Raw genomic sequence first — 230,686 nt, forward strand, 5'->3', positions numbered from 1 at the left:
CTTCATCTTCTAGTGTTTTCTTCGCAACCGTTTTTATCCGCTCCCGTAACTCCGGAATGGATAATTCCAAACGATCAAGCCGAATTGTTTGTACACTGACTGAGAATTTCTCCGCCAATTCCTCATCTGTTATAAAAGGTGTTTCCTTGATTGTTTGTACTAATAATGATTGCCGTTCTTTTTTGCTTCTTCTCATCTGCAACACCGTCCGCGCTATTAAGACTAGGTACTAATAGTAGTATATAATAAATAAAAGGGAGAATGCAAGCCGTAAGTTCGCATTCTCCCTTCTCACTTATTGATTAATCCAGCTTTTCACCAGACATTACACCGGTATCGTCAAGCAATCCCCGTAAATGGCGATACTCGTCAGACTCCCAAAATGCCTTTGATTCCACAAGGACTACCGCGTCCGTTCGAGCCGTTTCCAGGATGCGATAATCATGAACCATATCGGCCATCTTAAATTCTGGCACACCACTTTGCTTTCTTCCAAAAAAGTCACCAGGACCTCTCAGCTCTAAATCCTTCTCACTCAAAACAAACCCGTCGTTCGTTTCTGTCATGATTTTCATCCGTTCTTTCCCGACCTCTGTTTTTGGATCTGCTATAAGCACACAATATGATTGGGCGTCGCCTCTGCCCACTCGTCCCCTTAGCTGGTGGAGCTGTGATAAACCGAACCTTTCTGCATCATAAATAAGCATAAACGTAGAATTCGGAACATTTACCCCAACCTCGACTACTGTCGTGCTGACAAGGATTTGCGTCGAGTTCTCACTGAACTCCTTCATAATAGCATCCTTTTCATCTGCTGGCAGTTTACCGTGCATGAGTCCAACTTTATACCGACCTTGAAAGAATGTCGCCAATGTTGCATGTACATCCATCGCGTTTTGGACATCCAATTTTTCAGATTCCTCAATCAGCGGACAAATTACATATGCTTGTCTTCCTTGCGATAGTTCTTTTTCCATAAACTGAAGAATACGTGTTAACATATCATGCTTAACCCAATATGTTTCAATTGTTTTTCGCCCTGCCGGCATTTCATCAATAATACTAACATCCATTTCCCCGAAGGCAGTAATGGCAAGGGTTCTTGGAATCGGTGTTGCTGTCATGAAAAGAACATCAGGACTTTCCCCCTTCTCTCTAAGCACTCTGCGTTGTTCAACACCGAAGCGATGCTGCTCGTCTGTTATAACTAGCCCTAGTGATTGGAACTCTACCTCATCCTGTATGAGGGCATGTGTACCGATTAAGATATGGATATTCCCTTCCTTCAGCTCACTTAACAATTCTCTTCTTCGTTTGCCTTTAACTGAGCTTGTCAACAGAGCACAACGGATACCTACTTTAGAAAACATGGCAGTAAGTGATTCTGCATGCTGCTCTGCGAGTATTTCTGTTGGCACCATCAATGCACCCTGATGTCCTGCCAGAATTGTTGCATATAGAACTATTGCCGCAACGACTGTTTTTCCTGAGCCAACATCCCCTTGTAGGAGTCTGTTCATACGGAAGGGACTTTTCATATCTTTCAGTATCTCATTGACAACCCTTTTTTGTGCGTTTGTCAGAGGAAATGGCAAGCCGTTTATGAAATCCATCAGCTTCTCAAGATGATATCCCTGCACCATTCCTTTTGAATTTTCCCTTTCATGCTTCCGAAGCGCCTGCATTTTTAATTGAAAAAGGAGGAATTCTTCGTAAACAAACCGTCTTCTCGCTAGCTTCAGCTCCTCACGGTTAGGCGGAAAATGAATGATTCCTAATGCCTCATTCCTTTTCATCAGCTTATATTTTGCCAGTAATGAATCCGGAAACACTTCCTCAAGATCCTGGCCAAATTGGGTTAGAGCTGCGGAAATGTATTTCCTTAATGCTTTAACCGTTATGCTTCCTCGTACCGTGTATACAGGCTCGAAGTCCTGGCCATTTTGATTGCTGCCAACTTGTAGATGCGTTGCCGTTATTGTTTGCCTGTGCTGATCCCATTTACCTGTTACTGTTACTAACTCACCAAGTGCAAGCTTATTTTTTAAGTAATGCTGATTGAAAAACACGGCACTGATTAGAATATTGCCAATTAGTACTTTCACCGTTAGCCTTGATTTTTTGCGCCCGTAAAAGACAAGGGAAGGTTCACTATGAACCTTCCCTTCTACTGTTACCTTCTCATCATGCTTCATATCTTCTGGGTTGCGGACACGAAAGTCCTCATAACGGTATGGGAAATATTCAAGCAAATCATATATAGTTTTAATTCGCATTTCTTCTAGCTGTTTTTTCGTCTCCGGTCCAATACCTTTCAAATGATCCAATGGAAGATTTAAATTTTTATTCACTTTCCTGCTGCAGCATTCCCAAAGATTTCTGCTTCCAGTCTCCGGCCAGTTGGTGTTGCTGCCAACCCTCCTTGCCCTGTTTCTCTTAATGCAGTCGGCATGCTTAATCCGATTCTGTACATTGCATCAATAACCTCGTCGCACGGAATACGACTAGTAATACCTGCAAGCGCCATATCTGCAGCTACCATCGCGTTTGCTGCACCCATCGCATTTCTTTTTACACACGGAACCTCAACAAGCCCCGCAACAGGGTCACATACTAGTCCAAGCATGTTTTTTAACGTGATAGCCATTGCATGGGCACTTTGCTCAGGTGTGCCGCCAGCCATTTCCACAATCGCTGCCGCTGCCATTCCTGCTGCTGAGCCTACTTCTGCTTGGCAGCCTCCTGCAGCTCCAGAGATGGAGGCATTGTTTGCAACAACAAAACCAAATGCGCCTGACGTAAACAAGAAGTTAAGCATCTGTTCTCTTGTTGGATTTAGTTTATTTTTCACCGCAAATAATGTTCCCGGCACAACTCCAGCAGAGCCTGCCGTCGGTGTGGCGCAAATCATCCCCATTGCCGCATTAACTTCATTTGTGGCAACTGCTTTGCTGACTGCGTCCAAAATCACTTCTCCTGTCAGGAAATTCCCCTTCTTAATATACGCCTGAAGAAGCACAGCGTCGCCGCCAGTCAATCCTGAATGAGACACAACTCCATTTAGCCCTCGTTCAACTGCTTGCTCCATGACAGTTAAATTAGTCTCCATCTGTGCGATGATTTGTTCCCGAGTTTTCCCTGTCACTTCTACTTCTTGTTCAATCATTATTTCGGAAATAGGCTTATTTTGACTGTTTGCCATTTCCACAAGTTCCGCTACATTTCGAAACATTGTTCTTCCCCCTAACTTTATTCAACAATTCTCGTAACCTTCTCCATTCCGTCAAGGGCTTCGATTTCTTTTAATATTTTTTCTTCTATATTCTGATCAACCTCAATTGTCATAAGCGCGAGTTTTCCTTTTTCTTTTCTGCTTACTTCCATATGACCAATATTTATTTCATATTTGGCAAGTACATTGGACACTTTCGCAATAGCACCAAAACGGTCATTATGGACAACAAGAATTGCTGGATGATGTCCTGAAAGCTTGAGCTGAAATCCGTTAAGTTCGGTGATTTCGATTTTTCCGCCGCCGATTGAGATGCCGACAAGCTCTAATTCTCCATCCTCATCACCAACGCGAACTTTAGCTGTGTTCGGGTGTTCAGGAATCGCTTCCTCCACATGGAACACTACCTTTATGCCTCTTTGCTCAGCCAATTCAAGGGATGTTTTGATTCTCTCATCAAATGTGTCAAAATCAAGGATTCCTCCGATAATAGCTACATCTGTTCCATGCCCTTTATATGTTTCAGCGAAAGATCCGTACAGATGGACATCGACCCATTTGGGCTCCCTTTCAAACAGGCTTCGTGCAACCCTTCCGATACGTGCAGCACCTGCTGTATGTGAACTCGATGGACCAATCATAACTGGCCCGATTATATCAAAAACGCTTTTATATTTCATATAAATAACTCTCCCTTAAAAACGACTCTTTCCTACAAATCCAACTAACGTAATCTATATTATAAAAAGCGTAAAAAAGCTAAATTCTTTTAATATAATAACATAGCTTATGCTTATACGCTGATATTTTCAACTTTTTTACGCGTTACCATTAAATAGAAGAAAACCACTGCCTGTGACAGTGGTTTTTTTTATTTATTCAACAGAGAAAATAAAGGAATAAAGCGGCTGTTTGCCGTCATGCACTTCTACTTCCACGTCTTCATAATTTTCTTCCACAAAGGAAACAATTGCCTCTAGCTCTTCTTCCAGTGCTTCTTCCCCTTTGATAATGGTCAATATTTCGGTATCTTCATCAATCATTTTACCGAGCAATTCTTGAGCAGATTGTACTTTTTCCTTGCTTTTAGCAACAATCTTACCATCAGCTATGCCCATGAAGTCGCCTGTTTCGATCTGGAGACCATCAATGCTTGTGTCTCTCACTGCGTATGTTATTTGTCCTGTTTTAACATGCTCCAATGCAGCAATCATGCCTTTTTTGTTTGTCTCCAAGTCACCTGATGGATTGAAGGCAAGCAATGCAGACATGCCTTGCGGAACTGTTTTAGACGGAATAACGGCAACTTCTGCATCTAATACTTGAGCAGCCTGCTCTGCAGCCATGATAATGTTTTTGTTGTTAGGCAAGATAAACACTTTTTTTGCATTTACCTTGTTAACAGCATTCACAATATCCTCTGTGCTCGGATTCATCGTTTGTCCGCCTTCGATGACACTATGCGCACCGATGCTGCGGAACATGTCAGCGATCCCACTTCCCATGGATACGGTAACGATACCGTACTCCTTTTGCTCTTCAACAGCTGGCATCGGCGCATCAAACGATTCTTTTGAGCCTTCAATCAAACTGCTGTGTTGTTCACGCATATTCTCAATTTTCATCTTGATAAGGTTTCCATAATTTTGCCCAAATGTCAGCACTTCTCCAGGTTTATTGGAGTGTATATGTATTTTTACAACCTCATCATCTGCGATTACAAGCAAGGAATCGCCATATTGACTTAAGTCTTGTCTAAACTGTTCCTCAGAAAATGGCTTGCCTCCAAGCTTATCTTCCTCAAGACGAACCATAAACTCTGTACAGTAGCCAAACTCAATATCTTCTGTATTCATAAACCCGTGAACATTTTTATGGTGCTCTGCATTTACAAGATCATTCATTGTTACTGTTTGCTGTGTTGTCTCTGGCAGCGCTTCTCCAGTCAGCACAGATAAGAAACCTTCATATACAAATACAAGCCCTTGACCGCCGCTGTCAACAACTCCCACTTCCTTCAAAACAGGAAGCAAATCCGGCGTTCTGTTTAAGGATGCTTTCGCTTCTTTTACGACATCTGCCATTACTGCAGTAATATCAGTATTATTCTCTGCTGATTGGACTGCTTTTTTTGCCGCATCTTTTGCCACAGTCAAAATCGTGCCTTCTACTGGCTTCATCACTGCTTTATATGCAGTTTCCACACCAAACTGAAGGGCATTGGCGAACTCTTGTGCAGATATGCTGTCTTTTTGCTCAATCGATTTAGAAAAACCGCGGAACAGCTGGGACAAGATTACACCAGAATTCCCTCTTGCTCCCATTAACAAACCCTTTGATAGGGAAAGCCCTACTTTTCCGATATGTGACTGAATATTATTTTGAACTTCCTTCGCACCAGATGTCATGGACAAATTCATATTTGTTCCAGTATCTCCATCCGGGACCGGGAATACATTTAACGCATCTACATAATTAGCATTAGAGGATAAATGGTTTGCTCCTTGTATTACCATTTCGGCAAATCGCTTTCCTTCTAAAACTGTAATTGACACTGAATTTCCTCCTCACTACGGGTTCGTGACACGAACTCCCTGAACGTAAATATTAACCGAGTCAACGGCAAGTCCAACTGTCTTATTGAGTGTATACTTCACTTTGGATTGAACATTGTGCGCAACCTCGGAAATTTTCGTTCCGTAACTTACAATTATATACATATCAATATGCACTTCGTCATCTACTTTTCGAACCATTACTCCGCGAGTGAAATTTTCTTTACGCAAGATATCTGTTAATCCATCTTTTATTTGATTTTTAGACGCCATCCCAACGATGCCATAACAATCAATTGCAGCTCCACCTGCGATTGTTGCAATCACTTCTGTTGAAATATCAATTTGTCCGAAATTTGTTTTTAGTTCAATGGACATGAGTGTTCCCCCTTTGGAATTGCTCCTTGACTAATCACATTTTACTATAACCTTCTACTTTTTGAAAGCTATTGTTGAAAACCTTTTATTTATTAGCCTTAATTGCTCCCCAGCTTCTGTTTTATGCAATACTGATTACTTTTTATTCTTAAATTTACACTGCTCCGTCTTCGTATTTTTTTATATTGTTTCACTAGATTCACATAATATACACGGCGGTTCACAACTGATTTTTCAAGAAAAAATTGGAAATAAAATAGGATGTCAAGGAAATTTTCTTGAAAGCTTCCATTACAGCTATTGCAATCATGAGCGTAGTGTGATAAATTATTAAAGTATCTTTGTGAGGACTATTTAGGATATTTCTCAAGATTAATACTATCTATGAATTTAAAGCTCGTTATTGATGAGTTTTGGTTATAAGGAGGGAAATATACATGCCACGTAAATGTGTTGTAACTGGAAAGAAAACAACTACAGGTAATGCTCGTTCCCATGCGATGAATGCTAACAAGCGTACTTGGGGAGCAAACCTTCAAAAGGTTCGTATTTTAGTAGACGGTAAACCTAAACGTGTTTGGGTATCTGCTAGAGCTCTTAGATCTGGTAAAGTTGAACGCGTATAATGCGAATTTTGGAAGTTTAACTTCCAAAAAATAAAAAAGGACAAATTGCTGTCCTTTTTTATTTTTGTCTAAATTTAATAAATTCGGCCAAGTTTTGTACAGACAAGCCTTGGAAGGTTGTCTGTACAAAAAAGGAACAAACCTGAAATGTCTATTCTTTTTTGAATGTTCCTAACATTGCACGGACAAGCCCGCCTAAAAACTTAGGCAATTTAATGGTATAAAATCTCATGAATACCGTCCCTCCTTCAACATTAGCAAAAAACCTCAATCTCTTTAAACTCATTACATATGCTATTCAAAAAAACCAAATGAGTACTTATTTTTTCCATCATTAATCATGACTCCTTATCACCATTAATATGCCGCTCACGAATGAAAAAGTACCATATTCCTCAATAATTTCATTGCTTATGCACAATGCACTACTGACAGGGAGATCCCTATCAATTAAAGGATATTTAAAGCCTTCTAATGTTAGACCAATAATTTTTGCTCCGTATGGAAAAAAGGAAACATACGGCATAGCTTCTTCCTTCTTCAATTTATAACTGCCGGCCTTGGCAATTGTCACCGTGTTTTTTTCATCTATAATTTCCACATCCACTTGAGGACTTTCTGTCACATATTTAAGCAACAGCTGCAGGTTTGCAAAGGTATGATCCATTCTTCCGCCTGTTGCTCCAAAAACTCTTATCTTTTTCACACCTTTACTAATCGCCCAATTGATGGCGAGCTCCATATCTGTTTCATCCTTTTCTGGTTTAAAAAGCTTTACTTCGTCTGAATAGCTGTTAATCTGTTCTCTTTCCGTATCATTCACAGAATCAAAGTCACCAAAGGAAGCCAAAATTGGAATGTTACGCTTCATTAAGTACAGTGCTCCTCTGTCGACACCTATCCATTTACTGTCTTCTTGCAGAAACTTATCTAATGGTGGAATATATGCTGTTGGCCCTGCCGCCATTATATTGAAAATCATGCTTTTGTCCTCTCCTTTTTTCTTATCAAAAAAAGAGCATTGGAATTGCTTCCAAGCTCTTTATTAACCTGATTAATATTTAGGCTTCCTGTCTTTTATCTCCTGAAGGAAATCCTTATAATGCTCATAACGGTATTCTTGTATTTCTTGCGCCTCCACCTTTGCCTTAACAGCACATTTCGGCTCAGATAGATGCAAACAGCCTCTGAATTTGCATTCCTGGCTCGCCTTCTCAATCTCAGGGAAGCAATAATTCAAATCCTCGAGTTCCATTTCGTCCTCAAACTCTAAGGAGCTAAACCCCGGCGTATCTGCCACAAGAGCGTCTCCAACTGATATAAGCTCCACATGGCGGGTTGTATGCTTACCTCTGCCCAAATGGGATGAAATTTCATCTGTTTTCAAGCTTAAATCAGGACGGATGGCATTTAAAAGTGATGACTTACCAACACCGGACTGACCAGCAAATACCGATATCTTTCCATTTAGTTCTGGGAGCAGCGTTTCAATGCCTTGCTCTGTTTCTGATGAAGTAAGGACAACCTTATAGCCAATTTGCTCATAATAATCCGCAAATTCTCTCATTCTGCTTGCCTTTTCATCATTTGTTAAATCCATCTTTGTGATACAGATAATTGGATCAATACGATTGAATTCAACTAATGTCAGAAACCTGTCTAATAATGCTGTGCTGAAATCCGGCTCTACACTGGAAAACACAAGTATTGCCTGTTCTACATTGGCAATTGGCGGTCTGATAAGCTCATTTTTGCGCTCCTTAACCTCCAAAATATAACCATCTGTTTCGTTCTCTGCCTGAAATACCACTTCGTCACCGACAAGGGGGGTGATTTTATTCTTACGGAAAACGCCCCTGCCCCGGCACTGTGTGATTTCTCCATCGCTTATCACATAATAAAAACCGCTTAATGCTTTAATGATTTTGCCTTCTGGCATAGATTATAACGCTCCTTAACCTGGATATGGCACTTCTTCATCAATGATGACACTTTGATCGCGCAGCACTCGATAATATCCTTTTTCCCCTTCTGGGATTTTCAGTGTAATTGTCTTCTTTGTTGTTTCTGTTATAGAAAGTGTCTCAATTGGCTCTGTCATATTATTTTCCAAATCACCAATATATATTTTCACTTCTTGAGCTTTCGGCTGCCCGTCTTCTGTCATTTCAGTTGGTTCAAATGGAATAGTGAGTTCTAGTGTCACTTCTTTAGGTGGCACTTCTTCCTTACCCTTTGAAAGCACAACAGAAACCTGTGCGCCAACTCGTACATTTGTACTCGCACTTGGCGACTGGGAGATAACTTTTCCTTCATCAACAGTATCACTGTATTCTTCCGTAAAGGTTACAGATAAGTCTTGTTCATCAATATAATCATTGACTTCTTTTTTTGTATAGCCAGCAAGATCCGTTAGCTTAATAAGCTGAGCACCTTTACTGATTGTAAATTCTAATTCAGCATCTTCAGGAACAACTTCATCTCCTTGGTCAAAATTCTGTTTAAGGATTGTTCCTGATGCCTGCGTTTCATCAAATTCCTCTACTTTGCTGATGTTTTTAAATCCTTGCTTTTCAAGCAGGTTCACGACATCTTCATATGCCTTGCCAACATAATCATCAAGCTCGTATTTTTCTTTCCCTAAGCTTTCATATAAAGTAATGGATGCACCTTTTTTTGCATTGTTTCCGGCTTTTGGCGCTGTACGAATGATCGTGCCTGCATCAACCTCTTCATCATTCATTGTCTTTGTTTCCCCAATTTTAAAACCTGCTGCCTCAAGCTCAGAAATTGCTTCCTCTGTTGTTGAACCAGTCACATCCGGAACAGCTACTTCATCCGGAATGTACATCGCCGGAAAAACAGTCACGGAAAGAATTGCGAGAATAACTAGGATTAAAAAGGTAGATACTAATGCAATTGTTAGCTTTTTGCCTTTCTTTTTCGGCTTTTTTTGTTTTTTGTCTTTGCCGACTTTCTCTTTAGGCTCCTCTTTAACTTGCTTTTCTTCCTTTGCTTTTGCATGCACTATTGTTTCATCAAGATTAGGGTAGGTACGGTCATCGGTTATTATTGGGATTGCCTTTGTTGCTTCATCGTCTATTGGAACATGAAATTTCGGTTCATTTAACCGTTCTGGATCCAATGATGTTCGTAAATCCTCTTCCATTTCCTCCATGCTGCTATAACGGTGAAAAGGATCCTTGGCAGTTGCTTTTAAAACAATGTTTTCAACACTTTGTGGAACATCGTCATTCCACCTTTTGACACTCGGCGTTTCAGATTGGAGATGCTTCAGGGCAATCGATACTGCCGACTCTCCTGAAAATGGCAGCCTTCCTGTCAGAAGCTCAAACATAACTATTCCAAGTGAATATATGTCCGATTTTTTATTTGCCATTCCGCCTCGCGCCTGTTCTGGCGATAAATAATGCACCGAGCCAAGAACAGAATTGGTTTGGGTGATACTTGTGGCACTTAAGGCCATCGCAATGCCAAAATCTGTGATTTTAACATGACCATGGTTATCAATTAATATATTATGGGGCTTAATGTCCCTGTGGACAATATTGTTTTGATGGGCATGAGAAATACCGGATGTCAACTGTCTCATGATATCGATGGCAGTTTCAATCTTTACAGGAGAATGTTTTTGTATGTATTGTTTTAAGGTGTCTCCTGCCACATATTCCATGACAATATAATAGATGTCTCCCTCTTCACCAACATCATAAATATTGACGATATTAGGGTGAGCCAGACTTGTCGCAGAATGTGCCTCCCTGTGGAAACGACGGATAAATTCTTCATCATTGACAAAATCAAGGCGCAGCATCTTAACCGCAACATCCCGGTCGAGAATCATATCATGGGCAAGATAAACATTGGCCATTCCCCCGCCGCCGATCATATCCATAATCTTATAGCGACCACTTATCCTTTTGCCTATCATCATTTTGCTTCACCTGCTTTATCACCGTCAAAAAATTCTAAAATTATAACTGTTATATTATCTTCGCCGCCATTCTTGTTCGCTGTTTCAATCAAATAGCTTGCTTTTCTTTCCAATGTTTCAGGTGCCTGAAGAACCTCTTCCAGTTCTCCATCTCCCACTTTATTGGATAAGCCGTCAGAACAAATAAGAATGACATCTCCTTGCTCAAATACAATTGTAATCAAGTCGATATTAAGCTGTTCCTCTGTACCAAGTGCACGCAATACAACATTTTTCCGCGGATGATGCTCTGCATCCTCTTTTGTGATTTGCCCCATTCTCACTAGTTCATTTACAAGTGAGTGGTCCTCTGTCAGTTGTTTAAAGCCGTCCTCATTATAAAGATAACAGCGACTGTCACCGACATGAGCAATCGTTGAAAAACTGTCTGTACTTATAACAGCAATAATGGTTGTTCCCATTCCTTCACATTCAGGATTTTCTTGGGCATGACGCAAAACAATCCTGTTGACCTCAAGAATATTGGATTTTAACCAGCTTTCCGCTGCATCTGCTGTCGTTATATTTTCAGCACTCTCCCAAAATTCGGCAAGTTTCTCAACAGTAAGACGGCTGGCAACATCACCGGCACGGTGGCCGCCCATACCATCTGCTACGATGGCAAGGCGCTGTCCGGCTTTATTAAAACAAATTGCTCCACTATCTTCATTATGCTGTCTGACTTTCCCTTTATCTGTCATGAAAATTTGACTCAAAAGTTATCACCTCGTCTCTTCTTGTCTCTCCTTCGCGCGAAGCTGGCCGCATGCAGCATCAATGTCAGAACCTTGTTCTCTGCGGATCGTTACATTGACACCGCGGTCTTTTAATGTTTTTTCAAATAAGAAGATTTGATCTCTAGGTGTACGTACATAATCGCGTTCTGGAACATAGTTAACAGGTATTAGGTTTACGTGGCATTTAACCCCTTTTACAAGTTTAGCCAATTCTTCCGCATGTTCTACCTGATCATTGACATTTCCGAATAAACCATATTCAAAACTTACTCTTCGTCCTGTTTTGTTGATGTAATAGCGAATAGCATCCATCAGTTCAGGAAGTTTATATGCACGGTTAATTGGCATTAGTCTGCTTCTTATCTCTGTGTTTGGTGCATGTAGAGATACGGCAAAGTTAATTTGCATGTTTTGGTCTGCAAATTCGTAAATTTTAGGAATAATACCGCTCGTTGAAACCGTAATATGTCTAGCTCCAATGTTAAGCGCCTTATCATGATTAATAATTTTCAAGAAGCTAAGCATGCTGTTGAAATTATCAAATGGCTCACCAATTCCCATAATTACAACAGAGCTTACACGCTCATCCAATTTATCAAGTGCTTGTTGTACTTTTACGACCTGTGCCACAATTTCTCCTGCTTCTAAGTTTCTTTTTAGTCCACCTAGGGTAGAAGCACAGAAAGTACAGCCGATACGGCAGCCAACTTGTGTCGTTACACATACAGAATTGCCATAATCATGTCTCATTAAAACAGTTTCAATCGAATATCCATCATGAAGTTCAAAAAGGAACTTAATTGTTCCATCATTTGATGTTTGTTCGATGATCGTTTTTAATGTTGTAATTGTGAAATTTTCTTCCAAAAGCGTGCGGAGATTTTTAGACAAATTGGACATATCCTCAAAGGATGTTACCCTTTTTTTGTAAAGCCACTCAAAAATCTGTTCTCCTCTAAACGCTTTTTCATTGTTATCTTTTAACCAATCTTTTAACTCATCCAATTGCAAAGAGTAGATTGATGGGATTGTTGGTTCTGCTTCTTGTTTTCTTCTAGTTGATTTAACTTGTTCCATTTATTGCACCTTCTTTCTTAATGCCGCAATATAAAAGCCGTCAGAGCCAAAATATTGTGGTAACACCTGAAGCTCATGCCCGTTTGCATACTTTTGAACAGACGCAGGCAATCGCTCCACTAAAGTTGTATCTTTTTCAAACTGATCATTAGAATTCAAAAATTGTTCTATTACTGCTTCATTTTCCTTTACATCAACCGTACATGTGCTGTAAACGAACGTTCCGCCTTTTTTCAGCAACGGAGATAATGATTCAAGAAGCTGCAGCTGTATTGTATGAAGACGACTGACATCCTCTTCCTTCTTCGCATACTTAATATCAGGCTTCCTTCTCATAACCCCGAACCCAGAGCAAGGAGCATCAAGCAGGATTCGATCGAAGGATTCACGCTCTAACACTTCCGGAAGACGGCGACTATCCATCGCTTTTGTATTGATATTATCAAGCTGTAGCCTTTTCGCATTTTGCTGGATAAGCTTCACTTTATGCTCATGCAAATCAACGGATAACACATTACCACCGTTATTTAATTTTTCAGCGATATGCGTTGATTTCCCCCCTGGTGCAGCACATGCATCCAAGACAGTTTCATTACCGTCCACATGCAGGGCATATGCAACAATCATCGAGCTCTCATCTTGTATTGTCAATAAGCCTTCTTTGAAAGAATCAGAATTAGCAAGATTTCCTTTTAAGCCCTGAATGCCTTCTGGAATAATATCACTTGCTGCAACCTGGTAACCTTCCTGCTCTAATCTTTGTAAACAATCTGCAACAGTAGTTCTTGTTGTATTGACCCTCGCTGTTTGTACTGGAGCGGTTAAATTGATTTCACACATTTTTTTTGTTTCATCAAAACCAAGCTGGTCAATCCAGCGCTTCACAAGCCATAGTGGATGGCTCATTTCAACGGACAGTCTTTCTGCTGGATCTTTAATACTTTCAAATGAAGGCAGTTTATTCCGCTGAATGTTGCGTAATACACCATTAACAAGGCTGGCTATCCCTTTATGGCCGCGCCTTTTAGCAATTTCAACAGCCTCATTGATAGCAGCATGGTCTGGAATCCGATCTAAAAAAACGAGTTGATAAAGTGTCATTTGCAACAGTGAAATGACCCAGCTTTCGATTTTTTTCCTATTAGTCAGGAAACCATCTAAATAAAAGTCCAATGTCATTTTTCGCTGCAGTGTGCCATAAACGATTTCTGTCAGAAGGCCGATATCCTTCTTGGGAATTTCATTTTTCTTAATGCTGCTGTTTAACAGCAGATTACTGTATGCCTGGTTGCTGTTAATGCTCTCTAAAATTTCAAGCGCTGCTTCCCGGACGTTTTGCTTCTTAGTTTTCATTCGCAACTCCTAATATATCATTAACAGCCATTTTTGAGCCTGCTCCCCTAAGGAAAACATCAGCTGTCATTTTTTTCTTACCTGCAGGCTGAAGCTCGGTAATTTTAATGAATGAACCACTGCCCGTTGCAACAACTGGGCCGTCCTCCTCCACGCTAATTATTGTACCTGGAGCTGCTTCAGCTTGTCTGTTCACCTTTAAAGCTTTCCATACTTTCATCGGCTTGCTTTCGTATTCTGTAAAGGCTACTGGCCATGGATTCATCCCGCGAATTTGGTTATAAATTTGCTCACCTGATGCCGACCAGTCAATTTTTTCGTCTGATCTTTTTATATTCGGTGCAAAAGTAGCCTCCTCATCAACCTGAGAGATTGGTGTTAACTCACCTGCAATCAGCTTTGGCAATGTTTGCGATAGAAGCTCACTACCTACTTCGCTCAATTTATCATGCAATGTACCAACAGTATCCTCTTCCTCTATTACTACCTCAGCAACTGTCAGAATGTCTCCTGCATCAAGCTTTTCCGCCATATACATGATTGTGATGCCTGTTTTTTCTTTTCCTTGAATGATGCTGTAATGAATTGGTGCACCGCCTCTTAGTTCAGGCAACAGAGAGGCATGAACATTTATACAGCCAAGCCTTGGTGCATCTAGAAGCTCCTTTGGCAGGATTTGACCGAATGCAGCTGTTACGATTAAATCTGGCTGCAAAGCAATAATTTGCCCCAATTCCTCTGATTGGCGTATTTTCTCTGGCTGATACACTGGAATACCGTGCTTTAATGCTTCTACTTTAACAGGTGGAGGTGTGAGCACCTTTTTTCTGCCGACAGGGCGGTCTGGCTGTGTCACAACGGCAATAACCTCATAGCCATCCTCTAATATTCGCTGCAAGACTGGAACAGAAAAATCAGGCGTACCCATAAATACTATTTTCGTCATTAGCTCTCCACCTCTTCAAGTTCGTCTTCTTCTAAATAACGAGTTACTTTTGATGTAAACAAAACCCCGTCCAAATGATCCATCTCGTGAAGGATTGCTCTTGCCATAAAATCCTCTGCTTCGATTGTAAACATTTTTCCTCTGCGGTTTTGTGCTTGGACTTTAACTTTATATGGTCTGCTTACTTCCCCGAAAAGTCCTGGAAAACTCAAGCAGCCTTCTGGGCCTGTCTGCTCTCCCGCATTCGATAATAAAACAGGATTAATAAGCTCAATTGTTCCAGATCCATCATCAATATCAACAACCGCAATACGTTTGCTAATACCGATTTGTGGTGCTGCAAGCCCAACCCCGTCAAATTCTATCATTGTCTCATACATATCATCTAATAATTTTGCTAATTTCTTGTCAAAAACTGTCACTTCTTCGCATGGTTGTTCTAAAACCGGATCTGGCGACAGTACTATTTTTCTTACAGACACTGCATTTCCTCCAAACATTGTTAACAATAACTAGTAAATATTATTTATATAAACTTCCTCTTTAAAGAAGGTTTTTAAGGTGTAACGCAAGCTACATTAGTATATAAGGATTAACATCTATCGAAATTTGTAAACCATTTGAACTAATTTCACCTTGATAATGGTCTAAAATTGACTTTAATACTTCTTTTAAGTTTGGTTCCTGTTTGTATTTTATCAGACACTGGTACCGATATCTATTTTTTATTCTGGAAATAGGGGAAGCAACTGGTCCTAAAACCACCGTTTTTGGAGAAAGCTTATGCCTTACAACCTTTGTGATTTGCTCTGTGACAGCAACTGTCTTCATCAGCTCCTCGTGGCTGACGGTTATGAGAGTTATATAATAGTAAGGAGGATAGGAGTGGTTTCTTCTTATCATCATCTCACTTTGATAAAAACGGTCGTAATCCTGCTGACTTGCTAATTCAATGCTGTAATGCTCTGGCGTGTAGGTCTGAAAAATTACCTCTCCAGCCAATTCATGCCTGCCAGCCCGTCCGCTAACTTGTGTTAACAGCTGGAATGTTTTTTCAGATGACCGAAAATCCGGCAAATGAAGCATTGTATCTGCTGAAAGCACACCAACTAGCGTGATTCTAGGGAAGTCCAACCCTTTTGCAATCATTTGTGTGCCTAGCAATATGTCGGCGTTTCCGTCTTGAAACTCTTTAAGCAGCTTTTCGTGTGAGCCCTTGCGGCTAGTCGTATCGACATCCATGCGAATAACTTTTGCTTCAGGAATGACTTTAGTAAGCTCTTCCTCCACCTTTTGCGTTCCTGTACCGAAATAGCGGATATGCTCACTATTGCATTCTGGACACTGAAGCGGTGTCTGGTCTTCATATCCGCAATAATGGCATTTCATTTGATTCGAATAACGATGGTATGTCAGGCTAATGTCACAATGAGGACATTTTACCACATAACCACAATCACGACACATGACAAAAGAAGAATGTCCGCGTTTATTCAAGAATAACACCGTTTGCTCTTGCTTCTCCATACGATCCTTCAGTTTCTCTAGGAGGACTCTTGAGAACATGGAGCGATTTCCTTCTTTTAGCTCTTCCCTCATATCCACAATTTCCACTTCAGGCAATGGTCTGTTATTCATTCTGCTTGGAAGGGACAATAATGTATAAACTCCCTTTTGTGCCCTTGCAAAGCTTTCAAGGGCAGGTGTTGCACTTCCAAGGACAACCGGACAATTGTGGATCTTTCCTCTTTCAATTGCCGCATCTCTTGCATGATATCTTGGATTTTCTTCTTGTTTATATGTCATCTCATGCTCTTCATCAATAATGATGATTCCAAGGTTTTCAAATGGAGCAAATATAGCAGATCTGGCACCAACTACTACCTTCACTTCTTTACGTTGAATTTTTCTCCATTCGTCATACTTTTCCCCAACAGATAAACCACTGTGCAGGACAGCTACTTGATCTCCAAAGCGGCCTTTAAACCTGTTTACCATTTGAGGAGTTAACGCGATTTCCGGAACTAAGACAATTGCTTCTTCCCCTTTTTCCAGCACGTTTTGGATGGACTGCAGATACACCTCTGTTTTACCACTGCCTGTTACGCCATATAGTAGAAAAACTTCGTGCTTATCATTACTAATGGATGCATGAATGGGAGCAATTGCGGTAGACTGTTCCCCTGTCAATGGCAGCGGTTCTGTTTTGGCAAACTGTCTCTGTTCATATGGATCACGGTATATCTCAAGATTTTTTTCCGCAAGAACCTGCCGTTCTACAAGCCCCTTAACGGCAGAGCTTGAAATATTCAATCTTTCAAGCAATTGCCTTTGTTCAATCGGTTCCCTGTTATGGATAAAAAACTCAATCACTTGTTTTTGCTTACTCGCTTGTTTTGCCAATGACTCCGCATAGATCAGCATTTCCTCTGCACTCATAAGTGGGATAATATGCTTGGTTGTTTTCTTTTTTCCTTTTGATTGAACTTCATAATGAACCTCTGCAATACCCTCTTTCACCAGCTTTTGAATGGCATGGATGGAAGCAAACTTAACCGCCTCTTCCCAAAGTACAGATGGCTCACTAGCAAAGAGCTGCTCCAGTCCATCTGGCAGCATGAAATTAGCATTCTCGCTAACAAGTTTAAGCTTTCTTTCATATTTCGCCTTTAATGCAGGCGGCAGCATTGCTTGATAGGCGGAGATTTTATAGCATAATGTCGTTTTGGAAAGCCAATCTCCAAGTAATAGCAGCTCTTCATTTAATACTGGTACAACATCCATCGGTTCAATGACTTTTTTTAATGATTTAAAAGAAGACGTTTCCTCGACAGATTCTACAAAGCCCTGCACCTTCCGCGGTCCAAATGGGACAATAACGCGCATACCCGGTTGAATGACTTCCTCTAAATGCTCTGGTATCAAGTAGTCGAATGGCCTGTCAGTTTGCTTTGCAGGTACGTCCACAATTACCTTTGCAATACTCATACCTGATCTTCCTTCAATAAATAAGCCTGCTCAAGAATTTTTTCTGCAACTTCATCCTTCGTCAGAAGAGGCAGCTCTACTTTTTCGCCATCACGTTTAAAGATTGTCACAATATTTGTATCTGTGCCAAATCCAGCTCCAGCAGCACTGATATTGTTAGCGACAATCATATCGGCATTTTTACGTTTTAGCTTGTCTTGCGCATACTTATCAATATCTTTAGTTTCAGCGGCAAAACCAACCAGGATTTGCTTTGTCTTTTGCTTGCCTAATTCCATCAGAATATCTTTTGTTCGAGTAAATGTAATTGTTTCGGCTCCATCCCTTTTTTTCACTTTATGCTCATGTGTCAAGACTGGCTTGTAGTCGCTGACAGCTGCTGTTTTTACAATAATATCGGCAGCACTGCTGTATTCCATTACCTTTTCATACATTTGCTCAGCACTTTCCACACGGAATACTTCCGCCTCTTTCGGTGGCGTCAAATGGGTAGGTCCTGTAACAAGAATAACTCTCGCTCCCATTTTGGCTGCTTGCTTTGCAACACTATATCCCATTTTCCCTGTAGAATGATTGGATACAAAGCGGACAGGATCTATCTTCTCCCTTGTCGGTCCTGCTGTCACTAATACTGTTTTCCCTTCGAGCAGCTTCTTTTCTCCTTTGAAATGAGCTTCCATATGCTCGATGATTTTTTCAGGCTCCTCTAATCTGCCTTTCCCAATATAGCCGCATGCTAAATAGCCTTCTCCCGGATTAATGAAGCGGTACCCGTAATCATACAGCACCGATATGTTTTTTTGAACAGCTGGGTGGTCATACATATGCACATTCATGGCTGGAGCAATCCAGACATCAGAGGTTGCCGCAAGCAAAGTAGTTGAAATCATATTATCAGCGATACCGTTCGCCAATTTCCCAATAATATTGGCTGTTGCCGGTCCAACCAAAATTAAATCAGCCCAGTCTGCAAGGTCAATATGTGCGATTACTTTTGGATCCTTTTCATCGAAAGTATCTGTATATACCTCGTTCTTCGACAGCGCCTTAAATGTGAGCGGAGACACAAATTGCATAGCCGATTCAGACATAATAACTTTAACATCAGCGCCTTTTTGGGTCAGCTTGCTAGTTAATGCACACATCTTATAAACAGCAATTCCACCTGTCACACATAAAAGAATCTTTTTCCCTTCTAACAATTTGCATCCACTTCTTTCTCTCTTTAGTACTCTTATTATGCAAGAAAATAAAAGATTTTTCACCTTGAGAAACTTAAGTTTATTAAAGCCTATTCACTCCATGAAAAAAGACCGATCTGATGAGATCCAGTCTTTTCTCTTGTAAATATTCACTCTTGTATGTGAACCAATTAAGCCTTCAAGTAAATATTACTCTTTATCCGCTGGATCGTTTACACGGTATGTCAGCTGATCTTGATTGATTTCCTCTAGTGCTTTTCCTACGTTTTTATGGGAAATATATTTATCCAATTGAAGCTTTTCATTTAACTGAAGCTTTCTTGCTCTTTTTGCCGCAACAGACACTAAAGAATATTTGGAATCAATTTTAGTCAACAATGAATCAATAGATGGATTTAACATGTTTATTTAGCCTCCAGCATTTTTTTATATTTTGGCTCTACTCTTTCTCTTCTGCAATGCTCTGCAACAATGATTGCTTTGATTTTTTCGCATGCATTTTCAACCGTATCGTTTTCGACAACATAGTCATATAAATGCATCATTTCAATTTCTTCTCTTGCCACATTCATACGATTATTGATGATTTCTTCCGTTTCTGTGCCTCTTGTCACAATGCGATTTTTCAATTCAGACAAGCTTGGCGGGCTTAAGAATATAAACAGGCCATCAGGGAATTTTTCCCTTACTTGCCTAGCGCCTTCCACTTCTATTTCTAAGAAAACATCTTTTCCATTATTTGTAGTTTCTCTCACATAATCGACTGGCGTACCATAATAGTTGCCAACAAATTCTGCGTATTCCAGCAGTTTCCCCTGCTCAATTAATCCTTCAAATTCTTCTCTTGTCTTGAAGAAATAATCAGTACCATCTACTTCACCAGTACGGGGAAGTCTTGTTGTCATGGAAATAGAATATTCAAAAGAAGTATTCTCTTGAGAAAATATCTCCTTACGGACCGTTCCTTTACCTACACCAGAAGGTCCTGACAAAACAATTAAAAGTCCTTTATCTACCAAAACTTTCTCCTACCCTTCATCCAAAATTTCATCACGGTCATTTAATCGATGTGCAACCGTTTCAGGCTGAACAGCTGAAAGGATAACATGATCGCTATCCATTACAATTACAGCCCTTGTTCTCCGACCATAAGTTGCATCAATAAGTGAGCCTCGATCTCTAGCATCTTGAATAATGCGTTTAATTGGAGCTGATTCAGGACTGACAATCGAAATGATCCGGTTTGCAGAAACAATATTACCGAAACCAATATTAATTAGCTTGATGGACATTACTCTACCCCAATCATATTGTATTATTTTTGACGAGTTAGACTTAATCTAAACATTCCTTATTCAATGTTTTGAACTTGCTCCTTCATTTTTTCCAAGGAGCTTTTCAGGTCGACTACGGCCGAAGCTATATCTGCTGCATTGCCTTTTGAACCAATGGTATTTACTTCCCTGTTCATCTCCTGCAAAAGAAAATCAAGTCTTCTGCCAACAGGTTCAGATTCTTCTATTATAGAAGCAAATTGGTGGATATGGCTATACAAGCGCACCAATTCTTCATTAATATCGGCTTTTTCGGCGAATATCGCCACCTCTGTCAACAACCTGCTTTCATCAACGAGTCCTGAAGTGTAGCTATCGAGCTTCGCTTTCAATCTTTCTCGATAAGACTCAGCCACCTTTGGAGCAAGACGTTTTAACTTGTCTGTAACTTGATGAACGCTCTGCAGGAGTGCAAGGATATTTGTCTTTAATTCCCGTCCCTCTGCTTCTCTCATAGCTGCAAGCTGGATTGCTGCTTCCTTAACAGCTCCTAGAAGCATCGGCTCCAATTCTTCCACATTCACAGGATCATCCAGTAGTTGAAAGCAATCTTTGTTTTGCAATAGCTCACTTACCGATACCGGTTCCTTAATGATGAACCTCGCTCTCATTTCCTCAAGCACCCGATAATACTCATCAAGCAATTGCCAGTCAACCACCATCTTTTGATTTTTGGCTTTTTCGCCATCAACCGTAATGAACACCTCTGCCCTGCCTCTATGTATATATTGCGAGATTAACTTTTTCACTGCATCTTCCAGTGTCAAATATTGCTTAGGCATTCGAACAATTTGTTCACAAAACCGATGATTGACTGTCTTCATTTCAGCGCTAATGGAAATACCATTACCCTTTCGTGAACCTGCCCCATAGCCTGTCATGCTTTTCACCATATATTAACACATCCAATTTAATTGGCAATTAGTTTCATAATTAGTACAGCTGCCATGTAATCCGTTGCTCTTTTTAGAGATATCCGCATAAAAAAACAAAAGGCATAGAGTTATCTCTAGTACCTTTTGGATTATAACATATTTTATTTTGATTTACTTAACAAAAATGATCCTGCTAGTAAAAAAGTTGGAACAGAAGCTAATCCTAATATCATCAGCCAATCCTTCGGTTGAATGGCAACAGTATGGAAAATGCCTTGCAGTGCCGGTACATAAATAACAACAAGCACTAACAATAGGGAGGACAATACAGCCCAAACTAAATACATGTTTCCAAATGGATTGCGGGACAATATTGATTTTTCACTGCGGCAGTCAAATACATGGATGAGCTGCGCTAGTACTAGTGTTGCAAAGGCTACAGTTTGTGCATATGCAAGATTATCTGGATTATCATTATATGCCAGCATAAAGGCAGCAATGGTCGAAAGTCCAATCAATATTCCTCTTGAAATGACCTTCCAGCCCAGACCTCTTGCAAATACACCTTCATTCGGACTGCGCGGATCACGCTTCATCACATTATCTTCCGGTCTATCAAGACCTAGAGCCATCGCTGGTAGTCCATCTGTCACTAAGTTGACCCAAAGTATTTGGATAGGAACTAATGGCAATGGCAGCGCCAAAATCATTGCAAATAGCATAACGAGAATTTCCCCGACATTAGATGCGAGCAGATACCGGATGAACTTACGAATGTTTTCATAAATATTTCTTCCTTCTATAATGGCTGATTTAATGGAAGCGAAGTTGTCATCCATTAATACAAGCGAAGAAGCTTCTTTGGCAACATCTGTACCAGTAATCCCCATTGCAATTCCTATATCTGCTGTTTTAATTGCTGGTGCGTCATTGACACCATCACCTGTCATTGCAACAATATGTCCTCTGTTTTGGAAGGCTTGAACAATTTTAAGCTTATGCTCTGGCGATACCCTTGCAAAAACAGAAACATGATCAACGACATCTTCTAATTCTTGCACACTCATATTTGCAAGCTCTTTACCTTCAAGAACTTTTGACTGACTGTTAGCAATGCCAAGCTGCTTGGCAATTGCATTTGCAGTAATAACATGGTCGCCTGTAATCATAACTGTCTTAATTCCAGCTTCCTTACACTCTCTAACAGCTTGTTTCACTTCTGGGCGAGGAGGATCAATGATACCTTGCAGTCCGATGAACACAAGCTCGCTTTCTGCTTCCTTTTCATGCAAGATGATTGTATTTGCAGAAATTTCTTTATAAGCAATCGCAATCGTTCTTAATGCTTGGGATGCAAGTCCATCGATGGCAGCTTGTACCGTATTCTTTTCTCTGCTGCCGATATTCTCTGCTCTATTCCCCATTAAGATTGTTTTACTTTGCCCAATCAAAACATCTGGCGCACCCTTTGTGACAACAAACTGCCTGCCTGTAGTATCCTTAACGATGACACTCATCATTTTTCTAGTCGAATCAAACGGAAATTCGTTTACTATTTCAAATTGGCTCAACAATTTGCTTCTTGTATACCCGGCCTTCATCCCGGCAACAATCATCGCACCCTCTGTTGGATCACCATTTAAAACATATTCACCTGATTTCTGTTCAATTTCTGCATGATTACACAGCATGCCAAATGTAAGGAGCTGTTGCAACACTTTTTCGTTTTTAGGATCAATAGCTTGATCATTTTCATAATATTTCCCTTGCGGCTCATAGCCTGTACCGTCTACAGACCATGTTCGTCCACTGCTCCACACCTTTGTGACGGTCATCTTGTTTTGTGTTAATGTCCCTGTTTTATCAGAGCAGATTACAGATGCACAGCCAAGTGTTTCTACTGCTGGAAGCTTACGGACAACGGCGTTTTTGCGAATCATTTTCTGTACGCCAAGGCTCAATGCAATCGTTACAATTGCTGGCAGCCCTTCTGGAATGGCTGCGACAGCCAATGACACCCCTGCAAGGACCATTGTGTACAGATCATTACCTTGAAGCACCCCGATACCTACAACAAGAACGGTCAAGGCCAATGCTGTCACAATCAGGATTTTTCCGAGTTGCTCCAGCCTGCGCTGTAGCGGAGTAATTTGTGATTCTGCATTTTGCAGAAGGTCGGCAATTTGACCCATGGCAGTTTTCATTCCTGTAGCAATGACAACACCAATCCCGCTACCTCTGGAAACCATCGTACCCATAAAGCCCATGTTCTCCATATCGCCCAATGTCAAATTTGGATTATTAATGGTCTCTGTCATTTTTTGAACAGGAACAGATTCACCTGTTAATGCTGACTCTTCTACCTCTAAGCTCCGTGATTCAATAATCCGGACATCTGCACCGATTCTATCACCGCTAGAAAACTTGATAACATCACCTGGTACAAGCTCTTTTGACAAGACCTTCTCCCATGTGCCGTTACGAAGGACTTGAACCTGCGGCTGTGAAAGCTCCTTCAATGCGGAAAGTGATTTTTCCGCTCTTCTCTCCTGGTAAAACCCAAGAAAACTATTAAGAATGATGATTGCAATAATCGCAATCGCATCGATATATTCGCCTAATAACCCTGAAATCAACGTTGCCGCCAAAAGCACCAAAACCATAAAATCCTTAAATTGGTTAAAGAACAGGAGCAAAGCACTTTGCTTTTCTCCTTCCTCCAATTCGTTTGATCCGAATTGCTTTACGCGCTTGCCGACATCTTCATCAGACAATCCAGCCGAAAAATCAGTATTCAATGCTTCTTCCACTTGCCTCTCATTCATTTCATGATAGTTCATCCGGCCCTCACTTCCCCCTTTTTTAAAAATCAGGCTCGCCACTTAAAAAGGCGAAAATATTATAGTCGCAGAACATCTCTCACACCTGCATAGTTGTCCCACACCACTATACAGAAATCATATTCACTTAAATGAGAAATAATGCTATTAATATCAGAAAAGCATACAAGGGTTTGTTAAGCGCATTTACTCCTTAAATCGCTCCATATATAGTTGACGCTTTATATTAGTAGAAAATTAATGTACATTAATAGAAGAACTTATGTTTTTATTCGTAAAGAAAAGGAATGTTTATTATGTCATTTGATGGTTTATTTACTAGAGCAATGGCTTCGGAAATCTCTGCAAATCTAAAGGGTGGAAGGATAAATAAGGTACAGCAGCCTTTTTCTAATGAAATTGTCCTGATTGTTCGGGCGAACGGGAAAAATCAGAAGCTGCTCCTTTCTGTCCATCCGAGTTATGCAAGAATCCAGCTTACTCAAGAAACATATGAAAATCCAAAGGAACCGCCAATGTTCTGTATGCTGCTTCGCAAGCATTTAGAAGGTTACTTTATTGAAAATATATACCAGGTTGAAACAGAACGGATGATTGTCCTTGAAGTAAAAGGACGTAATGAAATCGGCGATATTTCTTATAAGAAACTGATCATTGAGATTATGGGAAGACATAGTAATGTCATCTTAGTGGATCAAGAGAAGAACACGATTATGGACAGCATTAAGCATGTTTCCTATGCCGTTAACAGCCATCGGGCAATATTGCCGGGCTATGAATATATCGCACCACCTGCACAAGAAAAAAGGAATCCACTTGAGGCAACAGAAGAGGATGTTTTAAAAACGATTGATTTTAATGGCGGAAAGCTGGATAAACAGCTAGTTCAACATTTTTCTGGATTGTCACCACTGTTTTCTAAAGAAATAATCTATAAATCAGGGCTGGCAAACAGAACGACACTGCCTGCTGCTTTTGCTTCAGCAATGAAAACTGTGAAAAACGAACAATATGCTCCTGCTATCATGATCACAGAGAACAAAGAATACTTTTATTTCGTTCCAATCGAACATGTTGGCGGAGAGGTGAAAAATTTCCCTTCATTAAGCGAGATGCTCGACCGCTTTTATTTCGGAAAAGCAGAACGAGATCGTGTTAAACAGCAAAGCAATGATTTAGAGCGCTTCATTCAAAATGAACGGGATAAAAACAGCAAAAAAATAAGCAAGCTTGAAAAAACCTTATCAGAAGCTGAAACAGCAGATAAATATCAGCTTCTTGGCGAACTGCTGACTGCTAATTTATATGCAGCAAAAAAGGGAATGGAAAAGCTTGAAGTCATTAACTACTATGATCCAGAAGGAAGCAGTATGGAAATCGAGTTAAATCCAAGACTGACACCGTCTGAGAATGCCCAAAAGTATTTCACACGTTATCAAAAGGCGAAAAACTCCATTGATATTATTAAGGAGCAAATTAGCATTGCAGAAACAGAGCTTGAGTATTTTGAAGCCTTATATCACCAAATTTTAACAGCTTCTCCTAAGGATATTCAAGAGATTCGTGAGGAGCTAATTGAGGAAGGCTATTTAAGAGAAAGACAGAAAAAACAAGCCAAAAAAGCACAAAATGCGAAGCCTGTTCTTGACCAGTATACGTATGGTGACACGGAAATATTAGTTGGAAAAAACAACAAGCAAAATGATTACTTGACTAATAAAGTAGCGGCAAGAGATGAAATTTGGCTGCATACGAAGGATATTCCCGGGAGTCATGTTGTTATTCGCAGCAAAAATCCGTCAGAGGAAACCATTCTCCAAGCAGCAAAGCTTGCAGCTTACTTCAGTAAGGCTAGGCAGTCAAGTTCTGTTCCAGTAGACTTTACACTTGTCCGCCATGTAAAAAAACCAAGTGGCGCTAAACCAGGCTTTGTTATATACGATAACCAGCAGACTGTATATGTTACACCGGACGAAGAAACAGTCATTTCCTTGAAAAAGTAAAAGCATAATCCCGATATTCGGGATTATGCTTCTTTTGTTTACTTGCCCCACTCTGCAGGGTTTTCCTTCCATGCCTGCAGGCTTGCAATATCACTTTCCTTAATATAGCCTTTTTGCTGTGCTACCTCAAGAAGTGCTGTATAATCAGTCAATGAATGGCTTTCAATTTTTGCATCTGCAAGCAATTCTTTTCCTTTCGGCAGCTCGTATGTAAAGATCGATACTACTCCAAGCACGTCACACCCAGCTTCACGAAGGCTGTTAACTGCTGTGATGACACTGCCGCCTGTTGAAATTAAATCCTCGACAACAACAACCTTTTGGCCTTTTTCTGCTTTCCCTTCAATTTGGTTTCCTTTACCATGTTCTTTTGCTTTTGAACGAACATATGCCATTGGTAAATCAAGCACATCACTTACCCATGCCGCATGGGGGATACCTGCAGTAGCTGTTCCTGCTACTATATCTGTTTCCGGGAAATGTTCTTTGATTAAATCTGCCAATCCATTTGCAATCTCTTTTCGTACCTTTGGATAAGACAATGTTAAACGGTTATCGCAATAAATTGGTGATTTTAATCCTGAGGACCATGTGAATGGATCGTTTGGCTGTAGAAATACCGCTTTGATTTCTAATAGTTGTTCTGCAATGCTTTTCTTCATTGTGTTACACCTTCCCATTCTGTTTTAAACAATTGATAGCTTTCATACGGGTTTTGCGCGCGGGTAATCGATCTGCCCACTACAATGGCCGATACCCCTGATTCTCTTGCTGAGCCTGGTGTTGCTACACGGACTTGGTCCTGTACGTCATCTGATGACAGCCTTATACCTGGTGTTACTGTCAAAAAATCCGCGCCAAGATGATCTCGAATCAGCGCTGCCTCTAACGGAGAACATACCACCCCATCCATGCCTGCCTGCTTCGTAATTGCTGCATAATGCGCAACTGAATCTAGTAATGGTAGCTTAATTTGCTGCCATTCTTGCATTTCCTGCTGTGACGTGCTTGTCAGCTGTGTAACAGCTATTGCAAATGGTCGTTTCTGCCCTGCTGGCGTTCCTGCATCAAGACCTTCAAGTGCACTTTCCATCATGCGGATACCTCCTGCAGCATGCACATTGACAAGATCTGCTCCAAGGCCTGCAATATTGCGCATCGCACTTTTTACTGTGTTTGGAATATCGTGCAGCTTCAAGTCAAGGAATACTTGATGACCCTCTTCTTTTAATTCGCGAACAATATTCGGGCCTTCTTGATAGAAAAGCTCCATGCCTACTTTTACAAATAGCTTTTCGCCATTAAAGCGGTCTAAGAAATGGAAAACCTCTGTTTTATTTGGAAAATCAAGTGCGATTATAAGCGAGTTGCGCATTCTTTCCCCAGCTCCTTCCAGTACATTCTGAGATGTGATTAATTCCGTATTTGTCCATTAGCGCTGGCAGTTCGTCAATGATGGTTGGACAGATGAATGGATCTACAAAATTTGCTGTTCCGACTGCTACAGCACTTGCACCTGCATAGAAAAATTCTAACACATCCTCCGCACATGATACACCACCCATGCCGATTATCGGGAGATTTACATGCTGGCTAACCTCATAAATCATGCGGATTGCTACAGGCTTAATGGCTGGTCCTGACAGGCCTCCAGATTTATTTGCAAGCACAGGATTGCCTGTTCTTAAATCAAGGCGCATCCCCAGTAGTGTATTAATCATTGTCAGACCGTCTGCACCGCCCATTTCAACTGCTTTTGCCATCTCCACGATATTCGTGACATTTGGTGAAAGTTTCACGTAAACCGGCTTTTGCGAAACCTCCTTCACCTTTTTCGTTAAGTTTTTGGCCACCTCTGGAATCGTTCCAAAGGCAATACCGCCAGTTTTTACATTTGGACAAGATATGTTAAGCTCTAAAGCTGCTACATTTGGCGCCTTTGAAATTTCCTTGGCAACCTCAATATAATCTTCCTCTAAAGATCCTGCGACGTTAGCAATAATCGGCACATCAAAGGAGTTTAACCATGGTAATTCTTCACCCATAACCTTCTCTAAACCTGGATTTTGCAAGCCGATTGCATTTAACATGCCCGAATTAGTTTCAGCAACCCGAGGTGTTGGATTTCCAAATCTCGGCTCGACTGTTGTAGCTTTAATCATAATGGCGCCTAATTTACTTAAATCATATAGATTGCTATATTCACGCCCAAACCCGAAGCAGCCTGATGCAGGCATAATTGGATTTTTTAAATTTAAGCCTGGCATCTCGACATTTAATCTGTTCATATGACTACCTCCCCTGCTCTGAATACTGGGCCATCTGTACAAATCTTTTTGTAGGAGATACCTGTTGGATCATCCTGTGTATGACATACACACGCAAAGCATGCACCAATGCCGCAGCCCATCCGCTCCTCTAAGGAGATATAGGCTCTTTCTCCAGCAAAATTCTTTTCAAGATTTCGTAGCATTGGTGTTGGGCCACATGTGTAAAGAACATCATACTTGAGATTCTCTTGTTCAATTACATCTGTGACAAACCCTTTTTCTCCCATTGTCCCATCTACTGTTGCGACAAAGGTTGTACCAAATTGCGCAAACTTCTTTTCATAAAATGCAGCTGATGCTGTTTGAAACCCAAGCACAATGACAACATTAACGCCTTTTGCAGTCAATTGATGGGCAAGCTCATATAGTGGTGGGACACCGATGCCGCCGCCGACTAGCAATGCCGTTTCACCCTGTCTAGCTTCATTTACAGGAAAACCGTTTCCAAGTGGTCCAAGCACATCCACAAGCTCATGTGGTTGTTTCTGCGCCAATACTTTCGTTCCTTTTCCTTCCGCTCTGTAAATCATCGTAAAGGTACTATTGTCATGGTTTATTTTCGAAATGCTTATAGGCCTTCTTAGCAATGGGTCAAAACCGTCTGCAACCTTAACATGCACAAATTGACCTGGTTCTTTCATTTCATGAACAAGCTCACCTTTAAGGGTGAGCTCCATAATATTTTCTGCTATTTCTTTATGTGAAACCACGGTGCATTTTTCATTTTTGATCATGCAAGGACCGCCTCCATTTGTTTGCCTGCTGGTGTCATTGCTTCCGCAGAGAATGTCATTGATTCTACTACTCGAAGAATTGCTTCTGCTGTATCAAGGGATGTTAAGCATGGAATTCCATTTTCAACTGATTCCCTTCTGATTCTGAAGCCGTCGCGTGCAGGCTGGCTGCCTTTTGAGAATGTATTGATAACAAATTGTGCTTGGCCATTGCGGATAACATCAATCAAAGTTGTGCCTTCGCCGCCGATTTTATCTACCACTTTTACAGGGATATGATTGTCTTGCAAAAATTCTGCTGTTCCGCTCGTTGCCATTAGGCTGTAGCCGATATTGACAAACCGCTTCGCAAGCAGCAATGCTTCTTCTTTGTCCTTGTCACCGATTGTTAAAAGAACTGTTCCAAATGTCTGGATCTTCATTCCTGAAGCAATCAATCCTTTATACAAAGCTTTTTCCAGCGTAACGTCCTTACCCATTACCTCTCCTGTTGACTTCATTTCAGGGCCGAGTGTTATATCCACACGGCGCAGCTTTGCAAAGGAGAATACAGGAACCTTTACAAACACACCTTGCTGTTCTTCTACAAGTCCTGATGTGTAGCCTTGTTCTTTCAAGCTATTCCCCAAAATCACCTTTGTAGCAATTTTCGCCATCGGGACATTCGTAATTTTACTTAAGAAAGGAACCGTTCTGCTTGAGCGCGGATTCACTTCTAGTACAAATACTTCACCTTTTGACACAACATACTGGATGTTTAGTAGTCCAACAATATTTAAGCCTTTTGCCAATCTTGTTGTATAGTCAATTAGTGTTTGCTTAATTTCCGCTGACAAGCTTTGCGGCGGATAGACGGCAATCGAATCACCTGAGTGAACGCCTGCTCTTTCAATATGCTCCATGATGCCTGGAATCACTACGTCTACACCATCACATATTGCATCGACTTCGATTTCCTTGCCTGTTAAATATCTGTCAATCAGGATTGGTTGACCAGGACTTGCGATAACTGCTTTTTCCATATACGGAATCAGTTCTTCTTCTTTATAAACGATTTGCATCGCTCTTCCGCCTAGTACATATGATGGACGTACAAGAACCGGATAGCCGATCGTAGCTGCAACCTTTACCGCCTCTTCTACTGTTAGGGCTGTTTTCCCTTCAGGCTGAGGAATGCCCAGTGCATGCAGGCTTGACTCAAATTTATCTCTGTCTTCTGCTCTGTCTAAGTCTTCTAAAGAGGTACCGAGAATTTTAACCCCTCTGTTTGCAAGCTCTGCTGCCAAGTTGATTGCCGTTTGTCCGCCGAATTGCACGACAACCCCTTCTGGTTTCTCTAAGTCGATGATATGCATCACATCTTCTATTGTCAGCGGCTCAAAGTATAATTTATCTGATACACTGAAATCTGTTGAAACCGTTTCTGGGTTGTTATTAATAATAATTGCTTCAAACCCGGCTTCCTTGATGGCCCAGACCGAGTGAACTGTCGCATAGTCAAACTCGATTCCTTGGCCGATGCGAATTGGACCAGAACCAAGAACAACAATGCTTTTCTTGTCTGTCACAACAGATTCATTTTCATCCTCATACGTTCCATAGTAATATGGTGTTTCCGATTCAAATTCAGCGGCACAAGTATCAACCATTTTGTAAACTGGGACAAGCTTATTGTCTTTTCTCCAGTTATATATTTCAAGCTCCGTACTGTTCCATAATTTAGCGAGCTGGATGTCGGCAAAGCCCTTCTCCTTAGCTGTTTTTGCATATTCTAAATCAAACGGATGGTCTGCCAGCTCTTTTTCCAACTTGATGATGCCTTCAAGCTTGTGCAGGAAGAACAGGTCAATTTTGCTCCAGTCATGGATTGTCTCAATGGAAACCCCTCTGTTCATTGCTTCTGCTACATAAAATAATCTTTCGTCTCCTGCGACACGAATTCTCTTTTCTAATAATTCATCACTGACATTTTCACCATCGTTTAATGCAAAGTGGTAAACCTTTGCTTCTAATGAACGGATTGCTTTAAGAAGTGATTCCTCGAATGTTCTTCCAATTGCCATTACCTCTCCTGTCGCTTTCATTTGCGTGCCTAGATTTCTTTTGGCAGATTCAAACTTATCAAATGGGAAGCGTGGGATTTTGCTGACAACATAATCAAGTGCAGGCTCAAAGCTTGCATATGTTTTGCCTGTTACTGGGTTCATCATTTCATCCAGTGTTAACCCAACAGCAATTTTCGCTGCAAGCTTTGCAATTGGATAGCCTGTTGCTTTGCTGGCAAGTGCAGAGGAACGGCTCACCCTTGGGTTTACTTCAATGATATAGTATTGGAAGCTGTCTGGATCAAGTGCAAGCTGAACATTGCAGCCACCTTCGATTTTAAGGGCACGGATGATCTTCAATGATGTATTGCGCAGCATTTGGTATTCTCTATCGCTCAGCGTTTGGCTTGGCGCAACAACGATGCTGTCACCTGTATGAATGCCGACAGGATCGATGTTTTCCATATTACAAACGACTATCGCATTATCATTGCTGTCACGCATCACTTCATATTCAATTTCTTTAAAGCCGGCAATGCTTTTTTCAAGAAGACATTGTGTTACAGGGCTGTTCTTTAAACCGCTAGTGACGATTTCATTTAGCTCGGCATCATTATGGCAGATGCCTCCCCCTGTTCCTCCTAATGTAAAGGCGGGACGGACGATAACTGGATAACCGATTTGTTCCACAAACGCTTTTGCTTCATCCATGTTATGGATAATTTCGCTGTCTGGTACTGGTTCTCCTAGCTCATTCATCAAGGTGCGGAACAAATCTCTGTCTTCTGCTTGTTGGATAGCGGAAAGCTTTGTTCCAAGCACTTCCACACCGCATTCTTCAAGGACGCCTGCCTCTGATAACTCGACAGCAAGGTTCAAGCCTGTTTGACCACCAAGTGTCGGCAATATTGCATCTGGTCTTTCCTTGCGAATGATTCTGCTTACGAATTCCAATGTCAGTGGTTCAATATATACACTGTCAGCCATTTCTGTATCTGTCATAATCGTTGCTGGGTTGGAGTTAACTAGGATAACACGATAGCCTTCTTCTTTAAGTGCCATACATGCTTGAGTTCCTGCATAGTCAAATTCTGCTGCCTGACCGATAATGATTGGACCTGATCCTATTACTAGTATGCTGTTAATATCTTTACGCTTTGACATATGCGGCACCATCCTCTTTATGAGTTAAAATCATGGACATGAATCGATCAAATAAATAGTTAGCATCTTCTGGACCTGGTGATGCCTCTGGATGATATTGTACGGTGAAGGCTGGGTACTGTTTATGCTGCAAGCCTTCAATTGTTCCGTCGTTTAATGCTAGATGAGTAACTTCCAAGTCTGTCTGTTCAATAGATTTTTCTTCCACTGTGTAGCCGTGGTTTTGTGATGTTAAGGAAACCTTGCCTGTCAGCAAATCTTTAACAGGGTGGTTTGAGCCTCTGTGCCCAAACTTCATTTTTTCTGTGTTAGCACCACTTGCAAGTGCAAACAGCTGGTGGCCTAAGCATATTCCAAACAGTGGAACCTTGCCGATAATCCCTTTAATCGTTTCAATTGCCTCTGGCACATCCTTTGGATCTCCAGGGCCGTTAGAAAGCATTACCCCGTCTGGACTTAAAGACAATATTTCCTGTGCAGTTGCATTATATGGAACAACAATGACATCACAGTCACGCTGATTTAACTCTCTTAGAATTCCGTGCTTCATGCCATAATCTACAAGCACAACACGCTTGCCTCGGCCTGGGCTCGGATAAGCTTTTTTAGTAGAAACCTGCTGCACCTGATCTGTTGGCAAGACGGATGCTTGCAGTTGCTTGATAACATCGGCTACATTTTCCTCGATGCTGCAAATTGCGCCTTTTAATGTTCCGTACTTGCGGATAATTCTTGTTAATTTTCTCGTATCAATTCCTGCAAGTCCTGGAATGTTCTTTTGTTTAAAAAACTCATCCAGTGACAGTTCATTTCTCCAGTTTGAAGGGAAATCACACACTTCCTTCACAATGAAACCGTTGATTGCTGGTGCAATGGATTCAAAGTCATCGCGGTTAATTCCGTAGTTGCCGACTAGTGGGTATGTCAATGTGACAATTTGACCGCAGTATGACGGATCTGACAAAATTTCCTGGTAGCCTGTCATCCCTGTGTTAAAGACTACCTCTCCAATCGAATTGGATTCTGCTCCAAATCCTTGCCCAATAAATACTGTACCATCTTCGAGAATCAGTTGTTTTTTCATGCGTGTACACTTTCCTTTCTCCAAGCGATTTTTCCAGCTACGATTGTTGTTACAGGCCATCCTTGACAAACATATCCTGCAAATGGGGTGTTTCTTCCTTTAGATAAGAAGTTTTCTGGATTGATAGTTTCATTATCTTCTAAATCAACAATTACGATATCTGCTACTTTACCGACAGCAAGTGTGCCTGTATCCAGCTTAAATGTTTCTGCTGGTTTATTTGTAAGGAAGCTGATAAGCTGCTGCAAGCTAATAATTCCTTTTTTCACAAAGTTAGTATATAAAAGCGGGAAGGCTGTTTCTGATCCGACAATGCCAAACGGTGCAAGTTCAATTGGCTGTGCCTTTTCTTCTGCTGTATGCGGGGCATGGTCTGTTGCGATGAAATCAATCGTCCCATCCAGCAAGCCTTCTATTAACGCCGCTCTGTCTTCTTTGCCTCTAAGCGGTGGATTCATTTTATAATTTGTATCGATTCCAGGGATGTCCTCGTCACATAGTAACAAATGGTGTGGTGAAACCTCTGCCGTCACATTGATTCCCGCTCTTTTCGCATCTCTCACTACACGGACTGATTCTTTTGTGCTGATATGGCAAACATGGTAATGACAGCCTGCTGCCTCTGCAAGTAAAACATCCCTTGCTATATGTACAGATTCACAGACAGATGGAATTCCATTTAGGTTATTTGCCTTAGAAAATTCTCCCTCATGGACAGATCCTTTATTGATAAGTGAGTTGTCCTCACAGTGAGCTACAATTGCCATATCAAGGCTTGCTGCAAGCTTCATTGCTTCAAGCATTTTTCCTGCTTCTTGGATACCGACACCATCATCTGTGAATGCAAATGCTCCTAGTTCCTTTAATGCTTTAATATCTGTTATGTCTGCACCTAATTGTCTGATTGTAATCGCTGCATATGGGCGAACATGAACATTCGCTGTCTCTTTAATGCGGTTCATCAAGCTTTGGAAGTTTTCAACTGTGTCTGGAACTGGACGAGTGTTTGGCATATTAGCGATTGTTGTAAATCCGCCTCTAGCAGCAGCCATTGTTCCTGTTGCTATTGTTTCCTTCTTCTCTCCGCCAGGCTCGCGCAAATGTACATGCACATCAATGAAACCTGGTGCAACCAACTTACCGTTCGCATCAATGATTTCGTCTGCTGCCGTCTCCAATTGTGGTGCTATTTCAACAATAACTCCGTCTTCAATTAGAATATCCTGTGTAATAAATTCCCCTTTTTCATTAAGCAACTGGCCATTTTTGATAATCATTGACATGTACATTTCCTCCCTCAACTGATTGTAAAGATCTTTTTAATACTGCCATGCGGATAAATACTCCGTTTTCCATCTGTTTAAAAATTCTGGACCGTTCGCATTCCACTAATTCGTCGGCAATTTCTACATCCCTGTTTACAGGAGCAGGGTGCATAATGATGCTGCCTGGTTTCATGCGTCGTTCTCTTTCTTTCGTCAATCCATACATTTGGTGGTATTCTTCACTGGTCCATGAAGTACTGCCATCATGCCTTTCATGCTGAATTCGCAGGAGCATGACAACATCAGATGTTTCAATCGCTGTATCAACATCCTCGTAGTTTGCTTCCTGCAGCATGCTGTCATCAAACCACTCTTTAGGACCCGAAAAGACTACATTTGCACCAAGCCTTGTGAGCGCATCTGCATTTGATCTGGCAACACGGCTGTGCCGGATATCTCCTATAATGCTTACTTTTAAGCCTTGGAAGGATTGAAATTCCTGTTTAATTGTCAAAAGGTCAAGCAATGATTGTGTCGGGTGATTTCCGCATCCGTCTCCTGCATTAATGACAGGAATTTTGATTTTGCCGATTAGTTCTTGAAAGTAATTATCTTCCTTATGGCGAATCACGACACCATTTACGCCAATGCTTTCCAATGTTCGGATGGTATCATATAATGTTTCTCCTTTAACAACACTTGAGGTAGTCGTTTCAAATGGAATGACTTCAAGTCCCAGCTTCCTTTCAGCTACTTCAAAGCTGCATTTCGTTCTTGTGCTTGGTTCAAAGAACAAATTTGCTAAAAACAGCTGCTTTTCTGGCTTCCATTCCTTTCCCTCTGCAAATGCTTGTGCGCATTTCAGTATTTCTTGTATTTCTGGCACGGTAAGCTCCGAGGTTGTTAATAAGTTTTCCATTATTTATTGCCTCCTTTATGGATTCCGGGCAAAAAAATAGCACCCATTTATTGAAAATGGGTGCTAAAAGTTGAATGTTTGCGTAGATCCTGTTTTAAGCCTGCTTAAACAAGCGGATCCTTTTCGCCTTAACCTTCAACACCCTTATAAGTCTCTCTGTACTTGTTTAAAAGGTGTACATTATTTAGTTTCGTCTACTGCTTCTTCTTCAAATAAGTCGTCAGTCGCCTTGTCTCTTCCTGGAAGTACAAAGTTCAGGATGATCCCAAGGATTGCTGCAAGTGCCATTCCCTCTAGTTTAAAGTCTGAACCGATATGAATGGATGCACCGCCAATGCCTGTAACTAAGATAACGGATGCAATCACAAGGTTGCGATTTTTTGAGAAATCCATTTTTGCTTCGACTAAAATTCTTAAGCCAGAAGATGCGATGATACCGAACAACAGGATGGATACTCCGCCCATAACTGGTGTTGGAATCGATTGTATCAGGGCAGTGATCTTACCGATGAATCCAAACAGGATTGCAAACACTGCTGCTCCTGCAAGAACATACACACTGTATACTCTCGTAATTGCCAAAACCCCAATGTTTTCACCGTAAGTTGTTTTTGGCGGTCCACCGATTAAGGAGGAAATTAGTGTTGCACTTCCGTCACCTAAAATACTGCGATGAAGTCCTGGGTCTTTAATATAATCTTTTCCTACTACTTTGCTTAATACAAGCTGGTGACCGATATGCTCAGCAAGTGTTACAATGGCAACCGGCACGAACAATGCCAGTATGGCGCTGTCTAATGTTAAATCATAATCCCTGAAAGGAAGGATGAAATCCGGCATTGCGATCCATTTCGCATCAATAACACCTTGGAAATCAACAACTCCTACTAGTAATGCGTACAGGTAGCCGACAATAATCCCTGCTAGAATCGGAATGAAGCTGAACACTCCCTTACCGAAAATAGTGAATAAGATTGTTGCAAGCAATGTGACTAATGCTACTGATAAGTACAAAAGGCTGTAGTGTTGATCTGCTGTTCCGTTATTTTCATACATCGCCTGACCAACCGCAGTTCCAGCTAGTGCTAGCCCGATAACCATGATTACTGGTCCGACAACAATCGGCGGAAGCAGGTTCATAATCCAGCGGTAGCCGGCTTTTTTAATAATCAATGCGACAATTCCGTATACAAGACCTGCAATGAATGTTCCGATCATCGCTGCTGCCGGTCCGCCAAGCTTTTGGGCCGCAATCATCGGTGCAATAAAGGCAAAGGATGAGCCTAAATAAGCAGGAACCTTAAATTTTGTTATAAGAAGGAATGCTAGTGTTCCTAATCCGCTTGAGATTAAAGCGATAGCTGGACTTAATCCAATTAAGTATGGAACTAGTACTGTTGATCCAAACATGGCGAATAAGTGCTGTAAGCTTAATGTTATCCATTGAGATGCGTTTGGTTTGTCTTTTAGACCGAGTATTGGCTTTGTTTGATTCATTTTGTTCCCTCTTTCCATCTATGGTGCAATTACTGGTTTGTTTTATTTAGTATACGCAATTTCATAAAAAAACCCCTTTTATGCATAGCAAAAAGGGGTTTTTGAGCAGGCGAAACAACGCCTGTATCGACTCCCCCTTCGCAGCCTCTCCGGACTGCCATTAAAAAGGGCTATATTTAATTTTCGTATATATTTACTTCGTCTTGTCCATCCACTTCATTGAGCTCTACAACAATTTTCTCTGAACTGGATGTCGGAATGTTTTTGCCGACATAATCAGCGCGAATCGGAAGCTCCCTATGTCCTCTGTCTACAAGGACAGCAAGCTGTATGGAAGAAGGTCTGCCTACATCCATTAGGGCATCCATTGCTGCACGAACTGTTCTTCCTGTATACAGAACATCATCGACAAGGATTACCTTTAGATCCTCAATGCTTGTTGGGATATCTGAACCTTTTACGAGCGGCTCTTGATTTTCCGTTTTTTTGCTTAAATCATCGCGGTATAAAGTAATATCCAATTCTCCTACCGTAATGCTTTTGCCTTCAATTTGCGAGATTTTTTCTGCAAGGCGGTTTGCAATATAAATGCCTCGAGTGCGGATACCGACCAAAACACAGTTTTCAATCCCTTTGTTCTTTTCAATGATTTCGTGTGCAACTCTCGTTAATGCTCTTCTAATTGCTTGGTCATCAAGGACTAATGCCTTTTGCGACATTTTGCATCACCTTTTTTCTTAAAATAAAAATCCTCCCACCATGTTTTGGCGAGAGGACAGACCGATAGCATACAAGTTGCTATCTACTAAAAAATCCGAAACCTTCTCAACCTCACAGGATTGACTTAAAGGACTTATTTAATTAAGTTAATCTTATTATAAGGCTCGAATTTTGTCAACGATTATTTCTAATATTATCTATCAGCTCTTCAAAATCACTAGGAAGTGGTGCTTCAAATTCAATATATTCGCCAGTTCGCGGATGGTTAAAACCAAGTATGCCAGCATGAAGCGCCTGACCGCCAATGTCGAGCGTTTTTTTCGGACCATACTTAGGATCACCTGCAAGCGGGAAGCCAATGTATTTCATATGAACACGAATTTGATGCGTTCTGCCTGTCTCAAGCTGACATTCGATGAAAGAAAAGTCCTCCATGCGCTCAAGTACGTGAAAATGTGTAACAGCATGCTTTCCTCTATCGACTACGGCCATTTTTTGACGGTCCTTCGTGTCCCTTCCAATCGGTGCATCAACTGTTCCATAATCATGTGGAATGCTGCCATGAACTAATGCTTTATATTTTCTAGTTACTGTCTTTTCGACAAGCTGGTTTACAAGACTTTCATGGGCAGCATCGTTTTTAGCAACCATTAATAAACCTGATGTATCCTTGTCGATACGGTGGACGATTCCTGGACGCATCACGCCATTAATTCCGGACAAATCCTTACAATGTGCCATCAAGCCATTTACAAGCGTCCCTGTCACGTGGCCAGGAGCTGGGTGAACGACCATTCCTTTCGGCTTATTGACAACAATTACATCACTGTCCTCATAATAAACGTCTAAATTCATTTCCTCAGGTAAAACGTCAAGCTCTGTCAGTTCAGGAATTTCAATTGTAACAACATCATTTAATATTCCTTTGTATTTCGTCTTAACACTTTTGCCGTTAACCAACACATGACCATCCTTGATCCATTGCTGCACTTGTGTGCGTGACCAATCATTGTTGATAGTTGAAATGATTTTATCTATTCTTTCACTTACTTGTTCACTCTGAATGATATGTTCCTTTTTTTCCATTTTCTTTCTCCTTCTTTGCTGCTTTTTCCTCCTTTAGCATCACAATGATAAGCAATATAACACCAATTACTAAAGATGAATCTGCAATATTAAATATAGGAAAATCATAATTGAAGATATACGTATTAACGAAGTCCACTACATACTGATGTCTGATGCGGTCGATAAAATTACCAATCGCTCCTCCGAGGATTAATCCTAAGGAAACTCCATACAACAGCTTGCCTTTTGCACCTTTCTGGATGAAATAAATAATGCCGACAATGACAGCAGTTGTAATAATATAGAAGAACGCCATTTGTCCTTCCAAAATACCCCAAGCAGCACCACTATTACGATGAGATGTAATATAGAAGAAATCCTCGATTACCGTAATGCTGTCTCCGAGTTCCATCTTTGTTGCAACAAGCCATTTTGTCCATTGATCCAATGCAATGATTATAAGTGCAATTATGTAATAAAACACTAAAGTTTCCTCCAATTCTCGAGTCTCCTTTAGCATTTTAGCATAAACTACTTAAAAACGATAGCTTGTGCCTATTTGCAGCTGTTTTTTCTAGCTTTCAACTTCTTTTTCTTTTGCTTTTAATGCAAGGACTTTCTGTAGTAGGATTGCATATATTCCAAGTCTTTTTTTGATTTGATGGTAGGAACCAGCTCCAATATTTCAGCAGGAATCAATTCACCGGATATTTCACATGTTCCAAATTGGCCATTTTCCAATCTTCGCATGGATGCTTCTACATCCAGCAGCTCTGCCTCAATATAGTGGTTTATTTTCGAAGATCTTTTTACTCTTAATGTGGCTTCTAATTCTATTTGTGTCATACGGAGTTCGGTATAAAGCTTTTCAACGTCTAGGTTCATGGCTAAATTCCTCCGTTTCTATGTTGTTACAAATAGCTTTTCCAAATAGACCAGCAAAAACCGGCTTAACTTTTTACAACCATAACAACAATTTACGGAGGTGGAAGTTTTTTTTAGTAAAAGGAAAAACTCCCTTGAATAAAAAAAGCATTCCGGCAAATAAGCCGAAATGCTTTTTTGATTAATAATTTTCTGCTACTACACTGGCACAACGAGCACATAATGTCGGGTGTTCTTCGTTAGCACCAACATCTGTTGTTACTGTCCAGCATCTTTCACATGTTTCTCCATCTGCTTTTGCCACAAGAATTGCTGCATTCTCCAATTTCACAGCATTCTCTGGAGCTTCGTCATAGCTGCCAGCAACTTCAAAGCCTGAAACGATAAACAATTGCTTTAAGCTTTCTTGGATTGAATCAAGTAATGTTTTTCCGTCTTCATGGACATAAAGAGATACTTTAGCCGCAAGTGATTTACCAATTACCTTTTGGTTACGAGCCTCTTCTAATGCCTTCAGAACATCATCACGCAAGACCATAAACTTGCTCCATTTTTCTGTAAGTGCTGCACTGTTTTCATATTCCACATATTCAGGGAAATCTGTCAGCTGAACACTTTCTTCCGTAACAGAAGTAATATGCTCCCAAACCTCGTCAGCAGTATGCGGAAGGATTGGTGCCATCAATTTCACTAATGAAATTAAGCTTTCATACAACACTGTTTGTATAGATCTTCTTTCTTGATTATCAGCTGCTTCGATATAAAGGACATCTTTTGAGAAATCTAGATAGAAGGAGCTCAAATCAATTGTGCAGAAATTATTGATATCAGAATAAATAGTAGAAAACTCATATTTATCATAGGATTCTGTCACAGTTTTAATCAGGTTATTCAATTTTACAAGCATATATTGGTCAACTTCACGCAAGCTTTCATAGGAAACAGCATTCTCTGCTGGGTTGAAATCAGCAAGGTTTCCAAGAAGGAAACGGAAAGTGTTTCTGATCTTACGGTATCCTTCTGTTACTTGCTTCAGGATCGCATCAGATACACGCACGTCTGCTTGGAAATCAACAGAAGCTACCCATAAACGCAGGATGTCTGCACCAAGTGTATTCATTACTTTCGCTGGTACCATAACGTTACCAAGGGATTTACTCATTTTTCTGCCTTCACCATCAAGAACAAACCCGTGGCTAAGCACGCCTTTATATGGTGCTTTTCCTGTTACAGCAACTCCTGTGGACAAGGAAGAGTTAAACCAGCCGCGATATTGGTCAGATCCTTCTAGATAAAGGTCTGCTGGTCTTTGTAAATCATCTCTTTCTTCTAAAACAGACTGATGGGAAGAACCAGAATCAAACCATACATCCATGATATCTGTTTCTTTTGTAAAGTTTCCGTTCGGGCTTCCAGGATGTTCAAAACCTTCTGGTAAAAGTTCATTTGCACTTCTTTCAAACCAGATGTTTGAACCATGCTCCCTGAACAAATTAGAGATATGCTCGATTGTTGCATCTGTAATAATACTGTCGCCGTTTTCCGCATAGAACACAGGAATTGGAACACCCCATGCACGCTGTCTGGAAATACACCAGTCTCCGCGGTCACGAACCATATTGTACAATCTTGTTTCACCCCATGCAGGAACCCATTTTGTTTCCTTAACAGCATCAAGTAAATCTTGTCTGAAATCTTTAATTGACGCAAACCATTGCGCTGTTGCACGGAAGATAACAGGTTTTTTCGTTCTCCAGTCATGTGGGTATGAGTGTGTAATAAATTTCAGCTTCAATAAAGCTCCCGCTTCTTGTAATGCTTCTGTGATCGGCTTGTTTGCTTTATCATAGAATAAACCTTCAAATCCTGGAGCCTCGTCTGTCATAACACCTTTGTCATCAACTGGACAAAGAACATCAAGGTTATACTTTTGACCAACAATAAAGTCATCTTCACCATGACCAGGTGCAGTATGAACACAGCCTGTACCAGCATCTGTTGTTACATGCTCCCCAAGCATTACTAAAGATTCCCTGTCATATAACGGGTGAAGTGCTTTAATGTATTCTAACTCGGAACCTTGCACCTCTTGAATAACAGTTGCTTCTTCCCACTCTACTTCTGTTTTAACAGCGTCAAGCAAGTCTTTTGCTACTAAATATTTATTGCCTTTTTCTTCAACTACAACATACGTTAAATCAGGATGTACGGAGATACCTAAGTTAGCAGGAATTGTCCAAGGCGTTGTTGTCCAAATAACAATTTGAACATCTTCTGCAAGCACATCTTTGCCATCCTTTACTTTGAAGCCAACATAAATGGATGGAGATTGCTTGTCTTGATATTCAATTTCCGCTTCTGCCAAAGCAGATTCACTTGTCGGAGACCAGTATACCGGCTTTTTCCCTTTGTAAATATAGCCTTTTTTCGCCATTTCGCCGAAAACTTTAATTTGCTGTGCTTCATAAGCTGGATTTAGTGTGATATACGGGTTTTCCCAATCAGCACGAACACCTAGACGTCTGAATTGTTCTCGTTGGCTGTCAATTTGACCAAGTGCATATTCTTCACAAAGCTTACGGAACTCAGCGATTGTCATTTCTTTACGTTTAACGCCTTTGTTTGTTAATGCTTGTTCAATCGGCAAACCATGCGTATCCCAGCCAGGAACATATGGAGCTTGGAACCCTGTCATAGACTTAAAGCGCACGATAAAGTCTTTAAGGATTTTGTTCAATGCATGCCCAATATGGATATCACCGTTCGCATATGGTGGTCCATCATGCAAAACAAACAGCGGACGGCCGCTTGTGCGTTCTTGAACTTTTTCATAAATATTCATTTCATTCCATTTTGATTGAATGTCAGGCTCACGATTTGGCAAGTTTCCTCTCATTGGAAAAGCCGTTTTTGGCATGAGCAGGGTTTCTTTATATTCCATTGATAAATCCTCCAATAAATAATCTAAATTCATGCTGGTGTTTTAGGGAAGGTTAAAAAAACATAAAAAACCCCCTCATCCCAAAAAGGGACGAGAAGGTATTAGACTCCCGCGGTACCACCCTTATAGATAGAAAAACTATCCACTTAAGCATTTTATAACGGCAATGAACCGCCTTTTCTTACTGAATTTCAGAAAAGGACTCAAGGGTGATATTCCAATTTCCGCTTATGCCAGGCTTCCACCATCCCCGGCTCGCTATTTATAAGCAAACAGCAATTGTACTGGTCCCTATCAACGTACACATGAATATTGTTTTGTGTAAAAATTATAGGCTATTATCAGATGCTTAGTCAAGCCATCTGGAATTATTTCGTTGAGTTCAGCTCAGATGCATCCAACTCATATTCCAGCAGATGGTCCCAATCATCATTGTTCAGCAAATCAAGCTGTGCTTCAATCAGCATTTTAAAACGTGTACGGAACACTTTTGACTGCTTTTTAAGTTCTTCAATTTCAAGGGCAATCTTTCTTGCCTTAGAAAGTGATTCATTAATGATACGGTCTGCGTTTTTTTCTGCTTCTTTAATGATCAGCTTCGCTTCTTTTTGTGCGTTTCGCTTTACTTCCTCAGCCGCTTCCTGTGCTACAACGATTGACTTGTTTAACGTTTCTTCTATATTATTGTAGTGGCCAATGCGGTCATCAAGTTCAATTAGTCTTGCATCTAGTTCTTTTTTCTCACGAATTATATTTTCATAGTCCTTGATTATTTGATCTAAAAACTCATTTACTTCATCTTCATCGTAGCCGCGGAACCCTTTGCTGAATTCCTTATTGTGAATATCCAACGGTGTTAATGGCATAATGCCACCTCCCAAACTTCAATTTCTTTATGTATTTTTTCGACAGCTTTTTCCTGTTTTCCTGCATTATTTTAAGGAAAACGCCAAAAAAACAGGAAGTAAGACAAATTATACTGTTTGGAAATATTGTAACATAGATAAAGTAAAAATAACTATCGAATTTTAGTATGATAACAAAATTTATCGAGTTTGTTATATAGGACAAATTATTTTAATTTGCCGACCACAACACGCCATTTGTCTTTTTTTGTTTTTCCTTCAAGCGATTTAATAACAGACCTGCCATGTCCTCTGACAGAGATAACATCGCCTTCCTCACAGCTAAAGGAAGCATTTTCGACAGCTGCCCAGTTTACTTTCACAAGACTTGAAGCAATGTAGACGTGGGCCTTTTGTCTCGAAATATTATAAATAGCAGCAATTGTCGCATCTAGCCTTAAGGAGGCCAGTGTCGTGCTCATCTCCACCCATTCCTCTTCTAGAGCAATCACTTTATCCTTTTCGATTAGTTTCAATTCTACCTTTGCCTTTCCAATCGACTCAAGCTGAAGACGGATGTAATCCTCCACTTCCTTGCAGACTATCAGCTGAACATCCCCAGCTTTAATGAGGATATCGCCAAACTTACTTCGTGACAGACCTAATGACATAATGCTTCCGAGTACTTGTGGATGCTCAAGAGTTACGAATTTTTTTGCATATGCAATTTCGTATATCGAAAGCTGAAAATCGTCTTCTGTTGGTTCATAATAAGTGGGATACAATAAGGCTCTTTTCCGCTCAGATGCATTCGTACCACCTGCAAAAGCAACCTTCACATCACTATTTTGTCCAATTATTGTGTTCACAATCTTTTGTTCACGAGGATCTAAAAAATCTGTCAATTTTGGTGCATAGGAATCCTCGACATATTGGCGCCAGTTTATGACTTGATCGATAAATTCCTTTTCCTCTGGCCGAAAATGCTGGTATATCGACATACATACGGCTCCTTTTATTTAATGTATATAAATGACTGCATGAAAAAAGGGCTTATAAAAGCCCTGATTTTTAAACCCAGCTGAAAATTTGAAAAACACCCATTCTGGCTAAATTTAATACAAAGATAGCCACAATTGGTGAGATATCAATCATTCCAATTGGCGGGATTATCTTTCTAAACTGCTCTAAATACGGCTCACAAATTCGTGCAAGGAACGTGCCAATCCATGTTTCTCTTGCATTCGGTATCCATGACATAAAAATGTAAATAATCAGCGCATAAGAGTAAAAAGTAATTAACCTAGAAACAATTACCAGGATTAAATCCATCTAATTTTACCACCTCGCATTTTCAAATTCAGTTTCTTGAAGAAGCTGAGAGATATTACCTGAAACTTCCACGTTATCTGGCGTGCATAAGAAGATGTCCGTGCCAACCTTCTGGATATCTCCCCCTATAGCATAAACTGTCCCGCTTAAAAAATCGACTATACGCTTCCCTTGCTCCTTGTCGATTCTTTGCAGATTAACAACAACTGCACGTCTGTTTTTTAACTGGTCTGCAATATCCTGTGCTTCTGCATATACTCTTGGTTCAACCAAAAATACTTTCGAAGACTTTTGCACACTTTGCAGACTGACAACATTTTGCTTTTGTTGCTGCTGTTGAGCAGGTTGATGCTGTTGTTGTTGCTGCTGGAAATAGGACTGCGTTGGTTGCTGCTGTCTCTGGTTTCTCACTGGTTCTTGCTCCTGTTCGTACTCTTCTTCTTCATAATCTTCATCTTCTAAGAAAAAAAATGTTTTAATTTTTGATTTTATACTCAATTTTCTAACCTCCTATTTCTCACTGCCAACGAGCGCTGTGCCGATACGAATCATCGTTGCACCTTCTTCTATAGCAATCGAGTAGTCATTAGACATTCCCATGGAAAGCTCCTGGCAAGGTGCATTGCTTAATGCCAGCTTCTGCACTTCTGTCTGAAGTTTTTTTAAGTTTCGGAAGCAATTTCGCAGTAATTCTTCCTCATCAGTAAATGGCGCCATTGTCATTAAGCCAACTATTTCAATATTAGGTAGTACTTCAAGGCTTTTAATAAAATCAATTGTGTCTTCAACTGCTATGCCATGCTTTGATTCTTCTTGCGATACATTAACTTGAACAAAACACTTGATTTTCTTTACAGCTCGCTTGTTTATTTCCTTTGCTAAAGAAAAACGGTCGAGTGAATGTATGTAATCCACATGATCTATAATGCTTTTTACCTTGCGAGTTTGCAAGGAACCGATAAAGTGCCAAACTGGCTCGTCCATCAGCACCTCACGTTTTGCAAGCAGGCCTTCCTCCCGGTTTTCCCCAAGATTGGTAACACCTGCTTCCAAAGCTTCTTTTGCTCTTTCTATTGTAACATATTTTGTCACTGCGATTATGGTGATATCTTCAACGGATCGATCAGCTTTTTCACAAGCCAATTTCACCTTTTCCCTAATTTCCTCTAAATTATGCTTTACTTGCATCTTTCTTTAAACATCCTCTCTCCAGCCAATAAAACTCATCATTCTTCCTGTCTTCCCTTTATCTCGCCTATGGGAAAAGAAATAGGACTCCTCTTCGCTCGTGCAAAGACTTGTCACCTGGATCTTACTATCCTGAATGCCTGCCTTAATCAACAGCTGTTTATTGAGCTGTTGCAGACTCAATGAATATTGATTTGGTGAAACAAGCTTGTATGGCTTATCATCACTTTCCTCTAAAGCTTCGTTAACTTTATCAATAACACGGCTGTCTACTATGTATTGTTTATCTGTAATGGACGGACCGATGGCAACTTCCATTTCACTTGGATCAATTCCATGTGATTGAAACACCTTCACCATTTCTACCGAGATTCCTTGTACAGTACCTTGCCAACCTGCGTGGGCAATACCAATTGCCTTTGTTTTGCTATGAATGAAATATAGTGGCACACAGTCAGCATAGCAAAGCGTAAGCAAAATGCCCTCATCCCGTGTAAACAAGCCATCTGTATCTGGCAACGCACTTTCATAGTCGCAAGCTCCTTTGCCAGCATCAATTGTCGATACTTCCCAAATGGAGTTTTTGTGGGTTTGTTCAGATCCTACCCAATTCGTTAAAGGAAAATCAAGCTTATTTGCAACAATTTGCCTGTTTGCTGTTACCTTCTCCTTTGAATCATTAACATGATAGGCCATATTTAAACCTTTATGATGACCTATGCTTGTGCCGCCATTTTTTGTTGTGAACCCTGCGGCTAAATGAGGGTGGTCTTTACACCATGATTGAATTGTAAAATATTCAGTGTCTTTTAATAGAAAAGGTTCCATTTTATCTAACCTCAGCTTTTTTTTATAGTTTACCATAGAGTTGTGCATTGGTCATAAAAAAACCAATAAAATTATCCCTATTCTTCTACATCAATTAGCTCTAATGATTTTGTGTATTTTACTAATATGACATCTTCACCGATTTTTAAGATATTACTCCAAGGAATAACAATATCAGCCTCCCTGTTAAAGAATCTTAATACTTTTCCTGGTCCGCCAATAATGATTGAATCAATCTTGCCTGTCTGTAAATTTATATCGATATCTCCTATGTTACCAAGCTTTTTTCCATCCGCTACATTGACGACGTCTTTCACTTGAAAGTCAGATATTTTCAGCATTGTTTCACTCCTATGACTTTATACGATTTTGTTTCCTTACAGCGTTACGCTGGTATGCAAGGAAAGCCTTACTAAAATATATGTTGTCCTGATGATAATTAGCATGGAAAAATCGCTATAAAAAAAGAAAAACTGCCGAGAATTCGGCAGTTTTCTTATTGGTAATATTAGCTTTGAATGTTTTTATTCATTTGTTTAATAGCAGCTTTTTCTAATCTTGATACTTGAGCTTGCGAGATACCTATTTCATCAGCAACTTCCATTTGTGTTTTCCCTTGAAAAAATCGCTTTCTCAATATAAGTTTTTCTCGATCATTCAATCTTCGCATACCTTCCTTGAGAGCGAGCTCCTCGACCCACTGGATATCCTTGTTTTTTTCGTCACTTAACTGGTCCATGACGTAAATTGGATCTCCACCATCATTATATATCGGTTCAAAGAGTGAAACTGGATCTTGAATAGCATCCAATGCGAATACAATATCCTCATGTGGAATATCAAGCTCTTTTGCGATTTCCTCCGCTGTTGGCTCTTTTGATGTTTTACTCATCAATCGCTCCCTGACTTGCAATGCTTTATAAGCTATATCCCTTAAGGACCTGGAAACTCTTATCGGGTTATTATCGCGCAAGTATCGGCGAATTTCACCAATAATCATCGGGACAGCATAGGTGGAAAACTTTACGTTTTGACTTAAATCAAAATTATCAATAGATTTCATTAGACCGATACAACCAACTTGAAATAAGTCATCGACAAACTCACCTCTGTTATTAAACCGTTGGATGACACTCAAAACGAGGCGAAGATTACCATTTACGAGACTTTCTCTTGCGGAAATATCTCCCTTATGCATTTGCTTGAAGAGCTCTCTCATTTCTTCGTTTTTTAATACTGGAAGCTTAGATGTATCCACACCGCAAATTTCTACTTTATTTCGAGTCAATCTATTTCCCTCCTCACAGGAGCTGCTGTACAAAAAACAGTATCTCCTTGAGCAGGAAAAATATGCATAAGCTATTTCCATCCTAAACCAAATTACAGGAAGCAAACACCGCCAAAAAACAATCACAACAATACTTTTCTACAATAATAATTTTTAAAAAATATTTTTGTGCAGCGTTGTATAAGCAAAAAAATATGCCAGCTAATTTCATTTTAAAAGAAGATAAATTCTCCCGTTAAAATTTAAATTCGGCTGACATATTTCTAATAAGGCATTAAACCATTTTATTAAATTCCTTCTGCAGTCTCTTAATAATTCTTTTTTCAAGTCTTGAGATGTAAGACTGAGATATGCCGAGCATATCAGCAACATCCTTTTGTGTCTTTTCCTCACCTGTTCCAAGACCAAAACGAAGCTCCATGATTTGTTTCTCTCTTTTAGATAGCTGATGCAATGCTCTAATAAGCAGCTTCTTATCAACACTCGCATCAAGATCCTTTGTTATTATATCTTCCTCTGTTCCCATCACATCTGATAAAAGGAGCTCATTTCCGTCCCAGTCGATATTTAGCGGTTCGTCAAAGGATACCTCTGATCGTATCTTATTATTCCTTCTTAAATACATCAAGATCTCATTTTCAATACATCTTGATGCATATGTAGCAAGCTTAATTTTCTTCTCAGGATTAAATGTATTAACAGCTTTAATTAATCCGATTGTGCCAATGCTTATTAAGTCCTCGATATTAATTCCTGTGTTCTCGAATTTTCTCGCAATATAAACAACTAGCCGCAAATTACGTTCAATTAAAATAGATCTTGCTGCCTGATCGCCTTCTGGCAGCTTTTGCAGCAATTCTTCCTCTTCTTCCTTGCTTAATGGGGGAGGCAATGCTTCGCTTCCGCCAATATAAAAAACTTCATCTGTTTTCAAACCTAATTTCATTAAGAGCTTATACCAGTAGTAGGTTAAGCGAAGCTTTAATTTTTTCATAATTGTCCTCCTTCTAAATGATGTGTCAATAGAGTATAGTATATTAACTGACCATTCCACGTTTGACTTCATTGATTTTGTTGCCTGTCAGCATCTTCGGATGAACAATGCATGAAAATGCGTCATCAGATGAAAGCTGCTGTCTCGTAAAGGAAATCAGCCCTTTTTCCACTATGAAGCTTCCTTCTTTATTTTCAATGATAAGCTCTTCAGGTTTGATGGCAATCATGAGCTGGTGCTCCTTCCCCATAACTTTATATGGGATAATCCGCATTCTATATTGCCAATCATCATTAAGCTGTACCTTTCCATGAATAATGGAATCAGAATCATCAACAATTTCATTAAGCTCTTTCGGGATATCTGTTGCTTTCATCGCATTAATGGAGACAAACATGACAGGTACACGCGAAATCGGATCGTATACTTGGTTACCACTGTCAACAAGCCCTTTCAATGAGAACTCCATGCCGGCAATTTGAAACTTCACTTGAACAATTTCGTCATATTTAATTTTCGTAATTTCCATGCTTTCCACATTCTTTTTAGAAAAATGCCAGGCTGCAGGAAAACCAAGCAACACAAACAGCCAACTGATAGGATCGCCAAAGCCTTTAACACTAGCAAGCAGAACAGAAGTAGATAATTGAAAATCAAATTGAATAAAATAATGTGAGCCAATTAAAACTCCGCCAATAAGAAATGTCACAAAATAAAATGTCATTAATCCGCTGAGATAATAGCGGAGTCTTTTATAACCAAAAACAGTCAAAACCATTACGCAAGAGAACAGTAGCTTAGAGATTGGATGACTTGTATAGATATGATATGGAGTGACAGCCAAGAGGATGATAATTGATCCAATCAGACCACCGCACAGCACTCTCCACAGCTTTATATTTCTCTTTAGGATGATGGCTGTCAAATAGAGCAGCAAGCTGTCAAACAGGAAATTCAGCAGCCATATTACATCTAAATAAATGGCCAAGCATGTAAGCCTCCTTCCTAAAGTTTTATGGCAAAATTTTAGCTTGCTCATCTAACTCTATTAATCTGTTACGAAAAAGTATAACCTACCACACAAGGAAAGTGTGTCACTTCCTGTAATCAAAAAAACAGAAATTTTCCCTATTATCAACAGATTTTGTCACTATTTCTTGCCTTATGCGATGAGTCGTTCTAGCAATGAATTGTCAGTTTTTTGGGGGGGAGAATTAGAAAGGTTTAAGAGGTCTTTTTATTTCCCAGGCTATTAAATACAAAAAAAATGAGCGGGAAATAACTCCCGCTCATTTTTATCTTCTGCGATTTCGGTTACGCAAAAATGTTGGTATATCAAGTGTATCTTCACCTGTTTGAATATTATTATTGCGAACAGGCTCTTTTACATTATTGTTAGGAGACTCTTCACGCTTCACTTCACGTGAGCCTACAGGGCTGCTTGACGGCTTCATATTGTTTAAAGAAGGTCTTGCAGAAGAAACTGGCATTGTATCTTGATTGAAACCTGTCGCAATTACTGTAACGACAATTTCATCTTTTAAGTTTTCGTTAATTACAGAACCGAAGATCATGTTAACATCTTGGTCAGATGCAGAAGCGACAATATCTGCTGCTTCCTGTACCTCGTAAAGACTTAGGTTAGATCCGCCAGTAATGTTCATCAGCACACCTTGTGCTCCATCAATAGATGTCTCAAGCAATGGAGAAGATATTGCCTTTTTCGCTGCTTCAGCAGCACGGTTTTCACCTGATGCTACGCCGATACCCATCAATGCAGAACCTTTGTTAACCATGATTGTTTTCACATCGGCAAAGTCAAGGTTGATTAATCCTGGTGTAGCGATAAGGTCAGAAATACCTTGGACACCTTGTCTTAATACGTTATCTGCTTCTCTGAATGCTTCAAGCATCGGAGTGCTCTTATCAACAATCTCAAGCAGACGGTCATTTGGAATAACGATTAATGTGTCTACAGCTTCTTTAAGAGCAGAGATTCCACTTGCTGCATGTGTAGAACGTTTGCGCCCTTCAAATGTGAACGGTCTTGTTACAACACCAACAGTCAATGCGCCAATATCTTTTGCAATTTGCGCAATAACAGGAGCTGCACCAGTTCCAGTTCCACCGCCCATGCCTGCAGTAACAAATACCATATCAGCTCCTTTAAGAGCTTCTTCAATTTGTTCCTTACTTTCTTCTGCTGCTTTTTTACCCACATCTGGGTTAGCACCGGCACCTAAACCTCTAGTTAATTTGCCGCCGATTTGCATTTTTATTTCTGCTTTTGACAAGTTAAGTGCCTGAGCGTCTGTATTTACCGCAATAAACTCGACTCCTTGAACACCATGCTCAATCATGCGATTGACAGCGTTGTTTCCGCCGCCACCGACTCCAATTACCTTTATTACAGCTAATGAATCTATATTTGTATCAAATTCTAACATGACAAATCCTCCTAATTCGTCGATATTCAGCAGTATCGAACTGTCCGCGTCTCAATCTTGGTGATATGGAGTAAACATACCATTTTAATTGTTATAATGTTTTTAACTTAATCGAAAAAGTATCCCATAAATTTTTTAAGCTTTGATGGGCCTTTTTCGACAGGCTGCTTTTCATATGATGCTTTTGGCGGAGCCTGTTTTGGCGCTCTTTTTTCCTTTGGTTCACCAACAGCAACCGGTTCTGCATGATGGATATTTCCACCTTGCAGCTTATTGTTCTTGTAGGAGAACTTAATTAAACCAACAGCAGTTGTGTATTGAGCTTCCCTAACACCAATATAATCAGGTATCGCAATACGGACCCGATTTTGGAAAACCTCTTGTGCAAGCTCTAAAATACCTTTTGTGCCAGCGACACCTCCGGAAAGAACAAAACCGCCCGGAAGATCATATACTCCTAATCTTTCAAGCTCGTCCATCACTAGGTCAAACATTTCTTCCAATCTTGCTTCAATGATGTCGGCAAGCTCCAATTGGTTGAACTGCTGGTGCTGGTCGCTCCCGATGATCGGGACACTGAAGACCTCTTCCTCTGATGCATGGTTGTAATAAGCATAGCCGTATTTAACCTTTATTTTCTCTGCATCTTCGGTTGTTGTGCGCAAACCAATGGAAAGATCCTTTGTAATATGATCTCCGCCAATTGGCAATACGCTTGTTTTTTTCAAGAAGCCATTTTCAAAAACGGCAATCGTCGTAGAACCGCCTCCAATATCAAGCAATGCCACTCCGAGGTTTTTTTCATCTTTAGACAGCGCGAAGGAACCAGCGGCAAGAGGCTGTAATGTAATATCAACAATCTCCAAACCTGCTTTTTCCACACAGCGAAGCGTATTATGTAGTATCGTCTTGCTGCCTGTAATAATGATTCCTTCCATTTCTAGGCGAACGCCTATCATCCCGCGAGGATCTGTAATTTCATCTAGACCATCCACAATAAATTGCTTAGGAATAATGTCGATTATTTCCTTCTCTGGCGGAATGGAAACAACTTGCGCTGCATCCTTTACTCTCAATACATCTTCTATTGTGATTTCACGATTTTCACTTGAAACTGCCACTACTCCATGTGAAGGCTGCAAGCTTACATGATTTCCCGAAACGCCAACAATCACTTGTTTAATTTCTACACCAATCATTCTTTCCGCTTGTTCAATAGCTCTTCGTATGGAATGAACGGTTTCATCTATATCAACAATAGAACCCTTCCTCAACCCTTCAGAAGGTACGATGCCTACTCCAATAATGTTTAAGGACTCATTAATCATTTCGCCAATGATTACTTTCACGCTGGATGTACCGATGTCTAGACTTACATAAAATTCATTGCTGTTCATTCTCGGGCACCTCCTTTTGCTTTTTAAAAATAAGTGAACAACAGCTATTCTCTTTTAAGCGAATGTTAAGCTTTAATGAATAAAATATCCCTATTAATATATTATTATTAAATAATTCGCCAAAACTAATATATTCCCTTTTTTATGAATGATTTTTTTCAGTTTTTTCTCTTTTATTTTCCCACTTTGTCAAGATGATTCTCCTAATGACTGCGATATTTTGAAACAGCCTTACACCGAAGGCAAATATGGCAGCTAAATATAAGTCTACACCAAGATGAACACCGAGAAAAGCTAAACTTGCTGCAAGGAGAATATTAAAGAAAAAACCTGATACGAATACCTTTTCATCGTATATATTTTGCAGGTGGGCCCTGATGCCACCAAACAAGGTATCAAGTGCTGCAAGCACAGCTATTGATAAATAATTGGCATATTCATCAGGTACCGTTATATCTGTCAGCAGGCCAAGTGAAATGCCGACAATAAGCCCAAATATAGGCAGCCACATCAAGAACCGCCTCCTTCTTCATTTCCAGCAGGCTTTATATACCGAATCCTTAAATTGTTCTCATATGCAGGAATCGATATTTTTTGCTGTGGTTTTTTTACATCAAGCAATAAGTCTTCAATGAAGAAATCGTCTGCAGACCTAGATACCTTCATGCGATTATAAAGCTGCTCGGCACTGTTTTTGTCTGCTGCTATCACTTTGATTGTCAATGGCAGGCCGTCAACTGGATAGCCATCCATCTTAATCTCCCCATTGATGTCCCTGATGACAGATGTATTTATATACCGATGCTCGGCAATGGAAATTTCCTTTGCCCCATATTGGTTTAGCTCGTTAATCAGCCTTTTAAGCAAATCTGCCGAAATGGAGCCCTGCTCTTCTCCCATGAGCAAATCCGGGCTGACGGACTGAACATTTATGATAATTCCGTACCCGTTTTTTTCTGTCAAGCCTATTTCGTCCTTAAGCTCGTCGATTGTTTCTTGTAGAAGCTCTTCTTTAGTCTGTGAGCTGTCGTTTTTATACTCGTCCACCTTTTGGTTTGCTGTACGGATTTCACTCAACAGCTTAAGCTCCGTTTCCTTTTCTTTAAGAAGCGCTTGTTTCAGTTCCCACGTATCCCTTGTGTCCCGAACCTTCGGCTTCTTAACTGTCTGAAATTGAACGGCAAGCATAAAACCAATAACTAGTGTAATTATTGTCATAGTGAAAAGTTTTTTATTCACGCCTTCACCATACTTCCATACAAAATAATCGGCATTTAAACCTTACTTTTCACTTAATTTGTTCTGAGCGCATCCATTTTAATAGTATCCTTTTTTTCAAGTGTAAACTTGATGTTTTCATTTACAAGTGTATCCTTCACGCCACCTTTAATATTCAATGCTCCATCCATTACCTCGCTGTCGCCAATTGCTGTTACAACAAACGGAGCAGGATATTGATTTCCATCGATCTCAATGACAGGACCATTGCAAAGAATATAAGAATCATGAGACAGTCGCTGGCCATTTATGCTGATGGCTGTAGCACCTGAAACATATAGTTCATTCACCACCTGAAAGATGTGGTGCTCATGGACCAGATAATTGTTCACATTGTCATCATTTGGATTATAGTTTCCGTCCTCCAACGTCACTTGAACGCCTTTTCCTTGAACCGGCATCTTCCCTAAGTACATGCGGTAATTGTTTGCATCTTCTGCCAAGTTGTAATAAGAATCAGCCTTAGTGGATAGTTCTTTCTCATAGTCCGATAGTTCTTTTTGCGCTTGCTCTAAATCTATAAAAAGCTGATTATTTTTTTCTTCCTGATCAATTAGCTCGTTTCGCAATGAGAGATCTCGGTCGAACTGGCTGTCACTCAACTTATTTTTGTCCTTGTCTGCTTGTGCCACCTGAAAGGCAAAGGCGACAATAAACCCTAGTACAAGAAAAACAAACGAAAAGATTACATGACTTCCCTTTCGTTTATTCTTCACTTTGTTCTTCCCCTTCTGATCCGTATTCCTTGAAATAGGAACCTACCTCCAAATCGATAATCCCTCTTTTCTTAGGATCTAATTGACTGACTATCGACGGGTAATGCTCCATTTTTTCTGCAAACGTACTTAAGGAGGCTGCAACCTCAAACCCATCATTCATGAAGATATTAATGTGGTAAGAATCCGTTTTTTTCGGAGTATAATGAATCTCAGAGATGGCATTATACACACCAGTCGGAAGTTTTTTCAGTTCCTTGACCGTTTTCTCCAATGCTTTATCATTGTCAAAATCCATAATGAGCGGTGCATCATATGGTGTTGATTCTGAGCTTCTTTCCTCTAGCTTTGCTCCGCTTTCAATGATTGGAATGTATTTACTGCCGCTTACCATGTAAGCGATCCGTTTGTACTCTTCCACTTTAATATGGACGATGTTGGGAAGTTTTATCGAAACAGAGGACGTTTTAATTTCAGGCAAGGCATTTAGCTTCTTTTCAATCTTGTCCTTTTTTATTGTCCAAATGTTTGTTGAAGAATTTATACCGCTGATTTTCTCTATTTCATCTTCCGTATACAATATGTTTCCTGTCACGACCGTTTGTTTCACATTGCTTAATGGTGACTGAAAGTAAATAATGCATCCAATGAGGAGGAAAAAGAGCATGAGCAGAAATATGAGGCGTTTGTTTGCTTTCTTCCTTCGCTGCTGTTTTAATTTAGGAATTCTATCTTCAATGGAAACAATCTTCCCTTTTTCCAAGTAACCACCTCTAATTTGAGAAAGTACGCACAAATCTTGCTACCATCTCATAATTACTTATTATATATCGGTTTTAACCAGTTTTTTTTCAAGAAAAAATAGTAAGTTTTGATCACTTTATTAAATAATACATAAAGTCATGCTTTTCTGGCTAAATAAACCTGATAGCTCGTTTTGATTATAGCATCCGCTAAAAATTTGTTGAAGAAAAACTGGGGAGAAAAAACACTCCCGCCCAGCTTTATTTTTTCACTACATCCTGCATCACTTTAAACAGTCTCATGGCTGCATCTGGAATACCAAGCTCAAGAGAGGCGTTTTTCATGCTTTGCAGTTTTTCTGGCTTCAGCATTATTTCGTCTATCTCTGACACAAGATTTTCGCCATTTAATTCACGTTCTAACAGCAGTTTTGCTGCACCATTGTTGGTAAGTGAATGGGCGTTTTTCTCCTGATGATTATTGGTCACATAAGGACTCGGAATCAAGATACTTGGAATTCCCAGAGATGTTAGCTCAGCCAAAGTTGTTGCTCCTGCTCTTGCTACAGTTAAATCTATTCCTGCAAGAACTTCAGGCATATTGTGAACAAATGGCTTTATGATAACATTTTCAGGATTTCCAACCTTCTCCACTTCCTTTTTCACTGCTTCATAATGCACCTCACCAGTGACGTAAAGAACCTGATATGATTTCTTTCCGAATTCAGGGAGTGCAGAAATAACTGCATCATTAATAGGTCTAGCTCCCCTGCTGCCTCCAAAGATCAATACTGCCGGATCTTTTAGCTTTAGCCCTGCAGACAGTTTGCCTTTAATCGCATCCTGATTTAGTACTTCAGACGCACGCGGATTCCCTGTTAGGACTACTTTCTCCTTCGGGAAAAACTGCTCTGCCTCGGCAAAGCATGTTGCTACTTTATCCACATATTTGCTTAAAAATTTATTAGTTAAACCAGGTACACTGTTTTGTTCATGGATGATTGTTGCTATGCCCATTTTTGCTGCAGCATACACAACAGGTCCACAAACATAACCGCCAGTGCCGATTACAACATCTGCTTTAAATTCCTTCAGGATTTTTTTACATTTATTCACACCAGAAATGAATCTCCAAACCGTTTTCAGGTTTTCAGGCGAGAGCTTTCGTTTAAATCCAGTAATATGTATCGCTTTAAATGGGATATCTTCACGACGCACCAATTTACTTTCTAAGCCTGCTTCAGTTCCTATGTACAAGAATTCAACATCCTTGACTTCCTTTTGTATCTCACGGATTAAGGCAAGTGCTGGATAGATATGTCCTCCTGTACCACCACCGCTAACCACTATTTTCATTTTCCCACCTCATAACGCGTACTTGTTCTTGTTGAAAAGCGCTTCATACGATTTCAAATCTACTTTATTATAGCTTTATTTATGAAAAACAGAAACTATCTTCTTTTAAAATTTCGGAGGATTTTACTTAAAGCCCAAACTAGATGTTCCCTATTGTACTATATTTTAAACCTGTTCGTACAATTACATAAAATTGAAAACAAACTGTAATACATTTTTGCAGGATACTGCCTGACTCTTTTTCGAATATTTTTCCGTAAATGTTCTTACTTATCAAGCATTTGGAGATGCATTTGTCTTCTCCCTCCCCTCCCCTCTTCTAAAGTCTTACTGAAATAATTGTTATCGAATGATTATAATAATGAATTGTATGAAGATTTTAAATTGATTTTCTCCCTATAAAAATAAAAAAAGGAGGGCTTTAAGCCATCCTCTCCTACGTGTTGCTTTTTCTCTTTTTTTAATATCTTGAATAGCGGCTCACATTCAATAGTACCCCGATTGCTACAAGCATCAATGTTAAGGAAGATCCACCATAGCTTAAAAACGGCAATGTAATCCCGGTAACTGGCATTAAGCCTGTCACAACTCCGATATTAATCATAACCTGAATGGCTACCATGGCAATAATTCCTACAGCAAGCAAACTCCCAAATAAATCTTGTGCTCCAAGGGCAATCCTGATGCCTCTCCAAAGCAGTAAGGAAAACAGCAAGAGAATAAGGGAACCTCCGATAAATCCAAGCTCCTCGGAAAGAATCGCAAAAATGAAATCCGTTTGTGGTTCAGGCAAGTAAAAGAACTTTTGCCTGCTCTCCCCCAATCCTAATCCAAATAATCCTCCTGGACCAATTGCATATAACGACTGAATGATTTGAAATCCGCTGCCAAGAGGATCTGACCACGGATCAAGAAATGAAGTGATCCGTTTTATCCTGTAAGGCGCCGAAGCAACAAGGCCTACAAAGCCTGCCAGACCAATCAGGCCAAGAAAAACGAAATGGCGAATTCTTGCCCCTGCGATAAAGATCATCACAACACTTGTCCCAACCATAACCGTGCCAGTTCCTAAATCTGGCTGAAGCATGATCATACCAAATGCCAAAAATACGATACCTAAAGCAGGCAGTAATCCCTTTTTAAAGGAAGTGATTTTTTTCTGGTTCTCTGAAAGAAATTTTGCCAAGAAGGCAATCATCGCCATCTTCATGAATTCTGAGGGCTGAATGGAAAACGCACCAACCCCGATCCAGCTTCGCGATCCATTGCGGACATTTCCGATTCCCGGAATCAAGACGAAAACCAACAAGACAAAACACACAATAACGATAAGCTTAGCCCATGTTCTCCAAGTCCAATAATCAATATTCATGATAAAAAACATGGCGATAATCCCGACTCCAGCAAAAAGCATCTGTCTTTTCGCAAAAAAGAAGGAATCATCAAATTTGTAATCCGCCCATACAGCACTTGCACTGTAAACCATGATAAGTCCTATCGCTAGTAGTGTAAACGTGATGATGATTAGGAATATATCGGGAGTTGTTTTTTTTGTCGGCACCTTTACCACACCTCGAGTTGCAAGTATTTGGGCTTGCTTCTAACCGAGAATAACGGTTGACAGATTTATCCCCACAAGGAGATTATAAATCCCCTTGTGAATCATCATTTTCCGATTGAAACGATGGATGTAAACAAGCCCTTATTTAAGCTTATGCACCGCTTCTATAAAAATGTCTCCTCTGACTTCAAAAGTTTTGTATTGATCCCAGCTTGCACATGCTGGTGACAGAAGGATAACATCGCCCTCCTCTGAAAGCTGGAAAGCAGCCGGTACAGCTTTGTCCACATTATCGACACGTTGGATAGTTTTTATTCCTGCTTCGATTCCGATTCTTTCAAGCTTATCTGCTGTTTGGCCAAATATAATCATTGCTTTAACATTTTTTAAGGAAGGAATCAGTTCATCAAATTCATTTCCTCTGTCTAAGCCTCCAGCAAGAAGAATTGTCGGCATATCGAACGCTGCAAGAGCATTTTCGGTAGCAAGAATATTCGTTGCTTTGGAATCATTATAAAAACGTCTGCCTTTAATTTCATCAATGAATTGCAGTCTGTGCTTCACACCTTTAAATGTACTTAAAACACGATGAATGCTCTCATTGTCAACACCTGTCAGCTTTGCAGCAGCAACTGCTGATAGAATGTTTTCTAGATTATGCGCCCCTGGCAGAACGATATCCTTCACATCCATTACCTTTTCATCATGGAAATATATTGCACCTTCTTTTACAAATGCACCAAATTCCAGCTGCTTGACTGTTGAGAACGGGATGATATTCGCCTTGCTTCTGCGCGCAATATTCATAACCACTTCCTGCTCTACATTCACGATTAAATAATCAGTTGCATCCTGATTTCTTGTGATATTCCCTTTGGCGTGTGCGTATTCTTCCCTTGTGCCATGGTAATCAAGATGGGCATCATAAATATTTGTAATGATTGCCACTTTTGGTTTGAATTGATCAATACCCATAAGTTGGAAGGAAGAAAGCTCAATAACAATTTGATTGTCCTTTTCAGCTGTTTGTGCAACATCAGAAGCTACTGTGCCGATGTTTCCAGCAATCAAAGGCTTTTTGCTTGCTTGCTCTAGCATGTCAAACAAAAGGGTAGTTGTTGTTGTTTTACCATTTGAACCGGTAATAGCCAAAAAAGGAGCCTCGGAAACCTTATATGCAAGCTCTACCTCTGTAATAATCGGGATTCCCTTCTCGACAGCTCTTTCTATCATTGGGTTATAATATGGGATTCCCGGGTTTTTTACGATTAATTGAAAGCCTTCATCCAAAAGCTCAACAGGATGACTGCCGCAAATAACAGTAATTCCTTGTTCTAGCAAGCCTTGTGCCTCTGGGTTTTCGTCAAGTGGCTTGCTGTCATTCACTGTTACAAATGCTCCTAATTTGTGCAAAAGAGAAGCGGCGCTGACGCCACTTTTCGCAAGACCTAAAACAAGTATTTTTTTATGATGATATTCTGTGATATGTTTCATTGTTTATAACCACACCTCAATATAAATTCCTAGTGCTGCAAATAGTAAACCTACGCTCCAAAATGTTACCACGACTCGCCATTCAGACCAGCCTACAAGCTCATAATGATGGTGCAGCGGGCTCATTCTAAATATTCTTCTTCCTGTTGATTTAAAGGAGATAACTTGAAGAATTACAGATAATGTTTCAATGACGAAAACTCCACCGATAAGAATCAGTAATATTTCCATTTTAGTCAATATCGCAATAGCGGCTATTGCTCCTCCAAGCGCCAGCGAGCCTGTATCACCCATAAATACCTTCGCAGGATGGGCGTTAAATACTAGGAAGCCAAGGACTGCACCGACAATTGCCACAGAGAAAATACTGATTTCAAACTGTGACTGACTCCATGCAAGAACAGCAAATGCGCCGAAGCTTATTGCAGAAGTTCCGGATACTAATCCGTCCAAACCATCTGTCAGGTTGATCGCATTTGAGAAGCCTACAAGCCAGAACACGATAAATACAACATAAAACCACCCAAGATCAAAAGATTTATCAATCAGCGGAATAGTAATGCTTGTTGAAAAATCATTTTGCATTAACACGAAATAAAAGATGACAGAAATGACAATTTGGCCTAAAAGCTTTTGTCTTGACGTCAAACCTAGGTTCCTTTTCATAACGACTTTAATAAAGTCATCCAAGAAGCCTAATAATCCGAAGCCTAACATTACAAAGAGCAGCATATATGTCTTCATTGTCGGCTCTGTGAATTTATAAGTCATTACCAATGTTGTAACAACAACAGATAATAAAATCATCAAGCCTCCCATTGTAGGAGTACCTGATTTTTTCTGATGAGATTTCGGGCCTTCCTCCCTAATGCTTTGTCCGAATTTCAGCCTTCTCAAGAAGGGAATAAAGACGGGAGATAGAAGAACCGTAATTAAAAAGCCTAATATAATCGTAAAGAATATTACTTTCTCCATCATGCTCGTTCCCCTCCCATCTCATTATTTGCTAACAAGGTTTTAATTACAGCTCCATCATATGTTTCTAAAGCCGTTTCACTTGAATCTTTTGCATAAATAAATTTAGCTTGCTGTTGTCCATTTAAGTTTTGTTCATATAGTTCAATCATTTTATATAAGCCCTTCTTTATATCATTTGTATAGAATATTGGAAAATGGTTTGGTGTATAGGATGGTATCTCTTCATTTTTGTCCCAAATTGCCCCTATTGCACCATTGGCGATAGCTGTTAACAAATCACCGGAATCTTTGCCATACACAGGTGCAAATAGTCCTTTCGCCTGCTTTTCATCACTGAAAAATGAGACGGTCAAAAAGCTGATTTCTTCATTTGCATATCCTTTTGCTTCAGGAATTACCTGCAAAATGGTTTTATAGGACAGCGTCATTTTTTCACTCCTAATATAGCCTCTCTTGCAACAAGGCGGTCATCAAAGTCAAAAGTTTGTGCTCCTACTTGTTGATATGTTTCATGTCCTTTTCCAGCGATTAAGATGACATCATTAGCATTTGCGTTTTTAACCGCATATTCAATCGCTTCTTTCCTGTCGGCAATCACCTTATATTCCTTGCCGACAACGCCTGCTTCCATATCCTTCAATATTTGCAGTGGATCCTCACTTCTAGGATTGTCACTCGTAAATATCGCATGTTTTGCATACTTACACGCAATATCAGCCATTAATGGACGTTTCGTTTTATCCCTGTCCCCGCCGCAGCCGACAATCACATGAATATCGCCTTCTGCGAACTCCTTAATCGTGACAAGCGCATTTTCAAGACTGTCAGGTGTATGAGAATAGTCAACGATAACTGAAAAATCCTGGCCAGCATCTACTGTCTCAAATCTTCCAGATACTCCTTTAACAGATTCAAGTGCTGTAATTGCTGTTTCCATTGGTATCCCGCTCACAAATGCTGCAGCAATGCTCGCCAATGCATTATACACACTGAACTTACCGACCATTTTCAATGCAACAGGAAATCTTCCAGCAGGTGTTATTAATTGAAACTCTGTCCCGGCTGAGGTGATATGTATATCCTTCGCCATTATGTCTGCTTCTTTATCAATCCCATATGTGACGACAATCGCAGCTGTCAGTTTTTCATATTCCTCACTTGCAGCATCATCTTTGTTCAAGACAGCAAATTTTGGAGCTTCTTGTGAATATACATTTCCTAGTCTTGTAAACAGCAATCCTTTTGCTCGTCTATACTCATCCATCGTTCCGTGGAAGTCAAGATGATCCTGTGTTAGATTAGTAAACACAGCAATATCATAGTCACAGCCAAACACTCTTCCCTCGGATAATGCATGCGAAGAAACTTCCATAACAGCAGTTTCAACCTTTTTTTCTGCCATTTGGTGAAAAATCTTTTGTAATGTGACTGCTTCTGGTGTCGTATTTTTCGTTTCTTGAATCTCATTGTCAATTTTGGTATACATCGTCCCAATGATGCCTGTTTTCTTGTTAGCCTTTTGCAGGATTGTTTCAATCAAATGACTTGTAGTCGTTTTGCCATTTGTACCTGTTATACCAATTAAATTAAACTTTTGTGTAGGATGATCATAGAATGCGTCAGCAAGGATGCTGCTCGCCTTTTTAGTATCCTTCACGATAATAACAGGTATAGGCAGCTCTGCTGCTAATTCTCTTTCTGCAAGGATTGCTGCAGCACCTGCTTCAAATGCCTTTTGCGCAAAATCATGACCATCTACTGTGAAGCCTTTAATGCAGATAAACAGGCTTCCCTGAACCACTTTTCTGTTATCATTTTCGATAGAAGTGATTTCTGCATCTTTTCCATTATATAAAGCATATGGCCCTAAGCTTTTTAATAGTTTTTTTAACTGCATGGTTTTAAATCCTCTTTTCTGTAAATCCATATGTATTCATTTTATTCATAAATACTAATATTATATCAAATGCATAACCATCTTTTGAATTGCATTTTTTCTTAGCGTTTATATTTTACATGATAAAAAGGAATTGCGCCATGGTGTTCCTATTTTTCTGCTATATAACGAAAAATAAAGGCGGCGAAAGTGCCGCCTTTATTGGAAAAGGTTTGGTCAATTATTATAGTACAAACGGATAGTAGAGCCGTCCTTTACTTTTGTTCCTGGTTCTGGAGACTGCTTGATAACAGTATCACCACTGCCGCTCGGCTCAATTTTCAGATTAAGGAAAACTTCACTAATCTCTTTTTTCGTAAGCCCGACTAAGTCAGGAACTTCGATGAGCGGATTTTCTGGGTATTTATACTCTTTTTCCAGCTGTCCCTTTCGCTCCTTCACTCCTAACGCACGAAGACTGTCCCCCATTATGCTGCCGACAATTGGAGCTGCAACAACTCCACCAAATTGCACTGTACCCTTTGGATTATCGACAGCCACATAGACGACTAGCTCCGGATCGTCGGCAGGTGCGAAACCTATGAACGAAACAATGAAATTATTTTCTAAATATCTACCGCCAGAGGCTTTTTGAGCTGTCCCTGTCTTACCGCCGACACGGTATCCTTCAACAAAGGCTTTGCCTCCTGACCCTTGTGCAACAACACTTTCTAAAGCTTCTCTGATTTTTTTGGAGGTAGCTTCAGAGATTACCTTCCTTTTTGCCACAGGCTCTTTCTTCATGATGACCTCACCTGTGCTTGGATCAATCAGCTCGCTTGCCACATATGGGGTGTATAAGGTTCCGCCATTAATGGCTGCTGATAATGCCGCCACCTGCTGAATAGGCGTTACAGCAACCCCCTGTCCAAATGCTGTTGTCGCAAGCTCGACAGGTCCGACCCTATTTAGGTTAAAGAGTATTCCTTTTGACTCTCCTTGAAGATCAATGCCTGTTTTCTCTCCAAAACCAAAGTTCTTTATATATTTGAACAATGTGTCTTTGCCAAGCTTTTCTCCCAATGATACAAATCCTGGGTTACAGGAGTTTTGGACGACTTCCAAAAATGTCTGTGCCCCATGGCCGCCCCGTTTCCAGCATTTCAGCTTTGTTCCATCTACATCTGCATAGCCTGGATCATGGAATGTGTCCTTTTGCAAATCTACCTTCCCTTCCTCCAGCGCAGCTGCTAATGTGATAATCTTAAACGTTGAACCTGGCTCATATGCGCTCCATATTGGCAGGTTCCTGTTATAAACCTCTGATGAAACATTTTGAAAATCTGCCGGGTCAAAGCCAGGCCTGCTTGACATTCCTAGTATCTCGCCTGTTTTTGGATTCATGGCGATGGCGATAATACTGTCTGGATCATATGTCTGTTCGGCAATATCAAGCTCCCGCTCAATAATAGTCTGCACTTTCGTGTCAATGGTCAGCTTCAAATCATTACCATTTACAGGCGCTTCATAATCGTCTGCCATATCATTCATTCTTTGTCCTTTAGCGTCAGAATAATATTGTACAGATCCTTTTGATCCCTTCAGTTCATCATCATATTCTAGTTCCAAGCCAATTAAGCCTTGGTTATCAATCCCAGCAAATCCTAATACATGTGACAGATAGTTTCCATACGGATACGATCTTTTCGAGTCCTCGCCAATATATACGCCGTCAATATCAAGTGCTCTTACCTTTTTCGCCTTTTCATGAGAAATTTTCCTGCCTTCAGGTAATCTAACGCTCATTTCCTTTTGAATCAATTCCTTATATATTGTCTGCTTGTCCGCTTCTAACACTGCTGCAAGCTGCTCTGCAGCTGTTGCCGGGTCCTTAATTTGCCGTGGTACAACGTATACTGTTGGAGCACTAATATTCGTTGCTAACGCTACACCGTTCCTGTCGACAATTTCGCCTCTCTCCGGCTCGAAGGAAATTTGTCTGCTCCACAGGCTTTTCGCTTTACTCGTCAATTCATCTCCAAGAAAGAACTGTACATAACCTAGCCTCAAGTCAATAATCAGAAAAATAGCAATACCCGCTATTAAAGCAATCGTCAACCGCTTACGAACGGTCACGTTTGAAACACGCATGAATTTGGAACCTCCTTTTTCTATGGCTCGTTCCAATATATGCTTGTACACACCCATTTAGAATCAAATCTATTGAAGGTGCGTATCATTTACCGTACATTTACATAAAAAAACAGGCCCATTTTAAACGGGCCTGCTTGCTGTTATTCTGGTTTTTTCAATGTAATGGTTAAAGTATCATTTTCTTTAACCGTTTTACCCGCTTTTATGCTTTGTTGTGTAACATAACCGTTGCCATTCGTTTTCAGCTTCAACGACTGGAGATCTGTCACTTTCAAAATATCACGCATGGACCAGCCCTTCATATCTGGCACTGTCCCTTTGCCATCTGTCTTAACGACGATTTTTTCACCTTCCAAATAGCTTTCGCCTTTGGCAGGGAGTTGATCTATAATTGTACTGCCATCTCCTGTGACAACCAAATCCAGCCCAGACTTCTTGAGCTCCGATTTCGCCTCAGATGTGCTTAAACCAGTTAAATTAGGAACTTCCACTGTTTTAAGAGAGCTGTCAGCAGTTGGCTGGACCTCCATGTACTGAAGACTGCTTTTCATAACAGAAGTGAAGATTTCTGCAACAGGATCAGAGCCTGTTTGTGTTTCCTTTAACTCCGGCTGCTGTACGGCAACATACATCACAAGCTCTGGGTCATCCTTTGGCGCCATTCCCATAAAGGAGAATACGTAGTTGCTGCTGCCAGTCAAATAACCGCCGCCGCTTTTTGGAATGGAGGCTGTGCCTGTTTTCCCAGCAACACTGTACCCATCAATACCGTATTTTTTATAGCCAGTTCCATTCGGACTTGTTATAACGGTTCCCAATATGTCACGAACTTCCTTAGCCGTATCGGCTGATATCGGTGTGCCGACAACTTCTGTTTTCACTTGTTTAATCACTTTGTTTGTATTTGGGTCAACAATCTTGTCAATCACATGCGGCTTGACCATTTTGCCATCATTAGCAATTGCCGTTACCGCTTGTATTTGCTGTATAGGCGTAAGTGCCGTTCCTTGACCATAAGCTGTCGTGATTTTTTCGACAGGCCATGTGAAGGCAATCGAGCTGTTTGCTTCATGTGGCAAATCAATGCCTGTCTTTTGGTCAAGACCAAATTTCGTAATGTATTCCCTTAGCTTCTCAAACCCAAGCTGTTCCTTTGCTATTTTCGCAAAAGCGACATTAGATGAGCGCTGAACACCTTCTAAATAGGTGATGGATCCCCACCCAACCCCATTATGGTCGTGAATTGTTTGCGAATTTTTTGTTACCTTATAGGAGCCTGAATCATACTTGGCATTAGCATTGAATTCCCCTTCTTCTATCGCAGCTGCCAATGTGAATATTTTCATCGTGGAGCCTGGCTCATAGGAGGTTTCAATCGCCTCATTATGCCATGTTGAATTAATTCCCTCCAATGTTTCCGGATCAAAGCTTGGACGTTGGCTCATTGCTAAAATCTCGCCTGTTTTTGGGTTTGCAACAATGGCAATCATTTTTTTCGGATTATATTTATCCTGCACCTTTGACATCGTATCCTCTAAAAAGGATTGGATTTTCTTATCTAATGTTAAATAAACATCATCACCATTTTGTGCAGGTGTTATATCTTCCTCTGAATCAGGGAGGATGTAGCCCCAAATATCTCGTTTATAATTAAGTGTTCCATCTGTTCCTGTAAGAAGATTATTTAAGGTTTCCTCGATTCCGAGTTTTCCTGTAGCCGTGTATTTTCCTGTTGCTTCATCTTCCTTTTCCTCCACATAGCCGATAACATGTGAAGCGAATGTCCCGTTCGGGTAGAAGCGTTTTTTCCCTTCTACAATCAACACTCCAGGAAGCTTTAAATTTTCAATCTTTTTCTTTGTTTCATAAGAAAGGTTTTTGCCGGCATTTCCAAATTCAACCTGCTTTGCCCCTTCCTTTGTTAAGATTCTATAAATATCTGATTCTTCCAAATCAATATATTTAGCAAGCTCATTTGCTGTTTTCTCTGCATTTACCACATGCAATGGATGTTCAGGATCATTTTTGCTCAATGAGCTGTCTGTTACTGCTACAAGCTTATAAGATGAAGCATCCTCTGCAATCACGTCTTTATTTCTGTCATAAATCGTTCCTCTTGATGCTTCTAGTACCATGGAGGAGCTGTATTTCTTTTCTGCTTCCTTTGCCAACACCTCACCAGACACTTTTCCTGTTGATTGGATGACAGCAAACCGAACGAACAAAATAAAAAAGAGCAGACAGAAAAATAAAAACAAGATGGCTGCTCCAAGGTTAATATTCTGCTGCTTTTTCAACATTTTTTATTGCACAACCTTTACATTATCTTTGCTGAAATCAAGGCCAAGTTTTTCTGCGACTTCCCTAATTCTTTCAAAGCTGCTCAAGTCCTTAACTTCTATATCCAATTCCTTATTGGACTTTTCAAGCTTGGAAATGGAGCCCTCTGCAATCTGGATGTCCTTGTTCACTTGATAAATTTCTGCTTGGTTACTGACAATCTTCACACCGCCAAAACACAGCAGTGCGACGAATGCAATCCCGATCAGCTTTTCTCCAGGAGATAATAATGATTTAGTCTGCTTTAATACCTTTTTAACTGTTTGTTTTTCTTCATGCTGAAACTGTTCCTGCTGAAGCTTTCGCGCTAAATTGCTCATTTGTATACCTCCTAAAGTCTTATAATTTTTCTGCTATGCGAAGCTTCGCAGATCTTGCCCTGTTATTTTCTTCAAGCTCTTCATCAGACGGAACAATCGGCTTTCTAGAAACAAGCTTCAGTTCTGGCTGGAACTCAGCTGGAATTATCGGTAGTCCTGGCGGTAAATCAGGCAGATCACTCGCCTTTTTGAAAGCAGCTTTACAAATTCTATCTTCAAGGGAATGGAAGGTGATGACACTAATTCTTCCTCCTTGATTTAACAAAGATATAGCTTGTCCAATTGAATCCTCAAAAACGCCTAGCTCATCATTTACTGCAATTCTTATTGCTTGAAAAACTCGTTTTGCTGGATGTCCGCCTTTTCTTCTTGCAGGTGCAGGAATGGCATCCTTAATCAATTCAACAAGTTCACCTGTTGTTTCAACAGGCTTTGTTTCTCTTGCCGCTTCAATCTTGCGAGCAATTTGCTTGGAAAACTTCTCTTCCCCATAACGGAAAAATATTCTGACTAAATCCTCGTATTTCCAATTATTCACAACATCGTATGCAGAAATATCAGCATCACTGTCCATTCTCATATCGAGGGGAGCATCATGATGATAACTGAAGCCTCTTTCTGGTGTGTCGACCTGCGGAGAGGAAACACCTAAATCGTAAAGAACACCATCCACACTTGTAATACCTAGATTATGTATTTCTTCTTTAAGATTACTGAAGTTGCTTTTGACGATTGTCAGCTTGTCTTTATAACGCTCAAGCTTTTTCTCTGCATTCATAATCGCTGTCTCATCCTGGTCAAATGCAATTAATCTGCCTTTGTCGGATAGTTTGGATAGAATCAGCTCACTGTGACCTGCTCCACCAAGTGTACAGTCGACATAAATGCCATCTGGTTGTATATTTAAGCCGTCAACGGCCTCATTCAGCAATACTGTAGTATGTTTAAACATGTTGTCCACCTGTCTATAGATTTTTCAAAAAACGTTTTTAAATATCAAACCCAATCATATTTTCTGCAATTTCTGCAAAAGAATCCTCAGATTCAGAAAAATAATCTTCCCATAGGGATTTACTCCAAATCTCGATACGATTTGATACGCCTAAAATAACACATTCCTTCTCAAGCTTTGCATATTGCATTAAGGGAGAAGCAATATTAATGCGCCCTTGTTTATCAAGCTCGCAATCTGTGGCTCCTGAAAAAAAGAACCGGGTAAATGCCCGAGCATCTTTCTTTGTTAAAGGAAGGGCTTTTAATTTCTCTTCTATTATTTCCCATTCTGATAGTGGGTATCCGAATAAGCATTGATCAAGTCCGCGGGTTAATATAAAGGTTTCACCTAAATGCTCCCTAAATTTTGCAGGTACGATCAAACGACCTTTAGCATCAACATTATGATGATATTCGCCCATAAACATACCTGTTACCCCCACTTTCTAACCTCAATGTACCACAATCCCCCACTTTCCACCACTGATAAATAAATTCTATCTGGATTATTCATTTCCTGCAAGAGATATCCTAGTTTTTTTAAAAGCAAATTTTGCATATTCGCCTTTTATTTCGGCAGTTTTACTTATATATTGAAGTAAAATGTTTGATTTTGCCTGATAAACGCAAAAAAAGCTGCCCTATTTAACAGGACAGCTTCAAATATTACATTTTAACGACCTTATGTGTGCCATCAAACTCCATTGGCAGCATAAGTACGTCTTCAAGAAAATCTAAACCAAAATGATTTAAGAAGTAGAATACATTCCACACGCGTTCCTGAGGTATACCATCAGGTCTTATACATCGTTCAATGCGATTAAACTTACTTAAAATCACTTCATGCTTATTCTTAAGTTCTAATTCTACCTTCTTAGCAAGAAAATCAACTTGATTTTGCAGTAGACTCTCATTCTTTTTAAGTATTGGAAGCAAGCCTTTCATATCATTTTCTATCTCACCCTGTAAATCCGTGTATTTATCGGCAATATCCTGCTTTAGCTGTGTGAGCAGCAAATCCACTTTCTCATTACTTACAGATGCCAAAAAGGCATTGCAGGCTTCTTCTGTACCTGATTTAATCACATCAGATAATTCTAACCCTAGTTCCTCCAAATCAGCCTCCACACATCTTTCCAGCAAGGTAATGTTTAGACGTGGGACAATTGGCGGCATTTTGATGCTCATTTGTTCAAATGCTTGTTTTAGTTCAGCCCAATAAGCTATTTCACCAGGCCCGCCTATGAATGCTAGTGTCGGAAACAGCAAATCCTGCATAATCGGTCTTGTTACCACATTATTGCTTAGCTTGTGGGGAAATTCACTGGCGATTTCCTTAAGCTCAGCCGCAGTGAAATGCACCGATTGATCCTTGCCAACAAACTGCTGCTTTTCTTCATCATATGTAAGCAGAATTCTCTCAGAATTGTCCTCATCATAATAGAATAAGTTAACTGGATTTTCGCTCATTTCAATAACAGTTGCATAGCCGCTTTCCTTAACCAATGATTGCTGCTTGCTGACTGCTTCACCAATTTCTTTAAATTGACTGATTTGATTCAAGAATATTTCTTTCTCAAGCGTCCGTAAATCTTTATTTCCTGAATCGACAATAAGCAAGCCAAACTTAGAAAATAGCTGCATCACTAAATAGCTGAAGACATCGACAAATGTCTCAGATGCTTCAGCCGCTTCCTTAACTAGTGCAAGCAAATGCTTCGAATGCGTTGTTTCTCCATCAGCCTTAATTAGCTTCTCGGCCCAAACTTTAAAAACTTCCTTATCTAATTCAATGTCTGAAGCCATCTTTTTCTCGATTACCCTTTGCGGGTACGTTTTTCTTACCATTTTTTCACTGCCTGGCACAAATACATGATTTACTTCTAAATAATCATGATCCTCGCCCGCAATCCAGAAGACAGGAATGACAGGAATTTTCAGTTCTTTTTCCTTTTTGTCTGCAAGCAGGATAATGCTGATAATTTTATGTATAGAATATAACGGTCCTGTAAGAATACCAGCTTGCTGTCCACCAATAACAACAACACTGTTGTCCTCTCTCAAGCGAGCAATGTTTTGCTGAACTTTGTCTGATTGAGGAAAAGCTCTCATATAACCAGCAATATGATCTGCCAATTCATTTCTCATGAATTGCCTTTTCTCCAGTTCTTTCACTCTTTGTTTGTAGCTCTCATTATCACTATAAGAATAATGATAAAAATTGTTCACTTTATCGACCTGTGATAAATAATCTGTCGCAAACTGATTCCCCGCTGGTAACGAGAGATTTACCATCTCCATTTATGTACTTCCTTTCTTAACAAAAGTTTCAATTATTCTTTGTTTCATAAAGTCCATCGTAATAATCATTGTTTATATAATAACCTAATCTTTACATACATAGAGAGTATAGCACTCTCCATAAAAAAAAGAAAAAGACTTTGCTTAAAAATTGTCTTTTTCTTTTTTTTATGTATTTGTGTTATATACTGAACTGTTTTATTACATAGTAAATGAGTCCATACGCCATCAAAAAAAGGTAAGCACAAAAAAAGAGCAGGAAATTAATTCGCCAAAATCCTCGAAAGACTTTTCGATAGACAATCTCCTGTTTCACCTTCCAATGAAGGATAACCATGAAAACACCAATAAATAGAATAACTAGTAATATATAAGATAACAGCGATTCCCCCCAAATAGAAACAATTAAAAAATGAACGGAGATAATAAAAAAAAGTGTGCTGATATCTAATGCGAAGTTTACGGACAGTCTGTGTTTTTTCGTAATTTGTTTACACAGGATAAATATTAAAAGATAGCATATAATCGGAAACGCTACGAAAAAACTGATGACAGCTGAAGTGAATTGAAACATTAAATCCCCCCTTCCCTTTCTTGCTCCTTGCCTTTAAGCATTTCATAAAATGCTGCTGATAATGGTGCATGCTTGTCCTTCTTTGTAGCCAGTTCCAATACATACCCTAAAATAGCATCAATTTCTGTCTTTCTCCCTAGCTCAAGGTCCTTTAACATGGAGGATTTATTTGCACCTGTTTGCTTAATAACCTTCCAAACATACTGCTTAATTACTGCTTTTTGGTCATTATTCCATTCAAAAATTCCCGTAATTTCCTCCATAAATGGCATGAGAAGACGTTCATAGTGCGCATTTTCAATTAGCTTCCCATTATTAATTTCCAAGATAGTTGTCAACGTATTGACCAAGCAATTCACAACCAATTTCTTTTGCATCATCCAAATTGGGTCTGTCTGCATGTGCAGCTCAAAATTCGGGATACTGCTCTCTGTAAGCCTTTCTCCTATCCTGCTTGGACGATTTCTTCCGCAAAAAGGTAGACTAGCAATTTGGATAGAACCGACTCCAGCATGCCTAATACTCGCTCCATCAAGCTTCATCACACCATGCTCTACTATACCAACATATAATTCTTCCACAGTTAGCTCTTCTATCGCTTGTAAATGTCCCATGCCATTTTGAAGGAACAAAAGTGCACGGATGTCGTTAGACAACTTCTTCACCTGTTTCATGACAGGCTCTAGTTGATACTGCTTGACAGTAATAATAGTGAGGTCACCTGAACCATCCCAATTTTCAAAAAGTTCTACACTGACATATTGCTTTTCCATCTTATCTATAAGTGAAATAGTAAGTCCTTTTTCTCTTAATAGGTCTCTTTGACTTTCCGTCCGAACATATACGGTCACTTTATGTTTTGATGCTAGATAAGCTGCACAAAGCAAGCCGATGGCACCACCGCCGATAATGCTTATTTTCATTACAACACCTTTTTTCCCTGTATACTTAATTGTTCTGTAATATTATCTTAACATTTTCTAGCTAAATTAGTAGCAATTAAGGTAAAAGTACCTATAAATATCGTATGTTAGCCGTTATTTAAGGGCATATGAAATGCATATTGGCTATGTAAAGGAATGTTTGCCCTTTTCTTGGGACAATTCATTTAATGGATTCTTTCGTGAATCTAGACAAATAAACCCCCTTAAACATTTTTAAGTACAAAAGTTTAAAGGGGTGGTTTTATATTATGCACGCTAGGCGTTTTGCTGTTTTTCCTCTTCTTTAAATACAACCATTTTCCGGGCTTTTTCCATCAATTCCACAAGAGCTTTATATGCTTCTTCCATTGTTTGCAGTTCCTTTTGCAGCTTTTGGTTCTCATTATATAGTTCACTATATTTGGCCTCAAGCTCTGCAGATCTTTCTTTCACAGCATCCGTATCGTGATGCTCCTCATACTTTAACGATTTATCGTAAATACTTTTTAAATATTGCAAAATTTCTTCGAAGTCTTTATCCTCTTCAAGTTCAGCAGTGCTTTCTTGCGCAGAAACTTCTTCAATTGGCTCTTCCACGAGAATAAAGCCTTTTTTCAACTGTTTTCGTTGGCTTTTCGCTAACTCTATAGCTGATTTATATTGTTTGCGCACATAAGAGTTCCACCGAAACCCGCATGCAGCACTTGTTCTTGATAGTAGCTTCCCTACTTCTTCAAACGCTTGAAGCTGTGTACCACCCTCTCTAATTAAGCGTAGTACTACTTCAGCTAGCAGTATGTCCTCATCCTTTGACCAAGCATCTTGTCTTGTTGTTGTCATCAGTTAAATCCCTCCTAGTGTTTTTACCATACATATGCATCTACTAGAAAAGATAGACTGATATTTGCTCTTTTAGAAAAAAAAATAATCAATATGCAGCTAGAAAGATAACTGACATGTCTTAATAGTGCTTTATATTGCAACATTATGCACTTTTATAGGGCAACTATTCCTTGCAAAGCTAGTCTATTAAGGTGCTAATTCCAGCTCTGATATAACTTGTATTCCTTCTCTTCTTAGCAGCGCTGTCGTAACCCCTGCACCATTACACTTAACCCCTTCAAAATGACCATTATATATTTGGCTGCTGCCACAGGACGGACTATTTTCCTTAAGAACAACTGTATTTGCTTGGAGCTTCCGCACGATTTCAAGAGTCTTATAAGCACCGGCCAAATACAGCTCTGTCACATTAATCCCGTTTTTATCTACTACGGTCGCTTTGCCTTCAAGAACATCGTAGCCATTGCCTCCTTTAATTTCAGCAGGCTCCCTTGGTGTCTGAAATCCCCCTAGCAATTCTGGACAAACAGCTACCGCACGTTCGTTTTCGATTAGCTCTGTAATTTTTTCATTAAGGCTGTCTGTGCCGTTATATCTTACTTTCATTCCTGCTAAACATGAACTGACTACAATCATACCAGTAAACCCCTCCTGTCATAAGCTACTAGGTATTTCTATTATACATAAAATAACAATTTTTTCTTAAAAAAACACAAAAAAGCACCAGACGATTGTCCGGTGCTTTTTTGAAAAGGAAAATTAGTTGCTTACAACTTCTTTACCTTTGTATGTTCCGCAAGCGCTACATACGCGGTGAGCAAGTTTCATTTCACCACAGTTAGGGCATTCTACCATACCAGGCACTTGTAATTTAAAATGTGTACGACGTTTTCTTTTTGCAGTTTTAGATGTTCTTCTAAAAGGTACAGCCATTCTTCCCACCTCCTTAAAGAGTATTAAGAAAGTCTTGAGAGCAGATAAATCCATTCTCAGGTTTTCTTTTGTGTCCTTAGCCGTTAAGCAAGGACTGATTACTCATTTTCAAAAAATTTCGCAAGACCAGCAAGTCGAGGATCAACCTTCTCCGTCTGAACCTGCTCGTGGATAACTTCCCAATCCCTACCGGACTGAGGAGCTCCCTCTTCTGTAATGTCTTCACAGAATACTTGCATTGGTACTTCAAGTAAAAGAATTTCTTCAATAATTGGCAATACGTCAATTACATCGCCTTTTACTTGATGAACTTCCTCTTCTCCTGTTTCATATTCTGAAACATTTAAAAGGAAAGTTTCTGTCGTTTCTACATTAATTGGATAATCCACGTCTACTAAAGTACGAGAGCAAGGTAATACTAAATGACCTTGTATTTTTAAATGAAAAGTCACTTTCTTTGAATCAATATCTGTTCTTCCTGTAATATGCATAGGAGATACACGTCTTATGGAGGAATCAACTTCCTTAATTCCATCCACATTTATTGTTTCATCAATAGATAATCCCTTACTTCGGTATTTTTGTAACTGGCTTAACGTCCATTTCATATATATCACCCCAAGGCAACAAAGGTAATTATAGCTTTCATATAATTATTTGTCAATATTTTTTCTTTACACTATCTTTTTGCATTTTGTATTTCAAAATGGAATCCAAAAATACTTTTTACAAATAGTATACTGCTGTTTCTATTCTACCTAGAATAGAAGGAATTGCAACTATTCTTTCCTGCAACTTTTCCGACATTTTTTAGAGGTGCTTTGCGCATCCCTTTCATATCATGTATTCTAAGATAAAAATAGTAGGTACAAACATGAGTTGCCATACTTTTTTCGAAAGAACTTTTAAGGAGATTCAAAATGAAAGCTGTTGGTATTATTGTCGAATATAATCCATTTCATAATGGACATTTACATCATATCCAAAAAGCAAAGGAATTATCAAATGCAGATATTGTCATAGCTGTCATGAGCGGCCCGTTCCTGCAGCGTGGTGAGCCTGCTCTGCTGTCAAAATGGCATAGAGCGGAAATGGCCCTTTCTGGCGGTGTTGACCTCGTTATTGAATTACCTTATGCTTTTAGCTCACAGCATGCTACTATATTTGCACAAGGAGCGGTACAGCTTCTCGACAGCATCTGCTGTGACGCCATCTGCTTTGGAAGCGAATCAGGGGACATCCACGAATTTATTCATACATATTATTTATTGAATAAGAACAAGGACACTTTTAATACAAGCATAAAAAAACATATGCAGGCGGGCTCTAGTTATCCGAAAGCAATGGCAGCAACCTTCACAGAAATGACAAGCATGGAGGATGTCGTGGATTTGACCTTGCCAAACAATATTTTAGGCTTTGAGTATGTGAAGGCGGTCCTATCACAAGACTTGCCAATAGAGCTTCATACGGTACAGCGAATCAAAGCTGGCTATCATGACACGGATTTCACGTCCGACACAATCGCCAGCGCTACAAGTATACGCAAAGAAATCATGGAAGGAAACAGCCTTGAGCCTATTTCACCGTATGTGAATGCTGTCACTTTAAAAATTTTAGAAGATTATAAACAAAGGTTTGCCATTTTTCACGAATGGGAAAAATATTGGCCATCTCTTAAATTCAGACTGATGCAAATGACTAGCACTGAGTTGCAGACCATTTATGAAGTGGAAGAAGGAATTGAGAATCGTATTTTGTCGTCCTACGAAAAAGCGAGCTCCTTTCATGAATTCATTTCGTTGCTTAAAACAAAGCGGTACACATGGACAAGGCTACAGCGCATTTGTGTCCACATTCTGACAAATACAAAAAAGGAAGAAATGAACGCAAACAATACACCAGCCTATCTGCGCCTTCTTGGAAGCTCCAAACAAGGGAGAGCCTATCTGAAGGAAAGAAAAAAGGCATTGAAGCTGCCGCTTATCAGCAAGCTTTCCTCGTTTCAGCATAGTCAAATAGACTTGGATGTCAGGGCAGCTTCTATTTATACAGTAGCTGCACAGGCTCCCCACCAAAAAACGCTGTTAGCAATGGAATACAGTCAACCGCCGATTATGAAGGATTAGCCGAAAAGGAAAAAAGGAATGCCGAAATACGGTCATTCCTTTTTTCCTTTTTTCCACTTTGCGATTTCTTTTTGAATAGAGTTTATATGAAGACGCGCCTCTTCCTCTCCTCTTTCAATAATTTTCTCTAAATCTGTAAATGCTTTACTGTTAAACATTTCGACTTGGGGTCGTATCATAAAGTCACTCGCTACTTCCCGGTTATTAACAAGCTCCCGCTGCATAATGTCAATACTGCGCATGATGACATCATAAATGGAGCCAATTTCTGCATCATTGTCTACATTTGCTACATCTACAGCAATAATTAAGTCTGCCCCCATTTCCTTCACAACAGATACAGGTATTCTGTCAATAACCCCTCCATCAACAAGGAGCCGCCCGTCCATTTTTTCCGGTACAAAAATACCAGGTATAGAAATACTGGCCCTGACAGCTTCTGCAATCGGCCCCTTTTTAAAAACGACCTTCTCGCCTGACGACAAGTCTGTTGCCACGATGGCAATTGGAATATCCAAGTCTTCGATGTTTTTTCCATATGTGAACAGATGAATAAGCTCCTTCACTTTATTCCCTGCTATAAATCCCATCCTTGGCAATGTGAAGTCGAGATAGTATTTGCGTTTAAAAAACTTGGAAAGAAAATAGAGTCTGTCAATATCACTTCCTGCCGCATACAAGGAAGCGACGATCGAGCCGATGCTGCTTCCTGCTATATAGTCTATCGGAATATTAGCCTCCTTTAGTATTTTTATGACTCCAATATGTGCAAATCCCCTGGCTCCGCCGGAACCGAGAGCCAATCCAATTTTTGGTCGCTTCATTGAGGAATACCCTCCAATTATTTAATTTGCTCACAGTAATCTTATGGTCTTTTTTTTCTACTTATGAGTATATTGTTTGGTAGAGGGCTATGGGACGAGTTTAGAAAAATCATTTTTTAAGGGAGGGAATATATCCTTGTATCGTTCGAGAGTGAAAACCATTATTCTAGCTGGCACAGCATCCTTTTTAGCTTTTGCCCTAGTAACATTCCCTGCAACTGCAGTCGAGGCATCGAAGGACGGTTTAAACACATGGTGGACAATCGTGTTCCCATCCTTGCTTCCTTTTCTTATTTTATCTGAAGTGCTGATCGGTTTTGGCGTTGTTCGATTTTTAGGTGTCCTATTAGAGCCAATTATGCGCCCGCTTTTTAAAGTACCAGGTGTCGGGGGGTTCGTGTGGGCAATGGGAATGGTATCCGGTTTTCCAACAGGCGCAAAATTAACGGCTAGATTACGTGAGGAGAAGCAGTTGACAAAGTTAGAGGCTGAAAGGCTTGTATCGTTTTCCAATGCATCAAACCCAATGTTTATCATCGGCGCTGTCTCTGCCGCCTTTTTTCATAATCCAAAGCTTGGCTTCCTGCTTGCAGGTACACACTATTTGGCAAATTTCACGGTTGGTCTCTGTATGAGATTTTATGGATCTGACGAGAAGCCGACACATAAAAGAAAAGAAACCTCCATCCCATCTTTAAAGCGTGCAATGCGGGAGCTTCATCATACCCGCTTAAAGGATAAGCGTCCATTAGGAAAGCTTCTTGGAGATGCTGTAACTTCTTCTATACAGTCTCTCTTAATGATAGGCGGCTTTATTATTTTATTTTCTGTTATCAACCGTTTATTGTTTCACTTACAAGTGACATCCCTTCTAGCAGGTGGTGTTGAGAAATTTTTTGATCTTTTTTCCTTCTCCAGCGCCTTGTCAATTCCGTTCATTGCAGGTATTTTTGAAATCACGCTTGGAAGCAAATTGACAAGCGGTGTGGAAACGAGCACATTAATGCATCAGGCCATTGTAACAAGCATGATTCTTGGCTTTTGCGGCTTAAGCGTGCAAGCACAGGTTGCAAGCATCCTGGCACAAACAGATATCAGTTTTAAGCCATTCTTCTTCGCAAGGATTTTGCAGGCATTTTTCGCAAGCATCTACACCTATTTGTTCTGGGACGCATTCAGCACCCGTTTCCTAGAAGATGATAAGCCTGCTTTTGCAATGCCTGACTTTATTAATGATACTAGTTGGCTTGCTGCAGCAGCTGAAAAATGGATGGAGGCTGGCCCTGCATTCACCATCATTTGTTTATCGATATATGTGGTTGTATTATTTATTAGACTTCCTTGGAGGAAGAGAACTATTTAAATAAAAAAAGGCTTGTGAAGATCCTTCACAAGCCTTTTGTCTATCCTTTTAACTGCCGGAATTTTTCCTTCAACGCGCTTTCCACTGTTGGCGGCACAAGTTCAGATATATCTCCATCATATTTGCTGACCTCTTTCACAATACTTGAACTCAAAAAGGAATATTGATTATTAGTCATAACAAAAAATGTTTCAATTTCATCTGACAAAACTCTATTCATTGATGTGATTTGCATTTCGTATTCAAAGTCCGAAACAGCACGAAGGCCACGAATAATCGCAGTTGCGTTAACACTTTTCGCATATTCAATAAGAAGGCCTTCATAGGAGGAGACGGTAACATTAGGAATGTCCTTTGTTACTTCCTTTATTAGCTCCAGTCTTTCCTGCACAGAGAAAAAAGGTTTTTTCGATGAATTGTTCAATACACATACATAAATTTGATCAAAAACCTTTGCCCCTCGTTTAATTATATCAATATGACCGTTTGTAATTGGGTCAAAGCTGCCAGGACATACTGCAATACTAGCCATTTATGTATATTCCTCCACATCTGTTTGTTTTGAATAGATAGAAACGGCAATGATTCCATACTTTTCATGCTTCACTTGTTCAAGATTACTAATCTTGTCTGGAAGACTGATTTCAGAACCATGTTCACATACAATGACACCATCGCTTGCAAGCAGCCCTTCTCCATCAATAGTTGTCACTAATTTTTCCAATTGCTGTTTTTTATATGGCGGATCTAAAAATATGTAATCAAAAACAGCTTCTCTTTTAATGAGCGCCTTAATCGCCCTCTCTGCATCATTGCGATAAACCTCAGAATTGTCTTCCAATCTGCATGCAGCAATATTGGTCTTTATCGTATGTATCGCTTTGCCGTCTTTATCTACAAAAATGATTTTGTCTAGCCCTCTGCTTAATGCTTCAATACCTAGCCCGCCACTTCCAGCAAAAAGGTCGAGCCCGACTCCGCCCTCAAAATAAGGACCAATCATATTAAAGATCGCTTCTTTTACTTTATCCGTAGTCGGTCTTGTCGAATTACCAGGCACCGCCTTTAACGAAATGCCCTTATTCGTTCCTGAAACGACTCTCATCATACATCACCACTGAATTATTAGTTGTTATAGCATTATCATGACTATCCTAACATAAACATTTCTGTGATTCCATATCACATGCATTCTATATCATAAATTACATATAAAAAACACTGTGCATTCACATTATTTTCGCTTCTCGCTTTTTTTTCACTAAAAAAACAATCTGTAATGTATAAGCTGAGCATCCTTGGCAATACTGTAATTAACAGCATCTATTCGAGGATGTTGTTGCCAACCGCGGAGAAGACTTACGTTTCCCCATAAGTTCTTCCTCCGGTTTCTCCTCTCCCTTTACCTTCTTTCCTAAAAGGATATAGAAGGAGCCTGCAAGCCGCTCGCTTGCAGGTTTTTTTTTCATAAAAAAAAACTAAGAAATATTCTCAGTTTTTTTATATACCCATCTTATAATCATACTCTTTTGCTTTATCCGGTTTGGAATTTTCAAACTCCATTTTCAAGAATGGTTTATAGGAAGGCTCCACTTTTTTTACAAAAGAGAAGGAGTTTAGCTTTTCCATTAATGCTTCTGCTTCATTTAAATTCGTATAAAGCACAACATACTTTAATCTTTTGGATATATAGTGGACATTCCCATATCTGCGCAGCATTTTCGCCTGCTTCAACGAATAAAGGTAAACGACCAATCCTTGCCTCTGCCCTAGCATGGAATCCCCCCACTTCAATTTTTTTCATTTTAGCACAGCATCGTAAAAAAACATACTTAGTTGTGCCACTTTTCAAAAAAGGACAACATTGCTACTGAATAATACATAAAAAAGGCGATGAAGCTTAGAAGTCATCATCGCCTTCCATCATTATGCTGAACAACTGCAGCTTCCTCCACTGCCGCAGCCTCCGCTGCAGCCGGAAAGCTCATCAAAGAATGGATTTCCTGTCGGAACTTTAACAAATTCAGAGACAGACTTACCAATGATGACACTTACCTCATCGAGCAATTTTTGCAAGTTGTTTTCCGCTATTTTAAATGCAGCAACATTTTCGTCCATATCCATTTCCCTTTTGAGCTGTCTGATTTCCATCATGACACGCTTATACTCAGGATGATATTTGCCGAAACGCTGCACTTCTTCGTACAGTTCTTTCATTTCATTAAAAGAAATGATTTTGCTCTGTGTTTCTTTATCGGTATAGAGGTTTGCCATACGTATTCGATATTGTTCTGCCACATCTGATTCCAATATCATTTCGGCAATGGACTCTGCCTCTTCTTGTATCATAATCATTTCGGTTGTAGCAAGCACTATTAGCTCACCTCCAATTCTCATTTTAACTGATAAGCGTGAGAAAAGAAAGCAATCTGTGCGAAAACAGGATGATAGCCTGCTATAACCACTTAATCAATTATCACGTTAAATTCCTTTTCAAACACATTTGTCCCTTTATTGTTAACAATCTTCAAATGGGCATGATGCTGACCAGTTGCCACATTTCTGACGACAAATGCTGCACTATTAAACACACCTGCTGGTTTGCCATCCAATGAAAGCATGATTTTTCCTGTTTCCTTGTCACTGTCTTCACGAAAGGAAATAGTTGATGTTTTACAATCAACATAAAGATTATTCCCTTTTACTAAGTATTGGACAGTAACATCCTTTGGCATGGCCATAGCAGATACCGTTTCATTCTGCGCTTCTTGGGCTTGTCCTGTCTCCTTTACTTCAGGATCTGGGACATCATTATTGCAGCCATTTAATAGAAATAGAGCAGGAATACAAAACAATAGTATTTTTTTCATAAGGAACAGCTCCCTGACTAAGTACTTTTCGTTTAGTATTCGCTGCTACCACTCTTTTTACTCTCAATTTATTATTTTGTTAGTTGAGCCATCATGATTGGGCATTCATTGCTTGAAACATACTGAACATCATGGATGCCATCTGAACACCATTAGAAAATTTTTCAACACGGTGAGGAATCGTTTTTTTGTAATAATGCATGGACGCAATTTCAAAACTTTGCAATTCACTTGGATTCCTACATAATTGCCGGTACCAAAGGGGCTGTTCACGAATGAACTGCTGTAACTCTCTGTTTTGCTCAATATATTCCTTCACATTCTTCCTCATCTAAGTCCCCTCCGCTAGTCTTTTCGAAATGAAAAAGGTCCTGTTGGCTGTTTCGTTGCTTTCGTGCTAGCATTTTGTGAGCCTCCGCTGCTCGGAGAAAATTGGGAAATAACACCTTGAATTGTGCCAAGTGCCTGACTAATGTTAGCAATATACCCTTGAACCTGGTTTTGATCCATGTTTTTCAAGGAATTCATAACTGTAGACATCCACAGTGATTTGCTCGAATCAGTACTAGCCTCTTCCTGCTTTCCTGCTGATGGATTGCTGTTAAAGCGAGTATCTTCTTCTCCAAGCAAGTACCAATCTTCAAACAATCTTTGCCAAGTCGTGTCTCCCCTTCTTACTTCCTGGATAAGGTGGGGCTGTGTTTTTACGAAATCTTTAAATTGCTGAACAGAAGGATGTAGTTGCTTTTCTGACATGATCTTCACCTCTTTTACGTTACATATGCCTAACATACTATATGTGTAGGCTCTTAAAAGGTGTCTTTCCTGCAAAATATTTTTGGGCAAAAAAAAACACTCCAATTGTCTGCCTGACATTGGAGTGTTTCAAAGTCTACCATTTTTCAATAAAGTTTTGTGTATAGTATTTATTGTATACACCAACACCTAAATGGGTGAATTTCTCATTCAGAAGGCATTCTCTATGGCCTTTACTGTTAAGCCAGCCTTCCATGACAGCTGCGGCGTCGGTATAGCCTGCCGCTATATTTTCCCCTGCGAGCTGATAAAAGACATCTCCAGCCTTAAGCCTTGCCTCCAAGTCCCCGGTTTTAGCGGAAGTATGGGAAAAGTCCTTTGTATCATACATATCAACACTATGCCCTAACGCAACATTTGCTGTTTCTTCATCCCATTTAACTGACGCTAATTTAAATCTGCTTCTAATAACGTTTGTTATATCTAATATTTGCCGTTCATTGCCATCCTCAACCGCTTCATTTTCCTTTACTTCAGAGGCCCCTTCTAACAGCTCTCCTCTGTACACAAGTTCATATGGCCTGATTTGAAGCAATGTCCTTGCATCCATATAACGTACACTTGATAACGTCCCTGTAAACTTATCAAAGTACAGCTGCACATAATAATCGCCCATTTTCACAAGTGGCCGATTATTTATCTCGTCTTCTGAAAGCTCAAACCGATAGGAGGAGTCTTCATATTTTAAGCTGATATTCGTTTCAATTGGAGTCTTTTCATAAATATCGCCTACTTCTTCCCCAATCTTGTAGGGAGAGATGTCGACATCTTGTCCGATTGCAAAAATCGTTACCACTTTATCATCAAGCACACCAACCTGGAAATATTTAGAGGAATCTTTATTGTAAATCCACCATTCATATTCATAATTGGAGGGATCTTTTCTAGTTGGTTCTCCATATTTCTTAACAAGCTCCTTAGCAGTGCTGCCAATCATACTGCCAAGTCCTTCTTTCGGCATTGTAATGGATGAGTCTTCGGCAGCTTCCTCCGTTAACCCCTCATCCACCTTTGCAGAGTTCTCGCCTTCATCTACAAGAGCATCAGAGCTATCGCGCGTTTCCGTAATACTTAAATAAAACCAAAATGCAAGCAATATAGAAATAATAACCACAATCCTGATTATCGTTTTCAGAGGCTGAACCCCCTCTCTACCATCATTTCTATCATTATATGTTTGCTACTTACTAAATAGTATAGCATTTCTGAAATAAAATATGATAGACAATGGCTTTCTGCCTTAAAACCCTAGTATTGCTTTAATAACCGAAGTAGTCTCACCGCCATGATAGATTACATACAGAAGCACATATACGGCAACACCTGTTATTGCTGTGAAAAACCATATAATGCTTGTCGTCGGACCAAGTTTGCGATGTATATCATAACGTTTTCTGTAGCCTGTTACGAGCATAGTGATGCCCAGTACTGCTCCAGTTGTCGCTAATGTTATATGAAAAATCAAAAATATGGTGTAATATATTTTGATATCATCTGGTCCGCCAAACGCTGTATTTCCAATAAAAATTGTTCTTGAAGCATAAATAACAAAGAAAACAACCGCACATACAGCTGCAATAAGCATTACTTTTTGGTGTGCTTCTATTTTCCTTTTAATTATCAATCCCCAACCGATTGCGACAAAAATCGCACTGAGTACAATAAAAGTAGTGCTAATAGTAGGTAAAATTGGTAGTGAATAGTTCATTTTCAAACCCTCTCTAATAAAATGTTATATCAATCAAGCTTTATGACAGCCTTTTTTAAAAGTGTACCTTCTCACATAAAAATATGTACTAGTTCACGTAATTTGCCATAAAAAAAGATATTCCATCAAAGGATAAACACGCTTGCATCTTGGCAATCTCATCAAAGTCTGTCAAGCTCTCTTTATCTTAACCGCATCACCAAGCAAGAATCAAGCTGCATTCCTGACTTTGCGAATAACTGTTAATGAGACAAAACAAAAAGTGATGAGATGTTGAATTATCGTGTCCATCCAAAGATAGAATATCCTCTTATCTTAAGTTTATATAAATGTGACAATGACCATCGCAACGAAAAGGATCGTCATGTATTGAAGAGAATATACAAACATGGCAGTCGCCCATTTAATCTCGTCCTTTTTCTTACTTGCCAAAATACCTGTTATAATCCAGCCGACATTAAGCAATGTTGCCAAAATTAAGAAAGGTACACCTAGCTTCATTAGTAGGAATGGCAGTGGAAAAAGAGCAATAATCCAGCCATACGTATGTTTCTTCGTTACTTCAAAGCCTTTCACTACAGGCAGCATTGGAACGCCTGCTGCACGATATTCCTCTACTCTTCTAATTGCCAATGCATAGAAATGTGGTGGCTGCCAGAAGAACATGATTAAGAATAAGCTCCACGCCATAATATCAAGGTTTGGATCAATTGCAGCCCAGCCGATTAATGGTGGAACAGCGCCTGAAAAGCTTCCAATTACTGTATTCGAAACAAGTCTGCGCTTAGACCACATTGTGTAAACGACCACGTAGCTAAAAGCACCAACTAATGCAATAACTGTTGCGGAAATGGTTGTAAGCAACATAAAGAATGTTCCGATTGCCAAAAGACCGAACCCTAATATCGCAACCTTTTTTGGTGTTACTTTTCCTGTAACAGTTGGTCTTTCCTTTGTTCTTTCCATAAGTGGATCAATGTCCATGTCAATAAAATTGTTAAGCGCACATGAACCTGCGATAATTAACGCTGAGCCTATTAATGTATACAGGACTGTGTCGATGTTCATCAAAAATTTCTCTCCAGAAAAATGCAGCGCCAGCCACAAGCCTGTAAAGACTGTAATCAGGTTAGAGTTAACTATACCTATTTTTATCAGCGCTAAAAAATCCTTCCACGCCGATGTTTTTGGTAGTTCTCCGTCCACTTGAGCTTCAGGATACGCTCTATAATTTGCCATAGATGTTTCCTCCTTTATTTTAACCAAAATCTCTATGCTTTTTTATAAAAAACTTGATCGTTGGAGCAGACAATAGTTTGTTTGATCACTGAAATCGTTTGTGCCTCATTTCACAATGTTTTCAACATTTATACGATGAAAAAAGGCCCTTTTACTATTAAAACATATTTACAGCTTTTTTTCCGCAATTTTTTACAAAAAAATAAAAGTATCCCTAAACGAAAGAGATTCCTTCGAGCCAAGTTCTATTATAAATCTATTTGTCCTAATAGCCAAATAAAATAACCGAAATGGATAAACTTCACTTACATAGGAAAATAAAAGAAGATGCCCACTAAGTTTAGCGGACATCCTCTTTGGTTAGAACCTCTCATTTTGCGCAAATCGTTTTCTTCTTATTGATTTAGGCATTGAAGGTATGGAATCTTCTTCTTTGTTTTTATAAACTTTTTCATATTTTGTAAACATAGATACATTCAATAGTATCCCCATACCGATAGCAAGCTGTACGAGTGATGAACCGCCATAGCTTACAAACGGAAGCGGCACACCTGTTAGTGGAATTACTCCGGATACACCGCCAATATTAATAAATGACTGTATGCCGATCATGCTTGATATTCCAATTGCAAGCAAGCTGCCAAAGGGATCCTTGCACTTCAAACCGATGTATATTCCTCGTAAAACGATATAGCTTAAGCATACTACGACAAAGCCGACTCCGAAAATGCCGAGCTCTTCTGCAATGACAGCCATAATAAAATCGGTATGACCGTCTGTTAAATACCCAAGCTTCTGAATTCCTTGCCCCAGGCCAAGACCTTTTAAGCCTCCGCCGCCAATTGCAAGGAGTGAGTTGCTCATTTGATAGCCGCTGCCTTGGACTACTTCTTTAGAGAAAGGCGAATCCAGAAACACAAAAATTCTGCTCAATTGCTTTGCCGTCAATACATCTTTGCCGAAAAGCTGCATAACAATAGCAAAAAATCCGCCAAAAGCAAGACCGATGCCGGCAAGCTTCATTAAGTTCTTCATGCTCATACCGGAACAGACGATAATTGTTGCTGCAATCATGAAAATAATGGCAGCTGTCCCGAAATCAGGCTGAAGCCCGACGAGTGCACATACAAGCACTAAGTATGCAAGTGGAGGTGCAACTCCTCTGTTAAATTCGTTTATGTAAGATTGTTTTTTCGCATATATAGCCGAAAGATAAATAATGACAGACAGCTTGACAAATTCCGCAGGCTGCAAGCTTGCTGTACCTACCTTGTACCAGCTTTGTGCGTTTCCTGCTACGTGACCAAGTAAAAAGACTCCGAAAAGGCCTATTACGGACACTAAAACCATCGGAACAAGAAATCTGTTGCTCATAAATGCCTTATATGGAAAAAGCGCGACAAAAATAAAAGCAACTCCTGCCACAAGCAAGTTAATGATCTGTTTTTTATAGTAATAACTGCTGCTGTCATGACCATAATACTGGACAGATGATACCATACTAGCACTGTATATCATGATAACCCCAAATAGTGATAGTAAGACCATTGCAACAATCAGTGTATAATCATATGATTTTAAGATTTTTTTTAACATCTGCTGCTACCCCTTACTCATTCTTAGCAATGACAATACATTCGCTGTCATTTGTTTCAAATCCTGCCTGATTCGCTCAGAAGATTTTCATTTGCTGCTTTCTAATATTCTATCATGTTATCAGAATTATAACATTGATTTCTTTTTTCATAAAATAACGGCAAACAAAAAAACTCAAACAATAGAGTTCGTTTGTTTGAGTTCGTTTATTATTTTCTTATAGATGCTTCATGCAATACTGAAAGTTCTTTCTCCAATTCATCTAGTATCTTCTTGCCGACACTTTCTTCCACTAACCCTAGACGGATGGCAAAATCTATCTCTTTAGATAATCCAAACATTTGTGTATCCAAAACTTCCTCATATAAAGGACATTGTGGCATTGTTAAGTTATCCATTTGAACTTTTATAAGCTTTAGTATTTTTTCAGCATCTGCTTTTAGCAGTGCACTTGCTTTCTCTTTATGATTTATGATCATGTCAGAAGTCAACCTTATCCCCCCGTTTCCGAGCGATTATCCTATCTATAAAGTTTAAACTCAACATAACAAAATTGCAAGAACTATCATAAGAAAGTTATTTACCGATTTTCAAATACTGGAAATCTCTTATTCATATAAAACTGAAAACTGACAAAGCTGCATGGAAAAGATATACTGATTACATACATAATTTTTTCAAACAGCTTTTTAGACTGGAGAGATATTTATGAGCCAAATTATCCAAGTAAAAGGGTTAGTCACTTTTCCAATTACTATTGATCCAAGTGTTTGGATTTTTGATGACCGTAAGAAAACTAGTGAGGAAATATTCGCTCCTAGCCAAGCAAAATCTGAATTAGAGGCATATACGAAAGAGGTATCAAAACACTGGGATCGCGAATTGCTTGAAGGCGCTCGATTACCTGAGAAACAGACAGAAACAAAAAAATTCAAAAAGCAAGAAATCCTGTCAGGCACTTTCTACATGCCGCTTGCTCCTTTTATTAAAAACGCTGAACCATTACAGGATGTACAGCAAATTGTCATTCATACAGCAAACAAGGAACAGGTTTACCCTCTTTCTGCCGTGGATGAGATGGTTCTCCTTTTCTGCAGAGACGGTAAGCCAATTCTTGATGAAGGTCCCATTTACTTATATTTTCAAAGTAAGGGTGCTGACGAGCCACCAATAAAATCTATCACAGGCTTTGAATTAAGGTAAATAAAGAGGATAATTCGCTCTGCTTATTATTATCAAGAATGCATCTTACGAACTTAACTAAGTACTGTTTAAATTGTCATGCTGCGCTTTTTGACTAGATGCTAAAGACAGCATCTAGCCAAAGGTAGCGCATAAAAGCTGCCCAGCTCACTGCTTACAGCAAATCTGCAGCCAATTGAGCTAAACCAGAGCGCTCTCCCTTTACAAGCTTGACATGACCAGCAATCTGCTGATCTTTAAAACGCTCAACTACATAGGTTAGTCCATTGTTAAAGGCATCCAAATATGGATGGTCAATTTGTTCTGGGTCACCCATAAGGACGATTTTACTTCCTTCCCCCACTCGGGTTAGAATTGTCTTTACTTCATGCTTAGATAAGTTTTGCGCCTCATCAATGATAATAAATTGATCAGGTATGCTTCTTCCTCTTATATATGTCAGTGCCTCTACCTCTATAGATCCCATGCCGGCAAGGATTGCTTCTAGTTCTCCAGGCTTTTTCGTATTGAAAAGATATTCCAGATTATCAAAAATCGGCTGCATCCAAGGTCTCAGCTTTTCCTCCTTTTCACCAGGAAGATACCCTAAGTCTTTCCCCATTGGTACAATCGGTCTTGCGACAAGAAGTTTTTTATAATCCCCATAATCCTCTGTTTGCATAAGCCCTGATGCTAATGCGAGCAATGTTTTCCCAGTCCCTGCTTTACCTATTAATGTAACTAAAGGTAAATCCTTTTTCAGCAGCAATTCAATTGCCATTGTCTGCTGAACATTTCTAGGACGAATCCCCCAAATATGTTCATGGTCAAATATAAGCTTCTTCACATGCTTTCGCGATGCATCCACCATCGCCAATGCCGAGGAGGAGGATCCAAGCACGTCTTTAAGAAGGATGAATTGATTCGGGTAAAAAGCTCCCGTATTATACCCTGCCCCCAATTCTGATATGAGCAGCTGGCCTTTTTCGTAAAACTTATTTAATATATCTAAGGTTACTTGTACATCTGTAAAACCCGTATAAAGGTGATCGTTCTCTACCACCCGGTCGCTCAAAAAATCTTCTGATTCAAGGCCGATTGCATCTGCCTTTACACGAACTAGTGTATCCTTGCTGACAAGTATGACAGTTCGTCCATCTGCTTTTTTCTCTTCCTCAAGAGACAAATTTTTAGCAACAGCTAAAATTCGATTATCATTTGTTTTCTCCACGAAAATTTCCTGTAGCTGATGAAAGGATCGATGGTTCAATTCGATTCGTAATGTACCGCCATTTTCGAGTGGTATTTTTTCATGCAGTTTTCCTGATTCTCTTAGATTGTCAATTAGTCTTGATATTTGTCTTGCATTCCTCCCTATTTCGTCCATGTAGCGTTTTTTGCTGTCTACTTCTTCTAAAACTACTGCTGGAATAACTACATCATTGTCTTCAAAAGAAAAAATGGAATAAGGGTCTTGTAACAAGACATTTGTATCTAAAACATAAATTTTACTCAAACTGATGCCTCCTGCTCTAAAAACGTCATAAGTTGCCAACTCTCCGATATCGGAAAGAACCTTGATAAAATATATGTTTTACCGAATAAAGATAGAAGATATTTTGCACAATAAACATGGAAAGCGTAAAAAAATTTTAGAGGAATCATCATACAAGGAGGTAATCCTGCATGAAAAGAAGCATTTTATGCACTTGTCTTATACTGCTGCTAGCTGGCTGTTCAGCAAATGGTAATCACGAATCCCAAAATCACGATACGGACAACCATATAGCGAATGTAAAGAATTCAACAATAAATGAAGTAAACCGAAAATCCGGTCAGGAAATTTCCGAGCGCCTCGTAACTTTAGCCACAAGCATCCCAAATGTTAATGATGCAACGGCAGTTGTTATCGGCAAATATGCCATCGTTGGAATTGACATTAAAGCGAACTTGGACCGCTCAGAAGTGGGGTCTATTAAGTACGCAGTAGCTGAAAGTCTTAAAAATGACCCTTATGGCGCAAATTCTATGATTGTCGCAGACCCAGATATTAATGCCCGCCTTGCAGAAATCGCAGATGACATAAAAGACGGAGAACCCGTCCAAGGCATATTCAATGAACTAGCAGACATAACAGGCAGATTGATCCCAGAGCTGCCAGCAGACATCATTAATAACGACCCAGGCAGCAACCTGAAGGTACCAGACAGTAAATTAAATCAAAACGAAAAGAACCAGCTAAAAGAAGACCAAGACGAACAATCCAACAACCACCTGAAAGACTAAAATTCGATTCCATGCCACTTTTGTATTATAATAAGCCTATAATCAAATAAATACAGAACATTGATTAGAGGTGCACGTATTGAAAGTGAAATGTGTTATATGCGATAAAATAGAAGATATTGAAGAAAACTCCTTTCAGGCAAAACGACTAAGAAACAGACCCATTCACACATACATGTGCAAAGAATGCGAAACAAGAATAACCCAAAACACCCAAAAACGAATCGACACCGGAAACTTCGTACTCTACAAAAGCAAAATAAAAGAAGAAGAATGGTAACCAGAAAAGCGCAGGGCGGCCGTTTAGCGGCGGAGAAACTGGAGGGCCTCGACTGAGATAAAGGAAACACGCTGAACGATAGGGAAGCGATGTTGACTTATCGCAGGGAGAGGACCGAAGTTTCGCAGACGCTGGCCGACCGAAGCTAGACAAACAGAAAAGCGCAGTGCGCCCGTTAATCGGCGACTAGCATAAGACGAAGAAGCCAAAGAGGTGCGGTTTTCACCTCATTGGCTTCTTTGGCTTATGACCTCGAGCAGCTGCCGCCTGGAGCTAGACACCTCGAAAAGCGCAAGGCGGCGTTTAGCTGCGACCAGCATAAGACGAGATGGCCAGTGAGGGGCGTATTCCCCCTCATTGGACAGCTTGGCTTATGACCTCGAGCAGCTGCCGCCTGGAGCTAGACATATTGAAAAGCGCAAGGCGGCGTTTAGCGGCGACTAGCATAAGACGAAGAAGCCAAAGAGGTGCGGTTTTCACCTCATTGGCTTCTTTGGCTTATGACCTCGAGCAGCTGCCGCCTGGAGCTAGACATATCGAAAAGCGCAGTGCGCCCGTCTATCGGCGACCAGCATATCCCAATAAGCCAAGGAGACACATTTTCATCTCCTTGGCTTATTCACGTTCACTAAACAGTCCAACAAACCATAAACTTCCATAAAACCTTCCCTTCCTAACCCCCTTTTACCTCCCTAGAAACAAAACACAACAAAAAGGACTGTTCCAAACGGAACAGTCCTTTTTCATCTATTATTGCTCAGCAAGCTTTTTCTTTTTAGTTACACGCTCACGTTCTGATTTATCCAGGATTTTCTTACGAAGGCGGATAGATTCAGGAGTTACTTCACAATACTCATCTTCATTCAAGTATTCTAAAGATTCTTCTAGTGTCATGATTCTTGGTTTTTTCATTGTTGCTGTTTGGTCTTTGTTAGCAGAGCGGATGTTTGTTGCTTGTTTCACTTTTGTGATATTAACAGTGATGTCATTTTCACGAGTGTGCTCTCCAACAATCATACCTTCATAGATTTCTGTACCAGATTCTACGAAGATGATACCGCGGTCTTCTACTTGCATGATACCGTAAGTAGATGCTTTTCCTGATTCCATACTTACAAGAACACCTTGACGTCTTCCGCCGACTTGGCCTGATGCCATTGGCTGATAGCTGTCAAATGTATGGTTAATGATTCCGTAACCGCGAGTAAGTGTCAAGAACTCAGTTGTATAACCGATTAATCCACGTGCAGGCACGTTGAAAATCAAACGAACTTGACCGTTACCGTTGTTAATCATATCAAGCATTTCACCTTTGCGGGCACCGATTGATTCCATTACGCTTCCAGTATGTTCTTCAGGTACATCGATTTGTACACGCTCAATTGGCTCACAACGAACGCCATCAATAGTACGTACGATTACTTCTGGTTTAGAAACTTGAAGCTCATAACCTTCACGACGCATGTTCTCAATAAGGATAGACAAATGCAATTCACCACGGCCAGATACAGTCCAAGCGTCAGGAGAATCAGTGTTTTCTACACGTAAGCTAACATCTGTTTCCAATTGTGCACGAAGTCTTTCTTCAATTTTTCTTGAAGTTAGGTATTTACCTTCTCTACCTGCAAATGGGCTGTTATTAACAAGGAATGTCATTTGCAATGTTGGCTCATCAATACGCAATACTGGTAATGCTTCTTGATGCTCAACAGGACATACTGTTTCCCCAACGTTAATGTCTTCCATTCCGGAAACGGCGATTAAATCACCAGCATAAGCTTCTTCTACTTCTTGTCTTTTCAGACCGAAGAAACCAAAAATTTTCGTTACACGGAATTGTTTTACAGATCCATCAAGCTTCATTAAAGCAACTTGTTGACCTACTTTCATTGTTCCGCGGAATACACGGCCAATTCCGATACGTCCAACATAGTCATTATAGTCAAGAAGAGATACTTGGAATTGAAGCGGCTCTTCTCTGTTATCAATTGGAGCTGGAATATGCTCAACAATTGCATCATATAATGATTGCATGTTTTCATCTTGTTTCTCGTGATTTGTGCTTGCAGTTCCGTTAATAGCAGAAGCATAAATAACTGGGAACTCAAGTTGCTCTTCTGATGCATCAAGCTCGATGAACAAGTCAAGCACTTCGTCGATAACTTCTGTTGGACGTGCGAAATCACGGTCAATTTTGTTAACAACAACGATTGGTGTTAAGTTTTGCTCAAGAGCTTTCTTAAGCACGAAACGTGTTTGTGGCATACAGCCTTCATATGCATCGACAACAAGAAGTACACCGTCAACCATTTTCATGATACGTTCTACTTCTCCACCGAAGTCAGCATGTCCTGGTGTATCCAAGATGTTGATTCGTGTATCTTTATATTGAATGGCAGTATTTTTTGCAAGGATTGTAATACCGCGTTCTCTTTCTAAATCGTTTGAATCCATTGCACGCTCATCTACATGTTCATTTGTACGAAATGTACCAGACTGTTTTAACAACTGGTCAACTAGTGTTGTTTTCCCATGGTCAACGTGGGCAATAATAGCGATATTACGAATATCTTCTCTAATCTTCAAAAATTTCACTCCTACCTGAAATGTCTATCTCGTTTATCATTAGTTTACACATTATAACTGAGTCATTATACCATAGAAAATGTGATAAACCTAAAGTGTTTTTCGCTTTAATAAAAAAAATTAACAAAAAAACATATGTAAACGGAAACATTTTTCATAAATGAAAAAGACAGCAAAAAATTGCTGTCTTACCATTGTCCATTTTGCAAATATTTCTGGAGTATCTCTTCATGCAGTTCTGGTTTAGATGCAAAAAATGAATTTTGTGTAAGCATATCAAGCTCTTCATTTCGAAGACTTGTTACTTTTCCGCCAAGCTCCTCGACCATTATCTTTCCTGCTGCGTAATCCCATGGAGACAGTCTGAGCGTTATATATGCATCCATTCGCCCTGCTGCTATATAAGCAAGCTCCAGACAAGCTGAACCAAAAGAACGAGTGCCTCTTGCATCCTTTGTTAGTGGGGAAAGATACTTCGGGTCGATTCTTTTGTTCTCCGTTACCCATGTTGCATTTAAGCCAATGATTGCTTCTTCTACTTTAACAGGAACTAACGGCTTCAATTTGGTTTCGTTCATATATACGCCATGTCCTTTTTTGACGTGGTATAGCTCGTCTGCGACAACATCGTAAATGAGACCAATTTGACCGACTCCATTTTCATAGATTCCAATAGATACGGCAAAATCTCTTTGCATGTGGACGAAATTCATTGTTCCGTCAATCGGATCAATAATCCAAACAATCCCTTCAAGATTCTCTACCCTTGAAGACATGCCTTCTTCTCCGAGAATATGATGATCTGGATACACCTCTTTAATTTTAGTTATAAAGTATTGCTCTGTTCCTTTATCGATTTCCGTCACCAAATCATTCTTATTAGACTTTGTTTCAACAACGAAGTCTTCGGAAAAGGACTTCTTGATTCTCTCTCCAGCTTCTTTAATCCAACGTTTCGCATATGTATCGACTTCTTCCCAATTTGTCATCCAACTCATCCTTCTCATTTAGTAACAAACCATCATAAATTTTTTAACAGCTTACCAAGCCCGAGTGCTTTTCTTTTATTTTTGCTTATCGCTATTTTATCATGCATGAAGAAATAAATTCCAATAAAAGCAAAACGAAAAAATCATAAATAAAACCGGGAGAAGGGTTTTATTTATGATTTTTAAATGGTGTTTTATAGTGCCTTAAGTCTCAGAAGCTCCTGTCTAATCTTTTCAAGCTTTTGTTTGCTAGCTTTCTTTTGCATTTCATTGTTTTCATTGATTGCATCAAATAATGTAGCAAGCTCATAATCCATCTCTAATCTCAAAACGGCTTTTTTCTCATTTTCAAGTTTATTTTTTTTAGATGAATTTATTAATTGTTTCACTGGACAGTACACCCCTTCCATCGACTTTGATTCTTTTATTTCTTATATATTATGTCGCTCTCCTTATCATTGGAACAAATATGTGCTATAACCTAGCCCCAGTCCAAAATCTTTCTCCAGCAGCAATATGTATGCTAAAATACGAATAAGTGGTACAAACAGCAGGTTTTCAAATAAACAGAAAGATGGATAAGAAAAGCTGATAAAGAGCAGTCTGTAAGTACTTACAACGCTCTCTAACTAAGCTGCTTCCCTACTACAATCTGTTTACCCTAATTAATAAGATATAAACGAGCAAAGGAGTTTCAAGAAGAACAATGAAATTTGACGGTTTTAATCAAAATGATTTCGAAACATTTACAATAGATGGATTGGAAGAAAGAATGGAAGCAATCCAAACTCGTATCCAGCCTAAATTCAAAGAAATTGGACAGGAGCTGACAGACAGCCTGTCTGCAAAAATAGGCAGCGAAATGTTTTTGCATATTGCCAAACACGCACGCCGCACTGTTAACCCGCCAAAAGATACTTGGCTTGCAATTGCCGGAAATAAACGCGGTTATAAGCAGCATCCTCATTTTCAGCTAGGATTATTTGATGATCATGTGTTTATATGGCTTGCTTATATTTATGAGCTGCCGCACAAAAGCAGCATCGCCAATACATTTTTGGAAAACATCGATCAGTTTTCAACTGCTATTCCTAAGGATTTCGTTGTATCGATGGACCATATGAAAAAAGAGTCCTCCCCTATTACGGAAATTGACTTGGAGAAAACTTTAATAAGGTTCAGAGATGTTAAAAAGGCTGAATTCCTTGTTGGAAAACAAATCGCTGCAAATGATCCAATCTTAAAAGACGGACAAAGGTTTGCTGAATTGGTGGAAAGCACATACGATACATTGCTGCCTTTCTATAAACTGTCCATATAAATAAAAGAGGAAGAAAAACAATTTGTTTTTCTTCCTCTTTTTATTTAACTTACGGCATTTTTATTTTTGCTCCTGCCTCTGCTTCCTTCGCCTTTTTTATAGTGCGGTATGTAGAATAGCCGCTGCTTTCCTCAAATTCATCACATACATTCTTCTCTTGAGCTTTACCAGGAACAATTTTTTTGAAAACCTTATATTGCTCCATAAGTGCATCTTTTTCAATGCCCTTTTCATAAGCCAATTCTATACATTCAAAAAACTTTACGACATCCACAATTTCTTCTGTAGTCCAATCAATATCTATCGGGTATTGGTATTCCATATTTACTCTCTCAACTTTCTATAATTATTTACTGGTTCTTTGCCCTATTTTAGAGGAATGAAACTAAAATGTAAAATTCCTGTTTAGCATCTGTATTATCAATGTTTTATGATGGGAATAACCGCTTTTTTCTATGTGAAATGCCCGTTCAGAACAAGGTTTGGTCGGCCATTATTTATTATTTATGAAATCCTTACAATAATTCTTCTCTTTATAGTTAAAACTAATTGTATGCAAAGAAAATAAAAAGTGCTATAATTCTTTTGTTTTCTGATTTTAATAAGTTTTATAGGGTAAAACCTAATATCCCATTGTTTTTACAAACAGTGAAAAAACTTCTATTTTTAGGAGGATCAAAATCCGTTATGAAAACGGCAAACAAAATACTAACTTAAAGAGGTGTGGTAATAAATTGTCACAATACGAAACACCGTTATACCACGGTTTATTGGAACATGCAAAAAAAAATCCTGTTCAGTTTCATATTCCTGGACATAAAAAAGGAAATGGAATGGATCCTGAGTTTAGAGAATTTATCGGAGAAAATGCTCTCTCTATCGATTTAATAAACATTGGTCCACTTGATGATCTTCATCAACCGAAAGGAATTATTAAACAAGCGCAAAAATTGGCAGCGGAAGCATTTGGTGCTGATTATACCTTTTTCTCGGTACAAGGAACCAGCGGCGCCATCATGACCATGATTATGAGCGTTTGTGGTCCAGGAGATAAAATAATCGTACCAAGAAATGTTCATAAATCTATTATGTCTGCCATTGTTTTTGCTGGTGCTATTCCAATATTCATCCACCCAGAAGTGGATAAAGAGCTTGGCATTTCGCATGGTATAACAGTGGAAGCTGTTCAGCATGCCCTAGATTTACATCCAGATGCAAAAGGTTTATTAGTGATAAACCCTACTTACTTTGGCATTGCTGCAGACTTGAAAAAAATTGTGGACTTAGCACATTCTTATAATATACCAGTATTGGTCGATGAGGCTCATGGCGTTCATATCCACTTCCATGAGGATCTTCCAATGTCAGCTATGCAGGCAGGTGCAGATATAGCTGCAACAAGTGTGCATAAGCTAGGCGGATCAATGACACAAAGCTCCATCCTTAACATGAGGGGCAATCTTGTTAATTATAAGCGCGTTCAAGCAATCATGAGCATGCTTACTACAACGAGCACATCATACTTATTGCTTGCATCTCTTGATGTGGCAAGGAAACGTTTAGCAACAGAAGGCAAGAAGCTTCTTGATAATACTATTGAGCTTGCACAAACGATTCGCAGACGAGTGAATGACATTGAGCATCTATATTGCTTAGGCGAAGATATCGTTGGCTCCTCCATGGCCTATGACTTTGATCCGACAAAACTAGTTATTTCTGTGAAGGATTTAGGTTTAACAGGTCATGCAGTGGAAGAATGGCTCCGTAAGCATTATAATATAGAAGTAGAGATGTCTGATTTATACAATATTCTTTGTATTGTAACACCTGGAGATACAGAAAAAGAGGCAGATACGCTTATACATGCTTTAGGAGACCTTGCAAAGGAATTTCAGGATAAAGCAGGCAAGGTGGAAGCACAAGTAATGCTCCCTAATATTCCTTTGCTAGCCGTTACACCACGCGATGCTTTTTATTCTGAAACAGAGCTTGTCGACTTTGATGATTCTGTGGGACGGGTTATCGCAGAGTTTATCATGGTATATCCTCCAGGAATTCCGATTTTCATTCCTGGTGAGATCATTTCAGAGGACAACTTGGAATATATTCGCAAGAACATGGAAGCTGGACTTCCTGTGCAGGGACCTGAGGATTATGATTTCAAAAAACTGCGTGTTATAAAAGAACATAAAGCCATCCGCTAACAGCAGCTGGCATAAAAATGTACGGATGCTCTTTAATAAAAAGCATCCGTATACGTTTGTTATAAAGGAAAGAATATAGATAGGAGATTTATATATTGAAGAGAGTTATATATGTTTTAATCATCAGTATAATTGTTAGCTTATGCTCCCCATTTGTCTTTCATAATTACTTAGAAAAAAAACCATTAGAACAGAAGGATACATTAACTTTCGGTGGACCAATCCCTTTTGCTGAACAAAAGATGCAATTACCTGAAAAGGAAAATCAATATCCTGCTGAATTCAGCTTTAAATCCCCTCTCGAAACGGAAACAAAGTTTCACATAATCCCCTTCCTGTTCACATTACTCTGCTATTTCTTGTTAATATTCAGTGTTTATACTGTTGTAGCAAGCTATAGTAAAAAAGCAATTGATAGAAATGGCCGGAAAAAAGGGAAAAAAGACGACGAGCTTTAATTTATAATTTTAGCTATAGCTATATATAAACTGTTTACTATCGATTCATATATAGATTTTACAATTATATGAAACCTTAATGTAGTTTCTCTATCAACGGTCTAAGCTAACTGAATTATTATGCGGATTTCAATAAACCTCGCATAATAGTTTGGTTTTTTTATTTGCTGATTTAAGTGATTACGCTAATAAAACCCTTAGTGGAATAAAGCGGTGGATATTCGACTCCTGGAGAAAATAGCAGAAAGTGAGTCTGGAGTGCCATGAAATTAATGCTTAGTTTTTATAGTATTATTTGGTTATGTTTGATTTAGGAGGATTAAGCATCCATGGTGACTGTTACAAGGCTTTATAATCGACTTTAAATAGGATTACTATACCTCCTCCTATTCTTCCTTAAACAACCGCTATGATGGTCATAATCATTTGAAAGGAGCCATATATGGAAAGGCTAATGGCTGTCGCAAGCATTGTTTTCCTTTGAGACCGTATGACATAATTACCTAGGATAACAGCCAAATACAAAAACACGCCAAACATTACTAATTTATAAACGAAAAGATCATGTTCAGACAGCCATTCAATGATTGAATATCCACTCCACAGCATCAACTGTAATAAAATTGTCGTATAGATCTTCAAGGAAAACACCACCTTTTCCATGCTTTTTATGCAGCATATCATATAACTATATTTATGCATGTCCTACTTAATCATGCCCTAATTAACGGAGTATTGTCTTACTTCCATTATAGAATTCCCATAAAACTTTATTCCATCCAATTTAGGCAAATGAACTAACCTTAGAAAACGAAAAAAAACCTCTCTTAAAAGAGAGGTTTTTTCTACTATTACTTAATGATGTGAATTGGGCTACCAATTGCAACTTCAGCAGCTTCCATCGTGATCTCTCCCAATGTTGGGTGAGCATGGATAGTCATTGCCAAGTCTTCAGCAGTCATACCTGCTTCAATTGCCAAGCCAAGTTCAGCGATCATGTCAGAAGCGTTAGCTCCAGCAATTTGAGCACCGATTACTAAGCCATCCTCTTTACGAGTAACAAGCTTCATGAAACCTTCGCTTTGGTTAAGTGCAAGTGCACGACCGTTAGCAGCGAATGGGAATTTAGCAGCTGTTACTTGAATTCCAGCTTCTTTAGCAGAAGCTTCTGTGTGTCCAACTGTAGCCAATTCTGGCTCAGCGAATACAACAGCAGGAATACCAAGATAATCGATTTCAGAATTGTGGCCACCGATAACTTCTGCAGCAATTTTACCTTCGTAAGAAGCTTTATGTGCAAGTGGTGGTCCTTCAATGATATCACCGATTGCAAAGATATTGCTTACAGTAGTTCTGCATTGCTTATCAGTTTTGATAAGTCCGCGTTCAGCAAGCTCAATGCCTACTTGTTCAAGACCAAGTTCGTCTGTGTTTGGTTTTCTTCCAACCATTACGAATACATAGTCAGCTTCGATCTTTTGTTCTTGACCTTTAGCTTCATATGTTACAGTAACGCCAGTGTCAGTTTCTTCGACACCTTTAGCCATTGCTTTTGTAATGATTTCCGCACCTTTTTTCTTCAAGTTGCGAACTACCAATGAAGACATTTGCTTTTCGAAACCATTAAGGATATCGTCAGCACCTTCTAGAATAGTTACTTGAGTTCCGAAGCTTGCGTATGCTCCACCAAGCTCAGTACCTACATAACCTCCACCGATAACAACGATTTTCTCTGGAATTTCTTGAAGAGAAAGTGCACCAGTAGAATCTAGAACACGTTTAGAGTATTTGAATGCAGGAATTTCAATTGGACGAGATCCAGTTGCAATAATTGCATTTTTGAAAGTGTAAGTTTGAGATGACTTATCATCCATAACTTTAAGTGTGTTAGCATCAACGAAGTATGCTTCGCCATAAGCGATGTCAACTTTGTTTCCTTTAAGAAGACCTTCTACACCGCCAGTAAGCTTGTTAACAACACTTGCTTTCCACTCTTGAACTTTTGAGAAATCTACTTTTACATTTTCAGCAGTAATCCCAATATCGTCAGAATGCTTAGCAGTCTCAAAACGATGACCTGCTGTGATTAATGCTTTGGATGGGATACAGCCTACGTTTAAGCAAACTCCGCCCAATACATTTTTTTCAACGATTGTTACTTTTTGTCCTAGTTGTGCCGCACGAATTGCAGCTACATAACCACCAGGGCCTGCACCAATGACTATAGTATCTGTTTCAATAGGAAAATCTCCAACTACCATGTTTTTACGCCTCCATTAACAATAGTTCTGGATCATTCAACAAACGCTTAATGTGATTCATTGCATTTTGAGCAGTAGCTCCATCGATCATGCGGTGATCGAAGCTTAGAGAAAGAGCTAATACTGGTGCAGCAACGATTTCGCCGTCTTTAACGATCGCTTTTTCTGCAATACGTCCAATTCCAAGGATAGCCACTTCTGGGTGGTTAATAACTGGAGTGAACCATTGTCCGCCAGCAGATCCAATGTTTGAAATTGTGCAAGAAGCACCTTTCATTTCAGCTGGAGCAAGTTTACCGTCTCTAGCTTTACCAGCAAGTTCATTGATTTCGTTAGAAATATTGAAAATTCCTTTACGATCAGCATTTTTAACAACAGGAACTAGAAGTCCTTTTTCAGTATCAGCAGCGATACCGATGTTGTAGTAGTGCTTATGAACGATTTCACTTGTAGCATCATCTAAAGAAGTGTTAAGTGCTGGGAATTCTTTTAATGCGCTTGTCAATGCTTTAACAACATATGGCAAGAACGTTAACTTAATGCCTTTAGCAGCAGCAACTTCTTTATATTTCTTACGGTGAGCAACAAGGTTTGAAACTTCTACTTCATCCATAAGTGTTACGTGTGGAGCTGTATGCTTAGAGTTAACCATCGCTTTAGCAATTGCTTTTCTGATACCGCTCATTTTCTCGCGAGTTTCTGGGAAGTCGCCTTCTGGAATCGCAAGTGGTTTTGGTGCTTCTTGTTCTGCAGCTGGAGTAGCTTCAGCAGCTTCTGTTGCAGCAGGTGCCGCAGCTCCGCCGTTCAAGAATGCTTCGATATCTTCTTTTGAGATACGACCGTTTTTGCCAGTACCAGATACTGTGCGGATGTCCACACCTTTATCACGAGCAAATTTACGTACAGATGGCATTGCGATAATACGTCTGCTTGGATCCACTTCTGCAGCTGCAGGAGTTTGAACAGGTTCTTTAGCAACCGCATCGCCAGCTTCTGCTGTGCCTTGTACTTGTGCTTCTGTTTTAGCTTCTTCTTTAGGAGCGTCATGACCATGGTCGCCCTTGAATTGAATGTCCTCATAGCCAGGAGCGTCAAAAGTGATTAGGATATCACCAACAACTGCTACTGTACCTTCTTCTACAAGAACTTCTTCAACTGTACCGTCAACTGGAGACGGAATTTCTACTACTGCTTTATCGTTTTGTACTTCACACAAAACGTCGTCTTCTTGAACTTTATCGCCTGGTTTAACAAACCATTTTACGATTTCACCTTCGTGGATACCTTCACCGATATCCGGTAATCTGAATTGAAAAGACAAAGTAATTCAACCTCCTACATTTCCATTATTTCGTTGCTTTTTATTATCCCTGACTAATAACTTATTTATTAGAAAGTAAGGACTTTTTTAGCTGTTTCAATGATATCTTTGTAATTTGGAAGCCAAATGTTCTCAGCTTGTGTAAATGCATAAACAGTATCAGGAGCAGCTACACGCAATACTGGAGCTTCTAGGCTAAGGATAGCGCGCTCGTTGATTTCTGCGATAACATTTGCTGCGATACCAGCTTGTCTTTGTGCCTCTTGAACAACAACAGCTCTTCCTGTTTTTTCAACAGAAGCAACGATTGTGTCAACATCCAATGGGCTGATTGTACGCAAGTCAACAACCTCTACAGAGTATCCTTCTTTTTCTAACTCTTCAGCAGCTTTGATTGATTCGTGAACCATTGCACCGTAAGCGATCAATGAAAGGTCTTTACCTTCACGTTTAACATCTGCTTTACCGATTTCGATTGTGTACGCTTCTTCAGGTACCTCTTCACGGAATGAACGGTATAATTTCAAATGCTCAAGGAATACTACTGGGTCATTGTCTCTGATTGCAGCAATCAATAGACCTTTTGCATCGTAAGGTGTTGATGGAACAACAACTTTCAAACCAGGTTGTGTTGTTACAAGTGCTTCTAAGCTGTCAGAGTGAAGCTCAGGAGTATGAACACCGCCACCAAATGGAGAACGGATTGTAACAGGTGAGTTGTAGCGTCCACCTGAACGGTAACGCATACGCGCCATTTGTCCGTTGATGCTGTCCATTACTTCGTAAACGAAACCAAAGAATTGGATTTCTGGAACTGGGCGGAAGCCTTGAAGTCCAAGACCTACTGCCAAACCACCAATACCTGATTCAGCTAGCGGAGTATCGAATACACGATCTTCGCCGAATTCTTTTTGAAGTCCTTCCGTTGCACGGAATACACCGCCGTTAACACCAACGTCTTCACCGAATACTAAAACATTCGGATCATTACGTAATTCTGTGCGTAACGCATCAGTGATTGCTTGGATCATTGTCATTTGCGCCATGGCTTATTTCGACTCCTTTGCTGCATAGATTTCATATTGTTCTTTCAAGTTATTTGGAAGCTCTTCAAACATGTTGTTGATCAAGTCAGTAACTTTTTGCTGTGGTTCAGCATCAGCAAGTTTGATTGCTTCTTTAATTTCGTCTTTAGCACGAGCGATTACTTCGTTTTCTTTTTCTTCGTTCCAGATTCCTTTGTTTTCTAGGAATTTACGGAAGCGAACCAATGGATCTTTCTTTTCCCACTCGCTGTCTAACTCAGAAGTACGGTAGCGTGTTGGGTCATCTCCAGCCATTGTATGTGGACCATATCTATAAGTAAGTGTTTCGATCAATGTAGGACCTTCACCATTAACAGCTCTATCGCGAGCATCTTTAACAGCAGCATAAACAGCTAATGGGTCCATACCGTCTACTTGGATACCTGGGATACCTGCAGCAACTGCTTTTTGTGCAATTGTTTTTGCAGCAGATTGCTTCTCAACAGGAGTAGAGATAGCGAAACGGTTGTTTTGTACGATAAAGATTGCAGGAGCCTTGAATGCACCAGCAAAGTTGATTCCTTCATAGAAGTCACCTTGTGAAGCACCGCCATCACCTGTGTAAGTGATTGCTACTGATTTTGCTCCGCGTTTTTTCATTCCAAGTGCTACACCAGCTGTTTGGATGTATTGTGCACCAATAATGATTTGTGGTGAAATTACGTTAACACCTTCAGGCATTTGGTTACCTTTGAAATGTCCGCGAGAGAATAAGAATGCTTGGTATAAAGGAAGTCCGTGCCAGATTAACTGTGGAACATCACGATATCCCGGAAGAATGAAATCCTCTTTCTCCAATGCAAATTGTGAAGCTAACTGAGAAGCTTCTTGACCTGCAGTTGGTGCATAGAACCCAAGACGACCTTGTCTGTTAAGAGAAATAGAACGTTGGTCAAGAATACGAGTGTATACCATGCGAGTCATCAATTCTTGTAATTGCTCATCGCTTAAATCAGGCATTGCAGATTCATTTACAACTTCGCCCTCTTCATTTAGGATCTGAAGTGTTTGAAATTGGTTTTCTACTTGTTCAAGCTGTGCTTGCACATCTAATTGAGCCTTCTTTGTTTTAGAAGCCATTAAAGCCACCCTTTCCTTTCTTTTTAAAAAGACGTATCGATAATCTAACGCATTTCCTTCGTTGTTTCATGGTAATGAGTGTGGTATATCTAGTTAGACAGCGCTTTCTAGTCTATCATCCACACTTTTTTAGCAACCTAAAAAAAACCATACTTATACAGTTTTCCACAAAAACCGCTAGAAAAAACGTCTTTATAAATAATTCGGTATCCGTATGTTCTGTATCAATAAGTACGATAAGATATATTAATACAACTTTTCAATACATGTATAAGTTTAATATACATAATTATTATCCGTCAATCTTAAAGTACTATGTTTTTTGTGTATTTTTTTATTTTTGTAAAAAAAAATTAAACAAACTGTATTATCAGCTGTTTTATATCTGTACTATAAAAATAACACTAACGGAATCTGTATTATAATATCAACATTATTTTCCAGCCTAAAATTTTGTCGAAAGCAACCTGCAAAAACGTATGTATAAATAAAAAGCGCCCTAGTGTAATGATTGCCCATATAGACAAATGAATATACATCATTTGTCCTTTAAGACAGCCATATCACTCGGACGCTGAATCATTTATTCCGCCTGTTTATCTTCCACTTTTACTTCCATACCAGCTTTTTCGTAGAAATCAATTTTTAAGTCATTGTATTGCTTCGTTAATTTATTGAATTCTTCATTATTATCGAGCACCTTCTGGTAAACCTCATTGATCTTTTGAATTTGTTCTTCTAATGCATCTATCTTTACATCCTTGTTTTTAAACATTTCATAAAGCTCTTTATCATACTTTAAACCAGTCGTATAGTTGGCATATAGTTTGTCGTGAACCTCATATCTGTCCATCATCACATCGTATAGTTTTTCAGCTTGTTTTTTTAATTCTTTTTCATTTTTGCCGTCCATATCTTCCATAATCGGTTTAACCTTCTCAAAGGCTTCCTTTGATTCCTGAATGCTTTCTTCCTCTTTATCCATATATTCCTTCCTTTTGGCAACAGAGGCAAGCGCTTCATCTGATAGAGTTTTAATTTCATCCATTTTCTCAAGTCCTAAGGAAATGATTTTAGCATATATCTCTTGTTCGTTTTTTTCTAGTTTAACTAGCGGATCCTGCTGTTTTTCGAACTCACTCTCCAGTTCTACTACATCCTCCAGCTTTTCATGCATCTTTTCCCCTGATGACTCAGAGCCCTTGCAAGCGGACAAGCTGGTTATAATTAAAATGATAAGTACTGCTGCTGCCAGTCTTTTTGCTGTTTTCAATGATATCCTCCTCACTCTCTCTTCTTAAAACCGCAAATCTATTGATGTTTTGTTGTATTTTTTGTATAACTACTCTATTCTGCCATTTGTGAAACAAGTGAGCAAATTCCACTTGCATCACAAATAGTATGTCTATTAAAAACTATTCACATCTCTTCTTTTATATTACTAATTCTAGCATTTTATTTTTCCACTATTGTTTTTAGAAGACATGCTAAGGATTAACTTTTTATAATTTGTCTGTTAGACTTAGTATCGTATTTAATCATAATGTAGAAGCAAAAAGGAAGTGATCTGTTTGATAACGATGAAGGACATCATTCGCGACGGTCATCCGACATTACGTAAAGTAGCGGAAGAGGTTTCCATTCCTGCAAGCAAGGAAGACAAACAAATATTAGAAAGCATGATGGAATATTTAATAAACAGCCAAGACCCGGAAAAAGCGGAAAAGTTTGAGCTTAGAGGCGGAGTGGGCTTAGCAGCACCACAAATTAATGTACCGAAGCGGATGATTGCTGTCCATGCAAAGGACGAAAACGGCCAGCAATTCAGCTACGCCTTGTTCAACCCTAAAATCCTCAGCCATTCCATTGAAAAATCTTATTTGACTGGCGGGGAAGGCTGCTTGTCAGTTGATGAAGCAATACCTGGTTTTGTACCTAGAAATGCAAGAATCACTGTTAAAGGAATTGATCTTGATAACAATGAAGTAAAGCTAAGACTCAAAGGGCTTATGGCTATCATTTTCCAGCACGAAATTGACCATTTGAATGGTGTCATGTTCTATGATCATATAAATACAGAAGCACCTTATACACCTGTCGAAAATGCCATACCAATAGATAGATGATATTTTACAGCCTTCAATAAACCCGGACTTCTTATGTGAAAGGTTCGGGTTTTTTGCTGTTTTCACTTTACAGCTTCGTGACAGAACGTTAATTTGCTTGCATCCACTGCTCGCCTATTTTTCTAAAACTTCTATTATATGTAAGAAACATTGCTAGTGTCACATATACTAACAGTATAAGTACAATTGAATTTTCCTCCTTTATATCTCCCAAATGACATAATTTTCTCGTTTCCGGACAAAATACACCATATAATCAAAGGAAAGCTTTACTTTGTACAAGAATGGTTTAAAATAGGAAGTAAGGAGATGATCCACTATGTTAAAAAAGCTTCGTCAAAAGCTTCGTATACAGTGGAAAGATTTGTTGCGTAAAAAAACAATTGCTTAAAACATAACCGATTGTTCCATTAGGGTCTGACCTCATTTTGCCAACACGCATATAAAATGCCTTTTTAGGGTATCTATGTGCATGTAGATTGCCAGAGGGTTGGGCCTTTTGTTTATTTTAGAAAAGTGTTCCGTATACCCCCTCCAAAACTTATTATTTTTGGAATAAGTATGCTATTATACGATTATCTGGATTTAGGAGCACTTGCATTAAATCCTTATTTTCATCACAATTAGCTTACATATCTTTACAATAAAGCGATTTCTATATAGAAATACATGAAAAACATGTTAATTTTTTATATAATATAAATTAGATACTATTTTTAAGGAGCGATTCACATGGTCTACAAAGTTTACTACCAAGAATTAAAAACAGAGGTACCAGTAAGAGAAAAAACAAAAACAATCTACGTAGAAGGCGTATCAGAAAGAGATGTCCGGACTAAACTAGGGGAAAAACCTTATAATATTGAATTTGTATGCCCTGTAGATGGAGCATTTTTAGATTACGAAAAACAAAATGAAGATTTTAGAGTATTGGAGATTGAATAATGAAATTTGTTAAAAACGATCAAACAGCTGTATTTGCTCTAGGCGGACTAGGGGAAATCGGAAAAAACACATACGGTGTGCAATTCCAAGATGAGATCATTTTAATCGATGCAGGGATCAAGTTTCCGGAGGACGAGCTCCTTGGTATCGATTATGTGATACCTGATTATAGTTTCCTAGTAAAAAATGCAGATAAAATTAAAGGTTTATTTATCACACACGGACATGAAGACCATATCGGAGGCATTCCTTACCTGTTAAGACAAGTAAATATCCCTTTATATGGCGGAAAGCTTGCACTTGCGCTTGTGCGCAACAAGCTAGAAGAACACGGATTGTTAAGACAAACAACTATGCATGAAATTAAAGAAGATGATGTCATTAAATTTAGAAAAACATCTGTTTCCTTCTTTAAAACAACACATAGTATTCCTGATTCCTACGGTATTGTTGTCAAGACTCCTCCAGGCCAAATTGTTCATACAGGAGATTTTAAATTTGACTTCACACCTGTTGGCGAGCCTGCGAACTTGACGAAGATGGCGGAGATCGGAAAAGAAGGAGTGCTTTGTCTGCTTTCTGACAGCACAAACAGTGAAGTGCCTAACTTCACTATGTCTGAACGAAAAGTCGGTGAAAGCATCCAAGATATTTTCAGAAAAGCGGACGGACGTCTTATTTTCGCTACTTTCGCTTCTAATATATACAGACTTCAGCAAGTTACAGATGCTGCCGTAGAATTCGGACGTAAGGTTGCCGTATTTGGACGAAGCATGGAAGCTGCCATTAATATTGGACTGGAGCTTGGATTTATTAAAGCACCGAAAGAAACGTTTATTGAACCACATCAAATTAATCGTTTACCTGCAAATCAAGTAACGATTCTTTGTACAGGAAGCCAAGGAGAACCGATGGCAGCAATGTCCAGAATTGCAAACGGCACACATCGCCAAATTCAAATTATCCCTGGAGATACAGTTGTCTTCTCGTCTTCACCGATTCCTGGTAATACATTAAGTGTTAATAAAACAATTAATCAGCTTTACCGCGCTGGTGCTGAGGTTATTCACGGACCTTTGAATAATATTCATACATCTGGTCACGGCGGACAGCAAGAGCAAAAGCTTATGCTCCGATTAATTAAGCCAAAATTCTTCATGCCTATTCACGGTGAATTCAGAATGCAAAAAATCCATACACAAACAGCAATTGATTGCGGTGTGGAAGAAGAAAATTGCTTTATTATGGACAATGGCGAAGTATTAGCTCTATCGAGTGATACAGCTCAAGTTGCAGGAAAAATCCCTTCTGGTTCCGTTTATATTGACGGCAGCGGAATTGGCGATATCGGCAATATTGTATTACGCGACCGTCGCATCTTGTCAGAAGAAGGACTTGTTGTTGTTGTTGTCAGCATCAACATGAAGGACTTTAAGATTTCTGCTGGACCTGACCTTATCTCAAGAGGATTTGTGTATATGCGCGAATCAGGTGATTTAATCAATGATGCCCAATCATTAATTAATAAACATCTGAACAAGGTTATGGAGCGTAAAACTACACAATGGTCTGAAATTAAGAATGAGATTATCGACACACTTTCTCCGTTCTTATATGAAAAAACAAAAAGAAGACCGATGATACTTCCTATCATCATGGAAGTTTAATAAACAACAAAAAAGGCTCAGCAGCTGCTGAGCCTTTTCTTTATGACATCACTTTCTTTTCAAATCGATTAATATCAGAATCCGCACCTATAACAATCAGGATATCATTCTGTTCAATCGGCTCATTCGCTTGCGGCGAAACAATAATATCATTTTCTCTTTTGATGGCCACAATTGTTATTCCATACCTTGCCCGTATGTCTAAATCGACCATTGTACGCCCTGCTAAACGGCTGCTTGCTTTGATTTCGACAATACTATGCTCATCAGAAAGCTCCAGATAGTCAAGAACGTTATTTGAAACGATATTGTGGGCAATTCTTTTTCCCATATCCCTTTCAGGGTGGATAATGGAATCTGCGCCGATTTTTTTCAGCACTTTCTCATGATAATCATTTTGTGCCTTAACAGTTATATTATTTACACCCATTTCTTTTAGAATCAGTGTCGTTAAAATGCTCGCTTGAATATCATCACCTATTGCCACAATAACATGCTCAAAGTTCCTTATTCCGAGACTCTTGAGCACATTTTCATCCACTGAGTTTCCCACAACTGCATGTGACACAATATTAGCATACTCATTGACACGCTCCTCATTTTTGTCAATGACCATCACTTCCATGCCTAGTTCCATCAATTCTTTACATATGCTACCGCCAAAACGGCCAAGACCGATTACTGCAAATTCCTTCTTCATGTATTTCCTCCAAGTGTTATTACCTTATTTTATAATAATAAAGGAATAGCTCGCAATTTGCCAGCAAGACTAATACTAGAAAAAGAAACAAAAAACACCATCTTAACAAACAAGACAGTGTTTTATAAAGCTATACAGCATTAAGCATTTTAAACTGTGCTTCTACCAAGTGATAATAAATACCCTTTTGCTCCATTAATTGTTCATGTGACCCTTCCTCCATTATACTGCCATGGTCTAAAACAACTATCTTATCAGCATCTCTTATCGTTGATAGCCTGTGTGCAATCATGATTGCAGTCCTGCCCTTAAGCAGCGTTCGTAATGCTTCTTGAATCTTAAGTTCTGTCTCTGTATCAATACTTGCTGTCGCTTCATCTAAAATCAATATGCGCGGATTTGCCAATAACGCTCTCGAAAAGGATAATAGCTGTCTTTGCCCAACAGATAGAATATTCCCCCGCTCTTCTACCTCTGTCAGATACTTGTTTGGAAGTGCCTCAATAAAGGTATGTGCACCAATCGCTTTTGCCGAAGCAATTACTTCCTCATCCGTTGCATCCGGTCTGCCAAAACGAATATTCTCCATTATAGTACCAGAAAAAATAAATGTATCCTGAAGAACGATACTAATTTGCTTACGTAATGACTGCAACGAAATATTTTTTATTTCCATTCCGTCTACCGTAATTTCTCCTTTAGTCGGATCATAAAAACGGCTTATTAAATTAGCAATCGTTGTTTTTCCAGAACCAGTATGACCAACAAGTGCAACCGTCTCTCCAGCTCCTATAGTCAAATCGACTCCGTTTAAAGCCTTACGTTTGCTTGTATAAGCGAACTCAACGCCTTTAAAGCAGACCTGCCCCTTCATTTCATCAACAATAACGGGATTATCTATTTCTGATACATTAGGTTTTTCATCTAAAAACTCAAAAATCCGCTCTGATGATGCCATCCCCATCAGCAGCTGGTTATACACCATACCAAGCCTTGAAATTGGTTCCCAAAACATGCCTAAATAAAAGGCAAAGGAAACAAAAACTCCAATCGTCATACCATGCTGAATTAAGTAAGCACCATACCAAATTAGCACGGCTGTTCCGATAGCATTTGTTATTTCCACAAATGGGCGGAACATGGCATTTTGTTTGGACGCATTCTGCCAGCTATCAAAATTCTCTTTGTTTAGCCCATTAAAAAACATCATATTTGGCTTTTCCTGTGTAGAAGCCTGTGTAACTCTTATTCCTTGAATGCTTTCATTTAGATGGGAGTTAAGCTTTGATTGCTTCAGTCTCACTAACTGCCACGATTTCCTGATTTTCCGCCTTAATGCTGTTGAGATAAAGAACATCACTGGGATAATTACTAATACAGCTAATGCTAATTCAGGGCTTAAGGAAAGGAGAATAACAAATATGCCAATCAGCAGGATAATATCCATTAATAAGTTAATAACACCATTTGTAAACAGCTCTTGCAGGGAATTAATATCATTTAATATTCTAACTAGGATTGATCCTGCAGACCGTTCATCAAAAAAACGGTGTGACAGCTTTTGAACATGTGTAAAAAGATGCTTACGCAAATCGTAAATCACATTTTGACCTAATGTATTCATCCATTTAATACGATAGAAGTTTGCTGCATAGGATGCCGCATACATTGCCCCTATCAGCAACACCAATAGTGTGAGCTGACCTCCATCCTTATTAATGATCGCTTGATCTAATACGTAAACACCAATTAATATTGGAATAATAAGCCTAACTGCTGTCGTAATAAGGACCGTGATAATCGACAATGGCAACAGATTCTTTTGATATGGTTTCATATAGCTAAGTAAACGCCACATTTGCTTCCAGTTAAACGGTTTCTCAATTACCTCTTCTGTCGTGTATTTAAACCTATTTAAAATTAGGGCTTCCTTGCTATCCGTTTTTTGGTTACTCATTCTATCCCCCCTGTTCCTTATGCATTTATTATCTTTTTCTGATCTTTGAACTGAATATCGTAAATTCTCCGGTAAGGACCATGTTGAGTAATCAGCTCCGCATGGCGGCCTCTTTCCACGATATGCCCGTCATCTAGTACTAGTATTTCATCAGCATGTTTAATAGATGAAATACGATGGGCAATGATAAACGTGGTTTTATTTTCCATGATTGCATGTAATTCCTTTTGAATGGTGAATTCTGTCTGCATATCTACAGCACTTGTGGCATCATCAAGAATAAGAATACTTGGGTTAATACAAATAGCTCGAGCAATAGCAATCCTTTGCTTTTGGCCTCCAGACAGCCCTAAGCCTCGTTCACCAAGCATTGTGTCATACCCATCTGGCAGCTCCATAATAAAATCATGTGCTTGAGCAAGCTTTGCGGCATGGACAATTTCCTCCATCGTACTTTCAGGCTTGCCATAAGCTATATTGCTTTTTATAGAGGAGGAAAATAAAAACGATTCCTGTGACACTAATCCGATATTGCCGCGAAGTGATTCAATTTCATATTCCTCTACATTATGTCCGTCAATAAGCACAACACCGTCTGATGCTTCGTAAAATCTTGTCAGCAGCTGTGTTATACTAGTTTTTCCAGATCCAGTACCGCCGATCAAACCAATGGTCTTGCCTGGTTGTGCACTAAAACTAATTTCATTAAGTGCAAAGCCCTCTTTTGTTGCATATTTAAGGCTTACATTACAAAACTCTACTTCTCCCTCAAGCTTCTCTGCATGTTTAGCACCTAACTTATCTGCAATCAAATAATCCTTTTCTAAAATCTCCAACAGTCTTTCTCCAGAAGCCTTAGCCTGCGAGAATTGATTGACGACGAAGCCTAAGTTCATGATTGGCCACATAATATAGCCAAGCAAGCTATAAAATGCAACAAGTTCACCTGGCTGCAGACTGTCATTGATCACCAAATACCCACCATAGGCAATTAAAAGCAAAACGCTTACATTTCCTAAAAACTCCATTAACGGAAAGTACTTAGACCATATACTTGATGTAAATAAATATTGATCTTTATAGTCTCCGTTTGCTTTATTAAACTTTCCAACTTCGAAATCCTCTCTTGATAGAGATTTCACTGTATTAATACCACTGATATTTTCTTGCACCTTCGTATTAAGAATTCCAAAGGACTTTCTTATTCCTCTGAATGCTGGATGGACAGCTTTGTCAAACTTATATGTAACGACAGCTAAAAAAGGAATCGTCACAAGTGTGACCAATGTCAATGAAACAGAGTAATTCAACATAACAACAAAGCTGACAGCAATCAACAGCACAAACCGGATTAGTTCAGAAAACCCTGCAGATAAAAAAAACCGAAACCCTTCGACATCTGCAGTAAGCCTTGACATCAGATCGCCTGTTTTTGCATTATCATAATAAGAAAACGGCAGATACTGTAGCTTTTTGTAAAGTCCATTTCGTAATAGATAGACAGAGCTGATGCCAAACATATCACCTGTATATTGGTAAATGTAAGTCGCAATCCCTTTAACAATCATGACAGCAATAAAGCCGATAGACAAATACGGTATCCATCCATATTCACCTTTTAAAACAACTTCATCAATTGTGAGCTGCAGTATGATCGGATAAACAACCGTAATACCTGTTACGACAATCAAAAAGAGAATCGAAATAATAAAATACTTCTTAAATGGTAAATAGTAAGACTTTAACTTTTGAAATGTTTCCAAGACCTTGCTCCCCCTCTACCTACATCATTGCACCCCAGAGATAAGTTAAAAGCAAAAAAAGTTGCACTATTAATATAACGGTTTTCGAAATATTAATCTACAGTTTTTGGAAGATAATTTTAGAAATTTTTCGAAATAATAGTTATTTTTATTTACTGCATCATTTAGTACCTCCGTATATAGGGATGCTGAATTTATTTAAACATAAAAAAACAACCTCCTATTTGAGATTGTCTCTAACCGCATTATCAAGCTTGCTATTATTCTTTTTCAGCAGGATTTGCTTGATCATCAAGCACTCTATTAACCCGCTTTTCAAGCAGCTTTATTCCGCTTCCGCCAGCTTGATAATGTCTCAGCTGACCTGTCTTATCAAAAACATAATATGCTGGCACATATTCGTTTTCGAATGCTTCTGTCAATTTATGCTCACCGTCAACAAAAATTGGCTGGGTAATTCCAAGCTCTTCAGCAGTCGCTTTTATCTTATCATCGTTCAAATCTGCTTCTGATCTAGGCATATGTACCGCCATAAAATTCAGCTTCTCACTGTATTCATCTCTAAAAATATTAATTTGCGGCATAGATTCTTTACATAGGTAGCAACTAATAGACCAGAAATGAATTAAGGTTGGTTTTTCACCAAGCAGGTCGGTTTTTGCTACTTCTCCGTTCAGCCACGCTGTTGCTCCTGTCAATTCAGGCATTTGCTCACGCAATTTCATTTTTTAACCCCCATTATTTCCATCACATTAAAGATTCACTAGTCAGGTTCCTCTTGGCTGCACATTATAATGTAGCTTGGCCTGGCTTCCAGTTAGCAGGACAAAGGCCACCAGTTTGAAGTGCTTGAAGAACTCGCAATGTTTCATCAACGTCGCGACCAATATTGTTATGATTAATAACGGAATACATTAATTCACCTTGCGGGCTGATAACAAACAGACCTCGAAGTGCAATTCCTTCCTCTTCAATCAGAACACCATATTCTCTTGATACTACATGGTTTGTATCTGCTGCAAGAGGATAATTTAATTCACCTAGACCGTTTTCTTTACGATTTGTTTTAATCCATGCTAAATGGGTGTGAATGGTGTCTGTAGAAACACCAATAACCTCCGCATCAAGGTCTTCAAATTCATCATAGCGGTCTGACAAGGAGATAATTTCTGTCGGACAAACAGATGTGAAGTCCATTGGATAAAAGAATAATACGGACCATTTATCATTTTTCATATTTTCTTCCAGGCTAACTATACCAAATTCTTTATTTGGTAAAACTGCTTCCATCTCAAATTTAGGTGCTTGCTTGCCTACCATCCGTTCTGGCATTACCAATTACCTCCCGAAAAATGATTTAATTGAGAATACATCAAGTTAAATCCTGCATTTGTCTTATATTCCCTATTATAGTTATTATATATTTTGTCGTCAACGCTACATAATAATAACTTCAATTAGCTAATGATTATTAATAATATTTTTAATCACTATTGGGGAAAATACTTGTATTGCCAACTGAGTATCTCTTTATACGTTTATCTGTGCTATATTAGGGAATAAGTTAAAAAGCTTTTAACTCGGATTACATAAATAAAGGACGTGCAGTAAATGAACAGTGTTTCTGATATTCAAAATTATTTTGAAAACTTCAATTATGCAGGCTTGCTTGTAAGTGTAGGATTAATTCTGCTAAAGCTCCTGCTGATTTTTTGTATCTATTTTATTATTAAAAAAATTAGTGTCGTATTTATTTCAAAGCTTTTTGAGACATATACGAAAAAACATGCCATTTCATCTGGACGTGCCTATACTTTAGAAAGTTTAACCAAAAATATTCTTTCTTATCTTCTTATTTTTATTTTGGCTGTCACGGTCCTCCAAACTTTTGGTATTGATGCTACCGCTATCCTTGCTGGGGCTGGAATAGTTGGTCTCGCTGTCGGATTTGGGGCACAAGGTCTTGTAAGTGATATTGTAACAGGATTTTTTCTGCTACTAGAAAAACAGCTGGATGTTGGGGATTCCATTACAACTAGCACCTTCTCAGGAACAGTTGAGCAGGTAGGACTACGAACGACACAGCTGCGCTCAGCAGATGGGACCCTGCATTTCATTCCAAACAGAGAAATTAAAACATTGAGCAACCATTCCCGCGGAGACATGCAAGCACTTGTGGATGTCATCATTTCTAATGACAATAACATCCCACAGGTTTTGCAAACATTTCAGGAAGAGTGCGACAAAATTCGGGAGGAAAGCAATGTTATCACAGACGGTCCAAATGTGATTGGCATTCAGTCCTTTGCAAGCACTAGTCTGACCATCCGCATCATTACGAAAACACTTAACAATGAGCAATGGGGTATCGAAAGGCTGATCCGTCAAAGAATGCAGGAAACTATTGACCAAAAAGAAATCAAGCTGCCGTCACCAGCAACTCTTGCATTGGAGAAAGGCACTAAATAGACAAATAAAACCATCCTCAGTCTGTTAATGTCAGACAGTCATGAGGATGGTTTTTCTTATGAATTACTCCTTATTCCCTTTAAATTGTAAATAAGAAGTAATCATATTAATAGCTGTCTCTAATGCTTCTTCATCTGGATTCAGCTTGCTGTGATGCAGACCGTAAGGAGAATTGACACCAAGCCAAAACATAAATCCTGGAATTTCCTTTAGCATATAGCCAAAGTCTTCTCCTGTCATCGCTTCCTTACATTCAATTAGCTCGATATTTGTTTCGCTTCGAATAAAGTTCATAAATTCTGCAGTAATTGCTTCTTCATTATAAACCTGATAATAACCACTGCCGAAATCAATCGTACATTCACATTCATATCCAGCCTCTATTCCTTTGACAAGAGCTTTTACCCTATCCTTGACCTTTGTCATAGATTCAGCTGAAAGTGTACGCATTGTTCCTTCCAATCTTGCTGTTTCTGCAATTACATTTTGAACAGTACCACCAGTTATTTTCCCAATCGTTACAACGGCACTGTCTAGAGGATCGATATTTCTTGAAACAATGGTTTGGAGCTGGGCTACTAAATTACATGCGGCCACAACCATATCATTCGTTTGGTGCGGATAAGCAGCATGTCCACCTTTACCTTTCAGGTCGATGAATAGTTCCGACGTGTTGGCAAAAAGCAAGCCAGGCTTCACTGCGATTGTCCCAACAGGATATTCAGGTGCTACATGGAGAGCGATAATAATATCTGGCTTCCATTCCTGCATGATCTCACTTTTCAACATTGGTTCCGCACCGCCTGGTCCTTCTTCTGCCGGCTGGAACACAAAAAGCATATCATCATCAATTGGATTTTCCACGATATTAGTTAATACACCGAGGGCAATTGTCATATGAAAATCATGACCGCAAGCATGCATTTCCTTTTCATGATTTGAGGAGAACGGCAATCCTGTCTCTTCTTTAATTGGAAGCCCGTCAATATCTGCTCGATAGCCGATAAGTCTGACAGGTTTCCTTCCAAGCACCTTAACAAAAATCCCTGTTTTCCATTGTTTAATTTCAATACGGTCACTAGGTAATGAACGAATATAGTTTAACAGATAGGCCTGTGTTTTATATTCTTGAAACCCTAGTTCAGGAATTTGGTGCAATTCTCGTCTAATTTGTATATAATCGGTTTTTGCCACCCTTTTCTCCTCCAGCTTATAGGTATTAGTTCGACTTAAAAAACCCTATTAAAGAGAAAAGCGCGGAAGTGAGTTCCCACGCTTTTGTCTGTATTATAATTTACGAAGCTCTTGCATAATTTCTGTTTTAGATTTTGTCTTTTCATCAATTTCTTTGATAATACGTGCTGGAGCACCTGCAACCAATGTGTTTGCCGGAACATCTTCAAGCACGATGGCACCTGCCGCAACAACAGCACCTTTACCAACAGTAACACCTTCAACAACAACTGCATTTGCACCGATAAGAACATCGTCTTCCACGATAACTGGTTTAGCAGAAGGTGGCTCGATAACACCTGCAAGGACTGCTCCTGCACCTACATGGCTGTTTTTACCAACAGTAGCTCGTCCACCAAGAATAGCACCCATATCGATCATTGTACCTTCGCCGATGCTTGCACCGATATTAATAACAGCACCCATCATGATAACGGCATTGTCACCAATTTCCACTTGGTCACGAATAATTGCACCTGGCTCGATACGAGCTTTGATGTTCTTCATATCTAATAGAGGGATAGCTGAGTTTCTGCGATCATTTTCCACTACATAATCAGTGAATTTTTCTTTATTAGCTTCAATCACTTCACTAATATCAGACCATTCGCCAAATACAACACCAGCATCTCCGCTAACAAAAGATTGAATTTTTTCACCGAAGTTAACTTCAGATAAGCTACCTTTAACGTATACCTTTACAGGTGTTGATTTTGTACTATTTGCAATAAATGAAATAATTTCATTTGCATCCATCATTTTCATCTTGTTTACCTCCAATATGTATATATAACACTAAGCATTACTTTACCAAACAAAAGCATAGAAGACAAGCAAAAAACAACAACCCACCTTGAAGCTATGCTAGCAAATCAAGGGTCTAAAAACCCTGTTTCTTTTCACAACTATTCTCCCCTGCCACATATTCGTCGATAATATCAAGAAACGCCTGCACTTGCTTCAGCTGAAATGCAGCCTCATAACCAATAAGCCATGTACTTCGGTAAATCGGAGTATCCCGTTCATCTTGTAGAGGGACTTGAAAGAGGTTTTCATTTGCCTCCTGAAGTGCAATGCCAGGCAAAATACTATAGCCAATTCCATTAAAGGTTAATTGCTTGCATGTTTCGATTTGATCAACGTAAATGGTATTTTTAGGAGGAGCAGGAAATTGTCTGTGCCACCATTCTTGAATTTCCTCATAATAGCTGGAATCGCTTTTAAATTGTATAAATGGTCTGTCTGTATCCATCAGCTGATCAAGGCTTGAAATCTTACTGTCCACTAAATAGAGAGGATCATCGAACAAGTGCTTTTTAGCACCTTTCCAATCAGATCCTCCTCTGATTATTCCAAGGTGTATGCTGCCATCAGCCATTGATTTCAATATTTCACTGCTCCAGCCAGTTATTAAGGATACTTTCGCCCTTGGGTAGCTTTTAATAAATTCCTTTAGCACCCCTGGCAGCCAATTCTGACCGACAATACTGGCTGCAGCAATACTTAATGTCCCATGAACCTCGCCTCTTAATGCGTGAATCGCTTCTTTCACCTTTTCTTCATTGCTGATCGTGTCAACTGCAAATTGTGCCACAAGCTCCCCGGCTGCTGTCAATGAAAGCCCTCGTTGTGACCTGATAAACAGCTTGGCTCCCCATTCCTTCTCAATGTTCTGCAAACGCTGGGAGAGGGCTGGCTGAGATACAAACAGTTTTTCTGCCGCTTTTCTCATATTCATTTCTTGGGCTAAAACCTTTAACAATTGCAGCTCAGATATTGTTGACATAAAGTACCTCTCTTTGTTCATGCAGATATTGGCTTGCGGAAAACGATTTGTAAGTCGATGGATAATGCAGATATGCCTTATAGGGGAATAACACTAGGGAAGCCTGAAGAATCGAAGCTTGCACAAAGTCTATATTTCCAAAAATGTATTTAGTCTTTTTAGGACAGACCTTCGAGTCAAAATACCATCAAAAAATCCTTCATCATCCTCAAGGCAGATAAAGGGATTATCAGTTAACATTTCCATCATGTCTTTCAATGCAGTATTTGTATTTGCCCTAGGGACAATCGTATTCATAATAGTTTCTACTTTAATACTATCTAATTTTTCAAATTCAATGCGCTCTAGCCCGAGGATACTTTCCATAATAATGGGCGTGCTGAGCAAGCCATGGAGCTTATAGGAAGGATCTAGTACAGGTATGGAAGAATAGCCGCTTTTCGTCAACACTAAAAGAGCATGCTCTAAATTATTACCAACTTGCACATGGGCAACACGTTCAGAAGGAATCATTAATTCTTTCACTGTAATGTCTAAAAATTCTCCGTTGTGTATGCTGGTCATAGCCGAAAACTCCTCAATAGTTTATTTTCTACTCCACTATCTTACCATAATTTTCGGCCATTTGCTCATTTAACCCTTGCTCGTTTCAATGTTACGCTGATTGTAGCCACAATTTGGACAAGTGTAGATAACATTCTGATTGGACTGTGCTGTAAGGACATTTTCTAATGATTCCTGCTGTTGGCATTCTGGACAAGTCACTGTAATTTGCATGTGATTTTCAGCTCCCTTCAAACGTTCTCTGTATTAGACTGTTGCATTACTGCGCAATTATGCACGGTTAATAACACAAAAAAGAGCCGTATAAATACGGCTCCTTTTTTGTAATTATTGAATAAGGTCAAAAATTTCAATTGTAATCATATCAATATTGTCGAATTGATATCTTTTTGGCTTTTCTTTATCGTTGTATACTTCCAACTCGTATGTTTCTGTTTTTGGATGGAATGTAACTTGGCATTTTCTTTCGCCGTTCACCTCAAAAAAACGTTGGGAAGGTTCTCCCCCTGTTGATTGTTCTTGTAAATTTTTCAAACGTGTTAATATGCCTTGAAGCTGTGACATGCTCTCTCTCCTTTCAAACAAACCCATATACTTTATAGGTTTAACTATTAGCATGTTTCTATACACTTTCCCTTTAAATTAAAGCAAGCTTTCTTGCTTTGTGTAAATGCCAATAATAACAGAATAAAATATTGCGGGGTGTTTGTCCAAGTAAAATTGAAGAATGAGCAAATCTTTTTTTTTATGACCATATAATATGCTATGATAAAACAATATATCAACACATAGATGGAGGCCGTTTTTTTGAAAAAAATCACAATGTATACGCAGCCGGATTGTCCGCCATGTGAATATGCGAAAACATTTTTAAAGGAAAAAGGATTTGAACTGGACTTAAGGGATATCCAAAAAGATGCTCGTGCAAGAAAAGAACTTGTGCAAAAATATCAATGCTATTCTACTCCTACTTTCATCATTGGCGAAACAGTAATCGCTGGCTTTGACCATGATAAACTTCAGGAGGTTCTTGGCTTTTAAGAGCAAATACCTCTGCTAAGAATGTTAAAATTAATATTTTGCAAAGGGAGTGCTGAGAGAAATCTGGATTTCAGCAAAAATCTCTTTTCCCCAATTTATATTCAGCAATGACAGCACACCGTTTTGATGCTTGCTGTCATTTTCTTTTTCCTCTTTTAGATAATCAACTATTTCCTCATTTGTAAGCTGGCTTGATACCTTCCATTTGTCATTTGTTTTCTCCAAAAGAAGTCCTTCATAATGATCCTCATAGTATAAAGGGCCGTCCTCTGGAGCTTCAAAATATTCGTATACATAAATTTGATCTTGCTGAATATCTATTTCTGTTTTTTCTGAAAACTGAAAAAATGGAATATAGTATGGAGCAAAATCACTGCCGTATGTAATAAATTTGCCATTCTCCGTCACGAGGTTAGCTTCAAGAAAACTGTCCTTATACTTATTAGAAAAATAGGGTGTTAGTATGGAGTTTACTTCTTCCATTTCTCTATACCTTTCACTTAATGATACTTGGGCTTTAAATGCATCTTCCAAAAATTGCAGGACTTCTCCTCTTGTTGACAATTCTTCCTTTTCCTTCGCTAGTGATGGATGTGCAAATGCAAGGGCTAGTACTAAAACAAAAATACTGATCATCGTCTTTTTCATTTGCCGTCTCCCCTTTCTCTATGTTAATGATAACAATAATTACTTCGCTGTATTCCTATTTTCGTTCGTAAAATTCCGAACTGGTTTGACAAAATTCTCTCTTATAAGACGTATACCCCAAAACAAGGCAATATAACGTTAAACATAAAAAAAGACCCTAATATAGGGTCTTAATTAAGCAATACTTCCATTTTATCGAGGAAGTTATAGGAAAGATCGATAAAAAGAAACTCATTAGCATCAAGAGGATAGGAAAATGTCCTAACGGTTCCGCCTGTTTCAATGTCGCTGTATAAATCGGACAGGATGCCTTTTTTTTCATTTTGCATCCTGATGATATTTTCTAGGAAATACGGGCGCCAGCTCCAGTTTTTATTTACATATTCATCCTGCAGAACCCAAATGTTGTTGTCATAAAAGATATTTGCTGATTTTTGAAAGCCGTCTTCATCACATACATACATTCGAAAGGCAACATCTGTCAGTTCATTTGACAGGCACTTCAACAGTTCTTCATAGCTGCTGTATTTACGGTACTTCTGCAATAATTCGTTTAGCTTAATTTGAAATTTTGCTGTTAACTGAAGAATAGATGTCAGCTTTTTCTTTTCATATGAGATAAATTCATGAAATTCGGCACCTAATTGGCTTTTACGGATTGCTGGGTCAATAAAATATTCTCCAGGATGGTGCAAGTAAAACCCTTGATAAAATCGACCGCCATTTTTCCAAGCAAATTGAAGCTGGTGTACCATTTCAATATTTTCAAACAAGAGGTTTGCGCCTATTTTTCTGGCAAGCATGGACAGAGAATAAAGAACATTTTGATACATATGGGAAGTTGATGTGGAACGAAGCGCTAAAAGATCGATTTTCATAATATCTGGAGCTAATTCCCCAATTCGATCAATATAGCTGCTTTCACTTCCCATTTTATCAATAGCAATCTTTATGCCAAATGTACGGTAATAAACAAGTAAATGATCAAGATGTTGTGATTGACCAGTATAGTTCCGTTCTGATATTTCAAGTACAATCCGCTTTAAATCCATGCCCCGTTCTTCGTACGACATAAGCATTTGCAGAAATTCCTCCCCATCATCATACATAAGGAGATCAGCATCGCGATTGATGAAAAGCAGGAAATCTCCTTTAACCTCTGTCGCTTTATCCAATGCCTTTGTCAATACTGCCTTGTCTACTTCATTTTTATATTCTTCTGGTATTGACTCATCTAAAAAAAACGGACCTAAGCTTTCTATCCCATTTATCCCGTTATATCTTCCTAATACTTCATATCCAATTACTTTATGTTCATCAGCACTAAAAATAGCTTGGAAATAAGGGATGACATTTTCTAGATCTGTCAAAATATCTAATGCGTCCATATTTTGATCAGCCTCCCCATAAATAATGACTTATTATACCATACAATGTGGTGCTTTTTCCCTTGAATAGACATGTAACAGCATATTTTTTTGAATATTTAGCCTATAATCACGATAATTCACCTTTATTGGAAATGATCTGTCCTCATAAACAACCTGAAAACTCATATCCTAATGTTTATAGGAGTCGGCAATCGAAAGTAGGTTGCCTATGAGTCATTTCAAATTGTTTTTTCTGATGGTGCTTCTGATAACATCCTTGGAGCCAGAAACCAGGTTCGATATTGCTTCCATTGCATCCGCTGAAGGTGCTCAAGCAACGCCTGTAGCCTCTCCTCAAACGGGCAGGTCTATCAGGCTTAATGTACCATTAATTAAGCAGAATCCAGACTTAAAGTATGGTTGTGAGGTCACCAGTTTGGCTATGGTGCTGCAATATGCAGGTGTAAAGGTCACAAAAATGGATTTATACAAAAAAGTAGCCAAGGATTCTGACCCTCTTGTCAAAAAAAATGGAGATATTATTAGCTGGGGTGACCCGGCAGTCGGGTTTGTTGGAGATATGACAGGTCGAAGAAGCGGCTATGCTGTTTTTGATCAACCAATTGAAGATTTAGTGAATCATTATTTGCCTGAGAGGGCCGTTAATTTAACCAATCTTTCTTTCTCCGCTGTTGAAAAGCATGTATCTGATGGTTTTCCTGTTGTAGTTTGGACCACTGGTGACTATAGGCTGCCAGACAGATGGGAATCTTGGGAGCATAAAGGAAGAACCATTAAAACACCACTTGACCTTCATGCTGTTGTACTAGTTGGCTTCGACAAAAATTATGTTTATCTCAATGATCCGCTGTCAGGAAGAAAAAATGTGAAGGTAAATAAAGCGCGTTTTATTAAATCATGGGCAGCGTTAAAAAATCGTGCTGTCAGCTATAGATAAATGTTGCCATCCTTGGAAATCATCTAAGGATGGCAATTTCAGTTGGGGAAGGGCTGAATTCTTCATACCCTTTCCTTTAATTTATTCCATTATCCGCACTTTCATTCCTATTTCCAACGTTTGTGCGGGACAATAAAAACTTCTCCACTTCACTAGCTGGAAGTGGTCTGGAATAGTAAAAGCCTTGTGCCTTATGGCAATTTGCTGCTATCAGAATATCTGCCTGCTCCTGACATTCTACTCCTTCGGCAATAACGTCCATCCCCAGGTTTTTTCCTAAGTGAATGATGGTTGTAATAATCGCTGCATCCTTAACATTTTCCAATACATCTCTGACAAATGATTGATCAATTTTTAAAATATCGATTGGAAATTGCTTTATATAGCTTAACGAAGAATACCCCGTCCCAAAATCATCAACAGATATGATTACACCAAGCTCCTTCAATTTCCTTAATACAGGAATTGCCTCCTTTGAATTATGCATGGCGCCTTCTGTTATTTCGATTTCAAGCAAGTTTGCCGGTATATCATTATTTATGATCGCTGACTTAATGATATCGACAAAGTTAGGTTGTTCGAATTGTTTGGGAGAAATATTGACTGCAATGCGGATGCCATTGCCAAAAGCCTTCAGCCAGCTGCTGATTTGCTTGCATGCTGTTTCAATGACCCAGTTTCCAATTGGAATAATAAGGCCTGTATCCTCTGCAAGGGGAATAAATTCTCCAGGAGAAATGAAACCTAATGTAGGGCATTCCCATCTGAGCAGTGCTTCTACACTCTTAATTGTCATGTCCTTTAAGTCGATTTGAGGCTGATAATATAAGGTCAGCTCTTCGTTTTGTACAGCTTTCCGTAAATTTGTCTCCATTGTTACAATGTTTGTTAAGGTAATATTCATATCAGACCGATAAAATTGATAGTGAGCTTTGCCTCTTTCCTTCACTCTGAATAATGCTTCATCTGCATTTTTGATGAGCGTGCCTTCATCCTTCCCATCATTCGGATACATACCTATGCCTATGCTTGGGGTAATATAGTATTCCTGTGAATCCAAGTAAAAGGAGCTTGCAAATCTTGACAGGATTGCTTGAGCGAAAGAGGTTGCCTTTTGCCTCGTGATGTTAGCAAGAATAATAATGAATTCATCCCCGCCTTGCCTATACACATGACAATCCCCATTATTAAATTCTAACAGCCGGTCTGCAACCTTTATCAATATTTGGTCGCCTACTATATGACCAAATGTGTCATTAATATATTTGAACCTGTCTAGGTCAATTGTCAGCAGTGCAATTTCTGTTCCATTTTCTTTCGCTTTCTTTATTTCCATATTTAAATCTTCCAACAACGCCCTTCTGTTATACAGTCCTGTGAGCTGATCATGGAAAGCCATGTATCTGATTTTTTCTGCTGTTTCTTTTTTCTCTGACATATCTCTTAAGATGATATACATTCCTTGTGCACTATTATTTACAAGGATAGGAATAATTTTAATATGGAGATTAAGGACATGACCATTCTTCATTTTTAACACACTGTCAATCGACTGGGACAAATGTGTCAACCGGCATTTTCTAATTTGATCCTTAAAGTATGGGAGGCTGTCTTCATCAATTAATTCAAAAATGGACCTGTTTAGAATCTTTTCTAACGTGTATCCTGTCAGCTTTTCCCCGGCTGGGTTCACCGTATAGATGGAACCAATTAAATCGATTCCTAGAATGGCATCAAGGTTGTTGTCGACAATGGAGCGAATTTGCTGTTCTCTCTCAATGAGCCTCTGTTTTTCTTCCTGTAGCTTTGTTACATCTCTTGTCACAGACACAATAAATTTCACAGACCCGTCTGTATCCAAAATAGGTGTCAAAACAGACTCCCCGTAACGCTTGATTCCTTCTGGCAAGATGACTTCATCAGAAAAAACACGCATTGCTTTGGCGTCATAAACAATACCATATTCTTCTTGAAGAGCCTCGGCTAAACTTGGTGAAAGAACCTCCTGCAAGGATTTTCCAATATAGTTTGGCGCGAGTTTCGCATGCGCATATGCAGCCTCATTTGCAAAAACATAAGTAAAAAGCGGTCCAGGCTCTGCCTTCATAATGTAAACCATATCATTTATATGCTTAAAAATGATTTCAAATATGATTCTCTCAATTTGACTGTTGATATTTTTATGATTTTCATCATTTAGGATCTCATATAATCCATTCATTTGTATCATCCTTATTCTACTTCTCTCACTGCTACTAACTGTTAATTATCCTCTAAGGTATAAAATAAAAGCTTAACGGTTAATATAATTGAATACTAAAACTATTTTATTTACGACTTATTTATACAAGATGCTTTATCTAATTTTTCTTAGTATAAATATCGGCGCATAAAGACTAATGTTTATATTCTCCTTATAAAAATAAACTGTCAATTATTCACTATTGATTTTAGAAAGGATTTCTTTTCTTTTGGAAAAATAGTATAATAGCTTGTATTCATACTCTACTAGAAAGGAGTTCAAAGATTATGCACAAGCATCCGTCAAAAATGCCGCAATTGAACCCAACGATTGACAACCTCTCACAGTCCATTTCAGTAGTTAATCGCCATGCTAAAACAGCAACAGATCCAAAGTTTCTTTACAAGCTAAAACAAGCTAGCCTGCAAAAACTGCTGATTGAAGGTAAAGCAAAAAAAATCGGACTTCATTTTTCAGGCAATCCAAGAAACAGTCAGCAGCAATCTGATATATTGGTACAATGTGGAGAATATACCTTCCACCTACCTCCAACAAAAAAAGATTTTGAAGAACTGCCCCATCTTGGCTCCTTAAACCAAAATGTCAGGAATCCGAAATCGACCATTTCCCTTAATCAGGCAAAAAAACTGCTCATTGCCTATACTGGATTAAAAGAAGACAAGCCGGATCAAAACAAACCTCAAAACAAACGTTATGTGAAGCCTGTTTTTAAAAAGCTCGGTGAAAACTACTAAATAATTATGCAGGAGTACTCAGCCTGTTTTTATCTATGATAAATAAAAAAAGTCTGCATGGACCCGGATTATCCGTTTCGTGCAGACTTTTTTGTTTTTAAAGAATATGCTCATCAACAAGCAGGATCAATTCAGCGATTTCTGGTTTGCTGACTTGAGCGTTTGCTCCAACTCGTTTTCCTTTATGTCTTAAATCTTCTGTAATTAACGAGGAGAAAATGATAACCGGCAATTGTCCCAGGTTCGCATCCTCTTTGATTTTTCTTGTTAAATGATGGCCATCCATTTGCGGCATTTCTATATCTGTAATAACAAGCTGGACAATATCTTCTACGCTTTTGCCTGAATCATTAATTCCTTCTAAATAATCGTATGCTTCTCGGCCGTTTTCAAAGAATTGCACCTTATCATATCCTGCCTCTGACAGCGTATCCTCCAGCAGTTTTCTTAATAATGGTGAATCCTCAACAACGATAAGCTGTTTATTGCTTCTTTCACGAGCACCTAATCTTTTCACTTGCTGCACATTAATGCCTGAATCTGGGTTAATGTCTACAACAATACGTTCAAAATCAAGCAACAAAATCATTTCCCCGTTCAGCTTAATAACACCAATGATTTGGCTTTCAGCTCCTTGGTACATTTCAGATGGCTTTTCAATGTCTTCCCATGAGATACGATGTATCTGGGAGACATTATGTACATGAAAGATAATTTTTGTTTTATTAAACTCAGAAACAATAAACTTATCTTTCTCTGGCTCCTCTGAAGGCGGTAAACCAAGAGCATTTGCCAAGTTGACTACAGGCAGAACCTCTCCTCTCAGCTCCATGATGCCCTCTACATTAGGATGGGCATGGGGAATAGTTGTAATCGGTACTGGGTTAATGATTTCTTTTACCTTGATAACATTAATCCCAAATTTATTTTTACCTACCCCAAATTCGACGATTTCTAATTCATTAGTACCTGTTTCTAACAAAATGCCTTTATCTTTGTTCATCATTCTCGTCCTTCCTACTTGAGCATAATCTTCCTATACGTTATATCGTTGCTATTAAGTGTAAACTTAATCAATTATTTTATAATTGGCAAAAGTTTTTATCTGTGTTTGCCTTGAATCCTTCTTTATATCGGCTGTTTTCTGATACTGTGAAGACTGTGCTTGAAATATTTTCAATCCTTTTACCAAAAGCATCATCACTCTTTAAAACAACAATGAAAAACCCAAACTATTCTCATGATAGTTTAGGTCATTCTAAAGGAAAATATTTAATTAGTACTCTTTTGCACCTTCCCATGAATGATTAGGCCGATGACTGTTAAGATAATCAGTGAGCCTAATGCCATTCTGCTTGCAGTATTGCCTAAATCAGCAAAGATAAAGGTAATGCTTCCATATAAGAGTGGTCCAACAATTGATGAAACCTTACCTGAGAAGGCAAATAATCCAAAGAATTGGCCACGTTTTTCTTCTGGCGTAATTTCAACAATATAAGCTCTTGATGTAACCCACATACTTCCAAGCGCAATACCAAACATGCTTCCTGCAACCCAAAACTGTAATTCGTTCCATGCAACTGCTGCGATAATCAATGCCACTACAAGAAGAATCCCTACAATTCGGATTGATTTGTAAGCACCTATTTTCTTAGCAATATAGCCGAAAATAAACGATCCGATAATGCTTGATAAGGTGGAGACCAAATATAGAATGATAAACTTTCCTGTCGAAATACCGACTACTGTATTTGCATAAACAGCCATTACTGCGATGGTCGTTGCGACCGCATCATTTAAAAAGAAATAAGCAATCATGAATGTGAAAATTTCACGGTATTTTCGAGCCTGTTTAAACGTTTCAAATATTTCCTTATAGCCAGAAAGAAAGGATTGCTTTTCGGCAGTCTGTTTTGGAGTGTCCTTAATGATAAAGAAAAGCGGTAAAGACAATAATAGAAACAACACCCCTGTTGGGATAAAGGAGCGATAGAAATCACCGTCACCGACAAACAAGTAGACGGCAAGGCCAATTAATGTTCCCATATAGCCAACAGCTACACCAAATCCCGAAATAAGTGGCATTTGCTCTTTCGTGCCTAAATCAGAAATCATCGCATCATAAAACACAAGACTAGAATGATAGGCAAACTTAGCAAAAACAAATAATAATATGACGAAAAATAATGACATTGGAATACCCATTATAGAATCCTCGAAGGTTATCCCCCCGACAACTCCCATTAGAATGGTACCAAGAACAGTAAGAATGGTGAATATAATAATATATTTCTTTTTCCTGCCGGTTCTATCCATTAAAACGCCAAATAATGGCGAAAATAAAACCAACAAAAAGCTTGCTACTGCATTGGAATACGTAATTACAGTACTAGCTATTTGTTCTTGAACTTTATTTGTTCCGATGATTTCTTGTAAATATAATGGGAAAAATATCGTATTAATATTGGAAGAGAATATTGTGTTTGCCGCATCATATAGGGCCCAAGCGAGTATTGGCAAGGAAAAATATAGTGCTGTACCACGCAATTTCTGTGATTGTGTTTTTGATTGTTCCATAAAGCTAATTGACCTCCTTCGTTTCAAAAAAATTTGTTTCAACATTTACTTGCAGACGGAGATCCTTTGTTTTCAACCAACAGTTTTCATACTCTATACATTTTTGGAAATTCTCCCCTCCTTTTCCATCATATCTGCTGCAAAGTGAGTAAACAACCCTTTTTATGTAAAAAAACTGTAATAGCCTTCATTTTCTTCCTCCTATTCAGGAGCATTAAATGTATCATCTTTGTGAACATTGCTCTAAAATCAAATCGGTTTTCCTATTAGTGAATAAAATATTCTATAAAGAGTTTTATAGCGAATATAGAAGGGGGTTACAATTATGAACGGTACTGCCATTTTATTTAATGAGGATGCATCTATCATCATCATAGAGAACATTACAGACGCAAAACAGAACGAAGAAGTATATGCTTGTGGGGAAATGGTTCTTCTAAAAGACGACATAGATTGGGAATATGGCTACTAAATCATTCTAATGCGCTTTTTTTAAAGTGCTTTTTTTCTGCCAAGGCTATTGTTTTCAAGAGAACCTGGATTTGTTATGATACTTATAATAAGCAGAAAATAAACAATAAGGTGGAAAACATGGAATATTTGATAAATAAAAAAGTAAAGGATATTGAAATATCCGGAATTCGTAAATTCTCCAATATGGTTGCAGGCAAAGAGGGCATGCTTGCACTGACGATTGGTCAGCCTGATTTCCCTACACCTGCTCACATTAAAGAAGCTGCCAAAAAAGCTATTGACGAGGATTTTACCACATATACACACAATGCAGGAGATTTGGCGCTAAGACAAGCAGCTTGTGACTTTGTCGCAAAAAAATACAGTTTAAACTATCAGCCAGCAACAGAGGTTATTGTAACTACAGGCGCTAGTGAAGCAATTGATATTGCCTTCCGTACAATATTAGAGGAAGGTGTTGAAGTTATTCTGCCAGGTCCTGTGTATCCTGGTTATGAGCCGATTATCCGCTTATGTGGCGCAACGCCAATTTACGTTGATATTAAAGAAAATGACTTTCGTTTTACAGCAGAGCTCATTGAACCATACATAACGGATAAAACGAGATGTATCGTTCTCCCATATCCAAGCAATCCGACAGGGGTCAGCTTAAATAAAAAAGAGCTAATGGCAATAGCTGATTTACTGAAGGACAAAGATATTTTTGTATTGGCAGATGAGATATACAGTGAGCTGCTTTTTGACGCAACACATGTTTCTATTGGCAGTTTCCTCAGAGAGAAAACGATTGTCATTAACGGGTTATCGAAATCCCATAGCATGACAGGCTGGCGCATTGGCTTTTTATTTGCTCCAGAAATTATTTGTCAGCAAATACTTAAGGTTCATCAGTACAATGTTACATGTGCCTCGTCTATTTCTCAACAAGCAGCCTTGCAGGCATTAACGGTTGGCATTGATGACAGTCTGCCAATGAAGGAGGAGTACAAAAAAAGACGCGATTATCTTTATTCCCGTTTGACGGATATCGGTTTAGAGGTCGTTAATCCAGACGGTGCCTTTTATTTCTTCATTAAGATTCCTGTGTCTGGCATAACATCATTTGACTTCTGCTTAGATTTAGTCGAAAAAGCCAATTTGGCAGTTGTTCCAGGCAGTGCTTTTTCTCCTTTAGGAGAAGGCTATTTCCGAATTTCCTTCGCATATTCTTTTGATACATTAAAAGAAGCTTGTGACAGGCTTGGCACTTATCTAAATACCATTAAATAATAGTAAGGATCTCTTCCTAGATGAAGAGATCCTTTATTGTTATTGCTGCCAATACTTATACAATGCTTGTGTACCGAGCTCGTCTTGTCCTAGAGCAGCAAGTCTGCTATATAAATTTTCTGCAAGTGCCAAGCCTGGAGTTTCCATCTCCATCTGCTTTGCTTCCTCCATAGCAATCCTTATGTCTTTAATGAAATGCTTAATATAAAAGCCTGGATCAAAATCCCCTTTAATAATTCTCGGCGCTAAATTTGACAGCGAAAAACTGCCAGCAGCTCCTGTTGTGATGCTTTTGAGAACATTATCTGGATTCAGTCCAGCCTTTTCTGCATAAACTATTGCTTCACAAACACCAATCATATTAGAAGCTATTGCAATCTGGTTGCACATTTTCGTATGCTGACCAGCACCGGCAGCACCTTGATAGACAATATTTGTTCCTAAAATTTCGAAAATTGGCAGTACAGTTGCGAAATCTTCTTCAGCGCCGCCAACCATTATCGAAAGCTTCGCCTCTCTCGCACCAATATCTCCACCTGAAACAGGAGCATCCAAGGCATGTATGCTTTTGCTCTTTGCTTCTCCATAAATTCTTTTTGCTAAGCTTGGAGTGGATGTAGTCATATCAATTACATATGTATTAGCTTGCGCATTGTTAATAATGCCATCCGTGCCTAAATACACCTCTTCTACGTCCTTCGGATAGCCAACAATTGTAATAATTACATTCGCTTTTTCAGCTACTTCTTTCGGACTCTCCGCCCAAGCAGCACCATCATTCAGCAATTCCTCTGCCTTTTCCTTCGTGCGGTTGTAAACGACAACAGGATAACCGCTTGTTATTAGGTTTCTGGCCATGCTTTTCCCCATAACTCCGACACCAATAAAACCAATTACAGTATTCTCATTAGTCAACATCCGATTTCTTCCCTCCAATTTCATAAAAACTATTGCTAACATTCATTATCATAACATATGGATTAATAGATGATGAGGAATGAAAACAAAAAAAAGGACTGACTAGGGAACTAGTCAGCCAAATAAGGGGAAAATGAGAATAGCTTAGCAAACTTAAAAAACTTTAAGTGCCTGTGCTTAGTTTAGTTTTACCCCCTTTAAGAGCATTCTAAACATTCATTTTCACTTTTTTATAAATTACTTTTTCTGTCTGATTAAGAAAGTTTAGCTGCTGCTTTAACAGCTTCCATAACTTCTTCCGTTGTGGACATTTGCAATGCTTTTTCAGCAAGCTCTTCCATTTCTTTTTTAGACAGGCTAAGAATTTGAGATCTTGCTTTAAGGATTGATGTAGCACTCATGGAGAATTCATCTAATCCTAAACCAAGCAATAATGGAATTGCCGTTTCGTCTCCAGCCATCTCTCCACACATACCAGCCCATTTGCCTTCTTTATGCGCAGCATCAATAACCATCTTAACAAGACGAAGAATGGATGGATTGTAAGGCTGATACAGGTATGAAACTCTTTCGTTCATGCGGTCAGCAGCCATTGTGTATTGGATCAAGTCATTTGTTCCGATGCTGAAGAAATCAACTTCTTTAGCGAATTGGTCAGCCAATACAGCAGTTGATGGAATCTCAACCATGATTCCAAGTTCAATCTTATCAGCAACTGTTACGCCTTCAGCAATCAGGTTTGCTCTTTCTTCTTCAAGCAATGCTTTAGCAGCACGGAATTCGTTTAATGTTGCAATCATTGGGAACATGATTTTCAAGTTTCCATATGAGCTTGCACGAAGCAATGCTCTTAATTGCGTACGGAAGATACCAGTTTCCTCTAAACATAGACGAATTGCACGGAATCCAAGGAATGGGTTCATTTCTTTTGGAAGCTCAAGGTATGGAAGCTCTTTATCCCCACCGATATCCAATGTACGAACAACAACTGGTTTACCTTTCATGCCTTCAAGAACAGCTTTGTAAGATTCGAACTGCTCATCTTCTGTTGGAAGCTGATCTCTTCCCATGTAAAGGAATTCAGTTCTGTATAGACCAACTGCTTCTCCACCGTTAGAAGTAACACCTTCTAAATCGTTTGGAGTTCCGATGTTTGCAGCAAGTTCTACATGCACACCATCAGCGCTGACAGTTTTCTCATTAACAAGCTTAGCCCACTCAGCTTTTTGCTCTTCATATTCTGCAGCGATTTTTTTGTAGCTTTCCACTACTTCTGGTGTTGGATTGATGTGAATTTCACCTTTCAATCCGTCAACAATTACTAAATCGCCGTTTGAAATCTCTTCCGTTACTTTTTTCGTTCCAACAACTGCAGGAATTTCCAAAGAACGAGCCATGATAGCAGAGTGAGAAGTTCTTCCGCCGATATCTGTAGTGAAGCCTTTAACAAATTGACGATTTAATTGAGCTGTATCAGATGGAGTTAAGTCCTCCGCAACAACTACAACCTCTTCTGAAATCATGCTTGGATTAGCTAGATGTACGCCAAGTAAGTGTGAAAGAACCCTTTTAGTTACGTCACGGATATCAGCAGCACGCTCTTGCATGTACTCATTATCCATTGATTCAAACATGTTAATAAACATATCTGTTGTTTCTTTTAGGGCAACTTCAGCATTTACTGATTCTGTATTGATTTTGTCTTCGATTGGAGCGATTAATTCAGGATCGCTCAATACTAATAGATGAGCTTCAAAAATAGCTGCTTTATCAGCACCTAATTCTGTGTTCGCTTTTTCACGAATAGCATCTAACTCTTGCTTAGAAGTAGTAAGAGCTTCTTGAAAACGGTTAATTTCAGCAGCAGCATCTTCTACTGTTTTCTTTTCAAATGATAAATTTGGTTCTACTAAACGATATGCTTTCGCAATGGCAATTCCACTAGAGGCCGCAATTCCTTGTAAAAAACTCATTATTCAGCAAGTCCTTCCTTTTTCAACGTTTCTTCTAAACCATTAATTGCTTCTGTCTCGTCACTGCCCTCAGCAATGATTTTGATATCAGCGCCTTGACCAATTCCAAGGGACATAACACCCATGATAGACTTAAGGTTAACCTTTTTTTCTTTGAACTCAAGGTTAATTTCTGAATCAAATTTGCTTGCAGCTTGTACTAAAAGCGTTGCAGGTCGTGCATGAATCCCTGTATCTGCGATAACTTTAAATTGTTTTTCTACCATTAATATCAAACTCCTTCATTCAAATAATAAATAAGATGGTTTTAGCCTTTTCAACTTAAACAACCCCATATAATAGTCAAGAACCGTTTATCCATAACTAATATATATTTCATAGCTACTATTGTAAACTGAAAGTATAAAAGATGTAAATTTTAAACCTGTCCCAATAGAAATCAAGCAGAGATTGTTCTGTTTCTTTCATAAAATCAACACTTTTATATATTATTTGACCATTATAGTTTTTTCCAAAGCATAAGAAAAAATGTAAATTATTGATAATTATCAGGCATTTAAGTTATTTTTAAAAAAGACATCTCAAAAGTAGGATAGCATTTCTTTTCCGATGAGACAATGAAAAATATTGCACATATTTAAAAAAAACATCGTCACTTAAATACGTGCTGTCCTCGCACCTTTAGCTTCGCGGCTCTGTAAGGTACTCATAAATAGCTCCTCCGCCCCTTTGAGCAATACCGCGGTAATGCTTAAAGTCTTCTCTCTTTACTAGCTCAAGGCGGAAGGTAAGAAAGTCTTCTTTACTTACCTTGTATTCTTTGATTTCCCCAGATTTCAATTGTTCTAACGCTTTAATAAATTCTTCCTGTAACATAATCTTGACTTTCCTCTCTTTTATTAGTGCATATATCATTTCTTATATTGTAAACACATATAAATATTATTATCATACATGGATAATGGAAACAAATTTGCACCACCCTGCATAGAATGTCCTTAAGGGCAAGTGCATTTAATTACCAATTTATTAAAACTATGCTATAATAGCTTCAATCATTATGATATGCATAATCTCGAACCAAATAACGAAAGCCCATAAGTCATGGTTCTAGTATATTTTCCGAGCTTAGAATCATATTTATTAGCGTTAGCATCCAAAAAGGAAAGCGGTTTATTTACGTTGAAACATAGAACGAATTAATAAACATTTCCTACTGTTCATCATATATCCATATTTCTTTACGGGGAAGTATTTTTAGTGCAAACTAAAATATACAGAATACTACAAATTTGGCATATAAGGAGAGAATACACATGAAGAGAGCTGAGGTTGGCAACATTATAGAATTTAGAGGCCTGCAAGGAATTGTGGAAAAAGTAAATGAGAATTCAGTAATAGTAGATTTGACATATATGGATAATTATCGCGACCTGGAATTAGAGCAAAGAACAGTCGTTAATCATAAAAATTATAAAATCCTTAAGTGATAAAAGCCGGCTTTCGAAAGCCGGCTTTTTTTTTAGAATTCCGTTTACTTTTTCCTGCTGGTATTTCCCTTGCTCAGGGTCTCATCTAGAGTTAATTACCCCATCCGAATGTTAGGAATTCTATTCTTCTGCTAGCTCTTTTTTTGTTTTTACTTTGCCATGTGGTTTTTGTTTTTGTTTACGCACTGTCCATTCTCGTTCTTCTTCTCTTTTTGATTTTGTCATTAATCTTACACCTCCTTTTTATCATCCTTGTTAGCTTAAACTTGTTAGCTTAATTTATCCTTCTTGCCTCGCTTTTTCTCCTTGTCCTTGTAAAGGTAGTTCTATTCTCTTATTTGTAAATGTTGTTGACCAAATCAAAAAAAACTGATAACATCACAATATAATTTTATATGCGAATAGCGTGCGTTGAATGTCATGGATGACACTATGACAGGAGCAGCTTCTGGAGAGACCTATTTTTAGGCACCGAAGGATTCACAATCTCAGGTAAAAGGACAGGAGAGTAACTGATCTATACTTTTATAGTGTATTCGTTATTCTTTCCTGAAAAGAAGATTGGAGAATTCCAATCTTCTTTTTCTGTTTTTAGGAAGGAATACCTTGCTCTTTAGACGTGTACAAAATGCAACTGTCTTTTTGAGGAACTGAGCTTTAGCTTGAACACTTACATAGTAATGGAAAAACAGCAGCAAAATATACTGTATATCCACTTTTAAGTTAGAAAGCAGGTTCAAAACAAAAGACCATCATAATAATGAGGTGATATAATGCAGCAGCGACGTGCAGTTGTAAGTGTAATTGGCAAAGACCAAGTAGGAATAATCAGCAAAGTAACTACAGTAATTTCAGAAAATAATGTTAATATCTTAGATATTAGTCAAACCATTCTACAGGACTTTTTTACGATGATGATGTTAGTCGATATTACCCAGAAGGAAAATCTCGATGAATTGCGTCAACAGCTAGATCAACTAGGTAATGAGCTGAACTTAAAAATTAATATCCAGTTAGAAGAAATATTCCAATCCATGCACCGCGTCTAAGAAAGAAGGGAAAACAGTGAAGATTGCATTAAATGAAATGATGGAAACAATCAATATGGTCCAAATGGAGAATTTGGACATCCGTACTGTCACAATGGGAATTAGCCTTTATGATTGTGCAGACTCTGATTTTGAAAAAATGAACAACGCTGTTTATAAAAAAATCACTACGTATGCAAGCAAATTGACAGAGGTTGCCGAAGCTGCTGAAAAAGAGTACGGTATCCCAATTATTAATAAGCGCATATCCATCACTCCGATTGCAGAAATCCTTGGAAATGCAACAGTAGAACAAGCAGTTGAACTTGCTAAAACATTAGATAAGGCTGCGAAATATTTAAATGTTGATTTTATCGGCGGATACTCAGCTCTTGTTCATAAAGGAATCACAAAAGGTGATCAAACATTGCTTGATGCCCTGCCTGAAGCATTGTCAGTAACAGACAGAGTTTGCTCTTCTGTTTCAGTAGCTACTACTAGAACAGGTATCAATATGGATGCTGTGAAACAAATGGGAATCATTATTAAAAATGCAGCTGAGCGTACAAAAGACCAAAACGGTCTAGCATGTGCAAAGCTAGTTGTATTCTGTAATCCTGTTGAAGACAATCCATTTATGGCTGGTGCTTTCCACGGTGCTGGTGAAGGTGAGGTTGTCCTTAATGTTGGTGTCAGCGGACCAGGTGTTGTATTAAGCGCGCTTCGCAAATATCCGGATGCTGATTTAGGAGAGGTTTCTGACATCATTAAAAAAACAGCCTTTAAAATTACGCGTGCAGGTGAGCTAATCGGACGAGTCGTAGCAGAAAGATTAGGCGTTCCGTTCGGTATTATGGATCTTTCCTTAGCTCCGACAAATGCCATTAATGACAGTGTTGCTGATATTTTAGAGGAAATTGGTCTTGAGCGTGTTGGTACTCACGGAACAATTGCGGCACTTGCTCTAATGAATGATGCTGTCAAAAAAGGTGGCGCAATGGCAAGCTCCTATGTTGGTGGGTTAAGTGGTGCATTCATTCCTGTCAGTGAAGATAACGGAATGATTCGCGGTATTATGGATGACAGCTTAACATTATCAAAGCTAGAAGCAATGACTTGTGTATGCTCTGTTGGACTCGACATGATTGCATTGACTGGAGACGTGTCTGCAGCAACCCTTTCTGCGATTATTGCAGACGAGGCAGCAATCGGCATGATTAACAAGAAAACAACAGCTGTTCGTGTCATCCCTGTTCCTGGCAAAAAAGAAGGAGAAATGGTTGAATTCGGCGGCTTGCTTGGAAGAGCTCCAGTTATGGGTGTCAACCCATACAGCTCCCAAAAGCTAGTTGACCGTGGTGGCCGTATCCCTTCCCCACTGCAGGCGCTTATCAACTAATAATAAAAAATGTCTGGCTCAAATGGAGTCAGACATTTTTTTGTGGAATTGGCTTTAACCATAATAGTAATAAAAACACGAGGCTGATATAGCCAAAAAGCGGATACAGTATTGACAGTAATGTGCCATAATGAATGAAGCTAATGGAATAAGACACGGCAAAGATAATCGCAATAATAAGGATGCTAGGGATTCTGATATATTGGCTTATTTGCCTTTCTAATCCGTACACATTGCCAATAACAGATGTGAAAATTTCCCCATATATAACGATAATATATATCCATGATAAATTAGGAGCAAGCTCTCTCATGATGGACGCCATTGGTATGGCATAACTGTCAACATTATCGAGCATGATTAATGTGAAGTGACTCGACAAGAGAATAAACATTAACGCAATTCCCCCAATTATCCCACCCCATTTTACTGTTTGGTCATCACCAATTTCAGATGCTGCCGGAACAAGCACGGCAATCGCCAAGGAAAGATTTAAGGCAGTATAAGAAAAGGGCGAAGTAATTCCGTTCCAGCTGAATATTGGTAAATCATCCATACGGTCAAGGAAGCCAGGCAATTGGATGGACAAGGTAAAGAGGATAAAGCTGAATGTAATCATAATAGGCACGACAAATGTGTTCACAGCAAATAAACCTTTCATGCCTACAAGCATGACGATCAATGATAGGACTATTGTAAAGATGACACCGAACGCTTTGCTTAAGCCGAGCTGCTCTTCAAAGACTGCCCCTGCCCCTGACAGCATGACCGCACAGACTCCGATAAGCATGATTAGCATAAGGATATTCACTAAACTGCCTGCCACTCTGCCAAACAGGAATATCGTAAATTCCTGATAAGATTTCGCTTTTATTTTGACGGATATCCTCATTAATTTCGAACCTAAGCTAGAAAATATTAAGCCAGAAGCCAAAATTCCAAAAAAACCAAGCAAACCAAACTGAGAGAAAAACTCTACAATTTCTTTTCCTGTTGCAAAACCAGCTCCTACAACAGTACCTACATATACAGCTGCAAGCTGAAAGGCTCCACTCCATTTGTTTTTCACGTATTTCCCTCCTTAACTAATCTATATGACAAAATGGACAAACAATGACGAGCATTTTCTTTGAAATCTTTATTTATTTCGTTTAAAGTGTCTGTAAACTTATTCTCAAAGTGGAAAGTTGTAGGATTTAGTCTAAATATGTAATTTCCAGGAATTTCATCAGGCAAAATAGTTGAAAGTCAAAAAAGGTCAAAGTATAATCATAATTACAAAAGGTCAAAAATGATCAAAACTCAAAAGGAGGATTTAAAACATGAAATGTCAATTATGCCAAACTAACTATGCGAATGTGAGCTTACGTTTTGTTCTTAACAATGAAGAAAACACAGTGAATTTATGCCACAACTGCTATCAGAAAGAAAAACAAAAGATGGCATCACAACCTAATCAAATGTTTTTCCAACAATCTTCCCCTTTTGATGAATTGTTTAAATCACTTAATCAAAACTTTCAACAATCAGGGGCAGAACAAGGAAAACAGGCTCCCGTTCCTAATAAAACAAACGGTATTTTAGATAAATTCGGAAAGAACTTAAATCAACTAGCTAATGCAGGACTTATTGATCCAGTAATTGGCCGCGAAAATGAAATTGAAAGAGTAATTGAGATATTAAATAGAAGAAACAAGAATAATCCTGTGCTAATCGGTGAGCCTGGTGTTGGTAAAACAGCCATTGCAGAAGGCTTAGCGTTGAAGATTTCAGAAGGAAATGTTCCTAAAAAGCTGAAAAACAAGGAAATCTACTTGCTTGACGTTGCATCATTAGTGACAAATACAGGTATACGCGGACAATTTGAAGAACGAATGAAGCAAATCATTCAAGAAATTCAAGAACGCAAAAACGTCATTGTCTTTATCGATGAAATTCATCAATTAGTTGGTGCTGGTTCTGCAGAAGGCTCCATGGATGCAGGGAATATTCTTAAACCAGCGCTAGCAAGAGGTGAGCTTCATATAATTGGTGCTACTACTCTTAAGGAATACCGCCAAATTGAAAAAGATGCTGCACTTGAAAGACGCTTCCAGCCAATTCAAGTGGCAGAACCAACAGTTTCTGCAGCTATCTCTATTTTGGAAGGAATTAAGGATAAATACGAAAAATTCCATGAAGTAGCATACACAGATGAAGCTATTAAAGCTTGTGTCGAAATGTCACACCGCTATATTCAGGACAGATTCTTGCCAGACAAAGCAATCGACTTGCTTGATGAGGCAGGTTCTAAACTGAATCTTGCTTCCAGCTACACAAACACAGATGAAATTGACAACCGTCTTGCAGAAATCGCGAAAGCTAAAGAAGCTGCATTAAAAGAAGAAAACTATGAAGCAGCTGCAACCTTACGTAAAGAAGAGCAAGAGCTTGAAAAAGCATTAAATAATCCTAATACAGAAAAGCCTGTTGTTGATGTTACGCTTATTCAAGAGCTAATCGAAAAGAAAACAGGTATTCCTGTCGGCAAACTGCAGCAGGATGAACAGCAAAAGATGAAGAACCTAGCAGAAAGCCTTGAGGCGAAAGTCATTGGGCAAGAAGTTGCCGTTCAAAAAGTAGCGAAAGCAGTTAAAAGAAGCCGTGCTGGTTTAAAATCAAAAAACAGACCAATTGGAAGCTTCTTGTTTGTTGGTCCAACTGGTGTAGGTAAAACAGAATTAACGAAAAACCTAGCAGCTGAATTATTCGGCAGCAAGGACAGCATGATTCGTTTAGATATGAGTGAATACATGGAAAAACACAGCATCAGCAAAATTATCGGCTCCCCTCCTGGCTATGTCGGCCATGAAGAAGCTGGACAATTAACAGAGCAAGTAAGAAGAAATCCTTACAGTATCATTCTATTGGATGAAATTGAAAAGGCACACCCAGATGTCCAATCCATCTTCCTGCAAATACTAGAAGATGGCAGATTAACAGACAGCCAAGGCAGAACAGTAAGCTTTAAGGATAGTGTCATTATTATGACAAGCAACGCTGGCATTGGTGGTCATAAACGCATTGTCGTAGGCTTTGAAAACAATGCTGCAATTGAAGAAAGCACACTGTTACAGTCATTAGGCAATTTCTTCAAACCAGAATTCTTAAACCGTTTTGATGCAATTGTTGAATTTAAAGCACTGGAAAAAGAGCATCTATTGAAAATTACCGATTTATTGCTAGCAGACCTGTCTGATGCTCTAGCAGAACAGCATATTTCCTTAACTGTATCGGATGAAGCGAAGGAAAAACTAGTAGAATTGGGAACACACCCAGACTTCGGTGCTCGACCATTAAGAAGAGTCATTCAAGAGCATCTCGAAGACAGCCTGGCTGATTTCATTCTTGATGAACCAGGAGCAGCAGAACTAACTGCTATATTAGAAGAAGATAAAATCATCATCCAAAAAGTGAACAGCAATACTGTTGTCCAATAATAACCTGTTAAAAACGCTCAGAGGAAATTCTGAGCGTTTTTTCCTCATTTAATTCCTTCAGCCTCACATCTTAGTCTATAAAAATATTGTATTAATTCGGATTCCATTTGCATGGTATCTCTTATACGAGCTAAAGTCCTTTTTCCGACACGTTTATCTATTAATCCTAATATTTTTATTAACAAATTGTTCTTATGCTGTTTTTTTGCTTTGCTCCATTTTTGTTTGTACATCTCAGCCCCCATAGCAATACCATCTTTTACCTTTATTCCAGCATAAAAAAAGATCGCGTCTGCTCTAAGATATTGATATAGTAAGGGGAAAAAAATTGAATTCCAACATACCTTCCCCACTTCCTATGAGACATCATTTTACTAAAAAAAATCTACATGGTAGAATAAACATTGGCTTTAAACTGAATCAATAGACTTTTTTACGTTATCTCTTTTCATGAGGTAAACTTATTTACAATACATATTTATACGCTGTAAGGAGCTATTTAAATGAAATATAAAAAAATAATAATGATGGGTACCATCTTCATGACAATACTTGCTGCATGTGATAAAGATACTGATAATGGCGGCACAGAAGAAGCTGTCCCTACTACTATCATCCAAAACAAAGAAATTTACCGTATTGCAGAGCCAGTTAAAGTTAGTGCTGCTAGAGGTGCGATTGTCAACAATGTTGATAATACGGTTGATATAAAAGAGCTAGAAATGGGTTTAATGGATTTGTCGACAGACTATTTCCCGACAGATAACTATTATCTTCAAGAAGGCCAATATTTGGATTCCGCTACGATCAGCAGCTGGATTGCCAGAAAGTCTAAGGATCAAAAGGACGGTTTAAATCCTACCCTCACAGAGACTGGCGATATTCTTAAGGATGAGAAAAAAAATCCGAAGATACTATCCCATGTCTTAGAGCAGGACTATGTTAATAGCAAAGGTAAAATCCAAGGTATTTCTTTAGCCGTTTCTTTAAATGAAATCTATTATATTCGTGCTACAGATGAAAAAGGATTGGTTTATACAGATGAAGTAGCTGTGGACACAACAGATAATGGCAAAAATGAAGTCGAAGAGCAAGGTAAAAGCATTGCTGAAACGATTCTTAAAAGAATTAGAGCAAATAGTGATATACCAGATGTACCGATATATTTGACTTTATATCAAGAGACAAATAAAGGAAATATTGTACCAGGTAAGTTTTTAGCCTCTTCTTATATTGATAAAAACGACAATACAATCGGTAAGTGGAAAGAAATTAAAAGAAACTACATTGCCTTCCCTTCCAGTTCTTTTGAAAGCTTAGACCGTTCTTTATCAAATGTACTTTCCACTCTTGAAGAAGATATTCAAGAACAATTTAAAGAACTTAATATTATTATGACAGGTAAGCTGCTTTATAATGAAGAGGAATTATCCAATATTACCCTTAATATTGAAGCACCAAATATTACCTCTTCTGAAACAACAGCATTAATTGAATATGTCGGCGGCAAAATTGAGTCACAAATCCTGCCAGACTATTTGCCAATCACTGTCCAGCTTTCAGGGACAAATGAAGCAGCGAAAGCTATTATGATTTGGGACCCTTCTGAAAAAGAGATTAAAACAGAAATATATGAATAAAAAACCAACCAGCAAGATACTTCTTGCTGGTTTTCTTTATCTCCTTCTAGGCACCTTTATCTTCCACACACATACCTTATAGGTAATAAAGGAACTTTTATATGCAGTCCTATTATCAAGCACATCCACAAAGCCTGCTGCCACCTGGCCATTATAAATATTCCAAGCAATTCCTAAAGCATCATTCAACAGCTGTCCCCCAGCTATACAGTATCAACAGAACCTGTATTTTTTGATCACTTATTAATGATTATCGAGAAAAACATCCGTATCGTAACGACTAATGGCACTTTTGACGGAATCCTAAGCGGTGTCGCTATTGATCATATTCAGTTGACAGTTGGAGAAGCACACTATCATATTCGTATTCCTCATATCGTTTACTTTGTCGGCAAGCCTTAATTTTTTTAGGAAAGCAGCGTTTAAAAATTAAAAAAGCACCCAAATTGTTACTTTTATCCAACAATTTGGGTGCCTACTATATTATAATTTACTGTCATCCACAGAGTTCAGCCAAGCGTCGATTTCACCAATTACCGATTCGACACAGCCATCTTCAAATGGAGATAACAGATTTGCCTTTTTAACCAGCTCTGTAAATGGCAGGCTTCCACCTAACTGACAAAGCTGTACATAATCTGCCCAAGCCTCCTTTTGGTCCTCTCTGGAACGCTTCCAGAACTGGAATGCACAAATTTGAGCAAGGGTGTAGTCAATATAATAGAAAGGAGATGTATAAATATGGGACTGTCTTTGCCAGAAGCCGCCATTCTCTAAGTAATCATTTCCGTCATAATCTTTATGCGGCATGTATTTTTGTTCAATTTTTCTCCATGCCTGCTTTCTTTCTTGCGGCGTCGCCTCAGGGTTTTCATAAACCCAATGCTGAAACTCATCAACAGAAACTCCGTATGGAAGGAATAACAAGGACGAGCTTAAATGAGAAAACTTATACTTATCGACATCTTCTTCGAAAAACAGCTCCATCCATGGCCATGTGAAGAACTCCATGCTCATAGAATGTATTTCAGCTGCCTCATATGTCGGCCAATAATATTCAGGAATATCGAAGTTAGCACCGCTCGAATAAACCTGGAAGGCATGTCCTGCTTCATGTGTAAGTACATCAATATCTCCAGAGGTACCATTAAAATTAGAGAAAATAAATGGTGCCTTATAATTTTCAATGAAGGTGCAATAGCCTCCGCCAGCTTTGCCTTTTTTTGCTACAAGATCCATCAGTCCGTCTTCATTTAAATAGCTGAAAAACTCTCCTGTTTCTTTCGACAATTCACGGTACATTTTTTGGCCGTTTTCAATAATCCAGTCTGCATCCCCTTTAGGAGTAGCATTGCCTGATAAAAAGTTAAATGGCTCATCATAATACTTCAATGCATTTACGCCAATCCGGCTCTTTTGTCTTTCCTTTAGTTTTGTCGCAAGTGGCACAATATGCTCTTTTACCTGGTCTCTGAATTTAGCTACCATCTCTGCATTGTAATCCGTACGATACATGCGGTAATAGGCTAGCTCCACAAAATTGCTGTAGCCTAATTTCTTTGCGATTTCCGTTCGAACCTTCACCATATCATCATATATGCGGTCAAGCTGTTCTTCATTTTCTGCTAAAAACGCAAATTTTTTCTCATTTGCTTCTTTCCTGACAGCTCTGTCCTTCGATTCTGCATATGGCTCCATTTGCGCCAATGTTCTTTCCTCACCATCAAAGATAATTTTGGCCGAAGCCATTAACTTTGTATATTCAGTGGAAAGCTTATTTTCCTGTTGCAATAATGTGACTACCTCGTCTGAAAACACTTTTAACTGTGCATCTGCCAATGCAAATAATTGCTTGCCCCATTTCTCTTCAAGAACATCTTTGAATTTAGATTGAACAAGAGCTTCATAGTACCTCGTTTCCAGCCCTTCCATTTCAGGAGAAATCTCGTCAATATAGTCTTGTTCTTGTTGATAAAATTCATCAAGGGTATCTACAGAGTGGCGCACATAACAAATATTAAATTGTGTGGAAACATCATTGCGCAGCTTGTTGATTTTTTCAATTGCAGATACTTGCTCTTCCACAACCTCAGCCGCATTAAATGCTGTTAATAATGCTTCCATTTCTTCTTTTATTTTGTTAACATCAGGTCTTTCGTATGTAAATTCTGAAAACTTCATTTGTTTTCCTCCAATCATTTTCTCTAAAAGGCTCCGTATATGCTCGAATATACGAAAAAAAGGCTTTATTATAGTTATGCCTTCTTTTTCTTATTATACGCCTTGCTGCCATATTCCTGCTTCCGGCTTATATTTTGTCTATATTACGATAATATTTTACAAAATGAAGAAAGAGGGGCAATTCACCCCTCTTTCTTCACTAGATCACAATTGTTTTCCGCTGGCAGAAAGCCCTAACCTTTTAACAAGCTGGATAACCGTATCCTTTTCCTCAGCAGAAAGCTCTGTCATTAACTCATGAATTCTCTGCTCATGGCTTGGAAAAATGGTTTCGATCATTTCTTTGCCGCTGTCTGTAATAGAAGCGAATGTTACCCTTCTATCTGTTGGACAAGCGACTCTTTTCAAATAACCTTTTTCCTCTAATTTATCCACAACATAGGTAATGCTTCCACTTGCCAGCAAAATTTTCCCGCCTATTTGCTGTAAAGGCTGATCACCTTTATGGTATAGCAGTTCTAAAACAGCAAACTCAGTTGGATTTAGTCCATATGTGTGAATTAGTTTATTGACATTTTCATTAATTGCACGATATGCTCTTGACAGCACGATAAATAATTTTAATGATTGATTTGTTTCTTCATTACCCATAGCCAATCTTCCTTTTTAAAAAATATCTCGAATTCAAATTAATTATACTTTTTTTCCTCTAATTTGTCAATTTATCCTCTTAAGCATACATTTTTCTTGATAATGACGCAATATGATTCTAATCAAGACATTCTCTAATACTCGAAAATACAACTATCAGCTTACTTCTCTTGTAATTTATGGTATATTATAAGTTTAAGATATAGACTTTATTTGCATGACAAACTGTTGGAGTAGAAATGATGATGAGCCTAAAAAAAATATTATTATATATAACTGTTGCCATTCTCCCGTTTCTTCTGGCTGCAGGAATATTGATAAACAATAAACAAAAAGAAGAAATTGGGTTGCATGACAAAAATGCATTCCGAATTGCTTCCACCCATCAGAGGCAGTGGGATACATATATAAATAAAACCATAAATGCACTGGATACAGTCAGTATCCTCCTTGAATCTTCTTCAGGAATAAATGAAAAAGACAAGACAGAGCTGTTTTTAAAGAAACTTCTTCTGCAAGAACAAATGTACGGAGGAATCTATATTCTTGATTCGGCCGGAAATAGAATTGCCGGAACCGACAGGAAGATTGAAGAAATGGCAATTACCCAGGAAGAGTATGTAAAGACATCCATTTATACAAAAGATACGACGGTTTCCAATAAAACAGAATATCTCGTAAATGGGCAAAAGGTGATTGGAATTGCTAAACCAGTCTTAGACGATGATAAGCATATAGAAAATATGATCATTGCCTTTTTAAGAGTGGATTATTTAACTAATATCATGGAAATGCTTACGCCTAAAGACAATATTTCTATAATAAATGAAGATGCGGAACTAATACTTAATATTAATGAGCCTATTAAACAAAATAGCACCACAATCGAATTACCGATGGATAGTTTACCATGGAAAATCGTTGTCGAGCAAAAGGATATCAACATTCAAAAAATCTTATACAAAAACGCGCTTTTACTCTTCATTTTCCTAGTCTGCTTCCATTTGCTCTACTTTGTTATCATTCTTTATATGCACAAGAAGCAGGCAGAACAAGAAAATAAAGAGAACGAATTGCAAAAGCTTGAATTAGTCGGCAATATGGCAGCCAGCTCCGCACACGAAATTAGACACCCTCTCACCGGGATAAAAGGGCTCGTACAGCTGTTAGGAGAAAAGCACACAGAGAAGGAAGACCAGTTTTATTTCTCTATTATTCAAAAAGAAATCGCTAGAATTAATGAGATTGTCAGCCAGTTTCTCATCCTAGGAAAACCAACAGAACAAAAAAAACAGCCAATAGACATAAAAACAATTGTTACAGAGTTAAAGCCTTTGATTGTATCAGAAGCGAACTTATTCAATGTGGAATGTCATTTCGAAATCGCAAAGAAAAAATTACTTGTTTATTGTAATGCAGATCAAATGAAGCAGGTTATTCTTAATATTACCAAAAACGCATTAGAAGCCATGGAAAACGGAGGCACACTTACGATCAAATTAAAGGAATTGAATAATCGTGTCAGCATTACTGTTTATGACACAGGAATAGGCATTCCTGAAAAAGAACTAAAAAAGCTGTTTGAACCTTTTTACACATCAAAAAACTCTGGAACAGGACTTGGACTTGTCGTTTGCAGACGGATTATCCAATCATTTGATGGGGAAATTTACCTTTCCAGCGTGGAAAATAAAGGGACTAAAGTAGATATTATTTTGCCGATAAGCGCAAATCTCTAAATAGACTGAGTAAAGTCCTTATGTAATAAGGGCTTTTTACCAGTCTGTATCTGTATTTTAAAATTAGTAGAAGGGATATAGTGATAGATGCATTATATTAAGCGTTAAAACTTCCATAACCCTTCAGCATTTTATTGAAGGTGTTTTTGTCATCATCCTTCATGCTGTTTTTCTAGTAATAGAAATCTTTCCTTATGTACACAAAGCTTTGTTATTTTTTCCAAATAAACGAATAACAAATAACAAGTCTAAACTATATATGGAATGAATAACATAATGTCCCAAGGAGACGTGAAGAAAGGATACTGACTACAGCCAAATATTTATCCCTTTTCTTTATTCCTAACGAAGGATACCAATCATCAAAAGAATGTCTTACAGTATCTTAGAAATACTTTGTGGTTTATATACAAGGTGCTTTGGCCAAACGATCATTGATTTAAATGACTTTTTCACAATATTCATTTTTGTCTTTTGCAGCCGAAGATGAAGCTGATACAGAAAAATAAGTTCATCCAGTTCCTGACTGTATCTCACTGTTTCCTCACTTGTATATCCTGTACGCAATGCTTCCTCTATCATCACCTCTCTTTTTCTTTGAATAGCAAGCAGTAATTCTTGTTTCCTCGATTGCACTTTCTTTCCTCCTAATCAGTTTTATATTAATTTTTTGTAAAGACAAATTTTCGTTTACTTGATGAATTATTACAAGAAAATAAATAAAAGTAAATAGAATCGCAATATTAGACATTTTTTTCTTTAAAATAGGCATTTCGTTCTATAATAATCAAATAATAACCTGATTTTCGACAAATAAAGCTTCAGAAACCTCCACAAACCTCCACAAACGTGAAGCGCTTACATAATATTTTTAAAAAATATTATCCTATTCCCTCGACTTTCCAGATTTTTAACATACAAAATTTTACATTACTCTCCCCTTCTTTTCGACTTTATCTCACAGTAAAAAACAATAACCCGCCTCATTCCAGCAGACGGGTTTCTTTAAACTATTTAATTGTAAGCTTACTCAGCCGTTCTACCGCTTCTAGCAGTCTTTCTTCAGATGTAAGCAAGCCTGCTCGAACGTACCCCTCCCCATATTCTCCAAACCCTATGCCAGGTGCGACAGCAATATGTGCCTTATCTAGTAAGTAGTCTGCAAACTCCTCTGAAGTGAACCCATTAGGAACCTTTAGCCATGCAAAAAAAGACCCGCTTGGAGCATCCACTTTCCAGCCGATGTTCTTAAGACCCTCAATAAATACATTCCTTCTGCTTTCATACATGCTTGTTAGTCTTTCCACTTCTTCAAATGAACTAGACAATGCTGTTATGGCTGCTTCTTGAATCGCACCAAAAAGACTGACATAAAGATGATCCTGATAAAGGTTTAAAGCAGAGATAACACTTTTATTTCCCACTGCAAAACCTACTCTCCAGCCAGCCATATTGAAGGTTTTTGATAAGGTATATATCTCAATGCCCGCATCTTTTGCCCCAGGTGTTTGCAGGAAGCTGATTGGCTTTTTCCCATCAAATCCGATTGCCCCATATGCAAAATCATGAACAACGCATATATCATGCTGGAGGCTAAGCGCAACTGTTTCAGCAAAAAATTCCTCTGTTGCAGTTGCTCCAGTCGGATTATTAGGGTAATTTAAAAACATTAATTTTGCCTTCTCAAGCACTGAATCTGAGATCTTGTTATAGTCCGGTAAAAAGTGATTTTTTTCCTCCAATGGCATCATGACCATTTCCCCTTGTGCAAGTGCAACACCTGACAAATAATCAGGATAGCCTGGATCTGGTACAAGCACCGTATCGTAAGGATTGAGTAGACATTGAGGTATTTCGACAAGGCCAGCCTTACCGCCAAACAGTACAGCAACCTCCGTCTCTGGGTCCAAGTCCACTCCATATTCTTTTTTATAAAATTTTGCTACCGCCTGTTTTAAAGAAGGGTAGCCTCTAAAAGGAGAATATTTGTGGTTAATCAGGTTTTCTGCAGCCCTTTGTAGACTTCTGACAATAAATTCAGGAGTTGGCTGATCTGGATTTCCTTGACCTAAATTAATAACATCATAGCCCTCTTTCACATATGTAGAAACTTTCCCGACAAGGGAAGCAAAAAATTGAACTGGCAGCCTATCCAGCAATGCCGATTGACGGAACTCCTTCATCCTTCTCCCTACTTTCCATAGAATCAATCTCTCCTGTTTATTTTTTAGCACATTGCCCACTAGAAAATATACAATTTTCAAACAACTTGTGTTATAACTGAACAAAGAAGCCAGTCTTTTCGCAAATATTGATTATTATTATAAGGGATATAAATGAGGATGAATAGAGGGTGATTCGTTGAGTTGGAATGTTAGTATTATTCAAATGGATATTGTATTTGGCGATCCGGAACAAAATTTCCTTGCTGCTGAAAACTGGATAAAAGCGGCATGTGAAGGAAAGGAGACGGATATTGTCATATTGCCAGAATTATGGACAACAGGCTATGATTTAACCCGCCTTAGTGAAATTGGAGACAGTCATGCGCAAAAGGCAATCAGCTTTTTCCAGAAGCTCGCCAAGACCTATCAGGTTCATATAATAGGTGGCTCTGTCGCTAACAAAAAGGACGATGGCATATACAATACACTCCTTGTCATTAATAAAGAAGGTCAGCTTGTTCATACATATGATAAACTGCATTTGTTTCAGCTGATGGATGAGCATCTTTATTTAAAAAGTGGAAGCACAACTGGGCTATTTACATTGGATGATGAAATCCTTGCAGGGATGATCTGCTATGACATTCGGTTTCCTGAATGGGTTCGCACCCATACTTCAAAGGGTGCAAAGGTATTGTTTGTTTCAGCAGAATGGCCACTCGCCCGTCTTGTCCACTGGAAAGCACTATTGATTGCAAGGGCAATTGAAAATCAATGCTATATAGTTGCCTGCAACAGAAGCGGCTCAGATCCTAAAAATGAGTTTGCAGGACACAGCCTAATAATAGACCCATGGGGAGAGGTCATCGGTGAAGCAGGCGAAAAACAGGAAATCCTGACAAGGACAATTGATCTAGCAAAAGTAACTGAGGTGCGGGAAATGATTCCGATTTTTACTGACAGAAAACCAGAATTTTATTAATAAAAAAGACCTAGACAATAAGGAGGAATTCTAAGTAATTCCCCATAATTGCGCAGGTCTTTTTTTGTCGAGGTAAAAATTGAAATTCGCCTAACTGTCTCTTAAGATTTAGTCTAATTTACTTCGCCCACATCTCTTCCGGATTCAATTCATATATATTATTTTCTCGATACATGAAGTGATTAATAATAAACTCTCTTCGAATGGTAGCATAATCATCAAAGTACCTTTTTATATAATCATTAAGCTCTTTTTCCTCGTATTTCTTTCCTTCCTTAAGCCCTTTGACAATATGGCGGAAAATAATCAGCTTCTTTTTCCTTTGTGCAGGAATGTTTTTCAGCTTTCCATCAGCACCAATAAAATTATCGATAATTTTTGCTGCTTCTTCGTTTGTGACCTCCACTTCATCCGCCCCTTTCTCAAATTGAAACAGCTTAATAAGCGCATCCGCCTGATGTGTTATGACCGATTTGTTTAAATAGAAGTAAATCGTGTTTTTTTCTCTGCGTTCGTATACGACATTTATTTCCCGGAGTTTCTTTAAATGATGTGTGATCGTTGGGGCTGTTAAGCCTAGCTTCCCAGCAAGCGCTTGGCCATTCCAAGGCTTTGCAGCGAGCAAGGAGATAATTCTGATTCTTGTTGGATCACCGATTGTTTTATGAAAAGCAACTAATCTGTCAAGCTGCATATAGGACCTCCTTCGATTAGATAATCATCTAATTAGATGATAATAAAAAGACTTCTTTACGTCAAGAAGTCTTTTTCGGTAAAGCTTTTTTATTGTATTTTTTTTCGTGGTAAGTAAATATGAAATTTAGTCCCTACTCCTTCTTCTGATTCTACCTCTATTTTTCCTTCATGCTCTTTAATTATTTTAAAAGAAACCATTAACCCTAACCCAGTCCCCTTTTCCTTCGTCGTATAAAAAGGTTCCCCAAGCTTTGCGAGTTTTTCCTTGCTCAGACCGATACCATTATCTTCAATGATGATATGAAAGTAATCCGGCATCGGGTTTATACTTGCCTTAATTTCGCCACCGGATTCTAATACCTCCATGCCATTTTTCACAATATTAATGAATACTTTTTTTAATTGGTTTGGTTCGCAAAACATTTCTGTGTTCGAATTAGTATACAGTCTTGTAAATTGAACATTAAATAGAACTGCTTGGGCATTTAGCAGATCCAATGTTTCATTCATAATTTGCTGCAGATCCGCCTTGACAAACCTAACATTTTGCGGCTTTGAAAGGAGCAGAAATTCATTAATTATCGTTTCAATCCGGCTAAGCTCTGACTTTATGACTGTAAAATACATCGCATGCTTATCCGTCTCATTGCTGCTTTCTAATAATTGAATGAAGCCTTTCAGTGCCGTCATCGGGTTCCTTATCTCATGGGCAATTCCTGCTGCAAGCTCACCGATGACATGGAGTGTCGAAGATTTTCTGATTTGCTCTTCCAAAATAGCATATTCTGTAATATCTCTTAATGTGGTTATACTGCAGCCTGAATAGATATTATATTTGTTCCGAAACTCTAACTGTGTCCAATCGTCACCATTGAATGTGGCAGTATAAATCCCCCTGTTTTGTCCTTCATTCCTAAGTGAAAGTAGTTTTGGCTTAATCTCTTCTCCAATTGTTTTCCCCTCTGGCAAATAATCGAGCAGATTCACGCCAATTAAACCTTCCTTATCTTTAGAAAGTAAACGCAATGCTGCTTTATTAATATCAATGATTTTGTAATCTTTGTCCCAAAGAATAACCCCATCAAATACTTCTTCAAAGATTGTTTCAAACATGCTTTTACTGTCAAGGAGCTCAAGCTCCATTTTATAGCGACTTGTTATATTTCGAAAAATGCTCATATGCAAACCATCAACAGAATGAAGCTTTGTTGTAAACTCTAACAGCTTTTTTTGTCCATTAGGCATCAAAAACATAAGCTCATCACGATGAGATTTTTTTAAACATAAGTTTTCCATAATATGGAGATAGCTTTTATCCTTCTCATACACATAGTCACTGATTTTATGCTGCATCATTTCTTCCTGAGTGCTCTCAAAAATCCCTAAAGCAGCTTTATTTGCTTTGGTAATTTGCCCATTTTCCTTCCATAGGACAATCCCATCAAGCGCCTCTGTAAAGAAATCATGAAATAAGGCGGCATCCTTATGCTGCCTTTTTTCCAGGTTGCGCATATATGTGACATCCTTAAATACTGCCAAGTAATAAGGATATTTGTTAATACTTGATATATGTATTTCCGCATAGGAGCTTTTTTCATGATTTTCTATAAACAAGCGTTCTGTTTTTTCGGCTTTCTGCTCTGGGTGCTTGCTTACCCATGCCCACAAGTCATGTCTGTGCTCTTGCGGGAGATAATGGCTAAGGTTGCGTCCGACCATATCTTTTTTATGAATGTAGAAAATATCCCTTATTGCACTGTTTGCCTCAAGGATTACTCCATTTCCATTCAAAATTACCATACCCTCACTGGAATTTTCGAATACAGCCTCTTTCAGCTCCTTCACCATTTCCCTGCAATTATTATCATTTCTCAGCCTTTTGTTTTCTTGTTCTAAAAAGCTGATTTTTTTCTTCAGCTGTTGGATTTGCTGCATCTCATTTGTATAGATCTCACCAGACAAGGATTTCCCGCCTCTCGTAAAACTTGGTGCATTATTTATTCTACAAAATTCGAGAAATTCCTTTTCATTTATAAAATAATTGCTGATTATTGTCCGATTTACAAAAAACAATCTGCCCTTTTTAAGCAAAAATTCAGACGATTGCCTTATACTTCTATTTACAAAAACACGAAAATGTTTACAAAAACATTGCAGTTGTATTAATAACTCAATAATTCGTTAACAACTTGGAAAAAGAAGTTTAGCTACTGTTTATATGTGCTATAAATAGTAGTGGCTAACAGCCAATCGTGCCTCTAAGAACGAATGGGTTCTAAAACTGGCATAGCAGCTTTATAAGCTTGCGAGAAGGGAGTCTAGTGATGAAACAGGTCCGAGATTATTACTTTGATAATGCGAAGTTTCTTTTGATTTTTTTCGTTGTATTTGGACACTCTATCCAATCTTTTACTAATGATAGCAATAGTATTTATAGCTTATACAAAGTCATCTACACTTTTCATATGCCGGCATTTATCCTGATTTCTGGTTTTTTTGCAAAAGGAATTTATGAGGAAGGCTATGTGCAAAAATATTTAAAAAGGCTTATATTGCCGTACATTATCTTTCAGCTCATTTACAGTGTCTTTTATTATTATCTTTATGGAAAGTCTAGCTTTACAGTCGACCCGTTAAGCCCACACTGGTCATTATGGTTTTTAATCAGCTTATTTTTCTGGAACATGCTATTATTAGGATTCTCGAAAATGAAGCCACTGTATGGCTTGGGCATTGCGCTAATTCTCGGCTTAGCAATCGGGTTTGTTGATTGGACCTCAAGCTATTTGAGTCTTACGCGAACTTTCGTTTTCTTCCCTCTGTTTTTATTAGGATATTATATGAATAAAAAACACTTTGAGTGGATTAGGACAAAGGGTTTCAAAATTGGAGCTATTATTATTTTTGTAGTAGTATTCGCAGGGTTCTACTATTTCCCAAGTATTAATTATCAATGGCTTTTAGGTTCAAAACCATATGATGTATTAGCCTCTTCTGCTTTAGAAGCCATACTTGTAAGAATTGGTTTTTACTTATTGAACTTTTTAATGATTTTTTGTTTCTTTGCCTGTGTCCCGCAAAAAAAGTATTTCTTTACACGCTTTGGCAAAAACACGCTTTATGTATATTTATTACACGGATTTTTTATCCGTATCTTTCGTACAACAGATTTACAGGAGGCATTTACAACACCGAAATCTTATTTTCTAATTGTGCTTTTGGCTTTCCTGTTAACACTTGTATTGTCGAGTAATTTAGTTGCCTCACTTGCACAGCCGTTTATAGAATTTAGAACAACCAAAATGCAGAAATGGTCAACTAAGGCAAGCTATAAAGAGAAGCTGTTTTAAATCTCTTCCCTTTATAGCTGCTAAGAATAACTCAGGGGTTGCCCCCCTGAGTTATTTTCGTTTGCCGCTTTTTACTTTACCTTTTGTTAATGGAGCTGTATCGTAAAGCTTACTTGCATTCAGGTCACCAAATTCCATGCCGAATTCTACATTAGCTTCTTCTTGTTTTTTATTGTTTGTTTTTTTACTCATAATTATCTCCCCTCTCTTCCATGCTTGGAGTTTCGGTTGGCATGCTTCATCGGATCTTCGCCGCGATTAAATTCAGCAGAGAATTCCGTTTCTTGAGTATTTTTTTTAGGCGTTTTGCTGTATTTTTCGACCGCATTATATTCAGCCTTTCTTTTTGCCATATTAGATCGTCTCCTTTAGTGGAATGATACGAGCTTATTTTCTGCAAGTTCTAAGAAGCTATTCGCTAAAAAATGATAGGCAACAAAACCAAAAAAAGCCAAGGCAGATGCCTTAGCCAATAATGATTCTTTCTTTCGGGTAATGGAAATTATCCTTTTTCTCTTTTCCTCCGATAATATAAATGAAGGATGTTAAGCCGATTCTACCAATAAACATCAAAATCATAATGACACATTTTCCGACACCTGACAATTCAGGAGTTAAGCCAAGTGACAAGCCCGTCGTTCCGAAAGCAGAACATACTTCAAATAAAATTTTGATGAGTGGTGCATCCTCCGTAATACATAGAATAACTGTTGCGATGAAGCATAAACAAAAGGCTAAAATAGTTACAACCATCGATTTAATTATGTCTTCCTCATGTATTTCTCTTTTAAAGATCTTGATATGACGATTGCCGTTTGCATAATGGTAAATAAACAGCAGGTTCAAGGCAAATGTTGTCGTTCTGATCCCACCGCCGACAGAGCTTGGTGAAGCACCGATAAACATGAGAATACAGAAAATCACTAATGTTCCCATCGTATAATCATTTAAATCCATTGTTGCTAAACCGCCGCTCCTCGTTGAAGCAGAGTGGAAGAATGCGTTAAAAAAGATTTGATGCCAATTCATCCCTATAAAATAATGATTTGACTCAATTATGATGATGCTGACTGTTCCAAATAACAGCAACAGCCCAAATGTTAAAGAGGTCAGTTTTGTAAATAAGGAAAAACGAAAAAGCTTTCCTGGATTTTTCGGAAACAAGTAATTTTTCACTTCTATTAAAACTGGAAACCCTATTGCTCCAAGAGTAATTAAAATAATATTGACCAATTGGATAAAGTAATCATCTTTATACGGAACGAGCGAGTTACCACTCAAATCAAAGCCACCATTTGTCGTCGCACTAATGGAAGCGAAGAGTCCATGGACAAATGCATCCTTCCATGTGGGAAAGTATTGATGTAACTGCAGTGTAAGCACAATTGCACCAACAAGCTCAATGATCAAAATTAGCTTGATGATTTCCCTGATGAGCTGGACAAGACCGGACAAATGAGATTGATTATGGTCAAGCATAATGAGCTGCCGTTCCTTTAAGCCGATTTTTTTACGAAGGAGCATCCAAAAGAATGTTCCAAGAGTCATAACACCTATTCCTCCAAACTGAAGGACAAACATTAAAATAAAGATGCCAATTGTACTATATGTATCAGATATATTTATTACAGTCAGCCCTGTCACACTTACAGCACTTATCGCTGTAAACAGAGTATCCATAAATGGCACATGGACACCTTCTTTGTGAGCTATCGGCAAGCTTAATAATATAACGGAAGCACTGACTGCCAGTAAATAATATCCTGTTATTATTTGAGCTGGAGTGAACTTATTCAGCATCTCCCTTACCGTTCTTCTCATGTTCATACAAATCCCTTCTATTGCAAGCACAACTATAATAAAAAACAAAAGCGGATTCCTATTATCTCCCCATTACACAATCTTTACCACTTATGAAACAGGAGAAAACCCCACATATTATTAGTACAGAAATTAATATTGCTAAACATACCTATTATCAGGATAATAGCTTCTTGTTGCTAACGATATTTATGTTCTGTACTTTATTATTCAAGGAGGCAAATATATCATGTCTAGTTCAAATAAATTATTAGTTCCTGGAATTGAACAATATTTAGATAGCATTAAATATGAAATCGCCCAAGAATTTGGTGTTAATTTAGGTTCAGACACTGTTTCTAGAGCAAACGGAAGTGTCGGTGGAGAAATTACAAAACGCCTTGTTCAACAAGCTCAAGCAGAGCTATCTGGCAAAACTCAATAATAACTATACCTTAAATTCACAAATGCACAAAGGAAAATATAAAAAAGGAAATAATGTTTGCTCTCTTTGCAAAAGCAAAGAATTGGCGCAAGCATTATTTCCTTTTTATCATTTAGCTTTCTTCTGCTGTTTCTTGTGCTTTTTTCCCTGAAAGGAAGTAGCCGCCCACAGCAATGATTAACAATACACCCCAGAAAATAAACTTCCAAACCTTTGATTCTGGAAAATGCTCATCAAGTACAGCAACCTCTGGATGTGCTAGAGTAAATACTGCCAATTTCACCCCAACCCAGCCGACAATCATAAAAGCAGCTGTCTCCAAGGTTGGTCTTGTATGAAGAAGTTTCACAAACCAGTTTGCCGCAAATCGCATAATAATTAATCCGATAATACCACCAAGAAGCATAACCGTAAACTGTCCGCCGTCGATACCGCCAACATTGAACCAGCCTGTTGGTGTTAAAGTTATTGCCAATGCAACAGCAGCAAGCATAGAATCAATTGCAAATGCAATATCAGCAAGCTCTACTTTTAATACAGTCATCCAAAAACCGGACTGTTTCTTTTCTTTCTCTTTCTCTTTTTTATTCCTGTGTGCAAACTTCCCATATAAATTATGGAAGCAAATATACAATAGGTAGACTGCACCAAGAGCTTGAACCTGCCAAACGTCAACCAGAATAGAAATCATGAATAATGTGGCGAAGCGGAACACAAATGCACCAAATAAACCGTAGAATAAGGCTTTTTTCTGTTGCTCTGGAGGTAAATGCTTAACCATGACAGCCATTACAACCGCATTGTCAGCTGCCAAAATCCCTTCCAATCCAACTAAAATCAGGAGCACCCAACCATACTCTAAAAGCAATGCAAAATCCATCTTTTCTCCTCCTATCATTTATTCTTGTATACCCACTGGATTTCCCCTATTAACAGGTTTAGCTGTGCTTTCTGTTTTTATGTACAAAAAAGCGCAAAAAAGACCTTTGCCAAATAGGCAAAGGTCTTGCTAAGCACTTTTATCGTGCCAACAAAGCCGATGGTACTAAGACCATGAACTGACGACTTTGTTTTAGGTATGAACCTAAAAGCTACTCCCCTTTGAGTAGATATACAATTAATATAAAGCTATTATATACAAAAGATTCTGTTTTTGCAATCAAAAACAGAAAAAAAATAAACAAGACCTGACAATTTTTAATCTCAAAGTTAGTATCGTTGTTTATTCTTTATTCGGATTGAACTGTGCCTTAAAAAACAATATAGCGTACTTGACTAAAAAGCCACTTATGATTCCAGGAATCAAAAAGATCATTGGCGTAAATATAGGACCTGGAAAGATACCGAATACTTCAAAACGCGTTGAATACATGACCCCCACTGTTACAAAATAAGCACTAAAAACAAATGGCAAAAATGCATATTCCTTGTGCTCCTTTAAAGTTGACTTGTATGCATCCCACATCGCAAATAAATATAAACAGGGATAAAACATAATCCACTGAAAATCAAGGGCATCTATGGAGGCTTGCATATTGCCTAAAAAGCTTTGCATGATTGCTAAATTAAAATTACTTTGCACGTTAATGATGAATTCCAGCACTACTAAAAGAGTACCTTTCCAATATTGTTTCATCAATAACTGGCTGAAGCCAGGTAGTGCAATGCTCCACATTATCGCCTCTAGTTTACTTAGGTCCCTCATCGGATATCACCATCTAATTCTTATATACCTTTTCATTTTTTCATTTTTAGCTAAACTTTGTTTTTTTATTCAGTATCTGCTCATGTTAGCAAAAAGAATTTACAGGGGAATCAGAATTCGACAGCTAAAAAAAGAGAAGATGATAGAAAAAAGAGCCATTTCTGGCTCTTTTTACAGAATCTGTGATAAAAATAGCTTTGTTCGTTCATGCTTCGGGTTATCGAATAGATCTTCTGGTTTACCCATCTCTACGATTTCTCCTTTATCAAATAAGATGATTCTGTCTGCGACTTGGCGTGCAAAGCCCATCTCATGTGTGACGACTAGCATTGTCATGCCAGAGTCAGCAAGTGTCTTCATGACATCTAGGACCTCTTTCACCATTTCAGGATCAAGTGCTGATGTTGGCTCATCGAAAAGCATAATTTTCGGCTGCATTGCCAATGCTCTGGCAATTGCCACACGTTGCTGCTGTCCACCAGAAAGTTGACCTGGATACTTATTTGCTTGCTCTGGAATGCCGACTCTCTCAAGCAGCTCCATTGCAATTTGCTCTGCCTTTTTCTTCTTCCATTTCCTTACCCAAATAGGTGCAAGTGAGATATTTTTTAGGATTGTCATATGTGGAAACAAGTTAAAGGACTGAAAAACCATGCCTGTTTCTTTCCTTATTTCTTCAATATTTCTCAAATCATCAGTCAGAGCAATATTATCGACAAGGATAGAACCTTTTTGAAACTCTTCTAACGCATTAATCGTTCGGATAAATGTTGATTTTCCAGAGCCTGAAGGACCAAGTACAACGATGACCTCTCCTTGCTTAACCTGCAGGTCAACATCCTTTAAAACGTGATGATCACCATACCATTTGTTTAAGCCTTTTACTTGAATGATATCCTCTCTTTGCTCTAATGGTGTTGCTAGCTTTTCTACTGAAAATACACTCTCCATCCTTTTCCCTCCTCTATTAGCGACTGCCTGCACTTAATGATTTTTCCAAAGCTTTGCTGACATGTGACATTAAATAGCAAAATATAAAATACATTAATGCAATAAATACATATAGCTCCATATACTTTCCTAAATACTCTGGATTTGCTGCTACCTTTTTGGCCATTCCAAGAAAATCTGCTAATCCAATCACCGCAACTAGTGATGTATCCTTAAAGATGGCAATGAATTGGCCCACCATTGCTGGGATAACTGCTTTTAATGCTTGAGGCAAAATAACAAAAATCATCATTTTGAAGTTATTTAAGCCTAGTGCCTGTGCTGCTTCAAATTGGCCTCTTGGGATGGATTGAAGCCCGCCCCTGATGTTTTCCGCTAAGTATGCTGCACTAAACAGCGTGAAGGCGATCATAGCTCTAAGAATATTATCAATTTGGATTTCTCCGCCAATAAACATCGGCAGAAGCAATTGACCGATAAATAAAATCATAATTAATGGCATACCGCGAATAATCTCAATATAAACAATACATGTATATTTAATGACCGGAAGCTTGCTTCTTCGGCCAACAGCAAGCAGAAGTCCGATTGGGAATGAGCATATAATGGCAACAGACGCTATCACCATCGTCAGTAAAAATCCGCCCCAAACATTTGTGCTTACAGGTTCAAGAATGCCAAAACCATTAATAATTCCCACTGAAATAGGAATAATTAAAATCCACAGAACTAAGACGGGTATCTTTAAAACAGAAAGTTTTCTGCCAATTGCATAAAACAAGTAAATAGAAGCAATGCTTATACCTAAATATATCTTTGTAATGGATTCCGTGAACGGAACAACAGCAAAAATCAACATAATGACAGATAGGGCTATCGCAACATGGCCAATAACATTCCTCCATAATCCCCATGATGCACCAAATAATACAGATATTAAAATTACAGCGGTCCACAGCCTCCAAATTTCCTCCATCGGAAATTGACCAACCATCAAGAGTCTCAAGTTTGCTGTTACAACACTCCAATCACTGTCAGCTAAAAATGTAGTAACTTTAGCGATAACATATCCTGTAAACATGGCAGCAATAATCGTTAAAATTGCATTTTTCCAATCCTTAAAAAGATTGTTTTTCAGCCATAGCTGTAATTTCACCAGCCTGCTGAGGGAATTAGATTTCACTAAATTTCCACTGTTGCCAAGCCTAACATTATCCACTTTGCCTCACTACCTTTCAACCAACTGGAATTTTTTATTAAAGAAATTCATGAACAGTGATGTACCTAAGCTAAACAGTAAATACACAGCAATCATAATAAGAATAGTTTCAAAGGTATGTCCTGTCTGATTAATAATCGTATTGCCGATTCCGACTATATCCTGATAGGCTACAGCCATTGCTAAACTAGAGTTCTTGATTAAGTTTAAGTACTGGCTCGTTAGCGGAGGAATAATGATTCGGATAGCCTGTGGAAAGATGATAAGCCTTAATGCTGTTGGGCTTTTAAAGCCCAGTGCTTGCGCTGCCTCTGACTGTCCTTTTGGCACCCCTAGTATACCTGCGCGAACAATTTCTGCTATATATGTGGATGTATAGATAGACAATGCCACTAGCATCGACAAGAAACCAATTGATAAGGATGTTCCGCCCACAAATGCATTGCCATTGAATTCTGGTACTGATACACCAAACGGCCCATTACCTATAATGAAATAAAAAAGAATAAAGCCAAGTGCGAATACGGCGATGCTAGACAATAGCGGATGCGTTTGTTTGCCTGCATTAATAGCTATGGAGGTTAACTTTTTGAAAAGAAATACGGTGACAACAGCTAATACAATAATAACTGCTATCCATGTTAATGAATGATCATGTACGGTAAACCAAGGAATAGCTGCGCCTCTGTTCGAAAAATAGAAAGAGCCGATTGATGCCGCATCCTCAATCTTGGGCATTGGCAGGAAAACTGCGAAGTTCCAAATGAATATTTGTACCAATAGTGGTGTATTACGGAATACCTCAACATATACTGTAGCCAATTGACGAATAAGCCAGTTTGAGGACAAGCGTGCAATCCCCATAACAACTCCAAGCACGGAAGCGATTATGATACCGAAAAAGGAGACTTTGAGTGTATTTAATAAGCCTACGACAATTGCTCTTTTATAGGGATCATCCGGTGTATAGGAAATCAGTGATTCTGCGATCGGAAAGGATGCCTTTAAATTTAAATAATCTAACCCTATTTTCAAACCAATTTGATCTAGTCCAGACTGAACATTACGGACCATTACAGAAATAGCAAAGCCCACTAGTATAATAAACAGTACTTGGATAAATATCGGCAACATTTTTTTGTTCCGCCATAGAGGCGTTACTGTTTTTTTATTCTCCACCTTGTATGCCTCCCTTAGCTAAAAGAATAGGCCTGCTAGAAAAGCACTTTTAGCAGGCCTTCTTTAAATGGTATAAAAACGTTTTTAACGGAATGGTATGGAGTATTGTAATCCGCCATCACTGTATAATGCGTTTTGCCCTCTTTCAAGCTTAAATACAGTGTCTGGTCCAAGGTTTCTATCATAAATTTCTCCATAGTTACCAACTTGCTTGATTACTTGGTAAGCAAAATCATTAGGTATGCCAAGCTGTTCTCCTAAATTATTGCCGCCAACACCGAGTAAGCGTTGAATTTCTGGATTATCACTTTCCAAAAATTCATCAACATTGGCAGATGTAATGCCAAACTCTTCCGCTTGGATTGTTGCATATACAATCCAGCTTACTGCATCCTTCCATTTTTCATCATTATCAAGCACTGCTGGTGCTAATGGTTCTTTAGAAAGCGTCGCATCAAGAATGACATGTGCATCTGGATCTTGTAGCATCGATTGACGTGATACTAAACCTGATTTATCTGTTGTCCATGCATCTATAGAGCCTGACTCGTACGCTGCGATAACAGCATCTGCATTATCAAATGTTTGCGGAGTATAGCTTACTCCAGCTGCTTTCATTTGATCGGCAAGATTTAATTCTGTTGTTGTTCCTGTTTCTACGCCAATTGTTTTTCCCTCTAAGTCTTCTAATGTTGTAATATCACTGTCTTTTGGAACCATGATTCCCTGTCCATCATAAAATGTAACCGGAGCAAAGCTTAAACCTACCTCAGCATCTCTGTTTGTCGTCCAAGTCGTATTGCGGATAAGAACATCCACTTCTTTCGATTGAACAGCTGTGAAACGGTCTGTTGCAGATAGCGGGCGGAATTCCACCTTATTTGCATCCCCTAAAACACCAGCTGCAATCGCTCTGGCAAAGTCAACATCAAAACCAGTGTTCTTTCCATCAGAACCTATGTAGCCGAAACCAGGAAGTGCATCATTTACCCCAGCCTTCAACGTTCCCCTCTTAATTATTGTTTCTAGCATACTAGTCGATTTCGAACTTTCTTTTCCACTGCTGCTATTGGACTCCTCTGAATTACCAGAGCAGCCTGCCAATGCCAATCCAAGTACTAGTAGCATGCTAAAAAGTAATGATAAATTCTTTTTCATTCTGTTTCCCCCAATATATTTTTTTATAAAAATATCAGTTTAATTTAAGAGAATATTCAAAATATTTATTGCGTTATTCTAGACTTTTCCTAAATTAAAATGATATTCATACCTAAGTTATCACTCTATACTTATTGTTAGATAACCTAACATATGTCTGTTAATAATTATTACAACTTGGTTTTATTATACCTAAATCTTCCTCGATTACAATTATTTTTTAGAAAATTTTAATTTTTATAAATAATTAAAATAACAAATAATTATATAAATACATTAAAATTCCTTGATTTACTTATATTAAGTCTATCGAAACAATTTAATTCATTAGTTAGTAAACCTGATTTCCTCCTTTAATCCCTTTACATCTACCTCGTCTTTCCTGGTTTATTTTCCTGCACTCATTATCTCAATATATTGTTCCAACAATATTAATCGAATAAACAATTGTCCAAACAATCAAAACTCTCATTATCACGTTAACAAAACTAACATCAAAACCCGCAAAAAAAAACAAGCGATTATATAATCGCTTGTTTTTTTGTTAATTTTCTTCTGAATCCATTGGGTTATAAAGTTTAACTTCTGGATTTTTGTCTTGGAACCAGCGTAAGGCAAACTCATTTTCAAACAAGAATGCTTTTTTGCCATAACGGTCCTCAACTAACAGACTTCTGCCGCTGGATAAGTTTTCATTTACTTCCTCATCCACTGTCCATCTGGCAATTTTAGAACCGACATGCTCCATAAGCACATCCACATTATATTCATTTCTCATTCGGTGTTCAAATACTTCGAATTGCAGCTGACCAACAGCACCAAGCAGATAATCCTCTGTTTTTACTGTTTTATAAAGCTGTATCGCACCTTCTTGAACAAGCTGCTGTATCCCTTTATGGAAATGCTTTTGTTTCATAACGTTTTTCGCTGTTACGCGAACGAAAAGCTCTGGAGTAAATTGTGGCAGCTTATCGTATTGGAACGTGTTCTTATTTACAGTAAGTGTGTCACCAATTTGATAAAATCCAGGGTCATATAACCCGATAATATCACCGCTGACCGCTTCATTGACAGTACTTCTGTCATCCGCCATAAATTGCGTGGATTGTGCCAGCTTTATTTGTTTCCCTGTTCTTGGTAAATTAACAGTCATTCCTCTGTCAAACTTACCTGAGCAAATACGTAAGAAAGCAATTCTATCCCTATGTGCAGGGTTCATATTTGCCTGAATCTTAAAGATAAAGCCTGAGAATTCCTCTGACAGCGGGTCAATTTTGCCACCAGTAGAGTTTCTTGGCTGTGGAGATGGCGCGAAATCTAAATATGTTTCCAAGAATGTTTGCACTCCAAAGTTGCCCAACGCACTACCAAAGAACACTGGTGTTAAGTCGCCGTTGTTAATTCTTTCCGCAGAAAATTCATTACCCGCTTCGTTCAGCAGCATAATTTCTTCAAGAGTCTGATCGTAAAGAGAATCCACTTTAATCGGATGGTCTCCTTCAATTTCTCCATCCTCATTCAATGGAATATATTTTTCACCGTCTTCTACGCGGAATTGCTCAATACGGTTATAATAACGGTCGTAAATACCTAAGAATTCTTTACCCATACCAATCGGCCAGTTCATTGGGTATGACTCAATTCCCATTACTTCCTCTAGCTCGGCAAGAAGCTCAAGGGGCGCTTTACCTTGACGATCCAGCTTGTTAATAAAGGTAAAGATCGGAATTCCTCTCATACGACAAACTTTAAACAGCTTAAGCGTCTGCTCCTCAATCCCTTTTGCAGAGTCGATAATCATTACGGCACTGTCAACAGCAGTCAATGTACGATACGTATCCTCACTGAAGTCTTGGTGTCCTGGTGTGTCGAGAATATTCACTCTCGCATTGTTATAATCAAACTGCATGACACTGGATGTTACAGATATTCCTCTTTGCTTTTCAATTTCCATCCAGTCACTTGTAGCAAATTTCCCTGTCTTTTTTCCCTTTACCGTTCCAGCATCGCGAATTGCTCCACCAAATAATAACAGCTTTTCGGTAAGCGTCGTTTTCCCAGCATCCGGGTGGGATATAATCGCAAAGGTACGTCGGGACAATACCTCATCTTTAAATGTTTTAGCCATGATTTTTTCCTCTCTTTTTTGCACTTTCATTTATGCTCATCTCTTAATAATAGCTTGATACACAAAAGTTTGCAATCCCTTCCCTTATCCCTTTAGCTCCAAGAGGTAGATAATTTTTACCAGTTAAAATTATCTATTGCCTGATAGCTCCTTATCTATTTCATTAAGCACTTTTCCAATACTTTCGTGAAGAACCAAATCAGCGAGATGGTCATACTCTGTTCGCTCTTTATTGATGATAATTAGCTTGCTTCCTGTTTCATTTGCGAGCAGTGGCAGCTGATTGGCTGGTGAAACATTCAATGAGGAGCCTAAGACGATAAACACATCTGATTGTATAGCAGCATCCTCTGCAAGTAAAAACGCCTCACTTGGCAGCATTTCTCCAAATAAAACGATAGATGGCCGCAACGTACCACCACAATTACACTTATATATTCCATGCAAATATTCTCTGCTGGAATACGTTTTTCCGCATTGCTGGCAATGCAGCTTTTGCAGTGTGCCGTGAAGCTCTGCTATCTTTTTGTTTCCAGCCATACCGTGAAAACCATCGACATTTTGGGTGATAATTCCTTTTAACAGTCCTCGCGCTTCCCAATCTGCCAAGATTAAATGACCTTTATTTGGCTTATATTCAGAAACCCCTAATACCCGCTCCCTGTAAAATGCGATAAAATCCTCTAAATGATTATTAAGAGCATCCGTGCTAGAAAGATAAGATTTTTGCTCTGTTGTCCATAAACCTTTATCTGCAGAACGAAAATCAGGCAAGCCACTTTCTGTCGACATCCCTGCACCTGTAAAGACGACAAGATGTTTCGCGTTTTGTACTATTTCTGCAAGCATCATACCAATTCACACTCCTATAATCCAACATTTCCTCCTATTGTACCAACCATTTACTACATAATGAAATTGCTTAAACGTTTTTTACTTCTATTTATCGGGAATAGTTGAAGGAATGCTTGCCCTTAAATAAGCAAACATTATAGTTATGGTGCAAACTTTAGATAAAACACTTCCTATAAAATAAAAAGGAGCTGACAAAATGGCCATATTAAAGAAGAATGACATAGAAAAAGGCTATCAAAAGCATGAAAAAAAAGCAGCTTCACTCGTTGAACAGCCTGCAAAATTAGCTGGACTGTTAAAAAAGGCCCTTCCAAAAGCGTCATCTAAAAGAAAAGGATTATCCCCAGTATGGGAAAAGCTTCAATTGCTATTTTCTTTAGTTAGAGCTTACCAGGATGGCACCTATCGCAGTATTAGTAAAAAATCAATGGTGCTTATTGTTGCTGGGATTTTATACTTTATATCCCCAATAGATATTATTCCTGACTTTATTTTCGGAATTGGCATAGTTGACGATGCACTTGTTTTAAAATACGTCCTGCAAGCCGTCAACCAGGAACTGATTGCTTATAAAGACTGGAAGGATCACAAACATAATTGAATAAAAGTTGATAAATATAGGACAAGCCACATATTTTTGCTATAATGGAGCAGATAATTAAAATAAGAAAAAAAGAATTACTAGGGGAACCCGTGTTGCTGGTTGAGAGTTATCCGTAAGATAAAAACCCTTTGAACCTGATCTGGTTAATGCCAGCGTAGGAAACGGACATTCTTTACATACATATGTATTTAAAGCGTTCAGGTTCTTTTGACTTGAACTTTTTTTCGTTTAAAAAACGTTGCCGGTACTAATTGAAACCGCCGTCAACACCTACTACATAAGCAAAAAACTACATAGGTTCCTAGACTTTTTTTCTAAACACAGGAGGCAGTATTTATGAAGAAAATCTTATTGCTGATTGCTGCAGTTCTGCTTATCGCAGGCTGTAGTAATACTAAGGAAGAAAACAAGGAACAAAGCGATGGCAAAAAGCAAAAGATTACAGTCGTTCTTGACTGGACAGCAAATACGAACCACACAGGATTGTATGTAGCAAAGGACAAAGGATATTTTGATGCAGAAGGACTTGATGTAGATATCATTACACCTGGTGAAGCTGGGGCAGATTCGTTAGTTGCCTCTGGAAAAGCCGACTTTGGCGTAAGCTATCAGGAAGGAATTACCCAAGCAAGAGTCCAAGGTGTGCCTATTGTATCCATTGCGGCAATTATCCAGCACAACACGTCAGGGTTTGCCTCACCTGTAGACAAAAACATTAAATCACCTAAAGATTTCGTTGGCAAAACATACGGCGGCTGGGGTTCAGAGGTAGAGTCCTCTGTTATCTCTTCATTAATGAAGCAAGAAAATACAGATATTAAAGATGTCGATATTATTAATATCGGTGATGCAGACTATTTCACGGCAATGAAGCAAAACATTGATTTCGCCTGGATATATTATGGCTGGACAGGTGTAGAAGCAGAATTACGTGGAGAAAAAATCAATATGATTTACTTAACTGATTACAGTGATAAGCTTGATTATTACACACCTGTTCTATCTACAAATGAAAAAATGATTGCAGACAAGCCTGAAACAGTTAAATCCTTCTTGAAAGCAGCATCAAAGGGTTATGAATACGCAATCGATAATCCAGATGACGCAGCTTCCATCCTGCTAAAAAACGCACCAGATTTGGATGAAGAGCTTGTGAAGAAAAGCCAAGAATGGCTTGCAGCTAAATATCAGGATGATGCACCTCGCTGGGGAGAGCAAAAGCTGTCTGTTTGGGAAAACTATGCAGGCTGGATGTATGACAACAATCTTCTTGAGAAGAAGCTTGAAGCAGATAAAGCATTTACGAATGAATTCTTACCTGAAGGAGGAGATAAATAATGGCAAATGCATTAATTAGTGTACAAATCATTCCAAAAACAAAAAACGGGGAAAATGTTATTCCATATGTAGATGAAGCAATTAAAATCATTGAAGAATCAGGTGTTAAATTCGAAGTCCACCCATTGGAAACAACAATGGAGGGGGATATGGAAGAACTGTTTCACGTTATCAGCTTAATGAATAAAAAGATGATCGAAATCGGGTCCAGCAATGTTATCACTCAAATTAAGGTTCTTTATCAGCCTACGGGAATAGAGATGGAAGATTTAACGGGGAAATATCGTTAATGAATACATTTATCGCAAAAACCTGGAGACCAGTTCTGGTTCTCCTTCTTTTATTTTGTCTATGGGAAGCAGCTGTACGCTACTTTGAGATTGAAGACTGGCTCCTGCCTTCTCCTTCAGCCATTTTCCATGAAGCGGTATTAAGCTGGGATACCTTTTCTATTCATGCATTGGCAACTGCAAAACTGTCAGTTACAGGTTTCTTAATTGGCAGTGCCGTCGGGCTGATAATCGCTATTATATTGCATCGTATTGTTTTCTTTAGAGAGTCTGTTTATCCGCTTTTGATTTTGTCGCAAAACATACCGACAATTGTGCTTGCACCGTTGCTTGTTGTGTGGTTTGGCTTTGGTATCTTGCCGAAGCTGATTGTGATCACACTAGTTTGCTTTTTTCCGATTACCATAGCTTGTTTGGATGGCTTTAGGCAAACATCACCTGAGCTTAAACATTTTATGCAGATGTCTGGCAGCACAAAACGGCAGGTTTTTTGGAAGCTGGAATGGCCTTATGCCCTTCCTTCTATTTTCTCAGGCTTAAAAATTTCTGCCACTTATAGTGTTATGGGCGCAGTCATCTCAGAATGGCTTGGATCTAAAGAAGGCATTGGGGTTTATATGACAATGGCCTCCCGCTCGTTTAGAACAGACCGTGTTTTTGTTGCGATATTTGCCATCATGATGCTAAGCCTGCTCTTCTTTATTGTCATTAAATTACTTGAAAAATGGTGCATTCGTGGTAGCAGCAAGGAGGAGAAATAATTGGGTACATTGGAATTGAAAAATGTAAGCATGTCATATGATACAAAAAAGGTGCTCGAACAACTTAATATGACTATTCATGATGGGGAGTTTATTTCTATATTAGGACCCTCTGGAAGCGGAAAAAGCACCATTTTCCATCTGATTGGCGGAATGCTAACACCTGATGAAGGAGCTATCTTCTTGAATAACAAGGAAATCACGGGGAAAAAGGGCCATATTAGCTATATGCCACAAGCGCCTTCTTTATTTCCTTGGAGAACAGTCCTGGAAAATGTATTGCTTATCCAAGAAATCAACGGCAAAAAAGACAAGCAGTTGGCGCTGGATATGCTCAAAAAGGCAGGACTAGCTGATTATGCGTACGCCTATCCCGATGATTTATCTGGTGGAATGAAGCAGCGTGTTTCCTTTGTCCGGGCGTTGATGAGCCCAATGCCCTTGCTTTGTTTGGATGAACCATTCGGTGCACTTGATGAACTAACTAGACTGGACATGCAAAAATGGCTTCTGTCCTTGTGGAGTATGGATAAAAGAACAGTCCTTTTCATTACGCATAATATTGAGGAAGCACTATATCTATCAGACCGAATTTATATACTGCCCTCTAATCCAAACGACTCGCTAATGGAAGTAACTGTACCATTCCCAAGACCTAGAGCAGATGACCTTTGGCTAAACGAGGATTTCCTTGAGTGGAAAAAAGACATATACTACAAGCTTAAGCCTTCAGGAATGACAGCAAAATGAATAAAATAATTGATGCTCATATCCATCTCGATCAGTATACAGATAAAGCAATTCGAAAGATGCAATCAGATGATACAATTGAACATATTATCACTGTCTCAATGGATAAAGCCTCCTCTATCCGTAATTTACAGTTAAGCAGAACCTTTCCATCCGTTCACGCTGCATTCGGCTTCCATCCTGAGCAATTAATCCGTGGAGAAAGCTATTTTGCGGACTTATTCAATTGGATTAGAAACCATCAAACGGAAATGATTGCCATCGGGGAAGTTGGACTGCCGCATTATGAGCGGCTCAAGGATCCGATAAGTTATCCGCTAGAGCCATATTTGGAAATACTCGAGCAATTTATTTTGCTCGCAAAGGAGCTTCAAAAACCAATCGTTTTACATTGTATATACGAGGAAGCTCCTCTTGCATTAGACTTGTTGGAAAAGCACAGCTATATGGCCGCCCATTTTCATTGGTTTAAAGGCAGCAAACAAACATTGGAACGCATGATGAGTAACGGTTGCTATTTATCATTTACTCCAGATATTCATTACGAGCACGAGATTCAGTTAATCGCAAGGAGCTATCCTCTTCATCGCATAATGGCAGAAACCGATGGCCCTTGGCCCTTTGAAGGACTATTCCGAAATATGGAAACAACGCCAGTAATGATTCATCAATCGATAGAAAAAATAGCAGAATTAAAAGACATTACAACAGCTCAAAGCTATAAGCAAGTTTTAGCAAATACGAAAGCCTTCTTCGCTTTATAGCAATACGAAAAAACTCCAGCTCACATACTGGAGTTTTTTGTTATTCGCCTTATTTACTGCTCTTAATGAGATCCATTCCCTCAGCCAATATCTCCAGGAAAAAGCGGATTTCCTCTGTTTCATCCAGCACCCGAAGCTCTTCGGCAATCCACTCCAGGTTTATGTAAAGCAGCTGTTTTCCGACACCACGAGTTTCCAAAACATCGCTTAGCCAAATAATATAATCACGGAAAACCTTTTTATTTAAAAGAGAATATGCTGTTTCCATGTACTGAAAATGGTAGTTTATATCTTCTTTTGTTCGTTTCTTTCCATTCTCTCCAAACCTCTCCAAATCAGGATACTGTTCATAGAATCTCGCAAATAACTTTTCAACAATCTTTTCTTTTTCCAATAAATTCATATACAGTGCTCCTGCCTTTCTAGCAATTTCTATAACTGACTCTATTTTTATAGTATAATTTATGTAATATCTTAACGACAATTGCCACAGCGCTGATAAAAGCCACTAGAACAGATTAAAACGATCGGACGTGAAAGAAAATTGACTCACTTCGTTTCAGCTAAGGAGTTTGCCTTAGCCCTATTAGAAGGCAATATACAAAAAAGCATGGCAATCATTCAAGAATTAGATTATGAAGGCTATCATACCGCTTTCATTTACGACGAATTAATTACCCCTGCAATGAAATATATAGGAGAACTTTGGCAAAAAAATGAAATTAGTGTAGCTGAGGAACATTTGGCAACAGGTATATGTGAAGTTATCTTATCTCATTACATGTTGAATATACAGCAGGCTGATACCCAGGAAAAGAAGGTATTATTATTTTGCCTTGAAGGGGAGCATCATACAATCGGCTTAAAAATGTGTGCTTCTACCTTTCAGGAGAATGGCTGGGAAGTTAAAAACCTTGGACCCAATCTTCCACTCGAGCATGCAGTTTATATGGCCCGAAAATGGAAGCCTGATGTTATTGGCATGTCTCTTTCCATGTCCTTTTCCATTCCAACACTCCGTCCGTATATCGAAGAGCTTGAGAGACTTGCTCCAAAACCTGCAATCATTGTCGGAAGTAGACTCATTCAAGAATATGATTTGCAGCAGTACTGCAGTCCGTCTACTATTTTTATCTCTGAACAATCGGAATTAAAGTCTTGGCTACAACTATATAATACCGAAAATAGCTTGATTCATTCTGTAAGGAGTGATATTTTATGATGTTAGATTTATCTGTCATACCAGTACCTTTTTTTCAGATGGACAGCAGCTATTTCATTCTAGCAAGATCAGAAGCAAGCAACAAAATATTTGCTTCTGCAGATAGTTTTCTTGAGCTTATTGATAAAGAAAGCCTTGATAAAACCATTGCCTTCTTGAAGCAAAGGCAAGGAACGAAGTCAATCGAAGTAAATATGAAAACTCCAAAAGGGCTGGCCTTCTTTAACATCCAATATACTTACGATTCAAGTAATGAGCTTTTTTATGTGTTGTGCCACTGTATCGATCACCAGTATACCAATATTTCCTTTGAATTAAATCAATTAAGAGACTCCTTGCTGCATCTGCAGTCAGGACAAGACATTAAAACAATGTCGACTACTATGAGCCGAGATGAGAAAAGCCTTGACAAAATAAATAATATTGAAACAAGAAAAAAACTCGATAAAATAAAAAGGTCTACCTCAACGGTTATTGACCTGCTCGGTATTACTTCTCCACTCATTATAGAAGGAGGAAAAGGAGAGTATCTCGAAATGGTCTATGACGAGCTCTATGAAATTAAAACAATAGTTGATCAAATGAAAAAAACCCTTTAATATAAGGGTTTTTTTCATTAACTAATAGGAAATCTCATCTCAACTGTTGTGCCAACACCTACTTCACTTAAGAAAGTCAGTGTACCTTTATGGTTATCAATGATTTTTTGACTGATCATTAATCCCAAGCCAGTCCCTTTTTCCTTTGTTGTAAAGAATGGCTCTCCCATTTTTTCCAGCTGTTCCTTCGGAATCCCCTTACCTTGGTCTGTTACTTTCACAAGCAGATATCCACCTGTTTCCATATGAGCAGAAATATTAATACTACCTTCTGATTCCATCGCTTCCATTGCGTTTTTTATCATATTGATGAACAACTGCTTCAGCTCTTTTTCATTGCAATAAACAGTCGGCAGATTTCCTGCATATTCTAATTGGAGATCGATATTTTTCAAGATTGCCTGTGTACTAAGAAGAACATTGACATCCTCTAATATTCTTTCTACCTGCATTTCTTTAAATGCAACTGCTTGTGGTCTTGCCAATACTAGAAATTCACTGATAATAAGCTCTAGCCTGTTAAATTCAGAGAACATAACCTCTGTATATTCCTTATTATAAGTATTACTCTGCATCATCAGCTGCAGAAATCCTTTTAAGGAGGTGAGCGGATTACGAATTTCATGAGCGATTCCTGCTGCAAGCTGACCAACAGCAGATAGCATTTCTGATTTTTTTAGCATCGCTTCAGACTTCTTGTTTTCCGTTATATCCTCTGATGTCCGCAGGAGATTGACAAGCTTTCCTGTTGAGTCCTTGATTACACGGAAGCTGACATATTCCCATCTTTCAATGCCATCATCCAGTCTGTACAAAATATTCCCTTCCCAATCCTTGCCATCCTTTATAGTATTCCAAATATTTCGGAATTCTTCTGCATTTAAATATTGCTCATACACATCTAATATATGAAGTCCTGTGCAATCCAAATCCTGCTTGATTTGTTGCTTAAACCGTTCATTTGTATAATTAATCCTGCCTTCATTATCTGTAATGATGATACTTGTTGGACTTTTCTCAATCACACTAGAAGTAAGCGTAAGTTTCTGATTATAGGTTTTAATTTCCGTTATATCGGTAAAAGTAATAACGACACCATCCACTATATTGTCACTCGTGCGATAAGGCATTGCCCTCATGCCATACCAGTTGCCATCATAGCTGCGGATTTCCCTTTCAACCTTTGCAGACGTTTTAAGCACTTCCCTCGCATCCTCGAGTAGTGATCCGTACTCCAAATTATGTGAAATATGAAAAAGCGGACGGCCAATATCCATATCAAGCACATTGACAATTTTTTGAACCTCCGGTGTAAACAGCTTGATTTTAAAGCCTTTGTCCAAAAAGATCGTGCCAATATTAGTGCTGATCAACAGATTATCCAAATCATTTGTTAAATCAGTCAGTTCTGTAATCTTATTTTCGTACTCGTTATTAACATTTATTAATTCCTCGTTAACAGACTGAAGCTCTTCATTTGTAGATTGCAGCTCTTCATTTGAGGCAATTAATTCCTCGTTAGTGGACTGGAGCTCCTCATTGGATGTTTCTAACTCTTCAATTGTTGTCTGCAGATTTTGTTGGGTATAAAACAATTCCTGCTCTAAATCAATAACTCTTTCACTTATCGTACTGTCATGGTCAAAATATATCGGGGTACTAAGAACTCCTTTTCTGTTATCATCTTCTTCTTCCTGAAACAAAATGATAGAAAGAGCATCCTTATCCAAAAATCTTCGTATAGTTAAATCAAAGTATTTTTCCTCTTTATCAATAACCAACAGGATATTTTTGTATGTTATTTCCTCTTCATTTTCCTTAAGCTTCTTTAAGCCTGTTCCAATAATAACAGAAAGATGTGCTGGCACCATTTTAAAAATGCTGTAATTTGTCTCCCCGATTGGAACAGATAAGAAACGATTGGCTTTCTTTGAAGTTAGGACAACTTCATTCTGCTCATTAAGAATAATACAAGGATTGATAAAATCATTAACAAGCTTTTGATAAAGCAAGTCTACTTTTCTTCCTGGCATTGCATCAAATAAGGTTGCTGGTGCATGGATATCTGAATGGGAAATTTCCTTCGCCTTGTGTTTTGAGTGGATAGCAGGCTCCTTTAAATCCCATTTATCACTTTGCTTATTCCGAAAAATTTTCCACTTTGAGTGAATTGGCTCGAAAAGCCCTGAAAGCTTGCCGATTGTTTCACTTGAACCTAAGAACAAGATTCCATTTTCAATAAGGGAAAAATGGAAAAGGGATAGAATTTTCTGCTGCAATTCAGGCTGGAAGTATATCATCATATTGCGGCAGCTAATCATATCGATGTTTACAAACGGTGAGTCTTTAGAGATATTATGAGGAGCAAATACAATTTTTTTTCTGATTGATTTTTTCACTTGATATTTATCCCCAGCCGGTTCAAAATATCTTTCTTTCATATATGTTGGAACTTCACTTAACAGCTCGCTCTCATATAGTCCTTGGCTTGCTATTTTAATGGAATCCTTATCTACATCTGTTGCAAAAATCCGAAAATCAATGGACTCATCTAATGATTCCATGTATTGATCAAGAAGAATCGCTAATGTGTAAGCTTCTTGCCCTGTAGAGCAGCCAACCGTCCACACCCTAACCTCTTCTTCGCCATTTTCCAGCTTATTTCTGACAAGATCCGGTATCAGCTTCTCAATTTCCTTAAAGGCCTCGGGGTCCCGAAAGAATTGAGTTACTCCTATTAGTAAGTCCTTATGCAACAAATCAATTTCCTCTGGGAACTTGAACAAGTAATCCCGATATGCATCTAATGAAAGCATAGGCTCCTTAATTACCTTCATCCTTCTCTCAATCCTGCGCAGAACACTGCTTTTTTTATAGAAGGAAAAGTTAATACCTGTTCTTTTCAGCAAAATATTAAAAATATGCTTAAGTGACTCATCACTATATTTCAAACTTGATGGGTCTGTTATCGTCTGCATAATAATCGGGATGTCAGAAGGCGCCTCGATATAATCAGCAACCCCAGAAGCAATAACACTTTTAGGCATATTATGGAATTTGGCTGTATCCTCCTCTTGAACGAACACAACTCCACCATTTTCTTTAATAATGCGAACTCCTTCTGTCCCATCTGTTCCATTACCGGAAAATATAATGCTGATTGCCTTATGTTTTTTATCCTGCGCTAAAGATTTAAGGAAAGTATCGATTGGAAAGTTATAATGCTTGTCCTTCTCATACTCTTCTAACTGGAATACACCTTCTGTAATCGTCAAAAATTGATTAGGAGGATTTAAATAAATTGTATTTGGGACCAACTGCATTCCCTTTGCCGCACGCAAAATATTCATATTTGTTTTTTTGGCAAGCAATTCAGGCATAAAGCTCTTATACTTTGATGAAAGATGCTGTACAATGACAAACACCATACCAGTATTAGAAGGCATATTTGCGAAAAATTGCTCAATTGCTTCCAATCCACCAGCTGATGCACCAATTCCGACGACATAAAAGTCATTCATCAGTTCAGTTTGCTCAGATGAATGGGTAGAGATGTTTTCAGTCATAATTTCCCCCGATTCTTTTATAGAATATATGTATTTTAATATGTAAGTTAATTAGTAAATTATATCCCTATTATGTATAAAAATGTCTCCACCCTAATCTTATTGTAATCTATAGAGGCAAATGAAAATAGGTTATTTGCTATATATTTATAGTATTTTTTCATTTTTTCTACTGATATTTTATAATATTCACCAACACTCTTCTTCCCCCTCTGAATTGATAAAAAAACTTTTTTAGTATTCTTTACCCGTGTTTTTTTACGGTTAAACATCTTTTTGTTAGTTTTTTCTCTTTTTTTTAAATTTTTTTCGTAAAGTCAGAAAAAGCCTGATTCCATAGGAAGAATCAGGCTTTTTCTATTTTAGCTTACCATTTGAAGCAAGCTGCACCAACAATAATCAAAAGAATGAATAAAACGACGATTAAAGCAAAACCTCCGCCGTAACCAGTTCCGCAAGAATAACCATAACTAGGATAACCACAACCACCATATCCGTACATATAGTGTTCCTCCTTCTATATATTTTTAGTTTTTATCTCTTAGTAACCGCCGTAGCCCCAAGAAGCGCCAATGATAACTAATAAGATGAACAATACTACTAATAAAGCGAAACCTCCGCCGTATCCAACTTCACCCATAATTAACTCCTCCTTTTTTAAATTCTATATATCCTATTCAAATAACCCATAATGTGCGATAGTTAAATGCACATTTTTTAGGTTTTTGACTAGTACAAGCAGAATTCAAAAAACAATCTTATTTATTAGAAAAGGTAAGCTCTGAAAAAGAGATACGGGAAAATCTTCGTTGATTGGAGTGGTGAAAAGCTCTCACGCATTGTAATTAGGTTTGCCCAAAGTCTTTAAACAACAAAAAAAAGGCCTCTTTATAAAAAGAGAACCCTTTTGTTTTGTTATTCTGGTTTTTTCATAGGTATAAGCTCAAAGATTTCCTTTGATTCAAGGCTGTCTACAAATCTGTTAAGCCAATCATAGTAATCAAGAGCATTTTTTAATTTATTGATATCACTATTTGCCAATTCTTTAAGCTCTTCTTCCACATCATCCCGATTAACAAGGCTGTTCAATTCTACAAGTGACTTTTTCATTTCCAAAACATTTTCAGAAATAGCAGATCTCCACTTTATCGCAAAAAAGTCAATAAAATTCTGGTACCAGTCGCTTTCAGCTTTGTATAAGTCCTTTCTTACCCCTTTTTTCCAGACTTTATCGACCATCTTTAATTCCAATAAAGTTCTGACAGAGGTGCTCATACTCGTTTTGCTCATCCCAAGCTCTTCCTTCATTTCATCGAGTGTCATAGGATTTTCCTGGAACATCAGCATCCCATATAAGCGTCCAATGGAATCTGTCACACCATACAAGTCCATATTCTGTGCAACAACATCTATTACTCTTTCCCTTGCCCTTTCCAGCTGTTCTTTACCTTCCATGCTATATTCACATCCAATTTAATCATTCATTATATAGAAGTAAAACGGAGATTTTGATGTTTATTAGCATTATTCCCAATCTCCAATTTAATACATCTATTTTGGCTTCATATAATATTATTCCTTTATAGATTATCACGATTGGAAAATTTGTAAAGAATCAAACTTAATAGCATTTGGCAGTATTTAAGAGGATTATTAAGCAAACATACATTACAGTACGTACAGTTTTTTCTGTACGTACAGAATGGATGAATTTGACTGAATATAAACTTTGCGGTAATTAGTGAAAAAATACTATACTTATGGAGTGCCATGATGAACGGTCCCGAAAAAACGAGGTGAAAGAATGGAAAACAACGTAAAAGTAAAAATTGAAGATGTGACAAAAATCTTCGGAAAAAACAGTAAAAAAGCCATTTCCCTTCTACAAAAGGGTGAATCCAAAGGCGAAATATTAAAGAAGACAGGTTCAACTGTCGGGGTTAATAAAGCAAGTTTCGAAATTAAAGCAGGCGAAATATTTGTCATTATGGGATTATCCGGAAGTGGAAAATCAACACTTGTTCGTATGCTGAATAGACTTATTGATCCAACACTTGGAAAAATCTATATTGATGGCAAGGACATTGTCAAAATGTCGAAGGATGAATTACGTAAAGTTAGAAGAGAAAAAATTAGCATGGTGTTCCAAAAATTCGCTCTCCTTCCTCATCGTACAATCTTGGAAAACACAGAATTTGGTTTGGAGATACAAGGCATTGATAAAGCAACAAGAAAACAGCGTGCATTAGAATCTCTTAAACTAGTAGGATTAGAAGGCTATGAAAGCCAATATCCTGATCAATTGAGCGGTGGTATGCAGCAGCGTGTTGGACTCGCAAGAGCATTAGCAAATAATCCAGACGTATTGCTAATGGATGAAGCATTCAGTGCACTTGATCCTTTAATTCGTAAAGATATGCAGGATGAGCTCCTCGATTTACAGTCAACCATGGAAAAAACAATCATCTTTATTACACATGATTTAGATGAGGCATTAAGAATTGGTGACCGAATTGCATTGATGAAGGATGGTACGATTGTTCAAGTCGGTACACCAGAGGAAATCCTGATGAATCCTTCTAATGACTATGTTGAGCGCTTTGTAGAAGACGTCGACCTTTCAAAAGTGCTTACAGCAAACCATGTTATGAAACGTGCAGAGGCTGTAAATGTAGACAGAGGCCCACGTGTTGCCCTCCAAATGATGAGAGACCTTGGAATTTCAAGTATTTATGTAGTAAACAAGAAAAGAAATCTGCTTGGAGCAGTAACAGCAGATGCAGCAAGAAATGCAGTTGAAAACAATAAGCCACTGCATGATATTCTTGATGAAACACTGACAGTAAGCGGTGATACGCTGCTTGTTGACCTTTTTGACAAAGTATCGACAGCAAGTATTCCTGTTGCAGTAGTTGACGGGGAGCATCGTCTGAAAGGCATGCTTGTCAGAGGTGCAGTAATTGGTGCACTTGCAGGCAACAACGAAAATATAAACAGCCAAACAGATATTATGGAAACACAAAAAACGGAGGTGGTGAACTAATGGAAAACTTACTTCCAAAACTTCCGGTTGCAGATTGGATTGACACTTTTGTTGATTGGCTGACTACAACATTTGAAGTTGCGTTTGACGGCATTAGTGAAGGTCTTGAAGTTGTAGTAGATTCATTAGTAGCAGTATTTGCTTTTATTCCTTCCTATATCTTTATTATTTTATTAACATTGATTGCTTGGAAGCTAGCGAATAAAAAAATTGCTTTATTTACTTTAGTTGGTTTATTCCTTGTAGATAATCTTGGTTATTGGGATCCAATGCTTGATACTTTAGCACTTGTATTATCAGCTGTTATTATCTCGATTATTATAGGAGTCCCACTAGGAATATGGGCATCTCAAAAAAATACCGTAAAACAAATTGTTGTTCCTGTATTAGACTTTATGCAGACAATGCCTGCATTCGTATATTTAATCCCTGCAATCTTCTTCTTTAATATAGGAGTCGTTCCTGGTGTAGTAGCTTCTGTAATTTTCTCTATGCCGCCTACTATTCGATTAACGATTCTTGGTGTCCAACAGGTGCCTGCCGATATTACGGAAGCGACCGAGTCTTTCGGAAGCACAACGGCACAAAGACTAATGAAGGTTCAGCTACCTCTTGCCATGCCTACAATTATGGCAGGTATTAACCAAAGTATTATGCTTGCACTATCCATGGTAGTAATTGCTGCAATGGTCGGAGCTCCTGGACTAGGTGCTGACGTATACAGAGCAGTTACGCAAATCCAAATCGGACGCGGCTTTGAAGCTGGTTTGGCGATTGTAGTTGTTGCAATCATTCTAGATAGAATTACGCAAAATCTTGGTACAAAAAAAAGAGGGGGAATTTAAAGTTATGAAAAAATTTATATCCATGCTATTTGCAGCAGCTTTAGTATTTGCACTTGCTGCATGTGGTTCAAAAGCAGACGAGAATGCTTCCATCGGGGAGCAAGTGGATCATGAAATTATCGGAATTGACCCTGGTGCTGGAATTATGAAGGCCGCTGCCAAAGCAAAGGAAGACTATGATTTGTCTGACTGGAGCATTGTTGAAGGCTCAAGTGCCGCAATGACTGCAACATTAAAAAAAGCTTATGATAAAAAAGAACCCATCATCATTACTGGATGGACTCCGCATTGGATGTTTAATGCATATGACTTGAAGTATTTAGACGATCCTAAAGGTTCATTCGGCGAAGATGAAAATATTCATACAATTGTACGTAACGGTTTAAAAGAAGATATGCCTGAAGCATATCAAGTGCTTGACAACTTCCATTGGGATACAGATGCAATGGGCGAAGTGATGATGGAAATTTATGATGGTACACAACCAGAAGATGCAGCTGCTGCATGGGTAAAGGATAACGCAGATGTAGTAAGTGAGTGGACTAAAGGCGTTTCCAAAGTAAATGGTGATAAAATTAAACTAGGCTATGTTGCTTGGGATAGTGAAATTGCCAGCACAAATGTAATCGGCAAAGTTTTGACTGACTTAGGCTATGACGTGACATTAAGCCAAGTAGAAGCAGGTCCAATGTGGACTGGAGTAGCAGACGGAAGCCTTGATGCACATGTTGCAGGCTGGCTGCCAATAACACACGAAGACTATGCAACTAAATATGCCGGCAAGTTTGAAGATCTAGGTGCAAACTTAGAAGGAACTAAGCTTGGTCTTGTTGTTCCTAAGTACATGGATATCGATTCCATTGAAGACTTAAAAGAACAGTAATACAAATGAAGGGTATCCCAGATTGGGATACCCTTTCATCTTGTCTATATATATTAGACAATAAAGTTACACAGCAATAACATAAAAAAAGTATTGCTCCTCTAATACACTACAATAATCTTGATAATGTACCAACCTAAAGCAACCAGCTAATAAAGAACCCAAGCTATTATGCGAATGTAACTCGATAAATAGCTTGGGTTTGTTTTAGACTACTATATACTTTCTATTATTCGTCAGCTTCTGTGTGGATTACCTCTCTGTTCTTTCCAGACAGATTTTCAAGAAGCTCCTTCACGTCAATACCCGCAGATGCTTTAAGAGATTCCTGCATCGTTGCCATTAAGTCTGTCGCATATCCTGATACTTTGTTAGCACCAGAGCTGCCATTGCCACCTGTATCCACAACCGTAATTTTATCAATATTACCAAGCGGGCTGGCAATTTGTTTAGCATATTCAGGAAGCATCTCCAGCACCATATCCAAAATAGCTGCCTGACCATACATATCGTATGCCTCTGCAATTTTCCGCTTCGCCTCTGCTTCTGCTAAACCTTTCAAGCGAATAATTTCTGCTTCTGTTTCCCCTTTTGCCTTTTCTGCTTCCGCTTTCGCTAATCCATCGACACGGACCTTTTCTGCTTCGGCCTTTGCTTGGGATTCAATCCGGTATTGATTTGCATCCGCTTCGGCCATCTGTCTGCGTTTGTTTGCTTCTGCTGACTGTTCAACCGCATAACGATCTGCATCGGCTTTCTTTTTCACTTCAGAGTCATATTGCTTCTCTCTTCTTAAAATCTCTTTTTCTTCCAGTTCAATCTGCTTTTGTCTTTCAATGATACGGATCTGCATTTCCTGCTCTGTTACATCTTGTTTAGATCGCGCTGTTTCTAAGTCATAAGCCTGGTCGGCACGAGCTTTTGCGATATCCTGATCTCTTCTAAAATCAGCCATTTTCATCTGATTTTCCTTTTCCGCTTCCGCAATTTCAGTTGCACGCTCGAGCTCTGCCTTTTTTGCATCCTTATCTGCTTCAGCCCTTTTTATTCTTGTTTCTTTATCTGCCTCAGCAGTTGCAATATCGGCGTCTCTTTTTACTTGGGCAATTCTTGGCTTACCAAGGGAATCCAAATAACCATTTTTATCCCTTACATCCTTTATTGTAAAGGAAACGATAACTAAGCCCATCTTCGCTAAGTCCTGTGAAGCGACACGCTGCACTTCCTGTGAGAACTTATCTCTGTTCTTATAAATTTCTTCGACTGTCATACTCCCAAGAATGGAGCGAAGATGCCCTTCTAATACTTCTCTTGCTTCATTTTCCCGGTCTCCCTTAGGTTTACCGAGGAATTGTTCTGCAGCTGTCGCGATTTCACCAATGGATCCGCCGATTTTTATGATAGCTGTACCATCTGCCATTACAGGCACACCTTGTTCTGTATAAACCTCAGGTGTAGACACATCCAGCTTACTTGACAGCAAGCTTAATGGCTCTGATTGTTGGAATACCGGCAGGATGAATGTACCTCCACCACGGATGATTTTGATTTTATTACCTGATTCATCTACATGAACATTTCTAGAACCAAGATAGCTGCCAGTTACAATTAATGCTTCATCTGGACCAGCCGTTTTATATTTTGAGATAAAAATACCTACTAATGCAATGAACAAAATAAGTACAATTCCTATAATAATCCAAATTTCTAAACCGATTCCCAGCATAATTATAATTCCTCCTTTTTGTCTTCCATTCTTTATGATTTCTAATTAGCCTTCATACGGGACTACGTATGCAATGCTGTCCTTTACTTCTATTACAATGATTTCTATTCCATTTTCAATTGCTTCATTGTAGAAGCTTGCTGCTGTTTTTGATATGTTCCCACTTGTACTCTCAATGATTATTTCACCATATCCGTCCATTGGAATTGTTGTAATGACCTTTCCAACTCTCCCCTTTAATGATTCTTCATTATAAACCAGTGATTCTTCCGCAGAAGATAATGGTATTAATACAAAAAAATGGAAGCTTAAAGCTGCAATAAAAGCCGCCAGTGCCGATACAACAATAATTACAATGCTGTTCAAGCCACTATAGCGTTCTAATAAATATCCGCATGCAGACAATATCGTTAAAAAGGAAAGCAGTACCGTAGGATTAAGGATGCCGATATCCGTATGCAAAATATCGGAAAAAAAGATGGAGAATAAAATGAGTATGCCTGAAATTACTAAAAGTGCAAGATAAATGGACGGCAAGGAAAATCCGAATAATTCCATAAGCATCATTCACTTTCTATAAAATTTGCTTGCATATGTGTGTCCTTCAATCAATCACCTGCCTATTTTAGATTTGTTAGTTTATATACGAATATACAGCAAGAAAGTTTCATTATTTATTGATTTTTTTCATAATTCTAATTATTACTGTTTCCTATTTTAATATTTTATTGATTATTAATCATCTTTTTGAAAAAATTCTCATATTTTACTAATAAGCGGTTATTTAGTATTTCTTTTATGTAACTTTTGTAGAACGCAAGTATGGAGGATAAGATGAGTCGATCAGAAAAACATGCAAACCAGGATCATAAGAAGGGGAAAAAACCAATTTACTTTATTTGCTGCTGTGCCTTACTTCTTCTTTTTATTGGCGGTTATTTCTTCACAGAGTATTTCTTTGCTGATAAGCCAAATGATCAAAATTTAGGAGACAAAGTAGTCATTACACTTCCAACTGGCAAAAAAGTATTTACTTATGAAAATCTTATTGTCGAAGAAAACGGAAAGCTCTTATATAAAGGAGACAGGAATACGCTCGACCTCACTGGCGGTGTGATCGTATATGAAGATTGGGATTAGCCCTGCCCACTGGAAATAAGCTGGTCCCCAGGTATGGACCAGCCTTCATTTTTTTTGCTTATCTTAATGTTTCTTGCTGAGCTTGTTTAGCTAAAAGCGGTCGTCCATTGCTCCAAATTACCTCTACCGGGAACGAGAAATATTCTGTTAAACAATGGCTTGTCAAGATATCTTCTGTTTTTCCCTTGGCAAAAACCTCACCATCTCTTAACAACAACGCAGACGAAAATACTGGAAGGATTTCCTCCATATGATGTGTCACATAAATAATGGTTGGACAATTCTCCATTTGGGCCAGCTGCTGAATGGTCTCAAGCAATTGCTCTCTCGCTAAAAAGTCCAGTCCTGTTGCCGGTTCATCAAGTATAACTAGCTCTGGATTGAGCATTAAAGCTCTCGCTATTAACACCCGCTGCTTTTCTCCTTGTGACAAGCTGGAATATTGTCTGTCTGCATAGGAATAACAGCCAAGCTGCTTCATTAGATTGATCGCTTTTTCCCTCATTGCATCTGTCGGTGTTTCATATAAACCAATGCTTGCAAACGCACCGCTCAAAATAATTTCATACGCGCTGTCTGCTACATAGAGATTTTGCTGAAGTCTGCTTGAAACTAGGCCAATTTTTTTCCTTAACGATGCACCAAGCTCCGCCTTGCCAAATTCCTTGTCAAGTACGGTCAATTTTCCTACTGTTGGATGATAATAGGCACAAATCATATTAAGCAATGCGGTTTTTCCCGCCCCGTTCAAGCCATATAAAACCCAATGCTCGCCCTTATTAATCTCCCAATCAATTTCCTTTAGTATCCATTTCCCGTTTCTTTTCAGCCCAATACCTTTTGCCTTTACAACCATTCGCTTTTTCCTCCCCCATCTATTTTACAGGAAACTCCGAATATTTAGATAATAAAACATTTAAAATTAAAAACCCCCTTTTATAGAAGGGGGTTTTTATGTATTTGCTGCGATTAGCCTACTAGGCCTTCTTTTTTAAGAACTGCTTCTAAACCGTCAACAGCTTCTGTTTCGTCCTCACCAGTTGCAGAAATAGTGATTTCTCCACCTTTTGGTACACCAAGTGACATAACGCCCATGATGGATTTCAAGTTTACAGATTTGCCTTTATAAGCAATTTGCATGTCTGATTTGAATTTGCTTGCTGTGCTTACTAATAATGTAGCCGGTCTAGCATGTATTCCAGTTTCATCAATAATAGTAAAAGTTTTTTCGCTCATGGTAAAATACCTCCAAATAAAATATGTGTTACCTTTCTATTTTAGCTGATTTTCATAGTGAATACTAACTTTTTTTCTTTTCTTTTCCGTTCTTCTCCTATCTTTTGATAAAGATTGAAAACTATTCATGGATTTTACTTCTTCTTTATTGTTTACTTGTGTCAGAAGTCATTCCATTTTTATCTTTATCTGAAACCAGTTTCAGAGCAAGCTCTAATACTTCCTTTGCATTAAATGTTCCATAATCAACTGTGTTAATGATCGATACAGGAACTCCCTTTTTACTTGCCGCATTTGTTACATCACGCAGCAAAAAACGGACCTGCGGACCAAGTAATATGACATCTGCCTTGTCCATATGATGATGAATCGCTTCAGCGGGTATGGCCCAAATTGTACAATTAATCGAATTGCTTTCAGCGTATTTTTTCATTTTGCGCACTAACAGGCTTGTAGACATCCCGACTGCACAGCATAGAAGTATTCTCATAATATCCTCCCCATTAGCCATCATTCTTATGAAGGAAAAACGGACTTAAATTCTGAAAAGCTCTTGCATTTTAACAAATGCTGAATGATAGTCGGGCTGTCAAGAACATCCCCAAGCACGTCATACAATTCTTGAAAATCACCAGTACTGTTCTTTTGCACACTCAACAGACAGATAAATTGAACATGTTTTCCTCCCCAGTCAATCGGCTTTTGCAATGTACAAAATGCCCAGAAGGTTTTGTCCGTCTGTGGTGTGTTGGGGTGTGGAATGGCAACCATATTTCCAAAGCATGTTGGTGAAACCTTTTCCCGCTCTCTTACATGATCCATGAAGCTATTATTAATCAAGTCAAGACTCAAAAGCTCTGCTTCAAGAAAAGCAAAGATTTCCTCCTTCGTGTCAAACGGTTTTTGTAAGAAAACCAATTCTTCTCGGATAGAGGAATATGCGCTCGTTTTAGCCTTTTTTGAATATAAGGCGCCATTAATTTTTGCAAAATCCCTGTCACCAAGAATTGTATTTACTTCAATGACAGGAACCGGGATATCTTCTTTTATCGGGATTGTACTAATGATAAGATCAACTTCACTAAAATTGATTTCCTTCACTTTATAAAGCTCTGTCGTTCCAATCATCTCTAATTCTGAACTGTATTGGGATTTCAATTTATAATACAGAAGGTTAGCGCTGCCAACTCCTGAAGCACAAACAATCATACAGCGCTTCTTCTTGCTGCTGACTTTTTTCCTTTCCATTGCCGCTCCGAAATGAAGCGCTAGGAAGGCAATTTCATTTTCATGAATGTCATACCCCAATTCCTTCTTAATAACACCAGCTGAAACAACACCTGCTTCAAACGGAATCGGATAGTTTGATTTTATGTCATCAAGCAATGGATTCCTTAAGTTCATTTTATAGCGAAATCTGTTAATGGCCGGCTTTAAATGCAAGGATAAGCCTGTGAAAAGTTCTTTATCCTGTTCTATTTGGAGGTTCATCTTATGTTCAACCTCTTTTAGAATATTTGCCGTTAAGCTCAGAATTCGTTCGTCAATGAAATCAAGCACTTCCCCATCTGTCAAAGCATGGTGACTCATCAGCTTTGTGCCAAGCAAATGGATGGCAATATAAGCAACCTCCGTTTCAGGGAATTCAACATGTAATGTATTTTCAATTTTTCCCACAATTTTTTTGGAGACTGCATATTCCTTTTCGACCGTAATTTCATTTGTCTCTTTTGGAATGGCAGAAATATAATTCCCTTCACGTATACGCTTACAAGCAATCACAATATGAACAACGAGATTATTCAAGCTTATATCTGACAACGTAATCGCAGCAATTCTGATTTGTTCAAGGATAATCGTTCGAATTGCCGTCAATTCTTCATTTAACAAGAGTGTTGCCGGATCATAGGTAAGCTCCGTTTGGTCAAGTTTCCTATTAAATAAATACTCTGACATACAAAAACGGAGGTTCACTTCCTCCCCTTTTAGCCTCATTCCTGAGTTCCCTGTCTTCTCGACCTTTAAATCATAGCTTTTGAGAAGCTCCTTCACTTCTTTTAAGTCATTCTGAATGGTTGACTTGCTTATGAATAGTTCATCCGCTAAATCTTCCAGCTTTAAATTTTTATCTGTAAGCAGAAGACGATTAATGATGTAATGGACTCGTCCACCCTTAAGTGTCGGAATGATTTCGTCTTTTCCTTCCTGGAAGCTGTCCTTAAGAAATTTTCGAAAAAGCTGATCGCTTTCGATAATTAATTGGTATCCCTGGCCTCTGACAGACTTAATTTTTGCTCCGTTAACAGCAAGTAATGACTCAAGCTCCTTCATATCATTTCGTACAGTTCTTGATGTAACATGAAGCACTTTTGCTAATTGTTCACTTGTTATGAGATCTTCGGCAGCCATAAGCTGTTTTAATAAGTTTCCTGTGCGGTTTTCTAACATTTCTTTCACCCCAGTTTATTCTTTTCAATCGCTGTGGGTTTACAACCTTTTCAATATATAAAAACTTCAGGTGCTTTCCTGAAACAAAAAAAATAGCATAAATTCCTACTACTATACATACTAGCACTTTTTGATTATGTTCACTATAAAAACAAGAAATTTACTTCCTCTTTATAAAAAAATAGGGCTGGCCCTTAACCTGCCCTAATCACTTAAAATTCGTTTATTTTGCTGCCGCAACAAACTGAGCAAAAATCTCGTTCATTCTTTCATAAGTTGCAGCCATGGACTCTGGATGCCACTGAATTCCGAGTAAAAACGCTGGATAGCTTTTATGCTCAACAGCTTCAATAATGCCGTCAGAGCTTTTTGCAACAGCATTCAGCTCCTCTGCCAGCCCGTCAATTGCCTGATGATGAAGGCTGTTGACTCTTTCTTTCTCTACACCTAATATTTCATAAAGCCGGCTGTTTTTATCAATTGTTGCCCAATGTGTATCCCTGCTTCTGTCCACTGTTTGGGTATGCTGAATACTGTCACGAACTTGGCTTGGAATATCCTGAAACAAGGTTCCGCCTAAAGCAACATTCAATATTTGCACACCTCGGCAAATAGCTAAAATGGGTTTTTGTTTCTCCATGGCAACCTTTAAAATAGCTAATTCTACAGTATCCCGAAGTGGAATAGTGCTGCCTAATTTTTGATGTGGATCTTGTCCATAAAACTGCGGATCGACATCCTCTCCGCCACTTAACAGAATCGCATCACAATGGTCCACCATATCCTCTGCCAGCTCCTCGCTTACATAAGGCAAAATTATCGGAAGCCCTCCATTTGCATGTATTGCCTTTTGATAATCGTGATGAACATATGTACCATCCATGAATTTATTATGAAATACATATGCACCTGTTATCCCTATTACAGGTCTAGTTGACAATGCTCCTCATCCCTTCCCCACTTAAACAAAATATTTTTTTAATATTAAGACTATATTAGCGAAAAAGGAATGTCAATAAAGTTAACAAGGCATTTTAACCATAGATAAAGGAGCATCGCTTGTAAATGCTCCTTTTAATGTGTTTTTATTTATTTAATGAATATTTCCCGTTTTACCAGATGACTTTCCAGTTATTATCACACGTCGCCGTAACTGTTTTTCTTTCCAAAATATAATTGGCGATAAGCTCTGACATATCAAACTGGATTTCCCGCAGTACAGGTTTATTTTGATACATGAAGTAATTACCGCCGCCGCCAGCTCGATAATTGTTCATGACAACTTCAAACTGTTCGTCTTCTTTCATGTCACTTCCTTCATATTGAAGTTTTGTGACTCTATTGCCAACTGGTTTAGAAATGTCCAGCACATAGTCGATCCCTTCCCACATGTCATAATTATAATGCTGTGGTTTTGGATATAAATAGGATTTATTTACAGTTGGATTACCGTTTTCATCGACTTCAAAGTATTTCGCACTTTGCTCTAATGCATCCTTAATATCCTTTCCGGATATGGAAAGAACCTTCAATGTATTTGGATAAATATAATTGGAGACAATATCTCTCATTGTGACATTCGGCTTGAATCCAGGTGAATCGTTGTTAAACAATGCCGTATTGGCAATTTTCACTCCTGCAGCCTCCATTTGGACTTTATTAATGAATTCTATTAACGGACTGTCTGACAAGCGTGTTTCCATCGGATCACATACGGTCATATCACCATCAATAAAGCCAATAGGTGTGTCGAGCCAATGCTGTGTACTCTGTTCATATTCAAGAGCAAGACTTAATATATCTGCATCTGCTGTTACGCCTTCTGTTGATAGAAGCTCCGCTTCTTTGCTTGTTAATTCTCCATTATTAAATGTTAAGGTTACTTTCCCGACAAGCTGGCCGTTGTTGCTTGCTTGGATGATTTCTACTCCATTGATATTTCCAATTAATGTTCTGTGCTGATGTCCTGTAAGGAGAACGTCCATGTTGTCTATTTGTTCACACATGCTGTACCCTTGATTTTCTCCTGTGAGTGCTTCTGTAGGCTCACCTGTATCAATATCTCTTTCAAACCCACCATGATAGGAAACTACTATACATTGAGGCTGTTCTTCTGCTTTTATCCTTTCAACCCAATATTTCGTCGCTTCAAGTGCATCGCAGAAGGCAAGTCCGCTTATATTGCTTGGATTTTCCCAATTAGGTATGTAATGTGTTGTAATACCTAGGATTGCTATTTTAATTTCCCCAATTTTTTTGATTATGTATGGCTTACCTAAAAACGGCTCATTTGTATCTTCCTTTACAATGTTTGCACAGAGCCATGGAAACGCTGATTCATTAACTGCTTTTTGAAGAATATTAAGTCCATAATTAAATTCATGGTTGCCAATTACCGCCCCATCATACTGAAGCGTATTTAATAGTTGGATCATCGGATTGTTTTTGTCTGCCAATGATTGAACATAATGATAAGTTAAAGGTGTTCCTTGTATTAAATCGCCATTGTCAATAACAATTGTATGCTCATTTTTTGAACGTTCTTCTGCCAAGATGGTCGCCACTTTTCCGAGACCAACATTTGCCGGCTGATTATTGCCATAAAGAAGAGGATAAATATTCCCATGTACATCGCTAGTAAATAATATCGTTACATTTGTATCTGTCAAATTACTCCACTCCTATACCTTTGTTCGTACTCACTTGCATGCTTTATTATAGTAGAAGCGCTTCATTTTTTCTTTCTTTTTTTCAGAAAATGAAGCTGTTAAAAAACTAGTGAGATATTTCACAATAATTTTTTCTGGAAAATATTAAACATTTGTCCAATCACGGTTCTCTAAAAAACGCCGTCCCTACTAGTTTTATACTAATTATCGGAATATTTCAATATATTGTATTTACAAAAAAATAATAATTTTTTTATACAAAATTTTCACTATTTTACAATTTTATATGCTATATTTTTACATGTAATAACACATAACATCTTTCGGAGGTAAAATATGTTCAAAAAACTTGCAACATTCGGTCTATCTTTGTCGTTAGCAGCAGGTGTTCTTGCTGGCTGTGGATCATCAGCAGATGAAACTAGCTCTGATGCATCAAAGGGATATGAACCAAAAGAATTAACCGTTCAATTTGTTCCTTCTCAAAGCGCTGCTACACTTGAAGCAAAAGCAAAACCACTTGAAGAGTTATTATCTGATGAATTAGGCATTCCAGTGAAAGTAAGTGTTTCTACTAACTACAACACAATCATTGAAGCAATGGCTTCTAAACAAGTTGATGTTGGCTTCTTGCCACCTACAGCTTATGTATTAGCGAAAGAAAAAGGTGCTGCTGATGTTATTCTTCAAGCACAGCGTAAAGGTGTTAATGATGATGGTTCTGAGAAAGATGAATTAGTAGATTTCTATAAATCTATTTTCGTAGTGAAAAAGGATTCTGGCATCGATTCAGTTGCTGATCTTAAAGGCAAAAAAATCGCATTCCAAGATGTTACTTCTTCTGCTGGTTACGTATGGCCTGCGGCTACATTAATGGATAATGATCTTGACCCAATTAAAGATGTACAAGGTACTACAGTAAAAGGCCATGACCAAGCAATCATCTCTCTACTGAATGGTGATGTTGATGCTGCAGCTGTTTTCCAAGATGCTCGTAATATCGTTAAAGCAGATTACCCTACTGTGTTTGAAGATACAAAAGTCGTATCCTTCACAGAAGAAATTCCTAACGATACAGTATCCGTACGCTCTGACATGACTGACGAATGGAAAAAGAAATTGCAGGATGCATTCATTGCAATCGGAAAAAGCGATGAAGGTCATGAAATTATAAGAGATATTTACACACATGAAGGATATGTTGTTTCTGATGACAGCAACTTTGATGTTGTGCGTGAATATGCAGAGAAAGTGAAGACTGAATAGTATCTTTATTATGACAAAAGTGGATGAATTTCTGAATGTTAAGAGTTTTTTTACATAATGTGATTCAGCTCTTTTGATTACTATTAATCTATTCACCCAACCATCTAGTAAAAGTACTAGGTGGTTGGACTTATTTTCTCTACTAAGCAACAGAGTTATTAAATTCAGTTGTTTAGTAGAGAAAAGAAGCTTGTTGTTTAGGTTCTTTTTCTAAAATTAAGAGAAAGTTGGTAGGCAATTGATACAGTTTAAAAATGTTACGAAAATTTATCCGAATGGCACAAAGGGTTTGAATAACATTAACATCACCATTGAAAAAGGTGAATTCGTTGTAATTGTAGGGCTTTCTGGTGCCGGAAAATCAACATTCCTCCGTTCCATAAATCGTCTCCATGAAATTTCAGAGGGTGAGATTTTAATAGACGGTAATTCGATTACAGCAGCAAAGGGCTCTGGCCTTCGGAAAATCCGCCGTGATATCGGTATGATCTTCCAAAGCTTTAATCTAGTTAAACGCTCTACTGTAATAAAAAATGTATTATCTGGTCGTGTTGGCTATCATAATACGTTTCGGACAATTCTTGGACTTTTTCCTAAGGAAGATGTGGAACTTTCCTTAACCGCCTTAAACAGGGTGAATATTTTAGAAAAGGCCTATTCTCGTGCGGACGAGCTTTCAGGCGGTCAGCAGCAGCGTGTATCAATCGCTCGTGCATTGGCACAGGAAGCCCAAGTTATACTAGCAGATGAGCCTGTCGCTTCCCTCGATCCATTAACTACAAAGCAGGTTATGGATGACTTAAAGCGTATTAATGAAGAAGATGGCATCACTACAGTCGTCAACCTTCACTTCATTGATCTTGCTCGTGAATATGCTACAAGAATTATTGGGTTGAGAGCAGGTGAAGTAGTCTTTGATGGTCCTGTAGAAGCGGCAACAGACGAAGTGTTTGCGGAAATTTACGGCAGACCAATTAAAAAAGACGAGCTATTAGGTGAGCCAGTATGAGCATAAATGAACCGAACATTAATGATCCGAAAATAAACGTAAGGAATGCACCTAAACCGCCTGCCAAAACAAAAATGATTTTCACTATTCTTTTAGTAGTGGCTTTGCTGTGGTGGAGCTCCTTTAAAACAGAATCCTCTATTGCTGATTTAACAATTGGATTCCCGAATATGTTTGATTTACTTGTGCAAATGTGGCCGCCAAACTGGCATTACTTTGAGGTTATTTTAGAGCCACTGCTTGAAACGATCCGTATGGCTGTTATTGGTACTACATTTGGGGCGATAATTGCTGTTCCACTCGCATTGCTGTGTGCAAGCAATATTATTCGCACACCGTGGATTGTTTATCCGTTCCGGTTTATCCTTAACTTAATCCGGACAATTCCTGACTTGCTTCTTGCAAGTATATTTGTTGCTATTTTCGGTCTTGGTTCCCTTCCTGGGATTATTGCACTATCCATTTTCTCAATTGGTTTAGTTGCAAAGCTGTTATATGAAGCAATTGAATCCATTGATCCAGGTCCCCTTGAAGCAATGACAGCAGTTGGTGCCAACAAAGTGCAATGGGTGTTCTTTGGGGTTATCCCTCAAGTAACTGCTCATTTTACTTCCTATGTATTATATACATTTGAGGTAAATGTCCGCGCTGCAGCCATTCTTGGATTGGTCGGAGCTGGGGGAATCGGGGAATATTATGATAAAACGCTCGGATTCCTTGAATACGATAAGACTGCTTCTATCATCATTCTGACATTGGCTGTTGTATTAGTGATTGATTATATTAGCACGAAATTACGGGAGAAATTATTATGAGCCAATTATCAACGAAAGTAAATAAACCGAAGAAAAAATTTGCGTTTAGAACAATCATTGTTGTTTTGCTGGCACTGCTGTATATTTGGGCTTTTTCCGGTATGCCTATAAATGATATTAAAGAAACTGCAGGACAAATTTCCAAAGCAATATTCTCAGGCATTTTCCATCCTGATTGGGACTATGTGTATTTGCCAGACGGCGAGGATTTAATACGCGGGCTTCTGGATACATTGGCAATTGCAATTCTCGGAACATTCATCTCTGGTATTCTCTGTATTCCCTTCGCCTTCTGGGCTGCAAATAATATGAGTAAAGGCAAGACAATTACATCTACAGGAAAGTTTATGTTAAGCTTTATCCGCACATTTCCTGAGATCGTCATGGCTATCCTGTTTATTAAGGCAGTTGGACCTGGCTCCTTTGCAGGTGTACTTGCACTAGGGCTTCACTCGATTGGAATGCTTGGAAAGCTGTTTTCAGAGGAAATCGAAAGCTTAGATATGGGGCCAACTGAGGCTTTAACTGCAACTGGCGCAAACCGTCTCCAAGTATTATGGTTCGCTGTACTGCCTCAAGTATTGCCAGGTTTCCTGTCATATACCCTATATCGTTTTGAAATTAATATCCGGGCTGCTGCTATACTCGGTGTTATTGGGGCAGGTGGTATTGGTACTCCGTTAATTTTCGCCTTAAGCTCAAGGGATTGGGACAGGGTCGGTATTATATTGCTAGGAATTATTGTGATGGTTACCATTATTGATGCTATTTCTGGCTTTTTACGCAGAAGAATCATTTAACTTATTAACCAGCAGACCATAAAGGTTCTGCTGGTTTTTCTTTCAATCTTCAATGATGCTAAATTTTCAGTATATTGTTAGAATAGGTTATATCACTAATTAAAGGAGTGTTACTAGATGAATAAAAGCAAATTGCTTATCACCCGTCCATTAGAGGATCACTTGTTAGAACAAATTCGAGAAGTTGCCCAAGATTGGGATGTAGTCATCACAGATGAAGCAGAGCAATGGAAGCATCACGCTAAGGACACAGATGTAATTCTTGGCTGGAGAAAGTTTTTTGACGATAACTTGGATTCTCTTAACAGCTTGAAGTGGATTCAAACATGGAGTGCTGGTGTTAACACACTTCCTTTAAAGGAATTAGCAAATAATAATGTTCGTGTAACTAGTGCAAACGGGGTTCATAGCTATCCCATTTCTGAAACTATTTTCGCGCTTATGCTATCACTAACCCGTAATATTCATACATATATTAAAAATCAAGTAAAGAAAAAATGGGACGGCGAAGACATCAAACTCGAAATGCACGGTAAAACAGTCGGTGTTATTGGCGTCGGCGCAATCGGCAAAGAAACAGCAAAGATTGCAAAAGCATTTGGAATGAAGGTAATCGGTATCCGTCACTCAGGCAAGCCAGAAGACCATGTAGATGAAATGTACACAACGGATAAGCTTGATGACATTCTTCCTGAATGTGACTATGTTGTTATCACCCTTCCCCTTACAGAGGAAACGAATCAGCTATTTAAGCGAGAGCAATTCCAAAAAATGAAGGATAGCGCCTTCCTAATTAATATTGGAAGAGGCGAAATCATTAAAGAAGCTGACCTAGTAGCTGCCCTTTCTGCAGGAGAAATACTAGGTGCTGGCTTGGATGTATTTGAGAAGGAGCCGTTGGACGAATCGAGCCCTTTATGGGAAATGGACAATTGTATCATAACACCACATACTTCTGGATCAACAGAGCATTATGACAAACGAGTAGTGGAGGAAATCTTCCTCCCAAATTTCAAAAAGTTTATAGAAGGACAAAAATTAGATATTAACCTAGTAGATTATCATAAAGGCTATTAAGCATAGGAAAAGGAGCTTTCTGTACAGAAAGCTCCTTTTCTTATCAGCCAAGGTTTCTACGATATTCTTTTTGTTTATGGTATCTCATGAAGTGCAGGGTAATCTTCTGAATAAGGAATCCGATTGCCAATAGGATAACAAGCAGCAATGTGATTGTTGCTCCTGGCGGTGTTCCTAATTGGTAGGAAGAAAACAGTCCTGTAAAGATACTGAAAACAGCGATCAGAATGGCAACAATAAAGACCATCTTGAATCCCTTTGCAAGCTTAATCGCAAATGCAGCTGGGAGAACCAATAATGCAGAAACTAATAATACACCGATTGTGGGAATAATTACTGATATAGCAATACCTGTCAATAGGCTGAATGCTATGGATAACAGATTCGTGTTCACACCACTTGCTGTCGCTGTATCCTGATCAAATGTCATTAAATACATCGATCTTTTAAAGATAAGGAAGAATAACAATATAATGACAGTGACTACAGCCAAAACAATCACTTGCTGCTGGCTAATTGTGATGATGCTTCCGAACAAATATTGATCCATACTTGTTGACATTCCCCCGCTTGAAACACTCATTAAAAATAGCGCAAACGATAATCCTGCCGCCATTAAAATAGCGATGGAAACCTCTGAATAGGAATGATAGGCACGACGCATATATTCAATTCCAAGTGCCCCAATCATAACAACAAGCATACTCGAAAATGTTAAGTTAGTATGAAAGAAATAGCCGAGAGCGACACCAGCCAAAGAGATATGGGATAGAGTATCTGCCATTAGGGCTTGTCTTCTTAAAACAAGGAATACACCAATTATCGGTGCAATGATGGCAATTAATCCGCCTGCCCAAAATGCTCTTTGCATGAATTCAAGGTCAAACATCTCCATCCACCCTTCTCTCCCTTCTCTATATGAATAATTTTGTCTAAATAGCTTTCTACTTCATCTTGGTCATGTGTTACCATGACAACCGTTCTGTTATGGGAATTAACCTGATGCCTCATAAACTCATAAAAACCCTTGCGGCTTTCTGCATCCATGCCTGTCGTCGGCTCATCCATCACTAACAAATCCGGCTCTGATGCAAGAACTCTGGCAATAATGATCTTTTGCTTTTGTCCGCCAGATAAGTCGCCTACTTTTTTCTTGCGGTATTCCCACATTCCGACCATTTCTAATGCGACTTGGACAGCTTTATGATCATGCTCTTCTAACCGCTTATACCATTTCTTCTTTTGATATCTGCCTGAACGCACAAGCTCTAATACAGTGCTTGGGAAACCAACATTAAAGGACGAAATTTGTTGTGGAACATAACCGACTGTCATCTTCCTTCCTTGGCTGTTCTGCTTGCTTAACACTACGTTTCCGGACCAAGGTTTTAACAAACCAAGTATCAGCTTAAGAAGCGTCGATTTGCTTGCACCGTTCGGTCCTGTTATTCCGACAAACTCGCCACTTTCCAAATCGAAGGAAACATCCTCTAATGAAGGAAGGTGCTCATATCCGAATGTCAAATTTCTTATTGACGCAAGTATCATTTACTACTCTCCCCTTTCCTTTTTAAGTATTTATTTATAAGAATTCTCGCTTACTCCACATAGAAAGCGTATGTGAGCAAATCCATCACATACGCTTTTATGATTATAGCATATCCTTATTCAAAAAAGGATTTTTTAAGCTGTGTCAAATTTTCTTCCATAACCGTAATATAATCTTCACCAGCTTTTTGCTGTTCATCACTTAGGCCTTCTAATGCATTTAATACCTCTGTGTCTGCACCAAGCTCATTTGCGAGTGTTTCAGCCACTTTGCTTGAGGTAAGCTCTTCAAAATAAATCACATTAATTTCATGTTCTTCCGCGAACTTTTTCAGCTCTGCCAATTTAGCGGCACTTGGCTCTTCATCAGGTGACAACCCTGCTATCGGCACTTGCACAAGTCCATATTCCTTCGCTAAATAAGAAAATGCTGTATGCTGTGTAATAAATTCATTGGATGTAATTCCTTTTAGCTCTGTTTTATATTCTTCATCAAGTGCTTTTAATTTTTCAATATACTTGCTGCTCTCTGTTTCATAATATTCTTTATTGTCTGGGTCTACCTTTACAAGTGCATCTGTAATTGTTTGCACTTCCTGCTGTGCTAGCACTGGACTTAACCAAACATGAGGATCTGCGTGATGGCTGTGCTCATGCTCATGCTCTTCTTCTGACTCTTCCGCTTCTTCATCTTCTTCTATTAGCTTAATACCTTTACTTGCCTCCACTACAGCAACATCGCTACTGTCAATGCTTGCTGTTATATCAGAAACCCATGTTTCCATATCAGCACTGTTATAGACAAATAAATCCGCTTTTTGAATATTGCCGATATCCTTAGGTGTTGGCTCCCAATCATGTGGTTCAATCGTTGATGGTATTAATAGCTCTACATCAGCCTTATCACCAGCAATGTTCTTTGTGAACTCATACATTGGATAAAAGGTGGTCATAATCTTCAGCTTGCCATCATCTTCTTTTTCACTTGTATCATTGCTGCACGCCGCTAATATAAGGACAATCATAGAAACTAACAGCAAACCATATCGCTTCTTCATTAATATCTGCTCCTTCTTTCAATCTAGCTTTCATTTATCCCTTTATTTCGTATTGATTACGATTTATAGAAAACAATGAATTTATGATTTTTATCATTATATAATTATTTTCAAATCAGAACGATTACGATTATTGATTTTAAACTATTTGAGACAATAAATCAATAGTTTTTCAGTAATCTTACTGTTAATTATGTTGGAACAGGTCTTCTATCATCATTTCCAGAATAAAAAAACTTTAAACAGCATGTATATCTTTTTTTATTTTGGGTATAAATATAATAAGAATAAAAAGCATTACCCAAGTGACACTTCTCACTTGAATAATGCTTTTATCATGCAATTCCTATTACAGACGAACTACTCTTCCGTTAAATACACCTTTCCAGTAGCCGCTTGTCATTGATACAACAGCAACACCTGTTGAGCTTTGAGAACCGATGAATTTTCCGCCACCAACGTAAATTCCAACATGACCGTCTTTTTTGTAAGTATCAAAGAATACTAGATCTCCAGGTTGAATATCGCTAAAGGAAACTTGTTTACCGTAATTTTTCAATCCATCTGTACTTGCTGGAATGCTGTATCCAGCTTGAGAATAAGCCCAGCTTACGAAACCAGAGCAGTCAAACAATCCGTTTGCTACATCAGAAGCAGTTCTTCCGCCTCCGAATTTATATGTTGAATTCCCGATATATTTATAACCAGCTGTGATTGCAGCAGATTTTCCACCTGTAGCTTTTTGTTGACTTGAGCTGCTTGATTTAACAGCAGAAGTGCTTTTCTTTACAGATGAACTTGAGCTTGATTTTTTACTAGAATCATTCGAAGAAGCAGATTCAGAGTTTGAGTTAGAAGTTGCTTGAGTAGTTGTGCTAATCAAGTTGTTTAAGTTTTCTTCTTTTTTCTCTTTAATCTGTTTCTTAATTTCTTCTTCTTTAGCAGCTAGTGAGCTGTCTTCTTTTTCAAGCTTTGCTTTTGCTGCTTCATTCTCTTGTTGTTTTGCTACTAAGTCTGTTTTTGCTTTTTCATTTTCAGCTTGTTTGTCAAGATTTTGCTTTTGCATTTCTTTCAAATCCAATTGCATATCTGTTAAGCTAGAAAGCTTGTCTTCTACTGAAGTTTGCTTTGTCTCTAAGTCTTTTTTATCTGCTTCGTTGCTTTCAATCAAATCCTTGTCCGCTTCCATGATTGTAGCAACAGCTCCTACACGGTCAACAAACTCCTTAAAGCTTGCAGCTCCTAGTAATACATCAATATAATCAACGCTTCCACCGTTCTCTTGGAATGTGCGTGCACGTTCTTTTAAAATTTCATTACGTTGTTCAATTCTATCTTGCAAATCTTTAATTTCTTTTTTCAAAGAAGCAATTTCTTCTTTAGTAGTTTTGATGTCTTCTTCTGTTTGTTTAATTTGCTTTTTATTTTCTTCTACTGCTTTATCAACACGGTTGATTTGTGCGTTTAGGTCAGCTAGTTTTTCTTGAGCTTCAATTATTTTATATTCAGCATCTGAAATTTTATCTTGTATATCAGTACGCTGGCTTGAAATAGAAGCAGACGTTTCAGCATTTGCATTGATTGCTGGGATGCTAAAGCTGCCAAGTCCAAGCAATAGTGTTGTGTTTAAAATAACTAATTTCTTTTTTAACATTTCATTTTCCCCCTGCAATTTTCTAATGTACGTTCTATTTATATGTCTATTAATTTATGTAGTTAGTTTTGGGGATTTCCCCAACATTATACCAGAATACATGAATTGTTATCAGCCATGTTTTAGCTTTCGACGAAACTTGTTAACTTTCGTCAACAATTAGTAGTATAGCATCACATTTTGTCATTTAAGTAATAGGAATGTTACAGTTATGTTTCAATTTTATTCTAAACTAGCAATATTGATGAAATTTTGACATATTCTCTAATTTCTTGTCATGGGCAATTTATCCATGATTGAATTCAATCCTAGCAAAAGCATACAATAAGAGTAAGCTTTTTAATGGACAGTATGCAAGCTATATAGGATTATGTCACATAATTGTAATACACTAAGCTGTTAATAGGCATCTTAATTAGTATAAAGGGCAGGGAAAATCATGAAAAACATAAGTATTATAGGCGCTGGTATAATAGGTGCGTCTATCGGTTTTGAGCTTGCAAAAAACGGAGCTCGTGTCACAATTGTAGATAGAGAGGATTTTGGTCAAGCTACTAAAGCTGCTGCGGGTATAATATGTCCGTGGACTTCTCAGCGCAGAAACAAGCGCTGGTACAAGCTTGCAATGGAAGGTGCAAAACATTATCCCAGCTTGATTACAGAGCTAAAGGACTTAGGGGAAATGGACACAGGCTATGATAAAGTCGGCGCGATAAGTCCTCATGATAATCCAGAGAAGTTAGAAGCTATGGTAAAAAGAACTTTGAAACGAAAGGATGAGGCACCTGAGATTGGAGATGTCACCATTCTTTCAGAGCAGGATTCAAAAGCCTTGTTTCCACCACTTGCAGATGGATACCAATCTGTCCACGTTAGCGGTGCTGCTAGGGTAGATGGCTGGGCTTTGCGAAATTCGCTCCTTTCTGCTGCCAAAAAGCTTGGTGCAGTAGTTCTCCAAGAAGATTGCAGTTTAATGCTTAAGAACAGCTCTGTTATCGGCATTGAAACAAAGCACCAAAAAATCCATGCAGATGAGGTCATTATTACTGCTGGTGTTTGGGCGAACGAATTGCTTCGTCCACTTCAGATGACTATTAATCTAAGCTTTCAAAAAGGACAGATTATTCATCTGCAAATGCCAGGCATAAACAGTGACCTATGGCCAGTTGTCATGCCGCCACATGATCAATACATTCTTTCTTTAACCGGAAATAGAATCGTAATTGGAGCTACACATGAAAATGATGAAGTGCTTGACTATAGACTGACAATGGCTGGCATGAAAGAAATTATGGATAAAGCACTTAAATTCGCCCCAGGTTTGCATAACAGCACATTTATTGAAGCAAAAGTCGGCTTTCGACCATTCACTGCAGATTTCCTTCCTATATTCGGAAGATTGCCGGGACATAAAAACGTCATTTTCGCAAACGGCCTTGGCGCCTCTGGTTTAACAATGGGTCCTTTTCTCGGTCAACAGCTTGCCAAACTCGCTTTAGATAATGAACCTGACATTCATCTGGCCGATTACGCCCTTGACGAATTTATCTCCAGTAAATAAAAAAAAATGCTGATCCGCATGGATCAGCATTTTTTTATTTATATTTAGGAATTTCTAGTTTTAGTATATAAGAGTCTAATAGGCTGTATAAATTATAAATTTGAGTCACCTGCTTGGACGCCCAGCCGATATCCGTCGCATACTGATGCGTTGCTTTACCTGTGCTTTCTGCTGCGCCTGGATTCCATCTCATCTTATAAAGTGTATCTTGTCCAGCGTTAATATAACCTTGCGCAATAAACTTTGCACCGCCAATGATTGCAGCTTCTGGAGTAAACCATCCTGCATTATAGGCGTATTGTGCGCCACTGGAAATAGCACTGCCATCATATGCGCCAATTCCATACATATTATAGACTGTTTTGCCATTTACAGTTACACCTTTTGCTAACGTTGACGTGCCATTACCAGTTTCAAGTAATGCATGGGAAATCAAATAAACCTCATTAATGCCATACGCATTTGCTGCCGTAATAAAGGATGAAGCTTTACCAGAAAGTATGCCTTTACCTGCTAATATGCGTTCATTCACTTCCGTATCATTAATATCTGCTTTTGCTGACAGCTTTAGAAACTGCATAGATTGTACAGTAGTGTTTATAAAATTATCTGGATTTAAATAGTAAGTAGTATCTTCCTTGCTTGCATTAACCCAAGATTGGGTGCTATTTACTTTATACCAGTAGTAGCCGTCAGATCCCTTCACTTTTGAAGTTATCGTCAGCACCTGCCCGTTTTGAACAGAATTAACGACACTGTATTCAGTACCTGCACCGCCTCTTAATCTCCAACCACTGCCTATTATAGTTCCTTTTGTTTGGTCGGAGGATTTAAATGCTACTGCATCCTCTCTTATATAAACATCATAAGCCTTGTCTGTTTGTGGGTTTGCACCCATTTGAATAGTAGCCATTTCATCTAATGTCATATCGTAATTGACATATGTTTTAACTGTTTCACCTTTGCTGACACCTGGCGTTTCTGCTTGTTTAGTAGTCAAATAAGCACTGCTGACATAGCCCTCCTGCCCATTAGCAGTAACCTTTGCCCAGCCATTTTCTTCTGAATAAACAGTTACCGCTGTTCCAGCTGCTAATTTTGCAACAATTCCAGCTGAAGAAGATGGTGATTTGCGCATATTCAAGCTTGAGCCTTGATCTACATTTACATATTTCAGTGTACCCTCTGTGCTGCCAGCATTGTCTTCACCTGGATTTGCATTTTCATTAGAATCGGGATTTTCGCTGTCATCCAAGCTGCTTGAAGTTAAATAACTACTGCTCACATAGCCTGTCTTACCGCTTGCCGTAATTTTTGTCCAGCCATTGGATTCAGAAATCACAGTAACTGCAGTACCTCTAGCCAGCTTCGTAACAACACTGCCGCTTGTGCTTGCACTAGACCTCATATTCAATGTTGAGTTTTTATCTACATTTACATATTTCGTTACTGTTGGTGTTTCTTTTACCGGATCCTTCGGTGCATCCGTACTGCCGCTTTGTGTGCCTGGTGCAGTAGTTGTTAAATAGCTTGTACTTACATAGCCTGTTTTACCGCTTACTGTAATTTTTGCCCAGCCATTTGATTCAGATGTTACCGTTACCTTTGTTCCGCTTGACAGCTTTGTGACAACACTGCCGCTTGTGCTTGCACTAGACCTCATATTCAATGTTGAGTTTTTATCTACATTTACATATTTCGTTACTGTTGGTGTTTCTTTTACCGGATCCTTCGGTGCATCCGTACTGCCGCTTTGTGTGTTTGGGGCAGTAGTTGTTAAATAGCTTGTACTTACATAGCCTGTTTTACCGCTCACTGTAATTTTTGCCCAGCCATTGGATTCAGATGTTACCGTAACCTTTGTGCCTCTTGACAGCTTTGTGACAACACTGCCGCTTGTGCTTGCACTAGACCTCATATTTAATGTTGAGTTTTTATCTACATTTACATATTTCGTTACTGTTGGTGTTTCTTTTACCGGATCCTTCGGCGCATTCGTACTGCCGCTTTGTGTGCTTGGTGCAGTAGTTGTTAAATAGCTTGTGCTGACATAGCCTGTTTTACCGCTCACTGTAATTTTTGCCCAGCCGTTTGATTCAGATGTTACGGTTACCTTTGTGCCTCTTGACAGCTTTGTGACAACACTGCCGCTTGTGCTTGCACTTGCTCTCATGTTTAATGTCGAGCTTTTATCAACATTTACATATTTGGTTGTTGTTTTCGCCACAGTGCCTGAACTGCTGTTCGAGTTTGTTTTATCTGTAACAGAATTGGTGGATTTTGTTTTTGATAAGTATTTTGTCGCTACATAGCCTTCTTTTCCATATACCTTTATCTTCGTCCAGCCATTCGAATCACTGTATGCTGTTACCTCAACACCTTTTGCAAGCTTCACGATAACAGAGCCGCTGTTCGATGGTTTATTCCGCATATTAAGGCTTGAACCTTGATCAACATTGACATACATTGTCTCTGTTTTTGTTTCTTTCGTGCTTACCTTTGTTGCAGTGTCTGCCTTTGGTGTGCTTTCCTTCACTGTTGTTACGCTATCAGATAAATATTTAGAAGCTACATATCCTTGCTTTCCGTTCACCTTTATTTTAGACCAGCCATTTGAATCAGATAATACCTCTACTTTTGTGTTCGCAGCTATCTTTGTCACAACGGAAGAGGAAGTATTTGGAGATGTTCTCACATTTAAGGTTGAATTGCTATCAATGGAAACATATTTAACGTATGTATTTGTTTTTTCTGTAAGATAATCTGAGCTGACATAACCAGTTTTTCCATCGACTGTTATCTTTGCCCAACCGTTGCTTTCAGACAAAACAGTCACTTCTTTTCCTTTTTTTAAGGTGGTGACAACTCCAGCTTTTGATGATGCGCTTTTTCTCACATTAAGAGAGGAGTTACTTTCAACATTGACATATTTCACAACAGCAGCATTAGAAGCTGCCTGAGCTTCTTGAATAAGAACAGGTGCTGATAACGCTGCGAAAAATACTCCAGGAACAATGACTTTTTTCATTCCTACGACCTCCTTTTTACTGAAATCATATCAAAATATGATTCTATATACCTATTATATATTTTAGTATGTAATTAGTTCTCATTTTCTCACTGTATAGTACCTATATTATTCGTTATACAACTATTCGTATATAATACTATAGTCACGTTTTATAATAATATATTAATGCTTTTTATACTAGTCAATCAAGAGTATAAACCTTTCACCAAGATAACCTAAACCATTATTTGACTATAATACACAGAGAATAATCCTTTAAGTATAAAAAAACACAAAAAAACAGGGCATAGATACATACCCTGTTTTACCTAGTTTAAACTACATTATTAAAATTATTGCCCACCACTTCATTCATATTATGTACGGTGATGAATGCATTTTTTATCAATTTTATGGATAAACTTTTTTAATTTTATATAATCTTGTCTTTTTAATACAATCGTGATAACTTCTTTTTCGTCATTAGAAAATGCACCTATCGCAGAATGCAGTGTTGCACTTTTATGGAGTTGTTCAATAATATAATGCTTAATATGCTCGCATTTTTCACTTATTATGACAACTTCTTTTGTCATTTGTAGTTGATCACGGAAGTAATCCACGACGACCCCTCTAAGAAAAACACCAAAGCATGCATACAAGCCCTTTTCCATACCGAAAGCAAATATTGCTGCAAGAGATATGAGACAATCTGCCATCAATACTGCCTTCCCTATTTCAATCGCAAAATACTTATTAATGATCATTGCAATCAAGTCCATACCACCAGTAGAAGCATTTTGCTTTAAAACAAGAACGAGTCCTAATCCTGCGATTAATGTACCAACTACTAGCTGTATAAAGAGGTCATGACTTAACGGAACATAAACAGGATCAAGCCTCCCAAGCATCCATACAAAAAATGTCAGTAAAAAGCTGGCATAAATTGTTTTAAGACCAAACTGAAACCCTAAAAAGGCAAATCCTAAGAGGAAAAACAATATATTAAGCAAGCCCATTAGCCCACCTAACGGAATAGTAGGAAAATAGGATTGCAAAACAACGCTCAGTCCCCCAAGACCTCCAGAAGCAAATTGGTTTGGCGCCATAAAGTAATGAATATTAACAGCCATCAGCAATACTCCGATATGAAGCCAAAGATAGCTTAACGTCTTTTCAAAGCTGATTGTTTTTATTTTTCCCAGTCCACTGAAAGATCCCATGCGATTGGCTTCTCCATCCATTGTTTTGCTGCTTCCACGTTATCCGCCTTACCTAATACCCACATTAGCTTTGCTATGATTGCTTCTGTATTCATATCTGCCGATAAGATAACATTATATTGGGCAACTTTTCTTCCTACTTCGTATAAATACAAATCTTGTCCTTCTTCCAGACACTGGGTAGAAATAACGACAGCAACACCTGCTTCTACCATTTCCGCTAATTTAGGAAGCAGGTTTCTATCTTCAAATGGCAAGCCCCCATTGCCGAAGCTCTCAATAACAATGCCTTTATAATTATTCTTTAAATAGTCAAAGATCTCAGGCTTTGTACCAGGATGCAATTTCAGCAGAAACACATCAGAACACAGGCTAGTATCCTTTTTGAACGGCTCTGAGGATTTTTTTGGTTTCCAGTAATACTCAATTTTTTTATTTTGGATTGATGCGACATAAGGGTGGTTGATACTTTCAAATGCATCATAGCTTTTTGTCCTCATCTTCACTGCACGTGTACCGATGATAACCCTGCCATCAAACACAACGAAAACTCCGCCTATATCTTCTGTAGCAAAATGAATGCTGTCTGCAACATTTTTCTTTGCGTCAGTCTGCTTAAAGCTAATCGGAACTTGAGAACCTGTTATAACAACAGGCTTTTCTAAACCTTGAAGCATGTATGATAAAGCAGCAGAAGTATATCCCATCGTATCTGTGCCATGTGTGATAACAAATCCGTCATATAAGTCATAATTTTCGCTGATTGCTTCTGCAATCACCTTCCAATGCTCCGGCTGCATATTTGTACTGTCCCTGTTCATGAGGATTTCACATGTTACATCAACAGATTGGGAATCCCCCTCAAAATGCACTAATAACTCCTCTGCAGTCATTCCAGGAACTAAACCTTCATTTCCCTCTATAGAAGCAATGGTACCGCCTGTAGCCAGCAGCAATATTTTTTTCATGATAGCTCCTCCTAGTTACGAATCCTTTTCACGTATGCGTTACGCGTATTCATTTATTTGTATTATAGTACCACCATTACCAATAAAGCAATATTTGTATTCTAATCGCGTATTTTTTCTTTTAAAAAGAATTTAGACATGCTATACTTCCAAATATAGAGTAAAAGGGGGAACATTCGTTGCTGCAAATATTAAGCGAGCTTAGAAAAAACAAAAATTGGTCTCAAGCTGAAACAGCGGAGCTTTTAGGAATAGCCAAAAGCACCTATGCTGGTTATGAATCAGGATATCGTGAACCTTCTTTAAGAGCGCTCATCCAAATAGCTGATTTATTTGATGTCTCTATTGATGTAATTCTTGCTCGTAAAAATCAGACTACTGTATTAGAGCTGGCTACCATTTCTAAAATGGATAGTATGGTTCTGACTGTTGATGGCAAGCCACTGACAGAGGAAGAGACAGCAAACCTCATAGCATTTACTAGAGTTAGGCGGGAGCTTGGCTAGAATATGCATAAAAAAAACCTGATTTATAAAATCAAGTTCTTTTCATACTTAGTATATTAATTTAAATGCTTTACTTTTAATTCAATTGATTGCCTTTCCTTTGCATCCTTTGTTTCATCAGGATACCCAACTGCAATCACACCAACTACATCATAGTCATCTGATACACCTAGAATGTTTCTTCCATTCTCAGAAGCGCCTACAGAACTCCAAAATGTTCCTAATCCTTTTTCACATGATAGTAGAAGGAAATTTTGGATGAAACAAGAAACAGCAGCTGCGTTTTCTTCCCTTTCTAAGGTGTTTCTTCCTTTGTGAGAAAGGACAGCAAATAAGATTGGTGCATCACCGAAATTAATTTTATGATTAAACTTCGCTCTTGTTTCTTCCCCAATAAACAGAATTTCCCAAGGCTCTGTCATCTTATGGTTCGGAGCAAATGCGGATACTTGGAGAAGTTCTTTAATTGTATCTGTACTTATAGCCGTTGTTTTAAACTTTTTGATTGTTCTTCTACCTTTAATTATTGTTTCCAAGCTCATTCTATCTATCCCCTTTTCACTTTTTTTCTCTTTTATTATACATGAAAACAGCATTTTTTTCCTATCGACAAATTTCCCAGGAAATCTAGGAACCAACAATTTATCACAAAATTCATTCCATTCGTTTTAGATTCTCTTATTAAGGGAACTAGAATTGTAATTAATGATAGAAAAGGAGAATGAATATGGATAAAAAAGTTGCAGTCATAACTGGTTCTGGACAGGGTATCGGGAAAGCCATCGCAGAAAGGCTTGGCAAAGATGGATTTACCATCGTTATTAGTGATGTTAATGAAGAAAGCGCGAACAGAACCAGCATTGAATTAATGGAAAAAGGCATTGAAAGTATGGCAGTACAGGCAAATGTCAGCTCAAAAAAAGAGATAGAAAATCTAGTCGAACAAACTGTGGAGCAGTATGGACAGCTTGATGTTTTCATTAATAATGCAGGAATTGATCAGGTTGATTCAATCTTAAATATTTCTGAAGAAGATGTACAAAAAATCTTTGAAGTGAATGTATTTGGTACATTATACGGTATTCAAGCTGCTGCTGTACAAATGAAAAAACAAGGAACAGGCGGAAAAATCATCAATGCCTGCAGCATTGCTGGACATAGGGCCTATTCCTTGTTAGGTGCTTATTCTGCGACAAAGTTTGCTGTTAAAGCATGGACACAGGCTGCTGCTGAGGAGCTTGCTTCTTCCAAAATTACCGTCAATTCCTATTGTCCAGGTATTGTCGGCACAAGTATGTGGGACAGAATCGATGCTGGTATGGTCGAATATATGAATCTGGAAAAAGGACAGGCATTTGAACAATTCTCTAAAAGCATTGCATTAGGACGCACCCAAGAACCAGAGGATGTAGCTAATTTTGTGTCCTTCCTCGCCTCAAAGGATTCCGATTATATGACAGGGCAATCGGTCCTAATTGACGGCGGTATACTTTACGGTTAAAAAAGAAAGAGGGCTTCCATCATGGACGCCCTCTTCTTAAGTCTAACATGATACTAATCATTCTAACTTGCTATTACTTTTCAAAACGGAAAGGTACTGTTGTAACAATTACGTTTCTTCTATAAAGCAGATGTGCTTTCAGTAGCAGGCTTGATTGATTGTGCAGGATATTATGCCAGCTTTTTTTCGTAATGAATTGTGGAATAATGACTGTTACACTGTTATGGTTTTCCGCTCCTTTTTCTTCAATCACATCTATGAATCTTCTTAACGGTCTAACTAAACTGCGATACTGTGAATGAATAGTCACAAGACGGATATCCGGACGATATGCTTGCCATTTTTCCTCCATCCGTTTTTCACTTTCTCTGTCAAATGCAACGTAAACGGCAATAATCGTTTGCCCGATACTCTCAGCATAGGCTAAGGAATTATCCACAACCTTTGTGATACCTGCCACTGGTAGAATAACGATATTACCTTCCGGTTTCTCTGCCTTATGATTCTCATCCATACGAAGCTGTTTAGCAACATCCTCGTAATGTCCTTTAATACGATGGAAGATAAATACAATAATCGGCAGGAAGATTAACACAGACCAAACTTGCGAAAACTTAGTTGTAAATAGGATAAGCAGCACAGTCAATGTGATAATCGCACCGGCAAGATTTATGCTCATTTTCCATTTCCAGTTTTTCGGTCTTTCTGTAAACCATTTTTTTATCATTCCGCTTTGCGATAAGGTAAATGGAATGAATACACCAACTGCATATAACGGAATCAACATTTCCGTATTTCCCTTAAACAGGAAGATTAACAGGATTGATGCTGCACCGAGTGTGACGATACCATTTGAGTAGCCTAATCGATCACCGCGAATGGTAAATATTCTTGGCATATACTTATCAACAGCAAGGTTAACAGCCAACAACGGAAACGCAGCAAATCCAGTGTTTGCAGCTAATACTAAAATAAGTGCTGTTGTTACTTGGATAAAATAATATACTCCTGAGCGCCCGAATACTTCTGAAGCAATTTGGGATACGACTGTTTCATCTGCTTTAGGAGATATTCCATACCAATAAGCCAATAAGGTAATCCCTGTAAACAGCACACCCAGTATAATTCCCATCATCGTTAATGTTCTGACAGCATTTTTTGCTGAGGGCTCTTTAAAGTTCGGAACGGCATTAGAGATAGCCTCAACACCTGTTAGAGCAGAGCACCCAGATGAAAATGCCTTTAATAACAGAAAGATGCTAAGCCCAGGGACAGCAGTGCCAATCGGTGTATGCTCAACGCTTCCGACATCTCCTGTTGCAATCTTCCACAGCCCAGTGCCTATTAGCACTGCCAATGCTATAACAAATAGGTACACTGGATATGCAAGTATAGAAGCAGATTCAGTAACACCTCTTAAATTCAATATTGTAATTAAGACAACAAACAAACAGGCAATAATTACATTATGTTCATGCAAGACAGGAAAAGCCGATGTTATAGCATCCGTTCCTGCCGAAACACTTACTGCTACAGTCAAAATATAATCGACAAGCAAAGAGCCGCCTGCAATCAAACCAGCATTTTCTCCTAGGTTATTCTTCGAAACAATGTATGCCCCGCCGCCACGCGGATACGCATAAATAATTTGTCTATATGACAGGATTAGTGCAACAAGAAGCACAAGTACGCCAATTGCAATCGGAATAGAATACCAGTATGCGAGAAATCCGATACCTGCTAATACGAGCAAAATTTGTTCTGTTCCGTATGCAACAGATGAAAGTGCATCAGAAGATAGAATCGCCAATGCCTTAAGCTTATTTAACTTTTGCTCCCCAAGTGCACTTGTTTTTAGTGGCTTCCCAATTAAAATTCGTTTTAAAATTGAACCGCTCATGTTATCCTCCAGCTTTCCGCTAAAATGTCTTCCTTGTTAGGTGATTATCCAATTTTTGCACACAAAAAAACCACGAGGATACCCCGTGGTCGATTGTAAAAAAATCGAACATCAGATTATTCCTCTCTCTAAACGCTTACGGAGTTAGCTGTCGGGTTGGGACATCTGAGAGTTGCCCCTCCTGCAATAGGATTCACCCCAAGTGCCTATGAATGGCACAAAAAAAATTGGGTCCCCCGCTCCACAAAAATGGATTAAGCGATTTACGAAATATTATTTACTTGAAGATATTACTCCCATTCAGATAAAAAGTAAATGAAGGAAAAAGACCATAAATGAACAAAAAAGCGCAAATGAACGCATGCAAGGCAAATTACTCGTCCTCATCTAATCAGCTCTTTGTTTTTTGCGGTTTTACTCGTTATTTCATGTTTTCTAAAAAACAAAAAATAAAAAAGGAAGGAATGCTAAAACAGCATTCCTTCCTTTAGGAAAATTATTAGTATGCTAAGCTGAACAAGCCTTTAATATGTGAAAGATAACGGATGTTAGATGCTTCTTTCATCATAGATGCAGGCATGCCTTTAAGCGGAGTTGAGCTTCCGCCAACAATTGCTACGCCGTCTTTACGACCAAGGCTTGCAAGTGTACCAGAGTTGATTGGGCTGAATCCTTCTAATGCTTTACCTTCAAGGTATGCAAAAAGGTTGTACCCGATTAACTCACCCATTTGCCATGCAATTTGAGCAGTTGGAGGTGCTGGACGTCCATCTCCATCAGCTGGGAAGTATACTGCGCTGTCTCCAGCAACAAATACTTCAGGATGTGAAGTGGATTGCAGGAAGTCGTTCACTGTTGCACGTCCACGGTTTACTTCTAAACCAGAAACGCCAACTAGTGGGTTACCTTGAACTCCACCTGTCCATACAAATGTGTTAGCAACGATTTTTTGACCATCTTTCAAGTCAATTACATTGCCTGCTACATTTGTTACAGCAAGTCCAGTCAAGAACTTAACGCCACGAGCTTCCAAGCTTTTAGTTGCTCTAGCAATCAAATCATCTGGAAGAACAGGAAGAATTTTTGGTCCTGCTTCAACTAAAGATAAGTTGATTTCTTTGTAATCTACGCCGTATTTCTTTGTCATTGCAGGAAGAATGTCAGCTAGTTCACCAACTAGTTCAACACCAGTTAGACCACCGCCGCCAATAAGAATTGTAGCATCTTCCGGTTTTTTCGTTTTAGCATATTCACTGATGCGTGCTTCAACATGCTTGTATATATTGTTAGCATCTTCAGCTGATTTAAGAACCATGCTGTTTTCTTCTAATCCAGGAATTCCGAAGTAAGCTGTTACGCTTCCCAATGCAACAACTAGTGCATCGTAGCTCAACTTAGATCCATCACCAAGGATAACTTCTTTGTTGTCTACATTGAAAGATTCAACTGTAGCAATCTTAATGTCTACATCAAGACCTTTAAGAAGTTTATCTAGAGGCATTGCCACAGCTTTTTCATGAACGTTTCCTGCTGCAAGGCGATGTAATTCTGTAATGATTTGATGTGTTGGATATTTATTAATAACCGTCACATTAGCTTGTGATTTAGTGTAATATTTACGAACATTTTGAGCAGCTAAAAGCCCGCCGTATCCTGCACCTAAAATAACTATGTTTTTTGACATGGTATATCCTCCGTCCTTCGTTCTATTCAATTGTTGAACTTATTTTTGTTGGTCACGCTCGTTCAAGATTTGAAGATAGCTTTGTGTAAAACGCAGCATTTTTTGAGCTTGAGGATCTTTTAGTAATTTAAGCAAACCGAATACACCGATTGTTTCATTGCTTTGCTCTGCACGATCCTTCGCTTCGATTACAGCTGAAGCCATGCCTTTTGCTGAATGAACGACTGGTTCAAGCATTTCAGTTGTTGCATTGACCATATCACTCATGAAGACCTCATCTTTTGATAGACCTTGAACAAGATCATATGAACTTGTCAATGTATTAACGACTTCTGTTAATTTTGGCAGCTGTTCGATTAAAGTAGTCAATGACTCTTGTACCTCAGGCTTTAAAAGCTGATCCAATAAGTCTTGGCTATTAGTAGATGTAGCTGTCAGTTCAGCACTTGTTTGTGTAGTTGTTTCTGACATAACTGATTCTCCTTTGCTATTGGCATTTTCCTAATGATTTTTTGGAATAATACTTCCAAAAATTATTGTGCATTTTTGCACAATAATTTGTAGACTAATAATTAGTGCATTTTTTTGGATACATTGATAATAAGGTATGTAGTTATACAAAACTAGTAAATAAACAACAACCCTTCATTAACTCCTTTAATATAATACCACTTTTTTATTAAAAATAAATGTGAACAGCACAAAATTTTAAAGATTTTTTGTCCTGAGTGATATTTATCACACTTAGTTTGACTATTTTAATTATTGAAAGGAATGAAAAAAATCTAATTAGTTTATCGTTTTGTATAATGCCCCCATAAAAAACCAAACATATTTACACATTATTTGTGAATTAATACTATTGTTAGCTTGTAATCAAAACACTATGCATCCAATCATTTAAAATTTGATAATAAATTATTTAAGGCATTTACATGAAAAAAACAGGTCTATTCGACCTGTCGGGTTTTTATATTTCAATATCTACTACTATACTGTCCACTCTGCCGACTTCACGAATATATGCTGCAACGGCTTGATGTTCAGGATTTGGACCATATAATGAAAGTGCCTCTCTGTCTTCAAAACGGACCTTCAAGACAACCTGATAGTCTGTATTGCTTTGGGCAAAGTTCAACCCTGCCTGCAGGTCAACAACTCCCATTATTTTATTTCTTAAAGCGCGAAATCTTTTAATTACTTCCTGCAGTTGTTCCTCTGTTGTAGTTTCACTAAATTTGACAAGGACGATATGATCTATCATGCACGAACCTCTTTCTGACTTACTATTTATCGTACTCATTTTAGCTGAATTTTATTAAACCAGCAAATTTTTCTGGTTTTTTCTTTAAAGTTATGTAAAAGGACTTATTTTTTCTAAGTCCTTGGTAGGAATAACATACCGGCATCTGTATTTTAATGGAAGCCTGCACTTTAAATATTTACATAAAACTTACGCATACTATTTTTAAACAAAAAAACGAATTCATTTTTCATAAAAGAAGGAGTTACTATGAGCAGCCAAGATAACAACAATCAGAAGAGTTCAAAAAAACAAGGTAAAATGAAGTGGTGGGAATTATCACTAGTCGGTGTTGGCTGTACTATCGGCACCGGATACTTTGTAGGTTCCAGCCTCGGGGTCATTGAAACAGGGCCAGCCATTGTACTATCTTTCATGATAGCTGCAATCGGTACATATATTGTTTTTAATTTATTGGCCAAAATGACCGCAGAGGATCCACAGGAAGGCTCCTTTTGCTACTATGCCAATAAAGCCTTTGGTTCATGGGCCGGCTTTAGCTGTGGTTGGAATTATTGGGGTTCCAATATTCTCATTATGGGCAGTCAGCTTACTGCCCTCTCACTCCTTTCCCAGTTTTGGTTTCCAAACGTACCACTTTGGGTCTTTGCTTGTATTTATGCTGTCTTATCCATCTTTGTAGTCTTTTTAGGAACGGACGGTTTTGATAAGGTTGAAAATTATTTAGCTGTCATTAAAACCGCAGCGATAATCATGTTTATTATTTTGGGAGTTGCAGCACTATTTGGCTGGATACATGGTGGCGATCACCCCATGCAAACTCCTAAGTCCTTTGATGCATTTTTCCCGAAAGGGTTTCAAGGATTTTGGACTTCCCTCATTTATGCATTTTACGCATATGGAGGAATCGAAGTTATCGGCTTAATGGCAATGCAACTAAAAGATAAAAAAGATGCACCAAAAGCAGGCACGAATATGCTTATCATTTTGCTGATTATTTATTGTCTTTCCTTAGCTATAGCTGTTTTACTAGTTCCATTAGATAAATTTAATGAAAAAGAGAGCCCTTTTGTAACAGCACTTGCTGGATATCCACTCAGCTTTTTTCCCCATGTATTTAACGGAGCTATCATTATTGCAGGATTTTCAACAATGACTGCATCCTTATTTGGGGTGACTAACTTGCTTGTTACGTTAGCGAAGAGTAAAGATGCACCTGCTATTTTTGAGAAGAAGCTAAAAAAATTCCATCAGCTACCACTTCCGTCATTGATATTGGGAGCGGTTGGACTGTTTGCTTCTGTTTTGGCAGCATTGCTTTTGCCAGGAAAAATATTCGAGTATATTACGACAGCGGCAGGAATTCTGCTGTTGTACAACTGGGCATTTATCCTTTTCTCCTCATTTAAGGTACTGAAGCCGTCTGGCTGGGATAAAACAAAAGCAATTATCGGTATTGCTCTTATCGTTGCTGCTGTCAGCGGGACAGTGATGGAAAAGGGAATCAGAATAGGCTTTTTTGTCAGCCTTGCTTGTGTCGCACTTATTGGAGTCGCTACCTTTATTATGCACTTAAGGCAAAAAAAATCCGAACCAGAAAGTGCTTAGCATAATGTTTTATCTGGAATGAATAGACCTAATATAAAATAAGCCAAGCTATTATGGGAAAATACACATAATGGCTTGGCTTATTATCATGTAAAATCTAATTTTTCTTTTACCCTGACTTACGTTTCTTCTTTTGCAGTCCTGCCTTAATTTGTTTTTCTTCCGCCTCATTAATAATTCCGAGTGTTTTGCAAATATAAGAATACGCAATTATTTTCTGGTCAACTCGTCTGCCTTGATTCACATAAACCACTCCCTTTTTATTATTAATATGCATCAAGTAAAAAAAGTTTCCTTCACGCAAAAAAACTAGTCATTTGCATAAAAATGACTAGCAGCTTTATTACTATTTTGATGGATTTTTAACTAAATATTCAATTAGGCTTGGCAGCCATTCATGGAGATTGGAAAAGTGAAAACCTAAGTTTTTTGCTTTGTCATTGCTCATTGCCCAAAAAGACTCAATTCCATAAGGTGACGCATTTTCATTGTTCTTCTCTATTGCCAATTGTGCTGATTTCCCTGCACTTTTTTCAATAAGCACAAGCAGTTCTGATAATGTAATAATGCCGTCAGCACATGCATTAACAGGACCTTCTATTCCTTTAACACCAGCCCAAGCAATAAACTGTCCTGCTTCTTTTTCGTCAATAAACCCCATGGCTGCATCAGGGTTCGGAAGATATATTTCTTGTTCGCTTGTGACTTTGTCTGTATGAAACTTAAGCCTTTGCGTATAGTCATTAACCCCTACGACAATCGGTATTCTTACTGCTACTGTTTGAAAAGCTGCCTTTTGAAAGAATACAGCTTCTGCCTGTCTTTTTCCTTCTTTATATGTAACCTCCTTCGTTGGTTTTACCTCAATTGGATATATATATGGATTAAAATCCTCTTCTTTCAAAAGCTCGGATGACGAATCATATACAGACAAGGTGGATGTTAAGATATATTTATCCGTTTTGTCGTTGAATACCTCAATCGCATCCAAGGCATCTTGAGCAGAATAACAGATTTGATCATAGATGGCATCCCATTTTGTGTCTTGGAACGCTTCTTTAAAGTTAGCTAAATCTGAGCGGTCAAAGGCAATTCGCTTAACTCTGTCGCCAAAGGAATCGGCCATTTTCCCTCTTGTTGCTACTGTCACTTCCATGCCACGTTCTAATAATGTCTCCACAAGATGTACTCCAAAAAACCTCGTTCCGCCAATAACAAGTGCATTTTTCAATAGCTTTTCCTCCCCTTTATTTCATGTATGTATTACTGTTATATAAATTCTCTATTTGTTTGGTGTATCCTTTTCTTTCGATAAAAGTCCACTAGAATTTCGTTTATTGTAATGAAGCCGAAAAACAAAAAAACTCGAACTATTAATCGACAAACGATAAAATAGTCCGAGTTTGAAACAAAGTTACATTATATTCCAATACCTTTTTCTACATTACTTGGGAAATCCTGTTGCATATTGTTGTGGAACTGTTGTTTCTTTTCTTAGTTGTGCTGCTGCTTCTAATGCCCAGTATGGGTTTCTTAGCATGCCTCTTCCAACTGCAACAAGATCTGCGTCTTCGTTGCCGACAACGGAATTAGCAAGTGCTGCATCATCCAGTCTGCCTACTGCGATAACTGGAATATTAAATGCTTGTTTATACGCTCTCGCAAACGGTACTTGGTAGGCATTATGTGTACCAGGTCTTCCTGCAGCTGCAATTGGCCCTTCTCCTCCTGCACTAATATGGAAAATATCCACACCTGCATCCACGTAAGCTTTAGAGAACTCAATGCTTTCTTCTACTTCGTAGCCGCCCTCTACATATTCCTTTGCAGAAATACGCAAAATTAGCGGCATATCTTCAGGCATTACGCTTTTTGCTGCTTTAATGACTTCTACGCCAAATTTTGTACGATCCTGACCATATTCGTCTTCTCGTTTATTTGTCAGCTTTGATTGGAATTGATGAATTAAGTATCCATGAGCACCGTGAAGCTCAATCGTATCTACGCCTGCCTTTACAGCTCGTTCAACTGCTGCCCGGAATTTCTCTACCATCGTGCTAACTTCCTCTGTTGATAAAGCTCTTGGTGTTTTAGAGTTTTCGTCAAATGGAATAGCCGATGGAGCAACTGGAACTTCCGCGTCTTCTGCTTTGCGGCCTGCATGGGCGATTTGAATACCAACTTTTGCTCCATGCTGATGACATGCATCTACAATGCGTGCAAGTGGCGCAATTTGCTCATCTGACCATAGGCCTAAATCATTATCTGTTATTCTGCCATCTGGTTCTACATCAGTCATTTCAATGATGATTAAGCTGGCACCACCGATAGCACGGCTTACATAATGAACATAATGCCAATCAGTCGCAATCCCATCCTTTTTCGTAACAGAATATTGACACATTGGGGGCATAACAACCCTGTTCTTTAACTCGAGGCTCTTGTAAGAATATGGTGAAAATAAATGATCCATTGTAAAATTCCTTCTTTCTTTTTTGAAATGCATGCTCATGCATATAAATTATCATTCCTACAATGTATGGTCAAATAATTCAACTTAGCAAATATGAAATAGGTTATTCAGACAAATTTTAAACACAATACTGAGTTAATGCACCATCAAGCCTTCCCGACTATTCCACTTTAATGGCAAAGGCATAATAGGCATCACCAAGTGACGTATCTTTTTCCTTTTCGTCCATCCACCAACAACTGTAAGCATAATAATAAATGCCTTTGTCTGCAGGTGCCTTTATTTCATTATTCGTAATAGGAACTACTAATTGCTTATTATTGTGTTCAACTTGAGCTAAACTTACTACAGAGGGCTTTAACTCCAGCTTGAATTGGATAGGCTCATTAGGTTTGACACTAATTGGCGGTTCATTCTCAAGGAGGTCCAGCACTCCCGATACATCTGAGCAAATCCCATTCTTCCAGCAATAGCTTCCCAGCTTTGTTTCATGCTGGACTCCATCCATAACTATATAGAATGGTGGTGGTTTATCTCCAACAAGCAGATTGGAACAGCCAGTCAGCAATAAAAAGAAAGAAAGAAGCAGTAATCTACTGTACCTTAACACTCTACAAACCCCCATTCATGTCATTACCTTAACTATTTGGCGAAATCCCCCTTGAAAAAGTTACATAATTTTGGAAATAAAAAAATAAGAGCTGACATGGAGTGCGTCAGCTCTTATTCTTTTCCAAACATCATTTGCAAAATGTTGAGTAGGTCATTATTTGTTTCTTTCTGTTCCAGAAGGTCTGCGAGCGTCGTCGAAAAGGTTTCGTTTGATAGCTTCAGCTTCTCTTCCCCGTACCCTGTCAAAGAAGTATAAATACCTCTTCGGTCATCTGTGCAAATATGCCTTTTCAGTACACCACAGTTCTTCGCCTCAAGCCTTGTCACAAGCCTTGATAATGCACTTTGACTCAAACCCACCATTTCCTGCAGCTGCTGAAGCCGCAGCTTTTTCTCAGGAGCTTTAGACAAAAATAGTAGCACATAAAACTCTCTTAACGAAAGCTGATGTCGATTCTGCAGAACATGCTCTAACTCATTGGCAATCCTCGCCTGCAAGCCCGATAAAGACAGCCAGCTCTCGATATACGGATCTGCCGGTTTTTCATTCATCATATCTCCACCTATATCTTGATAAACCCGATTTCTTCCTATTGAATATTATCCTATTCTACCAACAAGAAGAATTGTGAGTCAATCAGGAGAGGGTAAATATATGCTTAAGGATACGGTATTATCCTCTTCCAGCCTGGAAGGAAGGGTATTTTGTCATTCCTCCATCTGCAAATAAAGTAATGCCCGTAACATAGCTCGATTCATCTGATGCCAGCCATGCTGCAACTGCAGCTATTTGTTCTGGTTTTCCAATATAACCTAATGGAATCATACTTTCCACATCTTTACGTTGTTTAGGATCAGCAAACTTTTCTGCATTAATTGGTGTATTAATGGCACCTGGCCCGATATTGTTAACACGTATACCTTTTGGAGCATATTCAAGGGCAAGTGTTTCTGTCATTAACTTCACCCCACCTTTACTTGCAGCATAATGCACAAATGTTGGCCATGGAATCATTTCATGTACACTAGACATATTGATAACGTTACCTTTGACATCATTTTCAACGAAATACTTTAATGCTTCCCTGCTGCCAAGAAAGGCGCCAGTCAGATTAGTGCCGATAACCTTCTCCCAGTTTTCCAGCGTCATCTCATGAGAAGGAGCTGGATTTTCAATCCCTGCATTATTAATCATAATGTCTAATTTACCGAAGTTCTTAACAGCAGTTTCAACGATATTAATTACATCCTGCTCTTTCGTCACGTCACCTTGGATAATAATACTTTGTCCGCCTGCTTCTTCTACTTCTTTTTTAACGGACATGGCTTCTTCTTCACCAGAAAAATAATTGATGACAACTTTTGCTCCCTCTTGACCGAATCTTACTGCCATTGCACGCCCTAATCCAGTTGACGCACCTGTTATTGCCACCACTTTACCTTTCAAATCAGTATACATAATCCTGCCTCCTTTTTATTTTTTGGCGATACCTAAACAGATTACTCCCGCTATAATAAGGATAATCCCAATTGCAACAAAGATGAGCTGGCGCTTCGTTTTCTTTTCTCCCAGCAAGAAGATACCGCCAAGTGTAGAAATTACAACACCTGTTTGGGATAATGAATAGCTTATTGCGACACCGACCTTCGGCTGAGAGATGAATAAAAACATATTACCTGCTGCCCAGAATAGGCCAGGCAGGATATTTTTTACTGCATATAAATTAAAGGGCTTGTGCTTATATGTAATAATCAGGCCACCAATAACCATACCGATTGACTGTGGAAACAAAGCTGACCAGCCATCAACAGAAAACAGTCTTGCGATAACAACATAGCCAAGATATCCTAAAGTAGAAATCAATAACGTAACCGTTCCTTTTTTCAGCTTTGCTGATTCATCCTCACTTCTCTTCTGATCGTATGTTGTTAATACAATTCCGGCGAGAATACAAAGAATTGCAATAATGCCAAGGATTATTGTCGTAGCGGTTGTCCACTCATGAAATACAAGCACACCAAACAGTGTTGTGGACACAATCTGTAGACCAGTTGAAATCGGCATTGTCTTTGAGACACCGATATATTCAATTGACTTAAACTGATTGCTTTGTCCAACCGCCCAAAAGATACCAGAGCATATGCCGATAATTAAGATAAGCGGTGACAGCTCAGGCCTTGCAATTAAATAAACGACTAAAGAGAATAACAGCGCACCGATTGTTGTTCCTAAAGTTTGGCTGTATGCTCCACCACCTATTTTTACATTAAGTAACACAATGCTGCCCCAAAACAGAGCAGGAAGTATAGCTAAAAAAAACTCCACGGAAATCATACCTACTTTCTTGTTATATCGTATAAATTCCCCTAAATGGTCAAATCTAATCAGCCTATTTGCTGGAATTTTAGCAAACCAGCTATTTTGCAAATAAAAAAGCCCAAAATCACAGTTTGCGGATTCCAGGCCACTCCTTACAGCTATTCCATTTTTTTAAGCTTATCTTCTAATATACAAATCGCTTTATGGCACTCACTGTCACTAATGGAGGCTTTCAGTTCGCCAATCGCCATCTGTACTAAGTGCCTGCGGCGGTTTTCCGGCTCTACAAGCTCTTCTTCAACAAACTCGACTAATTCCTCGTATTTTTTTTGCTCTTCCACATTTTGCACACTGTTTTTTATCATCAACTTAAGCGACTCAATCACACAAGCTATATTCTTGCTGTCTGTATGCCTGTCATTTTCCGCACTGTCTGACAGCCACTTTAACAACAAATCCGGAGACAGCAGGCGCTCACCTTTTTTGGAAACGTCTTCGACCATGCCTATAATTCTGTTCACACTATATTGAACAATCTTATGGACATCTGTATGGCGCTGCTTATCTAATGAATAAAAATAAATCAAATTGTGAAGATTTCCTGTCAGCATGACTGCACAATCAAGCAAATACGGCTTTTTATCAATACCACAAATATCCATCAAACGATTATACAGCCAATTAATTTCCTGAACACGTCTTCTATTCAAAAATTGCTTTAGCTCAGGATCATTTGTAAACAAAATTTCTTCAAATAAGGAAATAATCTTATACTGGTTATTTGTATTTATCAGTAATTCAATTTGCTGGATAAAAATAGCCGTTGACGTCTTATCCTGACCTAGCATTAGGTTCTTGCGCTTTTCGCCAAGCTCACTGTAAATTTCTTTAAAAATAGAAATTAGAAGTTCATTTTTACTTGAAAAATAATTGTAAAAGGTTCCTTTAGAAATCCCGCTGCTATCCAATATTTCTTGAATGGATGTTGCTTGGAACCCTTTTTCAATAAACAGCTCATGGGCTTTATTCAACACATGCTTTTTCCGATTATTCATCTTCATCACCTTAGGGAAATTATACTAACAGTTCAAAAAACATACTAACCCATATAGCAATAAAATTCAAGAATCCAGCTAAGAAAACGTTACCATACCAACCTTCATCTATTTTATATAAAGGCAGAAAAATACTGATAATTTATTTTTTTAGTAAACCTAAACATTTTTATTGCAAAATTTATACTGCCAGTATATTATTATTTAAGCCTATAACAATTGTATAAAAAATGAACTCGAAGTTCATAAGGAGGAAAACATTTCATGAACAACACAGCAACACAAAACACGAAAAAGCCACCATATGGCATTATCGCCATTCTTATGGCTGGGGCTTTTGTTGCTATCTTAAATTCGACTTTATTGAATATAGCATTGCCTTCTATTAATAAAGATTTCGACATTGAAGCATCTGTTGGCCAATGGCTCGTTACTGGCTATATGCTTGTTAACGGCATTATGATTCCGACAACTGCCTTCTTAATTCAAAGGTATTCTATTAGAAGACTGTTTATCACTGCCATGTCCTTATTTACTATCGGGACACTTGTTGCAGGATTCGCTGACTCTTTCCCAGTTCTTTTGGGTGCACGTATGGTCCAAGCATCTGGTTCAGCAATCATGATGCCAGTACTTATGAACTTCCTGCTAACAAGCTTCCCAGTTGAAAAACGCGGCAGTGCAATGGGAGTTTTCGGTTTAGTTATGATCTTCGCACCAGCGATTGGTCCGACACTTTCAGGCTATATTGTCGAGCACTTCCATTGGCACGTACTCTTCCGCATCATTGCACCGATTGCAATCATCGTATTACTGTTTGCAATCTTTAAATTGAAAGATAAAAAGGATAAAGTAGATATCTCTATTGATGTCCTTTCTGTTATCCTTTCCACTTTAGGCTTTGGCGGTCTGTTGTATGGCTTCAGTACTGCAGGCAGCAAAGGCTGGGACAGTGTTTATGTATACGGAACATTAATCATCGGTTTCCTAAGCTTAGTTCTCTTCATTGTAAGACAGCTTAAAATTCCGAATCCAATGCTTGAATTCAGGATTTTCAAATATCCACTTTTCGCATTGTCAGCAACAATTTCTATCGTAGTAAATATCGCAATGTTCTCTGCAATGCTGTTAATGCCAATGTACATTCAGACAGTCAGAGGGATTTCTCCATTAGATTCGGGACTACTGCTTCTGCCTGGTGCTATCATCATGGGGATTATGTCACCAATTACAGGTAAACTATTTGATAAATATGGAGCAAGAGTTTTAGCTATTACTGGTTTAACACTTACAGCTATTACAACATATATGTTTAGCAAACTAACAATGGATACATCTTACACAACATTGATTGTCATCTATTCTATCCGTATGTTTGGTATGTCCATGGTTATGATGCCTGTAATGACAAATGGTTTGAACCAAGTGCCTGCACGATTGAACCCGCACGGTACGGCAATGAACAATACATTACAGCAAGTATCTGGCGCCATCGGTTCTGCTTTAATGATTACCATTATGTCAAACCGCACGACTACACATGCTAAGGAATTAGCAGAAGATGCAATGAAAAACATGTCTAATGCGACAGCACAGCCTGATGCAGCAACATTAGCTGCTGCTAAAGAACAACTTGCAATGAAGGCGATGATGGAAGGAATTAATGATGCATTCCTTATCTCTGTCGGTGTTGTAGTAATAGCACTGATTCTATCGTTCTTTATGAAACGTGCGAAGCCTGCTGAAGACTTTCTAAGCAAACAAAACACAGTAAAACCTAACAGTTCTGCTAAACTAGCAGAAAATTAATTAATTAGTAAAATGGAAAGCCAAGCTGTTAAGATCCATCAGACAGCTTGGCTTTTTTTATATTAATATATTATCCCCTTCCTTTAAGCAATACATATTCCCTATACTTGCCCGTCAATAACCAATAAAATTTCTAATTTCTATGGTGAACTCTTGGTTATTTTTTGGTATAATTTAGCTAAGTTAACGAAATAACTTTTTCACAGGACCAAATACTTTTACGACAGCAGCAGGATTGACAAAGGTTTTTTATCAACTTGGCAACTGCTTGACAGAATAAATATCAAATCAGGCATAGCGGAATAACAAAAGGTGGCTAGAATGATGCTGAAAAATAAACGAATTAAAGAAATTCAAGACTATGTGTTTGAGCATGAAACCGTCTCACTAGATGAATTGGTTGAAGTATTTAATGTTTCTAAAAATACGATACGAAGAGATATCCAGGAGCTGGTAGAGGAAGGCGAGCTTAAAAAGGTGTATGGTGGTGTTGCCGTTAATCATGCTACACTCGTTTCCTTTAATGATCGGCAAATACGGAACAAAGATGAAAAGATGCTGATTGGGAAAAGCGCAGCGGAATTTGTTGAAGATGGTGACATTATCTTTATTGATTCAGGTACTACTACATTGGAAATGCTAGAGTTTCTCAAAACAAAACAGCTTTCCATCATTACAAATAATCTTGATTTTATTATTAAGGCACTTCCATATGAAAATCTTCACATCATTACCTTTGGTGGTGTATTAGAACGAAAAACTAAGTCTTTTGCAAGTATTCAAAGCACTGATGTAATTAAATCCTATAATATTAATAAAGCCTTCATGGCTTCAACAGGTATTTCCATCTCAAATGGTGTCACAAATTCGTCCCCATTGGAAAGTGAGATTAAGAAGCATGTCGTGGAAAGAAGTGCAGAGGTATACTTGCTTGTCGACCATCATAAGTTTGACAAGTATGCTCTTATGACATACTGCACACTTCATGACATTGACTGCTTAATTACTGGTGCTGAACCACCTAAGGAGTATCAGAACTTTACGAAAGAAAACAATATTAAGCTAATTATTACGGCGGAAAAGGAAGAATAAAAGAACGGCTCCTAAATTACCATTTAGGAGCCGTTTCTAACGCTTTGCGCTTTTCAAATTTATGAAACATCCTGTAGTAGAGGATGCCGCTTAGGCATGCTAACAAGCTGATGATGATGAAGGTCCATGTATAGCCAAACCAAACACTCATTGGGATAGACACTGGTGCAAGCACCTTTGAGAACGTGTAGCGCAGACTTGCAGCAGCAAAATATTTCCCTCTTTTGTCAGCAGGCGCAAGCTCAGAAATAAAGCCTTGCTGTATACCTGCCGTCATGAGTTCTGCCAATGTGAACACAAGCATAGCAAACAGCAGACCCCAAATCCATGAGGTTTGACTGAACAGTAAAACGGAAACAGCGTATGTGAACGAGGAAATAATAAACACGTTTCGTTCCTTGTATTTGCTCATCCACCTTGTCACAACAATTGTAAAGATGGCAACAAGCAAGCCATTTTCAGCAAGCACAAGTCCAAATGCTTGTGTGTTTTCTACAACATAAGACCAGTTCCCGAACCTTAGCAGCGGCTGGTTTGTCACCACTTCGTTAATATAGACAGGGAACAAAAGGTCAAGCTGCATAAAGGTTTGTCCAATAAGAACACCAGCGATGATGAACAGGAGAAAAACCCGGTCATTCATAATTACTCTGTAATCCTTCAGTTGATTACCAAGCACAGAAAACCAATTCTTGTTTTGTATGCTCTCCTCTTTCCTTTGAACAGGAGCTGTTTCTTTAACCATGTATTGAAGCACTAAACCAAGAACAAGATTTAAAACACCTGCCATTAACAGCAACGGGAAACGATACTCCGCAAAAAAGATGCCGCCAATAATCGGTCCAATTACAACAGCAATATTTGTAGAAGTATAAAAAACCGCAAAAACGTCACTGCGATCCTTTTCTCCTACGACATCTGCAATCATCGCTTGGCTTGCCGGCCAGTAAACAGCACCAAACATACTCACAACAGTAAAACAAACAAACCCAAGCAATGGTGAATCAAACCATGAGGAGCTTGAAACAGCAAAAACAGTGAAAGCTGCTCCTTGAACGAAGGCGGACAGCACCATCATTTTCTTGCGGCCATATTTATCTGCATAATATCCCCCAAGCAGGTTTGCAGCACAAGAAAAAACTTGTGAAAGTATCAGCAGCATTCCAGCAGTTGATTTGCCAAAGGCTTCCGTAAAATAAATAGATAAAAACGGGAAAAACATCCAAAATGTAATATTAACAACAGATTCTCCTGCAAGCCGAACCTTTAAATTTCGGTCCCAATCTCTTAGACGCATACTCATACGAAGATATCTCTCTTTCTTTATTCTCCTTTTATCATACCAAGCTATTACAGGGAATCTCAAGTTAATTTTACTATATTAATAAAGTGAAAAGGACAACTCCCACATCAGGAATTGTCCTTTTTATCAGATTGATATTTTCACTTCTGCATTCATACCGAGAAGTACTTTTTTTGTTGGATTTTGAATGGATATTTTGACTTGAACCTTTTGGGTTACTTTTGTGTAGTTTCCAGTTGCGTTTTGTGATGGCAGTGCAGAAAACACAGAGTTTGTTGCATAGCTGATGTCTTCTACCTTCCCATCAAACGTTACATTTGAATCACCGTCGACTGTTATATCCACATTGTCACCAATTTCAATATCGTTCAATTCGGTTTCTTTTATATTTGCAAGCACATACATATGATCCATGTCCGCCGTTTGAGCGAGCACCTGCCCTGACTGGACTAGTTCGTTTGCCTTTACTTCATTTTTAATGATCGTTCCGGCAGCTATACTGTCGATTTCATGTGCTGCCTTTCCATCATTCACTGTCCCTACTGCTTGATTTACTTTCATATCATTTCCTGCACTGCCCTTCCATTCAGTAAGAATACCTGATACTGGGGCAACTACCTCAGTTATATCTGCCGATACGACGGCATCATCTGTTTTTACATAGTTTTTATGTTGATAGTACATGTAGACTCCTGTGGCAATAAGACCTAACACGACCACAAGGCCAATAAAGTTTATAATTAATAATTTTCCTTTGCTCATTTATTTCGCTCCTATGCTAAGATCAGCTCATTTTATAATGCATTATTTATTTTTGTGTCTGTGTGTTTTTGTACTGGCTTGGGCTGTTTTTGAACAAGTGAACGCCCTTTACCTGTTGCCACTTTTCCTATAGAAGCAAGCAGCATGATTATGCCTAACACAAGCAAAATGGTAAACAGATTATGGTAGGCTCCAAGAATAGCCGCTTTCTTTACATGAACAATCAGCTCATAGGATGCCAACGATTTAGCATTTGCGACAGAATTTCCTTGTTCCACTAAATGCCTAGTCCAAACTGCCATTTCCTGCTTGAATTCTGTGCTGTCACTTTGCAGGCTCCAGCGAATTTTTTCATAATTGCTGGCATTTACTGTCGTTAAAAACCAAGCAAGAACCGGTGAAATAATGGCACCAACAAAGTTCCGAATCGAGTGCAGTGTAACAGATCGCATGGAGGCCTGATGAATGTCACCTGCAAGAGCTGTCCCTAATGCACCCCCCACAAGTACCATACTCACACCAGCACCAAGACAAGCTACTTGAAAATACAGTTCATGCAATGTAACCGCAGAGTCAATTGTTCTCCATTGATAGCTTACATAAATGACTGCTATTGACCCAATGATGCCCAAAATACCAGCGCCAAGCTTATCATACAGAACCGTTTTCAAGATGGCTGTAACTACAATACCGACGAAGAACCAAAAATAAAAATGAGATAAATACATAAACGGCAAATCAAGATTATTACGTAAAAATCCATTAATTCCAGCAATAGCGAATACTAATGCTAAATGGGATGCTACTGCCATAATGGTGCCTGATATTGGTTTCGATGCCTTGAGTGTTTTAAATGGCACTAACGGTGTTTCTGCCTTCCTGTCCACAATAATGAATAAAATCATAAGCACACCAGCAACAATTAGGAACGGCCATACATATGTGGATGTGAAGCCCTTTTGAACTAAATTGCATAACGGAATGGCTAACACTAGCATCATAACCGTCCACAGAAATATCCCTGTTTTGTCTAAGGAGAAATGCTCCTCTTGCTGCTCTAGCTTAGGCAATCCGATAAAACCGACTAATAAACAGATAGCAGCAGCTGCGACATTAAGGATAAACAACCAGCGCCACGCATCTGCCTCTAAGGACAATGCACCAAATAAAGCACCTAAAGCACTAGCTCCAAACAGCCCTGTAATAACCATCAGCAAAAACGTATTCCTGATTTTGTTTGGAAACGATTTAAGGCTTGCTGGCAAAATCGTCAAAAATAAAAAGCCTGCGCTTATTCCTTGAATAATTTTTGCTATTATCAAAAACAGCAAATCCTCGGAAAATACTGCAATAACTGAACCAATAAGAAAAACACTAATGAAAAGCAAATAGTTTTTGCGCAAACCGAGTTTTCTTGTTAAAACAGGTCCAAGTGGTACGCCAAATGCAAAACCGAGATTAGACAAGGTCGAAGGCAGCAATAAAGAATTGGAGCCAAGCTGCAAACCATTTTGGATAACCCCTTGATTTAATATATAGGAAAGATTGGAAAAGTATTGTGATCCGATTGCGAAGATTGTCAAGATCGAGATAATCAAATACTGAGGTACTGCAACCTTTTCTGATTCAGATGCAGAAGTATTAATCTGCTGACTCATCTTCTCTCCCCCTTTCCTTGTGAATTTTTAATATTGTATATAACAAGTTGTATTATACAACATATAAACAAAAAAACAATATGTTTTCATTTTTTAAACTAAAAAAAGAGACTCTTTAAGAATCTCTTTTCACCCTTGTCCCCAATGCTTAAAATCTGCATTAAGGCGGTTCATTAGCTTGTCCAATTGTTCAATATCTTCCTGTTTCCAATTCTTCAGTATCTCTCCATATACTGTGTAGCGAGCCTTTTGCACTCGTTCAAGCACTTCTAGCCCACTCTTTGTAATTTCTATTAAGCTAATCCGGCCATTGTTGGCATCAGGATATCTTTTCACATAGGATTTTGTTTCAAGATTACTGACCTGTCTGCTCGCTGTGGAGATGTTCAGCAGCAGCTGATGCGCAATTTCATTTATTCCAATCGGTCCGTTCCTTAGCAATTCACTTAAAATTAAGTATTCCGATCTGTCCAGACTCCCGAGTTTTGGGTTATTTGCTGTAATTAAACGAACAAGTAATGCCACTTCATATTCAATAGATTGAAGTGAATCATTCATTTGCACTCTCCCCTTTTAAAAACGTTCAAAGTATATCTAAACACTAATGCTTCCTTGATGATGCTGCTGAAATAATATAATAGCTGAGCACTAATACAAGGATAGCACAAGTATATAAAAGTGTGTGCAATGGATTATCGTGATAGACAATGATAAGCCTAACCATTGCAGTAATTCCGATATACAAGAAATACCTTAGTGGAAAGTGATAGCTCTCTTGAAAATACTTTACAATTAGTGCGATAAATTCAAAATACAAAAAGAACACTAATATTCTTTCAAGCAGCTCATAATTGTTGCTTGCCTGCTGAAGCTCGACTGCATATGCGATAAAATAAATAATTTCTTTACATAGCAACACACTTAATGTGATCGCAAGCAAAATCAGTGATACGTTTAAGATTTGCTGCAGCATGGCCGCCAGCAGCAAATGCTGTTTTTTCACCTGCTTCTTTTCTTTTTCTTTTCGTGCTTCCAACTTTTTTCCTCCTTGCTTGAGGATAACTCCGAATGATTCTTTTATTTTATACATATTTGCTTATTTTTACTATGATTTACATTGTAAAAAACCATTTACACATGGTAAATGGTTTTAGATGATTCTTCTGTAGTTTTCCTTCAATTTTAAAGAGTTAAGTTTGGGACAAAGTATAAAATACTCTAATCCATTCCGAAGGATGCTGATTTGTTGGCACTTTGTTTTTCTTTTCCGAAAAGAATTAGGCAAACTAGGGCAATGATTGCGAAAATGGCGTAAATAATAATTACATTGCCATAGTTCATTGCTTCTGCTAATACACCGAACATTAAGTAGCCAACAGTATTGCCAATTTGGGTCGAGTTCATATAAAGAGTTGTTGCTGTCCCTTGTGCTTGTGGAATAAAGTCCTGGAAATAGGATATGGCAATTCCTGATGTAATGGAAACCTGTGCCGCACTTAATATTTGCAACGGATATATTTGCCATGGTTCGTTAACAAAGAAGAATAACGAAAAATAAATGGCGGCAATAGCAAAGCCAATTCTTATAAGCAATCCGTTATCCAGCTTGGTTGCCAGCATTCCGACTGCAATCATCATCGGTACTTCGAAAATCGGCGGCACACTGAAAATCAACCCAACATCCAGCTCGTTCCCGCCAAGCACCTTTGTAACAAACTGAGGTGCATTCAGCATATGAATGGAGGTTGCGGCAGCTAATAGCATTGCTGCAGCGAGATTCCCAAATATATGGGGCTTGCGGACATAGGATGCAACGCCAGTGGAGACACCCTTTTTCACAGTAGCAATCTTTGGAATATCCTTTAAAAAGAATAGGATGACGACTAATCCTATTCCATAGCTTGCTGCCACAAATAAAAACAAACCTTTAAAGCCAATTGCCGCAAGCAGCCATGCAGCTATAGCAGGCCCAACCGTCCAGGAAAGGGCAAAGAACATCCGAAAAACATTCATAATAAACGGTGCTTGCTCTTTAGGAACATTTGCATGGTGAAGCGCCTCCCTTGCATATGCCCACAGCTGTGGTACTGAGGCAGCAGCAGAGCCTAACAAAACGAAGGCTATGATGGCTAACAACACATAATCACGAACAAAGGCAAAGCCAATATAGCCAAGCATCCCTGTAAGGCTTGTAAAGATAAGGATTTTCTTTCTGCTTAATTGCATATCTGATTTTTTGGCTATAATCGTGCTTATGACAACACCGCCAATTGCCATAATTGTCATAAACAGTCCAAAGCCGATATTACTCATCCCTACTTCATCAATTCCAAAAAGGGAGGAGAATGGGGCAAAAAACGACATGGATAATCCAAAGATAAAATTGGCTAAAAATAGGATTGGAAACGATGGGATTTTCCAAACAAATAAAAGCCTCTCTTTCATAATTCCCTCTCCTGTTCTCATTAAATTACAGCGTATTTATCTTAACAAAACAAACATTGCCATCTTTTGGACAGCAATGCTTTACAGTGTTATATAGAATCCGTCAAAATATTATCAATGCTTGATAGCTCTTCATTAGAAAATTCAAGATTTGCCAATGCAGCTACATTTTCTTCCACTTGGCTCACTCTGCTTGCGCCAATTAACGCCGAAGTTACTTTTCCATTTCTCAGCACCCAAGCTAACGCCATCTGTGCGAGACTTTGGCCTCGGTTTGCTGCAATTTCATTGAGCTTTATAACGCGATTAACCACGTCTTGCGTCACCTGTGCTTCGGACAGGAAGCTGGACGGTTTTTTTGCTCTTGAATTTTCTGGAATGCCATTTGCGTATTTGCTTGTCAGCAAGCCTTGAGCCAATGGGCAAAACGCAATGGAGCCAACACCATTTTGCTCCAAAACATCCTGGAGCCCATCCTCTACCCAACGCTCCAAAAGGGAATATTTAGGCTGATGGATTAACAGCGGGGTACCTAGTCGATTCAAAATTTCAACCGCAGCTGCTGTCTGCTCCGCACTATAATTGGAGACTCCGACATATAAAGCTTTCCCTTGCCTTACAACGAGGTCAAGTGCCGCCATTGTCTCTTCTAAAGGGGTATTAGGATCTGGACGATGTGAATAAAAAACATCCACATAATCAAGTCCCATTCTTTTTAAGCTTTGGTCAAGGCTTGATACAAGATATTTCTTAGAGCCCCAATCTCCATATGGACCTGGCCACATATGATAGCCCGCCTTCGTCGAAATTACCATTTCATCCCGATATGGAGCGAAATCAGCTTGCAGCATTTTCCCAAACATTTCTTCTGCTGATCCTGGCGGTGGTCCATAATTATTTGCCAAATCAAAATGGGTAATACCTAAATCAAATGCCTTTCTAAGTATCGCTCTCCCGTTTTCATATGTATCCACACCTCCGAAATTATGCCAAAGCCCTAAAGAGATAGCTGGCAGAAGCAGCCCTGAATTTCCTGTGCGATTATATTTCATTG

Annotated in this window: 227 protein-coding genes, 4 riboswitches and 1 other annotated feature (2 of these 232 running past the window's edge); of the genes, 52 read left to right on the forward strand and 175 right to left on the reverse strand. The window is 38.6% G+C overall.

Annotation, left to right across the window (positions count from 1 at the left end; all coding sequences use genetic code 11):
- From fapR to EM808_RS01285, 6 genes are all read right to left on the reverse strand, one after another.
- Nucleotides 1-196, reverse strand: the start of a protein-coding gene (gene fapR, locus EM808_RS01260; protein ID WP_127734662.1) for a transcription factor FapR. 371 nt of this gene lie to the left of the window's left edge; only the first 196 of its 567 coding nucleotides appear in the window; the start codon lies at nt 194-196; the stop codon falls past the left edge of the window.
- 106 nt (nt 197-302) lie between these two features.
- Entirely contained in the window at nt 303-2,351 is a 2,049-nt protein-coding gene (gene recG, locus EM808_RS01265) for an ATP-dependent DNA helicase RecG (protein WP_127734664.1), read from the reverse strand.
- Nucleotides 2,348-3,232, reverse strand: a complete 885-nt coding sequence (gene sdaAA, locus EM808_RS01270) for an L-serine ammonia-lyase, iron-sulfur-dependent, subunit alpha (RefSeq protein ID WP_127734666.1) — start codon at nt 3,230-3,232, stop codon at nt 2,348-2,350. The genes recG and sdaAA overlap by 4 nt, the downstream gene beginning before the upstream one ends.
- Before the next feature lie 17 nt (nt 3,233-3,249).
- A complete protein-coding gene (sdaAB, locus tag EM808_RS01275) occupies nt 3,250-3,912 on the reverse strand; it encodes an L-serine ammonia-lyase, iron-sulfur-dependent subunit beta (RefSeq protein ID WP_127734668.1) in 663 nt (220 codons plus the stop codon).
- 195 nt (nt 3,913-4,107) lie between these two features.
- Nucleotides 4,108-5,787, reverse strand: coding sequence for a DAK2 domain-containing protein (locus EM808_RS01280; protein ID WP_127734671.1), 1,680 nt, complete (start codon nt 5,785-5,787; stop codon nt 4,108-4,110).
- Nucleotides 5,788-5,802: 15 nt separating this feature from the next.
- Complete coding sequence (locus EM808_RS01285; RefSeq protein ID WP_127734673.1) at nt 5,803-6,165, reverse strand: Asp23/Gls24 family envelope stress response protein; 363 nt, start codon at nt 6,163-6,165, stop codon at nt 5,803-5,805.
- Between the two features lie 437 nt (nt 6,166-6,602).
- Between EM808_RS01285 and rpmB the strand changes: the two genes are divergently transcribed.
- Nucleotides 6,603-6,791: a 50S ribosomal protein L28 gene (gene rpmB, locus EM808_RS01290; protein WP_007087786.1), complete on the forward strand. Its 189-nt coding sequence runs from the start codon at nt 6,603-6,605 to the stop codon at nt 6,789-6,791.
- A gap of 151 nt (nt 6,792-6,942) precedes the next feature.
- Here the strand turns inward: rpmB and spoVM are convergent, their stop codons facing one another.
- The 16 genes from spoVM to EM808_RS01370 form a co-directional block, all read right to left on the reverse strand.
- Nucleotides 6,943-7,023, reverse strand: coding sequence for a stage V sporulation protein SpoVM (gene spoVM, locus EM808_RS01295; RefSeq protein WP_032088878.1), 81 nt, complete (start codon nt 7,021-7,023; stop codon nt 6,943-6,945).
- A 102-nt stretch (nt 7,024-7,125) separates the two neighbouring features.
- On the reverse strand, nt 7,126-7,773 hold the full coding sequence (locus EM808_RS01300) for a thiamine diphosphokinase (protein ID WP_127734675.1): 648 nt from the start codon (nt 7,771-7,773) through the stop codon (nt 7,126-7,128).
- Between the two features lie 72 nt (nt 7,774-7,845).
- Nucleotides 7,846-8,730 carry a ribosome small subunit-dependent GTPase A gene (gene rsgA / locus EM808_RS01305; RefSeq protein ID WP_127734677.1) on the reverse strand — a complete coding sequence of 295 codons (885 nt, stop codon included), beginning with the start codon at nt 8,728-8,730 and terminating at the stop codon, nt 7,846-7,848.
- 15 nt (nt 8,731-8,745) lie between these two features.
- Entirely contained in the window at nt 8,746-10,746 is a 2,001-nt protein-coding gene (gene pknB, locus EM808_RS01310) for a Stk1 family PASTA domain-containing Ser/Thr kinase (protein WP_127734679.1), read from the reverse strand.
- A complete protein-coding gene (locus tag EM808_RS01315) occupies nt 10,743-11,501 on the reverse strand; it encodes a Stp1/IreP family PP2C-type Ser/Thr phosphatase (RefSeq protein ID WP_127734681.1) in 759 nt (252 codons plus the stop codon). Before EM808_RS01315 ends, pknB begins: the two co-directional genes overlap by 4 nt.
- 6 nt (nt 11,502-11,507) lie before the next feature.
- Nucleotides 11,508-12,599: a dual-specificity RNA methyltransferase RlmN gene (gene rlmN / locus EM808_RS01320; RefSeq protein ID WP_127734683.1), complete on the reverse strand. Its 1,092-nt coding sequence runs from the start codon at nt 12,597-12,599 to the stop codon at nt 11,508-11,510.
- On the reverse strand, nt 12,600-13,952 hold the full coding sequence (gene rsmB, locus EM808_RS01325; RefSeq protein ID WP_127734686.1) for a 16S rRNA (cytosine(967)-C(5))-methyltransferase RsmB: 1,353 nt from the start codon (nt 13,950-13,952) through the stop codon (nt 12,600-12,602).
- Complete coding sequence (fmt, locus tag EM808_RS01330) at nt 13,942-14,898, reverse strand: methionyl-tRNA formyltransferase (protein WP_127734689.1); 957 nt, start codon at nt 14,896-14,898, stop codon at nt 13,942-13,944. The genes rsmB and fmt overlap by 11 nt, the downstream gene beginning before the upstream one ends.
- Nucleotides 14,898-15,380 (reverse strand): peptide deformylase, encoded by a 483-nt coding sequence (gene def, locus EM808_RS01335; RefSeq protein ID WP_127734692.1) that lies wholly within the window; start codon nt 15,378-15,380, stop codon nt 14,898-14,900. The genes fmt and def (EM808_RS01335) overlap by 1 nt, the downstream gene beginning before the upstream one ends.
- 91 nt (nt 15,381-15,471) lie before the next feature.
- Entirely contained in the window at nt 15,472-17,886 is a 2,415-nt protein-coding gene (priA, locus tag EM808_RS01340) for a primosomal protein N' (protein WP_127734695.1), read from the reverse strand.
- Nucleotides 17,883-19,088 carry a bifunctional phosphopantothenoylcysteine decarboxylase/phosphopantothenate--cysteine ligase CoaBC gene (gene coaBC / locus EM808_RS01345; RefSeq protein WP_127734698.1) on the reverse strand — a complete coding sequence of 402 codons (1,206 nt, stop codon included), beginning with the start codon at nt 19,086-19,088 and terminating at the stop codon, nt 17,883-17,885. Before coaBC ends, priA begins: the two co-directional genes overlap by 4 nt.
- A 189-nt stretch (nt 19,089-19,277) precedes the next feature.
- Nucleotides 19,278-19,490: a DNA-directed RNA polymerase subunit omega gene (gene rpoZ / locus EM808_RS01350; protein ID WP_127734701.1), complete on the reverse strand. Its 213-nt coding sequence runs from the start codon at nt 19,488-19,490 to the stop codon at nt 19,278-19,280.
- Nucleotides 19,491-19,492: 2 nt separating this feature from the next.
- Nucleotides 19,493-20,107, reverse strand: coding sequence for a guanylate kinase (gene gmk, locus EM808_RS01355; protein ID WP_127734704.1), 615 nt, complete (start codon nt 20,105-20,107; stop codon nt 19,493-19,495).
- A gap of 9 nt (nt 20,108-20,116) precedes the next feature.
- The gene (gene remA / locus EM808_RS01360; RefSeq protein ID WP_101576563.1) at nt 20,117-20,380 is read right to left on the reverse strand and encodes an extracellular matrix/biofilm regulator RemA; all 264 of its coding nucleotides are present in this window, start codon (nt 20,378-20,380) and stop codon (nt 20,117-20,119) included.
- A gap of 59 nt (nt 20,381-20,439) precedes the next feature.
- Nucleotides 20,440-21,315, reverse strand: a complete 876-nt coding sequence (locus tag EM808_RS01365; RefSeq protein WP_127734707.1) for a YicC/YloC family endoribonuclease — start codon at nt 21,313-21,315, stop codon at nt 20,440-20,442.
- 143 nt (nt 21,316-21,458) lie between these two features.
- Nucleotides 21,459-24,137, reverse strand: a complete 2,679-nt coding sequence (locus EM808_RS01370; RefSeq protein WP_127734710.1) for a calcium-translocating P-type ATPase, SERCA-type — start codon at nt 24,135-24,137, stop codon at nt 21,459-21,461.
- 296 nt (nt 24,138-24,433) lie between these two features.
- Here EM808_RS01370 and EM808_RS01375 point away from each other — a divergent pair, with 296 nt between their 5' ends.
- On the forward strand, nt 24,434-26,140 hold the full coding sequence (locus tag EM808_RS01375; protein WP_127734713.1) for an Rqc2 family fibronectin-binding protein: 1,707 nt from the start codon (nt 24,434-24,436) through the stop codon (nt 26,138-26,140).
- A 38-nt stretch (nt 26,141-26,178) separates the two neighbouring features.
- Here EM808_RS01375 and pyrE read toward each other — a convergent pair whose 3' ends face one another.
- The 48 genes from pyrE to EM808_RS01615 all read right to left on the reverse strand — a co-directional run bounded on the left by pyrE (nt 26,179) and on the right by EM808_RS01615 (nt 75,102).
- Complete coding sequence (gene pyrE / locus EM808_RS01380) at nt 26,179-26,802, reverse strand: orotate phosphoribosyltransferase (protein ID WP_127734717.1); 624 nt, start codon at nt 26,800-26,802, stop codon at nt 26,179-26,181.
- Nucleotides 26,799-27,515 carry an orotidine-5'-phosphate decarboxylase gene (gene pyrF / locus EM808_RS01385; RefSeq protein WP_127734720.1) on the reverse strand — a complete coding sequence of 239 codons (717 nt, stop codon included), beginning with the start codon at nt 27,513-27,515 and terminating at the stop codon, nt 26,799-26,801. Before pyrF ends, pyrE begins: the two co-directional genes overlap by 4 nt.
- Entirely contained in the window at nt 27,487-28,428 is a 942-nt protein-coding gene (locus EM808_RS01390; protein WP_127734723.1) for a dihydroorotate dehydrogenase, read from the reverse strand. Before EM808_RS01390 ends, pyrF begins: the two co-directional genes overlap by 29 nt.
- A complete protein-coding gene (locus EM808_RS01395) occupies nt 28,425-29,204 on the reverse strand; it encodes a dihydroorotate dehydrogenase electron transfer subunit (RefSeq protein ID WP_127734726.1) in 780 nt (259 codons plus the stop codon). Before EM808_RS01395 ends, EM808_RS01390 begins: the two co-directional genes overlap by 4 nt.
- Nucleotides 29,201-32,413 carry a carbamoyl-phosphate synthase large subunit gene (carB, locus tag EM808_RS01400; protein WP_127734729.1) on the reverse strand — a complete coding sequence of 1,071 codons (3,213 nt, stop codon included), beginning with the start codon at nt 32,411-32,413 and terminating at the stop codon, nt 29,201-29,203. The genes EM808_RS01395 and carB overlap by 4 nt, the downstream gene beginning before the upstream one ends.
- Nucleotides 32,400-33,497: a carbamoyl phosphate synthase small subunit gene (locus EM808_RS01405; protein ID WP_127734731.1), complete on the reverse strand. Its 1,098-nt coding sequence runs from the start codon at nt 33,495-33,497 to the stop codon at nt 32,400-32,402. The genes carB and EM808_RS01405 overlap by 14 nt, the downstream gene beginning before the upstream one ends.
- Nucleotides 33,494-34,780 carry a dihydroorotase gene (locus EM808_RS01410; protein WP_127734734.1) on the reverse strand — a complete coding sequence of 429 codons (1,287 nt, stop codon included), beginning with the start codon at nt 34,778-34,780 and terminating at the stop codon, nt 33,494-33,496. Before EM808_RS01410 ends, EM808_RS01405 begins: the two co-directional genes overlap by 4 nt.
- Nucleotides 34,746-35,681 carry an aspartate carbamoyltransferase catalytic subunit gene (locus tag EM808_RS01415; RefSeq protein WP_127734736.1) on the reverse strand — a complete coding sequence of 312 codons (936 nt, stop codon included), beginning with the start codon at nt 35,679-35,681 and terminating at the stop codon, nt 34,746-34,748. Before EM808_RS01415 ends, EM808_RS01410 begins: the two co-directional genes overlap by 35 nt.
- Nucleotides 35,682-35,861: 180 nt before the next feature.
- The gene (locus EM808_RS01420) at nt 35,862-37,178 is read right to left on the reverse strand and encodes a solute carrier family 23 protein (RefSeq protein WP_127734739.1); all 1,317 of its coding nucleotides are present in this window, start codon (nt 37,176-37,178) and stop codon (nt 35,862-35,864) included.
- Nucleotides 37,179-37,354: 176 nt separating this feature from the next.
- Nucleotides 37,355-37,897, reverse strand: a complete 543-nt coding sequence (gene pyrR / locus EM808_RS01425) for a bifunctional pyr operon transcriptional regulator/uracil phosphoribosyltransferase PyrR (protein ID WP_127734742.1) — start codon at nt 37,895-37,897, stop codon at nt 37,355-37,357.
- A gap of 175 nt (nt 37,898-38,072) precedes the next feature.
- Entirely contained in the window at nt 38,073-38,984 is a 912-nt protein-coding gene (locus EM808_RS01430) for an RluA family pseudouridine synthase (RefSeq protein ID WP_127734745.1), read from the reverse strand.
- On the reverse strand, nt 38,953-39,486 hold the full coding sequence (gene lspA / locus EM808_RS01435) for a signal peptidase II (RefSeq protein WP_127734748.1): 534 nt from the start codon (nt 39,484-39,486) through the stop codon (nt 38,953-38,955). Before lspA ends, EM808_RS01430 begins: the two co-directional genes overlap by 32 nt.
- Before the next feature lie 83 nt (nt 39,487-39,569).
- Nucleotides 39,570-39,851, reverse strand: coding sequence for a hypothetical protein (locus EM808_RS01440; RefSeq protein ID WP_127734750.1), 282 nt, complete (start codon nt 39,849-39,851; stop codon nt 39,570-39,572).
- A gap of 181 nt (nt 39,852-40,032) precedes the next feature.
- Nucleotides 40,033-42,792 (reverse strand): isoleucine--tRNA ligase, encoded by a 2,760-nt coding sequence (gene ileS, locus EM808_RS01445; RefSeq protein ID WP_127734753.1) that lies wholly within the window; start codon nt 42,790-42,792, stop codon nt 40,033-40,035.
- 83 nt (nt 42,793-42,875) lie between these two features.
- Nucleotides 42,876-43,099: a binding site (T-box leader), on the reverse strand.
- Between the two features lie 61 nt (nt 43,100-43,160).
- Complete coding sequence (locus EM808_RS01450) at nt 43,161-43,658, reverse strand: DivIVA domain-containing protein (RefSeq protein ID WP_127734756.1); 498 nt, start codon at nt 43,656-43,658, stop codon at nt 43,161-43,163.
- A 206-nt stretch (nt 43,659-43,864) separates the two neighbouring features.
- Nucleotides 43,865-44,638, reverse strand: coding sequence for a YlmH family RNA-binding protein (locus EM808_RS01455; RefSeq protein ID WP_127734759.1), 774 nt, complete (start codon nt 44,636-44,638; stop codon nt 43,865-43,867).
- Between the two features lie 70 nt (nt 44,639-44,708).
- The gene (locus tag EM808_RS01460) at nt 44,709-44,969 is read right to left on the reverse strand and encodes a YggT family protein (protein ID WP_127734762.1); all 261 of its coding nucleotides are present in this window, start codon (nt 44,967-44,969) and stop codon (nt 44,709-44,711) included.
- Nucleotides 44,970-44,975: 6 nt separating this feature from the next.
- The gene (locus tag EM808_RS01465) at nt 44,976-45,467 is read right to left on the reverse strand and encodes a cell division protein SepF (protein ID WP_127734765.1); all 492 of its coding nucleotides are present in this window, start codon (nt 45,465-45,467) and stop codon (nt 44,976-44,978) included.
- A gap of 12 nt (nt 45,468-45,479) precedes the next feature.
- On the reverse strand, nt 45,480-46,157 hold the full coding sequence (locus EM808_RS01470; protein WP_127734768.1) for a YggS family pyridoxal phosphate-dependent enzyme: 678 nt from the start codon (nt 46,155-46,157) through the stop codon (nt 45,480-45,482).
- 6 nt (nt 46,158-46,163) lie between these two features.
- A complete protein-coding gene (gene pgeF / locus EM808_RS01475; RefSeq protein ID WP_127734771.1) occupies nt 46,164-46,985 on the reverse strand; it encodes a peptidoglycan editing factor PgeF in 822 nt (273 codons plus the stop codon).
- A gap of 77 nt (nt 46,986-47,062) precedes the next feature.
- Nucleotides 47,063-47,326, reverse strand: a complete 264-nt coding sequence (locus EM808_RS01480; RefSeq protein WP_127734774.1) for a YlmC/YmxH family sporulation protein — start codon at nt 47,324-47,326, stop codon at nt 47,063-47,065.
- Nucleotides 47,327-47,493: 167 nt separating this feature from the next.
- Entirely contained in the window at nt 47,494-48,273 is a 780-nt protein-coding gene (gene sigG / locus EM808_RS01485; RefSeq protein WP_127734777.1) for an RNA polymerase sporulation sigma factor SigG, read from the reverse strand.
- Between the two features lie 274 nt (nt 48,274-48,547).
- The gene (gene sigE / locus EM808_RS01490; protein WP_127734780.1) at nt 48,548-49,267 is read right to left on the reverse strand and encodes an RNA polymerase sporulation sigma factor SigE; all 720 of its coding nucleotides are present in this window, start codon (nt 49,265-49,267) and stop codon (nt 48,548-48,550) included.
- Between the two features lie 43 nt (nt 49,268-49,310).
- Nucleotides 49,311-50,255: a sigma-E processing peptidase SpoIIGA gene (gene spoIIGA / locus EM808_RS01495; protein ID WP_127734783.1), complete on the reverse strand. Its 945-nt coding sequence runs from the start codon at nt 50,253-50,255 to the stop codon at nt 49,311-49,313.
- A gap of 307 nt (nt 50,256-50,562) precedes the next feature.
- Entirely contained in the window at nt 50,563-51,714 is a 1,152-nt protein-coding gene (gene ftsZ / locus EM808_RS01500) for a cell division protein FtsZ (protein WP_127734786.1), read from the reverse strand.
- A gap of 107 nt (nt 51,715-51,821) precedes the next feature.
- Entirely contained in the window at nt 51,822-53,111 is a 1,290-nt protein-coding gene (gene ftsA, locus EM808_RS01505) for a cell division protein FtsA (RefSeq protein WP_127734790.1), read from the reverse strand.
- 142 nt (nt 53,112-53,253) lie between these two features.
- Entirely contained in the window at nt 53,254-53,622 is a 369-nt protein-coding gene (locus tag EM808_RS01510; RefSeq protein WP_127736638.1) for a small basic family protein, read from the reverse strand.
- On the reverse strand, nt 53,622-54,350 hold the full coding sequence (locus tag EM808_RS01515) for a DUF881 domain-containing protein (RefSeq protein ID WP_225314727.1): 729 nt from the start codon (nt 54,348-54,350) through the stop codon (nt 53,622-53,624). The genes EM808_RS01510 and EM808_RS01515 overlap by 1 nt, the downstream gene beginning before the upstream one ends.
- A 53-nt stretch (nt 54,351-54,403) precedes the next feature.
- Nucleotides 54,404-55,105 carry a DUF881 domain-containing protein gene (locus EM808_RS01520; protein ID WP_127734793.1) on the reverse strand — a complete coding sequence of 234 codons (702 nt, stop codon included), beginning with the start codon at nt 55,103-55,105 and terminating at the stop codon, nt 54,404-54,406.
- A complete protein-coding gene (locus EM808_RS01525; protein ID WP_127734797.1) occupies nt 55,095-55,868 on the reverse strand; it encodes a cell division protein FtsQ/DivIB in 774 nt (257 codons plus the stop codon). Before EM808_RS01525 ends, EM808_RS01520 begins: the two co-directional genes overlap by 11 nt.
- A 241-nt stretch (nt 55,869-56,109) precedes the next feature.
- The gene (murG, locus tag EM808_RS01530; protein WP_127734800.1) at nt 56,110-57,204 is read right to left on the reverse strand and encodes an undecaprenyldiphospho-muramoylpentapeptide beta-N-acetylglucosaminyltransferase; all 1,095 of its coding nucleotides are present in this window, start codon (nt 57,202-57,204) and stop codon (nt 56,110-56,112) included.
- A 460-nt stretch (nt 57,205-57,664) separates the two neighbouring features.
- Entirely contained in the window at nt 57,665-58,765 is a 1,101-nt protein-coding gene (gene spoVE / locus EM808_RS01535; protein WP_127734802.1) for a stage V sporulation protein E, read from the reverse strand.
- 141 nt (nt 58,766-58,906) lie between these two features.
- Nucleotides 58,907-60,259 (reverse strand): UDP-N-acetylmuramoyl-L-alanine--D-glutamate ligase, encoded by a 1,353-nt coding sequence (murD, locus tag EM808_RS01540; protein WP_127734805.1) that lies wholly within the window; start codon nt 60,257-60,259, stop codon nt 58,907-58,909.
- 3 nt (nt 60,260-60,262) lie between these two features.
- Nucleotides 60,263-61,237: a phospho-N-acetylmuramoyl-pentapeptide-transferase gene (gene mraY, locus EM808_RS01545; protein WP_127734808.1), complete on the reverse strand. Its 975-nt coding sequence runs from the start codon at nt 61,235-61,237 to the stop codon at nt 60,263-60,265.
- Nucleotides 61,234-61,665, reverse strand: coding sequence for a hypothetical protein (locus EM808_RS01550; RefSeq protein ID WP_127734811.1), 432 nt, complete (start codon nt 61,663-61,665; stop codon nt 61,234-61,236). Before EM808_RS01550 ends, mraY begins: the two co-directional genes overlap by 4 nt.
- On the reverse strand, nt 61,662-63,134 hold the full coding sequence (locus EM808_RS01555; RefSeq protein ID WP_127734814.1) for a UDP-N-acetylmuramoyl-L-alanyl-D-glutamate--2,6-diaminopimelate ligase: 1,473 nt from the start codon (nt 63,132-63,134) through the stop codon (nt 61,662-61,664). The genes EM808_RS01550 and EM808_RS01555 overlap by 4 nt, the downstream gene beginning before the upstream one ends.
- Nucleotides 63,135-63,350: 216 nt before the next feature.
- Nucleotides 63,351-65,264, reverse strand: a complete 1,914-nt coding sequence (locus EM808_RS01560; RefSeq protein ID WP_127734817.1) for a stage V sporulation protein D — start codon at nt 65,262-65,264, stop codon at nt 63,351-63,353.
- A 143-nt stretch (nt 65,265-65,407) separates the two neighbouring features.
- A complete protein-coding gene (locus tag EM808_RS01565; RefSeq protein ID WP_127734820.1) occupies nt 65,408-67,567 on the reverse strand; it encodes a penicillin-binding protein in 2,160 nt (719 codons plus the stop codon).
- Between the two features lie 3 nt (nt 67,568-67,570).
- Nucleotides 67,571-67,927 carry a cell division protein FtsL gene (ftsL, locus tag EM808_RS01570; protein WP_127734823.1) on the reverse strand — a complete coding sequence of 119 codons (357 nt, stop codon included), beginning with the start codon at nt 67,925-67,927 and terminating at the stop codon, nt 67,571-67,573.
- A gap of 19 nt (nt 67,928-67,946) precedes the next feature.
- Complete coding sequence (gene rsmH, locus EM808_RS01575; protein WP_127734826.1) at nt 67,947-68,879, reverse strand: 16S rRNA (cytosine(1402)-N(4))-methyltransferase RsmH; 933 nt, start codon at nt 68,877-68,879, stop codon at nt 67,947-67,949.
- A 37-nt stretch (nt 68,880-68,916) separates the two neighbouring features.
- Nucleotides 68,917-69,348 carry a division/cell wall cluster transcriptional repressor MraZ gene (gene mraZ, locus EM808_RS01580; RefSeq protein WP_127734829.1) on the reverse strand — a complete coding sequence of 144 codons (432 nt, stop codon included), beginning with the start codon at nt 69,346-69,348 and terminating at the stop codon, nt 68,917-68,919.
- A 238-nt stretch (nt 69,349-69,586) separates the two neighbouring features.
- Complete coding sequence (gene bshC / locus EM808_RS01585; protein WP_127734832.1) at nt 69,587-71,221, reverse strand: bacillithiol biosynthesis cysteine-adding enzyme BshC; 1,635 nt, start codon at nt 71,219-71,221, stop codon at nt 69,587-69,589.
- A 181-nt stretch (nt 71,222-71,402) separates the two neighbouring features.
- Nucleotides 71,403-71,795 (reverse strand): DUF3397 domain-containing protein, encoded by a 393-nt coding sequence (locus tag EM808_RS01590; RefSeq protein WP_127734835.1) that lies wholly within the window; start codon nt 71,793-71,795, stop codon nt 71,403-71,405.
- The gene (locus tag EM808_RS01595) at nt 71,795-72,718 is read right to left on the reverse strand and encodes a ketopantoate reductase family protein (protein ID WP_127734838.1); all 924 of its coding nucleotides are present in this window, start codon (nt 72,716-72,718) and stop codon (nt 71,795-71,797) included. The genes EM808_RS01590 and EM808_RS01595 overlap by 1 nt, the downstream gene beginning before the upstream one ends.
- Nucleotides 72,719-72,994: 276 nt before the next feature.
- Entirely contained in the window at nt 72,995-73,558 is a 564-nt protein-coding gene (locus tag EM808_RS01600) for an RsfA family transcriptional regulator (protein ID WP_127734841.1), read from the reverse strand.
- 189 nt (nt 73,559-73,747) lie between these two features.
- A complete protein-coding gene (locus tag EM808_RS01605) occupies nt 73,748-74,197 on the reverse strand; it encodes a 2-thiouracil desulfurase family protein (RefSeq protein ID WP_127734844.1) in 450 nt (149 codons plus the stop codon).
- A gap of 123 nt (nt 74,198-74,320) precedes the next feature.
- Nucleotides 74,321-74,494 (reverse strand): 50S ribosomal protein L32, encoded by a 174-nt coding sequence (rpmF, locus tag EM808_RS01610; protein WP_016200993.1) that lies wholly within the window; start codon nt 74,492-74,494, stop codon nt 74,321-74,323.
- Nucleotides 74,495-74,592: 98 nt separating this feature from the next.
- A complete protein-coding gene (locus EM808_RS01615; RefSeq protein WP_127734848.1) occupies nt 74,593-75,102 on the reverse strand; it encodes a YceD family protein in 510 nt (169 codons plus the stop codon).
- Between the two features lie 312 nt (nt 75,103-75,414).
- Between EM808_RS01615 and EM808_RS01620 the strand changes: the two genes are divergently transcribed.
- Nucleotides 75,415-76,623 carry a nucleotidyltransferase gene (locus EM808_RS01620; RefSeq protein ID WP_127734851.1) on the forward strand — a complete coding sequence of 403 codons (1,209 nt, stop codon included), beginning with the start codon at nt 75,415-75,417 and terminating at the stop codon, nt 76,621-76,623.
- Nucleotides 76,624-76,655: 32 nt separating this feature from the next.
- Here EM808_RS01620 and EM808_RS01625 read toward each other — a convergent pair whose 3' ends face one another.
- Complete coding sequence (locus EM808_RS01625; RefSeq protein WP_127734854.1) at nt 76,656-77,447, reverse strand: patatin-like phospholipase family protein; 792 nt, start codon at nt 77,445-77,447, stop codon at nt 76,656-76,658.
- Between the two features lie 136 nt (nt 77,448-77,583).
- On the opposite strand from EM808_RS01625, the gene ylbJ reads away from it, so the two are divergent.
- Entirely contained in the window at nt 77,584-78,810 is a 1,227-nt protein-coding gene (ylbJ, locus tag EM808_RS01630) for a sporulation integral membrane protein YlbJ (protein ID WP_127734857.1), read from the forward strand.
- 40 nt (nt 78,811-78,850) lie between these two features.
- On the opposite strand, the gene coaD is transcribed toward ylbJ, so the two are convergent.
- The 12 genes from coaD to EM808_RS01690 all read right to left on the reverse strand — a co-directional run bounded on the left by coaD (nt 78,851) and on the right by EM808_RS01690 (nt 87,530).
- On the reverse strand, nt 78,851-79,342 hold the full coding sequence (gene coaD / locus EM808_RS01635) for a pantetheine-phosphate adenylyltransferase (RefSeq protein WP_127734861.1): 492 nt from the start codon (nt 79,340-79,342) through the stop codon (nt 78,851-78,853).
- Nucleotides 79,343-79,915: a 16S rRNA (guanine(966)-N(2))-methyltransferase RsmD gene (gene rsmD, locus EM808_RS01640; RefSeq protein ID WP_127736644.1), complete on the reverse strand. Its 573-nt coding sequence runs from the start codon at nt 79,913-79,915 to the stop codon at nt 79,343-79,345. It abuts the gene before it with no gap.
- Nucleotides 79,916-80,310: 395 nt separating this feature from the next.
- Nucleotides 80,311-80,586, reverse strand: coding sequence for a YlbG family protein (locus EM808_RS01645; RefSeq protein WP_127734864.1), 276 nt, complete (start codon nt 80,584-80,586; stop codon nt 80,311-80,313).
- 150 nt (nt 80,587-80,736) lie between these two features.
- Nucleotides 80,737-81,183, reverse strand: coding sequence for a YlbF/YmcA family competence regulator (locus EM808_RS01650; RefSeq protein WP_127734867.1), 447 nt, complete (start codon nt 81,181-81,183; stop codon nt 80,737-80,739).
- A gap of 92 nt (nt 81,184-81,275) precedes the next feature.
- Nucleotides 81,276-81,680, reverse strand: a complete 405-nt coding sequence (locus EM808_RS01655) for a hypothetical protein (RefSeq protein ID WP_127734870.1) — start codon at nt 81,678-81,680, stop codon at nt 81,276-81,278.
- 91 nt (nt 81,681-81,771) lie between these two features.
- Nucleotides 81,772-82,011: a YlbE-like family protein gene (locus EM808_RS01660; protein WP_127734873.1), complete on the reverse strand. Its 240-nt coding sequence runs from the start codon at nt 82,009-82,011 to the stop codon at nt 81,772-81,774.
- 14 nt (nt 82,012-82,025) lie between these two features.
- Nucleotides 82,026-82,436 (reverse strand): YlbD family protein, encoded by a 411-nt coding sequence (ylbD, locus tag EM808_RS01665; protein ID WP_127734876.1) that lies wholly within the window; start codon nt 82,434-82,436, stop codon nt 82,026-82,028.
- Nucleotides 82,437-82,572: 136 nt separating this feature from the next.
- Complete coding sequence (locus EM808_RS01670; protein WP_164849577.1) at nt 82,573-83,631, reverse strand: CAP domain-containing protein; 1,059 nt, start codon at nt 83,629-83,631, stop codon at nt 82,573-82,575.
- A 105-nt stretch (nt 83,632-83,736) separates the two neighbouring features.
- Nucleotides 83,737-84,204 carry a DUF420 domain-containing protein gene (locus EM808_RS01675; RefSeq protein ID WP_127734879.1) on the reverse strand — a complete coding sequence of 156 codons (468 nt, stop codon included), beginning with the start codon at nt 84,202-84,204 and terminating at the stop codon, nt 83,737-83,739.
- A gap of 321 nt (nt 84,205-84,525) precedes the next feature.
- Nucleotides 84,526-85,443, reverse strand: coding sequence for a heme o synthase (gene cyoE / locus EM808_RS01680; RefSeq protein ID WP_127734881.1), 918 nt, complete (start codon nt 85,441-85,443; stop codon nt 84,526-84,528).
- A 360-nt stretch (nt 85,444-85,803) separates the two neighbouring features.
- The gene (locus tag EM808_RS01685; RefSeq protein WP_127734884.1) at nt 85,804-87,039 is read right to left on the reverse strand and encodes an FtsW/RodA/SpoVE family cell cycle protein; all 1,236 of its coding nucleotides are present in this window, start codon (nt 87,037-87,039) and stop codon (nt 85,804-85,806) included.
- 209 nt (nt 87,040-87,248) lie between these two features.
- Complete coding sequence (locus EM808_RS01690; RefSeq protein ID WP_127734886.1) at nt 87,249-87,530, reverse strand: Fpa/YlaN family protein; 282 nt, start codon at nt 87,528-87,530, stop codon at nt 87,249-87,251.
- A gap of 217 nt (nt 87,531-87,747) precedes the next feature.
- Here EM808_RS01690 and EM808_RS01695 point away from each other — a divergent pair, with 217 nt between their 5' ends.
- Nucleotides 87,748-88,242, forward strand: a complete 495-nt coding sequence (locus EM808_RS01695; RefSeq protein ID WP_127734890.1) for a peptidyl-prolyl cis-trans isomerase — start codon at nt 87,748-87,750, stop codon at nt 88,240-88,242.
- A gap of 154 nt (nt 88,243-88,396) precedes the next feature.
- Here EM808_RS01695 and EM808_RS01700 read toward each other — a convergent pair whose 3' ends face one another.
- Nucleotides 88,397-89,737, reverse strand: coding sequence for a PhoH family protein (locus EM808_RS01700; protein ID WP_127734893.1), 1,341 nt, complete (start codon nt 89,735-89,737; stop codon nt 88,397-88,399).
- A gap of 170 nt (nt 89,738-89,907) precedes the next feature.
- Between EM808_RS01700 and EM808_RS01705 the strand changes: the two genes are divergently transcribed.
- Nucleotides 89,908-90,507 (forward strand): YhcN/YlaJ family sporulation lipoprotein, encoded by a 600-nt coding sequence (locus EM808_RS01705; RefSeq protein ID WP_127734896.1) that lies wholly within the window; start codon nt 89,908-89,910, stop codon nt 90,505-90,507.
- 79 nt (nt 90,508-90,586) lie between these two features.
- Nucleotides 90,587-90,787 carry a YlaI family protein gene (locus EM808_RS01710; RefSeq protein ID WP_127734899.1) on the forward strand — a complete coding sequence of 67 codons (201 nt, stop codon included), beginning with the start codon at nt 90,587-90,589 and terminating at the stop codon, nt 90,785-90,787.
- 750 nt (nt 90,788-91,537) lie between these two features.
- Here the strand turns inward: EM808_RS01710 and typA are convergent.
- The 3 genes from typA to EM808_RS01725 form a co-directional block, all read right to left on the reverse strand.
- Entirely contained in the window at nt 91,538-93,373 is a 1,836-nt protein-coding gene (gene typA / locus EM808_RS01715) for a translational GTPase TypA (RefSeq protein ID WP_127734902.1), read from the reverse strand.
- 188 nt (nt 93,374-93,561) lie between these two features.
- Nucleotides 93,562-94,362 (reverse strand): inositol monophosphatase family protein, encoded by an 801-nt coding sequence (locus EM808_RS01720; protein WP_127734905.1) that lies wholly within the window; start codon nt 94,360-94,362, stop codon nt 93,562-93,564.
- Between the two features lie 194 nt (nt 94,363-94,556).
- Nucleotides 94,557-94,751, reverse strand: coding sequence for a hypothetical protein (locus EM808_RS01725; protein ID WP_127734908.1), 195 nt, complete (start codon nt 94,749-94,751; stop codon nt 94,557-94,559).
- A 317-nt stretch (nt 94,752-95,068) separates the two neighbouring features.
- Between EM808_RS01725 and EM808_RS01730 the strand changes: the two genes are divergently transcribed.
- Nucleotides 95,069-95,683: a YktB family protein gene (locus tag EM808_RS01730; protein ID WP_127734911.1), complete on the forward strand. Its 615-nt coding sequence runs from the start codon at nt 95,069-95,071 to the stop codon at nt 95,681-95,683.
- A gap of 49 nt (nt 95,684-95,732) precedes the next feature.
- On the opposite strand, the gene EM808_RS01735 is transcribed toward EM808_RS01730, so the two are convergent.
- Nucleotides 95,733-96,005, reverse strand: coding sequence for a UPF0223 family protein (locus EM808_RS01735; RefSeq protein ID WP_127734914.1), 273 nt, complete (start codon nt 96,003-96,005; stop codon nt 95,733-95,735).
- Between the two features lie 412 nt (nt 96,006-96,417).
- On the opposite strand from EM808_RS01735, the gene EM808_RS01740 reads away from it, so the two are divergent.
- Entirely contained in the window at nt 96,418-97,887 is a 1,470-nt protein-coding gene (locus EM808_RS01740; RefSeq protein WP_127734917.1) for an aminotransferase class I/II-fold pyridoxal phosphate-dependent enzyme, read from the forward strand.
- Between the two features lie 95 nt (nt 97,888-97,982).
- Nucleotides 97,983-98,345, forward strand: a complete 363-nt coding sequence (locus tag EM808_RS01745; RefSeq protein ID WP_127734920.1) for a hypothetical protein — start codon at nt 97,983-97,985, stop codon at nt 98,343-98,345.
- Between the two features lie 396 nt (nt 98,346-98,741).
- Here EM808_RS01745 and EM808_RS01750 read toward each other — a convergent pair whose 3' ends face one another.
- The 6 genes from EM808_RS01750 to EM808_RS01775 form a co-directional block, all read right to left on the reverse strand.
- Entirely contained in the window at nt 98,742-98,996 is a 255-nt protein-coding gene (locus EM808_RS01750; protein WP_310649059.1) for a hypothetical protein, read from the reverse strand.
- A gap of 200 nt (nt 98,997-99,196) precedes the next feature.
- A complete protein-coding gene (gene lpdA / locus EM808_RS01755) occupies nt 99,197-100,606 on the reverse strand; it encodes a dihydrolipoyl dehydrogenase (protein ID WP_127734926.1) in 1,410 nt (469 codons plus the stop codon).
- 4 nt (nt 100,607-100,610) lie between these two features.
- Nucleotides 100,611-101,927, reverse strand: coding sequence for a dihydrolipoamide acetyltransferase family protein (locus EM808_RS01760; RefSeq protein WP_127734929.1), 1,317 nt, complete (start codon nt 101,925-101,927; stop codon nt 100,611-100,613).
- A 68-nt stretch (nt 101,928-101,995) separates the two neighbouring features.
- Nucleotides 101,996-102,973 (reverse strand): alpha-ketoacid dehydrogenase subunit beta, encoded by a 978-nt coding sequence (locus tag EM808_RS01765; RefSeq protein WP_127734932.1) that lies wholly within the window; start codon nt 102,971-102,973, stop codon nt 101,996-101,998.
- Nucleotides 102,974-102,976: 3 nt separating this feature from the next.
- Nucleotides 102,977-104,092: a pyruvate dehydrogenase (acetyl-transferring) E1 component subunit alpha gene (gene pdhA, locus EM808_RS01770; protein WP_127734935.1), complete on the reverse strand. Its 1,116-nt coding sequence runs from the start codon at nt 104,090-104,092 to the stop codon at nt 102,977-102,979.
- A 583-nt stretch (nt 104,093-104,675) separates the two neighbouring features.
- Nucleotides 104,676-105,365 carry a YkyA family protein gene (locus EM808_RS01775; RefSeq protein ID WP_164849546.1) on the reverse strand — a complete coding sequence of 230 codons (690 nt, stop codon included), beginning with the start codon at nt 105,363-105,365 and terminating at the stop codon, nt 104,676-104,678.
- Nucleotides 105,366-105,663: 298 nt separating this feature from the next.
- Here EM808_RS01775 and def (EM808_RS01780) point away from each other — a divergent pair, with 298 nt between their 5' ends.
- The 3 genes from def (EM808_RS01780) to rnjA all read left to right on the forward strand — a co-directional run bounded on the left by def (EM808_RS01780) (nt 105,664) and on the right by rnjA (nt 108,830).
- Nucleotides 105,664-106,218 carry a peptide deformylase gene (gene def / locus EM808_RS01780; RefSeq protein ID WP_127734941.1) on the forward strand — a complete coding sequence of 185 codons (555 nt, stop codon included), beginning with the start codon at nt 105,664-105,666 and terminating at the stop codon, nt 106,216-106,218.
- 732 nt (nt 106,219-106,950) lie between these two features.
- Nucleotides 106,951-107,163: a DNA-dependent RNA polymerase subunit epsilon gene (locus EM808_RS01785; protein WP_127734944.1), complete on the forward strand. Its 213-nt coding sequence runs from the start codon at nt 106,951-106,953 to the stop codon at nt 107,161-107,163.
- Nucleotides 107,163-108,830, forward strand: a complete 1,668-nt coding sequence (gene rnjA, locus EM808_RS01790; protein WP_127734948.1) for a ribonuclease J1 — start codon at nt 107,163-107,165, stop codon at nt 108,828-108,830. Before EM808_RS01785 ends, rnjA begins: the two co-directional genes overlap by 1 nt.
- 40 nt (nt 108,831-108,870) lie before the next feature.
- Here rnjA and EM808_RS01795 read toward each other — a convergent pair whose 3' ends face one another.
- From EM808_RS01795 to EM808_RS01815, 5 genes are all read right to left on the reverse strand, one after another.
- Nucleotides 108,871-109,530 (reverse strand): potassium channel family protein, encoded by a 660-nt coding sequence (locus EM808_RS01795; RefSeq protein WP_127734951.1) that lies wholly within the window; start codon nt 109,528-109,530, stop codon nt 108,871-108,873.
- A 130-nt stretch (nt 109,531-109,660) separates the two neighbouring features.
- Nucleotides 109,661-111,487 carry an ABC transporter ATP-binding protein gene (locus EM808_RS01800; RefSeq protein WP_127734954.1) on the reverse strand — a complete coding sequence of 609 codons (1,827 nt, stop codon included), beginning with the start codon at nt 111,485-111,487 and terminating at the stop codon, nt 109,661-109,663.
- Between the two features lie 17 nt (nt 111,488-111,504).
- On the reverse strand, nt 111,505-113,250 hold the full coding sequence (locus EM808_RS01805) for an ABC transporter ATP-binding protein (protein WP_127734957.1): 1,746 nt from the start codon (nt 113,248-113,250) through the stop codon (nt 111,505-111,507).
- A 260-nt stretch (nt 113,251-113,510) separates the two neighbouring features.
- Nucleotides 113,511-113,975 (reverse strand): TlpA disulfide reductase family protein, encoded by a 465-nt coding sequence (locus tag EM808_RS01810; RefSeq protein WP_127734960.1) that lies wholly within the window; start codon nt 113,973-113,975, stop codon nt 113,511-113,513.
- A gap of 64 nt (nt 113,976-114,039) precedes the next feature.
- A complete protein-coding gene (locus tag EM808_RS01815) occupies nt 114,040-114,582 on the reverse strand; it encodes a peroxiredoxin (protein ID WP_127734963.1) in 543 nt (180 codons plus the stop codon).
- 279 nt (nt 114,583-114,861) lie between these two features.
- Here EM808_RS01815 and EM808_RS01820 point away from each other — a divergent pair, with 279 nt between their 5' ends.
- Nucleotides 114,862-115,719: a mechanosensitive ion channel family protein gene (locus EM808_RS01820; protein WP_127734966.1), complete on the forward strand. Its 858-nt coding sequence runs from the start codon at nt 114,862-114,864 to the stop codon at nt 115,717-115,719.
- A gap of 63 nt (nt 115,720-115,782) precedes the next feature.
- Here EM808_RS01820 and EM808_RS01825 read toward each other — a convergent pair whose 3' ends face one another.
- The 6 genes from EM808_RS01825 to EM808_RS01845 all read right to left on the reverse strand — a co-directional run bounded on the left by EM808_RS01825 (nt 115,783) and on the right by EM808_RS01845 (nt 119,866).
- The gene (locus tag EM808_RS01825; protein WP_127734970.1) at nt 115,783-116,913 is read right to left on the reverse strand and encodes an N-acetyldiaminopimelate deacetylase; all 1,131 of its coding nucleotides are present in this window, start codon (nt 116,911-116,913) and stop codon (nt 115,783-115,785) included.
- 93 nt (nt 116,914-117,006) lie between these two features.
- Nucleotides 117,007-117,717: a 2,3,4,5-tetrahydropyridine-2,6-dicarboxylate N-acetyltransferase gene (gene dapD, locus EM808_RS01830; RefSeq protein ID WP_127734973.1), complete on the reverse strand. Its 711-nt coding sequence runs from the start codon at nt 117,715-117,717 to the stop codon at nt 117,007-117,009.
- Nucleotides 117,718-117,832: 115 nt separating this feature from the next.
- A complete protein-coding gene (locus EM808_RS01835) occupies nt 117,833-118,738 on the reverse strand; it encodes a LysR family transcriptional regulator (protein WP_127734976.1) in 906 nt (301 codons plus the stop codon).
- A 129-nt stretch (nt 118,739-118,867) separates the two neighbouring features.
- Nucleotides 118,868-119,302: a cyclic-di-AMP-binding protein CbpB gene (cbpB, locus tag EM808_RS01840; protein ID WP_127734979.1), complete on the reverse strand. Its 435-nt coding sequence runs from the start codon at nt 119,300-119,302 to the stop codon at nt 118,868-118,870.
- Between the two features lie 69 nt (nt 119,303-119,371).
- A complete protein-coding gene (locus EM808_RS28435) occupies nt 119,372-119,515 on the reverse strand; it encodes a hypothetical protein (RefSeq protein WP_164849547.1) in 144 nt (47 codons plus the stop codon).
- Between the two features lie 114 nt (nt 119,516-119,629).
- The gene (locus EM808_RS01845) at nt 119,630-119,866 is read right to left on the reverse strand and encodes a YkuJ family protein (RefSeq protein WP_127734982.1); all 237 of its coding nucleotides are present in this window, start codon (nt 119,864-119,866) and stop codon (nt 119,630-119,632) included.
- Nucleotides 119,867-120,109: 243 nt separating this feature from the next.
- Between EM808_RS01845 and EM808_RS01850 the strand changes: the two genes are divergently transcribed.
- The gene (locus EM808_RS01850; protein WP_127734985.1) at nt 120,110-120,343 is read left to right on the forward strand and encodes a glutaredoxin family protein; all 234 of its coding nucleotides are present in this window, start codon (nt 120,110-120,112) and stop codon (nt 120,341-120,343) included.
- 30 nt (nt 120,344-120,373) lie between these two features.
- Here EM808_RS01850 and EM808_RS01855 read toward each other — a convergent pair whose 3' ends face one another.
- Both EM808_RS01855 and EM808_RS01860 read right to left on the reverse strand, forming a co-directional pair.
- Complete coding sequence (locus EM808_RS01855; protein ID WP_127734987.1) at nt 120,374-120,991, reverse strand: DUF3993 domain-containing protein; 618 nt, start codon at nt 120,989-120,991, stop codon at nt 120,374-120,376.
- A gap of 170 nt (nt 120,992-121,161) precedes the next feature.
- Nucleotides 121,162-122,379 (reverse strand): EAL domain-containing protein, encoded by a 1,218-nt coding sequence (locus EM808_RS01860; protein WP_127734990.1) that lies wholly within the window; start codon nt 122,377-122,379, stop codon nt 121,162-121,164.
- A 211-nt stretch (nt 122,380-122,590) separates the two neighbouring features.
- On the opposite strand from EM808_RS01860, the gene EM808_RS01865 reads away from it, so the two are divergent.
- Complete coding sequence (locus EM808_RS01865) at nt 122,591-123,319, forward strand: C39 family peptidase (protein WP_127734994.1); 729 nt, start codon at nt 122,591-122,593, stop codon at nt 123,317-123,319.
- Nucleotides 123,320-123,395: 76 nt separating this feature from the next.
- Here EM808_RS01865 and EM808_RS01870 read toward each other — a convergent pair whose 3' ends face one another.
- Entirely contained in the window at nt 123,396-125,540 is a 2,145-nt protein-coding gene (locus tag EM808_RS01870) for a putative bifunctional diguanylate cyclase/phosphodiesterase (protein ID WP_191965135.1), read from the reverse strand.
- A gap of 308 nt (nt 125,541-125,848) precedes the next feature.
- Here EM808_RS01870 and EM808_RS01875 point away from each other — a divergent pair, with 308 nt between their 5' ends.
- Nucleotides 125,849-126,316, forward strand: a complete 468-nt coding sequence (locus EM808_RS01875; RefSeq protein WP_127734997.1) for a YkyB family protein — start codon at nt 125,849-125,851, stop codon at nt 126,314-126,316.
- 97 nt (nt 126,317-126,413) lie between these two features.
- Here EM808_RS01875 and EM808_RS01880 read toward each other — a convergent pair whose 3' ends face one another.
- Both EM808_RS01880 and EM808_RS01885 read right to left on the reverse strand, forming a co-directional pair.
- Nucleotides 126,414-127,319, reverse strand: a complete 906-nt coding sequence (locus EM808_RS01880) for a chemotaxis protein (RefSeq protein ID WP_127736653.1) — start codon at nt 127,317-127,319, stop codon at nt 126,414-126,416.
- A gap of 269 nt (nt 127,320-127,588) precedes the next feature.
- A complete protein-coding gene (locus EM808_RS01885; protein WP_127734999.1) occupies nt 127,589-128,893 on the reverse strand; it encodes an MFS transporter in 1,305 nt (434 codons plus the stop codon).
- Between the two features lie 325 nt (nt 128,894-129,218).
- Between EM808_RS01885 and EM808_RS28440 the strand changes: the two genes are divergently transcribed.
- A complete protein-coding gene (locus EM808_RS28440; protein WP_164849548.1) occupies nt 129,219-129,365 on the forward strand; it encodes a hypothetical protein in 147 nt (48 codons plus the stop codon).
- Between the two features lie 119 nt (nt 129,366-129,484).
- Nucleotides 129,485-130,636 carry an aminotransferase A gene (locus EM808_RS01890; RefSeq protein WP_127735002.1) on the forward strand — a complete coding sequence of 384 codons (1,152 nt, stop codon included), beginning with the start codon at nt 129,485-129,487 and terminating at the stop codon, nt 130,634-130,636.
- Between the two features lie 39 nt (nt 130,637-130,675).
- Here EM808_RS01890 and EM808_RS01895 read toward each other — a convergent pair whose 3' ends face one another.
- The 4 genes from EM808_RS01895 to EM808_RS01910 form a co-directional block, all read right to left on the reverse strand.
- Entirely contained in the window at nt 130,676-131,554 is an 879-nt protein-coding gene (locus EM808_RS01895) for an NAD(P)-dependent oxidoreductase (protein WP_127735005.1), read from the reverse strand.
- Nucleotides 131,555-131,808: 254 nt separating this feature from the next.
- Nucleotides 131,809-133,527: a phosphoenolpyruvate--protein phosphotransferase gene (gene ptsP, locus EM808_RS01900; protein WP_127735008.1), complete on the reverse strand. Its 1,719-nt coding sequence runs from the start codon at nt 133,525-133,527 to the stop codon at nt 131,809-131,811.
- Complete coding sequence (locus EM808_RS01905) at nt 133,527-133,793, reverse strand: phosphocarrier protein HPr (RefSeq protein ID WP_127735011.1); 267 nt, start codon at nt 133,791-133,793, stop codon at nt 133,527-133,529. Before EM808_RS01905 ends, ptsP begins: the two co-directional genes overlap by 1 nt.
- Nucleotides 133,794-134,208: 415 nt before the next feature.
- A complete protein-coding gene (locus tag EM808_RS01910) occupies nt 134,209-134,403 on the reverse strand; it encodes a hypothetical protein (RefSeq protein WP_127735014.1) in 195 nt (64 codons plus the stop codon).
- Between the two features lie 440 nt (nt 134,404-134,843).
- Between EM808_RS01910 and EM808_RS01915 the strand changes: the two genes are divergently transcribed.
- Nucleotides 134,844-135,017, forward strand: a complete 174-nt coding sequence (locus EM808_RS01915) for a YkvS family protein (RefSeq protein WP_127735018.1) — start codon at nt 134,844-134,846, stop codon at nt 135,015-135,017.
- A 120-nt stretch (nt 135,018-135,137) separates the two neighbouring features.
- Here the strand turns inward: EM808_RS01915 and EM808_RS29040 are convergent, their stop codons facing one another.
- Complete coding sequence (locus EM808_RS29040; RefSeq protein ID WP_220459898.1) at nt 135,138-135,242, reverse strand: DUF6254 family protein; 105 nt, start codon at nt 135,240-135,242, stop codon at nt 135,138-135,140.
- A 213-nt stretch (nt 135,243-135,455) separates the two neighbouring features.
- Nucleotides 135,456-135,531: riboswitch (glycine riboswitch) on the forward strand.
- Between the two features lie 259 nt (nt 135,532-135,790).
- On the opposite strand from EM808_RS29040, the gene EM808_RS01920 reads away from it, so the two are divergent.
- Both EM808_RS01920 and EM808_RS01925 read left to right on the forward strand, forming a co-directional pair.
- Entirely contained in the window at nt 135,791-136,066 is a 276-nt protein-coding gene (locus EM808_RS01920; RefSeq protein ID WP_127735021.1) for an ACT domain-containing protein, read from the forward strand.
- Nucleotides 136,067-136,082: 16 nt separating this feature from the next.
- Nucleotides 136,083-137,444: a PFL family protein gene (locus EM808_RS01925; RefSeq protein WP_127735024.1), complete on the forward strand. Its 1,362-nt coding sequence runs from the start codon at nt 136,083-136,085 to the stop codon at nt 137,442-137,444.
- Nucleotides 137,445-137,472: 28 nt separating this feature from the next.
- On the opposite strand, the gene EM808_RS01930 is transcribed toward EM808_RS01925, so the two are convergent.
- Nucleotides 137,473-138,513 carry a YkvI family membrane protein gene (locus EM808_RS01930; RefSeq protein WP_127735027.1) on the reverse strand — a complete coding sequence of 347 codons (1,041 nt, stop codon included), beginning with the start codon at nt 138,511-138,513 and terminating at the stop codon, nt 137,473-137,475.
- A gap of 253 nt (nt 138,514-138,766) precedes the next feature.
- On the opposite strand from EM808_RS01930, the gene EM808_RS01935 reads away from it, so the two are divergent.
- The gene (locus tag EM808_RS01935) at nt 138,767-140,923 is read left to right on the forward strand and encodes an ATP-dependent Clp protease ATP-binding subunit (protein ID WP_127735030.1); all 2,157 of its coding nucleotides are present in this window, start codon (nt 138,767-138,769) and stop codon (nt 140,921-140,923) included.
- Between the two features lie 44 nt (nt 140,924-140,967).
- Here the strand turns inward: EM808_RS01935 and EM808_RS01940 are convergent, their stop codons facing one another.
- Nucleotides 140,968-141,168 carry a hypothetical protein gene (locus EM808_RS01940; RefSeq protein WP_127735033.1) on the reverse strand — a complete coding sequence of 67 codons (201 nt, stop codon included), beginning with the start codon at nt 141,166-141,168 and terminating at the stop codon, nt 140,968-140,970.
- Nucleotides 141,169-141,426: 258 nt separating this feature from the next.
- Between EM808_RS01940 and EM808_RS01945 the strand changes: the two genes are divergently transcribed.
- Nucleotides 141,427-142,563: a CamS family sex pheromone protein gene (locus EM808_RS01945; RefSeq protein WP_127735036.1), complete on the forward strand. Its 1,137-nt coding sequence runs from the start codon at nt 141,427-141,429 to the stop codon at nt 142,561-142,563.
- 36 nt (nt 142,564-142,599) lie between these two features.
- Here the strand turns inward: EM808_RS01945 and EM808_RS28445 are convergent, their stop codons facing one another.
- Nucleotides 142,600-142,752: a hypothetical protein gene (locus tag EM808_RS28445; protein ID WP_164849549.1), complete on the reverse strand. Its 153-nt coding sequence runs from the start codon at nt 142,750-142,752 to the stop codon at nt 142,600-142,602.
- A gap of 3 nt (nt 142,753-142,755) precedes the next feature.
- On the opposite strand from EM808_RS28445, the gene EM808_RS01950 reads away from it, so the two are divergent.
- Complete coding sequence (locus EM808_RS01950; RefSeq protein WP_412759263.1) at nt 142,756-142,965, forward strand: DUF2642 domain-containing protein; 210 nt, start codon at nt 142,756-142,758, stop codon at nt 142,963-142,965.
- An 81-nt stretch (nt 142,966-143,046) separates the two neighbouring features.
- On the opposite strand, the gene EM808_RS01955 is transcribed toward EM808_RS01950, so the two are convergent.
- Nucleotides 143,047-144,744 (reverse strand): M3 family oligoendopeptidase, encoded by a 1,698-nt coding sequence (locus EM808_RS01955; RefSeq protein WP_127735041.1) that lies wholly within the window; start codon nt 144,742-144,744, stop codon nt 143,047-143,049.
- Nucleotides 144,745-144,948: 204 nt separating this feature from the next.
- The gene (locus EM808_RS01960) at nt 144,949-145,395 is read right to left on the reverse strand and encodes a MarR family winged helix-turn-helix transcriptional regulator (RefSeq protein WP_127735044.1); all 447 of its coding nucleotides are present in this window, start codon (nt 145,393-145,395) and stop codon (nt 144,949-144,951) included.
- Between the two features lie 242 nt (nt 145,396-145,637).
- Between EM808_RS01960 and EM808_RS01965 the strand changes: the two genes are divergently transcribed.
- A complete protein-coding gene (locus EM808_RS01965) occupies nt 145,638-147,134 on the forward strand; it encodes a PAS domain-containing sensor histidine kinase (protein ID WP_164849550.1) in 1,497 nt (498 codons plus the stop codon).
- A 375-nt stretch (nt 147,135-147,509) separates the two neighbouring features.
- Here EM808_RS01965 and EM808_RS01970 read toward each other — a convergent pair whose 3' ends face one another.
- Both EM808_RS01970 and EM808_RS01975 read right to left on the reverse strand, forming a co-directional pair.
- Nucleotides 147,510-147,770, reverse strand: coding sequence for an aspartyl-phosphate phosphatase Spo0E family protein (locus tag EM808_RS01970; RefSeq protein ID WP_127735050.1), 261 nt, complete (start codon nt 147,768-147,770; stop codon nt 147,510-147,512).
- A 374-nt stretch (nt 147,771-148,144) separates the two neighbouring features.
- Nucleotides 148,145-149,317 carry a pyridoxal phosphate-dependent aminotransferase gene (locus tag EM808_RS01975; RefSeq protein ID WP_127735052.1) on the reverse strand — a complete coding sequence of 391 codons (1,173 nt, stop codon included), beginning with the start codon at nt 149,315-149,317 and terminating at the stop codon, nt 148,145-148,147.
- A gap of 178 nt (nt 149,318-149,495) precedes the next feature.
- Here EM808_RS01975 and EM808_RS01980 point away from each other — a divergent pair, with 178 nt between their 5' ends.
- Nucleotides 149,496-150,281, forward strand: coding sequence for a carbon-nitrogen family hydrolase (locus EM808_RS01980; protein WP_127735056.1), 786 nt, complete (start codon nt 149,496-149,498; stop codon nt 150,279-150,281).
- A 118-nt stretch (nt 150,282-150,399) separates the two neighbouring features.
- Here the strand turns inward: EM808_RS01980 and EM808_RS01985 are convergent, their stop codons facing one another.
- Together EM808_RS01985 and EM808_RS01990 are read right to left on the reverse strand one after the other, a co-directional pair.
- A complete protein-coding gene (locus tag EM808_RS01985) occupies nt 150,400-150,975 on the reverse strand; it encodes a DUF2087 domain-containing protein (protein WP_127735059.1) in 576 nt (191 codons plus the stop codon).
- Between the two features lie 89 nt (nt 150,976-151,064).
- A complete protein-coding gene (locus tag EM808_RS01990; protein WP_164849551.1) occupies nt 151,065-152,939 on the reverse strand; it encodes a PAS domain-containing protein in 1,875 nt (624 codons plus the stop codon).
- A gap of 362 nt (nt 152,940-153,301) precedes the next feature.
- Between EM808_RS01990 and EM808_RS01995 the strand changes: the two genes are divergently transcribed.
- Nucleotides 153,302-154,327: an acyltransferase family protein gene (locus EM808_RS01995; protein ID WP_127735062.1), complete on the forward strand. Its 1,026-nt coding sequence runs from the start codon at nt 153,302-153,304 to the stop codon at nt 154,325-154,327.
- Between the two features lie 51 nt (nt 154,328-154,378).
- Here the strand turns inward: EM808_RS01995 and EM808_RS28450 are convergent, their stop codons facing one another.
- From EM808_RS28450 to EM808_RS02000, 3 genes are all read right to left on the reverse strand, one after another.
- Nucleotides 154,379-154,519, reverse strand: a complete 141-nt coding sequence (locus tag EM808_RS28450; protein WP_164849552.1) for a hypothetical protein — start codon at nt 154,517-154,519, stop codon at nt 154,379-154,381.
- A 2-nt stretch (nt 154,520-154,521) separates the two neighbouring features.
- Entirely contained in the window at nt 154,522-154,680 is a 159-nt protein-coding gene (locus EM808_RS28455; protein ID WP_164849553.1) for a hypothetical protein, read from the reverse strand.
- A 112-nt stretch (nt 154,681-154,792) separates the two neighbouring features.
- Entirely contained in the window at nt 154,793-156,148 is a 1,356-nt protein-coding gene (locus EM808_RS02000; protein ID WP_127736658.1) for a TrkH family potassium uptake protein, read from the reverse strand.
- A 226-nt stretch (nt 156,149-156,374) separates the two neighbouring features.
- Between EM808_RS02000 and EM808_RS02005 the strand changes: the two genes are divergently transcribed.
- Nucleotides 156,375-156,572, forward strand: coding sequence for an alpha/beta-type small acid-soluble spore protein (locus EM808_RS02005; RefSeq protein WP_127735065.1), 198 nt, complete (start codon nt 156,375-156,377; stop codon nt 156,570-156,572).
- A gap of 112 nt (nt 156,573-156,684) precedes the next feature.
- On the opposite strand, the gene EM808_RS02010 is transcribed toward EM808_RS02005, so the two are convergent.
- The 8 genes from EM808_RS02010 to EM808_RS02045 all read right to left on the reverse strand — a co-directional run bounded on the left by EM808_RS02010 (nt 156,685) and on the right by EM808_RS02045 (nt 165,761).
- Nucleotides 156,685-157,452, reverse strand: a complete 768-nt coding sequence (locus EM808_RS02010; RefSeq protein ID WP_127735068.1) for a TerC family protein — start codon at nt 157,450-157,452, stop codon at nt 156,685-156,687.
- 131 nt (nt 157,453-157,583) lie between these two features.
- Nucleotides 157,584-157,684: riboswitch (yybP-ykoY riboswitch) on the reverse strand.
- Between the two features lie 110 nt (nt 157,685-157,794).
- On the reverse strand, nt 157,795-158,277 hold the full coding sequence (locus EM808_RS02015) for a hypothetical protein (protein WP_127735071.1): 483 nt from the start codon (nt 158,275-158,277) through the stop codon (nt 157,795-157,797).
- Nucleotides 158,278-158,448: 171 nt separating this feature from the next.
- Nucleotides 158,449-159,228, reverse strand: a complete 780-nt coding sequence (locus EM808_RS02020; protein ID WP_127735074.1) for an amino acid ABC transporter ATP-binding protein — start codon at nt 159,226-159,228, stop codon at nt 158,449-158,451.
- A gap of 16 nt (nt 159,229-159,244) precedes the next feature.
- Nucleotides 159,245-160,447, reverse strand: a complete 1,203-nt coding sequence (locus tag EM808_RS02025) for an amino acid ABC transporter permease (protein WP_127735077.1) — start codon at nt 160,445-160,447, stop codon at nt 159,245-159,247.
- Nucleotides 160,448-160,456: 9 nt separating this feature from the next.
- Nucleotides 160,457-161,626 (reverse strand): amino acid ABC transporter permease, encoded by a 1,170-nt coding sequence (locus tag EM808_RS02030; protein ID WP_127735080.1) that lies wholly within the window; start codon nt 161,624-161,626, stop codon nt 160,457-160,459.
- Nucleotides 161,627-161,710: 84 nt separating this feature from the next.
- The gene (locus tag EM808_RS02035) at nt 161,711-162,784 is read right to left on the reverse strand and encodes an amino acid ABC transporter substrate-binding protein (RefSeq protein ID WP_127735083.1); all 1,074 of its coding nucleotides are present in this window, start codon (nt 162,782-162,784) and stop codon (nt 161,711-161,713) included.
- A gap of 544 nt (nt 162,785-163,328) precedes the next feature.
- Nucleotides 163,329-164,912, reverse strand: a complete 1,584-nt coding sequence (locus tag EM808_RS02040; protein WP_127735087.1) for a peptide chain release factor 3 — start codon at nt 164,910-164,912, stop codon at nt 163,329-163,331.
- Between the two features lie 129 nt (nt 164,913-165,041).
- Nucleotides 165,042-165,761, reverse strand: a complete 720-nt coding sequence (locus tag EM808_RS02045) for an NAD-dependent protein deacylase (RefSeq protein ID WP_127736660.1) — start codon at nt 165,759-165,761, stop codon at nt 165,042-165,044.
- A gap of 202 nt (nt 165,762-165,963) precedes the next feature.
- On the opposite strand from EM808_RS02045, the gene EM808_RS02050 reads away from it, so the two are divergent.
- The 6 genes from EM808_RS02050 (at nt 165,964) to EM808_RS02075 (ending at nt 170,274) form a co-directional block, all read left to right on the forward strand.
- On the forward strand, nt 165,964-166,368 hold the full coding sequence (locus EM808_RS02050; protein ID WP_127735090.1) for a YkvA family protein: 405 nt from the start codon (nt 165,964-165,966) through the stop codon (nt 166,366-166,368).
- 72 nt (nt 166,369-166,440) lie between these two features.
- Nucleotides 166,441-166,549: riboswitch (TPP riboswitch) on the forward strand.
- 158 nt (nt 166,550-166,707) lie between these two features.
- Complete coding sequence (locus EM808_RS02055) at nt 166,708-167,709, forward strand: ABC transporter substrate-binding protein (protein ID WP_127735093.1); 1,002 nt, start codon at nt 166,708-166,710, stop codon at nt 167,707-167,709.
- Nucleotides 167,709-167,999 (forward strand): thiamine-binding protein, encoded by a 291-nt coding sequence (locus EM808_RS02060; RefSeq protein WP_127735096.1) that lies wholly within the window; start codon nt 167,709-167,711, stop codon nt 167,997-167,999. Before EM808_RS02055 ends, EM808_RS02060 begins: the two co-directional genes overlap by 1 nt.
- The gene (locus tag EM808_RS02065; protein WP_127735099.1) at nt 167,999-168,760 is read left to right on the forward strand and encodes an ABC transporter permease; all 762 of its coding nucleotides are present in this window, start codon (nt 167,999-168,001) and stop codon (nt 168,758-168,760) included. Before EM808_RS02060 ends, EM808_RS02065 begins: the two co-directional genes overlap by 1 nt.
- Entirely contained in the window at nt 168,761-169,510 is a 750-nt protein-coding gene (locus EM808_RS02070; RefSeq protein ID WP_127735102.1) for an ABC transporter ATP-binding protein, read from the forward strand. It abuts the gene before it with no gap.
- Complete coding sequence (locus EM808_RS02075) at nt 169,507-170,274, forward strand: TatD family hydrolase (RefSeq protein ID WP_127735104.1); 768 nt, start codon at nt 169,507-169,509, stop codon at nt 170,272-170,274. The genes EM808_RS02070 and EM808_RS02075 overlap by 4 nt, the downstream gene beginning before the upstream one ends.
- A 49-nt stretch (nt 170,275-170,323) precedes the next feature.
- Here EM808_RS02075 and EM808_RS02080 read toward each other — a convergent pair whose 3' ends face one another.
- Nucleotides 170,324-170,677, reverse strand: a complete 354-nt coding sequence (locus EM808_RS02080; RefSeq protein WP_127735107.1) for a hypothetical protein — start codon at nt 170,675-170,677, stop codon at nt 170,324-170,326.
- A 141-nt stretch (nt 170,678-170,818) separates the two neighbouring features.
- Between EM808_RS02080 and EM808_RS02085 the strand changes: the two genes are divergently transcribed.
- Nucleotides 170,819-171,496 (forward strand): cobalamin B12-binding domain-containing protein, encoded by a 678-nt coding sequence (locus EM808_RS02085; protein WP_235856545.1) that lies wholly within the window; start codon nt 170,819-170,821, stop codon nt 171,494-171,496.
- Nucleotides 171,493-172,095 carry a hypothetical protein gene (locus EM808_RS02090; RefSeq protein WP_127735111.1) on the forward strand — a complete coding sequence of 201 codons (603 nt, stop codon included), beginning with the start codon at nt 171,493-171,495 and terminating at the stop codon, nt 172,093-172,095. The genes EM808_RS02085 and EM808_RS02090 overlap by 4 nt, the downstream gene beginning before the upstream one ends.
- A 17-nt stretch (nt 172,096-172,112) precedes the next feature.
- On the opposite strand, the gene EM808_RS02095 is transcribed toward EM808_RS02090, so the two are convergent.
- From EM808_RS02095 to EM808_RS02110, 4 genes are all read right to left on the reverse strand, one after another.
- The gene (locus tag EM808_RS02095; RefSeq protein ID WP_127735114.1) at nt 172,113-175,661 is read right to left on the reverse strand and encodes a CheR family methyltransferase; all 3,549 of its coding nucleotides are present in this window, start codon (nt 175,659-175,661) and stop codon (nt 172,113-172,115) included.
- A gap of 367 nt (nt 175,662-176,028) precedes the next feature.
- Nucleotides 176,029-176,163: a YjcZ family sporulation protein gene (locus EM808_RS02100; RefSeq protein WP_127735117.1), complete on the reverse strand. Its 135-nt coding sequence runs from the start codon at nt 176,161-176,163 to the stop codon at nt 176,029-176,031.
- A gap of 39 nt (nt 176,164-176,202) precedes the next feature.
- Nucleotides 176,203-176,301: a YjcZ family sporulation protein gene (locus EM808_RS02105; RefSeq protein ID WP_127735120.1), complete on the reverse strand. Its 99-nt coding sequence runs from the start codon at nt 176,299-176,301 to the stop codon at nt 176,203-176,205.
- Between the two features lie 275 nt (nt 176,302-176,576).
- Nucleotides 176,577-177,116 (reverse strand): GbsR/MarR family transcriptional regulator, encoded by a 540-nt coding sequence (locus tag EM808_RS02110; protein WP_127735123.1) that lies wholly within the window; start codon nt 177,114-177,116, stop codon nt 176,577-176,579.
- 349 nt (nt 177,117-177,465) lie between these two features.
- Here EM808_RS02110 and proV point away from each other — a divergent pair, with 349 nt between their 5' ends.
- The 3 genes from proV to EM808_RS02125 are packed head-to-tail and all read left to right on the forward strand — an operon-like array spanning nt 177,466 to nt 180,432.
- Nucleotides 177,466-178,704 carry a glycine betaine/L-proline ABC transporter ATP-binding protein ProV gene (gene proV, locus EM808_RS02115; RefSeq protein ID WP_127735126.1) on the forward strand — a complete coding sequence of 413 codons (1,239 nt, stop codon included), beginning with the start codon at nt 177,466-177,468 and terminating at the stop codon, nt 178,702-178,704.
- Nucleotides 178,704-179,549, forward strand: coding sequence for an ABC transporter permease (locus tag EM808_RS02120; RefSeq protein WP_127735129.1), 846 nt, complete (start codon nt 178,704-178,706; stop codon nt 179,547-179,549). The genes proV and EM808_RS02120 overlap by 1 nt, the downstream gene beginning before the upstream one ends.
- Before the next feature lie 4 nt (nt 179,550-179,553).
- Nucleotides 179,554-180,432, forward strand: coding sequence for a glycine betaine ABC transporter substrate-binding protein (locus EM808_RS02125; protein ID WP_127735132.1), 879 nt, complete (start codon nt 179,554-179,556; stop codon nt 180,430-180,432).
- 229 nt (nt 180,433-180,661) lie between these two features.
- Here EM808_RS02125 and EM808_RS02130 read toward each other — a convergent pair whose 3' ends face one another.
- Together EM808_RS02130 and EM808_RS02135 are read right to left on the reverse strand one after the other, a co-directional pair.
- Entirely contained in the window at nt 180,662-182,158 is a 1,497-nt protein-coding gene (locus tag EM808_RS02130) for a flotillin family protein (protein ID WP_127735135.1), read from the reverse strand.
- Between the two features lie 45 nt (nt 182,159-182,203).
- The gene (locus EM808_RS02135; RefSeq protein WP_127735139.1) at nt 182,204-182,716 is read right to left on the reverse strand and encodes an NfeD family protein; all 513 of its coding nucleotides are present in this window, start codon (nt 182,714-182,716) and stop codon (nt 182,204-182,206) included.
- A 276-nt stretch (nt 182,717-182,992) separates the two neighbouring features.
- Here EM808_RS02135 and EM808_RS02140 point away from each other — a divergent pair, with 276 nt between their 5' ends.
- The gene (locus EM808_RS02140) at nt 182,993-183,298 is read left to right on the forward strand and encodes a hypothetical protein (RefSeq protein WP_225314728.1); all 306 of its coding nucleotides are present in this window, start codon (nt 182,993-182,995) and stop codon (nt 183,296-183,298) included.
- 58 nt (nt 183,299-183,356) lie between these two features.
- Here the strand turns inward: EM808_RS02140 and EM808_RS02145 are convergent, their stop codons facing one another.
- From EM808_RS02145 to EM808_RS02170, 6 genes are all read right to left on the reverse strand, one after another.
- Nucleotides 183,357-184,154, reverse strand: coding sequence for an ABC transporter ATP-binding protein (locus EM808_RS02145; RefSeq protein ID WP_127735145.1), 798 nt, complete (start codon nt 184,152-184,154; stop codon nt 183,357-183,359).
- A gap of 113 nt (nt 184,155-184,267) precedes the next feature.
- Complete coding sequence (locus EM808_RS02150; RefSeq protein ID WP_127735148.1) at nt 184,268-184,534, reverse strand: phosphocarrier protein HPr; 267 nt, start codon at nt 184,532-184,534, stop codon at nt 184,268-184,270.
- A 145-nt stretch (nt 184,535-184,679) separates the two neighbouring features.
- Nucleotides 184,680-185,024, reverse strand: coding sequence for a PTS sugar transporter subunit IIB (locus EM808_RS02155; protein WP_127735151.1), 345 nt, complete (start codon nt 185,022-185,024; stop codon nt 184,680-184,682).
- 26 nt (nt 185,025-185,050) lie between these two features.
- Complete coding sequence (locus EM808_RS02160; protein WP_127735154.1) at nt 185,051-186,982, reverse strand: BglG family transcription antiterminator; 1,932 nt, start codon at nt 186,980-186,982, stop codon at nt 185,051-185,053.
- A 223-nt stretch (nt 186,983-187,205) separates the two neighbouring features.
- Nucleotides 187,206-187,922, reverse strand: a complete 717-nt coding sequence (locus tag EM808_RS02165; protein ID WP_127735157.1) for a gamma-glutamyl-gamma-aminobutyrate hydrolase family protein — start codon at nt 187,920-187,922, stop codon at nt 187,206-187,208.
- 172 nt (nt 187,923-188,094) lie between these two features.
- The gene (locus EM808_RS02170) at nt 188,095-189,651 is read right to left on the reverse strand and encodes a bifunctional metallophosphatase/5'-nucleotidase (RefSeq protein WP_127735160.1); all 1,557 of its coding nucleotides are present in this window, start codon (nt 189,649-189,651) and stop codon (nt 188,095-188,097) included.
- 336 nt (nt 189,652-189,987) lie between these two features.
- Between EM808_RS02170 and EM808_RS02175 the strand changes: the two genes are divergently transcribed.
- The 5 genes from EM808_RS02175 (at nt 189,988) to EM808_RS02195 (ending at nt 194,618) form a co-directional block, all read left to right on the forward strand.
- Entirely contained in the window at nt 189,988-190,917 is a 930-nt protein-coding gene (locus EM808_RS02175; protein ID WP_127735162.1) for a phosphate/phosphite/phosphonate ABC transporter substrate-binding protein, read from the forward strand.
- A 238-nt stretch (nt 190,918-191,155) separates the two neighbouring features.
- A complete protein-coding gene (phnC, locus tag EM808_RS02180; protein ID WP_127735164.1) occupies nt 191,156-191,926 on the forward strand; it encodes a phosphonate ABC transporter ATP-binding protein in 771 nt (256 codons plus the stop codon).
- Nucleotides 191,927-191,943: 17 nt separating this feature from the next.
- Entirely contained in the window at nt 191,944-192,741 is a 798-nt protein-coding gene (gene phnE / locus EM808_RS02185) for a phosphonate ABC transporter, permease protein PhnE (protein WP_127736666.1), read from the forward strand.
- Nucleotides 192,738-193,541: a phosphonate ABC transporter, permease protein PhnE gene (gene phnE, locus EM808_RS02190; RefSeq protein ID WP_127735167.1), complete on the forward strand. Its 804-nt coding sequence runs from the start codon at nt 192,738-192,740 to the stop codon at nt 193,539-193,541. Before phnE (EM808_RS02185) ends, phnE (EM808_RS02190) begins: the two co-directional genes overlap by 4 nt.
- Nucleotides 193,542-193,658: 117 nt before the next feature.
- Nucleotides 193,659-194,618, forward strand: coding sequence for a D-2-hydroxyacid dehydrogenase (locus EM808_RS02195; protein ID WP_127735170.1), 960 nt, complete (start codon nt 193,659-193,661; stop codon nt 194,616-194,618).
- Nucleotides 194,619-194,661: 43 nt separating this feature from the next.
- On the opposite strand, the gene EM808_RS02200 is transcribed toward EM808_RS02195, so the two are convergent.
- From EM808_RS02200 to EM808_RS02215, 4 genes are all read right to left on the reverse strand, one after another.
- Nucleotides 194,662-195,513: a metal ABC transporter permease gene (locus EM808_RS02200; RefSeq protein ID WP_127735173.1), complete on the reverse strand. Its 852-nt coding sequence runs from the start codon at nt 195,511-195,513 to the stop codon at nt 194,662-194,664.
- Nucleotides 195,459-196,166 carry a metal ABC transporter ATP-binding protein gene (locus EM808_RS02205; RefSeq protein ID WP_127735176.1) on the reverse strand — a complete coding sequence of 236 codons (708 nt, stop codon included), beginning with the start codon at nt 196,164-196,166 and terminating at the stop codon, nt 195,459-195,461. Before EM808_RS02205 ends, EM808_RS02200 begins: the two co-directional genes overlap by 55 nt.
- Nucleotides 196,167-196,282: 116 nt before the next feature.
- On the reverse strand, nt 196,283-197,224 hold the full coding sequence (locus EM808_RS02210; protein WP_127735179.1) for a metal ABC transporter substrate-binding protein: 942 nt from the start codon (nt 197,222-197,224) through the stop codon (nt 196,283-196,285).
- Nucleotides 197,225-197,573: 349 nt separating this feature from the next.
- Entirely contained in the window at nt 197,574-198,878 is a 1,305-nt protein-coding gene (locus tag EM808_RS02215; RefSeq protein ID WP_127735182.1) for a coiled-coil domain-containing protein, read from the reverse strand.
- A gap of 439 nt (nt 198,879-199,317) precedes the next feature.
- Between EM808_RS02215 and EM808_RS02220 the strand changes: the two genes are divergently transcribed.
- On the forward strand, nt 199,318-200,439 hold the full coding sequence (locus EM808_RS02220) for an NAD(P)/FAD-dependent oxidoreductase (RefSeq protein ID WP_127735184.1): 1,122 nt from the start codon (nt 199,318-199,320) through the stop codon (nt 200,437-200,439).
- A 34-nt stretch (nt 200,440-200,473) separates the two neighbouring features.
- On the opposite strand, the gene EM808_RS02225 is transcribed toward EM808_RS02220, so the two are convergent.
- The 3 genes from EM808_RS02225 to EM808_RS02235 form a co-directional block, all read right to left on the reverse strand.
- On the reverse strand, nt 200,474-203,467 hold the full coding sequence (locus EM808_RS02225) for an SH3 domain-containing protein (RefSeq protein WP_127735187.1): 2,994 nt from the start codon (nt 203,465-203,467) through the stop codon (nt 200,474-200,476).
- 359 nt (nt 203,468-203,826) lie between these two features.
- Nucleotides 203,827-204,672 carry a YitT family protein gene (locus EM808_RS02230; protein WP_235856546.1) on the reverse strand — a complete coding sequence of 282 codons (846 nt, stop codon included), beginning with the start codon at nt 204,670-204,672 and terminating at the stop codon, nt 203,827-203,829.
- Nucleotides 204,642-205,640 (reverse strand): asparaginase, encoded by a 999-nt coding sequence (locus tag EM808_RS02235; protein ID WP_127735190.1) that lies wholly within the window; start codon nt 205,638-205,640, stop codon nt 204,642-204,644. Before EM808_RS02235 ends, EM808_RS02230 begins: the two co-directional genes overlap by 31 nt.
- Before the next feature lie 179 nt (nt 205,641-205,819).
- Between EM808_RS02235 and EM808_RS02240 the strand changes: the two genes are divergently transcribed.
- Nucleotides 205,820-206,146, forward strand: a complete 327-nt coding sequence (locus EM808_RS02240) for a helix-turn-helix domain-containing protein (RefSeq protein WP_127735193.1) — start codon at nt 205,820-205,822, stop codon at nt 206,144-206,146.
- Nucleotides 206,147-206,202: 56 nt separating this feature from the next.
- On the opposite strand, the gene EM808_RS02245 is transcribed toward EM808_RS02240, so the two are convergent.
- Nucleotides 206,203-206,688: a nitroreductase family protein gene (locus EM808_RS02245; protein ID WP_127735196.1), complete on the reverse strand. Its 486-nt coding sequence runs from the start codon at nt 206,686-206,688 to the stop codon at nt 206,203-206,205.
- A 185-nt stretch (nt 206,689-206,873) separates the two neighbouring features.
- On the opposite strand from EM808_RS02245, the gene EM808_RS02250 reads away from it, so the two are divergent.
- Nucleotides 206,874-207,647 carry an acetoin reductase gene (locus EM808_RS02250; protein WP_425466277.1) on the forward strand — a complete coding sequence of 258 codons (774 nt, stop codon included), beginning with the start codon at nt 206,874-206,876 and terminating at the stop codon, nt 207,645-207,647.
- A 73-nt stretch (nt 207,648-207,720) separates the two neighbouring features.
- On the opposite strand, the gene EM808_RS02255 is transcribed toward EM808_RS02250, so the two are convergent.
- From EM808_RS02255 to EM808_RS02270, 4 genes are all read right to left on the reverse strand, one after another.
- The gene (locus tag EM808_RS02255) at nt 207,721-209,547 is read right to left on the reverse strand and encodes an APC family permease (protein WP_127735202.1); all 1,827 of its coding nucleotides are present in this window, start codon (nt 209,545-209,547) and stop codon (nt 207,721-207,723) included.
- A gap of 117 nt (nt 209,548-209,664) precedes the next feature.
- Nucleotides 209,665-209,818: riboswitch (cyclic di-AMP (ydaO/yuaA leader) on the reverse strand.
- Between the two features lie 228 nt (nt 209,819-210,046).
- Complete coding sequence (locus EM808_RS02260; protein WP_127735204.1) at nt 210,047-211,231, reverse strand: NAD(P)/FAD-dependent oxidoreductase; 1,185 nt, start codon at nt 211,229-211,231, stop codon at nt 210,047-210,049.
- Nucleotides 211,232-211,270: 39 nt separating this feature from the next.
- A complete protein-coding gene (locus tag EM808_RS02265) occupies nt 211,271-211,702 on the reverse strand; it encodes a helical membrane plugin domain-containing protein (protein WP_127735207.1) in 432 nt (143 codons plus the stop codon).
- A 499-nt stretch (nt 211,703-212,201) separates the two neighbouring features.
- Nucleotides 212,202-212,495, reverse strand: coding sequence for a Dabb family protein (locus tag EM808_RS02270; RefSeq protein WP_127735210.1), 294 nt, complete (start codon nt 212,493-212,495; stop codon nt 212,202-212,204).
- A gap of 249 nt (nt 212,496-212,744) precedes the next feature.
- Here EM808_RS02270 and EM808_RS02275 point away from each other — a divergent pair, with 249 nt between their 5' ends.
- A complete protein-coding gene (locus EM808_RS02275; protein ID WP_127735213.1) occupies nt 212,745-214,103 on the forward strand; it encodes an amino acid permease in 1,359 nt (452 codons plus the stop codon).
- Nucleotides 214,104-214,212: 109 nt separating this feature from the next.
- Here EM808_RS02275 and EM808_RS29430 read toward each other — a convergent pair whose 3' ends face one another.
- The 8 genes from EM808_RS29430 to EM808_RS02310 form a co-directional block, all read right to left on the reverse strand.
- Entirely contained in the window at nt 214,213-214,347 is a 135-nt protein-coding gene (locus EM808_RS29430) for a hypothetical protein (RefSeq protein ID WP_268926479.1), read from the reverse strand.
- Between the two features lie 102 nt (nt 214,348-214,449).
- The gene (locus EM808_RS02280; RefSeq protein ID WP_127735215.1) at nt 214,450-215,334 is read right to left on the reverse strand and encodes an NAD-dependent epimerase/dehydratase family protein; all 885 of its coding nucleotides are present in this window, start codon (nt 215,332-215,334) and stop codon (nt 214,450-214,452) included.
- A 213-nt stretch (nt 215,335-215,547) separates the two neighbouring features.
- Nucleotides 215,548-216,576, reverse strand: coding sequence for an NADH:flavin oxidoreductase/NADH oxidase (locus tag EM808_RS02285; RefSeq protein ID WP_127735218.1), 1,029 nt, complete (start codon nt 216,574-216,576; stop codon nt 215,548-215,550).
- 160 nt (nt 216,577-216,736) lie between these two features.
- Nucleotides 216,737-217,186 carry a hypothetical protein gene (locus tag EM808_RS02290; protein WP_127735221.1) on the reverse strand — a complete coding sequence of 150 codons (450 nt, stop codon included), beginning with the start codon at nt 217,184-217,186 and terminating at the stop codon, nt 216,737-216,739.
- A 113-nt stretch (nt 217,187-217,299) separates the two neighbouring features.
- The gene (locus tag EM808_RS02295) at nt 217,300-217,740 is read right to left on the reverse strand and encodes a MarR family winged helix-turn-helix transcriptional regulator (RefSeq protein WP_412759264.1); all 441 of its coding nucleotides are present in this window, start codon (nt 217,738-217,740) and stop codon (nt 217,300-217,302) included.
- A 121-nt stretch (nt 217,741-217,861) separates the two neighbouring features.
- Nucleotides 217,862-218,647: a glucose 1-dehydrogenase gene (gene gdh, locus EM808_RS02300; protein ID WP_127735227.1), complete on the reverse strand. Its 786-nt coding sequence runs from the start codon at nt 218,645-218,647 to the stop codon at nt 217,862-217,864.
- 15 nt (nt 218,648-218,662) lie between these two features.
- Nucleotides 218,663-219,514: a GRP family sugar transporter gene (locus tag EM808_RS02305; RefSeq protein ID WP_127735230.1), complete on the reverse strand. Its 852-nt coding sequence runs from the start codon at nt 219,512-219,514 to the stop codon at nt 218,663-218,665.
- 152 nt (nt 219,515-219,666) lie between these two features.
- Complete coding sequence (locus tag EM808_RS02310; protein ID WP_164849555.1) at nt 219,667-220,563, reverse strand: TetR/AcrR family transcriptional regulator; 897 nt, start codon at nt 220,561-220,563, stop codon at nt 219,667-219,669.
- Between the two features lie 264 nt (nt 220,564-220,827).
- On the opposite strand from EM808_RS02310, the gene EM808_RS02315 reads away from it, so the two are divergent.
- Together EM808_RS02315 and EM808_RS02320 are read left to right on the forward strand one after the other, a co-directional pair.
- Entirely contained in the window at nt 220,828-222,372 is a 1,545-nt protein-coding gene (locus EM808_RS02315; protein WP_127735236.1) for a DHA2 family efflux MFS transporter permease subunit, read from the forward strand.
- A gap of 324 nt (nt 222,373-222,696) precedes the next feature.
- Entirely contained in the window at nt 222,697-223,464 is a 768-nt protein-coding gene (locus EM808_RS02320; protein ID WP_127736669.1) for a DeoR/GlpR family DNA-binding transcription regulator, read from the forward strand.
- 16 nt (nt 223,465-223,480) lie between these two features.
- On the opposite strand, the gene EM808_RS02325 is transcribed toward EM808_RS02320, so the two are convergent.
- From EM808_RS02325 to mgrA, 7 genes are all read right to left on the reverse strand, one after another.
- Nucleotides 223,481-224,761: an MDR family MFS transporter gene (locus tag EM808_RS02325; protein ID WP_127736672.1), complete on the reverse strand. Its 1,281-nt coding sequence runs from the start codon at nt 224,759-224,761 to the stop codon at nt 223,481-223,483.
- Between the two features lie 132 nt (nt 224,762-224,893).
- Nucleotides 224,894-225,529 carry an HlyD family secretion protein gene (locus EM808_RS02330; RefSeq protein ID WP_127735239.1) on the reverse strand — a complete coding sequence of 212 codons (636 nt, stop codon included), beginning with the start codon at nt 225,527-225,529 and terminating at the stop codon, nt 224,894-224,896.
- Between the two features lie 32 nt (nt 225,530-225,561).
- Nucleotides 225,562-227,187 (reverse strand): MFS transporter, encoded by a 1,626-nt coding sequence (locus EM808_RS02335; RefSeq protein ID WP_127735242.1) that lies wholly within the window; start codon nt 227,185-227,187, stop codon nt 225,562-225,564.
- A gap of 129 nt (nt 227,188-227,316) precedes the next feature.
- Nucleotides 227,317-227,745 (reverse strand): MarR family winged helix-turn-helix transcriptional regulator, encoded by a 429-nt coding sequence (locus EM808_RS02340; protein ID WP_127735245.1) that lies wholly within the window; start codon nt 227,743-227,745, stop codon nt 227,317-227,319.
- 43 nt (nt 227,746-227,788) lie between these two features.
- Nucleotides 227,789-228,190 carry a phosphate-starvation-inducible protein PsiE gene (gene psiE, locus EM808_RS02345; RefSeq protein ID WP_259347136.1) on the reverse strand — a complete coding sequence of 134 codons (402 nt, stop codon included), beginning with the start codon at nt 228,188-228,190 and terminating at the stop codon, nt 227,789-227,791.
- Between the two features lie 215 nt (nt 228,191-228,405).
- Complete coding sequence (locus EM808_RS02350) at nt 228,406-229,632, reverse strand: sugar efflux transporter (RefSeq protein ID WP_164849556.1); 1,227 nt, start codon at nt 229,630-229,632, stop codon at nt 228,406-228,408.
- Nucleotides 229,633-229,721: 89 nt separating this feature from the next.
- Nucleotides 229,722-230,686, reverse strand: partial view of an L-glyceraldehyde 3-phosphate reductase gene (gene mgrA / locus EM808_RS02355; RefSeq protein ID WP_127735254.1) — the 3' portion only. Its footprint extends 34 nt past the window's final position; the window shows 965 of its 999 coding nt (coding positions 35-999); its start codon lies beyond the right edge, outside the window; its stop codon occupies nt 229,722-229,724.

The sequence above is a fragment of the Niallia taxi genome (assembly GCF_004005475.1).
In the GTDB taxonomy this organism is placed as follows: Bacteria; Bacillota; Bacilli; order Bacillales; family Cytobacillaceae; genus Niallia; species Niallia taxi.

Excerpts from the sequence above, each read along its gene's own strand:
- sdaAA (WP_127734666.1), bottom strand. The coding sequence starts at position 3,232 with ATGTTTCGAAATGTAGCGGAACTTGTGGAAATGGCAAACAGTCAAAAT.
- sdaAB (WP_127734668.1), bottom strand. The coding sequence starts at position 3,912 with ATGAAATATAAAAGCGTTTTTGATATAATCGGGCCAGTTATGATTGGT.
- EM808_RS01285 (WP_127734673.1), bottom strand. The coding sequence starts at position 6,165 with ATGTCCATTGAACTAAAAACAAATTTCGGACAAATTGATATTTCAACA.
- rpmB (WP_007087786.1), top strand. The coding sequence starts at position 6,603 with ATGCCACGTAAATGTGTTGTAACTGGAAAGAAAACAACTACAGGTAAT.
- spoVM (WP_032088878.1), bottom strand. The coding sequence starts at position 7,023 with ATGAGATTTTATACCATTAAATTGCCTAAGTTTTTAGGCGGGCTTGTC.
- EM808_RS01300 (WP_127734675.1), bottom strand. The coding sequence starts at position 7,773 with ATGATTTTCAATATAATGGCGGCAGGGCCAACAGCATATATTCCACCA.
- rsgA (WP_127734677.1), bottom strand. The coding sequence starts at position 8,730 with ATGCCAGAAGGCAAAATCATTAAAGCATTAAGCGGTTTTTATTATGTG.
- pknB (WP_127734679.1), bottom strand. The coding sequence starts at position 10,746 with ATGATGATAGGCAAAAGGATAAGTGGTCGCTATAAGATTATGGATATG.
- rlmN (WP_127734683.1), bottom strand. The coding sequence starts at position 12,599 with ATGGAACAAGTTAAATCAACTAGAAGAAAACAAGAAGCAGAACCAACA.
- rsmB (WP_127734686.1), bottom strand. The coding sequence starts at position 13,952 with ATGAAAACTAAGAAGCAAAACGTCCGGGAAGCAGCGCTTGAAATTTTA.
- fmt (WP_127734689.1), bottom strand. The coding sequence starts at position 14,898 with ATGACGAAAATAGTATTTATGGGTACGCCTGATTTTTCTGTTCCAGTC.
- priA (WP_127734695.1), bottom strand. The coding sequence starts at position 17,886 with ATGAGTATTGCAAAGGTAATTGTGGACGTACCTGCAAAGCAAACTGAC.
- rpoZ (WP_127734701.1), bottom strand. The coding sequence starts at position 19,490 with ATGTTAAATCCATCTATTGATTCATTGTTGACTAAAATTGATTCCAAA.
- remA (WP_101576563.1), bottom strand. The coding sequence starts at position 20,380 with ATGTCCATCAAGCTAATTAATATTGGTTTCGGTAATATTGTTTCTGCA.
- EM808_RS01365 (WP_127734707.1), bottom strand. The coding sequence starts at position 21,315 with ATGGTGAAAAGCATGACAGGCTATGGGGCAGGTTCACGAAAGGGTAAT.
- EM808_RS01370 (WP_127734710.1), bottom strand. The coding sequence starts at position 24,137 with ATGAACTATCATGAAATGAATGAGAGGCAAGTGGAAGAAGCATTGAAT.
- EM808_RS01375 (WP_127734713.1), top strand. The coding sequence starts at position 24,434 with ATGTCATTTGATGGTTTATTTACTAGAGCAATGGCTTCGGAAATCTCT.
- pyrE (WP_127734717.1), bottom strand. The coding sequence starts at position 26,802 with ATGAAGAAAAGCATTGCAGAACAACTATTAGAAATCAAAGCGGTATTT.
- pyrF (WP_127734720.1), bottom strand. The coding sequence starts at position 27,515 with ATGCGCAACTCGCTTATAATCGCACTTGATTTTCCAAATAAAACAGAG.
- EM808_RS01390 (WP_127734723.1), bottom strand. The coding sequence starts at position 28,428 with ATGAACAGATTAAATGTCGAGATGCCAGGCTTAAATTTAAAAAATCCA.
- EM808_RS01395 (WP_127734726.1), bottom strand. The coding sequence starts at position 29,204 with ATGATCAAAAATGAAAAATGCACCGTGGTTTCACATAAAGAAATAGCA.
- carB (WP_127734729.1), bottom strand. The coding sequence starts at position 32,413 with ATGTCAAAGCGTAAAGATATTAACAGCATACTAGTAATAGGATCAGGT.
- EM808_RS01405 (WP_127734731.1), bottom strand. The coding sequence starts at position 33,497 with ATGAAAAAACAACTGATTCTCGAAGATGGTACAGTATTTATTGGGCAA.
- EM808_RS01410 (WP_127734734.1), bottom strand. The coding sequence starts at position 34,780 with ATGTCAATGATTATCAAAAATGGCCAGTTGCTTAATGAAAAAGGGGAA.
- EM808_RS01415 (WP_127734736.1), bottom strand. The coding sequence starts at position 35,681 with ATGGAAAACTTATTAACAACCTCGGAGCTTACCGTGCCAGAAATACAA.
- EM808_RS01420 (WP_127734739.1), bottom strand. The coding sequence starts at position 37,178 with ATGAATCAAACAAAGCCAATACTCGGTCTAAAAGACAAACCAAACGCA.
- pyrR (WP_127734742.1), bottom strand. The coding sequence starts at position 37,897 with ATGTCGCAAAAGGCATTAGTCCTTGATGACCAAGCAATTAGAAGAGCA.
- EM808_RS01430 (WP_127734745.1), bottom strand. The coding sequence starts at position 38,984 with ATGGAAAAAAAGGAACATATCATTCAGAGTGAACAAGTAAGTGAAAGA.
- lspA (WP_127734748.1), bottom strand. The coding sequence starts at position 39,486 with ATGCTAAAGGAGACTCGAGAATTGGAGGAAACTTTAGTGTTTTATTAC.
- EM808_RS01440 (WP_127734750.1), bottom strand. The coding sequence starts at position 39,851 with ATGAACCTAGACGTTGAAAAGCTTTATACCGAACTCCGTATGACACAA.
- ileS (WP_127734753.1), bottom strand. The coding sequence starts at position 42,792 with ATGGAATATAAAGAAACCCTGCTCATGCCAAAAACGGCTTTTCCAATG.
- EM808_RS01450 (WP_127734756.1), bottom strand. The coding sequence starts at position 43,658 with ATGCCATTAACACCGTTGGATATTCACAATAAGGAATTCAGCAAAGGG.
- EM808_RS01455 (WP_127734759.1), bottom strand. The coding sequence starts at position 44,638 with ATGTCGATATACCAGCATTTTCGGCCAGAGGAAAAGGAATTTATCGAT.
- EM808_RS01460 (WP_127734762.1), bottom strand. The coding sequence starts at position 44,969 with ATGGATTTAATCCTGGTAATTGTTTCTAGGTTAATTACTTTTTACTCT.
- EM808_RS01470 (WP_127734768.1), bottom strand. The coding sequence starts at position 46,157 with ATGCAAGTAAAGCATAATTTAGAGGAAATTAGGGAAAAGGTGAAATTG.
- pgeF (WP_127734771.1), bottom strand. The coding sequence starts at position 46,985 with ATGGAACCTTTTCTATTAAAAGACACTGAATATTTTACAATTCAATCA.
- EM808_RS01480 (WP_127734774.1), bottom strand. The coding sequence starts at position 47,326 with ATGCTGAAAATATCTGACTTTCAAGTGAAAGACGTCGTCAATGTAGCG.
- sigE (WP_127734780.1), bottom strand. The coding sequence starts at position 49,267 with ATGAAAAAATTAAAGCTTCGCTTAACCTACTACTGGTATAAGCTCTTA.
- ftsZ (WP_127734786.1), bottom strand. The coding sequence starts at position 51,714 with ATGTTAGAATTTGATACAAATATAGATTCATTAGCTGTAATAAAGGTA.
- ftsA (WP_127734790.1), bottom strand. The coding sequence starts at position 53,111 with ATGAACAGCAATGAATTTTATGTAAGTCTAGACATCGGTACATCCAGC.
- EM808_RS01510 (WP_127736638.1), bottom strand. The coding sequence starts at position 53,622 with ATGTGGCTGCCTATATTTGGGCTTATTGTCGGCATTTCACTTGGCCTG.
- murG (WP_127734800.1), bottom strand. The coding sequence starts at position 57,204 with ATGAAAATAGTGGTTAGCGGTGGTGGTACAGGAGGACATATCTATCCA.
- murD (WP_127734805.1), bottom strand. The coding sequence starts at position 60,259 with ATGAAACATATCACAGAATATCATCATAAAAAAATACTTGTTTTAGGT.
- mraY (WP_127734808.1), bottom strand. The coding sequence starts at position 61,237 with ATGATGGAGAAAGTAATATTCTTTACGATTATATTAGGCTTTTTAATT.
- EM808_RS01550 (WP_127734811.1), bottom strand. The coding sequence starts at position 61,665 with ATGACGCTGTCCTATAAAACCATTTTGCAGGTAATTCCTGAAGCAAAA.
- EM808_RS01555 (WP_127734814.1), bottom strand. The coding sequence starts at position 63,134 with ATGCAGTTAAAAAAACTATTAAAAAGCTTAGGGCCATATGCTTTATAT.
- EM808_RS01560 (WP_127734817.1), bottom strand. The coding sequence starts at position 65,264 with ATGCGTGTTTCAAACGTGACCGTTCGTAAGCGGTTGACGATTGCTTTA.
- EM808_RS01565 (WP_127734820.1), bottom strand. The coding sequence starts at position 67,567 with ATGTTGAAAAAGCAGCAGAATATTAACCTTGGAGCAGCCATCTTGTTT.
- ftsL (WP_127734823.1), bottom strand. The coding sequence starts at position 67,927 with ATGAGCAATTTAGCGCGAAAGCTTCAGCAGGAACAGTTTCAGCATGAA.
- rsmH (WP_127734826.1), bottom strand. The coding sequence starts at position 68,879 with ATGTTTAAACATACTACAGTATTGCTGAATGAGGCCGTTGACGGCTTA.
- mraZ (WP_127734829.1), bottom strand. The coding sequence starts at position 69,348 with ATGTTTATGGGCGAATATCATCATAATGTTGATGCTAAAGGTCGTTTG.
- bshC (WP_127734832.1), bottom strand. The coding sequence starts at position 71,221 with ATGGAGATGGTAAATCTCTCGTTACCAGCGGGGAATCAGTTTGCGACA.
- EM808_RS01590 (WP_127734835.1), bottom strand. The coding sequence starts at position 71,795 with ATGTTTCAATTCACTTCAGCTGTCATCAGTTTTTTCGTAGCGTTTCCG.
- EM808_RS01595 (WP_127734838.1), bottom strand. The coding sequence starts at position 72,718 with ATGAAAATAAGCATTATCGGCGGTGGTGCCATCGGCTTGCTTTGTGCA.
- EM808_RS01600 (WP_127734841.1), bottom strand. The coding sequence starts at position 73,558 with ATGACAACAACAAGACAAGATGCTTGGTCAAAGGATGAGGACATACTG.
- EM808_RS01605 (WP_127734844.1), bottom strand. The coding sequence starts at position 74,197 with ATGATTGTAGTCAGTTCATGTTTAGCAGGAATGAAAGTAAGATATAAC.
- rpmF (WP_016200993.1), bottom strand. The coding sequence starts at position 74,494 with ATGGCTGTACCTTTTAGAAGAACATCTAAAACTGCAAAAAGAAAACGT.
- EM808_RS01615 (WP_127734848.1), bottom strand. The coding sequence starts at position 75,102 with ATGAAATGGACGTTAAGCCAGTTACAAAAATACCGAAGTAAGGGATTA.
- EM808_RS01620 (WP_127734851.1), top strand. The coding sequence starts at position 75,415 with ATGAAAGCTGTTGGTATTATTGTCGAATATAATCCATTTCATAATGGA.
- EM808_RS01625 (WP_127734854.1), bottom strand. The coding sequence starts at position 77,447 with ATGAAGCGACCAAAAATTGGATTGGCTCTCGGTTCCGGCGGAGCCAGG.
- coaD (WP_127734861.1), bottom strand. The coding sequence starts at position 79,342 with ATGGCTAGTATTGCAGTATGTCCTGGCAGCTTTGACCCAATTACAAAC.
- rsmD (WP_127736644.1), bottom strand. The coding sequence starts at position 79,915 with ATGAGAGTCGTTTCAGGAACGAATAAGGGCATTTCGTTAAAGGCGGTG.
- EM808_RS01645 (WP_127734864.1), bottom strand. The coding sequence starts at position 80,586 with ATGCTAGGGCAGAGGCAAGGATTGGTCGTTTACCTTTATTCGTTGAAG.
- EM808_RS01655 (WP_127734870.1), bottom strand. The coding sequence starts at position 81,680 with ATGAAAAAAATACTATTGTTTTGTATTCCTGCTCTATTTCTATTAAAT.
- EM808_RS01660 (WP_127734873.1), bottom strand. The coding sequence starts at position 82,011 with ATGAGGAAGAATGTGAAGGAATATATTGAGCAAAACAGAGAGTTACAG.
- ylbD (WP_127734876.1), bottom strand. The coding sequence starts at position 82,436 with ATGTCAGAAAAGCAACTACATCCTTCTGTTCAGCAATTTAAAGATTTC.
- EM808_RS01675 (WP_127734879.1), bottom strand. The coding sequence starts at position 84,204 with ATGAACTATTCACTACCAATTTTACCTACTATTAGCACTACTTTTATT.
- cyoE (WP_127734881.1), bottom strand. The coding sequence starts at position 85,443 with ATGGCAAATTATAGAGCGTATCCTGAAGCTCAAGTGGACGGAGAACTA.
- EM808_RS01685 (WP_127734884.1), bottom strand. The coding sequence starts at position 87,039 with ATGTTAAAAAAAATCTTAAAATCATATGATTATACACTGATTGTTGCA.
- EM808_RS01695 (WP_127734890.1), top strand. The coding sequence starts at position 87,748 with ATGAGCCAAATTATCCAAGTAAAAGGGTTAGTCACTTTTCCAATTACT.
- EM808_RS01705 (WP_127734896.1), top strand. The coding sequence starts at position 89,908 with ATGAAAAGAAGCATTTTATGCACTTGTCTTATACTGCTGCTAGCTGGC.
- EM808_RS01720 (WP_127734905.1), bottom strand. The coding sequence starts at position 94,362 with ATGACAAATTGGGAAGAAGTCGATACATATGCGAAACGTTGGATTAAA.
- EM808_RS01730 (WP_127734911.1), top strand. The coding sequence starts at position 95,069 with ATGAAATTTGACGGTTTTAATCAAAATGATTTCGAAACATTTACAATA.
- EM808_RS01735 (WP_127734914.1), bottom strand. The coding sequence starts at position 96,005 with ATGGAATACCAATACCCGATAGATATTGATTGGACTACAGAAGAAATT.
- lpdA (WP_127734926.1), bottom strand. The coding sequence starts at position 100,606 with ATGGTAGTTGGAGATTTTCCTATTGAAACAGATACTATAGTCATTGGT.
- EM808_RS01765 (WP_127734932.1), bottom strand. The coding sequence starts at position 102,973 with ATGGCGCAAATGACAATGATCCAAGCAATCACTGATGCGTTACGCACA.
- pdhA (WP_127734935.1), bottom strand. The coding sequence starts at position 104,092 with ATGGCTTCTAAAACAAAGAAGGCTCAATTAGATGTGCAAGCACAGCTT.
- EM808_RS01785 (WP_127734944.1), top strand. The coding sequence starts at position 106,951 with ATGGTCTACAAAGTTTACTACCAAGAATTAAAAACAGAGGTACCAGTA.
- rnjA (WP_127734948.1), top strand. The coding sequence starts at position 107,163 with ATGAAATTTGTTAAAAACGATCAAACAGCTGTATTTGCTCTAGGCGGA.
- EM808_RS01795 (WP_127734951.1), bottom strand. The coding sequence starts at position 109,530 with ATGAAGAAGGAATTTGCAGTAATCGGTCTTGGCCGTTTTGGCGGTAGC.
- EM808_RS01800 (WP_127734954.1), bottom strand. The coding sequence starts at position 111,487 with ATGAGTAACCAAAAAACGGATAGCAAGGAAGCCCTAATTTTAAATAGG.
- EM808_RS01810 (WP_127734960.1), bottom strand. The coding sequence starts at position 113,975 with ATGAAATTGCGTGAGCAAATGCCTGAATTGACAGGAGCAACAGCGTGG.
- EM808_RS01815 (WP_127734963.1), bottom strand. The coding sequence starts at position 114,582 with ATGCCAGAACGGATGGTAGGCAAGCAAGCACCTAAATTTGAGATGGAA.
- EM808_RS01820 (WP_127734966.1), top strand. The coding sequence starts at position 114,862 with ATGAACAGTGTTTCTGATATTCAAAATTATTTTGAAAACTTCAATTAT.
- dapD (WP_127734973.1), bottom strand. The coding sequence starts at position 117,717 with ATGAAAATGATGGATGCAAATGAAATTATTTCATTTATTGCAAATAGT.
- EM808_RS01835 (WP_127734976.1), bottom strand. The coding sequence starts at position 118,738 with ATGTCAACAATATCTGAGCTGCAATTGTTAAAGGTTTTAGCCCAAGAA.
- cbpB (WP_127734979.1), bottom strand. The coding sequence starts at position 119,302 with ATGACCAGCATACACAACGGAGAATTTTTAGACATTACAGTGAAAGAA.
- EM808_RS28435 (WP_164849547.1), bottom strand. The coding sequence starts at position 119,515 with ATGCAAATTACAGTGACTTGTCCAGAATGCCAACAGCAGGAATCATTA.
- EM808_RS01845 (WP_127734982.1), bottom strand. The coding sequence starts at position 119,866 with ATGTCACAGCTTCAAGGCATATTAACACGTTTGAAAAATTTACAAGAA.
- EM808_RS01855 (WP_127734987.1), bottom strand. The coding sequence starts at position 120,991 with ATGAAAAAGACGATGATCAGTATTTTTGTTTTAGTACTAGCCCTTGCA.
- EM808_RS01860 (WP_127734990.1), bottom strand. The coding sequence starts at position 122,379 with ATGGACGCATTAGATATTTTGACAGATCTAGAAAATGTCATCCCTTAT.
- EM808_RS01865 (WP_127734994.1), top strand. The coding sequence starts at position 122,591 with ATGAGTCATTTCAAATTGTTTTTTCTGATGGTGCTTCTGATAACATCC.
- EM808_RS01870 (WP_191965135.1), bottom strand. The coding sequence starts at position 125,540 with ATGAATGGATTATATGAGATCCTAAATGATGAAAATCATAAAAATATC.
- EM808_RS01875 (WP_127734997.1), top strand. The coding sequence starts at position 125,849 with ATGCACAAGCATCCGTCAAAAATGCCGCAATTGAACCCAACGATTGAC.
- EM808_RS01880 (WP_127736653.1), bottom strand. The coding sequence starts at position 127,319 with ATGAACAAAGATAAAGGCATTTTGTTAGAAACAGGTACTAATGAATTA.
- EM808_RS01885 (WP_127734999.1), bottom strand. The coding sequence starts at position 128,893 with ATGGAACAATCAAAAACACAATCACAGAAATTGCGTGGTACAGCACTA.
- EM808_RS28440 (WP_164849548.1), top strand. The coding sequence starts at position 129,219 with ATGAACGGTACTGCCATTTTATTTAATGAGGATGCATCTATCATCATC.
- EM808_RS01890 (WP_127735002.1), top strand. The coding sequence starts at position 129,485 with ATGGAATATTTGATAAATAAAAAAGTAAAGGATATTGAAATATCCGGA.
- EM808_RS01895 (WP_127735005.1), bottom strand. The coding sequence starts at position 131,554 with ATGTTGACTAATGAGAATACTGTAATTGGTTTTATTGGTGTCGGAGTT.
- ptsP (WP_127735008.1), bottom strand. The coding sequence starts at position 133,527 with ATGAGTTTTTTACAAGGAATTGCGGCCTCTAGTGGAATTGCCATTGCG.
- EM808_RS01905 (WP_127735011.1), bottom strand. The coding sequence starts at position 133,793 with ATGGTAGAAAAACAATTTAAAGTTATCGCAGATACAGGGATTCATGCA.
- EM808_RS01910 (WP_127735014.1), bottom strand. The coding sequence starts at position 134,403 with ATGTTACAGGAAGAATTTATTAAAGCGTTAGAACAATTGAAATCTGGG.
- EM808_RS01915 (WP_127735018.1), top strand. The coding sequence starts at position 134,844 with ATGAAGAGAGCTGAGGTTGGCAACATTATAGAATTTAGAGGCCTGCAA.
- EM808_RS29040 (WP_220459898.1), bottom strand. The coding sequence starts at position 135,242 with ATGACAAAATCAAAAAGAGAAGAAGAACGAGAATGGACAGTGCGTAAA.
- EM808_RS01920 (WP_127735021.1), top strand. The coding sequence starts at position 135,791 with ATGCAGCAGCGACGTGCAGTTGTAAGTGTAATTGGCAAAGACCAAGTA.
- EM808_RS01935 (WP_127735030.1), top strand. The coding sequence starts at position 138,767 with ATGAAATGTCAATTATGCCAAACTAACTATGCGAATGTGAGCTTACGT.
- EM808_RS01940 (WP_127735033.1), bottom strand. The coding sequence starts at position 141,168 with ATGGGGGCTGAGATGTACAAACAAAAATGGAGCAAAGCAAAAAAACAG.
- EM808_RS01945 (WP_127735036.1), top strand. The coding sequence starts at position 141,427 with ATGAAATATAAAAAAATAATAATGATGGGTACCATCTTCATGACAATA.
- EM808_RS01955 (WP_127735041.1), bottom strand. The coding sequence starts at position 144,744 with ATGAAGTTTTCAGAATTTACATACGAAAGACCTGATGTTAACAAAATA.
- EM808_RS01960 (WP_127735044.1), bottom strand. The coding sequence starts at position 145,395 with ATGGGTAATGAAGAAACAAATCAATCATTAAAATTATTTATCGTGCTG.
- EM808_RS01965 (WP_164849550.1), top strand. The coding sequence starts at position 145,638 with ATGATGAGCCTAAAAAAAATATTATTATATATAACTGTTGCCATTCTC.
- EM808_RS01975 (WP_127735052.1), bottom strand. The coding sequence starts at position 149,317 with ATGAAGGAGTTCCGTCAATCGGCATTGCTGGATAGGCTGCCAGTTCAA.
- EM808_RS01985 (WP_127735059.1), bottom strand. The coding sequence starts at position 150,975 with ATGCAGCTTGACAGATTAGTTGCTTTTCATAAAACAATCGGTGATCCA.
- EM808_RS01995 (WP_127735062.1), top strand. The coding sequence starts at position 153,302 with ATGAAACAGGTCCGAGATTATTACTTTGATAATGCGAAGTTTCTTTTG.
- EM808_RS28450 (WP_164849552.1), bottom strand. The coding sequence starts at position 154,519 with ATGAGTAAAAAAACAAACAATAAAAAACAAGAAGAAGCTAATGTAGAA.
- EM808_RS28455 (WP_164849553.1), bottom strand. The coding sequence starts at position 154,680 with ATGGCAAAAAGAAAGGCTGAATATAATGCGGTCGAAAAATACAGCAAA.
- EM808_RS02000 (WP_127736658.1), bottom strand. The coding sequence starts at position 156,148 with ATGAGAAGAACGGTAAGGGAGATGCTGAATAAGTTCACTCCAGCTCAA.
- EM808_RS02010 (WP_127735068.1), bottom strand. The coding sequence starts at position 157,452 with ATGGATTTTGCATTGCTTTTAGAGTATGGTTGGGTGCTCCTGATTTTA.
- EM808_RS02015 (WP_127735071.1), bottom strand. The coding sequence starts at position 158,277 with ATGAGGGACCTAAGTAAACTAGAGGCGATAATGTGGAGCATTGCACTA.
- EM808_RS02020 (WP_127735074.1), bottom strand. The coding sequence starts at position 159,228 with ATGGAGAGTGTATTTTCAGTAGAAAAGCTAGCAACACCATTAGAGCAA.
- EM808_RS02035 (WP_127735083.1), bottom strand. The coding sequence starts at position 162,784 with ATGAAAAAGAATTTATCATTACTTTTTAGCATGCTACTAGTACTTGGA.
- EM808_RS02040 (WP_127735087.1), bottom strand. The coding sequence starts at position 164,912 with ATGGCTAAAACATTTAAAGATGAGGTATTGTCCCGACGTACCTTTGCG.
- EM808_RS02045 (WP_127736660.1), bottom strand. The coding sequence starts at position 165,761 with ATGCTTGCAGAAATAGTACAAAACGCGAAACATCTTGTCGTCTTTACA.
- EM808_RS02050 (WP_127735090.1), top strand. The coding sequence starts at position 165,964 with ATGGCCATATTAAAGAAGAATGACATAGAAAAAGGCTATCAAAAGCAT.
- EM808_RS02055 (WP_127735093.1), top strand. The coding sequence starts at position 166,708 with ATGAAGAAAATCTTATTGCTGATTGCTGCAGTTCTGCTTATCGCAGGC.
- EM808_RS02060 (WP_127735096.1), top strand. The coding sequence starts at position 167,709 with ATGGCAAATGCATTAATTAGTGTACAAATCATTCCAAAAACAAAAAAC.
- EM808_RS02065 (WP_127735099.1), top strand. The coding sequence starts at position 167,999 with ATGAATACATTTATCGCAAAAACCTGGAGACCAGTTCTGGTTCTCCTT.
- EM808_RS02075 (WP_127735104.1), top strand. The coding sequence starts at position 169,507 with ATGAATAAAATAATTGATGCTCATATCCATCTCGATCAGTATACAGAT.
- EM808_RS02080 (WP_127735107.1), bottom strand. The coding sequence starts at position 170,677 with ATGAATTTATTGGAAAAAGAAAAGATTGTTGAAAAGTTATTTGCGAGA.
- EM808_RS02090 (WP_127735111.1), top strand. The coding sequence starts at position 171,493 with ATGATGTTAGATTTATCTGTCATACCAGTACCTTTTTTTCAGATGGAC.
- EM808_RS02095 (WP_127735114.1), bottom strand. The coding sequence starts at position 175,661 with ATGACTGAAAACATCTCTACCCATTCATCTGAGCAAACTGAACTGATG.
- EM808_RS02100 (WP_127735117.1), bottom strand. The coding sequence starts at position 176,163 with ATGTACGGATATGGTGGTTGTGGTTATCCTAGTTATGGTTATTCTTGC.
- EM808_RS02105 (WP_127735120.1), bottom strand. The coding sequence starts at position 176,301 with ATGGGTGAAGTTGGATACGGCGGAGGTTTCGCTTTATTAGTAGTATTG.
- EM808_RS02110 (WP_127735123.1), bottom strand. The coding sequence starts at position 177,116 with ATGGAAGGTAAAGAACAGCTGGAAAGGGCAAGGGAAAGAGTAATAGAT.
- proV (WP_127735126.1), top strand. The coding sequence starts at position 177,466 with ATGGAAAACAACGTAAAAGTAAAAATTGAAGATGTGACAAAAATCTTC.
- EM808_RS02120 (WP_127735129.1), top strand. The coding sequence starts at position 178,704 with ATGGAAAACTTACTTCCAAAACTTCCGGTTGCAGATTGGATTGACACT.
- EM808_RS02125 (WP_127735132.1), top strand. The coding sequence starts at position 179,554 with ATGAAAAAATTTATATCCATGCTATTTGCAGCAGCTTTAGTATTTGCA.
- EM808_RS02130 (WP_127735135.1), bottom strand. The coding sequence starts at position 182,158 with ATGCTGGGAATCGGTTTAGAAATTTGGATTATTATAGGAATTGTACTT.
- EM808_RS02135 (WP_127735139.1), bottom strand. The coding sequence starts at position 182,716 with ATGGAATTATTCGGATTTTCCTTGCCGTCCATTTATCTTGCACTTTTA.
- EM808_RS02140 (WP_225314728.1), top strand. The coding sequence starts at position 182,993 with ATGAGTCGATCAGAAAAACATGCAAACCAGGATCATAAGAAGGGGAAA.
- EM808_RS02145 (WP_127735145.1), bottom strand. The coding sequence starts at position 184,154 with ATGGTTGTAAAGGCAAAAGGTATTGGGCTGAAAAGAAACGGGAAATGG.
- EM808_RS02150 (WP_127735148.1), bottom strand. The coding sequence starts at position 184,534 with ATGAGCGAAAAAACTTTTACTATTATTGATGAAACTGGAATACATGCT.
- EM808_RS02155 (WP_127735151.1), bottom strand. The coding sequence starts at position 185,024 with ATGAGAATACTTCTATGCTGTGCAGTCGGGATGTCTACAAGCCTGTTA.
- EM808_RS02160 (WP_127735154.1), bottom strand. The coding sequence starts at position 186,982 with ATGTTAGAAAACCGCACAGGAAACTTATTAAAACAGCTTATGGCTGCC.
- EM808_RS02175 (WP_127735162.1), top strand. The coding sequence starts at position 189,988 with ATGTTCAAAAAACTTGCAACATTCGGTCTATCTTTGTCGTTAGCAGCA.
- phnE (WP_127735167.1), top strand. The coding sequence starts at position 192,738 with ATGAGCCAATTATCAACGAAAGTAAATAAACCGAAGAAAAAATTTGCG.
- EM808_RS02195 (WP_127735170.1), top strand. The coding sequence starts at position 193,659 with ATGAATAAAAGCAAATTGCTTATCACCCGTCCATTAGAGGATCACTTG.
- EM808_RS02200 (WP_127735173.1), bottom strand. The coding sequence starts at position 195,513 with ATGGAGATGTTTGACCTTGAATTCATGCAAAGAGCATTTTGGGCAGGC.
- EM808_RS02205 (WP_127735176.1), bottom strand. The coding sequence starts at position 196,166 with ATGATACTTGCGTCAATAAGAAATTTGACATTCGGATATGAGCACCTT.
- EM808_RS02210 (WP_127735179.1), bottom strand. The coding sequence starts at position 197,224 with ATGAAGAAGCGATATGGTTTGCTGTTAGTTTCTATGATTGTCCTTATA.
- EM808_RS02215 (WP_127735182.1), bottom strand. The coding sequence starts at position 198,878 with ATGTTAAAAAAGAAATTAGTTATTTTAAACACAACACTATTGCTTGGA.
- EM808_RS02220 (WP_127735184.1), top strand. The coding sequence starts at position 199,318 with ATGAAAAACATAAGTATTATAGGCGCTGGTATAATAGGTGCGTCTATC.
- EM808_RS02225 (WP_127735187.1), bottom strand. The coding sequence starts at position 203,467 with ATGAAAAAAGTCATTGTTCCTGGAGTATTTTTCGCAGCGTTATCAGCA.
- EM808_RS02230 (WP_235856546.1), bottom strand. The coding sequence starts at position 204,672 with ATGGGATCTTTCAGTGGACTGGGAAAAATAAAAACAATCAGCTTTGAA.
- EM808_RS02235 (WP_127735190.1), bottom strand. The coding sequence starts at position 205,640 with ATGAAAAAAATATTGCTGCTGGCTACAGGCGGTACCATTGCTTCTATA.
- EM808_RS02245 (WP_127735196.1), bottom strand. The coding sequence starts at position 206,688 with ATGAGCTTGGAAACAATAATTAAAGGTAGAAGAACAATCAAAAAGTTT.
- EM808_RS02250 (WP_425466277.1), top strand. The coding sequence starts at position 206,874 with ATGGATAAAAAAGTTGCAGTCATAACTGGTTCTGGACAGGGTATCGGG.
- EM808_RS02255 (WP_127735202.1), bottom strand. The coding sequence starts at position 209,547 with ATGAGCGGTTCAATTTTAAAACGAATTTTAATTGGGAAGCCACTAAAA.
- EM808_RS02260 (WP_127735204.1), bottom strand. The coding sequence starts at position 211,231 with ATGTCAAAAAACATAGTTATTTTAGGTGCAGGATACGGCGGGCTTTTA.
- EM808_RS02265 (WP_127735207.1), bottom strand. The coding sequence starts at position 211,702 with ATGTCAGAAACAACTACACAAACAAGTGCTGAACTGACAGCTACATCT.
- EM808_RS02270 (WP_127735210.1), bottom strand. The coding sequence starts at position 212,495 with ATGATAGATCATATCGTCCTTGTCAAATTTAGTGAAACTACAACAGAG.
- EM808_RS02275 (WP_127735213.1), top strand. The coding sequence starts at position 212,745 with ATGAGCAGCCAAGATAACAACAATCAGAAGAGTTCAAAAAAACAAGGT.
- EM808_RS02285 (WP_127735218.1), bottom strand. The coding sequence starts at position 216,576 with ATGGATCATTTATTTTCACCATATTCTTACAAGAGCCTCGAGTTAAAG.
- EM808_RS02295 (WP_412759264.1), bottom strand. The coding sequence starts at position 217,740 with ATGAATGAAAAACCGGCAGATCCGTATATCGAGAGCTGGCTGTCTTTA.
- gdh (WP_127735227.1), bottom strand. The coding sequence starts at position 218,647 with ATGTATACTGATTTGAAAGGTAAAGTGGTGGCAATAACAGGTGCGTCA.
- EM808_RS02310 (WP_164849555.1), bottom strand. The coding sequence starts at position 220,563 with ATGAATAATCGGAAAAAGCATGTGTTGAATAAAGCCCATGAGCTGTTT.
- EM808_RS02315 (WP_127735236.1), top strand. The coding sequence starts at position 220,828 with ATGAACAACACAGCAACACAAAACACGAAAAAGCCACCATATGGCATT.
- EM808_RS02320 (WP_127736669.1), top strand. The coding sequence starts at position 222,697 with ATGCTGAAAAATAAACGAATTAAAGAAATTCAAGACTATGTGTTTGAG.
- EM808_RS02325 (WP_127736672.1), bottom strand. The coding sequence starts at position 224,761 with ATGCGTCTAAGAGATTGGGACCGAAATTTAAAGGTTCGGCTTGCAGGA.
- EM808_RS02330 (WP_127735239.1), bottom strand. The coding sequence starts at position 225,529 with ATGAGCAAAGGAAAATTATTAATTATAAACTTTATTGGCCTTGTGGTC.
- EM808_RS02335 (WP_127735242.1), bottom strand. The coding sequence starts at position 227,187 with ATGAGTCAGCAGATTAATACTTCTGCATCTGAATCAGAAAAGGTTGCA.
- EM808_RS02340 (WP_127735245.1), bottom strand. The coding sequence starts at position 227,745 with ATGAATGATTCACTTCAATCTATTGAATATGAAGTGGCATTACTTGTT.
- EM808_RS02350 (WP_164849556.1), bottom strand. The coding sequence starts at position 229,632 with ATGAAAGAGAGGCTTTTATTTGTTTGGAAAATCCCATCGTTTCCAATC.